The 226853-nt window shown below is 67.0% G+C and carries 230 protein-coding genes, 2 tRNA genes, 4 pseudogenes and 1 riboswitch (2 of these 237 only partly in view); of the genes and pseudogenes, 129 read left to right on the top strand and 107 right to left on the bottom strand.

The features are described 5' to 3' along the window. On the bottom strand, positions 1–2614 hold the 5' portion of the coding sequence (locus W7S_RS03415; RefSeq protein ID WP_024636820.1) for an RND family transporter. It extends 473 nt beyond the left edge of the window; only the first 2614 of its 3087 coding nucleotides appear in the window; the start codon lies at positions 2612–2614; its stop codon lies beyond the left edge, outside the window. A gap of 796 nt (positions 2615–3410) precedes the next feature. On the opposite strand from W7S_RS03415, the gene W7S_RS03420 reads away from it, so the two are divergent. After that, positions 3411–4046 (top strand): TetR/AcrR family transcriptional regulator, encoded by a 636-nt coding sequence (locus W7S_RS03420; RefSeq protein WP_014710941.1) that lies wholly within the window; start codon positions 3411–3413, stop codon positions 4044–4046. A gap of 58 nt (positions 4047–4104) precedes the next feature. On the opposite strand, the gene W7S_RS03425 is transcribed toward W7S_RS03420, so the two are convergent. Next, positions 4105–5298, bottom strand: a complete 1194-nt coding sequence (locus W7S_RS03425) for a cytochrome P450 (protein WP_014710942.1) — start codon at positions 5296–5298, stop codon at positions 4105–4107. Positions 5299–5381: 83 nt separating this feature from the next. On the opposite strand from W7S_RS03425, the gene W7S_RS03430 reads away from it, so the two are divergent. Further along, the gene (locus W7S_RS03430) at positions 5382–5963 is read left to right on the top strand and encodes a TetR/AcrR family transcriptional regulator (protein ID WP_014710943.1); all 582 of its coding nucleotides are present in this window, start codon (positions 5382–5384) and stop codon (positions 5961–5963) included. 57 nt (positions 5964–6020) lie between these two features. Here W7S_RS03430 and W7S_RS26745 read toward each other — a convergent pair whose 3' ends face one another. Together W7S_RS26745 and W7S_RS25840 are read right to left on the bottom strand one after the other, a co-directional pair. Further along, a complete protein-coding gene (locus W7S_RS26745) occupies positions 6021–6332 on the bottom strand; it encodes a hypothetical protein (RefSeq protein ID WP_131806047.1) in 312 nt (103 codons plus the stop codon). Positions 6333–6391: 59 nt separating this feature from the next. Then, positions 6392–7765 (bottom strand): hypothetical protein, encoded by a 1374-nt coding sequence (locus W7S_RS25840; protein WP_224097131.1) that lies wholly within the window; start codon positions 7763–7765, stop codon positions 6392–6394. Between the two features lie 302 nt (positions 7766–8067). Here W7S_RS25840 and W7S_RS03435 point away from each other — a divergent pair. After that, positions 8068–8135: transfer RNA gene (locus tag W7S_RS03435), tRNA-Phe, on the top strand. 133 nt (positions 8136–8268) lie between these two features. Here W7S_RS03435 and W7S_RS03440 read toward each other — a convergent pair. Together W7S_RS03440 and W7S_RS03445 are read right to left on the bottom strand one after the other, a co-directional pair. Then, positions 8269–9108, bottom strand: a complete 840-nt coding sequence (locus tag W7S_RS03440; RefSeq protein WP_008253525.1) for a mycofactocin-coupled SDR family oxidoreductase — start codon at positions 9106–9108, stop codon at positions 8269–8271. A gap of 158 nt (positions 9109–9266) precedes the next feature. Next, complete coding sequence (locus W7S_RS03445) at positions 9267–9821, bottom strand: TetR/AcrR family transcriptional regulator (protein ID WP_085976474.1); 555 nt, start codon at positions 9819–9821, stop codon at positions 9267–9269. A 186-nt stretch (positions 9822–10007) separates the two neighbouring features. On the opposite strand from W7S_RS03445, the gene W7S_RS03450 reads away from it, so the two are divergent. Further along, a complete protein-coding gene (locus tag W7S_RS03450; protein WP_014710945.1) occupies positions 10008–10208 on the top strand; it encodes a ferredoxin in 201 nt (66 codons plus the stop codon). Between the two features lie 40 nt (positions 10209–10248). Next, positions 10249–11529, top strand: a complete 1281-nt coding sequence (locus tag W7S_RS03455; RefSeq protein ID WP_014710946.1) for a cytochrome P450 — start codon at positions 10249–10251, stop codon at positions 11527–11529. On the opposite strand, the gene W7S_RS03460 is transcribed toward W7S_RS03455, so the two are convergent. After that, positions 11513–12931, bottom strand: a complete 1419-nt coding sequence (locus W7S_RS03460) for a PLP-dependent aminotransferase family protein (RefSeq protein ID WP_050989364.1) — start codon at positions 12929–12931, stop codon at positions 11513–11515. The two genes, W7S_RS03455 and W7S_RS03460, sit on opposite strands and share 17 nt — an antisense overlap. A gap of 82 nt (positions 12932–13013) precedes the next feature. Here W7S_RS03460 and W7S_RS03465 point away from each other — a divergent pair, with 82 nt between their 5' ends. The 3 genes from W7S_RS03465 to W7S_RS03475 are packed head-to-tail and all read left to right on the top strand — an operon-like array spanning position 13014 to position 15534. After that, on the top strand, positions 13014–13901 hold the full coding sequence (locus tag W7S_RS03465) for an SAM-dependent methyltransferase (RefSeq protein ID WP_014710948.1): 888 nt from the start codon (positions 13014–13016) through the stop codon (positions 13899–13901). Between the two features lie 59 nt (positions 13902–13960). Next, positions 13961–14668: a M15 family metallopeptidase gene (locus tag W7S_RS03470; RefSeq protein ID WP_036454610.1), complete on the top strand. Its 708-nt coding sequence runs from the start codon at positions 13961–13963 to the stop codon at positions 14666–14668. Between the two features lie 59 nt (positions 14669–14727). Next, entirely contained in the window at positions 14728–15534 is an 807-nt protein-coding gene (locus W7S_RS03475; protein ID WP_014710950.1) for a methyltransferase domain-containing protein, read from the top strand. A 4-nt stretch (positions 15535–15538) separates the two neighbouring features. Here W7S_RS03475 and W7S_RS03480 read toward each other — a convergent pair whose 3' ends face one another. Then, a complete protein-coding gene (locus W7S_RS03480; RefSeq protein ID WP_014710951.1) occupies positions 15539–16363 on the bottom strand; it encodes an NAD(P)-dependent oxidoreductase in 825 nt (274 codons plus the stop codon). A 69-nt stretch (positions 16364–16432) separates the two neighbouring features. On the opposite strand from W7S_RS03480, the gene W7S_RS03485 reads away from it, so the two are divergent. From W7S_RS03485 to W7S_RS03510, 6 genes and pseudogenes are all read left to right on the top strand, one after another. Next, complete coding sequence (locus W7S_RS03485; protein ID WP_008253553.1) at positions 16433–18010, top strand: methylmalonyl-CoA mutase family protein; 1578 nt, start codon at positions 16433–16435, stop codon at positions 18008–18010. After that, a complete protein-coding gene (locus W7S_RS03490; protein ID WP_008253559.1) occupies positions 18011–18445 on the top strand; it encodes a cobalamin B12-binding domain-containing protein in 435 nt (144 codons plus the stop codon). It abuts the gene before it with no gap. Then, a complete protein-coding gene (locus tag W7S_RS03495) occupies positions 18430–19386 on the top strand; it encodes an LLM class F420-dependent oxidoreductase (protein WP_014710952.1) in 957 nt (318 codons plus the stop codon). The genes W7S_RS03490 and W7S_RS03495 overlap by 16 nt, the downstream gene beginning before the upstream one ends. After that, positions 19383–20426: a CaiB/BaiF CoA-transferase family protein gene (locus tag W7S_RS03500; protein ID WP_014710953.1), complete on the top strand. Its 1044-nt coding sequence runs from the start codon at positions 19383–19385 to the stop codon at positions 20424–20426. The genes W7S_RS03495 and W7S_RS03500 overlap by 4 nt, the downstream gene beginning before the upstream one ends. Before the next feature lie 140 nt (positions 20427–20566). Then, positions 20567–21042, top strand: a pseudogene (locus W7S_RS03505) (hypothetical protein). A 90-nt stretch (positions 21043–21132) separates the two neighbouring features. Continuing rightward, entirely contained in the window at positions 21133–21558 is a 426-nt protein-coding gene (locus W7S_RS03510; protein ID WP_014710955.1) for a nuclear transport factor 2 family protein, read from the top strand. 67 nt (positions 21559–21625) lie between these two features. Here the strand turns inward: W7S_RS03510 and W7S_RS03515 are convergent, their stop codons facing one another. The 3 genes from W7S_RS03515 to W7S_RS03525 are packed head-to-tail and all read right to left on the bottom strand — an operon-like array spanning position 21626 to position 23596. Next, positions 21626–22888 (bottom strand): amidohydrolase family protein, encoded by a 1263-nt coding sequence (locus W7S_RS03515; RefSeq protein ID WP_014710956.1) that lies wholly within the window; start codon positions 22886–22888, stop codon positions 21626–21628. Between the two features lie 36 nt (positions 22889–22924). Then, the gene (locus W7S_RS03520) at positions 22925–23239 is read right to left on the bottom strand and encodes a DUF4286 family protein (RefSeq protein WP_014710957.1); all 315 of its coding nucleotides are present in this window, start codon (positions 23237–23239) and stop codon (positions 22925–22927) included. An 18-nt stretch (positions 23240–23257) separates the two neighbouring features. Next, positions 23258–23596, bottom strand: a complete 339-nt coding sequence (locus W7S_RS03525) for a 2Fe-2S iron-sulfur cluster-binding protein (RefSeq protein WP_014379137.1) — start codon at positions 23594–23596, stop codon at positions 23258–23260. Positions 23597–23721: 125 nt separating this feature from the next. Here W7S_RS03525 and W7S_RS03530 point away from each other — a divergent pair, with 125 nt between their 5' ends. Genes W7S_RS03530 through W7S_RS03545 form a run of 5 tightly spaced genes read left to right on the top strand, consistent with a single transcriptional unit; the run spans position 23722 to position 28028 of the window. After that, positions 23722–25128, top strand: a complete 1407-nt coding sequence (locus W7S_RS03530; protein ID WP_014710958.1) for a class I adenylate-forming enzyme family protein — start codon at positions 23722–23724, stop codon at positions 25126–25128. Continuing rightward, entirely contained in the window at positions 25106–26011 is a 906-nt protein-coding gene (locus W7S_RS03535; protein ID WP_014710959.1) for an acyl-CoA dehydrogenase family protein, read from the top strand. The genes W7S_RS03530 and W7S_RS03535 overlap by 23 nt, the downstream gene beginning before the upstream one ends. After that, the gene (locus tag W7S_RS03540) at positions 25998–27080 is read left to right on the top strand and encodes an acyl-CoA dehydrogenase family protein (RefSeq protein ID WP_014710960.1); all 1083 of its coding nucleotides are present in this window, start codon (positions 25998–26000) and stop codon (positions 27078–27080) included. Before W7S_RS03535 ends, W7S_RS03540 begins: the two co-directional genes overlap by 14 nt. Before the next feature lie 2 nt (positions 27081–27082). Next, positions 27083–27256, top strand: a complete 174-nt coding sequence (locus tag W7S_RS27095) for a hypothetical protein (RefSeq protein WP_014710961.1) — start codon at positions 27083–27085, stop codon at positions 27254–27256. Between the two features lies 1 nt (position 27257). Then, complete coding sequence (locus W7S_RS03545; RefSeq protein ID WP_008253578.1) at positions 27258–28028, top strand: enoyl-CoA hydratase/isomerase family protein; 771 nt, start codon at positions 27258–27260, stop codon at positions 28026–28028. 21 nt (positions 28029–28049) lie between these two features. Here W7S_RS03545 and W7S_RS03550 read toward each other — a convergent pair whose 3' ends face one another. Then, the gene (locus W7S_RS03550; protein WP_036454612.1) at positions 28050–28916 is read right to left on the bottom strand and encodes a proline iminopeptidase-family hydrolase; all 867 of its coding nucleotides are present in this window, start codon (positions 28914–28916) and stop codon (positions 28050–28052) included. Between the two features lie 156 nt (positions 28917–29072). Between W7S_RS03550 and W7S_RS03555 the strand changes: the two genes are divergently transcribed. The 4 genes from W7S_RS03555 (at position 29073) to W7S_RS03570 (ending at position 32769) form a co-directional block, all read left to right on the top strand. Then, a complete protein-coding gene (locus W7S_RS03555) occupies positions 29073–29591 on the top strand; it encodes a phenolic acid decarboxylase (RefSeq protein WP_014710963.1) in 519 nt (172 codons plus the stop codon). A gap of 114 nt (positions 29592–29705) precedes the next feature. Then, the gene (locus W7S_RS03560) at positions 29706–30845 is read left to right on the top strand and encodes a thiolase family protein (protein WP_014710964.1); all 1140 of its coding nucleotides are present in this window, start codon (positions 29706–29708) and stop codon (positions 30843–30845) included. Between the two features lie 7 nt (positions 30846–30852). Further along, a complete protein-coding gene (gene meaB / locus W7S_RS03565; RefSeq protein WP_014710965.1) occupies positions 30853–31740 on the top strand; it encodes a methylmalonyl Co-A mutase-associated GTPase MeaB in 888 nt (295 codons plus the stop codon). 132 nt (positions 31741–31872) lie between these two features. Beyond that, positions 31873–32769 carry a thiamine pyrophosphate-dependent enzyme gene (locus W7S_RS03570; RefSeq protein WP_193375015.1) on the top strand — a complete coding sequence of 299 codons (897 nt, stop codon included), beginning with the start codon at positions 31873–31875 and terminating at the stop codon, positions 32767–32769. Here W7S_RS03570 and W7S_RS03575 read toward each other — a convergent pair. Further along, positions 32762–33415, bottom strand: a complete 654-nt coding sequence (locus W7S_RS03575; protein WP_009954400.1) for a response regulator transcription factor — start codon at positions 33413–33415, stop codon at positions 32762–32764. The two genes, W7S_RS03570 and W7S_RS03575, sit on opposite strands and share 8 nt — an antisense overlap. A gap of 113 nt (positions 33416–33528) precedes the next feature. On the opposite strand from W7S_RS03575, the gene W7S_RS03580 reads away from it, so the two are divergent. Beyond that, positions 33529–34749, top strand: coding sequence for an ATP-binding protein (locus W7S_RS03580; protein ID WP_041297737.1), 1221 nt, complete (start codon positions 33529–33531; stop codon positions 34747–34749). 133 nt (positions 34750–34882) lie between these two features. Here W7S_RS03580 and W7S_RS03585 read toward each other — a convergent pair whose 3' ends face one another. Then, the gene (locus W7S_RS03585; RefSeq protein ID WP_008253604.1) at positions 34883–35626 is read right to left on the bottom strand and encodes a class I SAM-dependent methyltransferase; all 744 of its coding nucleotides are present in this window, start codon (positions 35624–35626) and stop codon (positions 34883–34885) included. A gap of 136 nt (positions 35627–35762) precedes the next feature. Here W7S_RS03585 and W7S_RS25845 point away from each other — a divergent pair, with 136 nt between their 5' ends. Then, positions 35763–36518, top strand: coding sequence for a CTP synthase (locus W7S_RS25845; protein WP_014710968.1), 756 nt, complete (start codon positions 35763–35765; stop codon positions 36516–36518). Positions 36519–36590: 72 nt separating this feature from the next. Here W7S_RS25845 and W7S_RS03590 read toward each other — a convergent pair whose 3' ends face one another. Both W7S_RS03590 and W7S_RS03595 read right to left on the bottom strand, forming a co-directional pair. Continuing rightward, entirely contained in the window at positions 36591–38207 is a 1617-nt protein-coding gene (locus W7S_RS03590) for an FAD-dependent oxidoreductase (RefSeq protein ID WP_008253607.1), read from the bottom strand. Between the two features lie 26 nt (positions 38208–38233). Beyond that, positions 38234–38911, bottom strand: coding sequence for an IclR family transcriptional regulator (locus W7S_RS03595; protein WP_008253608.1), 678 nt, complete (start codon positions 38909–38911; stop codon positions 38234–38236). A 126-nt stretch (positions 38912–39037) separates the two neighbouring features. Here W7S_RS03595 and W7S_RS03600 point away from each other — a divergent pair, with 126 nt between their 5' ends. The 8 genes from W7S_RS03600 to W7S_RS03635 are packed head-to-tail and all read left to right on the top strand — an operon-like array spanning position 39038 to position 48195. Beyond that, entirely contained in the window at positions 39038–39901 is an 864-nt protein-coding gene (locus W7S_RS03600; protein WP_008253609.1) for an alpha/beta fold hydrolase, read from the top strand. Further along, entirely contained in the window at positions 39901–41625 is a 1725-nt protein-coding gene (locus tag W7S_RS03605; RefSeq protein ID WP_008253610.1) for a bifunctional 3-(3-hydroxy-phenyl)propionate/3-hydroxycinnamic acid hydroxylase, read from the top strand. The genes W7S_RS03600 and W7S_RS03605 overlap by 1 nt, the downstream gene beginning before the upstream one ends. Beyond that, positions 41573–42490, top strand: a complete 918-nt coding sequence (locus tag W7S_RS03610) for a 3-carboxyethylcatechol 2,3-dioxygenase (protein WP_008253611.1) — start codon at positions 41573–41575, stop codon at positions 42488–42490. Before W7S_RS03605 ends, W7S_RS03610 begins: the two co-directional genes overlap by 53 nt. Positions 42491–42498: 8 nt before the next feature. Next, a complete protein-coding gene (locus tag W7S_RS03615) occupies positions 42499–44226 on the top strand; it encodes an FAD-binding protein (protein WP_008253612.1) in 1728 nt (575 codons plus the stop codon). Between the two features lie 2 nt (positions 44227–44228). Next, entirely contained in the window at positions 44229–45533 is a 1305-nt protein-coding gene (locus W7S_RS03620) for an LLM class flavin-dependent oxidoreductase (protein ID WP_008253613.1), read from the top strand. Between the two features lie 33 nt (positions 45534–45566). Continuing rightward, on the top strand, positions 45567–46394 hold the full coding sequence (locus W7S_RS03625) for a coniferyl-alcohol dehydrogenase (protein WP_008253614.1): 828 nt from the start codon (positions 45567–45569) through the stop codon (positions 46392–46394). Beyond that, positions 46382–47374 (top strand): cyclase family protein, encoded by a 993-nt coding sequence (locus W7S_RS03630; RefSeq protein ID WP_008253615.1) that lies wholly within the window; start codon positions 46382–46384, stop codon positions 47372–47374. Before W7S_RS03625 ends, W7S_RS03630 begins: the two co-directional genes overlap by 13 nt. Beyond that, positions 47374–48195 (top strand): alpha/beta fold hydrolase, encoded by an 822-nt coding sequence (locus tag W7S_RS03635; protein WP_008253616.1) that lies wholly within the window; start codon positions 47374–47376, stop codon positions 48193–48195. Before W7S_RS03630 ends, W7S_RS03635 begins: the two co-directional genes overlap by 1 nt. 4 nt (positions 48196–48199) lie before the next feature. On the opposite strand, the gene W7S_RS03640 is transcribed toward W7S_RS03635, so the two are convergent. The 4 genes from W7S_RS03640 to W7S_RS03655 form a co-directional block, all read right to left on the bottom strand. Continuing rightward, on the bottom strand, positions 48200–49804 hold the full coding sequence (locus W7S_RS03640; RefSeq protein WP_008253617.1) for a multicopper oxidase family protein: 1605 nt from the start codon (positions 49802–49804) through the stop codon (positions 48200–48202). Positions 49805–49893: 89 nt separating this feature from the next. After that, positions 49894–50616, bottom strand: a complete 723-nt coding sequence (locus tag W7S_RS03645; RefSeq protein ID WP_008253618.1) for an SDR family NAD(P)-dependent oxidoreductase — start codon at positions 50614–50616, stop codon at positions 49894–49896. A gap of 20 nt (positions 50617–50636) precedes the next feature. Next, a complete protein-coding gene (locus W7S_RS03650; RefSeq protein WP_041297742.1) occupies positions 50637–51404 on the bottom strand; it encodes an SDR family oxidoreductase in 768 nt (255 codons plus the stop codon). A gap of 85 nt (positions 51405–51489) precedes the next feature. Beyond that, complete coding sequence (locus tag W7S_RS03655) at positions 51490–54291, bottom strand: LuxR family transcriptional regulator (protein ID WP_008253622.1); 2802 nt, start codon at positions 54289–54291, stop codon at positions 51490–51492. Between the two features lie 159 nt (positions 54292–54450). On the opposite strand from W7S_RS03655, the gene W7S_RS03660 reads away from it, so the two are divergent. Further along, positions 54451–55260, top strand: a complete 810-nt coding sequence (locus W7S_RS03660; protein WP_008253624.1) for an SDR family NAD(P)-dependent oxidoreductase — start codon at positions 54451–54453, stop codon at positions 55258–55260. Here the strand turns inward: W7S_RS03660 and W7S_RS03665 are convergent. The 4 genes from W7S_RS03665 to W7S_RS03680 are packed head-to-tail and all read right to left on the bottom strand — an operon-like array spanning position 55232 to position 59220. Next, positions 55232–56074, bottom strand: a complete 843-nt coding sequence (locus W7S_RS03665) for a glycosyltransferase family 2 protein (RefSeq protein ID WP_008253625.1) — start codon at positions 56072–56074, stop codon at positions 55232–55234. The genes W7S_RS03660 and W7S_RS03665 overlap by 29 nt on opposite strands. After that, the gene (locus tag W7S_RS03670) at positions 56074–56955 is read right to left on the bottom strand and encodes a glycosyltransferase (protein WP_008253627.1); all 882 of its coding nucleotides are present in this window, start codon (positions 56953–56955) and stop codon (positions 56074–56076) included. The genes W7S_RS03665 and W7S_RS03670 overlap by 1 nt, the downstream gene beginning before the upstream one ends. Further along, complete coding sequence (locus tag W7S_RS03675; protein WP_014710971.1) at positions 56936–58177, bottom strand: glycosyltransferase; 1242 nt, start codon at positions 58175–58177, stop codon at positions 56936–56938. Before W7S_RS03675 ends, W7S_RS03670 begins: the two co-directional genes overlap by 20 nt. Beyond that, positions 58174–59220, bottom strand: a complete 1047-nt coding sequence (locus W7S_RS03680) for a glycosyltransferase (RefSeq protein ID WP_008253631.1) — start codon at positions 59218–59220, stop codon at positions 58174–58176. The genes W7S_RS03675 and W7S_RS03680 overlap by 4 nt, the downstream gene beginning before the upstream one ends. Positions 59221–59497: 277 nt before the next feature. Between W7S_RS03680 and W7S_RS03685 the strand changes: the two genes are divergently transcribed. The 9 genes from W7S_RS03685 to W7S_RS03725 all read left to right on the top strand — a co-directional run bounded on the left by W7S_RS03685 (position 59498) and on the right by W7S_RS03725 (position 69446). After that, entirely contained in the window at positions 59498–60175 is a 678-nt protein-coding gene (locus tag W7S_RS03685; RefSeq protein ID WP_008253633.1) for a TetR family transcriptional regulator, read from the top strand. Positions 60176–60186: 11 nt separating this feature from the next. Beyond that, on the top strand, positions 60187–60381 hold the full coding sequence (locus tag W7S_RS03690; RefSeq protein ID WP_008253634.1) for a ferredoxin: 195 nt from the start codon (positions 60187–60189) through the stop codon (positions 60379–60381). Positions 60382–60383: 2 nt separating this feature from the next. Beyond that, positions 60384–61628: a cytochrome P450 gene (locus W7S_RS03695; RefSeq protein WP_008253636.1), complete on the top strand. Its 1245-nt coding sequence runs from the start codon at positions 60384–60386 to the stop codon at positions 61626–61628. A gap of 164 nt (positions 61629–61792) precedes the next feature. Beyond that, the gene (locus tag W7S_RS03700) at positions 61793–62854 is read left to right on the top strand and encodes an amidohydrolase family protein (RefSeq protein WP_170320577.1); all 1062 of its coding nucleotides are present in this window, start codon (positions 61793–61795) and stop codon (positions 62852–62854) included. Continuing rightward, entirely contained in the window at positions 62854–64098 is a 1245-nt protein-coding gene (locus W7S_RS03705) for a Xaa-Pro peptidase family protein (RefSeq protein ID WP_008253639.1), read from the top strand. The genes W7S_RS03700 and W7S_RS03705 overlap by 1 nt, the downstream gene beginning before the upstream one ends. Beyond that, on the top strand, positions 64088–65227 hold the full coding sequence (locus tag W7S_RS03710) for a Xaa-Pro peptidase family protein (RefSeq protein ID WP_008253641.1): 1140 nt from the start codon (positions 64088–64090) through the stop codon (positions 65225–65227). The genes W7S_RS03705 and W7S_RS03710 overlap by 11 nt, the downstream gene beginning before the upstream one ends. Positions 65228–65229: 2 nt before the next feature. Then, complete coding sequence (locus tag W7S_RS03715; RefSeq protein ID WP_008253643.1) at positions 65230–66210, top strand: enoyl-CoA hydratase/isomerase family protein; 981 nt, start codon at positions 65230–65232, stop codon at positions 66208–66210. Further along, positions 66207–68630: a CaiB/BaiF CoA-transferase family protein gene (locus tag W7S_RS03720; RefSeq protein ID WP_008253647.1), complete on the top strand. Its 2424-nt coding sequence runs from the start codon at positions 66207–66209 to the stop codon at positions 68628–68630. Before W7S_RS03715 ends, W7S_RS03720 begins: the two co-directional genes overlap by 4 nt. A 6-nt stretch (positions 68631–68636) precedes the next feature. Further along, entirely contained in the window at positions 68637–69446 is an 810-nt protein-coding gene (locus W7S_RS03725; protein WP_008253649.1) for an SDR family NAD(P)-dependent oxidoreductase, read from the top strand. Positions 69447–69498: 52 nt separating this feature from the next. Here the strand turns inward: W7S_RS03725 and W7S_RS03730 are convergent, their stop codons facing one another. The 3 genes from W7S_RS03730 to W7S_RS03740 all read right to left on the bottom strand — a co-directional run bounded on the left by W7S_RS03730 (position 69499) and on the right by W7S_RS03740 (position 72090). After that, on the bottom strand, positions 69499–70329 hold the full coding sequence (locus W7S_RS03730; RefSeq protein ID WP_085976475.1) for an SDR family NAD(P)-dependent oxidoreductase: 831 nt from the start codon (positions 70327–70329) through the stop codon (positions 69499–69501). A 23-nt stretch (positions 70330–70352) separates the two neighbouring features. Further along, complete coding sequence (locus W7S_RS03735) at positions 70353–71201, bottom strand: mycofactocin-coupled SDR family oxidoreductase (protein ID WP_008253651.1); 849 nt, start codon at positions 71199–71201, stop codon at positions 70353–70355. A gap of 238 nt (positions 71202–71439) precedes the next feature. Further along, positions 71440–72090 carry a TetR/AcrR family transcriptional regulator gene (locus tag W7S_RS03740; protein ID WP_008253652.1) on the bottom strand — a complete coding sequence of 217 codons (651 nt, stop codon included), beginning with the start codon at positions 72088–72090 and terminating at the stop codon, positions 71440–71442. Positions 72091–72333: 243 nt separating this feature from the next. On the opposite strand from W7S_RS03740, the gene W7S_RS03745 reads away from it, so the two are divergent. Continuing rightward, complete coding sequence (locus tag W7S_RS03745) at positions 72334–73509, top strand: acyl-CoA dehydrogenase family protein (RefSeq protein WP_008253653.1); 1176 nt, start codon at positions 72334–72336, stop codon at positions 73507–73509. 8 nt (positions 73510–73517) lie between these two features. Here W7S_RS03745 and W7S_RS03750 read toward each other — a convergent pair whose 3' ends face one another. The 8 genes from W7S_RS03750 to W7S_RS03785 form a co-directional block, all read right to left on the bottom strand. After that, a complete protein-coding gene (locus W7S_RS03750) occupies positions 73518–73787 on the bottom strand; it encodes a DUF4190 domain-containing protein (protein ID WP_008253654.1) in 270 nt (89 codons plus the stop codon). 87 nt (positions 73788–73874) lie between these two features. Beyond that, positions 73875–74708: an acyl-CoA dehydrogenase family protein gene (locus tag W7S_RS03755; protein ID WP_008253656.1), complete on the bottom strand. Its 834-nt coding sequence runs from the start codon at positions 74706–74708 to the stop codon at positions 73875–73877. After that, on the bottom strand, positions 74705–75802 hold the full coding sequence (locus W7S_RS03760; RefSeq protein WP_008253657.1) for an acyl-CoA dehydrogenase family protein: 1098 nt from the start codon (positions 75800–75802) through the stop codon (positions 74705–74707). Before W7S_RS03760 ends, W7S_RS03755 begins: the two co-directional genes overlap by 4 nt. A gap of 23 nt (positions 75803–75825) precedes the next feature. Further along, complete coding sequence (locus W7S_RS03765; RefSeq protein ID WP_008253658.1) at positions 75826–76296, bottom strand: nuclear transport factor 2 family protein; 471 nt, start codon at positions 76294–76296, stop codon at positions 75826–75828. Further along, the gene (locus W7S_RS03770; protein WP_008253659.1) at positions 76274–77527 is read right to left on the bottom strand and encodes an amidohydrolase family protein; all 1254 of its coding nucleotides are present in this window, start codon (positions 77525–77527) and stop codon (positions 76274–76276) included. The genes W7S_RS03765 and W7S_RS03770 overlap by 23 nt, the downstream gene beginning before the upstream one ends. Positions 77528–77529: 2 nt before the next feature. Then, entirely contained in the window at positions 77530–77853 is a 324-nt protein-coding gene (locus tag W7S_RS03775) for a hypothetical protein (protein ID WP_008253660.1), read from the bottom strand. Beyond that, a complete protein-coding gene (locus W7S_RS03780; RefSeq protein ID WP_008253661.1) occupies positions 77837–79114 on the bottom strand; it encodes an aromatic ring-hydroxylating dioxygenase subunit alpha in 1278 nt (425 codons plus the stop codon). Before W7S_RS03780 ends, W7S_RS03775 begins: the two co-directional genes overlap by 17 nt. Before the next feature lie 14 nt (positions 79115–79128). Continuing rightward, positions 79129–79662: a carboxymuconolactone decarboxylase family protein gene (locus W7S_RS03785; RefSeq protein ID WP_008253662.1), complete on the bottom strand. Its 534-nt coding sequence runs from the start codon at positions 79660–79662 to the stop codon at positions 79129–79131. Between the two features lie 396 nt (positions 79663–80058). On the opposite strand from W7S_RS03785, the gene W7S_RS03790 reads away from it, so the two are divergent. The 9 genes from W7S_RS03790 to W7S_RS03830 all read left to right on the top strand — a co-directional run bounded on the left by W7S_RS03790 (position 80059) and on the right by W7S_RS03830 (position 87852). Next, positions 80059–81357, top strand: a complete 1299-nt coding sequence (locus W7S_RS03790) for an amidohydrolase family protein (RefSeq protein ID WP_008253666.1) — start codon at positions 80059–80061, stop codon at positions 81355–81357. A gap of 96 nt (positions 81358–81453) precedes the next feature. After that, positions 81454–82620, top strand: a complete 1167-nt coding sequence (locus tag W7S_RS03795; protein WP_008253669.1) for an acyl-CoA dehydrogenase family protein — start codon at positions 81454–81456, stop codon at positions 82618–82620. A gap of 59 nt (positions 82621–82679) precedes the next feature. Further along, the gene (locus tag W7S_RS03800; protein WP_008253671.1) at positions 82680–83513 is read left to right on the top strand and encodes an enoyl-CoA hydratase/isomerase family protein; all 834 of its coding nucleotides are present in this window, start codon (positions 82680–82682) and stop codon (positions 83511–83513) included. Positions 83514–83517: 4 nt separating this feature from the next. After that, positions 83518–84672, top strand: a complete 1155-nt coding sequence (locus W7S_RS03805) for a thiolase family protein (RefSeq protein ID WP_008253676.1) — start codon at positions 83518–83520, stop codon at positions 84670–84672. A 123-nt stretch (positions 84673–84795) separates the two neighbouring features. Then, positions 84796–85410, top strand: a complete 615-nt coding sequence (locus W7S_RS03810) for a TetR/AcrR family transcriptional regulator (RefSeq protein ID WP_008253677.1) — start codon at positions 84796–84798, stop codon at positions 85408–85410. Further along, entirely contained in the window at positions 85407–85925 is a 519-nt protein-coding gene (locus tag W7S_RS03815; protein ID WP_008253678.1) for a hypothetical protein, read from the top strand. Before W7S_RS03810 ends, W7S_RS03815 begins: the two co-directional genes overlap by 4 nt. A gap of 152 nt (positions 85926–86077) precedes the next feature. After that, on the top strand, positions 86078–87352 hold the full coding sequence (locus W7S_RS03820) for a cytochrome P450 (protein WP_008253679.1): 1275 nt from the start codon (positions 86078–86080) through the stop codon (positions 87350–87352). Then, a complete protein-coding gene (locus W7S_RS03825) occupies positions 87349–87537 on the top strand; it encodes a ferredoxin (protein WP_008253680.1) in 189 nt (62 codons plus the stop codon). Before W7S_RS03820 ends, W7S_RS03825 begins: the two co-directional genes overlap by 4 nt. A gap of 30 nt (positions 87538–87567) precedes the next feature. Beyond that, on the top strand, positions 87568–87852 hold the full coding sequence (locus W7S_RS03830; RefSeq protein ID WP_008253681.1) for a DUF1330 domain-containing protein: 285 nt from the start codon (positions 87568–87570) through the stop codon (positions 87850–87852). A gap of 3 nt (positions 87853–87855) precedes the next feature. Here the strand turns inward: W7S_RS03830 and W7S_RS03835 are convergent, their stop codons facing one another. From W7S_RS03835 to W7S_RS27745, 7 genes and pseudogenes are all read right to left on the bottom strand, one after another. Then, positions 87856–88056 (bottom strand): ferredoxin, encoded by a 201-nt coding sequence (locus W7S_RS03835; RefSeq protein WP_007777398.1) that lies wholly within the window; start codon positions 88054–88056, stop codon positions 87856–87858. Positions 88057–88067: 11 nt separating this feature from the next. After that, positions 88068–89273: a cytochrome P450 gene (locus W7S_RS03840; protein ID WP_008253682.1), complete on the bottom strand. Its 1206-nt coding sequence runs from the start codon at positions 89271–89273 to the stop codon at positions 88068–88070. A gap of 112 nt (positions 89274–89385) precedes the next feature. Further along, a complete protein-coding gene (locus tag W7S_RS03845) occupies positions 89386–90183 on the bottom strand; it encodes an NAD(P)-dependent oxidoreductase (protein ID WP_081490064.1) in 798 nt (265 codons plus the stop codon). Then, complete coding sequence (locus W7S_RS03850) at positions 90180–90995, bottom strand: NAD(P)-dependent oxidoreductase (RefSeq protein ID WP_008253689.1); 816 nt, start codon at positions 90993–90995, stop codon at positions 90180–90182. The genes W7S_RS03845 and W7S_RS03850 overlap by 4 nt, the downstream gene beginning before the upstream one ends. Next, positions 90995–91909: an alpha/beta hydrolase gene (locus W7S_RS03855; protein ID WP_008253690.1), complete on the bottom strand. Its 915-nt coding sequence runs from the start codon at positions 91907–91909 to the stop codon at positions 90995–90997. Before W7S_RS03855 ends, W7S_RS03850 begins: the two co-directional genes overlap by 1 nt. Before the next feature lie 41 nt (positions 91910–91950). Continuing rightward, positions 91951–93606 carry an OB-fold domain-containing protein gene (locus W7S_RS03860; protein WP_014710975.1) on the bottom strand — a complete coding sequence of 552 codons (1656 nt, stop codon included), beginning with the start codon at positions 93604–93606 and terminating at the stop codon, positions 91951–91953. A 114-nt stretch (positions 93607–93720) separates the two neighbouring features. Further along, a pseudogene (locus W7S_RS27745) lies at positions 93721–94044 on the bottom strand (hypothetical protein). 106 nt (positions 94045–94150) lie between these two features. On the opposite strand from W7S_RS27745, the gene W7S_RS03870 reads away from it, so the two are divergent. From W7S_RS03870 to W7S_RS03880, 3 genes are read left to right on the top strand one after another with little or no spacing between them, the layout of a single operon-like run. Beyond that, positions 94151–95074: an NAD(P)-dependent oxidoreductase gene (locus W7S_RS03870; RefSeq protein WP_008253696.1), complete on the top strand. Its 924-nt coding sequence runs from the start codon at positions 94151–94153 to the stop codon at positions 95072–95074. A gap of 11 nt (positions 95075–95085) precedes the next feature. Continuing rightward, positions 95086–95829 carry a hypothetical protein gene (locus W7S_RS03875; protein WP_014710977.1) on the top strand — a complete coding sequence of 248 codons (744 nt, stop codon included), beginning with the start codon at positions 95086–95088 and terminating at the stop codon, positions 95827–95829. 21 nt (positions 95830–95850) lie between these two features. Further along, a complete protein-coding gene (locus W7S_RS03880; protein ID WP_014710978.1) occupies positions 95851–96807 on the top strand; it encodes an LLM class F420-dependent oxidoreductase in 957 nt (318 codons plus the stop codon). Here the strand turns inward: W7S_RS03880 and W7S_RS03885 are convergent, their stop codons facing one another. Genes W7S_RS03885 through W7S_RS03895 form a run of 3 tightly spaced genes read right to left on the bottom strand, consistent with a single transcriptional unit; the run spans position 96808 to position 99609 of the window. After that, positions 96808–97983 (bottom strand): acyl-CoA dehydrogenase family protein, encoded by a 1176-nt coding sequence (locus tag W7S_RS03885; protein ID WP_014710979.1) that lies wholly within the window; start codon positions 97981–97983, stop codon positions 96808–96810. It lies immediately after the preceding gene. 28 nt (positions 97984–98011) lie between these two features. Further along, the gene (locus W7S_RS03890) at positions 98012–98308 is read right to left on the bottom strand and encodes a ferredoxin (protein WP_008253702.1); all 297 of its coding nucleotides are present in this window, start codon (positions 98306–98308) and stop codon (positions 98012–98014) included. Beyond that, positions 98305–99609, bottom strand: a complete 1305-nt coding sequence (locus W7S_RS03895; protein ID WP_014710980.1) for an NADH-ubiquinone oxidoreductase-F iron-sulfur binding region domain-containing protein — start codon at positions 99607–99609, stop codon at positions 98305–98307. Before W7S_RS03895 ends, W7S_RS03890 begins: the two co-directional genes overlap by 4 nt. A gap of 36 nt (positions 99610–99645) precedes the next feature. Here W7S_RS03895 and W7S_RS03900 point away from each other — a divergent pair, with 36 nt between their 5' ends. Then, positions 99646–100119 carry a hypothetical protein gene (locus W7S_RS03900; protein WP_014710981.1) on the top strand — a complete coding sequence of 158 codons (474 nt, stop codon included), beginning with the start codon at positions 99646–99648 and terminating at the stop codon, positions 100117–100119. Between the two features lie 26 nt (positions 100120–100145). On the opposite strand, the gene W7S_RS03905 is transcribed toward W7S_RS03900, so the two are convergent. The 7 genes from W7S_RS03905 to W7S_RS03935 all read right to left on the bottom strand — a co-directional run bounded on the left by W7S_RS03905 (position 100146) and on the right by W7S_RS03935 (position 106700). Then, positions 100146–101012 carry an alpha/beta fold hydrolase gene (locus W7S_RS03905; protein WP_014710982.1) on the bottom strand — a complete coding sequence of 289 codons (867 nt, stop codon included), beginning with the start codon at positions 101010–101012 and terminating at the stop codon, positions 100146–100148. Positions 101013–101027: 15 nt separating this feature from the next. Further along, positions 101028–101441, bottom strand: a complete 414-nt coding sequence (locus tag W7S_RS03910; protein WP_041297751.1) for a Rieske 2Fe-2S domain-containing protein — start codon at positions 101439–101441, stop codon at positions 101028–101030. Between the two features lies 1 nt (position 101442). Next, the gene (locus W7S_RS03915) at positions 101443–102588 is read right to left on the bottom strand and encodes an amidohydrolase family protein (protein WP_014710984.1); all 1146 of its coding nucleotides are present in this window, start codon (positions 102586–102588) and stop codon (positions 101443–101445) included. 30 nt (positions 102589–102618) lie between these two features. Next, positions 102619–103710, bottom strand: coding sequence for an amidohydrolase family protein (locus tag W7S_RS03920; protein ID WP_041297753.1), 1092 nt, complete (start codon positions 103708–103710; stop codon positions 102619–102621). A 269-nt stretch (positions 103711–103979) separates the two neighbouring features. Next, positions 103980–104873 (bottom strand): NAD(P)-dependent oxidoreductase, encoded by an 894-nt coding sequence (locus tag W7S_RS03925; RefSeq protein WP_014710986.1) that lies wholly within the window; start codon positions 104871–104873, stop codon positions 103980–103982. Positions 104874–104882: 9 nt separating this feature from the next. Then, positions 104883–105263 carry a 4-carboxymuconolactone decarboxylase gene (gene pcaC, locus W7S_RS03930; RefSeq protein ID WP_014710987.1) on the bottom strand — a complete coding sequence of 127 codons (381 nt, stop codon included), beginning with the start codon at positions 105261–105263 and terminating at the stop codon, positions 104883–104885. A 12-nt stretch (positions 105264–105275) separates the two neighbouring features. Continuing rightward, a complete protein-coding gene (locus W7S_RS03935) occupies positions 105276–106700 on the bottom strand; it encodes an aldehyde dehydrogenase family protein (protein ID WP_014710988.1) in 1425 nt (474 codons plus the stop codon). Between the two features lie 47 nt (positions 106701–106747). Here W7S_RS03935 and W7S_RS03940 point away from each other — a divergent pair, with 47 nt between their 5' ends. The 9 genes from W7S_RS03940 to W7S_RS03985 all read left to right on the top strand — a co-directional run bounded on the left by W7S_RS03940 (position 106748) and on the right by W7S_RS03985 (position 115736). After that, positions 106748–107392: a TetR/AcrR family transcriptional regulator gene (locus tag W7S_RS03940; protein ID WP_014710989.1), complete on the top strand. Its 645-nt coding sequence runs from the start codon at positions 106748–106750 to the stop codon at positions 107390–107392. A 320-nt stretch (positions 107393–107712) separates the two neighbouring features. Next, positions 107713–108327: a TetR/AcrR family transcriptional regulator gene (locus W7S_RS03945; RefSeq protein WP_041297755.1), complete on the top strand. Its 615-nt coding sequence runs from the start codon at positions 107713–107715 to the stop codon at positions 108325–108327. Between the two features lie 337 nt (positions 108328–108664). Continuing rightward, the gene (locus W7S_RS03955) at positions 108665–109411 is read left to right on the top strand and encodes a hypothetical protein (protein ID WP_041298153.1); all 747 of its coding nucleotides are present in this window, start codon (positions 108665–108667) and stop codon (positions 109409–109411) included. A gap of 10 nt (positions 109412–109421) precedes the next feature. Then, on the top strand, positions 109422–109877 hold the full coding sequence (locus tag W7S_RS03960) for a hypothetical protein (protein WP_014710992.1): 456 nt from the start codon (positions 109422–109424) through the stop codon (positions 109875–109877). Positions 109878–110046: 169 nt separating this feature from the next. Beyond that, a complete protein-coding gene (locus W7S_RS03965; protein ID WP_232525872.1) occupies positions 110047–111312 on the top strand; it encodes a hypothetical protein in 1266 nt (421 codons plus the stop codon). After that, complete coding sequence (locus tag W7S_RS03970; protein WP_014710994.1) at positions 111309–112712, top strand: acyl-CoA reductase; 1404 nt, start codon at positions 111309–111311, stop codon at positions 112710–112712. The genes W7S_RS03965 and W7S_RS03970 overlap by 4 nt, the downstream gene beginning before the upstream one ends. 59 nt (positions 112713–112771) lie before the next feature. Next, positions 112772–113464, top strand: coding sequence for a nitroreductase family protein (locus W7S_RS03975; protein ID WP_014710995.1), 693 nt, complete (start codon positions 112772–112774; stop codon positions 113462–113464). A gap of 114 nt (positions 113465–113578) precedes the next feature. Continuing rightward, complete coding sequence (locus W7S_RS03980) at positions 113579–114577, top strand: acyl-CoA dehydrogenase family protein (RefSeq protein ID WP_014710996.1); 999 nt, start codon at positions 113579–113581, stop codon at positions 114575–114577. Then, on the top strand, positions 114561–115736 hold the full coding sequence (locus W7S_RS03985) for an acyl-CoA dehydrogenase family protein (protein WP_014710997.1): 1176 nt from the start codon (positions 114561–114563) through the stop codon (positions 115734–115736). The genes W7S_RS03980 and W7S_RS03985 overlap by 17 nt, the downstream gene beginning before the upstream one ends. 169 nt (positions 115737–115905) lie before the next feature. Here W7S_RS03985 and W7S_RS03990 read toward each other — a convergent pair whose 3' ends face one another. The 6 genes from W7S_RS03990 to W7S_RS04015 all read right to left on the bottom strand — a co-directional run bounded on the left by W7S_RS03990 (position 115906) and on the right by W7S_RS04015 (position 120297). Further along, complete coding sequence (locus tag W7S_RS03990) at positions 115906–116478, bottom strand: hypothetical protein (protein ID WP_014710998.1); 573 nt, start codon at positions 116476–116478, stop codon at positions 115906–115908. Further along, positions 116475–117353 (bottom strand): hypothetical protein, encoded by an 879-nt coding sequence (locus W7S_RS03995; RefSeq protein WP_009951806.1) that lies wholly within the window; start codon positions 117351–117353, stop codon positions 116475–116477. The genes W7S_RS03990 and W7S_RS03995 overlap by 4 nt, the downstream gene beginning before the upstream one ends. Positions 117354–117385: 32 nt before the next feature. Then, complete coding sequence (locus W7S_RS04000) at positions 117386–117829, bottom strand: hypothetical protein (RefSeq protein ID WP_172417488.1); 444 nt, start codon at positions 117827–117829, stop codon at positions 117386–117388. A 100-nt stretch (positions 117830–117929) separates the two neighbouring features. Further along, complete coding sequence (locus W7S_RS04005; RefSeq protein ID WP_009951809.1) at positions 117930–119294, bottom strand: cytochrome P450; 1365 nt, start codon at positions 119292–119294, stop codon at positions 117930–117932. A gap of 46 nt (positions 119295–119340) precedes the next feature. Continuing rightward, complete coding sequence (locus tag W7S_RS04010) at positions 119341–119538, bottom strand: ferredoxin (RefSeq protein ID WP_009951811.1); 198 nt, start codon at positions 119536–119538, stop codon at positions 119341–119343. 57 nt (positions 119539–119595) lie between these two features. Further along, a complete protein-coding gene (locus W7S_RS04015; RefSeq protein ID WP_014710999.1) occupies positions 119596–120297 on the bottom strand; it encodes an SDR family NAD(P)-dependent oxidoreductase in 702 nt (233 codons plus the stop codon). 252 nt (positions 120298–120549) lie between these two features. Between W7S_RS04015 and W7S_RS04020 the strand changes: the two genes are divergently transcribed. The 10 genes from W7S_RS04020 (at position 120550) to W7S_RS04065 (ending at position 133271) form a co-directional block, all read left to right on the top strand. Next, complete coding sequence (locus tag W7S_RS04020) at positions 120550–122127, top strand: aldehyde dehydrogenase family protein (protein ID WP_085976426.1); 1578 nt, start codon at positions 120550–120552, stop codon at positions 122125–122127. Then, complete coding sequence (locus tag W7S_RS04025) at positions 122124–123329, top strand: CaiB/BaiF CoA-transferase family protein (RefSeq protein WP_009951816.1); 1206 nt, start codon at positions 122124–122126, stop codon at positions 123327–123329. Before W7S_RS04020 ends, W7S_RS04025 begins: the two co-directional genes overlap by 4 nt. A 372-nt stretch (positions 123330–123701) precedes the next feature. After that, on the top strand, positions 123702–124508 hold the full coding sequence (locus W7S_RS04030; protein WP_014381835.1) for an ABC transporter permease: 807 nt from the start codon (positions 123702–123704) through the stop codon (positions 124506–124508). A 40-nt stretch (positions 124509–124548) separates the two neighbouring features. Continuing rightward, the gene (locus W7S_RS04035) at positions 124549–125394 is read left to right on the top strand and encodes an ABC transporter permease (protein ID WP_026071391.1); all 846 of its coding nucleotides are present in this window, start codon (positions 124549–124551) and stop codon (positions 125392–125394) included. Between the two features lie 129 nt (positions 125395–125523). After that, positions 125524–126687, top strand: coding sequence for an MCE family protein (locus W7S_RS04040; RefSeq protein ID WP_308012930.1), 1164 nt, complete (start codon positions 125524–125526; stop codon positions 126685–126687). Next, positions 126684–127706, top strand: a complete 1023-nt coding sequence (locus tag W7S_RS04045; protein WP_014379201.1) for an MCE family protein — start codon at positions 126684–126686, stop codon at positions 127704–127706. The genes W7S_RS04040 and W7S_RS04045 overlap by 4 nt, the downstream gene beginning before the upstream one ends. Beyond that, positions 127706–128824, top strand: a complete 1119-nt coding sequence (locus tag W7S_RS04050; RefSeq protein WP_014383867.1) for an MCE family protein — start codon at positions 127706–127708, stop codon at positions 128822–128824. Before W7S_RS04045 ends, W7S_RS04050 begins: the two co-directional genes overlap by 1 nt. Then, a complete protein-coding gene (locus tag W7S_RS04055; RefSeq protein WP_009951822.1) occupies positions 128821–130248 on the top strand; it encodes an MCE family protein in 1428 nt (475 codons plus the stop codon). Before W7S_RS04050 ends, W7S_RS04055 begins: the two co-directional genes overlap by 4 nt. Further along, entirely contained in the window at positions 130245–131531 is a 1287-nt protein-coding gene (locus W7S_RS04060) for an MCE family protein (protein ID WP_014711002.1), read from the top strand. The genes W7S_RS04055 and W7S_RS04060 overlap by 4 nt, the downstream gene beginning before the upstream one ends. After that, positions 131532–133271, top strand: a complete 1740-nt coding sequence (locus W7S_RS04065) for an MCE family protein (RefSeq protein WP_014711003.1) — start codon at positions 131532–131534, stop codon at positions 133269–133271. A gap of 45 nt (positions 133272–133316) precedes the next feature. On the opposite strand, the gene W7S_RS04070 is transcribed toward W7S_RS04065, so the two are convergent. The 3 genes from W7S_RS04070 to W7S_RS04080 all read right to left on the bottom strand — a co-directional run bounded on the left by W7S_RS04070 (position 133317) and on the right by W7S_RS04080 (position 135378). Then, complete coding sequence (locus W7S_RS04070) at positions 133317–133838, bottom strand: hypothetical protein (protein WP_014711004.1); 522 nt, start codon at positions 133836–133838, stop codon at positions 133317–133319. 131 nt (positions 133839–133969) lie between these two features. Continuing rightward, positions 133970–134587 (bottom strand): hypothetical protein, encoded by a 618-nt coding sequence (locus tag W7S_RS04075; RefSeq protein ID WP_014711005.1) that lies wholly within the window; start codon positions 134585–134587, stop codon positions 133970–133972. Further along, complete coding sequence (locus W7S_RS04080) at positions 134584–135378, bottom strand: hypothetical protein (protein WP_014711006.1); 795 nt, start codon at positions 135376–135378, stop codon at positions 134584–134586. The genes W7S_RS04075 and W7S_RS04080 overlap by 4 nt, the downstream gene beginning before the upstream one ends. Before the next feature lie 211 nt (positions 135379–135589). On the opposite strand from W7S_RS04080, the gene W7S_RS04085 reads away from it, so the two are divergent. Continuing rightward, positions 135590–135979, top strand: coding sequence for a hypothetical protein (locus W7S_RS04085; RefSeq protein WP_041297765.1), 390 nt, complete (start codon positions 135590–135592; stop codon positions 135977–135979). 5 nt (positions 135980–135984) lie between these two features. Here the strand turns inward: W7S_RS04085 and W7S_RS04090 are convergent, their stop codons facing one another. Next, positions 135985–136587, bottom strand: a complete 603-nt coding sequence (locus W7S_RS04090) for a TetR/AcrR family transcriptional regulator (protein ID WP_009951830.1) — start codon at positions 136585–136587, stop codon at positions 135985–135987. A 101-nt stretch (positions 136588–136688) separates the two neighbouring features. On the opposite strand from W7S_RS04090, the gene W7S_RS04095 reads away from it, so the two are divergent. From W7S_RS04095 to W7S_RS04110, 4 genes are read left to right on the top strand one after another with little or no spacing between them, the layout of a single operon-like run. Continuing rightward, the gene (locus tag W7S_RS04095) at positions 136689–137474 is read left to right on the top strand and encodes a hypothetical protein (RefSeq protein WP_014711008.1); all 786 of its coding nucleotides are present in this window, start codon (positions 136689–136691) and stop codon (positions 137472–137474) included. Beyond that, positions 137471–138286, top strand: coding sequence for a hypothetical protein (locus tag W7S_RS04100; RefSeq protein ID WP_014711009.1), 816 nt, complete (start codon positions 137471–137473; stop codon positions 138284–138286). The genes W7S_RS04095 and W7S_RS04100 overlap by 4 nt, the downstream gene beginning before the upstream one ends. After that, positions 138283–138873 (top strand): cytochrome c oxidase subunit 3, encoded by a 591-nt coding sequence (locus tag W7S_RS04105; protein WP_014711010.1) that lies wholly within the window; start codon positions 138283–138285, stop codon positions 138871–138873. The genes W7S_RS04100 and W7S_RS04105 overlap by 4 nt, the downstream gene beginning before the upstream one ends. After that, the gene (locus W7S_RS04110; protein ID WP_041298157.1) at positions 138873–139157 is read left to right on the top strand and encodes a cytochrome C oxidase subunit IV family protein; all 285 of its coding nucleotides are present in this window, start codon (positions 138873–138875) and stop codon (positions 139155–139157) included. Before W7S_RS04105 ends, W7S_RS04110 begins: the two co-directional genes overlap by 1 nt. 1 nt (position 139158) lies before the next feature. Here the strand turns inward: W7S_RS04110 and W7S_RS04115 are convergent, their stop codons facing one another. After that, the gene (locus W7S_RS04115) at positions 139159–140454 is read right to left on the bottom strand and encodes a cytochrome P450 (RefSeq protein ID WP_014711012.1); all 1296 of its coding nucleotides are present in this window, start codon (positions 140452–140454) and stop codon (positions 139159–139161) included. 194 nt (positions 140455–140648) lie between these two features. Between W7S_RS04115 and W7S_RS04120 the strand changes: the two genes are divergently transcribed. After that, on the top strand, positions 140649–141350 hold the full coding sequence (locus tag W7S_RS04120) for a TetR/AcrR family transcriptional regulator (RefSeq protein ID WP_014379211.1): 702 nt from the start codon (positions 140649–140651) through the stop codon (positions 141348–141350). On the opposite strand, the gene W7S_RS04125 is transcribed toward W7S_RS04120, so the two are convergent. Both W7S_RS04125 and W7S_RS04130 read right to left on the bottom strand, forming a co-directional pair. Next, positions 141266–141631, bottom strand: a complete 366-nt coding sequence (locus tag W7S_RS04125) for a hypothetical protein (RefSeq protein WP_009951839.1) — start codon at positions 141629–141631, stop codon at positions 141266–141268. The genes W7S_RS04120 and W7S_RS04125 overlap by 85 nt on opposite strands. Before the next feature lie 71 nt (positions 141632–141702). Next, positions 141703–142458 (bottom strand): enoyl-CoA hydratase/isomerase family protein, encoded by a 756-nt coding sequence (locus W7S_RS04130; protein ID WP_014711013.1) that lies wholly within the window; start codon positions 142456–142458, stop codon positions 141703–141705. Between the two features lie 107 nt (positions 142459–142565). Here W7S_RS04130 and W7S_RS04135 point away from each other — a divergent pair, with 107 nt between their 5' ends. The 5 genes from W7S_RS04135 to W7S_RS04155 all read left to right on the top strand — a co-directional run bounded on the left by W7S_RS04135 (position 142566) and on the right by W7S_RS04155 (position 146630). Next, a complete protein-coding gene (locus W7S_RS04135) occupies positions 142566–142985 on the top strand; it encodes a lipoprotein LpqH (protein WP_041297767.1) in 420 nt (139 codons plus the stop codon). Positions 142986–143076: 91 nt separating this feature from the next. Next, positions 143077–144267 carry an amidohydrolase family protein gene (locus W7S_RS04140; protein WP_009951843.1) on the top strand — a complete coding sequence of 397 codons (1191 nt, stop codon included), beginning with the start codon at positions 143077–143079 and terminating at the stop codon, positions 144265–144267. 93 nt (positions 144268–144360) lie between these two features. After that, a complete protein-coding gene (locus W7S_RS04145) occupies positions 144361–145812 on the top strand; it encodes a FadD3 family acyl-CoA ligase (RefSeq protein ID WP_081490065.1) in 1452 nt (483 codons plus the stop codon). After that, entirely contained in the window at positions 145809–146435 is a 627-nt protein-coding gene (locus tag W7S_RS04150) for a hypothetical protein (RefSeq protein ID WP_014379215.1), read from the top strand. Before W7S_RS04145 ends, W7S_RS04150 begins: the two co-directional genes overlap by 4 nt. 9 nt (positions 146436–146444) lie before the next feature. After that, the gene (locus W7S_RS04155) at positions 146445–146630 is read left to right on the top strand and encodes a bacterioferritin-associated ferredoxin (RefSeq protein ID WP_008253794.1); all 186 of its coding nucleotides are present in this window, start codon (positions 146445–146447) and stop codon (positions 146628–146630) included. A gap of 4 nt (positions 146631–146634) precedes the next feature. On the opposite strand, the gene W7S_RS04160 is transcribed toward W7S_RS04155, so the two are convergent. Continuing rightward, positions 146635–148350 (bottom strand): alpha-keto acid decarboxylase family protein, encoded by a 1716-nt coding sequence (locus tag W7S_RS04160; protein WP_014711016.1) that lies wholly within the window; start codon positions 148348–148350, stop codon positions 146635–146637. A gap of 35 nt (positions 148351–148385) precedes the next feature. Here W7S_RS04160 and W7S_RS04165 point away from each other — a divergent pair, with 35 nt between their 5' ends. The 4 genes from W7S_RS04165 to W7S_RS04180 are packed head-to-tail and all read left to right on the top strand — an operon-like array spanning position 148386 to position 150942. Next, positions 148386–148829, top strand: coding sequence for an SRPBCC family protein (locus W7S_RS04165; RefSeq protein WP_009951796.1), 444 nt, complete (start codon positions 148386–148388; stop codon positions 148827–148829). A gap of 5 nt (positions 148830–148834) precedes the next feature. Then, on the top strand, positions 148835–149914 hold the full coding sequence (locus tag W7S_RS04170; RefSeq protein WP_014711017.1) for a CaiB/BaiF CoA-transferase family protein: 1080 nt from the start codon (positions 148835–148837) through the stop codon (positions 149912–149914). Positions 149915–149972: 58 nt separating this feature from the next. After that, positions 149973–150428: an SRPBCC family protein gene (locus W7S_RS04175; RefSeq protein ID WP_041297770.1), complete on the top strand. Its 456-nt coding sequence runs from the start codon at positions 149973–149975 to the stop codon at positions 150426–150428. 58 nt (positions 150429–150486) lie between these two features. After that, the gene (locus W7S_RS04180) at positions 150487–150942 is read left to right on the top strand and encodes an SRPBCC family protein (RefSeq protein ID WP_026071396.1); all 456 of its coding nucleotides are present in this window, start codon (positions 150487–150489) and stop codon (positions 150940–150942) included. On the opposite strand, the gene W7S_RS04185 is transcribed toward W7S_RS04180, so the two are convergent. After that, positions 150935–152116, bottom strand: coding sequence for a pyridoxal phosphate-dependent aminotransferase (locus tag W7S_RS04185; protein ID WP_014711019.1), 1182 nt, complete (start codon positions 152114–152116; stop codon positions 150935–150937). The two genes, W7S_RS04180 and W7S_RS04185, sit on opposite strands and share 8 nt — an antisense overlap. Positions 152117–152316: 200 nt before the next feature. Here W7S_RS04185 and W7S_RS04190 point away from each other — a divergent pair, with 200 nt between their 5' ends. Beyond that, complete coding sequence (locus tag W7S_RS04190; protein WP_014711020.1) at positions 152317–153528, top strand: acetyl-CoA C-acetyltransferase; 1212 nt, start codon at positions 152317–152319, stop codon at positions 153526–153528. Positions 153529–153532: 4 nt separating this feature from the next. Then, positions 153533–155677: a 3-hydroxyacyl-CoA dehydrogenase NAD-binding domain-containing protein gene (locus tag W7S_RS04195; RefSeq protein ID WP_014711021.1), complete on the top strand. Its 2145-nt coding sequence runs from the start codon at positions 153533–153535 to the stop codon at positions 155675–155677. Positions 155678–155748: 71 nt separating this feature from the next. On the opposite strand, the gene W7S_RS04200 is transcribed toward W7S_RS04195, so the two are convergent. The 3 genes from W7S_RS04200 to W7S_RS04210 all read right to left on the bottom strand — a co-directional run bounded on the left by W7S_RS04200 (position 155749) and on the right by W7S_RS04210 (position 158519). Continuing rightward, a complete protein-coding gene (locus W7S_RS04200) occupies positions 155749–156354 on the bottom strand; it encodes a class I SAM-dependent methyltransferase (RefSeq protein ID WP_014383878.1) in 606 nt (201 codons plus the stop codon). 32 nt (positions 156355–156386) lie between these two features. Beyond that, positions 156387–157247: an LLM class F420-dependent oxidoreductase gene (locus W7S_RS04205; RefSeq protein ID WP_009951786.1), complete on the bottom strand. Its 861-nt coding sequence runs from the start codon at positions 157245–157247 to the stop codon at positions 156387–156389. A gap of 63 nt (positions 157248–157310) precedes the next feature. Further along, positions 157311–158519 (bottom strand): FAD-dependent monooxygenase, encoded by a 1209-nt coding sequence (locus tag W7S_RS04210; protein WP_014711022.1) that lies wholly within the window; start codon positions 158517–158519, stop codon positions 157311–157313. A gap of 81 nt (positions 158520–158600) precedes the next feature. Here W7S_RS04210 and W7S_RS04215 point away from each other — a divergent pair, with 81 nt between their 5' ends. Both W7S_RS04215 and W7S_RS04220 read left to right on the top strand, forming a co-directional pair. Continuing rightward, positions 158601–159137 carry a TetR/AcrR family transcriptional regulator gene (locus W7S_RS04215; protein ID WP_009951783.1) on the top strand — a complete coding sequence of 179 codons (537 nt, stop codon included), beginning with the start codon at positions 158601–158603 and terminating at the stop codon, positions 159135–159137. A 27-nt stretch (positions 159138–159164) separates the two neighbouring features. Next, positions 159165–160154: an LLM class F420-dependent oxidoreductase gene (locus tag W7S_RS04220; RefSeq protein WP_014711023.1), complete on the top strand. Its 990-nt coding sequence runs from the start codon at positions 159165–159167 to the stop codon at positions 160152–160154. Here the strand turns inward: W7S_RS04220 and W7S_RS04225 are convergent. Further along, positions 160151–160645 carry a DUF1772 domain-containing protein gene (locus W7S_RS04225; RefSeq protein WP_014383881.1) on the bottom strand — a complete coding sequence of 165 codons (495 nt, stop codon included), beginning with the start codon at positions 160643–160645 and terminating at the stop codon, positions 160151–160153. The two genes, W7S_RS04220 and W7S_RS04225, sit on opposite strands and share 4 nt — an antisense overlap. An 82-nt stretch (positions 160646–160727) precedes the next feature. Here W7S_RS04225 and W7S_RS04230 point away from each other — a divergent pair, with 82 nt between their 5' ends. Further along, complete coding sequence (locus W7S_RS04230; RefSeq protein ID WP_014383882.1) at positions 160728–161660, top strand: AraC family transcriptional regulator; 933 nt, start codon at positions 160728–160730, stop codon at positions 161658–161660. Between the two features lie 14 nt (positions 161661–161674). Here the strand turns inward: W7S_RS04230 and W7S_RS04235 are convergent, their stop codons facing one another. Further along, the gene (locus W7S_RS04235; protein ID WP_008253825.1) at positions 161675–161968 is read right to left on the bottom strand and encodes a putative quinol monooxygenase; all 294 of its coding nucleotides are present in this window, start codon (positions 161966–161968) and stop codon (positions 161675–161677) included. A 144-nt stretch (positions 161969–162112) separates the two neighbouring features. On the opposite strand from W7S_RS04235, the gene W7S_RS04240 reads away from it, so the two are divergent. Both W7S_RS04240 and W7S_RS04245 read left to right on the top strand, forming a co-directional pair. After that, a complete protein-coding gene (locus tag W7S_RS04240) occupies positions 162113–162529 on the top strand; it encodes a Zn-ribbon domain-containing OB-fold protein (protein WP_009951778.1) in 417 nt (138 codons plus the stop codon). 15 nt (positions 162530–162544) lie between these two features. Beyond that, positions 162545–163690 carry a thiolase family protein gene (locus W7S_RS04245; RefSeq protein ID WP_014383883.1) on the top strand — a complete coding sequence of 382 codons (1146 nt, stop codon included), beginning with the start codon at positions 162545–162547 and terminating at the stop codon, positions 163688–163690. A gap of 60 nt (positions 163691–163750) precedes the next feature. Here W7S_RS04245 and W7S_RS04250 read toward each other — a convergent pair whose 3' ends face one another. Together W7S_RS04250 and W7S_RS04255 are read right to left on the bottom strand one after the other, a co-directional pair. Continuing rightward, on the bottom strand, positions 163751–165400 hold the full coding sequence (locus W7S_RS04250) for a DNA repair helicase XPB (protein ID WP_014379227.1): 1650 nt from the start codon (positions 165398–165400) through the stop codon (positions 163751–163753). 54 nt (positions 165401–165454) lie between these two features. Beyond that, complete coding sequence (locus W7S_RS04255; RefSeq protein ID WP_014383884.1) at positions 165455–167713, bottom strand: helicase-associated domain-containing protein; 2259 nt, start codon at positions 167711–167713, stop codon at positions 165455–165457. A gap of 109 nt (positions 167714–167822) precedes the next feature. On the opposite strand from W7S_RS04255, the gene W7S_RS04260 reads away from it, so the two are divergent. The 4 genes from W7S_RS04260 to W7S_RS04275 are packed head-to-tail and all read left to right on the top strand — an operon-like array spanning position 167823 to position 169463. Beyond that, complete coding sequence (locus tag W7S_RS04260) at positions 167823–168023, top strand: hypothetical protein (protein ID WP_008253834.1); 201 nt, start codon at positions 167823–167825, stop codon at positions 168021–168023. A gap of 8 nt (positions 168024–168031) precedes the next feature. Continuing rightward, positions 168032–168562 carry a cyclic pyranopterin monophosphate synthase MoaC gene (gene moaC, locus W7S_RS04265; protein WP_026071397.1) on the top strand — a complete coding sequence of 177 codons (531 nt, stop codon included), beginning with the start codon at positions 168032–168034 and terminating at the stop codon, positions 168560–168562. After that, the gene (locus tag W7S_RS04270) at positions 168559–169041 is read left to right on the top strand and encodes a molybdenum cofactor biosynthesis protein B (protein WP_009951770.1); all 483 of its coding nucleotides are present in this window, start codon (positions 168559–168561) and stop codon (positions 169039–169041) included. The genes moaC and W7S_RS04270 overlap by 4 nt, the downstream gene beginning before the upstream one ends. Further along, positions 169038–169463 (top strand): molybdenum cofactor biosynthesis protein MoaE, encoded by a 426-nt coding sequence (locus W7S_RS04275; RefSeq protein WP_008253842.1) that lies wholly within the window; start codon positions 169038–169040, stop codon positions 169461–169463. The genes W7S_RS04270 and W7S_RS04275 overlap by 4 nt, the downstream gene beginning before the upstream one ends. Before the next feature lie 100 nt (positions 169464–169563). Here the strand turns inward: W7S_RS04275 and W7S_RS04280 are convergent, their stop codons facing one another. From W7S_RS04280 to W7S_RS04295, 4 genes are all read right to left on the bottom strand, one after another. After that, positions 169564–170376 (bottom strand): transglycosylase family protein, encoded by an 813-nt coding sequence (locus tag W7S_RS04280; protein ID WP_008253844.1) that lies wholly within the window; start codon positions 170374–170376, stop codon positions 169564–169566. Between the two features lie 13 nt (positions 170377–170389). Continuing rightward, positions 170390–170598: riboswitch (cyclic di-AMP (ydaO/yuaA leader) on the bottom strand. A 207-nt stretch (positions 170599–170805) separates the two neighbouring features. Continuing rightward, positions 170806–171084, bottom strand: a complete 279-nt coding sequence (locus W7S_RS04285; RefSeq protein WP_009957587.1) for a MoaD/ThiS family protein — start codon at positions 171082–171084, stop codon at positions 170806–170808. Between the two features lie 4 nt (positions 171085–171088). Continuing rightward, complete coding sequence (moaA, locus tag W7S_RS04290) at positions 171089–172183, bottom strand: GTP 3',8-cyclase MoaA (protein WP_009957586.1); 1095 nt, start codon at positions 172181–172183, stop codon at positions 171089–171091. Further along, the gene (locus tag W7S_RS04295; protein WP_009957585.1) at positions 172180–172587 is read right to left on the bottom strand and encodes a YccF domain-containing protein; all 408 of its coding nucleotides are present in this window, start codon (positions 172585–172587) and stop codon (positions 172180–172182) included. Before W7S_RS04295 ends, moaA begins: the two co-directional genes overlap by 4 nt. A 165-nt stretch (positions 172588–172752) precedes the next feature. On the opposite strand from W7S_RS04295, the gene W7S_RS04300 reads away from it, so the two are divergent. From W7S_RS04300 to W7S_RS04310, 3 genes are all read left to right on the top strand, one after another. Beyond that, positions 172753–173160 carry a cold-shock protein gene (locus tag W7S_RS04300; RefSeq protein ID WP_008253852.1) on the top strand — a complete coding sequence of 136 codons (408 nt, stop codon included), beginning with the start codon at positions 172753–172755 and terminating at the stop codon, positions 173158–173160. A 97-nt stretch (positions 173161–173257) separates the two neighbouring features. Continuing rightward, positions 173258–175210, top strand: coding sequence for an acyl-CoA dehydrogenase family protein (locus tag W7S_RS04305; RefSeq protein ID WP_014711026.1), 1953 nt, complete (start codon positions 173258–173260; stop codon positions 175208–175210). A 15-nt stretch (positions 175211–175225) separates the two neighbouring features. Then, positions 175226–176230, top strand: coding sequence for a glutathione S-transferase family protein (locus tag W7S_RS04310; RefSeq protein ID WP_041298161.1), 1005 nt, complete (start codon positions 175226–175228; stop codon positions 176228–176230). A 79-nt stretch (positions 176231–176309) separates the two neighbouring features. Here W7S_RS04310 and W7S_RS04315 read toward each other — a convergent pair whose 3' ends face one another. The 3 genes from W7S_RS04315 to W7S_RS04325 all read right to left on the bottom strand — a co-directional run bounded on the left by W7S_RS04315 (position 176310) and on the right by W7S_RS04325 (position 179656). Beyond that, entirely contained in the window at positions 176310–177245 is a 936-nt protein-coding gene (locus tag W7S_RS04315; RefSeq protein ID WP_014379234.1) for a hypothetical protein, read from the bottom strand. A 264-nt stretch (positions 177246–177509) separates the two neighbouring features. After that, entirely contained in the window at positions 177510–177986 is a 477-nt protein-coding gene (locus W7S_RS04320) for a DUF2771 domain-containing protein (RefSeq protein WP_369751744.1), read from the bottom strand. Positions 177987–178006: 20 nt separating this feature from the next. Next, positions 178007–179656 carry an MFS transporter gene (locus W7S_RS04325; protein WP_036428514.1) on the bottom strand — a complete coding sequence of 550 codons (1650 nt, stop codon included), beginning with the start codon at positions 179654–179656 and terminating at the stop codon, positions 178007–178009. A 130-nt stretch (positions 179657–179786) separates the two neighbouring features. Here W7S_RS04325 and W7S_RS04330 point away from each other — a divergent pair. After that, positions 179787–180569, top strand: a pseudogene (locus tag W7S_RS04330) (DUF3027 domain-containing protein); the annotation flags it as partial. A 185-nt stretch (positions 180570–180754) separates the two neighbouring features. Here the strand turns inward: W7S_RS04330 and W7S_RS04335 are convergent. Together W7S_RS04335 and W7S_RS04340 are read right to left on the bottom strand one after the other, a co-directional pair. Continuing rightward, entirely contained in the window at positions 180755–181210 is a 456-nt protein-coding gene (locus tag W7S_RS04335; protein ID WP_008253866.1) for an SRPBCC family protein, read from the bottom strand. Positions 181211–181233: 23 nt separating this feature from the next. Next, positions 181234–181509 (bottom strand): DUF2530 domain-containing protein, encoded by a 276-nt coding sequence (locus tag W7S_RS04340; RefSeq protein WP_008253869.1) that lies wholly within the window; start codon positions 181507–181509, stop codon positions 181234–181236. A 150-nt stretch (positions 181510–181659) separates the two neighbouring features. Here W7S_RS04340 and W7S_RS04345 point away from each other — a divergent pair, with 150 nt between their 5' ends. The 3 genes from W7S_RS04345 to W7S_RS04355 are packed head-to-tail and all read left to right on the top strand — an operon-like array spanning position 181660 to position 183222. Then, on the top strand, positions 181660–182091 hold the full coding sequence (locus W7S_RS04345; protein WP_008253872.1) for a MarR family transcriptional regulator: 432 nt from the start codon (positions 181660–181662) through the stop codon (positions 182089–182091). Then, entirely contained in the window at positions 182088–182933 is an 846-nt protein-coding gene (locus W7S_RS04350) for an RNA methyltransferase (RefSeq protein WP_008253875.1), read from the top strand. The genes W7S_RS04345 and W7S_RS04350 overlap by 4 nt, the downstream gene beginning before the upstream one ends. Before the next feature lie 10 nt (positions 182934–182943). Then, positions 182944–183222 carry a DUF2537 domain-containing protein gene (locus tag W7S_RS04355; RefSeq protein WP_008253878.1) on the top strand — a complete coding sequence of 93 codons (279 nt, stop codon included), beginning with the start codon at positions 182944–182946 and terminating at the stop codon, positions 183220–183222. 51 nt (positions 183223–183273) lie between these two features. Here the strand turns inward: W7S_RS04355 and sepH are convergent, their stop codons facing one another. Together sepH and serC are read right to left on the bottom strand one after the other, a co-directional pair. Then, a complete protein-coding gene (gene sepH / locus W7S_RS04360; RefSeq protein WP_008253881.1) occupies positions 183274–184044 on the bottom strand; it encodes a septation protein SepH in 771 nt (256 codons plus the stop codon). A gap of 135 nt (positions 184045–184179) precedes the next feature. Next, on the bottom strand, positions 184180–185310 hold the full coding sequence (serC, locus tag W7S_RS04365; RefSeq protein ID WP_008253883.1) for a phosphoserine transaminase: 1131 nt from the start codon (positions 185308–185310) through the stop codon (positions 184180–184182). A gap of 247 nt (positions 185311–185557) precedes the next feature. Here serC and W7S_RS04370 point away from each other — a divergent pair, with 247 nt between their 5' ends. After that, a complete protein-coding gene (locus tag W7S_RS04370) occupies positions 185558–186583 on the top strand; it encodes a diiron oxygenase (RefSeq protein WP_014711028.1) in 1026 nt (341 codons plus the stop codon). A 21-nt stretch (positions 186584–186604) separates the two neighbouring features. Then, positions 186605–188293 carry an FAD-dependent oxidoreductase gene (locus tag W7S_RS04375; protein WP_008253887.1) on the top strand — a complete coding sequence of 563 codons (1689 nt, stop codon included), beginning with the start codon at positions 186605–186607 and terminating at the stop codon, positions 188291–188293. On the opposite strand, the gene W7S_RS04380 is transcribed toward W7S_RS04375, so the two are convergent. Both W7S_RS04380 and W7S_RS04385 read right to left on the bottom strand, forming a co-directional pair. Continuing rightward, on the bottom strand, positions 188290–188748 hold the full coding sequence (locus tag W7S_RS04380; protein WP_008253889.1) for a VOC family protein: 459 nt from the start codon (positions 188746–188748) through the stop codon (positions 188290–188292). The two genes, W7S_RS04375 and W7S_RS04380, sit on opposite strands and share 4 nt — an antisense overlap. 133 nt (positions 188749–188881) lie before the next feature. After that, positions 188882–190003, bottom strand: coding sequence for a citrate synthase 2 (locus tag W7S_RS04385; RefSeq protein ID WP_008253892.1), 1122 nt, complete (start codon positions 190001–190003; stop codon positions 188882–188884). Positions 190004–190120: 117 nt separating this feature from the next. Between W7S_RS04385 and pdxH the strand changes: the two genes are divergently transcribed. The 3 genes from pdxH (at position 190121) to W7S_RS04400 (ending at position 193246) form a co-directional block, all read left to right on the top strand. Further along, positions 190121–190750: a pyridoxamine 5'-phosphate oxidase gene (gene pdxH / locus W7S_RS04390; RefSeq protein WP_008253893.1), complete on the top strand. Its 630-nt coding sequence runs from the start codon at positions 190121–190123 to the stop codon at positions 190748–190750. A gap of 31 nt (positions 190751–190781) precedes the next feature. After that, on the top strand, positions 190782–191681 hold the full coding sequence (locus tag W7S_RS04395) for an amidohydrolase family protein (RefSeq protein WP_008253894.1): 900 nt from the start codon (positions 190782–190784) through the stop codon (positions 191679–191681). Between the two features lie 269 nt (positions 191682–191950). Further along, entirely contained in the window at positions 191951–193246 is a 1296-nt protein-coding gene (locus W7S_RS04400) for a citrate synthase (RefSeq protein ID WP_008253896.1), read from the top strand. 43 nt (positions 193247–193289) lie between these two features. On the opposite strand, the gene W7S_RS04405 is transcribed toward W7S_RS04400, so the two are convergent. From W7S_RS04405 to W7S_RS04430, 6 genes are all read right to left on the bottom strand, one after another. Beyond that, positions 193290–194861: an NAD(P)/FAD-dependent oxidoreductase gene (locus W7S_RS04405; protein WP_008253897.1), complete on the bottom strand. Its 1572-nt coding sequence runs from the start codon at positions 194859–194861 to the stop codon at positions 193290–193292. Positions 194862–194887: 26 nt separating this feature from the next. Further along, the gene (locus W7S_RS04410) at positions 194888–195151 is read right to left on the bottom strand and encodes a DUF2630 family protein (RefSeq protein WP_008253898.1); all 264 of its coding nucleotides are present in this window, start codon (positions 195149–195151) and stop codon (positions 194888–194890) included. Between the two features lie 53 nt (positions 195152–195204). Further along, complete coding sequence (locus tag W7S_RS04415; protein ID WP_008253899.1) at positions 195205–196542, bottom strand: sensor histidine kinase KdpD; 1338 nt, start codon at positions 196540–196542, stop codon at positions 195205–195207. 15 nt (positions 196543–196557) lie between these two features. Beyond that, a complete protein-coding gene (prrA, locus tag W7S_RS04420; RefSeq protein ID WP_008253900.1) occupies positions 196558–197268 on the bottom strand; it encodes a two-component system response regulator PrrA in 711 nt (236 codons plus the stop codon). Between the two features lie 131 nt (positions 197269–197399). Continuing rightward, on the bottom strand, positions 197400–198248 hold the full coding sequence (locus tag W7S_RS04425; protein ID WP_008253901.1) for an endonuclease domain-containing protein: 849 nt from the start codon (positions 198246–198248) through the stop codon (positions 197400–197402). Between the two features lie 110 nt (positions 198249–198358). Beyond that, positions 198359–199840 carry a carboxyl transferase domain-containing protein gene (locus W7S_RS04430; protein WP_014381857.1) on the bottom strand — a complete coding sequence of 494 codons (1482 nt, stop codon included), beginning with the start codon at positions 199838–199840 and terminating at the stop codon, positions 198359–198361. A 27-nt stretch (positions 199841–199867) separates the two neighbouring features. Between W7S_RS04430 and W7S_RS04435 the strand changes: the two genes are divergently transcribed. From W7S_RS04435 to W7S_RS04470, 8 genes are all read left to right on the top strand, one after another. Then, on the top strand, positions 199868–200599 hold the full coding sequence (locus tag W7S_RS04435; RefSeq protein WP_014381858.1) for an enoyl-CoA hydratase: 732 nt from the start codon (positions 199868–199870) through the stop codon (positions 200597–200599). Positions 200600–200605: 6 nt separating this feature from the next. Further along, complete coding sequence (locus W7S_RS04440; RefSeq protein WP_009957318.1) at positions 200606–201715, top strand: MBL fold metallo-hydrolase; 1110 nt, start codon at positions 200606–200608, stop codon at positions 201713–201715. 38 nt (positions 201716–201753) lie between these two features. Further along, complete coding sequence (locus W7S_RS04445; RefSeq protein WP_014381859.1) at positions 201754–203331, top strand: serine hydrolase; 1578 nt, start codon at positions 201754–201756, stop codon at positions 203329–203331. Beyond that, positions 203328–205715: a cation-translocating P-type ATPase gene (locus W7S_RS04450; RefSeq protein ID WP_014711030.1), complete on the top strand. Its 2388-nt coding sequence runs from the start codon at positions 203328–203330 to the stop codon at positions 205713–205715. Before W7S_RS04445 ends, W7S_RS04450 begins: the two co-directional genes overlap by 4 nt. 65 nt (positions 205716–205780) lie before the next feature. After that, positions 205781–205969 (top strand): antitoxin, encoded by a 189-nt coding sequence (locus W7S_RS04455; RefSeq protein WP_008253910.1) that lies wholly within the window; start codon positions 205781–205783, stop codon positions 205967–205969. Positions 205970–205972: 3 nt separating this feature from the next. Then, complete coding sequence (locus tag W7S_RS04460) at positions 205973–206434, top strand: SRPBCC family protein (protein ID WP_008253911.1); 462 nt, start codon at positions 205973–205975, stop codon at positions 206432–206434. Positions 206435–206518: 84 nt separating this feature from the next. After that, on the top strand, positions 206519–207289 hold the full coding sequence (locus W7S_RS04465; RefSeq protein WP_008253913.1) for a VOC family protein: 771 nt from the start codon (positions 206519–206521) through the stop codon (positions 207287–207289). A gap of 73 nt (positions 207290–207362) precedes the next feature. Continuing rightward, positions 207363–207797, top strand: a complete 435-nt coding sequence (locus tag W7S_RS04470; protein ID WP_008253914.1) for a hypothetical protein — start codon at positions 207363–207365, stop codon at positions 207795–207797. A 4-nt stretch (positions 207798–207801) separates the two neighbouring features. On the opposite strand, the gene W7S_RS04475 is transcribed toward W7S_RS04470, so the two are convergent. Genes W7S_RS04475 through W7S_RS04485 form a run of 3 tightly spaced genes read right to left on the bottom strand, consistent with a single transcriptional unit; the run spans position 207802 to position 211032 of the window. Continuing rightward, the gene (locus W7S_RS04475; RefSeq protein WP_008253915.1) at positions 207802–208290 is read right to left on the bottom strand and encodes a VOC family protein; all 489 of its coding nucleotides are present in this window, start codon (positions 208288–208290) and stop codon (positions 207802–207804) included. Then, a complete protein-coding gene (locus tag W7S_RS04480) occupies positions 208290–209810 on the bottom strand; it encodes a carotenoid oxygenase family protein (RefSeq protein WP_008253916.1) in 1521 nt (506 codons plus the stop codon). The genes W7S_RS04475 and W7S_RS04480 overlap by 1 nt, the downstream gene beginning before the upstream one ends. A 1-nt stretch (position 209811) precedes the next feature. After that, on the bottom strand, positions 209812–211032 hold the full coding sequence (locus W7S_RS04485) for an acetyl-CoA acetyltransferase (RefSeq protein ID WP_036428523.1): 1221 nt from the start codon (positions 211030–211032) through the stop codon (positions 209812–209814). An 858-nt stretch (positions 211033–211890) separates the two neighbouring features. Here W7S_RS04485 and W7S_RS04490 point away from each other — a divergent pair. Together W7S_RS04490 and W7S_RS04495 are read left to right on the top strand one after the other, a co-directional pair. Then, a complete protein-coding gene (locus W7S_RS04490; RefSeq protein WP_036428525.1) occupies positions 211891–213426 on the top strand; it encodes a DUF4185 domain-containing protein in 1536 nt (511 codons plus the stop codon). Between the two features lie 48 nt (positions 213427–213474). Next, the gene (locus W7S_RS04495) at positions 213475–213855 is read left to right on the top strand and encodes a hypothetical protein (RefSeq protein WP_036429140.1); all 381 of its coding nucleotides are present in this window, start codon (positions 213475–213477) and stop codon (positions 213853–213855) included. Between the two features lie 45 nt (positions 213856–213900). On the opposite strand, the gene W7S_RS27750 is transcribed toward W7S_RS04495, so the two are convergent. Then, positions 213901–214116 (bottom strand): hypothetical protein, encoded by a 216-nt coding sequence (locus W7S_RS27750; RefSeq protein WP_080587915.1) that lies wholly within the window; start codon positions 214114–214116, stop codon positions 213901–213903. 287 nt (positions 214117–214403) lie between these two features. On the opposite strand from W7S_RS27750, the gene W7S_RS26750 reads away from it, so the two are divergent. From W7S_RS26750 to W7S_RS04505, 3 genes are all read left to right on the top strand, one after another. After that, positions 214404–214655 carry a hypothetical protein gene (locus W7S_RS26750; RefSeq protein ID WP_136244168.1) on the top strand — a complete coding sequence of 84 codons (252 nt, stop codon included), beginning with the start codon at positions 214404–214406 and terminating at the stop codon, positions 214653–214655. Positions 214656–215005: 350 nt separating this feature from the next. Then, positions 215006–216235, top strand: coding sequence for a PPE family protein (locus tag W7S_RS04500; RefSeq protein ID WP_008253923.1), 1230 nt, complete (start codon positions 215006–215008; stop codon positions 216233–216235). A gap of 35 nt (positions 216236–216270) precedes the next feature. After that, positions 216271–217647 carry a PPE family protein gene (locus W7S_RS04505; RefSeq protein ID WP_036428531.1) on the top strand — a complete coding sequence of 459 codons (1377 nt, stop codon included), beginning with the start codon at positions 216271–216273 and terminating at the stop codon, positions 217645–217647. Positions 217648–217729: 82 nt separating this feature from the next. Here the strand turns inward: W7S_RS04505 and W7S_RS27755 are convergent. The 10 genes and pseudogenes from W7S_RS27755 to W7S_RS04550 form a co-directional block, all read right to left on the bottom strand. After that, positions 217730–217912 (bottom strand): annotated as a pseudogene (locus W7S_RS27755) (hypothetical protein); the annotation flags it as partial. Beyond that, positions 217909–218340, bottom strand: a complete 432-nt coding sequence (locus W7S_RS04510; protein ID WP_008253927.1) for a hypothetical protein — start codon at positions 218338–218340, stop codon at positions 217909–217911. The pseudogene W7S_RS27755 and the gene W7S_RS04510, both read right to left, overlap by 4 nt. Then, positions 218337–219404, bottom strand: a complete 1068-nt coding sequence (locus W7S_RS04515) for a hypothetical protein (RefSeq protein WP_036428533.1) — start codon at positions 219402–219404, stop codon at positions 218337–218339. The genes W7S_RS04510 and W7S_RS04515 overlap by 4 nt, the downstream gene beginning before the upstream one ends. Continuing rightward, positions 219405–219698, bottom strand: a complete 294-nt coding sequence (locus tag W7S_RS04520; RefSeq protein ID WP_008253933.1) for a hypothetical protein — start codon at positions 219696–219698, stop codon at positions 219405–219407. It lies immediately after the preceding gene. A gap of 241 nt (positions 219699–219939) precedes the next feature. Further along, positions 219940–220012: transfer RNA gene (locus tag W7S_RS04525), tRNA-Arg, on the bottom strand. 48 nt (positions 220013–220060) lie between these two features. Further along, positions 220061–220885, bottom strand: coding sequence for an LLM class F420-dependent oxidoreductase (locus W7S_RS04530; RefSeq protein WP_009953038.1), 825 nt, complete (start codon positions 220883–220885; stop codon positions 220061–220063). 8 nt (positions 220886–220893) lie between these two features. Continuing rightward, positions 220894–221973: a poly-gamma-glutamate hydrolase family protein gene (locus W7S_RS04535; RefSeq protein WP_008253936.1), complete on the bottom strand. Its 1080-nt coding sequence runs from the start codon at positions 221971–221973 to the stop codon at positions 220894–220896. Continuing rightward, on the bottom strand, positions 221974–223200 hold the full coding sequence (locus W7S_RS04540; RefSeq protein ID WP_008253939.1) for an Nramp family divalent metal transporter: 1227 nt from the start codon (positions 223198–223200) through the stop codon (positions 221974–221976). It abuts the gene before it with no gap. A 95-nt stretch (positions 223201–223295) separates the two neighbouring features. Next, positions 223296–224372: a diacylglycerol kinase gene (locus W7S_RS04545; RefSeq protein WP_014383902.1), complete on the bottom strand. Its 1077-nt coding sequence runs from the start codon at positions 224370–224372 to the stop codon at positions 223296–223298. Between the two features lie 24 nt (positions 224373–224396). Continuing rightward, complete coding sequence (locus tag W7S_RS04550) at positions 224397–225188, bottom strand: SDR family oxidoreductase (RefSeq protein WP_008253943.1); 792 nt, start codon at positions 225186–225188, stop codon at positions 224397–224399. Positions 225189–225425: 237 nt separating this feature from the next. On the opposite strand from W7S_RS04550, the gene pstS (W7S_RS04555) reads away from it, so the two are divergent. Continuing rightward, positions 225426–226532 (top strand): phosphate ABC transporter substrate-binding protein PstS, encoded by a 1107-nt coding sequence (gene pstS / locus W7S_RS04555; protein ID WP_085976428.1) that lies wholly within the window; start codon positions 225426–225428, stop codon positions 226530–226532. Positions 226533–226785: 253 nt separating this feature from the next. Next, positions 226786–226853 carry the 5' end (the start) of a phosphate ABC transporter substrate-binding protein PstS gene (pstS, locus tag W7S_RS04560; protein ID WP_008253946.1) on the top strand. The gene runs 1045 nt beyond the window's last position, so 68 of the gene's 1113 nt are visible here — the first part of the coding sequence; it begins with the start codon at positions 226786–226788; its stop codon lies off the right edge, out of view.

Raw genomic sequence — 226853 nt, forward strand, 5'->3', positions numbered from 1 at the left:
GCAAGGCACGCAGGAGAAGGACAAGGATCACTCCGACGATGACGAGCGTGGCGATCGCCAGCAGATGAAAGTCGGCCGACAGCAGGCGCTGAATATCGGAGTTGACGGCGGGGAAACCGGCCATCGATATCGTGGCGTTGGCCAGGGAGGTGTTCGGGCGTGCGGCCCCGGCAACTTCGGTGATTTTCTGAGCGAGATCCATCGCTTGGCTGCTGTAGGGGTTGTAGCTCGATTCGATCGCGAAGCGGGCGGTCTTGCCATCGGCCGACATAAAATGTTTTGCCACATCGGCGAACTGGCGATTCTCGAAGGTGTTGGCGGGCAGGTAAAAGCCGCTGGCGTTGTCCGAACCGGCGCTGGACCGCGCGGAATTTTGTAATTGGGTGGCGACCTGACTCATGCCGGACAACATTTCGATGTTGCTGTCGGCAAGGGTGTGCACGCCGGTGGCCAGGGCTTGTGCACCCGACGCGAGCTGGCTGATGCCGTTTTGGAGGCGGCGGATATTGCCGGCCATGTCGGCGGGATCGCCGAGTGCTCCGAAAGCCTTGTTCAGCGAGGTGACCGTGCTCTGCAGATCTGCTACGGTGCCCGCCGCATTGTCGCTGCCCGGCTGGTACATGTCGCCCAGGTTGGCGAGCTGGCTGAAAAAGCCGCCATCGCGCAAGGTCACCAGAATCTGCACCTGATCGCGGATCTGGGCACACTCGGGTGTGGTGGCACACCACGGGGAGGTGTTGAGCGCACCAACCAGCGGATCGATCGTGGCGATCGCGTTTTGGGCTTGTTGAGCTTCTTGACGCAGTCCCGGCCCGGTTCGGATCGCTTGATCGATGGTTGGTGTGGTAGCCGAAAGTTGCTGCAGCAGAGGGCGAAAGTGTTGAAATTGCGATCCGCTGGACTGGGCTTGGGTAAGGACCGCGGTCAGCGGTGTCAATGCCGTGCGCAGGGTGGTGTCAAGTTGCGCCAGGCCGCCGGCGAGTTGGTCGGCGCCACTGGTGAGTTTGGCCAGGTCGTCCTTATGGGCGTCTCCCTTGGCGACCGCGCCGGCCATCTTGTTGCCGATCTGGCCGTTTTGCCACGAGAGCTGTGCCTGATCGAGGCGTGCACCGGTGGGCCGAGTGACACCGGAAACCTTGGTGACGCCCGGCAATTGCGACACTCGAGACGCCATTTCATCTAGGTCGGCTAGGCCTTTACTGGTGCGCATATCTGTGGGTGATTCGACGACCATGAACTGTGTGATGACGATATCTTTGCGGAAATGCCTATCCAGCAAGCGATAGCCCTCATTGCTGGTGGTCGTCGCCGGCTGTCCTTGCCGATCGTCGTAGCTGATGTGCATAGTCAGCGCGACAGCCGCGAGGCCTAATACAAGTGCCAGGCTGGCGGCCAGCAGTGGGGCGGGTCGGCGGACCACGGCCACGGCGATCCAGTTCCAGTATCGGCGCGTGCGGTCAGCTTTGGGTTCGCCAATGCCATGTTTCGCGGCAAGCGCCAATACCGGAGGAAACAACGTTACTGTAGCTGCGACTCCGACAAAGACAGCGATCGCGCACGCCGGGCCTAATGCGCTAAATACGCTCAGCTTCGCAAAGACCAAGGATAGAAACGCAAACGCCACAGTCGCGGCGGAAGCCATGATCACCCGCCCGATGGTGGCGGTTGCGTTAATCACAGCCAGGTCAGCCGAAATCATCTGGCGGCGCTGCTCGTGATACCGGCTGATCAGAAACACGGAATAATCGGTGCCGGCACCCAACAAGATGGCAGTCATGAACGCAATCGTGAATTGCGACACCGGCATTCCTGATTCGCCCAGCGCCGAGAGCACCCCGCGCCCGACCGCCAGGCTCACACCGATCACGAGCAATGGCAGCAACGCGGTAACTAGTGACCGATAGATGACCAGCAAAATCACCGCGATCAGACCGGCTGTCACGATGGAGATGCCAATCAAATCCTGCTCAGCCGAATCGATTAGATCGCTGAATGTCGCGGGAGGTCCGGTTACACGAACGATCGTGGACGTACCGCTAAACGACTCGGCGACAATAGCGCGCACCGCCCGAACGGATTCCGCCGCTCTAGGATCGCCGAGCGTGCCAGCTACCCCGACCGGCACATACCACGCCTTGCCATCCTGGCTCATCGCCTGACCCGCAGTAACGGGGTCGGCTAACAGATCCTGAACCAGTCGCACGTGCTGGGAGTCGGCACGCAACCGCGAAACCATCGTTTTGTAGCGCTGACGCACCGGCGCAGTCAGGCCCGTCGGGTCCTCGAATGCAACAAAGACGGTGGTCTTGGACCCCTGCTCGCCGAATGCCGTGCCCATCCGGTCAACCGTCTGCAGCGATGGAGCATCAGGGGGGACCAGATTCACCGACTGCTGTTTCACAACGGTTTCCAGCTGGGGGAACAGCATCGCCAGGACGCCGGCGGTCACCACCCACGCCCCGATGACCAGCACCTTATGTCGGATGCTGAACCCCGCCAGGCGAGCTAGTCGATCACTGTATGCGCCCTCGCCCGCCGCGACCTTGCGAAGTTGCTCCCGAACTGGGCGACTCAGCGTCGCCACCCCCGAGGAAACCCACCCGTTGTCCGCCATCCCCCACCTCCGTTATCCCAAAAGAAACTAACGGTGTCGGAACAGTACCGCTAGTACCCTTTCGCTTCGTCGCCGAAACCGCGACAGGCGTGCACCCGTCGACCGCTACCGCACTACTCACCTGGATTGGCCCGAGAGCACCCCGCAGGCGACGGACCAGCATTTCGCGCCTGGCGCGACGTGCCCCTCGGCGCGCAGGTTGATTGACCGTGACGACGCACCGTCGCCGAAATTCTGAAAGGTTCATGAACGCCGCAGACGAAAAGCCAGCCGGGAAGTTAGCCTGGTGGGATCGTCGTGCACGTGGTTGTACATTTCCCGGTTCATCAAATTGTCGTCCAGGTATGAGCAGTAGCGAGGCGGGTAATGCCGAGGACGAACGCGGTCTTGGTCCGGCGGCGTTCGGTGGATGTCACTGGTAATGGTGCGGCCGCTGAGCCTGAAACCGCGAGCCGCACTCATCCACACTTGGGTCCTGGTTAGCGCAAGCAGCGCATTCATCGCAGAACGCCATCCTCGGCGTGTGCGAGTCCCTGCCGCACAAGTTGGGAGGGTTCGTGGGATGGCCTCATGAACCGACATGCCAGCCGTGCATTGGTGGCCTTTTGGACCACGGGTTGTTCGAGCCGTTGCCTGATCACGAATCCCCCTACTACGCACAAACCCCTACGAATAACTGTACTATTGGTAGCGCTATGCTACCAACAGTAGCGTTAGTTGGGTAGTGGCTGGATCAATCGCCAATGCAGATGCGATTCGGTGCGGGCCAGGTATGCGTAGGGTTTACGGTGACCATATGGAGCGCGACGGTTTTGACATGCCGGTCGACGACGATGTCGATCCGCGCCTGGTGCGCTCCCGGACCCGGCTATTAGATGCAGCCACCAAACTCCTCAGCGCCGGCGGGATTGAAGCCGTCACCATAGACGCGGTCACCAAGGCCTCTAAAGTTGCGCGCACGACCCTCTATCGCCACTTCAGCAGCTCCACTCAACTACTGGCCGCCACATTTGAACGGCTGCTGCCGCAGGTTCACCTTCCGCCGGCGACGGGATCGTTGCGCGACCAACTCATCGAACTGTTGAGCCGACAGGCCACGCTGTTCCAGGAGGCGCCGCTGCACGTCACCACACTGGCTTGGGTCGCGCTTGGCCCAACATCAAACAGCACTCAGGAGACCTACGATCGGCACGCGCTGCGGACCCGGATCATCGAGCAGTATCGCCAGCCGTTCGATCTACTTTTGCAAAGCCCCGAAGCCTGCGCCGACCTCGATGAATTCGACCCCGAGCTGATCCTGTGCCAACTCGTGGGGCCGGTCGCCTTCGCGCGCCTCACCGGGCTGCGTGCCATCGATCGTCAAGACTGTGAGCGCATCGTCGATGACTTCCTCGCCGCGCACCGCCGCAAGGTCGACGAGCCCGCATCGTAGTGATCCCGCTCCGCGGGAATGGCGCCGCCCCAGCCGCTCTGCCTGACGCGCAGTTCGGCTAATTTGCCGACCACGAGATAGGCAAAGACATATAGCCCCGGATGAGGCCCGACCGCAGGCGCTGCGCGTTCTCTAGGTCGACTTCCCAGTTGGGCACTCGGGCCAGCAGGGCGCGCAACGCTATCCGGGCCTCCATCCGCGCTAATGACGCACCGAGACAGAAGTGGATACCTCGGCCGAACGCCACTTGATGTTCGGGTTTGCGCCCGATATCGAACACGTCGGGATCAGCAAACACTCGTTCGTCACGGTTAGCCGAGCCGAACAACAGCAGCACTGAATCACCGACGGACATCGTGACGCCATGCAGCGTGACGTCGCGGGTCAGAGTTCGTGAAAGTCCTTGCACCGGTGAGTCATACCGGAGGAGCTCCTCAACTGCGGGACCAAGCAAGTTGTCATCGGCGACTAGTCGTCGGCGAATGTCGGGATCGCTCGCAAGCACTACTGCGGCGTTGCTGAGCAGGTTCGAGGTGGTCTCATGGCCTGCGATGAGCAGCAACAGGCAAAAGCCAAGGAGGTCCTCGTCAGTAAGACGCTTTCCGTCGATCTCGGCGGACACCAAGGCCGACATCAAGTCGCCGCGCGGTTCGCGTCGACGCTCGGCGAGGAAGTCGGTGAAGTAGGCATAGACGGCCGCAGCCGCGGCCAGCCCCTCGCCCATCTCACCGCGCGCCGGATTGGACTGGACCATCGTGGTTGACCACTGCCGAAACTGTGCGCGGTCCTCGCGAGGAATGCCGAGCAAATCAGCGATCACCATGGCCGGCAGGACGGCGGCAAAGTCGGCGGCAAAGTCAACCGACCCTGCGCCCCGGTCAAGGCAATCTGATAAATCCTCCGCCAGGTCCTCAATCCCACTACTTAACGCCGCGATGCGCCGCGGGGTGAACGCCTTGCTTACCAACGCGCGCAGCTGATCGTGTCGCGGGGGATCCATCAAAATCATCATGGGCAAGAACGATGCGTGGAAATCTGAGCCCGGTGGAGTTGGAAATATGCCGTCCACGGATGAGTAGGTGTGATGGTCAAGCAGCGCGCTGACGACATCTTCGTGGCGACTGAAAACCCACGTGTTGGAATCGGCTGCGCGATACAGCGGGGCTTTGTCGCGCAGCTGCCGGTAGATGGGGTAGAGATCGTCCTGAATCGTCGCATCGAACGGGTCGTAGCGAAGTTGCACCGTCGTCATCTGAGCTCCTACCGCTGTGAATCTAATTATACGGCTGTCTAATCCAGTAGTTTAGACTGTAAGTCCAACCGAGAGGAGCGTCAATGCGCGAGGTTCCGCGAAAAATTGCCGACCGCCTGCCGCCGGCGGCGGCACTTTTCGCAGACCGCGGGCTCAACGACACCAAGATCGAAGACGTCGCCGCCACCACCGGCATCGCCAAGGCCACCCTTTACTACTACTTCGCCGGCAAAGAGGAAATACTCGCCTTCCTCCTCGAAGACGTCCTACAGCAAGTCGCGCACGAGGTCGCCGCAGTCGTGGAGGCAGAAGGCTCCGCCGCTCAGCGCCTGCACGCAGTCATCAGTGCCCAGCTGCGCGTGATGGCACAGAGACCCGCCGTCTGCCGCGCTCTCATCGGGGAACTGGGCCGCGCCGCCCGCATGCCCGTCATCGCCGACATGATCAGCGCCGCATACTTCGCACCCGTCGAGACGTTACTTCGCGCTGGCGCCGGCGACGGCTCACTCGTGACCCTCGACAACCCAGCAGTTGCCGCGATCGCGCTATTCGGTGCCGTCACGACCAGCGCACTGACCTACCTAGTGCTTGACGATGCGCTCGACGAAGATCGAATTGCCAGAACAATTCACGACCTCGTTTTTGTCGGTTTACGACCGCGCTAGCCGTCCCCCGCACCGCGTGGACGGTAGTGCGCAGCTGAGCATGGCCCGCGACTCGGACTATCCGGAGCATCCAGGCGACGCGGGGTCGTCGGAGTGAGCTACAGACAGCGCGTGACGCAGCGGATGAAGTACGGCTGGCCCACCCGTATGCACCGCCAGCCGCAGCTGCTCAATGACTGTGTGCACCTGACGTCGCTCTTCAGTGTCGGAAAGTCCGAATTCATAAAGCTCCCAACGATATTTATGATCCTCCAGCCGCAGGAGTAGCTCGTTGATCACGTTGTCCAGGTCCATCTGCTCAGCGGCCAATTCCTGATGATTCCTCGGCCGCTCACCATCCGGCAGGCGCGGCGACAGTTCGATGGTCACGTGCTAAGCGTATGTAGCCGGTTGCTGCAATGCGACGGTCAGAGGTGAATTGCGTTAGATCACTTACGGCCCGCGAGTTGTTCGTCGCGCACCGCCTTCGCCCGATCCGCCGATAACGCTGCCGCGAGCTGGGATGCGAACGCTGGTCCGTCGTTCACAAGGGCGTAGCCACCCGCGAAGCCGCCTTGGCGGCAGAGAAGTCGCCTCCGACAGACGTTGCGGTGGCGTACTTTGCCAGTCTTGGAGTTTGTTCGTTGAACTGCGACGCGGGTCATTCGCGGAACGAGTGCGGTGGGGAAGCAGTGGGTGCAATCGCTATGAATGGCCTGTGAGCGAGACCACCGACGGATGATCCTTCGGGCCGTCAGGTATGCGTCCTGGGCGATCTCAACGACTGCGGTTGCTCGTTCCAACCCGTGGACCCCCCAAAAGCGACCCGGTCCGCGGCCCGGCCGCCGCCAGGCCTCCGGAACGATGTGCTGGTATTCCTTGTCGCCCAATCTATTCGGTGATGAGTGCTTCGTGAAGTAGATCGCCAAGCGTTTGGGGTCGCAAGCACGCAATCCGTTGAGGCTGTCGATAGCCGTACCGGCGCGCAAGTGGCGTGTGCGTTGTTCAGGGTCGGGATGGGCGACGACTTCCGCCCATTCCTGCGACAACCATTCGCTGAACCTACGGCCTGATCGACCGACGGTATACGGGGGAGCCATCCATAGGTGAATGTGTGGTGCGCCGCGGCGTTGAAATTCCATCTTCCAGATGTAGCGCGCTGGTTCACCCCATTCGCGCTGAAATCGTTTGCGCCACAGCATCATATGTCGCTTTACGCTGGCTCCATCGGGTGCGACCGATTCCCAGTCGCCGGGGTAGGTCAGCGTGACCATCGCGGGTACCCGTCCGCTTTCCACCATCGGCGTGTAGTCCAGCTCGGCGAAGGTGCGGCACATCGCCGCACGCGACTTGCGGGACCATTCGGTGATCGCACGGCCCGACGGGTCAGGCACATCACGACCGGCCTTTATGCGGTCTACCTCGCCCGCTACGTCCTGCATGTGCTGGCCCACGGTCCGCTCAGATGCCTTCTCCGCGCGAACGGGATTGGTCCAGCCGAGACGGACGACGCCCGGGCCGATCGTGATCCGGAATCGCCCGCACTCAGGTTCGACATCCAGCCGGTCCCGTCCATGCGCCCATGGTTCGGCCGGTTCGAACAGCGCCGCTGCCGAGGCCACCATGTTGGGCCTCGGGAACCGCAGCCCCAAGGCATCCGAGGCCGACAGTTCCGCATCAACAATGCCGTCGACGGTGTCGCGGACACTTTTGGCGCATATAACAAGCCCGTTGGTCCCAGCCGGAACACGGTCTACGCCGCTCCCGCCGTCCGACCGACCGCTACCGCTCTCGCGCCCTGCGGCCTTGCCGGCCTCGGGCACTCGCGGTCTACCGGCGTCCGCCGCTCCGTCCGTGTTCCGGCTGGCCGTTCGGGTTGTGTCCGGCCGAAGGGTGAGTCGCTCCGCAATCGAGCTCGTTGAATGCGCGCTCGACCTCGTGATGCCGGGCATCGGGTACCTGCTCCCCGGGAGCCCCCAGCGCGCATCACTGAGTGACGGGCGATGAAGGGTCCCTTGTCGGGAGTGCTGTCACCGTGTCCGGTCTGTGTCCGATCGCCGGACGAGCAGCCTGCGTCAGACGCGCTCAGCGCGGCGTATTTGACGTATGGGAGTCATTAAACCGCAGGCCAGCGGCCGTTCCATCCACCTGAAAAGCGGAAGGTCGGCGGTTCGATCCCGCCCCTGGCCACCACGATGGTGATCACCATCAATCATTTGACCCGTCGGCTGCATGGACGGTCGCCAATCGCCAGCAGGCCCCGTGGGCGCTGCTGGCGGGCGGTCGACGACTACGGCGGGCTCGGCCGCCATTGATGAGGGAAGCCCTACTTGAGCATGCTCCCGGCATCGACGGTGACCGGAAGACCTGTGATGTAACGCGATTCGTCGGAAGCCAGGAACAGCACCGCGTTGCTGATGTCCACCGGCTCGACCCAGCCGACCGGCAGCACGTGCATGAACTGCGCGGCCACCTTGAGGTCATCCGGGCCGGGATTCTTCAGGTCGGGCCGGAACAGCTTCATCGTCCCCTCGTTCATGAACATGGGCGTGTTCACGTTGGTGGGGTGCACCGAGTTCACCCGGATGAAGTGCTCGCCGAGTTCGACGGCGAAGGTGCGCATCAGGCCGACCACGCCGTGCTTGGCGGCGATGTAGTGACCGGTGTGCGGGTAGGCCTTGAGGCCCCCGACCGAACTGGTCAGAATGATCGAGCCGCCCTGGCCCTGGGAAATCAGGTGCGGCACACCGGCTTTGACGGTTTTCCAGACGCCGGAAAGGTTGACGTCGATCATGTCGCGCCAGTCGTCTTCGCTGGTCTTGTCCAAAGTCTGGCCGCCGTTGCCGATTCCGGCGTTGGCGCAGATGATGTCCAACCGGCCCAGCTGCTCGACGCCGCTGTCCACCGCCGCTTTCAGCGCGTCGTAATCGCGGACGTCGACCTCGGCGGTCACGATGCGGCGGTTCAGGCCCTTGATGAGGTCGGCCGTCTCGGCCAGGTCATCGGGCGTCGACGGCGGGATCTCGCTGCTGCTACTGATCGGCGTGCAGATGTCGACCGCGATGATGTCGGCACCTTCCTGCGCCAGGCGCACCGCGTGGCTGCGGCCCTGGCCGCGAGCCGCCCCGGTGATGAACGCGACCTTGCCCTCAACTCTTCCACCCATGACTGCACCTCACCTAGACGTGGCCGACAATTCTTTGTCGATCGATCAGGAAGGTTGGCACCATTCGTGCGCAGTGTCAACAGACGTGTGCCCGACCGCCCGCTCGGTGGCCGGGATGCGGAAACGGTCCTGTGCCGCTGCGGTGGCGCCGGCCGGTGCTAGCGGCCAAGCGTGGACGCGGCCGCAGGTGCCGCCAGCAGGCTCATCTGGCGTTCGGCGAACGCGCGCAGCTCGTCGTGTCCCTGGGTGACGCCGACGGCGCTCTCGTTGCACAGGCTGCGGGCCACCTGCGCGATCAGCATCGAGATCGCGACCGGGGGATATTCCTCGAGATCGACTCCGTTGGCGCGTAGCACCATGGTGACGGCCGCCGTCTCGATGTCACGAACGCGCTCGGCGTAGGCCTTGAGTTCGGCGCCAATTGCCTTGCGGTGGTTGGCCAATGCCATGAACTCGGCGTTCAGTGCGGTCACCGCCGTGTCGCTGTTCATCGCCCACAGCGCCCGCAGGGGGTCGTCCTCGGCCAGCAGGGCGCGCATGCGCGTCAGCGCGGTCTCGGCACCGGCGCGCAGCACCTCGACGAACAGATCGTCCATCGTGGGGAAGTAGTAATAGACCAGCGCCTGCTTGACGCCGGCCTCGGCGGCGACCCGCCGGGAGGTGGCCGCGGCATAGCCTTCCTCGCGCATGATGCGGGCGGTGGCCTCGATCAGCTTGCTGCGCGCGCCGGCGTCGGGGGTCCGCTTGGGTTGGCGCGCCGCCGCGCGGTTGGGTGCGCCGGCTTTGCTTGACCGGCCCGCGCGATCCGTGGTAGGCATACCGCATCCTAACAATTTGGTCGATCGATCAGTTTGTGGAGCGGCAAACGGGGGATTGGAGGGCCGGTGACGACAGCGCGCATGCGTGTGCGGGTGGATCCGCGCCTGTGTGAGGCGCATGCCCTCTGCGTGGAGATCGCCCCCGAGGTTTTCGAGCTGGGTGACGACGTCGCGACCTGCGACGAGCAACCGGCTGAAGCGTTGCGCCACAGCGTGGAAGCGGCCGTGGCCGCCTGTCCGCGCCAGGCCATCAGCGCCGTCGCCGGCGACGCATCAGCGTGACGCACTGCGCTTTTCGGTGCCAGGAAAAGGAATTGGACTCATGACCGATCTCGCCAACGTCGACTACTTCACCGACGCCGACGTCGCGCAAGACCCCTACGACTACTGGGACTACCTGCGCAACCAGGGACCGGTGTTCCGCGAACCGCACTACGGGGTCGTGGCCGTCACCGGCTACCAGGAGGTTCAGGCGGCATTCAAAGACGTGGACTCGTTTTCCGCGGTCAACGCGATCGGTGGTCCGTTCCCGCCGTTGCCGTTCACCCCGGAAGGCGACGACATCAGTGAGCAGATCGAGGCGCATCGCCACGAGTTCCCGATCTTCGAGCACATGGTCGTCATGGACCCGCCCGAGCACGAAAAGGCGCGCTCCCTACTCGGCCGGCTGCTGACCCCGCGCCGACTGCAGGAAAACAAGGACTACATCTGGCAATTGGCCGACCGGCAATTCGACGAGTTCATCGCCAACGGCCACTGCGAGTTCCTCAGCGAGTACGCGAAGCCGTTCGCCACCCTGGCGATCGCCGATCTGCTCGGGGTTCCCGACGAGGACCGCCCAGAGATCCGCCGCAATCTCGGGGCCGGCAATGCGCCGGGCGCCCGAGTGGGCGCGCTGGATCACGAACCGGTGGGCAGCAACCCATTGCAGTACCTCGACGACCTGTTCAGCGCCTACATCACCGACCGGCGACGGCAACCGCGCGAAGACGTGCTGACCGGCCTGGCCACCGCCACGTACCCCGACGGCTCGGTCCCGCCGCTGTTGGAGGTCGTCCGGCCGGCGACGTTCCTGTTCGCGGCCGGGCAGGAGACCGTGACCAAACTGCTCAGCTCGGCGGTGCAGGTCCTCGGCGACGACCCCGAGCTGCAAGAGCGGCTGCGTTCAGATCGAAGCTTGATCGGCACGTTCATCGAGGAGGCACTGCGCATGCAGAGCCCCACCAAGGTGGACTTCCGGCTGGCACGGAAGACCACCACCCTGGGCGGGGTGCACATCCCGGCCGGCACCGTCCTCATGCTCTGTCTGGGTGCGGCCAACCGCGATCCGCGAAAGTTCGACAATCCCAACGAGTTCCGGCCCGATCGGAAGAACGTGCGCGAGCACATCGCCTTCGGTCGCGGCATTCACACGTGCGCGGGCGCGCCGCTGGCGCGGGTGGAGGGACAGATCACCATCAACCGCCTCCTGGACCGCACCCGCGAATTCAGGATCAGCGAGGCCAAGCACGGATCGCCCCGTGGCCGTCAGTACCACTACGAGCCGACGTTCCTGCTGCGCGGCCTGACGGAGTTGCACATCGACTTCACCCCGGCCGACTGACGCCCGAGACGGCGGACATCAACTCTCCCAAACGGGCCAGGGCGGTGGTGTATTCGTGTTCGGGCGGTGTCCCGTACCCGATGATGATTCCGTCTGTGCGGCGGCCCGTGCCGTGCCAGAACGGGGCCAGCCCGGTGAGGGCGATGTCGCGTCCGCGCGCCGCGCTCAACACCTCGGCCTCCGAAATGCCCTCGGGCAGCGCGACAACGGCGTGCAGGCCGGCTGAGATGCCCAACACCGGCATCCCGGGGGCGCAGCGGCCGAGGGTAACGACGAGAGCGTCGCGGCGGTTGCGGTAACGCCGCCGCATCCGCCGGATGTGCCGATCGAGCGCTCCGGATTCGATCAGCTCCGCGAACGTCAGCTGCGCGAGCACGTCGGTTCCGCGATCGGCGCGGCGCTTGGCTTCGACCACCCCGTCGACCAACGCGGCGGGTAACGCGAGCCAGCCGAGGCGGAGGCCGGGCGCCAGGCTCTTGCTGGCGCTACCCACGTAGACGACGTGTTCGGGTGCCAGGCCCTGCAGCGCGCCCACGGGGTGCCGGTCGTAGCGAAATTCCCCGTCGTAATCGTCCTCGATCAGATACGTGCCCCGGGTCGCGGCGATGTGCGCGAACTCGGTACGCCGGTCGGCGTCGAGCGTCGCCCCGAGGGGAGCCTGGTGTGCCGGGGTGAGCACCGCCGCGGCGACGGCCGTATTGAATCCCTCGGGCCGCGCACCCCCGTGGTCGACGTCGAGGGGCTCGACGGTTAGCCCGCTCGCCGCCGCCGTCGCGCGATGGTCGGGCAGGCAGGGATTCTCGAGCGCGATCGACCGGGCTCCGCCGGCGGCCAGCGCCTCACACACCAGACGCAGCCCCTGGGTGAACCCGCTGCAGACGACGATGTGCTCGCCGGTGGTGAGCACCCCGCGCACTCGACCCAGGTAGTTGGCCAGCGCGGCGCGCAAGCGCGGTGACCCGCGCGGGTCCGCCGGCCCCAGTTCGGCGTGGGGGGTGGCCTCGAGGACTCGGCGCAACGCGCGTAACCATTCGGCGCGCGGGAACATGCTGAGGTCCGGGCGGCCGAGGCGAAAATCGGCCGCATAGCGCTGGGTAACCCGCATCGATTCGATCGGTGCCTGAACGTGCGGTCCGCCCGCCACCTGGGTGGCCGCGCCTGGACGGGTCCGGAGGTATCCCTCGGCCGCCAGTTGCGTGTAGACCTCGACGACGGTGCCGCGGGCAAGCCCGAGCTGTGTGGCGAGGGCACGCGAGGATGGCAACGCCTCGCCCGCGGCGAGGCGTCCACCCCGGATGGCTTGTCGCAGAGCGGCTTCGAGCGCCGCACGCCGGCCCCGACCCGGGGGAAGGTCGAGATGCAGGTCCCCTCCGGTATCGCGACTGGTCCACGAATTCGGCATCGAATTGGACCTTACCGATGGGCCGGTGTGGTGGATAGCGTCAACAGCGGATGGTTCGTGCAAAGGGGAGACGATGGTTGATGTGGGCGCCCGACGCCTTGATCGCGCGGCGAGTTGGACCGCCGAAGTCAATGCGTTTCAACGCGCTGCGGAAACGCTGCGGCCACCGGGGCGGCGGCTCGTGGAGGACGCGTACTCCCGGCGTTTCGTCGGTAATCCGGTGCTGCGCGCCATGCTCGCCCACTGGCGCGCGGCCGACGCCGCGCTCCGGATATTTGACCACCTGTGGGGAGGCCTGCACGCCCACATCGCGCTTCGGGTGCGCTACGTCGACGACGCATGTGAGGCCGCGATCGCCGCGGGGATCGGCCAACTCGTGCTGCTGGGCGCGGGCTTCGACACCACCAGCATTCGCCGCGCGGGGACCCCGGTGACGATCTTCGAGGTCGACGCGCCCACCACTCAAGCGCACAAGCGCCCGGTCGTCGAGCGGCTGTTGGCGCCGCGGCACAGCTGCCGAATCCATTGGGTCGCCTGCGATTTGGAACGGAACGCGCTGCGCGAAGCGCTACTGGCCGCCGGCTTCGACCCCAAGCAGCCCGCCCTCGTGGTGTGGCTCGGCGTCACTCCCTACCTGACCCGCGGCGCCATCGACGCGACCATCGCCGACCTCGCCGGCCTGTGCACCCCGGGGAGTCGCCTCGTCCTGGACCACATCGCCGCGGGCGTCGTCACCGCCGGCACCCCGTGGAAGAGCGCGGGCCGGATCACCCGGATGGTGGCCCGGCGCGGCGAACCGTATCGCAGCGACTTCACCGAGGCCGACCTGACCGCCACATTGGCAGCGCACGGATTCGAGCTGCGCGACCACGCGACCGTGCCCGCGCTGTTGCGCCGCTACGACCCGTCGCGCGCAAGCCGGCTCGCGGACGACGACTGGCTCGCCGTCGCGACGGCAGAACGCGAATGAGGCGCGCCCCGACGGCCAGATAACCCGACGCGGACCGATCCAGCCGGGACAATGGCCCAATGCGTCGCGCAGGAGTGCTCAGGCTGGCCGCTTTCGCACTCATCCTGGGGTGCGGCCCGGCCTGGGATACCCCTCGCGCCTCGGCGGGCCCCGACGTGCCGCCGGTCAGCGACGCCGCGCGGGCGGCCGGCTTCGTCGACGTCCGCACCGTCGTTCCCGACGCCGTGCTCGATCTGCGCTACGCGACGACCAACAACTTCACCCACACGCAGCTGTATCCGTCCGACGCCAGATGCCTTGTGCACCAATCGATGGCGCCCGGACTCGCCGCCGCCGCCGGCGCGCTGCGACCGCAGGGCCACCTCCTGGTCTTCTGGGACTGCTATCGGCCGCACGACGTCCAGGTCAAGATGTTCAGCCTGGTCCCCAACCCGGCCTGGGTGGCACGACCTGGCCAATATGCGCGCAGCCATGAGTCGGGACGCTCGGTCGACGTGACGTTCACGACGCCGCAACAGCCATGCACGTCGGGACTACACGCGGGTGGGCTGTGCCTGGCCGACATGGGCACCGACTTCGACGACTTCACCTCTCGGGCAACGGCGTTCAACACCCAGGGCATCAGCGCCGACGCGAGGGCGAATCGAGCCGCGCTGCGCAACGCCATGAACTATGGCGGCCTGAAGGTGTATTCGGGCGAATGGTGGCATTTCGACGGTCCGGGCGCGGGTGTCGACCTCCCGATTCTCAACGTCCCCGTCGACTAGATGTCTCATATACCGAGACACGTGTATCATCATGTGGCTTGCCGCCGTACGCTGGCGAGGTGAACGAGCGGGCCAGTTACACACACGGACACCACGAGTCGGTGCTGCGCAGCCACCGCCGCCGCACCGCCGAAGACTCGGCGGCCTACCTGCTGCCCCACCTGAAACCGGGCCTGTCGGTGCTGGATATCGGCTGCGGTCCCGGCACCATCACCGCTGACCTCGCCGCGCGCGTCGCACCCGGACCCGTCACCGCCGTCGACCAAGTCGCCGACGTCCTGGGCGTGGCCCGCACCGAAGCCCGGCAACGCAACCTGTCCAACGTCTCGTTCGGCACCGCCGACGTGCACGACCTCGACTTTGCCGACGGCACGTTCGATGTCGTCCACGCCCATCAGGTGCTACAGCACGTGGCCGACCCGGTGCGCGCCCTGCGTGAGATGCGGCGAGTGTGCGCGCCGGGCGGCATCGTGGCGGTCCGCGACGCCGACTATGCGGGGTTCATCTGGTACCCGCAGCTACCCGCCCTCGAGTTGTGGCGCGAGCTCTACCAACGCGTCGCCCGCGCCAACCGCGGCGAGCCCGACGCGGGCCGGCGGCTGCTGTCCTGGGCACAGCAGGCGGGATTCGACGACATCACACCCACCGGCAGCCTGTGGTGCTACGCCACACCCGAGACGCGCGAATGGTGGGGCGGCATGTGGGCCGACCGGATCCTTCATTCGACCGTGGCCAGCGACCTGGTGAGCCTCGAGCTGGCCACCCCGGCGCAGCTCGAGGAGATCTCCGCCGCCTGGCGAGAATGGGCCGTCGCCGAAGACGGCTGGATCGCCATCCCGCACGGCGAAATCCTCTGCCGTGCTTAGGTATTCAGTCCAGGAATAGGTCCGGGATCGGCTGCTCGCCGCCGCCGTATCGGGACAGATCCGCAACCCCGGCCGATCGCAGCACCTCGGCGTCGACGTGGCATTCGCCCGTGGCTTGCCGGGCGGGTCGAGAGACGATCTCGACGGCGGCGTCGCCCATGATCTCCGGGCTGCGCGACGACGCGGCCAGCCGGTCGCCATCGGCCATGTTGGTGACCGCCGCGGTGGCGATGTAGGTCTCCGGCCACAGGCAGTTCACGCCGATCCCGTCGTCCGCGAACTCGGCCGCCCAGCCCAGCGACAGCAGCGTCATCCCGTACTTGGACAGTGTGTAGGCCGGGTGGGCGCCCAGCCAGCGGGGGTTCATGTTGATCGGTGGCGAGATGGTCAGCACGTGCGGGTTGGCCGATTTCTTTAGATGGGGCACGCACGCCTTGGTCAGCAGGAAGGTGCCGCGCAGGTTGATCTCCTGCATCAGGTCGTATTTCTTGGCCGACAGCACGGCCGTCGGGTCGGTGGCGATGGCGCTGGCGTTGTTGACGCAGATGTCGATGCCGCCGAACCGCTGCACGGCCGCGTCGACCACGCGCTGCACGTCCTCTTCGCGGCGCACGTCGCCCACGACGGCCAGCGCCTTCCCGCCGGCGGCCTCGACGTCGGCCGCCGCGGTGTGCACCGTCCCGGGCAGGCGCGGATGGGGTGTGTCGGTCTTGGCCAGCAGCACCACGTTGGCACCCCGCCTGGCGGCGGCGATCCCAATCGCGAGTCCGATCCCGCGGCTCCCGCCGGAGATCACCACCGTGCGATCGGTGAGCACGTTGTCAGCCATTCGTCTCCTTTGACCAGGTCAAGCGTATGGTATTGGCATTCTCTTTTTTTGCAAGTACGTTATTCACCGATGGATAATACGGCCCACACTCCCTCCGGCATCCCGCTGCAGCCCGTATATGGGCCGGCGGATAGGGGCGCGGAGCCTCCCCAGCCCGGGGAGTTCCCCTTCACTCGCGGCAACTTCGCGTCGGGCTACCGCGGCAAGCTGTGGACCTTCCGCCAATATTCGGGGTTCGGCACCGCCGAGGAGTCCAATCGCCGGTACCGCTACCTGCTGGATCAGGGCGGGACCGGGTTGTCGGTGGCGCTCGACCTGCCGACGCAGTGCGGATACGACTCCGACGACCCCGAGTTCGGTGAGGAGGTCGGCCGGGTCGGCGTCGCGGTGGATACCCTGGCCGACTTCGAGATCCTGTTCGACGGCATCCCGCTGGACAAGCTCAGCACCAGCATGACCATCAACGGCACGGCGGCGATCCTGCTGGCCTTCTACGTCGCCGCGGCCGAGAAAAAGGGCATCCCGCGGGCCAAGCTCACCGGGACCATCCAGAACGACATCCTCAAGGAGTACGCCTCGCGCGGGACCTGGATCTGGCCGCCGGAGCCGTCTTTGCGGTTGATCGCGGACACCATCGAGTTCTGCGCCGCCGAGGTGCCCAGGTTCAACGCGATCTCGGTCGCCGGTGCGCATTTCCGCGACGCCGGGGCCAACGCCGTGCAGGAGATGGCGTTCACCCTGGCCGACGGCGTCACCTACTGCGACACGGTGGTGGAACGCGGCCGCATGACGATCGACCAGTTCGCGCCGCAGATCTCGTTCTTCTTCTACACCCACGGGGATTTCTTCGAGGAGATCGCCAAATACCGTGCGGGGCGGCGGCGTTGGGCGACGATCGTGCGGGAGCGCTACGGGGCGACGAAGGACAAGGCGGCGATGTTCCGCTTCGGCTGCGTCTGCGGCGGGGCGTCGCTGTATGCCCCGCAGGCCCACAACAACATCGTCCGGGTGGCCTACGAGGCCATGGCCGCCGTATTGGGCGGCGTCCAGTCGATGTTCACGGCCGCCTGGGACGAACCATTCGCGCTGCCCACCGAGGAGACCACCACGCTGGCGTTGCGCACCCAGCAGATCCTCGCGCACGAAACCGGCGTGGCCAGTGTGGCCGACCCGCTGGGCGGCTCGTACTTCGTGGAGGCGCTGACCGACGCGACCGAGGAGCGCATCATCGAGATCATGTCCGACCTCGAGCGGCACGGAGGAATGGTCCATGCCATCGAGGACGGTTACCTACAGGGCCTGATCGCCGACGAGGCATTCAAGATCCACCAGGACATCGAATCCGGCGACCGCCCGGTCGTCGGCGTCAACCGCTTCGTGACCGAGGAACCGGAACACGATGTCGTCACCTATGAGCTCGACGCCGAAGGGCGTGATCTTCAGCTCAAGCGGCTCTCCAAGGTAAAATCCGAAAGGGATTCGGCCGCAGTGAAATCCAGCCTCGCCGCCCTGTCGCGTTCCGCCGAAGGAGACGACAACCTGATGCACAAGTTGATCGACTGTGCCAACGCCTACTGCACCGTTGGGGAGATGGTCTCCGCGCTCAAAGCAGTGTGGGGCGAGTTCCAGCAGCCGGTGGTGTTCTAAGTGGCCGTTCGCGTTCTCGTTGCCAAACCCGGCCTGGACGGACACGACCGCGGCGCCAAGATCGTCGCCCGCACCCTGCGCGACGCCGGATTCGAGGTCATCTACACCGGCATCCGCCAGCGTATCGAGGACATCGCCTCGATCGCGGTGCAGGAAGACGTCGCCGTGGTCGGCCTGAGCATCCTGTCCGGTGCGCACCTGGCGCTCACCGCGCGCACCGTCGAGGCGCTGCGCGCCGCCGACGCCGCCGACATCTCGGTCGTCGTCGGCGGGACCATCCCGCACGCCGACGTCCCCAAACTGCTCTCCGCCGGGGCCGCGGCCGTATTCCCCACCGGGACACCGCTGGACAACCTGGTGCGCGACATCCGCGCGCTGACCGGGACCCCCGAGCCCGCTTCGGAAGAAAAAGAGGAACAGTGCGCGTCGGAGTAATGATCGGTGCCGAGCGTGGCGACATGGCCCGCAAGGTGCACAAGCTGGCCTCCGATATCGAATGGGCCGAATCCGCGGGTCTGGACACCGCGTGGATGCCGCAGGTGCCCAACGACTTCGACTGCCTGACCATGGTGTCGCTGATGGCCGCGCACAGCTCGCGCATCGAACTGGGCACCGCGGTGGTGCCGCTGCAGGCCCAGCATCCGATCGCGCTTGCCCGCCAAGCGCTTTCGACGCACGCGGTGGCAGGCGGGCGGCTGGCTCTCGGTGTCGGGCCGTCGCACCACTGGATCATCCGCGACATGCTCGGCCTGCCCTACGAGAAGCCGGCCGCCTATACCCGCGATTACCTGCAGGTGCTCAACGCCGCTGTCGCCGGCCCGGGCCCGGTGGATATCGAGAACGATTCGTTCACCGTGCACAACCCGCTGGCGATCGGGGCCGATACCCCGATGCCGGTGCTGGTCGCCGCGCTCGGCCCGGTGATGCTGCAGCTCGCCGGTGAACTCGCCGACGGCACCGTGTTGTGGATGGCCGACGAGCGCGCGATCGGTGACCACATCGCGCCGAAGATCACCAAGGCCGCCGCCGATGCCGGGCGACCCGCGCCGCGGATCGTCGCGGGCATACCGGTATGCCTGTGTGGGCCTTCGCAAGTCGAGGAGGCCAAGGAGCGCGCCAACCGGATCTTGGGGGAGGCCGAGGTGTCACCCAACTACCAGCGCCTGCTCGACCGGGGCGATGCCCGCGACGTCGGCGACCTGTGCGCGGCCGGCGACTCCGAACAGATTCTCGCCCGGATGCGCCGATTCGCCGACGCGGGCGTAACCGATCTCTCGGTGCGGCTGCTGCCCATCGGCGACAACCGGGACGAGCTGGTCGCGTCCAAGCGTCGCACCCGCGAAATGATCGCCTCGCTCGCCGCGGAATTGCGTTGACTCCCAGCAACACCGGGCCACTGGCGGGGATCCGTATCCTCGAGGTCGGCACCATGCTGGCCGGCCCGTATGCCACCATGCTGCTCGCCGACCTCGGCGCCGAGGTCACCAAGATCGAGCCCGCCGGCGGCGAGATCTCCCGCAGCGTCGGCGCCACGTACTTCGCCAGCCTCAATCGGAACAAGTCCAGCATCTGCCTGGATTTGAATTCGGATGCGGGACAACAGCGCCTGGGCGACCTGGTCGGCGAGTCCCACGCGCTGCTGGTGAACCTGAAACCCTCCGCCATCCGCCGGCTGGGCCTCACCTACGAGCAGCTGCGACGGCACAACGAGCGGATCGTCTGCGTGGCGATCACCGGCTTCGGCCTGTACGGCGGCGACGACCCCGCGTTCGACTACGTGGTGCAGGCTGGCGTCGGCACCGCGGCGCTGACCGGTGACCCCGACGGTCCGCCGACGCTGCCCGGCTACTCGTCGGCCGACAACTCCACCGGAATGTCGGCGGCACTGGGACTGCTGGCCAAGATCATCTCCGGCACCGGCGGGCAGGTGGACGTGTCGCTGCGCGACGTCATGCTGTCGCAGCTCAACTACCACGCCTCCGCCTACCTCAACAGTGGGGTGGAGCCGCAGCGGCGCCCCCACGGGGCGCACTCGTATTACGTTCCGGCTCAGCTGTTTCCGACCGCGGATGGCTATCTGGCGCTGTTCATCACCCATGACGGGTTCTGGAAGTCGTTCGCCGCGGAGGCAGGCATCGGTGGTTTCGAGACGATGGCCGAGCGGGTCGCCCGCCGCGACGAAGTACTCGCCGTCGTCACGGCGATGCTGGCGACCGACAGCGCGGCCGGGTGGGAACGCCGGCTGCGCCCGCTCGGGGTTCCGGCCGCGGCCGTCAGGACCCTGCCCGAGGCCCTCGAGGCCACCCCGGAAGTGGTTGTGACAGCGGGTGATTTCCGTCTGGTGGGCAGCCCGATTCACGTTTCCGGCTACGAACCCGAGTACCGTCCACCGCCGGAACTGCCGAGCGTCGAGTAGTTGCGCCGAAATCGCCGATTTCGCGCAACAAGTCGACGTTGGACGCAAAGGCGCTGGCTACGTCTCGCTGGTGAAAGGGGAATTCTCATGGGGCGCATCGGGATCCTGCGACGTTACCTGCGAAAGGCCGGGGTGCGGGCGTGAATGCCTTGCCAACGGTCGAGGATGTCATCGACTCGTACACTGGCCGATCGCACGTGGTGCTGCAATACGGCGCCACCACGAAGCGCCTCGTCGACCAAGCGAAGAAACCGGGCTTCTCGGCGGACAGTTGGAGACCGCTGGCCGAGCTGGTCGCCGTGGGCGAATTCGAGCGAATCGGTGCGTTCAAAGAGGTGATGAAGTGGCCGGACTATGTCGAATTCCTCACCAATTGGGCGACATCGTCGGAGTGGGAGTGTTCTTTCAAGCACATCACCGAGGCCGGCGGCCGCGTGTTTCTCGAACTCGAGGAACGGAGCGAGGTGGGCGAATTCCGTAGCGTGGTCAATTCGCTGACCGTCTATGAGTTCACCGATGATGACCGCATCCGCCACATAGACTTTATCTCCAGATGACGCCGCCGCCGGCCGAGATGCTCAAAAGTTTTGAGGGAGTGGAACTGCCGCAAGGCTAGTCCGTCCGCCGAACGTCGAGTTATGGCGCCAGAATCGCCGATTTCGCGCAATAAGTCGACGTTCGACGCCAAGGGATATGAGGTGCAACGATGGATCTGCAGCGGGTCGCCGACGAACTCGAAATCGCCGCGCTACTCAACAGATACGCCCGCGCCGTCGATGCCAAGGATTGGCAGCTGTACCGCTCGGTCTTCACCGACGACGCGCATATCGACTACTCGTCGGCGGGCGCGGCGGCGGGCCCTCGTGACGAGGTGGCCGCATGGCTGGAGCAGGGCTTCGGCGCGATCCCGATGTCGATGCACTACATCACCAACGTGGAAATCCTGGCGCTGCACGGCGATTCCGCGACGGTGCGCGCCATGTTCTACAACCCCATGCAGTTGCCGGGCATGGCGGAGTTGAGTTACTGCGGCGGCTACTACCACCACGAGCTGACGCGCACGGCCGACGGTTGGCGCAGCCGCAGCCTGCGCGAGGAGAACGTGTGGTTCGTCAACCCGCCAACGGGCTGACGATGCCCCGAGCGTCGAGTTGTGGCGCAAAAATCGGTGATTTCGCCCAACAAGTCGACGTTCGGCGTCAGGACGTGGCCAGCTGCTTTTCCTGATAGCGCCGCGCCCACTCGGCACGCGACCGGATCGACACATCCACGTCGGTTGCCTTGGCGCGCAGGGCCTTGACGGTCGCCTGCTCGCGGGGCGTGCGGGCGAACGGGTCCCAGCCGAAGAACCGGCAGGCGTTGGCCCAGGTGATCTTGTTGACGTCGGAGTCGTCGGCGCCGGCGGCGTTCAGTTCGGCCAGCACCTGCTCGGGCGCGTCGGGCCAGAAGCAGTCCGAGTGCGGGTAGTCGCACTCCCAGGCGATGATGTCGATGCCGATCTCATGGCGCAGCTTCAGCGACGTCTTGTCGGTGACGTAGCAGGCCAGCGAATGCTCGCGGAAGACGTCGCTGGGCAGCTTGTCGCCGAAGTCGCGGCGCAGCCACTTCTGGTTGGTGTAGTGGCGGTCGCTGCGGTCGAGGTAGAAGGGGATCCAGCCGATACCGCCTTCGGAGAAGGCGAATCTCAGGTCGGGGTAGTTGCGCATCGCCGGGCCCCACAGCAGGTCCTGGGCGCACATCGCCGAGACCTGGGTGGCCAGAATGATCATGTTGTCGATCGGGGCGTCGGGCGCCATGCTGATCGCCCCGAAGCCGGTGCCGATGTGCAGACACATCACCACGTTCTCCTCGGACAGCGTGCGAAACACCGGCCCCCAGTAGTCCTCGTCGTGGTAGCTCGGAAGTCCTTCCAGATGCGGCAATTCCGGCATGGTGACCGCGCGGCAGCCCTTCGCGGCGACCCTACGGATCTCGGCGCACATGCCCTCTGGAGTCCAGGTCGGCAGGATCGCGATGGGGATGAACCGGTCCGGGTAGGAGCCGGCCCATTCGTCGATGTGCCAGTCGTTGTAGGCCGACACCATCACTAAGGTGACGTCCTCGCGCGTCATGTTGAGGTGCCGGGCCGAAAAGCCGGTGAACGTCGGGAAGCACATCGACGCGAGGATGCCGTTGCGGTTCATATCACGGACGCGCTCGTGGACGTCGTAGACGCCCGGACGCATCTCGGCGAAGCCGGCGGGGTCGCGGCCCCACTCCTCGGCAGGCCACGACACCACGGCGTTGAGTCCGCTCACGCCCTGTGGGCGGCCCTGGTACATCCACTGGTCGACGCCCTTGTCGTCGGTCACGACGATCGGTGCCTCGTCCCGGTACTTGGCGGGCACGTGGCGCAGGAACATGTCCGGCGGTTCGACCACGTGGTCGTCAATGCTCACCAGGATCAGGTCATCGGCCTTCATCAATGGGCTCCTCTTGTGTGCGCGACGCGAGCTCGGTCAGCCGCTGCACTCGGTGGTGGTTTCGAGCAGTCGTGGAATCGGCGGCGGGTCCAGCTGCAGGGCATCGGACATGTGCAGCTGCGGCCCGTTGGCGATCATGTTGTCCAGAATCGCCTGCAGATCGTCGCCTTCGATCTCGTAGATCGCGACGTAGGGGCCGTCGCCGTCGACCGGTCGCAGTCGACGTGCCGAGACGAATCCGTCCAGCGCCACCAGCTCACCCAGGTGCACCTCGTCGTACCAGGTGTTGTACTCGTCTTCCCGTTCGGGCGAGCTGGGCCGACTTTCCACGAGGATGATGCCCTTGGCCATCGCAATTTCTCCTGGCTGCTACTCGTAGCGCACCGTGATCGAGTCCGTATCCGGAACGCCCTGGCACGTCAGAATGTAGCCCTCTTCGACCTCGTCGGGTTCGAGAGCGTCGTTGACCCGCATGGTGGCGTGCCCCTCTTCGAGCTTGGCCATGCACGTCCCGCAGTTGCCGGCCTCGCAACTGAACGGCGGCTCGAGCCCGGCGCGCCGCGCGGTCTCCAGGAGCGTCTCGCCCGGCACCCTGGGCACCGAGACCTTTTTGCGGTCGAGATGAATCGTCACGGTTCCGGCGCCGGAGCCGTTTGTGGCCGGATCTGTCACCCGTGGGGTCTCCTCGATGATCCGGGTGACCGTCACGTAGACCGCCCCCTTCCGTACTTGCATTCTTCAGTATAGAGAATACTATTCTCACGAAGCGATAGCATCTTCTCAAGACTTGTATGGATGTCGGGTCAGCCCGGTCTGTCAGGGAAGGACGGGACGTGACCGAGCCGGCGGCGCTCGTGTTCGAGGAACGGCGATTCAGCGCGCCCGAACTCCACGCGTTGGCCGACGGATGGGCCGCGGCCCTGGCCAAAGACGGCGTCACAGCAGGTCAGCGGGTCGCGGTCATGGCGTCCAACCGGCCGGAGTTCCTCGCTGTGGTGCTCGCGATCTGGCGGCTGGCCGCCAGTGCCGTCCTCATCAGCCCGGCCTGGAAACGCGACGAGGTCGACCACGCGCTCGCGCTGACGGGTCCCGCGCACGCCGTCGGCGACCACCCCGTGCTGGCCGGCCTTATGCCGATGCTGCACCTGGACGAGCCCGTCCCACCGGCCGACCCGGCCACCGGTCCTGCGCCGCCGGCTGAGGCCGACGCGGCGCTGGTGTTCAGCTCCGGCACCACCGGCCTGCCCAAGGCCGTCCGCCACACCCACGTCTCGCTCGACGAGGCCGTGCGGCACTGGCGCCACGCGCTGCAGTTGACGCACCGCGACCGGATCCAAGTTGCCACGCCACCGTCACACATCCTCGGGCTGCTGAACCTGCTGACCGCGTGGGAGACGGGCGCCTGCGTGCGGCTGCACCGCCGGTTCGACATCGACCGGGTGCTGCACCACATCGAAAGTGACCGCATCACAGTGGAAATGGCGGTCGCACCCATCGCGCTCGCCATCGCCTCGCACCTTGGCCTGGAATCCTATGACCTGTCGTCGCTGCGCTACATCATGTGGGGAGCCACACCGGTCAACGCCAACGTCGCGCAGACCGTGACCCGGCGCACCGGCGTGAGCTGGCTTCCGGCCTACGGGACCACGGAATTGCCTGTCATCGCCTGTAATCCGATCGAGGACGCGCGACTCGACACCGTCGGACGCGCGGTACCCGGTGTGGACCTGCGGGTCGTCTCGCTGGAGACGGGCGAGCCGGTCGGCCCCGGTGAGGTCGGTGAGATTCAGGCCCGGTCGGCGTCGCTCATGGCCGGCTACCTGCCGGCCGAAGCGACCGGCGAGGCGATCCGGGATGGCTGGTATCGGACCGGAGACGTCGGGTGGCTGGACACCGGCGGCTGGCTGCGGATCACCGACCGCCTCAAGGAGATGATCAAAGTCCGCGGCTTCCAGGTCGCCCCCGCCGAGATCGAGGCGGTGTTGCACGGTCATCCGGCGGTGAAAGACTGTGCGGTGTTCGGGATTCCCGACGGAACCAACGGCGAGGCGATCGTCGCCGCGGTCGCGACGTCCGCGCCCGTCGACGCGTCCCAGCTGACCGCCCTGGTGGACGAGAAGTTGGCGTCCTATAAACATCTGAGCCGAGTGGTGTTTGTGCCTGAAATTCCCCGCCTGCCCTCGGGCAAGGTGCTGCGCCGAGTGCTGAAGGAGCGCCATGGATGTACGTCTGACAACTGAGCAACAGCAATTGCGCGACGCCGCCGCCAAGCTGGCCGACGATCTGGGACCGGCAACGGTCCAGGATCTCGACGACCAGAACCGAATCACGCGCCTGGACAAGCAGATCGAGTCCACAGGCTGGCGCTCGTTGCGCTCCGATTGGGCCTCGGGCGTCGAAGTGGCCATCGTGGCAGAGGAATTGGGGCGTCGTCTGGTGGACACGCCGTTTCTCGGCCCGGTGCTCGCCGACGATCTCGCCCGTCACATCGGCGAAGAAGCCTCGGGGACAACGGTCGCGGTCGACGATCGGGTGATCGACGCGCGCGGCGCGCGGCGTGCGTTAGTGCTCTCGGGCGGCGCGGTCTCGGCCGTCGATGTGCAGGCGTTGACCGATGGCGTCGACCTCACGCGGGCCGAGGCGAAGATCGTGGGTTCGCCGGTGGCGCTGGGCGAGGTGTCCCCTGAGGTTGCCGAGCAGTGGCGGGCACTGGCTCTGGTCGCGACGACGGCCGACCTGGTCGGTATCGCCCGCGGCGCGCACGCCGTCGCCTGCGACTACGCCAAGATCCGCGAACAATACGGCAAGCAGATCGGGTCGTACCAAGCCATCGCGCATCTGCTGGCCGAAAGCCTTGCGCTGATTGAAGGTTCGGTCAGCGTGTTGCGCCACGCCGCGTGGGCCGTCGACGAGTTGGCACCCGCCGAAGCCATTCGGGCCGCCCAGATCGCCAAGGTCTATTGCGCGCGCGCCACCCGAACCGTCTGCGAGACGGCCATTCAGGTGCACGGCGGCATCGGCAACACCTGGGAATGCGTGGCGCACGTCTACCTGCGCCGCGCCCTGACCTCGACCGAGCTGTGGCCGGTCGCGTTGAAGGAGATCGATCTTGGACTTTCGTGACTCACCCGACGAGGCCGCCTTCCGGGAGCGGCTGCGCACCTGGCTTTCCGCGCACGCCAAGGAGTTCTCCGGCACCGGGGACGAGTATTGGGCGCGCATGGCCGACTGGCATCGCGCCCTGTACGACAACGGCTTTTTCGGCCTGTCCTGGCCCCGCGAGTGGGGCGGGCAGGACCTGGCGCCGGTCTATGACGTCATCGTCGACGAGGAGCTGGTCCGTGCGGGCGCACCGCCGCGACCCAGCGTCGGCTATCTGGTGTACGGCATCGGCGAGCACGCCAACGACCAGGTGCGCAAGCGCTTCCTGCCCGGCATCATCAACGGCAGCGAGCGGTGGTGCCAGGGCTTCAGCGAGCCGGGCGCCGGTTCGGATCTGGCCTCGCTGACCACCACCGCCCGCCTCGAGGGCGACAAGTACGTGGTGAACGGGCACAAGATCTGGACCAGCTATTCCGACGTGGCCGACTGGTGCCTGCTGCTCGCGCGCACCGATCCCGCGGCCAAGCGTCACCGCGGCCTGTCGGCGTTCGTCCTGGAGATGAAACAGGCTGGCGTGCAACAGCGCCCGCTGCAGATGATCAACGGCGTGACCAACGAATTCGGTCAGGTGTTCTTCGACGATGCCACGGTCCCGGCGGACCGGATGGTCGGTGCTCCCGGGGACGGCTGGGCGGTGGCCATGACCGTCGTCGGGCACGAACGCGAGCCCTCCACACTGGGCTACGCCGCCCGCTACGGCAAGCTCGTCCGGGAGTTGTTGTCGCGGAACGACGGTGACGTGCCCGAGGAGCTGGCGTGGGCCGCGGTCCAGTCGGACATGCTGACCCATCACGTGCGGCGGCGGTTGTCCGAACAGCTCGACGGGGTTTCGCACGGCTCGGAAGGCTCGCTGGACAAGCTGCTGATGACCTGGGTGGAACAATCCGTCGGGCACGCCGCCCTGGCCGTCGCGGGCACGCGTGATCCCGATCTGCTCAGCGCCTACCTGTACAGCCGGGCGCAGAGCGTCATGGGCGGGACATCACAAATACAGAAGAACATCATCGCCTCACGAATCTTGGGATTGTAGGAGTGATCGCGAACGCGGGCGAAGCCCGGGTGAAGCGGGTCACGACCGTTGAAGTAGGAGTGATCGCGAACGCGGGCGAAGCCCGGGTGAAGCGGGTCACGACCGTTGAAGTAGGAGTGATCGCGAACGCGGGCGAAGCCCGGGTGAAGCGGGTCACGATCATCGAAGGAGTCTGACGTGTACGACATGCCTACCGAAATCGATGTCCAGGCCGACGGCGCGCTGCGCATCATCACCCTCAACCGGCCGGAGTCGCTCAACTCGGTCAACGACAACCTGCACGTCGGGCTCGCGCGGCTGTGGCAGCGGTTGACCGACGACCCCACCGCCCGCGCCGCGGTCATCACCGGCGCCGGCAGGGCATTCTCGGCCGGCGGCGATTTCACGTACCTGGAAGAGCTGGCGAACGACGCCGAGCTGCGCGCGAAAACCATCCGGGACGGGCGCGAGATCGTGCTGGGCATGGCACGGTGTCGAATTCCCGTGGTGGCGGCCGTCAATGGCCCCGCCGTCGGGCTGGGCTGCAGCCTGGTCGCGCTCAGCGACATCGTGTACATCGCCGAGGATGCCTATCTGGCCGACCCGCACGTGCAGGTGGGGCTGGTGGCCGCCGACGGCGGCCCGCTGACCTGGCCGCTGCACATCAGCCTGCTGCTGGCCAAGGAGTTCGCGCTGACCGGAACACGCATCAAGGCGCCGCGCGCCGTCGAACTCGGACTGGCCAACCACGTGGTGGCCGACCCGGTCTCGGAGGCGATCGCCTGTGCGAAAAAGATTCTGGAACTGCCCCAGCAGGCGGTGGAGAGCACCAAGCGGGTGCTCAACATCCACCTGGAGCGCGCCGTGCTGGCCAGCCTGGACTACGCGCTATCGGCCGAGAGCCAGTCCTTTGTCACCGAGGACTTCCGGGCCAACGTCGCGAAATTCAACGCGGCCAAGAAAAACTGAGGCTATCGGCCCGCGGTGGCCTCAGGCGTCGTGGCGGCGCAGGAAGTCACGCATCACCGCGTCGAACTTGTCCGGCTCTTCGATGAACGGCATGTGGGCGCTCGACTCGAACAGCTCGAACCGGGATCCCGCTATGCGCTGGTGCATCGCAAACATGTGTTCCGGCGCGCATTCGTCGTAGCGGCCCGCGAGCAGCATTGTGGGCGAGGAGATTTCGGGCAGGCGCTCGAACACGTCCCAATCCCGGATCGTCCCGACGATGTGAAAATCGCTGGGGCCGAACATCGTCTCGAAGATTTCCGCACCCATGCCTCTGAACGCGTCCTCGAGCTCACGTGGCCAGGGTCGCACCCGGCAAAGGTAGGTTTCGTTCCAGGTGCGTATCGCGGCCTGGTATTCGGGCGCATAGGTGGTGCCGGCGGCTTCATGCCGGTCGATGGCCGCCTGGGTGGCCGGATCCAGCTCGGACTTCAAGCGCGCCACCATCTTCGCGAACTCCGGAATGGACGCGATGCTGTTCGAGATGGTGAGGCTGGCGACGCCCGAGGGGGTCGCGTCGAGCATGTACTGCTGGGCCAGCATCCCACCCCAGGAATTGCCGAAAAGATGGAAACGGTGCAACCCCAGAGCCCGCACTACGGCGTCCACCTCGGCCACCGAGCGATCCATTGTCCAAAGCTTGTGGTTTGGCAGGCATTTGGATTTCCCGCAACCCAGCTGATCCCAGAAGATGACTTCGCGCTGCGTGGCCAAGCGTCCCAGCGACCGCAGGTAGCCGTGCGGTAGGCCGGGGCCGCCGTGTATGACGAGCAGCGGCAGACCCGCGCCGCCGCCGGTCCGTTCGAACCACACTTCGCCGCCCGGGACCGCGATCCTTCCCTCAACCATTTATCCACCATCGCAGACCTGCGCGCTTTCCGCAGGACCGCCGCTCACGCAGGCGGGCGCATCGGTGTAAACCTGCTGTATGAGCGGCGCGGCGTCCCTGGCAGGATCGTCACCGTGGCAGCCAGCACGGCCGAGACCCACACAGGAGGAACGGCAATGACCAGCGTCGCAAACCCGATTCCACCGCAAGACTTTTCGGGAATCGTCGGGCACCGCTTTATCTACACCTACGCCAACGGATGGCAGTACGAGATGTACGTCAAGAACGCCACCACAATCGACTACCGCATCCACTCCGGGCATGTCGGTGGCCGCTGGGTCAAGGGCCAGGAGGTCAACCTCGTCCAGCTCGACGACGACAGTTTCAAGATCTCCTGGACCGAACCCACCGGAACCTGTGTGGCGGTCAACGTTCTGCCGTCCAAGCGGCGCATCCACGGCGTCATCTTCTTCCCCCAGTGGATCCGCGTGCACGGCGAGCGCACTGTCTGTTACCAGAACGAACACCTGGATGAGATGCGGGCCTACCGAGATCAAGGCCCGACCTACCCCATCTACGAAGTCCCCGAATTCGCCTACATCACCCTGTTCGAATACGTCGGTCCCGACGACGAGACCGTCATCGACACCGGCCCCGACCGCCTCCCGCCGGGATGGTCCGACCGCACCAACTGATCGGTCTTCGGCCGCTTGTTGCAACGCGTACTCTCGTGTTGAGAGAATGGTATTCTCGTGAATGTGCGGGTGGCTTTCACCGCCCGCACCCACCGGCCGAACTGGAGAAGACCCGTGCCTGAAGCCGTCATCGTGTCCGCCCTGCGCACCCCCATCGGCACCGCACGCAAGGGGACCCTGCGCGACACCAGCGCGTTCGATCTGGCGCACTACGTCGTCACCGAAGCGGCAACGGATCTCGACCCGGCGCAGGTCGACGACGTGATCCTGGGCGAAGGCCTCTACGGAGGCGGCGTGCTGGCGCGCCACGCGGCCATCACCGCGGGCCTGACCCAGGTGCCCGGCTTGGCCAACAATCGCCACTGCGCGGCGGGCCAGGCGGCCGTGCAGAGCGCGGCGGCGAGCGTGCGCGCGGGAATGGACGAGCTCGTGATCGCCGGCGGCGTGAATTCGGCGTCGACGTCGCCGCGGTCGCGGTTGCAGGTGGACGGCGACTGGGTCGACTGGTTTCCCCCCACCCACCCGGACCGCCCCGACGCGCCCAACATGGACATGTCGATCACCGTCGGCTGGAACGCCGCGGTCAAGGCCGGCGTGACCCGCGAGGAGATGGACGCCTGGGCGCTGCGCTCGCACCGCAACGCCATCGCCGCCATCGACGAAGGCCGTTTCAAAGAGGAGATCGTCCCCATCGACACCCCACACGGGTTGTTCTCGGTCGACGAACACCCACGACGCGACACCAGCATGGAGAAGTTGGCCGCGCTCAAGCCGCTGCACCCGGAAATCGAGGGCTTTTCCATCACCGCCGGCAACGCCTGCGGTGCCAACGACGGGGCCGCCGCGTTGACGATCGCCAGCGACCGGTTCGGGCTGCCGGCGCTGGCCACCATCCGGTCCTGGGCGTCGGTCGGCGTCGACCCGGCGGTCACCGGTTTGGCGCCGGTCGAGGCGATCCCGAAAGCTCTTGGCCGCGCTGGCCTTTCGGTCGCCGACGTGGACCTGTTTGAAATCAACGAGGCCTTCGCGGCGATGTGCGTGGCCACCATCAAGCTCCTCGAACTTGACCCCGAAAAGGTCAACGTCAGCGGCAGCGGCTGCTCGCTGGGGCATCCCGTCGCGGCGACCGGAGCCCGGATGCTCGTCACCCTGGTGCACGAATTGCGCCGCCGCGGCGGCGGGATCGGTGTCGCGGCGATGTGCGCGGGCGGCGGAATGGGCTCGGCGACGGTGATCGAGGTCGCGGCTCCATAATGCGTACATGATCATCGCTGAGCTGATCGACCGCGCGCGCAACGGATCTCCCCGCGCGGCGGGACGGCTGCTCAGCCTCGTCGAGGGGGAGCAGCGCGACGAGGTCCTGGCGGCGATCGGGCCCGCGCCCGAGCGCATGGGGCCCGTCATCGGCATCACCGGGCCGCCGGGCGCGGGCAAGTCGACGACGGTCGCCGCCCTGGTCGGCGCCTACCGCGCACGGGGTTGCCGGGTGGCGGTGCTGGCCGTGGACCCGTCGTCCCCGTTCAGCGGAGGAGCGCTCCTGGGGGATCGCATTCGAATGGCCGCGCATATCAACGACTCCGACGTCCTCATCCGCTCGGTGGCGACCCGGGGCCATCTCGGCGGGCTGGCGGCCGCGGTTCCGGCGGCCATCCGCCTGGTGGGGGCTATCGGCTACGACGTCGTCCTGCTCGAGACCGTCGGGGTGGGGCAGTCCGAGATCGAGATCGCCGCCGTCGCCGACCCGACCGTCGTCATTCTCAATCCCGGTGCGGGCGACGCCGTCCAGGCCGCCAAGGCCGGGGTGCTGGAGGTCGCCGACATCGTGGCGGTCAACAAGGCGGACCGGGACGGCGCCAAGCAGACGGTCCGAGACCTTCGGGCCGAGACCAGCGCCCCGATCGTTTCGCTGATCGCCGCCCAGGGTGAGGGCATCGACGAGCTCATGGGCGTCATCGAGGACCACCGCCGCACCGACAGCCGCGCCCGCCGGCTGGCCCGCGCCCGCGCACAGATCCTGTCGCTGGCCCAAACCCGGCTGCGGACCCAACCCGACCTCGACCGGCTCGCCGAGGCCGTCGTCGACGGCGACCAGGACCCCTACACGGCGGCCGACCGACTGCTCGCGCCCCGCACACCTCAGGCGGACTGACCACCCGTTTGTCCCCCGATCGGGGGAACGGGCATTCATCACCTTTGCGGACCGATCGGCGGAGGTATGCCGCGCACGACCGTCCTAGGTTGAGCGTCGAGCAGATCGCTTGAGACGGAGGAGGTCCGGCACATGACTTACACACCTGCGCTGCCGACAGTGTCTGGGCGCGACGACCGGCTGGAGCCGTATCGCCGGATGTGGGTCTTGCGGCTGCTCGACATGGCGCTGGAAGAGGCACGCGGCGACGGCCTGGTCGACGAGGCAGTGCGGATGGAATTCGGGCAAGAGGCGGTGGCCGTCGGCACGGTTGCGGCGCTTCGCCCCGGTGACATCGTCAATGCCACCGCGCCGCATATCCGGCACGCCCAGCACGTCGGCCTGGCCCTGCCACTGGGTCCGGTCATCGCCGAGACGATCGGCAAAGCCCGCGGCGCGTCGCGCAAACCCGGCGTTGCCGATTGGAAGCAAGCGCTGGCCAACGAAAGCGTTCTGGGGCAGTCGACCCTGTTCGCCCTCGGCGACGCCAATGCGCAGCGGATGACGGGCGAAGGCAAGGTCACGCTGTGTGTCGTCGGCGGTCGTGACGCGCAGTCCGTCGAATTCACCACGGCCGCAAAGATCACCGTGACCTGGCGGCTGCCGGTGGTGTTCGTCGTGGAGAACATCCGTGGCGGGCCCGACGCGCGCCGGCGCGCCTATGAGACCGACGCGATGCCCATGCTGTCGGTCGACGGCAGGGACGTCGCCGCCGTGAGCGCCTCGGTCGCCGAAGCGGTGCAACGGGCGAGCGCCGGCGGCGGGCCCACCCTCGTCGAGGCGATCACCTACCGGACCAACCACCCCGTGGCGATGGATCCGCTGGTGTTTGCGCGACGGCAGCTGATCGCCGAGGGCGTCGACGCCGACCGGCTCTACGAGGTGGAACGCGGCGCCCGCCACCTGGTGGCCGAGGCGATCGCGTCCGCAAAAGCGTTGGTGCGGGCCGAGGCTGAGCGGGCGCCAAACCCCTGGTCGGCGGCTAGTTGAGCAGACCTTGTCGCATTGCCTCGGCGACCGCGGCCGCGCGATCGCTGACGCCGAGCTTCTCGTAGAGGCGCTGCACATGCGTTTTGACCGTCGACGGGGCCACGTAGAGCTCGCCCGCGATCGTAGGGATGCTTTGACCGCGCGCGATTCGGTTGAGCACCTCGCGCTCTCGCGCACTCAGCACGGGTGCCGACGGTTCCGCGCGCTGGCGGATTTCCGCGGCGAGGCCGCCGACGAGGGCGGGGGCCACGACGTCGCGGCCCTGCGCGCAGTCGAGGACGGCTTTGACGATCTCGCCGCGCGTCGAGTCCTTCAGCACGAACCCGGCGGCCCCCTGCTGCAGCGCCTGGTACACGATCGCCGACTCGTCGTGCGCCGAGATCAGCAACACTCGGGTGGCCAAACCCTGGGTTCGCACTGCCGCCGCCACTTGCGCGCCGTCCATGCCCGGCATCCGGTAGTCGAGCAGCGCGACGTCGGGTTCGTGCACCTTGATCAATTCCAGTGCCGCAGAGCCGTCTTCCGCCTCGGCGACGACGTTGACCGAGCCGCTCGACGACAGCGCGCGCACCACGCCTTCACGAAAGAGCGGATGGTCATCGGCGACGACCACCCGCACCGTTTCGGGGGCAGTCGCGCCAACCATGGCCGACAGTGTAGCGGTTTGCCAAGCAACGGCGTTCGCCTTTTCTGTGTCGGCCGATGAGTCATTTTTCAGTTTGCCCCGAGGTGGCGTGCCTTGATGAGTACGGTGATCGGGTGGCAGGGGCCGGTGACGCGGAACTGGAACGGGTGCGCACGATTCATCAATTGCGCTCGTATCGAATCGGCTCGGTGCTTCGGATCGGTGTCGTGGGACTGATGGTCGCGGCCATGATCATCGGCACCGACCGGCACGAGTGGCCGCAAGAAAGCGTGCTGATCGTCCTGTACGCGTGCGTCGCGGCCTGCGCCGCGGCGTTGGCCTTCGCGCCTTTCCGGCGATGGATCGGGATGGGCCGTTTGGTCGCGATCGGGCGACTGGAGCCGTTCGCGTTCACCGTCATCGACATCGTCGCGCTGACGGTCTTTCAGCTGCTGTCCACCGACGGGGTCTACCCGCTGCTGATCATGGCCATGTTGCCGGTCCTGTTGGGGCTCGATGTCTCTTCGCGTCGCGCGGCGGTGGTGCTCATCTTCTCCATGCTCGGGTTCGCGATCGCCGTGCTGCAGGATCCGGTGATGACCAGCGCGGTCCGATTGCCGGAGGCGGGGTTTCGGTTCCTGCTCTATGCGTTCCTGTGCTGCGCGGCCTTCCTGGTGGTGCGGATCGAGGAGCGGCATACGCGCTCGGTGGCCGGGCTGAGCGCCTTACGGGAGGAACTGCTTGCCCAGACGATGACCGCATCGGACGAGGCGGCGCGCCGGATCTCGGAGTTCATTCACGACGGACCGCTGCAAGACATCCTGGCGGTGCGCCAAGAGCTGGACGAACTGGATACCGCATTCCCGGGCGATGAGCGCATCGTGCGGGCATCGGCCGGACTGCGGCAGGCCTCGGAACGACTGCGGCAGGCCACGTTTGAGCTCCATCCGGCGGTTCTCGAGCAGGTCGGGCTCGGCGCTGCGGTCCAGCAGCTTGCGGAGTTCACCGCCGAGCGTTCGGGCATCGAGATCGCCACGGACATCGACTATTCGGCGCGCAATGCCATCGATCCCGTGGTGTTCGCGATGGTGCGTGAGTTGCTGTCCAACGTCGTGCGACATTCCGCGGCGCGCAACGCGTCGGTCAGGCTCGGGATCACCGATGGGACCTGCGTTTTGCATGTGGTCGACGACGGCGTCGGGTTCAGCCCCGAGACCGTCACGCATCGCCTGGGGGAGGGGCACATCGGCCTGGCGTCACACCGCGCCAGGGTGGAGGCCGCCGGGGGAGCAACGGTCTTTTTCGATGTCCCGGTGGGCACGCACGTCTGCGTCGAAGTGCCGCTGAAGGACTGACGGCGCTCGCGCCATCCGGTGGACCCGCTTCGTCGGTCACACCAGTCACGCGGGCACCAGTCTGGTTGGCATGAAATCTGTTTGGCTTGCGCTATCGCCGCCGCTAGCACCGCCGAGGCTCTCCTATTGATCCTTAGCCGCAATCGCTGATGAGCAGGCGGTAGCCGGCGTCGAGCTGTTGTTGTTCAAGGAGTTCCGCGTGTCGTCGTTGCCATCGTCTCGAGCGCAGGTCGGCCGCGAGCCGGCCCAGCCCGTCGGCCAAGGCGCCTTCATCGGCGTAGGCCAGCATCGAGATGCCGGCGCGGACGGTGGCGTCGAGGTAGGCCTCGGGCCGGCGCCAAAAGGCGGCGCCGAATCCGTCGGTGCAGTCATGCGGTATCGGTACGGTGTGCACCTGCGCGCTGCCCAGCAGCTCCACCAGTCGTTCAATCGGTACGTGCAGCGCCTTATTGATGCGAGCGGCGTCGGGCAGATACTCACGCAGCAACCAGAAGTCGTCGATCACTGCTTGATCCCAGGTGAATATCACGATTCGGTGGCGGCTGACCCGGCGCAGCTCGGCGATCCCGGCGGAGAGATCGCCCCAATGATGCACGGTCAACAACGCCATTGCGGCGTCAACGCACTTGTCCCGCAGGGGCAATGCCTCCGCCACGGCCTGGACACACTGAGCCGAGCCGGGAGGGCGCTGGGCGATCATCACCATGCTGGGCTCGATCGCGGCGACGGTCTGGCCCGGCTCGTATGAACCGGTTCCCGCCCCGACGTTGACGACGGTGCCCATCGTGGCGAGCGCGTCGCGCACCTGCGAAGCGATCCGCGGGTCGGGCCGGCGGGTGCTGCGATAGGTAGCACCGATCCGGTCGTAGGCCACCATCAGCTCAGAATGACGCAGGTCGGACCAATTGTGCCAGCATCACTGTGAGTTACGTTTCGAATCTCGTACCAAAAAGGATTGGTGTGTAGCGAGGCAAGCTGCCACGCTGGGAGGGCCTTCGAACGAAAGAGCCCCAATGACCGAGCCGTTAAGCATTACGGTGGTTGGCGACTTCGACAGTTCCTATGGTCCTCATATCGCGACCAACAGGGCGATAAGCCACTCAGCGACATTGCTGGGTCTGCACGCCTCGATTACATGGCTGGCAACCGAATCGCTGGAAGCCGACCTCCGGCCGATCGTTGCCGCCGATGCGCTGTGGTGTGCTCCCGGTAGTCCATACCGCAGTTTGCGCGGAGCCCTTGCTGCTTTACGTTTTGGGCGCGAAAACCATGTGCCAACGTTGGGTACCTGTGGCGGATACCAGCACATCGTTCTTGAATTTGCCCGCAATGTCCTCGGCTTCAAAGATGCGGAGCACGCCGAATACGATCCGTACGGATCGGTGTTGTTCATCTCTTCATTGACGTGTTCCCTGGCGGGCCGAACCATGCCGGTCAACCTCCAGCCTGGATCACTGGCTGCGCAGTGCTATGGGAAGCGACGGATTTATGAAAATTACTATTGCAACTTCGGATTGAATGAAACCTATCGACCAGCGCTGGAAGCAGCCGGATTGCGCGTCACCGGAGTCGACGACCACGAGGAAGCTCGCGTCCTGGAGTTAGCGGACCACCCGTACTACATCGCCACGTTGTTCGTTCCGCAGAGTCGCTCCACCGTCGAGGAACCTCATCCGCTCGTGACACAACTGTTGTCCGCGGCCGCCCGTAAACGCGCCGCGCAGCATGGTCAGCGACGAGCTGGGCTACGACGAGCGATCCCCCAGTAACGCCGAGCGTGGGGCTTGTGAACGAACCCGCGGCGGCTTTCGTACCTAGAGCCCACTTTCGGCGCCAAAACGCTATTTAAGGTCGACGGACTTTCCGGTCGCGGCCGCGTGACCCGCACGGTAGCCGAAAACCATTGCCGGACTCAGTGTTCCGCCCGCGCCCCCGTAGGCTCGCCCGGTCACTCCGCCCATCGCGTTGCCGGCGGCGAAAAGCCCCGGTATCGGCTCGCCACCGACGTGCAGGACGCGGGCGTCGTGATCGGTGCGCGGGCCACCCTTGGTGCCCATCGCACCGATGCTCACCGGCACCGCGTAGTACGGGGCGGTGTCGATCGGTCCCAGCGTCTTGCCGGCCTGCGTCGTCGCGCTGTCGTCACCCCAGTAGCCGTCGTAGGCGCTGGAACCACGCCCGAAGTCGGGGTCTTCCCCGTCGGCCACGTGACGGTTCCAGCTCTCGACGGTGCGAGCCAATCCACCGGGGTCGATGCCGGTCTTGGCGGCCAACTCGGCCAGGTCCGCCGACTCGCAGAACCAATCCGGGACGGGCTGTCCCGGCTCCACACCAAGAAATCCGTAGCGCTGCAGATGAACCGAGTCGAACACCATCCATCCGCGATCGTTGACGTACCCGCCGCGAGGATCCAGATAATGGAACGCGCCGGCCATCGAGTTGTAGTCGCACGCTTCGTTGACGAAGCGCTGCCCCGCGGAATTGACGATGATGCTGCGCGGTCGCGTTCTTTCCAGACGCACGCTGCGGCTGCGTGGCTTGCCTTCGATGGTGTCGCCCGGGATCTGGACGATCGGCACCCACCACGCCTCGCCCATGTTGGCCAGGTCGGCCCCGTGGGCCATGGCCATGCGCAGCCCGTCGCCGGTGTTGTTGGGTGGAGAGACCGCGCCGTGCATGGGGCCGCGCAGAAAGGCTTGTGTCAGAGCCGGATCCCACTCGAAGCCGCCGGTGCCCAGGATGACCCCGCGTCGCGCGCGAACTCTGATCGTCCGTTCCGGCAGGGCGACGCGCACCCCGGTCACCTCTGAACCGTCGGCAATGAGTTCCTCGGCCCGCGCATTGGTATGGGGGGTCACCCCGGCATCCAGCAGGCCCTTCAGCAGACCCGCGATCAGCGCCGTGCCGGCGACACACAGGTGGCCGGTCCGTTCGTCGATCGCCGCGTGCAGGCGTGCCCTGGTCTCGGCATCGAAACCCACGTTGGACCAGTCGGCCGGGAAAGACGTGATCCGCGTTGCCCATTCGCCCAGCTGCGCGAGATCGAACGGGGCCGCGCTCAGCGATCGGCCGCCCGTCGGTTGTCCGCCCGGCAACTCCGGCCGATAGTCGGGGAAGCCGGTCGCGATCTCGAACTGCAGGCCGCTGTGCGCCTCGATGAAGTCGAGCATCGCCGGACCCGTGCGCACGAACGTCTCGACCAGCTCGTCGTCCATCGAGCCGAGCGACTGGGCGCGCAGGTATTGCAACGCGTCGGCGGGCGTCAATTCGCCGTCGGGAGAACGGTTATGGGCGGGGATCCACACGATGCCGCCCGACACGGCGGTGGTCCCGCCGACCGTCGCGGCCTTTTCGTAAACCTCCACCGACGCGCCCGCCACGACCGCGGTCAGTGCGGCGGTGAGCCCCGCGCCGCCACTGCCGAGCACGACGACGTCGATCTCGTGGTCCCATGACATGGACTGCTATCCCTTCAGCTCAACGGCTAGCTCAGTAGCTCCGACAACTCCTTGGCGGCTTTGACGACCGCGTCTTTCCCGCGCATCACCACGTCTTCTCGGTGCGAGATGAGGTTGATGCACGTCGGTGGGGACGGCGCCGGGCGGCGCACCCCCACGGCCAGCCCGTAGGTATTCGGTTCGATCTCGCCGTAGGTCGTCACCCATCCGCGCTCGCGCGCCCGCGCCACCAGCTCCCGCTCGCCCGGGCGCGGTGGCATGCACGCGAGCAAGGCGATCCCGGCGGCGCCGCGGTCGAGCGGGTACCGACTGCCCTCGTGAAAGGAGAGCTGGTAGGCGACGTGGCTGGGCACGATGACCGCGATCGCCACCTGCTGGTCGCCCTCGGCGATGAGCAACGACACCGTCGTGCCGAGGTCGTCGGCCAGCGCGCGCAACGTCGGCAGACTCAGCTGGCGCACGTTGCGGTCGAACGACGCGCCCAGCACGGCGAGACCGGCCGCGGGGCGGTAACGCCCGTCCTCACCTTTGGCCACCAGCCGAAACTCCGCCAGCGTCGTCAGCAACCGGTAGGCGATCGTGCGGTGCACCCCGACCTGATCGGCGAGCTGCTGCACGGTGAGCCCGGCGGGGGAATCGGCCACCATCTGCAGGGCGGTGAGGCCCCTGGCCAGGGTTTGCGACCCGGTACCGGAACCAGTCACAGCCTTGACAGACCTTCCAGCGAGAGCGAAGCTCTATATATAACGCACATTAGTGTGCGATATTAGCACACGAAGTACGTCGAAAACGAGAACGAGATTTCCCCGATCTGGAGGTCGGACAGGACCGTGGCGGAGTTCGAGAGCATCTGGAGCGATCTCCAGGGCGTCGCGTTTGAGCAGGGCTACCTCGACGCCGGAGGAATACGGACCCGCTACCTGCGGGCCGGGGACCCCGGCAAGCCGGTGCTGATTCTGCTGCACGGATCCGGCGGTCACGCCGAGGCCTACGTGCGCAACCTGGCCGCCCATGCGGATCATTTCTGGACCTGGTCGATCGACATGCTGGGTCACGGCTACACCGACAAGCCGGGCCACCCACTGGAGGTCCACCACTACGTCGAGCACCTGATGGCCGTGCTGCGCACCATCGGTGTCGATCGGGCGTGCATCAGCGGCGAATCCCTGGGCGGCTGGGTGGCCGCGCGCGCCGCCGTCGACCACCCCGACGTGGTCGACCGCCTGGTGCTCAACACCGCTGGCGGCTCGCAGGCCGACCCCGCCGTGATGCAGCGGATCATCACCCTGTCCATGGCGGCCGCCGAGGACCCCACCTGGGAAACGGTGCAGGCGCGGATCAAATGGTTGATGGCCGACAAGTCCCAGGACTACGACGACCTGGTCGCCAGCCGCCAACGCGTCTATCGCCAACCGGGATTCGTCTCCGCCATGCGCGACATCATGGCGTTGCAGGATCCCGAGATTCGGGCACGCAACATCCTCGGTCCGGCCGAGTACGGCTCGATCATCGCCCCGACGCTGGTGCTGTGGACCAGCGACGACCCTACCGCCGACGTCAGCGAAGGCCGGCGCATCGCGTCGATGATCCCCGGCGCGCGCTTCGAGGTGATGCCCGGATGCGGTCACTGGCCGCAGTACGAGGACGCCAAGACCTTCAACCGCCTGCATCTCGATTTCCTGCTGGGTCGCTGATGGCGACTCCGGGGCAAGAGACACCTGACACCGAGACCGACGTCCTCGTCGTCGGGGCGGGCCCGGTCGGGCTGACTCTGGCCAACATCCTTGGCCTGCAAGGGATCCGCGCGGTGGTGGTCGAAGAGCGGGACACCCTCATCGACTACCCGCGCGGGGTCGGTCTCGACGACGAGGCGCTGCGCACCTTCCAGTCGATCGGCCTTGCCGACCGGGTGCTGCCGCACACGGTGCCCAACCAGATCCTGCGCTTCATGGACGCCAAGCGCCGCGTGCTTGCCGAAATGGCCCCGCCCGACGCGCGTTTCGGTTGGCCGAAGCGAAATGGGTTCGTGCAACCGCTCGTCGATGCCGAGCTGCTGGCCGGCCTGGACCGATTCGACCACGTCCAGGTCCGGTGGGGCAGCCCGATGGCGGGCTGCCGGGAAGACGCCGACGGGGTCACCGTCGAGCTCGGCGGCGGCGTCGAGAACAACGGCGACACAACGAGACTGCGGGCACGGTACGTCGTCGGGTGCGACGGCGGTCGCAGCATGACCCGCCGCGTGATGGGGGTGTCGTTCGACGGGACGACGTCCTCGACGCGGTGGCTGGTGGTCGACATCGCCAACGACCCGCTCGGGCACCCCAACAGCGAGGTCGGCGCCGACCCCGAGCGCCCGTACGCCTCGATCTCGATCGCCCACGGTATTCGCCGCTTCGAGTTCATGATTCACGCCGACGAGACCGACGAACAGGCGGAAGACCCGGCCTTCCTGCAACAGATGCTGGCCCGGATGGTGCCCCACCCCGACCGGGTCGACGTGATCCGGCGCCGCGTCTACACGCACCACTCGCGGATCGCCGGCGCTTTCCGCCGGGGCCGGCTGCTGCTGGCCGGCGACGCCGCGCACTTGATGCCGGTGTGGCAGGGGCAGGGCTACAACAGCGGGATTCGCGACGCCGCCAACCTGGGCTGGAAGCTCGCGGCGGTGGTGAGCGGCCGCGCTGACGACAAGCTGCTGGACACCTACGACGTGGAGCGCCGCAAGCATGCGCGCGCGATGATCGACCTGTCCACCATGGTGGGCCGCGTGATCTCGCCGACCAACCGACGGGTGGCCGGCGCGCGCGACCTGCTCGTGCGGTCGGCGTCAATCGTGCCGTCGCTCAAGCGATATGTGCTGGAAATGCGGTTCAAGCCCATGCCGCGCTACGAGCACGGCGCCGTCGTGCACGCCGAGTCTGGCCGCAGTGATTCGCCGGTCGGGACGCTGTTCATCCAGCCGCGAGTCGACACCCGAGACCGGCAGGACGTGCTGCTCGACGACGTGCTGGGCACCTGGTTCGCGGTGCTGTGCTGGAACAACAACCCCCGCACACTCCTCGGCGAAGCCGCCTTCGCAAGCTGGAAAGCGCTGGGCGCGCGCTTCTTTGCGCTGCGGCCGGTGACGCAGTTGCACTGGACCGGGCACGATGACCCCGACGTCGTGATCGTCGGCGATCGGCGTGGTGACCTCAAAGCGTGGTTCGACACCCATTCCGATTCGGTGTTGTTCCTGCGCCCCGACCGATGCATCGCGGGCGCCTGCATCGCTCAGCGCACTCCCGACCTGAGCGCCGCGCTCCTTGACGCGCTGACCCTGACGCCGCAAGGGGGTGATTTGCAAAGTGGCACTGGCTCTGTGCTGTATGTCGCACAGCCCGCTCCTGAGTCTTCCGGGGCCGTCGCGGGACCTGCTTGACGACATCGAGGGCGCGATCGCCGAGGCGCGAGGATTTGTCGAGGATTTCGATCCCGAACTCGTCGTCACCTTTTCGCCGGATCACTACAACGGGTTCTTCTACAAGGTGATGCCGCCGTTCTGTATTGGCATGAGCGCCACCGGAGTCGGGGACTACGGCACCCACGCCGGCCCACTGGACGTGCCGGAGGACCTCGCCGGCGACTGCGCACGGGCCATCCTCGACGCGGGTGTCGACATCGCGGTGTCGGCCAGCATGGACGTGGATCACGGCACGGTCCAGCCGCTCGAAAAGCTGTTCGGCGACGCCATCTCGCGTCCCGTGATCCCGATCTTCGTCAACGCGATCGGGGTGCCGCTGGGCCCGATGCACCGTTGCCGAGCGCTCGGCGCCGCCGTCGGTGGCTATCTCGCCACCCTGGACAAGCGCGTCCTGGTGCTGGGCTCGGGTGGGCTCTCCCACAGTCCGCCCGTGCCGACGCTGGCCACCGCGGGCCCACCCGTGCTGGAGCGCATCGTGCACGGGCGACCGATGACCTCCGAGCAGCGCCAGGCACGGCAGGCGGCCGTCGTCGATGCGGCCAAGAGCTTCGCCGCCGGCGACAGTGACCTGCAACCCCTCAACCCGGCGTGGGACCACCGATTCCTGGAGATCATCGACGGCGGATGGCTCAGCGAACTGGATCAGTGGTCGAACGCGTTCGTGGCCCATGAGGGCGGCAGCTCCGCGCAGGAAATCCGCACCTGGGTAGCGGCTTTCGCGGCGCTGGAGGCCGCGGGACCCTACGAAACCACGGGACGCTTTTACAAGCCCGCCCCCGAGCTGATCGCCGGTTTCGCCATCAGAACGGCACTTCCGAAATGACGGACGCAGTGGACGATTTCGATCACGTTGTCGACGTACTCATCGTCGGGTCGGGCGGGGGAGGCATGACGGCCGCCCTGACCGCCCAGGCCTCCGGGCTCGACGCCCTGGTGGTCGAAAAGTCCTCCCACTTCGGCGGTTCGACCGCGTTGTCGGGCGGCGGCATCTGGGTTCCGGGCGCGCCCGCCCAGCGCAGGGAGGGCTACGCGCCCGAGCCCGAGGGCGTGGTGGGATACCTCAAGCTGATCACCGACGGCCTGGTCAGCGAGGCGCGCATTCGCCAATACGTCGAGACGGCACCGCAGATGCTCCAATTCCTGGAGCAACTGTCCGGCTGGTTCGAATTCGTCTGGAAGCCCGGGTATGCCGACTACTACCCCGAGCTCCCGGGCGGCTCCGAACTCGGCAGCACCATCAACGTGCCGCCGATCGACCTGCGCACGCTGGGCGACGACGAGCAGCGGCTGCTTCAGCCGCTGGCGCTGGCGCCCAGAGGAATCTGGTTGGGCCCCAAGGAGTTGCGCACCTTCTACCGGATCCGTCAATCCTGGGCCGGCAAAGCCGTGTTGCTCAAGCTGATCGCGAGGATGGTGAGGGCCAGGGTGTTCGGCGAGCGGATGGCGGCGATCGGGCAGTCACTGGCGGCCCGGCTCCGGCTGGCGCTCAGGGAACGCGGCATCCCGCTGTGGCTGGACTCCCCGATGGTCGAGCTGCTCACCGACGCCGACGGAGCGGTGACCGGCGCGGTGGTGGAAACCGGAGGCAAGTCAAAGCGGATCGGCGCGCGGCTGGGTGTGATCCTGGCGTCGGGTGGGTTCGACCACGACCTCGGCTGGCGCAAGGAGCTGCTGCCCGAGGTGGACCATGACTGGAGCTTCGGCAACCCGGCGGCGATGGGCGACGGTATCCGCGCGGCGCAAAAGGTCGGCGCCGCCACGGACCTGCTCGACGAAGCCTGGTGGTTCCCTGCGATCCAATGGCCGGACGGCCGCATGCAATTCATGCTCAACGAACGGATGATGCCCGCGCAGTTCATCGTCAACGGCGCCGGCAAACGGTTCATCAACGAAGCGGCTCCGTACATGGATTTCGGCCACGCCATGATCGAGGGCCAGAGATCCGGCGTCACCCACATCCCGTGCTGGCTGATCACCGACCACCGATCGTTCAACCGCTACGTCGTCGGCGGACATCTGCCGATACCGAAGATCCCGTTCGCGCCCGTACCGACCGGGCGCAAGATTCCTCCGGCCTGGCTGGAATCGGGTGTGGTGAAGCAGGCCATGACGTGGGAAGAAATGGCGGCCAAGATCGGCGTGCCCGCGGGCCAGCTCGCCGAAACCGCCGGGCGCTTCAACGAACTCGCCCGAAACGGCCACGACGACGACTTCAACCGCGGCGACAGCGTGTACGACAACTACTACGGCGATCACACGTTGCCGAACCCGAACTTGCATCCGCTGGGCGATCCGCCGTACTACGCGTTCCGGATCGTCCTCGGTGACCTCGGGACTTCCGGCGGCCTGCGCACCGACGAGCACGCCCGCGTCCTGCGGACCGATGACACCGTGGTGCCCGGGCTCTACGCGGTGGGCAACGCCTCCGCGCCGGTGATGGGCCGCAGCTACGCCGGCGCCGGCGCGACCATCGGCCCCGCGATGACCTTCGGCTATGTCGCGGCGAAACACGTTGCGGCACAGGCAGCCAATCGAGCCGTTAATACTCATAGGAGGTAGCAATGAAAATCTCGCTGTTCTACGAATTCGCCCTGCCGCGGCCCTGGGCGCCCGACGACGAGCACATCATGATGCAGGACTGCCTCGACGAGGTCGAGGCCGCCGACAAGGCGGGCTTCTCCACCGTGTGGCTGACCGAGCACCACTTCCTCGAGGAGTACTGCCACTCGACGGCACCGGAGATCTTCCTGGCCGCGGCCAGCCAGCGCACCAAGAACATTCGCCTCGGCTTCGGCATCATGCACCTGCCGCCCGTGGTCAACCACCCCGCCCGGGTCGCCGAGCGCATCGCCACCCTCGACCTGCTCTCCAACGGCCGCGTCGAGTTCGGCACCGGGGAATCGTCGTCGGTCGGCGAACTCGGCGGATTCAACATTGACCCCGCCGATAAGCGCGCCCAGTGGGAGGAGGCCCTCGAGGTCTCGATCCGCTGCATGATCGAGGAGCCGTTCACCGGCTTCCACGGCGAGCACGTCCAGATGCCGGCGCGCAACGTCGTGCCCAAGCCGCTGCAAAAGCCGCATCCGCCGGTCTGGGTCGCCTGTACACGCCCGGCCAGCGTGCAGATGGCGGCCCAAAAGGCCATCGGCGCCTTGAGTTTCGCCTACACCGGGCCCGGCCCGCTGACCGAGCGGGTCAACGGCTACTACAAGGAATTCGAAGAGAACGGCGTCCCGGTGACCCCGCGGATCAACCCGAACATCCTCGCCATCGGCGGTGACCTGTCGATGATGGTGGCCAAGACCGACGAGCAGGCGTTGCAGCGGCTCGGGCAGGGCGGCGGGTTCTTCTCGTTCGGCATCATGCACTACTACATGACCGGGGTGCACACACCCGGGCGGACCGGAGTATGGCAGCGGTATCTCGAAGAGGTCGACAAGGATCCGACGCTGGCATACGGGCCGGGCCGCGGCGCGATCGGGTCTCCCGCCACGGTGCGCGAATTCCTGCGCGGCTACGAAGAAAGCGGCGTCGACGAGATCATCCTGCTGCTCAACCCGCGCAGCCACGAGGGCACCATGGAATCCATCGAGTTGATGGGCAAGGAGGTGCTCCCCGAATTCATCGAGCGCGATGCGAAGGCCGTGGCGGAAAAGGCGAAGCGGCTCGAGCCCGTCATCGAAAAGGTGGAGGCGCGTCGGCCGAAATCGACCGCACCGCAGTTCGATGAGGATTACTCGTTCGGTGGACTGCCCACCGGACGCGGCGGTAAGTTCACCGCCAGCGAGATCCCCGAAGCCATGGCGGAGATCAACGAAGGCCGCGTGCAGGCGGCGCAGCGGGCGAAGGACCAGCAGAAGAAGTAGAGCCTGAGTTCTACCAGGATGTCGGGGCGAGCCTTGGGAGCAATCGACGAGCTGTGGCGCTACGACGGCCGCCGGGCGGTGGTGGCCGGATGCGCCTCGGGCATCGGGGAATACGTGGTGCGTCAGCTCAGCGATCTGGGGGCCGACGTCGTCGGGCTGGATAAGCGCCGGCCCGACTTCGGGATCGGCGGTTTCCACGAGGTCGACCTGGCCGATCCGGCATCGATCGATCGCGCGGTGGCGTCCATCGACGGGCCGGTCGATGCGCTGTTCAACATCGCCGGCGTCTCTTCGGGTGTGGGCAACCCGCCGTTGATCGTCACGATCAACTTCTTGGGGTTACGCCATCTCACCGAGGCGCTCATCCCGAAGATGACCGCAGGGTCGTCCATCGTCAGCGTGTCCTCGCTCGCGGCGGCCGCCTACCGTGAGCACCTGCGCGAGGTGGCGCCATTGCTCGACACGGCGACCATGCAGGAGGGGATCGACTGGTGCGATCGACACCGCGAAGCGCTGGGCAACGGCTACCAACTGTCCAAGGAGGCCATCATCCTGTACACCATGCGCAGCGCAACGCCGCTGGGCGGCAGGGGGATCCGTATCAACTGCACCGGGCCGGGGGTCACCGAGACACCGATCCTGGACCAGCTTCGTACGGCATACGGCCAGGGCTTCCTCGACGACATCCCCAAGCCGCTGGGACGCGTGTCCGAACCGGCGGAGCAGGCGGCGGTGCTGCTCTTCCTGAATAGCCGTGCGGCCAGTTATATTTCGGGTCAGGTTGTATGGGTAGACGGCGGAAACCTGGGCGCCGCGATAGCTCGTGAACTCGAGGAAGGGCGTGCTTCGTGGCCAGTGTGACCGACTTTCGCCGGGCTGCGCGCGATGTCAGCAACTGGGGCCGCTGGGGTGACGACGACGAGCTCGGCACGCTGAACTTCATCACTTCCGAAAAGATCGCCCAGGCCGCAAGCCTGGTCCGGCGCGGCAGGGTCTTTCCACTCGGTGTGGACTTCGGTGCGTCAGGACCGCAGGGCGCCTTCGAATATCGGCACAACCCGGTCCATATCATGACCATCGATGGCGGAGACGCGAAGACGCTGGCCCGGTACGGGCCGGGGTGGGCGAGCAACCCGATAGCCCAACAGCTCAGCAGTTACCTGGGCGACGACAATCCGTTCCGCTTCAACGACGACCTGATCATCATGCCGCTACAGGCGGCAAGTCAGTGGGACGCGCTGTCGCACGTCTACTACGACGAGCAGCTCTACAACGGCTTCCGAGCGGATTCGGTGACCAGCATGGGAGCCGTGCATTGCGGAATAGACAAGGTCGACGGCAAGGGCATTACTTCGCGAGGCGTGCTGCTGGATCTGGTCCGCCACCGGAATGCGGAAGTCTTTCTCGAGCAGGGGAATCCGATCACACCCGAAGAATTAGACGATGCCGCGCGCGCGCAGGGCGTGCGGATCGAACGCGGTGACATCGTGCTGATCCGGACCGGCTGGTGGACGAGGTTCGCGCAGACCGGGGACAAGACCGAACCCTTCTCCGGACTGGACTGGAGTTGCGCCTCGTGGCTGCACGACCACGAGGTCGCCGCGGTCGCGGCCGACAACCTCCAGGTCGAGGACCTGGTCTCGGGAGTAGAGGGCGTGTTCCTGCCCCTGCATCTGCTCTGCCTGCGCGACATGGGAATGATGTTCGGCGAGTACTGGGATCTCACCGCGCTGGCCGAGGACTGCGCCGCCGATGGCGTCTACGAATTCCAGCTCGTCGCCCCGCCGCTGAGAGTCGTTGGGGCAGTAGGATCGCCGGTCAACCCGATCGCGATCAAATGATGGACGTTCAGCGCAAAACCTTGTCGGTGGACGGCCTTTCCACCGGTTACCTGGAAGCCGGCGAGGGCGAGCCGGTGGTGCTCCTGCACGGCGGTGAGTTCGGCGCGAGTGCTGAACTCGGTTGGGAACGCAACATTTCCGCGCTCGCCGCACGCTACCGGGTGCTGGCCCCGGACATGCTGGGGTACGGAAGTTCGGCCAAGGTGATCGACTTCGTCGACGGGCGCGGCATGCGGATCCGGCACGTCGCCCGGTTTTGCGAATCGCTCGGCGTCGGCTCGGCGCATTTCGTCGGCAATTCGATGGGCGCCATCAACCTGCTCACCGACAGCACGTCGGAGACGCCGCTGCTGCCGGTCCGGAGCCTGGTGATCATCTGCGGCGGCGGCGAAATCCAGCAGAACCAGCATTTCGAGGCGCTGCAGAACTATGACGCCACGTTGCCGGCCATGCGCCGCATCGTCGAAGCCCTGTTTTCCGACCCCGCCTATGCCGACGACGAGGACTACGTGCGGCGCCGTCACGAGTCGAGCACCGCGCCGGGGGCATGGGAGGCCATCGCCGCGGCCAGGTTCCGCCGCCCCGGCGCCACGCCGTCCTCCGCCCCGTCCAGCGTGCGGGCCTACGAACGCATCGGCGTGCCAACGCTTGTCGTCGAGGGCGGCGACGACAAGCTCCTGCCCAGCGGCTGGGCGGCCCAGATCGCCAAGCAGATCGACGGAGCCCGTTCGGTGGTGGTCGACGACGCCGGGCACTGCCCGCAGATCGAGCAATCGTCAGTAGTCAACCGGTTGCTGACCGAATTCTTGGGCAGCCTCTGAATCGTCAGAAGACGTAGTCCAGGCGCGTCTCCATCCCGGCGACCTGGTGATAGGTGTTGTGGCAGTGCATCAGCCACGTGCCGGGGTTATCGGCAACGAGAACGGCGGCGAGCTTCTGTTTGGGCAGCACGATGACGGTGTCCTTGCGGGCGCCCGGGCTGCCGTCGGGCTTGATCACCTGGAATGTGTGCCCGTGCAGGTGAATCGGGTGGTACATCGTCGTGGTGTTGTCGAAGGTGATGGTGGGCCGCTGGCCCTGTTGCACGCGCAGCGGGCTCGTCTTGCCGAAGGGCTGCCCGTTGATCGTCCAGTTGTACTGCATCATGTTGCCGCCCAGCACGACCGGGAGATTGAGGTTCGGGTCGGGGCGCCCAAGGTTGACCGGTGTTGTGGCGGTGAACATTTCGACGGTGCCCACGCGCTTGGTGAGTTCGCCGGGCTGCAGTTGCGGGTCGGGCGCGCTGCCCGCCCCCGTGGCCAGCAATGCCCGCGCCAGAGCGTTTTTGCCCTCCGCGACGGCGACCAGTGGGAAGACACCGTCCGCGGCGGTCACAAGGACGTCGTAGCGTTCGGCCATGCCGATGAGCAGGGCGTCGACCGCAGCGGGCACCACGGGGTAGCCGTCGGTGTGGGTCACCGTCATCGAATGGCCGGCCAGCGCGACCCGGAAGGTGGTGTCGGAGGCGGCGTTGATGAAGCGGATCCGTATCCGCTGGCCAGGCTTCGCGTTGAACGTCATGGGGGAGGCGGGAATTCGGCCGTTGATCAGGTAGTGGGGGTAGGTGATGTCTCCGGCGTCGCCACCGAGGAGGTCGCTGCTGCCGGCACTTCCCGCCGTGGGCCCGGGCCCGCCGGGCGCCGGGCTCGTCGAAGTCGTCGGGCTGGTCTCGGTCGTACTCGCTTCGCTCGCCGGCGTGGTGGTCGGGGTCGTCTCGGATGTGGCGGGCATGGGCGACTTGTTCGGGTTGCTCAGTTCGGCGTAGAGCTGCTGGGGGCTCTTGCCGACGCCGTCGGTCCAATCGTCGAGGACGACAATCCATTCGGCGTCGTAATTGCCCTCGGTCGGGTCGTCCACGATGACCGGCAGGTACAGCCCGGTGTCCTCGTCCAGGCCGGTGTGCGGATGTGCCCAGTAGGTGCCCGAGTTGGGCACGGAGAACCGGTAAGTGAAGTCGTGGCCGGCCGCGATGTTGGGCGTGGCGGGCTCGGCGCCGTCCATGTCGTTGCGCACGGCGATCCCGTGCCAATGCACCGACGTCGGATGATCGAGCCGGTTTTTCACCGTCACCACGACTTGGTCACCGATGCTGGCGCGGAGCACCGGGCCGGGGATGGAATCGCCGAAGGCTAGCGTGCGGACGACCGGTCCGCCCAGGTCGATCTGCACCTGCTGGGACGTCAGGGTGGCGGTGACGGTCCGGCCGCTGTGCGGCCGGGCGGCCTCGGCCGCATCGACGGCGGCGGCCATCCGGGCACTGCCCGACGGTTCGGGTTTGGTTTGGCTGCACGCCGTCAGCGCCAACCCGCCGGCGATGCCCGCGGCCATGAAACCGCGCCTGGTGAGCCGGGTTCGGTCGAAGGTTACGTCACTGGTGGGTTGCCCGGGCAATGAATGCTCCTCGTCGTTGCGCAACTACCCACCGTAGAGCGAACGCCGGCGAAAAGTCCGCAACAACTCGACGTTGACCGCCGCGGCGGTCAAACCGCGGCGCCGCCGCCGTCGACGTGCAGGGTCGAGCCGGTGATGAAGCTGGAGCGAGGGGAGCTCAGGAAGAGGACCGCTTCGGCGATCTCGGACGGGAAGGCGGTGCGCCCCAGTGGCAGTGCCCGCCCGAGCTCCTCGTTGACGTCACCCCATTCCGCCGCCACCCCGGGGGTGCGAGTGGGCCCCGGCGCCACGCTGTTCACCCGCACCCCGGCCCCTCCGAATTCGGCGGCCCAGGTGCGGGTGAGCGATTCCACCGCGGCCTTGGAGGCGCTGTAGCCGGACGCACCGGGAATCCCCTTGAAGGCGGCCATGGTCGTGATGTTGACGATGCTGCCGCGGCCGCGGTTGAGCATTCCCGGGACCAGGCCGGCAACCAGGAAGTACGCGCCGCGCACGTTCGTGTCGAACATCGTCTCGAACGCCGACATCCCCTGCTCCACCGTCAACGCCGACGGAAAGCTGCCGGCGTTGTTGACGATGATGTCGACCTCACCGCACTGCTGCACAAGCGAATTCACCGAATCGATATCGGCCATATCGGTCTGGATGAACCGTGCCTTCGGGCCGATGACCTCCACCGCGTGCGCACCCCTGGCCGGATCGCGGCCTGAGACGATGACGGTGGCGCCTTCGCTGGCGAACAGCCGAGCCGATTCCAGTCCAATGCCCGCCGTCCCGCCGGTGATCACCGCGGTGTGGTCCATCAGCTCCATCGGACCGCCTCCTCCAGCCGTTACTCGGCGTTGCTGGGCACCTGCGAGGCCAGCCAGTCGCCGAACCGGGTGGGGTAGATGGTCACCTCTTCGCCCTCGACGGGAACGATCATGCGCTCGTCGAGCACCGCGCCGTAATACTGCGCATCCGGATCGGTCACCACGCCGCGGGCATCGCCGGTCGCGGCGAACCGGGTCCGGATGAAGTCGTCCATGCCCTGCTTTTCGGGTCCGGCGATGTTGATCACCCCGTTGACCGGCTCACCGATCGCGGCGCGGGCGACGGCCGTGGCCACATCCGCGGCGGCGATCGGCTGGAACGCCCCATGCGGCGCCCGGACCGTGTCACCCTCGGTCATCGAATCCGCAATGCCCGCAACGAATTCGAAGAACTGAGTGGCCCGCACGATGGTGTAGGGGGCTCCGGATTCCACGATCACCTTTTCCTGAGCGATCTTGGCCCGCATGTAGCCGCTGGCGGCCGCGCGGTCGGCTCCCACGATCGAGAGCGCGACGTGGTGCTGCACGCCCGCGGCCCGCTCCGCCTCGAGAAGGTTGCGGGTGGAGGTGGTGAAGAAGTTCAGCACGTCGTCATCTGCCCACGACGGCGAGTTGGAGACGTCCACCACCGCCTGGACACCGGCGACCGCCTCGGCGACCCCCTCACCGGTAACCGTGTTGACGCCCGTGCTCGGTGACGCCGGGACGGCTTCGTGTCCCTGCTCGGTGAGCAGGGTGACAACCTGTGATCCGATCAACCCACTGCCACCGATTACCAAAACCTTCATGACCACGCCTTTCACGCTTCCCGACGAACTGGCCTCTTCAGCATGGCCCGCGCGCTGGTCCGGGGGAACCCTGGAAAGTCCGTAGTCATGCCGAACTCAGGGGGCCAAACTCCTTGGCCAAGCCGCGCAGTTGCCGGCGGGAGGTGATGCCGAGCTTGGCGAACACCTTGCGCAGGTGCCATTCGACGGTGTGGCTGCTGATGAACAATTGCGCGGCGATCTCGGGGTTGGTCAGGCCCTCACCGGCCAGCCGGGCGATCTGGGCCTCCTGCGCCGTCAGCTCGCCGCCGGATGCGTTTCCCGTTTTCCCGGACCGCTTGTTCACTTTCTCGCCGGTGGCCAGCAGCTCGCGGCGGGCTCGCGCGGCGAACGCGTCGGCACCCATCCGGGTGAACATCTCGTGGGCGGTACCCAACTGGGAGCGCGCGTCGATCCGGCGGTTGCAACGGCGCAGCCACTCCCCGTAGGACAGGTGCGCGCGGGCCAGCTGGACGGCGATGCGCGTCCGCGCGAGCTTGTCGATCGCCTCGAGGTGGCAGGCCTCCGCGTCGCGGTCGGCGGCCAGCAGCGCCTTGGACCGAAGGAAAACCCCGTCGGCCCAATCTGTTCGGGCGCTGAGCGCCCGGACTTCCAGTTGGCGCAGGGCGTCGCGGGCCGCGTCGGTTTGGCCGCTTCGCGCGGCGGCTTCGACGAGTTCGATCAGGCACCACCCGAACAGGCCCAGGTCCTCGTATTCGCATGCCGTGCGGGCCGCCGCGAAGGCATCGTCGTAGCGGCACAGGCCGTTGTAGAGGACGGCGCCGCAATACCCGGTCAATCCGACGACTCGCCCTTCGCCCCTTGCCATCCCGTCCGCGGCGGCCTGCTCGATCAGGGCGGTCGCGACGTCCTCGTTGCCGCGCCACGCGGCCAACAGCACCGAGTGGTATTTGACCGGGACATAACCGGTGGCGGCCGAGATCGCCTTGGCCTCCTCGATGAGTTGAGACGCCGTCGCGAATTCGCCCGCCTGCACGTGCACTCCGGCGCGGTAGACGAGGGCGTGCGGTAACACGGCGAGTGCGCCCGCACCGCGCGCGAGCCGAACGGCGTGGGTGGCCAGACGGTGCCATACCTCGTCGTCCCATAGCTCGTGGACGGCAGATTCCTGGACGACGGGAAAGGCTTGCCAGAACCAGTGCAGCACATCGTCGCCCCGCTCTGCTTCGTCCTGGATGCGGGCCAGCGCGTCGCGCAGCGCCGTCACGCTCGGGACTTGCCCGGCCGTGGCCCGCAACGCGATGCCGTCCAGCAGAAGGTCGACCGGACGCGCGGGTTGCGGCCCGGGCGGCGCGGCGCGGGCCGCTTCGGCGACCAGGTGAATGCCGCCGTGCGGGCAGAGACGGCCGCCGAACATCGCCGCCCCCAAGGCTTCTAGGTACGTTTCGCGGGAATGCGCGTCGTCAAGTCTCTCCAGCCCGCGGGCGGCATCGAGCAAACCGATGGCGGCGTCGGAGACCGTTGGCGCGTCGGCGGCACCGCTGCGGCTTCGGGCGAAGACGATCTGCGCGCGCAACCGGGCGGCACGGGCCTGCTGCAACTCGTCCAGCGACGCGCCCTCGGCGACCGTGATCAGCTCGTCCGCCGCGTCGAAGGCGGCCGCGTCGCGTTTGGCCTGAGCGGCCGCGAGCGCCCGCGTTCCCCGGCGGGACGGCTCGGCGCTCAATTGGGTCGCCCGTTCCAAGAAGGCGGCCGCGGCGGCGACGCCGCCCCGGGCCTGGGCGCGGTCGGCGGAGCGCTCCAGCGCGGCGGCAACGGATTCGTCCGGGCCGTGGGCCGCGATGGCCAGATGCCATGCGCGGCGGTCGGGGTCACTCCGCCTGTCGGTCGCCTCGGCCAGCGCGCGATGGATCCGTCGGCGCTCGATCAGGTCCGCCGTGCGGTATGCGGCCGAGCGCACCAGGGGATGGCGGAACCGCACCCGGGTCCCCACGTCGATCAACCCGGCCGCTTCCGCATCGGCCGCCGCGTCCGGCGGAAGGCCCAAATGCTCGGCGGCGCGCAGCAATAGCGCGGCGTCGCCCACCGGCTCCGCGGCGGCGGTCGTCAACAGGCGCTGGGTGTGGTCGGGAAGCGAGCGGATCCGCCGCAGGAATGTCTGCTCGATCTGTCCCGCCAGCGGTCGCACCTCCGGGCGCTGGAAGCCGCCCGCCAGCTCCGCGCCGGTCAGGCCCCGCGGCAGCTCCAGCAGAGCCAACGGATTGCCTCGCGTTTCCGCCACGATGCGATCGCGCACCTGGTCGTCCAGCCGGCCGAGGATGACCGAATCCAGCAACGCCCGGGCGTCGCCCGGTTCGAGCCCGCCGAGCGTCAATTCGGGCAGCCCGCTCAGCTCGTCGGTGTCCAACGCCACGGCACCGTCGCGCATCGCGAAGACCATCGCCGCCGGCTCGGCGATCAGGCGGCGGGCGACGAACGCCAACGTCTGGGCCGAGATACGGTCAATCCACTGCGCATCGTCGACCAGGACGATCAAGGGCTGCGACTCCGTCGCCGCGCCGATCAAACTGAGCACCGCCAACCCGACCAGGAAGCGCTCCGGTGCCCGTCCGGCGCTTCGCCCGAAGGCGATCTCCAGGGCGTCGCGTTGCGGAGCCGGTAAGCGGTCGGAGAAGTCGAGCAGCGGCACACAGAGTTGCTGCAGCGCGGCGAACGGGAGCTCCATCTCGGACTCCACGCCCGCCACCCGCGCCACGCGAAATCCTGAAGCGCGCTCGGAAACGAAGTCCAACAATGCGGTCTTGCCGATGCCCGCTTCCCCCCGCAATACCAGGACCCGGCTTTGGCCCGCGCGGGCGTCCGACACCAGGCGTTCGAGCGCCGCGCATTCCGCGCTCCGGCCGCGCAAAGGTTGCGCCTGCTGAACTTTCACCCACACCGCCGCGTCCGAAGGATTTGCTGTACGACCTTACCGATGGCGCGCGTCGCCGGGGCGACGAGCACCCGGCCCGCACAGTCTTAAATCAACTGCTTGACTTAACGCTGAGGGCCCCGATTAACTCGTCAGGTGGTTAACGAACTTGATGGCAAGGTCGCCATCGTCACCGGCGGCGCGTCCGGCATCGGCCGGGGCCTCGTGGAGCGGTTTGCGGCCGAGGGCGCACGCGTCGTCATCGCCGACGTCGAGGCCGACCGGGGCGAGGCGCTGGCGGCGTCGCTGGGCGACAATGCCCTCTTCCGGCCGACGGATGTCTCCGACCCCGAACAGGTCGGCGCGCTGGTCTCCGCTGCCGTCGCGAAGTTCGGTGGCCTGCACGTGATGGTCAACAACGCCGGAATCTCGAGCCCCCTGCGGAAGTTGCTCGACGACGACCTGACCGATTTCCATCGGGTGATGGGGGTCAACGTGCTGGGCGTCATGGCGGGCACCCGAGATGCCGCGCGGCACATGGCCGAACATGGCGGCGGATCCATCATCAACATCACCTCGATCGGCGGGATCCAGGCCGGCGGCGGCGTGATGATCTACCGCGCGTCCAAGGCGGCGGTCATCCAGTTCACCAAGTCCGCGGCAATCGAGTTGGCGTACCACGAGATTCGGGTCAACGCCATCGCGCCGGGCAGCATCCCCACGCCGATCTTGGGGAAGTCGGCGGCCGGCATGGACCCCGAACAGCTCGAGCAGTTCGAGGCGCGGATTCGCCAGGGGATGCGCGATGACCGCCCGCTGAAGCGCGACGGCACGCCCGATGACGTCGCCGAGGCCGCGCTGTATTTCGCGACCGACCGGTCGCGCTACGTCACCGGGACCGTGTTGCCCGTCGACGGCGGAACGGTGGCGGGCAAGGTCATTCGGCCCAAGAAGGGTGGGGGATAGGGCGGGGACGTCCGTCGGCGTCGCGACGGATCAGGCCTTGGTCCGCGAAGGAGGACAGCCAGCCCTCCATCGGCCACCAGCCCCAACGCCCATAGAAGATCTCGGCGTTGCGCAGTATGTCCTCGAGGTGGTCGACGGGGGGATCGGCGACCGCATGGTGCTGGTGGAATGCGTGGGCCCCGCCGACCCAGCGCATCGGAACTTGGCGTGCCGCCGCGCATTGCGCGAAGTCCGTGTCCTCTCCGCCGTAGCCGCGGTACCGCTCGCAGAATCCCCCGATCCGCTGCCACGTAGGGACTTTCACCGCGAAAGACAGCGACCAGAACAGCGCATAGTCCGTCGTGGAGAGGACGGCGCCGTCCCGCGGTGCGGGCCGAGCACGATGCGGGTCGGGATTCGACCGCACCTCGGAGATCACGTAGCCGCCCGGCCCGGGTGGTGGCAAATACGTGACCGGGCCATTCAGGATCGCGTCCGCGTGTTCGGATCTGCCTGCGACTCCGTGGTAGCGGTCGAGCAACTCCGCGCCGGGAATGCAATCGACGTCGAGAAAAACCAAGAGCTCGGCGGCATTTCGTATCGCCGCGGCCGCTCCCACGTTGCGTCCCATCGCCACCGGCAACGGGCGGGCGGCCTCGCACTCAACCACCAGCGCCGGCGCCTTCAGCTCGCTTACCAGGGCGGCGACGGTGGGGTCACCGAGCGCCACCACGATGTGCAGGTCCGCCCGCAGTGTGCTGCTGGCGAGGCCTTCGAGCTGCCGCCGCAGGTGGTCGCCCCTGCCGTGCACGACGGTGATGACGGCGGTGCGCACTACGTGCCTTGCCTACAACGGCGGGCCGTCGACTCGATGGCTTCGGCGGCACGGTCGGCCGCCCCATCCACTTCCCACCGTCGCCACCGTCGCGGATCGGTCGCCATGGTGGCGGTCAGCAGCGCCGGCCACGCCCGTGGGTCGGGCATGCCGTGCGTGACCACCGCAAGCTGGTGGCGCTTGAGCATCCGGGCCGTCGCGTGTTGCTCATCGAAGGGCCGCGACTGCGGGAGGACCAAAGCGGGACGTCTCGCCGCGGCGACATCAGCAATGCAGCTCTGACCCGCGTGGGTGACGACGACATCCGCCCCGCGGATCTCGGGCCACGGGTCATGTTTCCACGCACCGGCCTTGCCGCCGAGCGTCGTCCATGACCGGACCGAATCCGCTGCGGCACAGTCCTGCAGCGAGGTTCCGAATGCGCCGCCGGCCCCGCCCAATACGACGACGCGCGTCTCGTTCAACGGCCGTGCCGATGACTCGGGCTCGCCGCCGCGACGATCGCGGCCCTCGAAGCGGCTGATGCCACCGACGTAGCTGGTCTTGTCCTCCCACTGCCGCAGCCATGACGGCACACAGAACGCGCGCGGCCAGGCCGCCACGATGTGATCGGCGAGGCGATGCACCAGCACGTGCGGGGCGTCCACGCGGCTGCCGGGCAACGCCACGACGATCACCGGTACGCCGAGCAACCGGATGAACAGCGCCACTTCCACCGATACGTCGACAACGACGGCCTCGGGCCGCGCGTCGGACACCCACTCCGCGATCTGGTTCATCCGGGCGCTCAGCCCGGGGTCGTGGTGGGGCGCCCAATGCAGCGCGCCGTGTGCGGTGGCCTCGCGTGGCTGCGGTCCCTCGTCATCGCGCGGTAACCTCATGACCTCCGAAAACGGGTGGGGCTCCGGCACATCCAGCGATGTCATGGCTGTCACCGGGCGGCGCATCCGTGCGCAGACGCTCATGGCCCGCGCCAGATGCCCGAACCCGTGGTGGTGAATGTAGTACCCGATCATGTTGCCTGCCCGCGAAGTCGTCGATCATTTCTCGGTACACATTGGTGTAGGCGGTCACCATCGCTTCGGCCGAACACTGGCGAATGGCGTGCTCGCGCACCCGCTTTCGCGGTAGCGCGAGCACCGTGCCGATGGCGTCCGCCATGGCGGCGACGTCACCGGCGACGATGAGTCGCCCCGACGCCGCGCTGATGAGTTCGGGGATGCCACCGAGCGCGAACGCTACGACGGGGGTGCCGCACGACATCGCTTCGGCGACGACAAGGCCGTACGGCTCGTCCCAGGTCGGGGTGACAAGCGCCGCTGCGGCGTGGTTGACCACGTGGGCCAGTCGCCGCTGGTCCAGATGGCCCGCATACCGGACGTCTCCCCGAAGGTGGGGCTCAATGTGGCGGAGAAAGTACTGCTGGTCGGAGATCGGACCGGCGAGGACCAACGGTCTGCGCGCCCGTTGGGCCGCGGCGATCGCCAGATGGGGTGCCTTCTCCGGGGTGATCCGGCCAAACCACACCAAAGACGGCCCACCCGGGCCGAGGGGCCACTGGCCCGTATGAATGCCGTTGGGAATCACGGTGATATCTCCGGTGAGGCCTCGCCACGCCGCAGCGGTGTGTCGGGAGACCGCCGCAAAGCGGGTCCCCTGCCCGGTGGCGGCACCGATCGCCGACTCGAGCCAGGGCGTCGGCGGCGTGTGCACCGTGGTGAGCATCGGGGTGGACAACGCCGAGGCCATCGCCACCGGAAGGTAATGCAGGCTGTGGTTGTGGATGATGTCGAACTGTTGGCTCCCGGGCCCCGCCAACCACAACATCAACGATAGGTACGCGTGATGATCGGCCATGAAATCTGCCGGGGGCATCGACACGTCGCGGCGCGCCGCGTCCGACAGATGCAACGGGCGCACGTCGAGCGTCTGACAGTTCAAACCGGGATCCGAACCCGCCGCGGCGAACAGCGACACCCGATAGCCGCGGGATGCGAGCGCGCGGGTCAGGTGGCAGACGTGCGCTTCGAGGCCCCCGGCGAACGGTTGGCGAATCGGATGGCGGGTCGAGGCGATCAGCGCCACGCGCAGTGGCTCCGTCATCGCAGGACGCTCGCGTAGATGGCACGATGCGCCGCGGCGAGCTCTCGCCTTTCGGCGAGCCGCGCCACCCAGTCCGCCCGGGGGGCGGGGCAGCCGGCGGCCCAACGCGCGTGTGCCCGGTGGATCGCACCGCACAGCGACACGGGATCCAAGCCCTGGTCACCGAAACCGAAAACACCGCACGGGCGTTGCTGGTGATAGAAGCCGCAGCTGGGCGCCACCACGGCGGTTCCGAGATCGTAGCTCGCCTCGAGCCAGCCCGAATGGGTGCCGAACCGGTAGGGCAGTACGGACACCGTCAGCGAAGCGAGATAATCCCAGAATTCGTCGTCCGAGAAGTACGGGTGCACCCGGACCTGCACATGCTCGTGGGAGTCGTAGGCCAGCAGTGCCGCGCCGGTCGACGGTGCGAACCAGTGATTGTCGGGATCGAAGATCTCGTCGTGGACGTCGACCTGCAGGATCGCGTCGGGCAGGGACGACACGATCGCCGCGAGCGCGTCCACGACGGGCAACGGGTCCATGTTGGCGCGCAAACTCTTGGCGTGCAGGCCGACGACGAATCGCTCGCCGCGGGCGCGGGGCCTCTCGATCCACTCCTTTTCGAGCACGTGCGGGTGCGGCAACACGCGGGCCCGCCGCCCCCAGTTTCGCCAAATCAGCTGTGCGGCACCGGGCGTCAACGTTATCAGCTCGTCGGCGGCGGAAATCAGGACGTCCTGCTGGGCGGCGTGGGCCTCGGGTTCCGGGTGATGTGGATTGCGCAGATCGTGCACCGTGTACACCAGCGGCTTGTTGTGCTTTTTGAGTTCTTCGACGACTCCGGCCAAATCCTCCGGAGTGATGGCGTCGAACCCGAAGTGGATGTGGAACACGTCGAATCGTGAGTGGTTGTCGCTGACCCAGCCCGGCTCCAACATCAGCGGCGGCCACCAGCCTCCCGGCACGGTGCGGCCATCCGCCGGCGCCGGATCATCCAGGCGCACAACACAATCCGAGTACGGATTGCCGAGGTGGCGGACGTAGACGTGCGACGCCGGCACCGAAGCTACGCGCAACAAACTCAAGGCCCCTTCTCAAAATCTGTAGGGGCAGCCGCGCGCCCTGGCGGCACCGTCCCGTCTGTCGAGAAGCAGAACCGTCCCTGCTGACTGAAGGACGCTGCGAAGCTGCAATACCCGCAACACGCGGGGCCAAACTCGGACACGCGACCGTAAGCCCGCGCCCGGGCCGCTTGTGTCGGCGGCGTCCCGCTCCGAGGTCGGCTGCGGATTAAATCAAGCGCTTGACTTAACGGCCTGCGGCGGGTTGACTGGGCCGATGACCACCGTCGGCCGGACCGTGCGCACCGAGCGGGCCAGCTCCACTCAAGAGGCGATCTTGGTGGCCGCCGAGCGGCTCTACGCCGAGCACGGCATGTTCGCGGTGTCCAACCGACAAGTCAGCGAGGCTGCCGGCCAGGGCAACAACGCCGCGGTCGGCTACCACTTCGGCACCAAGGCCGACCTGGTGCGCGCGATCGAGCACAAGCACCGCGGACCCGTCGAACAGCTCCGCGAGCGGATGGTCGACGAGCTGTTGGCCTCCGGCGCCGCCGACGGCCGGGACGCCGAACTGCGCAACTGGGTGGCCTGCCTGGTGCGCCCGCTCACCGATCACCTCGAGGAGCTCGGAAATCCGACGTGGTACGCGCGGTTCGCGGCGCAGGCGATGACCGACCCCGCCTACTACAACATCATCGTCAAGGGCGCGCTCAGCTCGCCCTCGCTGGTTCAGGTCGTCGACGGCATCAACCGGTGTCTGCCCGAGCTGCCGGCCGAGGTGCACTTCGAACGCAACATCATGGCCCGAAACCTGTTGATGCACACCTGCGCCGACCGTGAACGCGCGCTTGTCGCGGGAACGTTGACGTCCCATCGTTCCTGGCGCGCTGCGGCGTCCGGGCTCATCGACGCGATCGTGGGCCTGTGGCTGGCGCCCGTGACGGCGTACGAGTGAGGTGGTTTGAAATGAAAGTGACTGTTGACCAAGATGTTTGCGCCTCGTCCGGGAACTGCGTCATGAATGCGCCCGAGGTGTTCGACCAGCGTGACGACGACGGCGTGGTCGTCCTACTCAATCCCAGTCCTGCGGCCGACCAGGCCGAAGGTGCGAGGCGGGCGGCGGCCGCCTGTCCCGCCCTGGCCATCCACATCGAGGAATAGAGATGTCAGACATTCTGACGAGTGCCACCACAGAGCAGACCGCCGACATTCCGGACTATCCGATGGCCAGGGAGCCGCGCTGCCCGTTCGCCCCGCCGCCGGACGTGATGGCGCTGGCCGAGTCCCGGCCGCTGTCTCGGGTGCGGATCTGGGATGGCAGTACGCCGTGGCTCATCACCGGCTACGAGCAAGTGCGCGAGCTGTTCTCGGATTCGCGGGTCAGCGTCGACGACCGGGTGCCCGGCTTCCCGCACTGGAACGAAGGCATGTTGTCGACCGTGCACAAGCGGCCCCGGTCGGTGTTCACCTCCGACGGCGAGGAGCACACCCGGTTCCGGCGGATGCTCTCCAAGCCCTTCACGTTCCGGCGGGTGGAGGGTCTGCGCCCGACGATCCAGCAGATCACCGACGACCACATCGACACGATGCTGGCCGGCCCGCAGCCCGCGGATGTCGTTGCCGCCATTGCGCTTCCGGTTCCGTCGCTGGTGATCAGCCAATTGCTGGGCGTGCCTTACGAGGACGCCGAGATGTTCCAGCACCACGCCAACGTCGGCCTCGCGCGCTTTGCCGCCGCCGAGGACACCATGAAGGGCGCGATGAGCCTGCACAAGTACCTGGCTCAGCTGGTGGAAGCCAAGATGGAAAACCCTGCGGAAGACGCGGTTTCCGACCTCGCCGAGCGGGTCAAGGCCGGCGAGCTCAGCGTCAAGGAAGCCGCGCAGCTGGGCACCGGATTGCTGATCGCCGGGCACGAGACGACCGCGAACATGATCGGGCTCGGAGTGCTTGCGCTGCTGGAGAATCCGGACCAGGCCGCCGTCATCCGCGATGCCGAGGATCCGAAGATTCTCGCCAACGCGGTGGAGGAATTGCTGCGCTACCTCAGCATCATCCAAAACGGACAGCGCCGCGTCGCCGTGGAAGACATTCATATCGGTGGCGAGACCATTCGTGCCAACGAGGGCATCATCATCGACCTGGCACCGGCCAACTGGGATGCGCAGGCCTTCGCCGAACCCGATCGCCTGTACCTGCACCGCTCGGGAGCCGATCGCAATGTGGCCTTCGGCTACGGCCGCCACCAGTGCGTGGGCCAGCAGTTGGCGCGGGCGGAACTGCAGATCGTGTTCCAGACCCTGCTGCGCCGCGTCCCGACCATGGCGCTGGCCGTGCCGATCGAAGAAGTCCCGTTCAAGCATGACCGCCTCGCCTACGGCGTCTACGAACTGCCGGTGACCTGGTAGCCAGCTCGCTGCCTTTGAAAGAACTGCCGACAACAGCGGATCCGAATGGAGGGTCAACGATGACGACTCAAGCAAGCACGCTCTACCCGCCCGGAGGCTATGGCGCTCCGAAGGACCGGCGCGGCCACGCCGCCGGCAGCGATGTGGGCCTGCCCGCCGGGACCGTGGTCTTCTCGGCCGACAACCACATCTCGCTCGCCGATGACATCTTCTACCAACGCTTCCCGGAAGACCTGAAGGACAAGGCGCCGCGGATCTGGTACGAGGAGGGCGCCTACCAGGTCGGCCGCAAGGGGCAGTCGTTCCTGCCGGGTGATTTCAGCGCGGTCCTGATGCAGTACGACGACCTGCCCGGCGCCGCCAGCACCAACATCGAGGCCCGGATTCAGGAATTGCACGACGACGGAGTCGAGAAGGAACTGGCTTTTCCCAACGCGGTGCTGGCGCTGTTCCACTACCCGGACAAGCAACTTCGCGAGCTTGCCTTCCGCATCTACAACGAATACATCGCTGAGTTGCAGGAGCGCTCCGGCGGCCACTTCTACGGGGCGGGCCTGATCAACTGGTGGGACCCTCGGGGGACCCGCAAGACCCTCGACGAGCTGAAGTCCCTGGGACTCAAGACGTTCCTATTGCCGCTCAACCCGGGCAAGGACGACGAGGGCAACATCATCGACTACGGCAGTACCGCGATGAAACCGGTCTGGGACGAGATCGAGGCCGCCGGCCTGCCGGTGACCCACCACATCGGCGAGACCCCGCCGAAGACCCCGTGTCAGTTCAACAGCGTGGTGGTCGGCATGATGATCAACGTCGACGGCTTCCGCGAGCAGTTCGCCAAGTATCTCTTCACCGGAATTCTCGACGATCATCCCGGGCTGCGGATCGGCTGGTTCGAGGGCGGAATCGCCTGGGTGCCATGGGCTTTGCAGGACGCCGAACACCTGGTCGCGTCCTATCAGCACATGTTCAACCGGCCGCTGCAGCACGATGTGCGCTACTACTGGGACACCCATATGAGCGCGTCGTTCATGGTCGATCCCCTGGGCCTGCAGCTGATCGACCAGATCGGGGTGGACAGGGTGATGTGGTCCAGCGACTACCCGCACAACGAAAGCACCTATGGCTACTCGGAGAAGTCGCTGAAGGCCGTTGTCGACGCCGTCGGTCCGGCGAACGCGAAGAAGATCGTCAGCGACAACATCACAACGTTCTTGGGCCTGTAGTGAAGACGATCGCAGACCTGGGCACCAGCAGCGGCAACGGACTGGTGATTCCGGAAACACCCGACCTGGCGCGCCTGCGCCGCGAGACGGGAGCGCGGCTGCGGTCGGCGATGACCGAACGCGGCGTCGACGCGATGATCCTGCTCGGCAACAACGCCGTCGTCTACGCCACCGGCGCAAGTTGGCCACTGGGCGACGCCGGACTGTCCTATGTCGAGCGCCCGGTGGCCGTGGTGCTCGCCGACGACGAATGGCCGCACCTGTTCCTCCCGTTCCGGGAGGGGGCCGCACAGGAGTCGGATCTGCCCGCCGACCACCTGCACGGGCCGGTCTATCTCGAATTCGACGAGGGCGTGACCCATTTCGCGCGGACACTCGCCGAGCTGATCCCGGCCAAATCGGTGGTCGCTGTCGACGAATGCACGGGGGCGATGTCGCGCGCCGCGAACGTCCTGTTCCCGAACGGGGCCCCGGTCGACGCCGCGGCCGTCGTCAGCGCGGCCAAGTCGGTCAAGACCCCGGACGAACTGTCGTGCATGCGCACCGCCATCCGGATCACCGACGAGGCCATGGTCGAGGTGCAGAAGCAGCTGGCGCCCGGGATACGCCAGATCGATTTGTCGGCAAGCTTTTTGCGACGCGCCTTCGAGCTGGGCGCCACGGCCAGCATGCTCGAACCGATCTGGCAGGTGATGCCGCCCAGCAAGGCCGAGGGCGTGTGGACCACGCACGGCGACCTGGCGTTGCCGCTGCTGAGCACCGAGCGCGAGCTGGCCGAGGGCGACGTGCTGTGGACCGACGTCAGCATCACCTACCAGGGCTACTGCTCGGACTTCGGACGTACCTGGATCGTCGGGCGGGACCCCTCCCCGCGCCAACAGGCGCAGTTCGACACCTGGTTCGAGATCATGACCGCCGTCCTGGGTGTCGCCAAGGCCGGCGCCACCGCGGCGGACCTCGGCCGGGCCGCGATCAAGGCCAACGGCGGCACCAAGCCCTGGCTGCCACACTTCTACCTGGGCCACGGCATCGGCGTCAATGCCGCCGAAATGCCGATGATCGGAACGGATCTCGGCCAGGAGTTCGACGAGAATTTCGTTCTTCAATCCGGGATGGTGCTGGTTTTGGAGCCCGTGGTGTGGGAGGACGGCACCGGCGGCTACCGCAGCGAAGAGGTCCTGGTGATCACCGAGGAAGGCTGGATCCGTTTGACCGACTACCCCTATGACCCCTATGGGAACTGAAGTCCTGCCCGACGACCGCGCGCTGCGCTCGGGGCGTCGCCAGCGGGCGCTCGACCAGATGGCCGCGCACGACCTCGATGTCCTGGTCCTCGGCCGGCAAGCCAATGTCCGTTACGTCACCGGCGCGCCGCAGCTTTGGGTCGCCGGCACCCGGCCGTTCGGTCCGACCTGTGTGGTGGTGCGGGAGACCGGTGCCGTGCACCTCCTCAGCACGTGGGACGAGGGCGTGCCCGACGACATCCCCCACGAGAACCTCTACGGCATCTCGTGGAACCCGGTGAACACCATGTCGGCGCTGCAGCGCATCGACGGGGCGGCCGATGCGAGGCGGGTCGGAACCGACGCGCTCTCACCGGTTTTCGCGCAGCTGCTGCCGACCGCATTCCCCAACGCCCAGCTGATCGATGGCGAGCTCGCTATGCGGGCGGCACGCCGCGTCAAGACGGCGGAAGAGATCGCCGCGGTGCGGGAGTCCGTCGCGGTGGCCGAATCGGCCCTGGCGGCCGCAGTCGCGGAATTGCGGCCCGGGGTGAGCGAACAAGCGCTGGCCGGCGTCGTGTTGGAGGCCTCGGCGGCCGGCGGCGTGAGCACGCCGTCGAATCAAGACGTCGCGTGGGCGACCTCGCGCACGCACCCGTGGCGGCGCGCCGACGGCGGTGACCGTGTTCAAGGCCGCATCGAGGACGGCGATCTGGTGGCGTTCTCCGCGGGAGTCCTGGCCGGCGGGTACGTCGGCGAGGTGGGACGCACCTGGCCGGCCGGCAAGAAGCAGGTTCCCGGCGGCGCCGCGGCCCTGTATCGGCGCTGGGACAGCCTGTGGGACAGGCTGATCGGGGCCTGTCGGCCCGGCGCCGGCGCGGCCGAGCTGATGGCCGCGTACCACGCCGCGGGGGAGCCGGACCCACCGATGCCGGTCGCCCGTGGCCTGGGCATGGGGTTCGACCCACCCGTCGTCTCCAAGCATCTGCCCGCCACCGCGGCCGGCGAACGTCTGGAACCGGGGATGGTGCTCGCCGTGACGGGTTATGTCTGGGAAGAAGGAGTCGGCGCGGTATTCGGGCGAGAAGCGGTCCTGATCACCGCCGACGGTCCGGAAGTGCTCACCGCCAGCCCGTTCTGGCAGCCCTAGCCATGACCGATCCCGCAGAGCCACCGGCCGACGAGATCATCCGGTACGACAAAGACGCCGAGACGCGGATCGCCACGATCACGTTCGACCGCCCGGATTACCTCAACGCGCCGACGATCGCCGCGCGCCTGCGCTACGCGGATCTGTTGCACCGCGCCAGCATTGACGACGACGTCAAGGTCCTGGTGGTCCGCGGAGCCGGCGACGACCTCGGCTCGGGTGCGGACCTGGTCGAGGTGATGCGGGTCCGTGCCGCGGCCGACCAAGGGCCGCGGCTCGCCGAATACCGGATCGGTGCCCAGGAGGTCAGGCACCCGCCGGAGGGCTCGTTTCGCAACGGCGCCACGCTCGGTCAGTGGTATGCCAATCCGAATTCCGGCATCCGCGGCCTGCAGGATTTCAAGAAGATCAGCATCCTCGAAGCCAAGGGCTACTGCTACGGCTGGCACTTCTACCAGGCCGCCGACGCGGACCTGGTGATCGCCAGCGACGACGCCCTGTTCGGACATCCGTCGTTCCGGTATTACGGCTGGGGCCCCCGCATGTGGTGGTGGGCGCAGACCATGGGCATCCGCAAATTCCAGGAAATGGTGTTCACCGGACGGGCTTTCACCGCCGCCGAGATGTACGACTGCAACTTCCTCAACAGCGTGGTGCCCAGGGACCAACTCGAGGCGGAGGTCGAGAAGTACGCCTTGGCCTGCGCCCGCAACCGCCCCGCCGACACCGTCTTCATGCAGAAGGTGTTCTTCGAGATCATGAAGCAGTTCCAGGGCGAGTATCTGGGCAGCATGCTCAGCGGTGTCTTCGAGTCGATGGGCGCCATGGTTCGCCCGGATGTCGGTGACGAGCTGACGCTCGCTGACGCCATGGAACAGGGGCTGGGTGATGCGGTCAAAGACAACGACGGCAAGTTTCCCGCCGAGTGGCGCCTGAGCAAGAAAGCCCGCAAAAAAGCCAAAGCGAAGAAAAAGAACTCGTGACGCCATCCCGGGTCGAACCGCCACTGACCGGCTATACGGTGATCGATCTGTCCACCGGCATAGCGGGCGCCTACTGCACCAAGTTGCTCTGCGACGGTGGCGCCGATGTCGTGAAAGTCGAGCCGCTGCAAGGAGATCCGCTGCGCAAATGGTCTGCCTCGGGCGCGCCCATCGCGCCCGGCGACGACGGCGCGTTGTTCGGCTTCCTGGCCGGTGCAAAACACAGCGTCATCGCCGACCCCTCCGACGAGGACGACGCCGAGCTGGTGAACCGGCTCCTGGCCTCCGCGGACGCGGTGGTCTGGTCCGCCGGTTCGGCCGTGGCCGAGCACCCGGCCTTTGCGCCGCGCGCCATCCACCGGCGGCACCCGCACCTGACCGTCACGGCGATCACGCCGTTCGGGCTGGAAGGCCCCTGGCGTGACCGCGCCGCAACGGAATTCACGCTGCAGGCGTGGTCGGGAGGAATCGTCGGGCTCGGCCGCGGCGAGCAGGAACGCCCGCCCGTCTTCGTCGGCGGTCAGGTCGGCGAGTACCTGGCCGGAGCCTACGCGAGCGCGGCCACCCTGGCGTCGCGATGGCGCCGCTTCGACGGTGGGCCAGGTGAACTGCTGGACCTGTCGATGCTCGAGACGCAGATCCTGTGCCTCACCTATTACCCGGTGTCGTACTTCGAGGTGCTCGGGCGGCCGTGGCGGGACATGCGACGGCCGACGATTCCGGGCGTGGCTCAGGCGAAAGACGGACTGGTGGACCTCGGCTGCGGGACCGCGCAGCAGTGGTTCGACTTGTGCGCGATGGTGGGCCACCCGGAGTGGATCGACGAGGAATCGCCGCTGTCGATCACGGAGCAGGCCAACATCCACGCCGAGGAGCTCTTCGACTGGCTGGCCCACACCACGGTCGCCGAAATCCGGGAACTCGCTTCGGCGTTCCGTATTCCCAACGCGCCGGTAGCCAACGGCGCCAACGTCACGTCGTTCGATCAGTTCGTGGAACGCGGTTCGTTCGTCCGCAATCCGCGCGACGGCTACCAGCAGCCGGGGCACCCCTACCGGATGCGGCCGGCGCAGTTGCGCGGACCGCGTCCGGCGCCGCGGTTGGGGGCGCACACCGAGCATTACCGGGCCGCGAACCTCCCCGCCCGCCCCGCGCCGACGGGCGGAGCAAAAGCGCTGCCACTCAGCGGTATCCGAGTGCTGGACATGACGACATTCTGGGCGGGACCCTGCGCCACGCACCTTATGGCGATGCTCGGCGCCGAGGTCATCCACGTCGAATCGACGCGACGGCCGGACGGCACGCGGCTGATCGCCGGCGTGCCGGCCACCGAGGAGCAATGGTGGGAGAAGTCGCCGATCTTCGAGGCGCTGAACACCAACAAGAAGGGTCTGACGCTGGACCTGCAGAGCCCGCGCGGCAGGGAGTTGCTGCGCCGGCTCATCGCCACCTGCGACGTCGTCGTGGAAAACTTCACCCCCCGGGTGCTGGACCAGATCGGGCTGGATTTCGCCACCGTTCAATCGATTCGGCCCGACGTGGTGATGGTGCGGATGCCCGGCTTCGGCCTCGAAGGGCCATGGCGTGACAATCCCGCCTTCGCCTACGTCATCGAAGCCGCCGCCGGAGTCAGTTGGCTCACCGGCTACCCCGACCGCACACCCTATGACCCGTATTCGATCGGCGACCCCAATGCCGGTGTGCACGCGGCCAACGCCCTGCTACTGGCGCTGGAGCATCGCCGCCGAACCGGTGAGGGCGTGTTCGTCGAAGCGGCAATGGTCGACGCGGCCCTGAGCATCTCGGCCGAGCAGGTCATCGAGTACTCGGCGTACGGGGCGCTGCTCGAGCGCGCCGGCAACCGTGGACCGGCGGCCGCACCGCAGAACCTCTACCTCAGCGCGGATATCGACGAATTCGGCCGGCTCGACAGCTGGGTCGCCATCGCCGTGGCCACCGACGATCAGTGGGTGAAGCTGTGTCGCGCAATCGGATCACCCTCCTGGGCAACCGATCCCGGGCTGACGACGCACGCCGGCCGCAGTGAGCACCACGATCTGATCGACGAACAACTCGCAGCCTGGTGCCAACGGCGCAGCCGCGACGAGATCGTCGCAACCCTCTGGGACGCCGGAGTGCCGGTGGCCAAGGTCATGCAACCGCATCGTCAAACCGAGCTGGAGCAGTTGGCGTTCCGCGGCTTCTTCGAAGAGGTCGACCACCCGGTCAACGGTGCGGCTAGGCTCAGCACCGTGCCGATGAGATGCTCAGCCGGGCCCGACAAGTTCCACACCGAGCACGCGCCGCTGCTCGGGCAGCACAACCGCGAGCTGCTGGCCGGGCTCGGGTTGTCCGACGCCGAGATCGCCGCCCTGGAATCCGACGGTGTCATCGGCCGCGCGCCGGCGATGCACGGCTGATCGACGATGGCGATCGACCCCTCGAACATCCTGCTGACCGGCCGCGTCGCGGTGGTGACCGGCGGGGGCGCGGGCATCGGCCGCGGCATCGCGGCCGGAATGACGGCCTTCGGCGCCCGGGTGGCGATCTGGGAGCGCGACGCCCAAACCTGCGCACAGGCAGCCGAATCCATCGGCGCCCTGGGGATCGTCACCGATGTCCGAGACGGCGGCCAGGTGGATGCCGCGCTGGAACGCACCATCGCGGAACTCGGCACGCCGACGATCCTGGTGAACAACGCCGGCGGCGTGTTCTCCTCGCCGTTGCTGGAAACGAGCGAAAACGGTTGGGACGCGCTCTATCGCGCCAACCTGCGCCACGTGCTGCTGTGCAGCCAGCGCGTCGCCCGGAAGATGGTGTCCGAGGGCCTGCCCGGCAGCATCGTCTCGCTGACCTCGATCGAGGGCGTGCGGGCGGCGCCGGGCTACGCCGCCTACGCGGCCGCCAAGGCCGGCGTCATCAACTACACCAAGACCGCGGCGCTGGAATTGGCGCCGCACGGGATCCGGGTCAACGCGATAGCCCCCGACATCACGCTCACCGAAGGCCTCGCGCAGCTCGGCGGCGAGGCCGCGACGAGCGCCATGCGCGACATGGTGCCGCTGGGCCGACCCGGCCATGTCGACGAAATCGCCAGCGCGGCAGTATTTCTGGCCTCCGACATGGCGGCCTATCTGACCGGCCAGACGCTGCACATCGACGGCGGCACCCAGGCCTCCAGCGGGTGGTATCACGACCCCCGGACCGGCGACTACCGGCTGGGCCCGCCGACCTAGCGCGACGACGATGCGGCCTGGAACAGGCCGCTGAGAAGTCGGGCCATTTGACCTAGTGCGTCCAGCCCTCGGCGGCCTGTTCGTCGAAGGTCCGGTCGATGCGCTCGAACCTGCGGCGGATGGACGCCCGGGCCGCCGCGTGCGGCAGGATGTACAGCCGGTTGGCCAGGATCGCATCGGCGGTCAGCCGCGCGACATCGTCGGCGCCGACGCTCTCGTCCTGGGTGGGCAACGTCCCGAACGCCGCCTCGGGACTGGCCGACAGCCCGTAGTCCGCGCCGCTGATTCGCTCGGAATTGGAGACCAGCTTGGTTTCCACGACCATCGGGCACAACACCGATACGCCAATGCCATTGCCCTTGACCTCACGCGCCAGTGTCTCGGCGAGGCCGACGACACCGTATTTGGCGACGCCGTACGTCCCGAGACCGGCGTTGGGCACCAACCCGGCGAAGGACGCGGTGAAGGCGATGTGCCCGCCGCTGCCCTGTTCGATCAACCTGGGCACGAAGGCCTCGACGGCATGGATCGATCCCCATAGGTCGATGTCGATCACCCAGCGCCAGTCGTCGTGGTTCATCTGGCCGATCGGCCCCGCGACGACGATGCCGGCATTGCTGAAAACGACGTCGACGCTGCCGAGCAACCGGAAGGCTTCGTCGGCGAGGTGAACCATCTCGTCGAGATTCCGGACGTCGCAGACCACTCCGTGTGCGTCGAAACCCTCGCCGCGCAGCCGATTCACCGCCTGTTCCAGCGCGGGTTGATCGACGTCGGAGAGCACCAGGCGGGCGCCGCGGCGGGCGAATTCGGTGGCCGTGGCCAAGCCGATGCCGCTGGCGCCGCCGGTGACCACGGCCCCTCGGCCGTCGAAGCCAGACAGAAAGCCGTCCATGGGACGGAACTCTATTTCAGGCAGCTACCCGCGTCGATCGGCAGGGTAGCACCGGTGATGTAGCGCGCCTCGTCCGAGGCGAAGAACAGCACCGCGTTGCTGATGTCGATCGGCTCGACCCACGGGATCGGCAGCGTGTGGAACAGCTGACAGATCGGCGCCATGTCGTCGGGGCCCGGGTTCTCCAGGTCCGGCCGGAACATCTTGAACGTGCCCTCGTTGTGCAGCATGGGCGTTTTGACGTGCGTGGGGTGCACGGAGTTGACGCGAATCATGTGCTGTCCCAACTCAACTCCGAAGGCGCGCATGAGCCCGACGACGCCGTGCTTGGCCGCGACGTAGTGGCCGGTGTGGGGATAGGCCTTGAGGCCGCCGACCGAGCTGGTCAGGATGATGGATCCGCCGCGACCGCCGGCCAGAAGATGGGGCACACCGGCTTTCACGGTTTTCCACACCCCGGCCAGGTTGATGTCGATCATCTCGGTCCAGTCTTCTTCGCTGGTCTTGTCCAAAGTCTCTCCGCCGTTGCCGATTCCGGCGTTGGCCACGATGATGTCGAGCCGGCCGAGTTGCTCGACGCCGCTGTCGACCGCCGCCTTGAGCGCGTCGTAGTCGCGCACGTCGACTTCGGCCGTGAAGATCCTGCGGTTGTGCCCCTTGACCAGGTCGGCGGTCTCGGCGAGGTCCTCGGGCGTCGACGCCGGGATCGCGGTGTCCAGCACGCCCTCGCGGATGGGCTTGCAGATGTCGACGGCGATGATGTCGGCGCCCTCCTCCGCCAATCGCACCGCATGGCTGCGGCCCTGACCGCGCGCCGCTCCGGTGACCAAGGCGACTTTGCCCTCAACACGTCCGGTCATGGCTACCTCAACTCCTGACTTGATCTGATCGGCTCGCCTGCGCGGAGAACAATCGCGTCCCCGGATCGTGGGTCTTGCCGCTTTTGAACTCTGTCATTCGGCCAACACGGGTGTCAATGGCGAATCCGTTTCGGCCATTTGTGGTTCTAGATATTAGAGAATCTCATTCTCACGGGCAAACGGCGTGCGCTATCTGCTCAGCTCCGGAGTGAGGAAGATTACGGCCCGTGGGGGCGTGCTACGCGACGAAACCGCGCGAGCAGAAGTCCCATACCTCTTCTGCGGTGATGGGGTGGGTCGTCGCGTCGTCGGGGCCGCCGCTGGACTGCGCGATGAACATCACCGTCTGCATGGTCATGGCGGCCACGCGCTTGGGATTGATGGTGTTACGCAACTTGCCGGCATCGTGAGCCGCGTCCATCAGTTCCGTCAGCAACGCCAGGAGCGGAGCATGCGCGACCTTGACCTCGGCCGGATGCGTCACCAGCAGCCGCGGAGCAAAGTCGGTGAACAGCGGGCGCTTGGCGGTCGGATCCGGGCGCGAGGCCTCGTACAGCAGTTGCACGGCGACCTGCAGCCGCTCCAGCGGATCCGTGTGGCTTTCCGTGGCGGCGCGGATCTGGTCGGCCGAGCGGCTCAGCGCGTCTTCGAACAGCGCCAGCAACAGCTCGTGCTTGCCGTCGAACTGCAGGTAGAAGCTGCGCAGCGACTGGCGGGAGCGGTCGACGACCTCCTGGACGGTAAAGTCGGTGCTGCCCTTTTCGATGATGATGGCCTGGGCGGCGTCGAGGAAGCGCTGAACACGTTGCGCCGCACGCAGTTTCGCCGTCTTGATGGACCGCTCGACAGCGCGTTGCTTCCAGGCCGGCTCTTCGCTGGGACTGGTCACGGCCGACTCAGGTGATTGCCGCGCTGGGAGAACATGGTTGGACTCTACCGGAGAACGCCGTGACATCGCTGCGCTCGACCCCCTCACGGATCACGTGTCGGAGATTGTAACTTTCTTACCACGAGAATACTATTCTCTTAGACGTGTGTATGGAAGCGTAATCGCAAGAGTGAACCGCGCCGCTGGCGGAAAGCGTGATCTACCGGCGGCGCGATTGCGCTCAGGACCATTTCGGGAAGTGCCGTGCAGCTGACGTTTGACGCCGACGTGGAGGCGTTCCGCGCCGAATTCATCGCGTTCCTCGATGAACATCTGCCTTCCGAGGCCGAGGCACTCGACCGGCCGCGGTCGAGTTCGGACATCCCTACGTGGGCCCGCCGTTGGCAACGCCTGCTGTTCGACAGCGGATGGCTACTGCCCGGCAACCCGCCCGAGTTCGGCGGGCGCAACGCGACGCTGCTGCAGCAATACGTGTACCAAGAAGAGTTGTCACGACGGCGGATCTATCAAAGCTTCAACCCGCAGGGCGTGGGCATCATCGCGGCGTCGTTGTTGACGTTCGGCACCCCCGAACAGAAGCAGCGCTGGGCGGTGCCGATCCTGCGGGCGGAGATCACCGCGTCACTGGGCATGAGCGAACCGGGCGCGGGATCCGACCTCGCGTCGCTGAAAACCCGTGCGGTGCTTGACGGCGACCACTTCGTCGTCAACGGGCAGAAGGTGTGGACATCGGGCGCCCATCACGCCGACGTGCTGTTGACGTTCGTGCGCACCGATCCGGGCGCCCCAAAGCACAAGGGCATCAGCGCGTTACTGATTCCGACCGACACCCCCGGTGTGGTCCGCCGTCCATTCGCGTCGATGGGCGACATCGAAGACGTCGACTTCAACGAGGTCTTCTTCACCGACGCGCGGGTGCCGGCCGAGAACCTGGTGGGGGAGCTCGACGCGGGCTGGCGCGTGGCGACCGGTTCGCTCGGTCACGAACGCGCGATGCTGTGGCTGGATTACGCAGACATGTTGCACGCGCTGACCGTCGAGTCCAGGCCCGCGGGGCCCGTCCAGCGGGATCGCTACGCGACGCTGGTGATGGATTTCTACGCGATGCGACTGCTCGGGTCGGCGACGCTGGCCAAAGCCGCGCGCGGCGAAGAGGACGTGCCGGCCCAGTCGGTGCTCAAACTGCTGGGATCGGAGGCAATGCAACGCGCCTGCGAAGACGCGCTGGGCGCCAAGGGCGGGGAGGGACTGGCGTTGCACGGGGTCACCGCCCCGTTCGCCCCACTCAACCTGGACAGCCACTACGGCGCCTGGTTCGACCGGTACGCGCGCACGTTCGCCGCGACCATCGCCGGCGGCACCTCGGAAATTCAGCGCAACATCATCGCCGAACGCGTGCTCGGGCTGCCGCGGAATTGATCCGCGCCTCAGTGCCTGGCGACGTCCAGCCTGGCGTAATAGCCGATGGCGACGAGACCGACCAGTATCGCGATCACGCCTAAAACCATTCCCGCCAACGCGGTTCGGGGATTGTTCGCCTCCCCGCGGGCGACGCGCCGCCGGGCGACGTCGCCCGTCACCACCGCCGCGATACCGAACGGCACCCCGAGCATCATCCAACACGTGATGAGCCCGACCAGGCCCAGCAGCAGCGAGGCGACGCCGGCCTCGTTGCGCGGTGCGTCGGGGTGACTCATTGCGTCCCATCCTTGTGGTGTCGGGACGAGTCTACGTGGACGCCGCCGAGAAGAGGCCCGCCGATCGTCATCGCGCGGGCCGATCCGTCACAGCTGGGCAAGCCGTGGGGCGTATCCCGTTGTCACCAAAGCTCTTCCGGCATCGCGAGTCAGTTCTCGCGCGCTTCCCAGCAGTCCGTCGAGAATGAGCGAGCGCTTGATGTGGTGGTGCAGCGGGTGTTCGGCGGTGAATCCGACACCGCCGAGCACCTGCTGGCAGTGCCGTGCTGCGGTCAGCGCCGCCTGGCCGGCCGCGGCTTTGGCCAGCAGTGCGGCTAGCCCCTCGTCGTCGCACCCGGTGGCGGCCTGCAGCGTCGCCTCGGCGCCCTCGATGGCCACCAGCGTCTCGGCCAGACGGTGTCGGATCGCCTGGAAGGAGCTGATGTGGCGACCGAACTGAACGCGGTCCAGGGCATGTTGACGGGCCAGCGAGAGCATGGCGCGGCTGGTGCCGACCAGCCACCAGCCAAGGGCGCGCCATCCCGCGTGCAGCGCGGCCGATGGCAATGGATCGCCTTGCGGCACAGGGTGTATGGGAAGCAGCTCGTCGATCGCCGCGTCGGACTCGTCGCGACGCTCCCACAGCACCCAGGACCCGCCGGCGAACGGCAGCGGAAGCGCGCCCCCGGGCGCATCACCGGCCGCGCACAGCAGCACATCGTTGAGCACGGGCGCGTGCGAGCCGGTCTCGCCGAGCATCTTGAAGACCAACGGTATTGCGGCGTCGGGCATTTCGTCGAGCATGTCGCGCCAGCCGAGGTCGGTCAGTGCGGCGTCGAGCTTGGCTCCGGAGGCGGCGCCCATCGTCGTCCGCAACGCGTCGGCCAGCAGACGCAGCGATTCGGGGTCTGACTCGGTGTTCGGCGAAGGCGTCACGGTCACTCCTTCCCGAGGTCGAGCAATCGGCGGGCGATGATATTGCGCTGGATCTCGGCGGTACCGCCATAGATCGTCGCCGCGCGCGAGTACAGGTACTCCGAACGCCACGGTGTGTCTTCGAGTTCGAGCTTCCCCGGCAACAGGTCATGGACGGTGTCGTAGAGGCGCTGCTCGGCGGCGGCCAACAACACCTTGTCGATGGAGGTGTCCGGGCCCAGGCGGGCCCCGTCGCGCATCCGGTGCTGGGTGGCGCGCGAACGGCAGCGCAGGGTGTGCAGCGCCAGATAGGCTGCGCCCAGCGCGGATTCGTCGGGCTCACCGATCTCGGACGCTTCGGCGATCAGGTCGTCGAACCGGGAGTAGAGGTAAGCGATTCGCTGCCAGAAGCAGGAGGAACGCTCATAGGGCAGCAGGTCCATGGCGAGCCGCCAGCCGTCCCCAGGCCGGCCGAGCATCCTGCTCGCCGGAATCACCACGTCGTCGTAGTACACCTCGCAGAATTCGTCGACGCCGTGCATGGTGCGCAGTGGCCGGATGGTGATGCCGGGGGTGTCGAGGTCGACGAAGAAGGCGGTGATGCCGTCGTGGCCCGGCGCGGTGCGGGTGAGCAGGACGCACCGCGTCGAGAACTGCGCGAAGCTGGTCCACACCTTTTGCCCGTTGACGACCCAGTTGTCGCCCTGCTGGGTCGCGCGAGTGGTCAGCGACGCGAGGTCACTGCCGGATCCCGGTTCGGAAAAGCCCTGGCACCATTGCTCTTCGCCGCTCAGCAGCCGCGGCACCATCTCCGCGGCGAGCTCCGGGGGCGCGTAGTCGATCATGGTGGGTGCCAGCACTTCGAGCATCGAGTACGGGCCGGGTTCGGCCAGCCGACGGCCCACCACTTCTTCGCCGACGACCGCGCGCAGCACCGCCGGACCGCCCAATCCGCCGACGTCCTCCGGCCAGCCGTAGCGCATCCAATCGGCGTCGTAGAGCGCGCGACTGACCCGGGCGAACTGCTGCATGTGGCCCCGCAGCGAGTGGTCGGGCCCGGGTGTCAGATCGTTGTCGTCGAGCCACGCGCGCAGGTCCGCCCGGAACTGCTCGACATTCACCGCACCGTCGATCGCTTGGCTCCTTAGGTCGTCGGCTGGGCCGCCGAGTCACCGGCGGGGCGCCCGATGGCGTGCGGGCGCCCGGAATCGTGCACACCGCTGCGGCGGATGAACGTCATCGCGCGGGTCTTGAGGCGCCACCCGTCGGCGGTCCGCACATAGGTGTCGCGATAGTAGCCGATCCGCATGTCGTGGCTGGAGTGGTCGATGAAGCACAGCGGCTGGGTCCCGCTGGCCGCGTCACCGTCGAGGTCGACCACCGCAGTCCCGGTGAGAAACAAGCCCTTTGGGGCCGCGGCCACCAGTTCCGGGAAGCGGCTCAGGCTGTAGGTTTCGCCGAACGCGCTGTAGGTTCCGTCCGGGGTGAAGACCGCGACCAGCCCGTCGATGTCCTGCTGGGTGATGGTCACCGCGTAGCGGCCGAGCAGTTGCTGGATCTCGACGAGGTCGTCGGTTCTGGTTGGCCCGCTTTCAGGCTGACCGGGGGTCGACATAGACCTTGCCACCTTTCATCACGAAGCTGACGTTGCGGGTAACGGTGATGTCTTCCAACGGGTTTCCCGGCACCGCGATGATATCGGCGAGCTGGCCCGTCGCGAGGCGCCCCCGGTCGGTCTTGTCGATGAGCTCGGCCGCGGTGGTGGTGGCCGCGCGCAGCACCGCCAAGGGCGGCAAGCCCCACTCCACCAGCGTGACGAGTTCGTCGGCGTTCTTGCCGTGGGGTATCGCCGGGGCGTCCGTGCCGACCGCGATCTTCACGCCGGCCTCGTAGGCGGCCTTGACCGACGTCTTCGCCTTCGGGAACATCTCGGCGGCCTTGTCCTGCAACTCCTTCGGGGCGCGGGACACGTCCATCGCCTCGGCGAGCCTGCGGGTGGTCACCAGGAACCGGTCGTTGTCGACCAGCATCTGGATGGCCTCGTCGTCCATGAGGAAGCCGTGCTCGATGCAGTCGATACCGCACGCGACCGCGTGCTTGACCGCTTCCGCCCCGTGCGTGTGCGCGGCGACGCGCAGCCCGCGCCGGTGCGCCTCGTCGACGATCGCGCGCAGTTCCTCGTCCGAATAGTGTTGTGCGCCGGCCTCGCCGGTCAATGACATCACGCCGCCCGAAACGCACACCTTGATCAATTCGGCGCCGTGCTTGATCTGGTACCGCACCGCCTTGCGGATCTCGTCGATGCCGTTGGCGATGCCCTCTTCGACCGTCAGCTCGAGTGCGCCCGGCATGAACGCGGCGAACATCGTCGGGTCCAGGTGCCCGCCGGTGGGCGTGATCGCGTGACCGGCCGGGACGATTCGGGGCCCCTCGATCCAGCCCGCGTCAATCGCCTTGCCCAGCGCGACATCCAGCAGGTATCCGCCGGTCTTGACGAACAGGCCGAGGTTGCGCACGGTGGTGAACCCGGCGCGCAGCGTGCGCCGGGCGTTGCCGACCGCGCGCAGCACCCGCGTCGGGGGGTCGTCCTGCACTTGGGACAGCCCGGGCGTCTCGCCGCGCCCGCCCATCAAGAGGTTGACCTCCATGTCCATCAACCCGGGCAGCAGTATCTGGTCGCCGAGATCGATGAGCTCGCCTTCCGGCTCGCCCCCCACACCGACGATCCGGTCACCCTCGATCCGCACGATGCCGGGCCGAAGGATCTCGCCGCTGTCAACGTCGAGGAGCCCGGCGGCCTTGAGGGTCAGCTGCGGTGAGCCGCTTGCGCGAAGAGCGTCGGACAACGTCAGATCACCGGCTCCCGAAGCACCTCAACCCACGCCGCGCCGCTGTCCGGGACGCGGGGCTGCTTCCACGCCTCGATCGGGAACGACACCATCACCAACGATTGCATCAGGTGCATCAGGGTCTTTGCGTCGTCCGGCAGGTCGTCCAGCGGATATTTGTCGCAGTACGCGATCACGTCGTTCAGCAACGGGAACGCAGCATCGTAGAACTCCTGCATCTCCGGCATCGTCGAGGCCAGCCGCTTGGCGTAGCGCTCGGGCTCGGTGGCCAGGTCCCAGTCCAAATATGGCTCGAGGGCGGCGAATTCAGACGGTAGCGCCATTGCGCTGGTACTCCTTGACGTAGTTGGCGGTCGTGTGGTGCAGATGGCGGATCAGGACTTCCTGGTCGCACAGCAGGAACTCCTTGACGGCCCGGGTGCCGATCATGGTCTGGGTCGCTTCCAGGGTGTTGGCGTCCTGCAGCGCATACTCCTTGAACGTCACCGCGGCCAACTCCTGGGCCAGACGCTCCCGCGCATTGCGCGGCGGGACGAAATACAGCGTGGACTCGAAGATGTGCTTGTCCACCGCGGTGGGCCAGTAGTGATAGGTCAGGTACCAGCCGGGCTCCCAGATCAGCAGCATGAAGTTCGGGTAGAAGAGCCACGAGTCGATGCCCCACTGCGGCACCCGCTTGACGTTGACACCCGGAGGCAGCTCGAGCTTTTCGATGATCTCGGGCTTGTCCCAGGGGCCGAACAATCCGCTGCGCAACACCTGGTCCATGGGCTTGACCATGGACATGTCCGGGGGCGGCGCCTGGCCACCCCAGGTCGACTGCAGGCTGTGCGGGCCGGCCACCTCGTAGTGCAGCGCCTCGTAGCCGAACTTTTGGATCTTGGCGGCTTCTTCCTTGGTGTACTGCCCCTGGTGCAGGATCGGCGCGTGGTAGAACTCGACGAACGCGTCGATGAAGAGCTTCCAGTTGCTGCCGACCTCGGCCCGGTAGGAGTAGGCCTCGGTCATCTCGCCGAAGGGGTAGCCCTCGATGCTCTTGGCCAGCGGCCCGAGGTAGTCGGTGAGCGGCGCCGCGTTGTCATCGAAGTTGATGAAGATGAAGCCTTCCCATACCTCGCAGCGGACGGGTGCCAGCCCGTAGTCGCCCTTGTCGACGTTGAAGAACTCTTCTTCCTGCTGGATGAAGGTCAGGTCACCGTCGAGGTTGTAGCGCCAGGCGTGGTATTTGCAGGTGAACTGCCGGCAGGTGCCGGAGGTCTCCTCGTTGGGAAAGTCGTTCCACACCAGCTTGTTTCCGCGGTGGCGGCAGACGTTGTGGTAGGCCTTGACCGACCCGTCCTTGGTCTTGACGATGATCACCGACGTCCCCTTGCCGGCCGCCGGCAGTTCCCTGGTGAAGTAGCTGCCGGTGCGGGGGAGCCGGTTGACCCTTCCGACGTTGAGCCACATCCGCCGGAAGACCGCATCGCGCTCGGCTTCGAAGAATGCGGGATCAATCGAGTCGGTGTAGTCGACCGGTTCGGTGCCCAGTTCGGGGTAGTTTTCTGTCCAGCTGCCGGCGGCTGGCTTGGGGAAGTGCGGCAACGTTCTTACTCCTCTTATTCGACGTTGTTAGCGGCTGTGGCGGCGTGTTCGGGCTGGACGCCGAACGTGTTGAAGGCCATGGCCAGCAGCGCATAGCAGCCGACCGTGAAGACGAAGTCCATGCGTTGCTGGTCGTTGAGGCGCTCGCCCAACGCCGCCCACGTGTGGTCGGACAATTCCGATTTCTCGTCGAGCTCGTCGACCCCGGTGATCACGGCTTGGTCGAAGGCGTCGAGTCCCTCCGCACGCTGCACCGCCGCGATCTGGTCCTCGGTGATGCCTTCTTCCTTGGCCATGCGGACGTGGTGGGACCACTCGTAGGCAGAGTGCCGGCGATGGGCCACCCGCAGGATGGCCAGTTCGCGGATGCGAGGCGGCAGCGTGGACGACGTCAGCAGGTGCACATTGAAGCGAAGAAACGCCTTGGCCAGCGCCGGGTGGTGCGCCAGCGTCGACAGCGCGTTGTTGGTGTCCGCTTCACGCATGGCCGAGAGTGCCTGCTGGGTAGCCTCGTCCCACTGATCGGCGGGGAGCGGCCGCAAGCGCATTAGCAGTGTCCTCTCGGTGAAAGAGAATCGTATTCTCATTTGCAACTAACAGACTGGCACGAAACGTGCGCCCGGTCAATGCCGGCGTGTCGCTCGAGTACAGGTGCGGTCATCGCCCGGTCTACGCGGTGGTCGGGGTGGCCGCCGTACCGAACAACGGGCGGCGCGGCCCGCCGCGATGTCAGGCCGGGTCCTACCTCATGGCATCGCCGGTCGGCGGCGGGGAATTCGCCCCTTCCTTCGGTCGCTGGTCAGGCGGGTGCGGGCCGGCTCAGCAACCGATGGATGTTGATTCTCGCCTGGCGAGAAGATAGTTTTCATTTTAGTGATCTTGGCACGGGACAGCGATTCGCCGAGTCCGTGATCGACTCGGTGGAACCGACGGAAGGGACGGCCATGAACAAAGAGGACATGATCCTGATCAGCGTCGACGACCACACGGTCGAGCCGCCCGACATGTTCAAGAATCATCTGTCAAAGAAGTACCAGGACGATGCGCCCCGGCTGGTGCACAACGCCGACGGCTCGGACATGTGGAAGTTCCGCGACACCGTCATCCCCAACGTGGCCCTCAACGCGGTGGCCGGCCGGCCTAAGGAGGAGTACGGCATCGAGCCGACCGGGCTCGACGAGATCCGGCCGGGTTGTTACAACGTGGACGAGCGCGTCAAAGACATGAACGCCGGCGGCATCCTGGCCTCGATCTGCTTCCCGTCGTTCCCCGGCTTTGCCGGGCGCCTGTTCGCCACCGACGACAACGACTTCTCGATCGCGCTGGTGCAGGCCTACAACGACTGGCACATCGACGAGTGGTGCGGCGCCTACCCGGCGCGGTTCATCCCGATGGCGATACCGGTCATCTGGGACGCCGAGGCGTGCGCCGCCGAGGTGCGCCGGGTGTCCAAGAAGGGTGTGCACGCGCTGACCTTCACCGAGAACCCCGCCGCGATGGGCTATCCCAGCTTCCATGACGAATACTGGAACCCCCTGTGGAAAGCCTTGGTGGACACGGACACCGTGATGAACGTGCACATCGGTTCCTCAGGGCGGCTGGCCATCACCGCGCCGGACGCGCCGATGGACGTGATGATCACGCTGCAGCCGATGAACATCGTGCAGGCCGCCGCCGACCTGCTGTGGTCCAGGCCGATCAAGGAATACCCGGACCTCAAGATCGCGCTGTCCGAGGGCGGAACGGGCTGGATTCCCTACTTCCTGGAGCGCGCGGACCGCACCTTCGAGATGCACTCCGCCTGGACGCACCAGGACTTCAAGGGCAAGCTGCCCAGCGAGGTGTTCCGCGACCACTTCCTGACCTGCTTCATCAGCGACAAGGTCGGCGTGGCGCTGCGCAACATGATCGGCATCGACAACATCTGCTGGGAGGCCGACTACCCGCACAGCGACTCGATGTGGCCGGGTGCGCCCGAAGAGCTGTGGGATGTCTTGTCCCTCAACAACGTTCCCGACGACGAGATCAACAAGATGACCTACGAGAACGCCATGCGCTGGTACTCGTTCGACCCGTTCACCCACATTTCGCGGGAGCAGGCGACCGTCGGTGCGTTGCGCAAAGCCGCCGAGGGGCACGACGTGTCAATCAAGGCCCAGGGCCACGATAAGGACAGCCGAGGCGGCTCGTCCTTCGCGGATTTCGCGGCCAACGCCAAAGCCCTTTCCGGCAACAAGGACTGACCTGGCGAGCGGACGCAGAATCGCACTGTTCGGGCGGAATTCGTGCGATTCTGCGTCTTCTCGCGCTGAGGACGAGGAGTGCCACCAGTGGGTGGAATGAACTTTGAATTGACCGAGGACCAGGAACTGATCCGTCGGTCGGTCGCGGAGTTGGCGCGCAAGTTCGACGACCAGTACTGGATGGAAAAGGACCAGGCGCACGAATTCCCGACCGAGTTCTACCGCGCCATCGCCGATGGCGGCTGGCTGGGAATGACCATCCCCACCGAATACGGCGGCCACGGCCTCGGGATCACCGAAGCGACCATCCTGCTCGAGGAAGTCGCCAAGTCCGGCGGCGCCATGAACGCCGCCAGCTCGATCCACCTGTCCATCTTCGGCATGCAGCCCGTGGTGGTGCACGGCTCCGATGACCTCAAGGCCCGGACGCTGCCCGCGGTCGCGACCGGAGAGGTACACGTGTGCTTCGGCGTGACCGAACCCGGTGCGGGGCTTGATACTTCCCGCATCACCACGTTCGCCAAGCGCGATGGCGATCGCTATATCGTCAACGGTCGCAAGGTGTGGATCTCCAAAGCGATGGAATCCGACAAGATCCTGTTGCTGACCCGGACCCAAAGCTATGACGAGGTCACCAAGAAGACCGACGGGATGACGCTGTTCCTCACCGACCTCGACCGGAGCCGGGTCGACATCCGTCCGATCCGCAAGATGGGCCGCAACGCCGTCAGCTCCAACGAGCTGTTCATCGACAACCTCGAGGTGCCGGTCGAGGACCGGGTGGGTGAGGAGGGCAAGGGATTTCAGTACATCCTCGATGGCTTGAACCCGGAGCGGATGCTGATCGCCGCCGAGGCCCTCGGTATCGGCCGGGTGGCGCTCGAGAAGGCGGTGAAATACGGCAACGAGCGCGAGGTCTTCGGCCGGCCGATCGGGATGAACCAGGGCCTGCAGTTCCCGCTCGCCGATTCCCTGGCCCGGCTCGATGCCGCCGAGCTGATGCTGCGCAAGGCCACCTGGCTGTACGACAACGGCAAACCCTGTGGGCGCGAGGCCAATACGGCCAAGTACCTGTGCGCCGATGCCGGCTTCACCGCCGCGGACCGCGCGCTGCAAACCCACGGCGGCATGGGTTACGCCGAGGAGTACCACATCACCCGCTACTTCCGTGAGGCCCGGCTGATGAAGATCGCGCCGGTCAGCCAGGAGATGATCCTGAATTTCCTGGGAGCCAACGTTTTGAAGCTGCCGAGGAGCTACTGATGCCGGTCGGCTGCCGCCGGTTGACGGCGGCGTGGTGATGTGACGCGCGTTCGACACCGATGACCACGAACGACGAACCGTTGTTGCTGTCGCAAGACCGCGACGGCGTGCGCACACTCACCCTCAACCGGCCACGGCGCAAGAACGCGATCAACCCGCAATTGTGGGTCGCCCTGCGCGACGCGCTCGACGCCGCCGGTCACGATCCTGGCGTGCGCACGCTCGTGCTCACCGGTTCCGGGGGCAGCTTCTGCTCGGGGGCCGACATCTCGGTGCCCGATGACATCCATCCGAAATACAAGTTGCAGCGCCTGACCGACGTGGCGCTGGCGTTGCACGAGCTATCGATTCCGACGATCGCCAAGGTGACCGGTGTGGCCGTCGGGGCCGGTTGGAATCTCGCGCTGGGCTGCGACCTGGTGGTCGCGACCCCGGAATCGACGTTCTGTCAGATCTTTTCGAAGCGTGGTCTGTCGATCGACCTCGGTGGCTCCTGGCTGCTGCCCAAAATCGTTGGCCTGCAACAGGCGAAGCGCCTCGCATTGCTCGCGGACACGATCGATGCCGAGGAGGCGTGCGCGCTGAACCTGGTGACCTGGGTGGTGTCGGCCGCGGAGATCGACGCCTTCGTCACGGATCTCGCCGATCGGCTGGCCGCCGGCCCCCCGATCGCGCTCGCCCACACCAAGGCGCTGCTGAACGAGGGCGCCGACCGCACCTTGCGCGACGCGCTGGCCAGCGAGGCCCGCGCGCAGGGAGTCAACTTCGCCACCGCGGACACCGCGGCGGCCTATGCCGCTTTCGCGCAGCGGCGGGAGCCGTCGTTTACTGGTCGATGGGCCCTAACAAAATCCGGGGTGGAACCGGATTCGGGCGAGAAACAATCGGAGTAGAGATATGCGTGAAACAGTCATCGTCGAGGCCGTGCGCACCCCGGTCGGGAAGCGTAACGGCGCACTTGCGGGCATGCACGCCGCCGACCTGTCCGCGATCGTCCTCAACGAACTCGCCGAACGCACCGGCATCGGGCCCGAGATCATCGACGACGTGGTGTGGGGCTGTGTCTCCCAGGTGGGCGACCAGTCCAGCAACATCGGCCGCTACGCGGTGCTGGCCGCCGGCTGGCCGGAAAGCATCCCCGGGACCACCGTCAACCGCGCCTGCGGCTCCAGCCAGCAGGCGCTGGACTTCGCCGTGCAGGCGGTGATGTCGGGCCAGCAGGATGTCGTGGTGGCCGGCGGTGTCGAGGTCATGAGCCGCGTCCCCCTCGGCTCGGCGCGCGCCTCGGGCATGCCTTATGGCCCGAAAGTGCTTGCCCGCTATGACGATTTCTCCTTCAACCAAGGCCTCTCGGCGGAGATGATCGCCAAAAAGTGGGGCTTCTCCCGCACCCGCCTCGACGAGTACAGCGCCGAGTCCCACGAGCGGGCGGCCGCGGCCCAGGACGGCGGCGCGTTCACCGACCAGATCGTGCCGGTGTTCGTCGACGGCGCCGAGAACAACGTCGTGGCCGCCGACGAGGGGGTGCGGCGCGGAAGCAGCGCGGAGAAGCTCGCCGCGCTCAAGCCGGCCTTCACCGAGGACGGCGTGATCCATGCCGGCAATTCCTCGCAGATCTCCGACGGTGCGGCCGCGTTGCTGGTGACCACCGCCGAGATGGCCGTCGAACTGGGTCTGACCCCGATTGTGCGGTACGTGGCGGGCGCGGTCACCGGGGCGGACCCGGTGCTCATGCTCACCGGCCCCATTCCCGCGACCGAGAAGGTGCTGAGCAAGGCCGGCGTCGCGCTGTCCGACGTCGGTGTGTTCGAGGTCAACGAGGCGTTCGCGCCGGTCCCGCTGGCGTGGCTGGCGGAAACCGGGGCGGACCCAGCCCGGATGAATCCGCTGGGCGGCGCGATCGCGCTGGGGCACCCGCTGGGCGCTTCGGGAGCCGTGCTGATGACCCGCATGACGCATCACATGCGCGACAACGGGATTCGGTACGGGCTGCAGACCATGTGCGAGGGCGGCGGGACCGCCAACGCGACGCTGGTCGAGCTCGTCCGCTAGCGGCGACCCGGCTCACGAAAAAGACACCCCGGTGACCCTTGTCACAGCGGCCCAACTAACCTACTGTGTGTTCACTAGGTTGGTTCAGCCGCCAATCGCACCCGTTTGCTCCAGGGAGTCCAGTTGGCCGTCGCACGGCGCTACGACACGCTTCTCGCCAAGGGGGAGGACCGCAAACAGCGGATCCTCGACGTCGCCCAACGCCTCCTGACCCGTAACGGCTGGCGCAGCACGACGCTCGCGCAGATCGCCGGCGAGGCCGGGGTGACCCCCGCGGGCCTGCTGCATCACTTCGAATCGAAGGAGCAGCTGCTGCACGCCGTGCTCGATGCGCGCGACCTCGACGACGACACCCACGCCGACCGAACCGGCGACCTGTTCGACCAGATCACCCAGGTCGCCGACCGGTTCCACCGCGCCCCCGAGCTGGTGGGCACCTTCACGGTGCTCCTGGTGGAGAACATCCTCCCCGAGGCGCCGCTGCACGACCGGATGCTGGCCCGGCACCGCGCCGCGACCGACATCGTCGCCGATCTCATCCGTCGCGGTCAGGCCGATGGCCGGTACCGCGACGACATCGACCCCGCCGTCAAGGCAGTGGAAATCCTCGCCTTCGTCCACGGAATGGAAACCACATGGTTGCTCGATCCTTCGATACCGCTCCCCGAGGTGTTCAAGCAGTACGCCGAGACACTGGCGCGGGACTTCGCGCCCACGAAGAAACCCGCGACGCCATGAGATACCGGCTCGACGTCGTCGCCGCCACCGTCATCGACGTGGTGCGCTTCGCCGGCGGCTGGATCTTCGACCGGTCGATGGCGGGATGGGACGTCACCGTGCTGGTCGCGGACCACCCCGACGTCCGGCCCTTGCAGATCGTCGGCGCCCGGGTGCTCGACCTCGAGGACGCCCTGACGTCGGTGCAGTCGCGTCCCCGACCGCAGGCCCTGGCCGCCGCGGCCGACCTGTTCGGCTGCGATCCGCGGGTGCGTCAGGGCGTGCTGCAGGCCCTCGATCACGGCGTCACCGAGGTCACGCTGTGGGGGGAGAACTGGCCGTCCGAACTCGACGAAAGCGTCGGACTGGTGCAACACCAGCTGAGCATGGCCGCCCAGACGTTCAAGGCGCAGGCCCTGGCGGCCGCGTCGAATGCCGCGGGTGCCCCGCAGCTTCCCGTGGGGCACGTCGAGACCTTTCGGAGCGGTCTTTTGGCGTGGCCGTCGGTCGCCGCCGATCTGGTGCCCGCCAGCTGATTCGGCGTGCCGGGGCCCGCACGACGGCTCGACGTGCCGCCCGTCTCGGCGCGCGGACGGGACCCCGCGTTGACGACCACCGCGCCCTATGGAAATGTAATGCTCATCTGCGAGAGGGACGTTCTCACTAGCCGAGATTCAAGGAGCAGGAGATGACGAAGGAATTCTCCGAGTTGGACTTCTTCCGCGGCAGCGAGCTCATCGCGGACCCGTACCCCTACTACGAGGCGCTGCGCCAGCGGTGCCCCGTCACGCGGGAAAGCCATCACGACGTCACGATGATCACCGGCTGGGACGAGGCGTGCGCGGTGCTCAACGACGCCGAGACGTGGTCGTCGTGCATCTCCGTGACCGGGCCGTTCCCCGGCTTTCCGGTGCCGCTCGAGGGCGACGACGTCACCGAGCTCATCGAGCGGCACCGCGACGAACTGCCCTTCAGCGACCAGCTGCCCACGCTCGACCCGCCGACCCACACCAACCACCGCTCCCTGCTGATGCGGCTGATCACCCCCAAGCGCCTCAAGGAGAACGAGGACGCGATGTGGGCGCTCGCCGACCAGGCGCTCGACGAGTTCCTGGCGCCCGGTCACGGCGAATGGATCAAGGGCTTCGCCGGCCCCTTCACGCTGCTGGTGATCGCCGACCTGCTGGGCGTGCCCATGGAAGACCGCGACAAATTCGTCAAGGGCATCCGAGAGCACTCGGGTGGCGGCGTCGGCGGCACCGGCAAGGAATCGCTGGCCCACAGCCCGCTCGAATTCCTCTACGGCCTGTTCTCCGACTACGTCCGCGACCGTCGCCGCGAGCCCCGCGACGACGTGCTGACCGGCCTGGCCACCGCGACCTACCCCGACGGCTCCATCCCGGAGGTCGAAGACGTCGCGCGCGTCGCCAGCAACGTCTTCTCGGCGGGCCAGGAGACCACCGTGCGGCTGCTCGGTGCGGCCCTGCAGACCCTGGGGGAACGCCCCGACATCCAGGCGCAGCTGCGCAAGGACCGCAGCCTGATCCCCAACTTCATCGAAGAGTCCCTGCGCCACGAGAGCCCGGTCAAGGGCGACTTCCGGATGAACCGGGTGCCCGCCACTGTCGGAGGCGTCGACCTGCCCGCGGGTAGCACCGTGATGATCGTGCAGGCGGCCGCCAACCGCGACCCGCGCCGCTTCGAGGATCCCGCCACCTTCGACCCGGCCCGCAAGAACGCCAGGCAGCACATCTCCTTCGGCCGCGGAATTCACAGCTGTCCCGGCGCGCCGCTGGCGCGCGCCGAAACGCGGGTGGCGCTCGAGCGGCTGCTCGACCGCACGACCGACATCAGGATCAACGAGGACAAGCACGGCCCGGCGAATAACCGTCGCTACCAATATGTTCCGACGTATATCCTGCGCGGTCTGACCGAACTGCACCTGGAGTTCACGCTCGCATGAAGGTCTGGGTGGACGATCAGCGGTGTCGCGGTCACGGGATGTGCCTGACGCTGTGTCCCGACGTGTTCAGCCTGACCGACGACGGCTACGCCGAAGCGATAGATTCCGACGTCCCAACGGAATTGGAGGCCGACGCCCGGGAAGCCATCCAGTGTTGTCCCGAGCAGGCGATCAGCGAGAAGTAACTAATCCACAGGCAGGCAAGGAGATTCGGCGTGGCAAAAGGTTATGTCATCCTGACCGAGGCGATCAAGGACCCGGAGGGCATGAAGGCGTACGCCCAGGCGGCCGGATCGGCGATGAGCGGCGCCACCATTCTCGCGGTGGACACCGCGCCGAAAGTCATCGAGGGCGACTGGCACGGCGACCAGACCGTCGTCCTGGAATTCGAATCGGTGGATGCCGCCCGGGCCTGGTACGAATCCGAGGGCTACCAAAAGGCGGCGAAGCTGCGCCGGCAGGCCGCCGACTGCAACGCGGTCATCCTCTCCGGATTCTGATCGCTACTCACCGACGATGGAGATTGCCTGCCGAGGGCATTGACGGACGGCCTCGCGCACGTCCGCCTCGTTCTCCGGGGTGACTTCCTCTTGGTGGACGGTCAGCATGTCGTCGTCGCCGAGCTCGAAGATGTCCGGGTTGATGCCCATGCAGACACCGTTGCTCTCGCAGAGTCCCCAGTCGACTTCGATCTTCTTCGTCATCGTGGCCCCCTTTAACGAAGCACCTTGACGGGCACGTTCTTCCAGCCCGCCACGTTTTGCATGGTCACCCGTTTGCACCCCGCCAAATTGACCTCGTAGCGCGGCATGAAGTCGAGCAGCCGCTCCAGCGCGATCCTGCTCTCCAGGCGGGCCAACGCGGCGCCCAGGCAGCTGTGGATCCCGTACCCGAGTCCGAGGTGCTGCGCCTCGGTGTGGTCGCGCTCGATGTCGAACGTGTCGGCGTTGGTGAAGGCATCCGGGTCGCGGTTGGCCGCGGCGCCGCACAGGAACACGGGTTTGCCCGCCGGAATGACGCCGCCGCTGACGTGGGCCTCTTTGAGGGTGTAGCGGACGTTGTATTGCACCGGCCCCTCGTAGCGCAGGAGTTCTTCGACCGCCCCGGGGATCTTGTCCCGGTCCTCCTGCAGCTTCTGCCACTGGTCGGGGTGATTGGCGAAGATCACCGCGGCGTTGCCCATCAGTTTGGTGACGGTCTCGGCGCCCGCTCCGCCCAGAAGGGTTGCGAATCCGCAGATCTCGATGTCGTCGAGCTTGCGCAGCTGGCCGTCTTCGCCGGGGATCTCCGCGGCGATCAGCCGGCTGATCATGTCGTCCTGCGGCTCCTGGCGCCGTTCCTGGACCAGACTGAAGTAGTACATTGCCGTGTCGATGTTGGCCTGCACCCCGGCCTCGCTGACCTCGATCTGGCCCGGCTCGTGGTGCAGGCTGGTGTCGATCCAGTGCCGGACCTGCTGGCGGTATTCCTCGGGCACACCGGCCATCCGGGTGATGACCTCCACCGGGAACGGACCGGAGAAGTCCTGCACGACGTCGAAGTTGTCGGGATCGACCGCGCCCAGGTACTTGTCGATCACCTCGATGATCGTCTCGCGCTGCGATTGGATCGCCCGGGGGGTGAACGCCTTGTTGAGCAGGCTGCGCATGTGGCGGTGCTCGGGTGGATCCATGAAGATGATCGACTTCTGCTCGGGGGCAATGCCCCGCCGCACCATCGCCAGGTCGCAGCCGCGCGCCGACGAGTACGTCTCGAAGTCTTTGAACGCGGCCGCCACGTCCTCATGGCGGGTCAGCGCGTAGAAGTCCTCTTTTTCGTCGTAATACAGGGGCGCGTCTTCGCGCATCCGCCGATAGATGTCGAACGGGTTGTTGAAGTAGTCCTCGGAGTATGGATCGAAGACGACTTTCGGTTTTGTCACTGAATCCTCCTCAGCGGCGAGGTCGGGCTGAAACCTTTACAGCGGAGTCCCCGACTGTAACGCTAACGGTAATACCTTCGTGACGAACCGGAAAGACCAAAACGCTGGCATCTCAAACCAACTTCGCGGTGTCGATCGCCGTGATGACGTGATCCAGCGCGCCCAGGTCGCTGCCCAGTTCCGCCGCGATATCGCGGACCACGGCCACGTCCTTGCCGACGAAGCCGCCGGTTACCTCGATGAACGACGCGACGGACCCGCCCGCCGCGACGAGGTCCAGCACGCGACTGGTCGCGCTGCCACGGCCCAGGGCGCTCAGCAACGTCGATTCGGGCACGCCGAGGCGTTCGCCCAGCCGGATGGCCTCCGCGAGCACCCCGATCTGTGCGGCGAAGAGGGCGTTGTTGACCAGTTTCACCTTCTGGCCGGCGCCGGCGGGCCCGACGTGCAGAACCGGATCGCCGTAGCAACCCAGCAGCGGTCGTACCCGGTCCACCGCTGGTTTGGCCCCGCCCACGAACAGCGTGAGCCGGCCGGCCGCGATGTCGTGCGGGCCACCGCTGACCGCGGCGTCGACGACGTCGAGATGATCGGCGCGCGCGGCGATGGCCTCGATGGTGTTGGGGCTGGCGGTGGTGTGCACCACCAGCGTCGATCCCGGCGGCATGGCCGGTAGCAATCCGCCGTCCAGGCACACCCGGCGCACCTGTTCGTCGGTGAACACGCAGAGCACCACCACGTCGGCGTGCGCGGCGTCGGCGGCGTCCGCGACGACGCGCGCGCCCAGTTGCTCGAGCTCGCGGCGCTTTTCGGCGGTGCGGCCCAGGGCGTGGACGTCGTGACCGGCCGCGACCAGACGACCGACCATGGGGCCACCCATCCGCCCCGCGCCGACGAATCCGACCCTCAACGGGGGTGCTCCATCAGCGTCAGCGCCGCATCGGCCGCCGCGAGCACGGCGCCGCCGTCGGCCCCGGCCTGGTCGGCAAGGTCGACGACCAGCCGGACGTCCTTCTGCAGCAGCCCCCCGGCGACACCGGCCAGCCGATCCAGCCCGCCGATGCCGCCAAGGGCATTGAGCGCAAAGCTGTTTCCACTGCTGCGGGAGACGACCTCGGTGAGACGCTCCGGGGTGACACCCAGCGCGTCCGCCAGCGACAGGGCGGTGGCCGCCGTGGCGAGGTTGGCGGTGAACAGCAAGTTGTTGAGCAGCTTGGTGGTCTGCCCCGAACCCAGCTCGCCGAGATGAACCACCGGATCGGCATAGGTTTCGAAGACCGGGCGGCAGCGCTCGACGGCCTCGGTGTCACCGCCGGCCATCACCAGCAGGCGGCCTTCCGCCGCCGCTCCGCCGCCCCCGCTCACCGGCGCGTCGACTATCGACACACCGACCGCCCCAGCCCGCTTCGCCAGCTCGCGACACGTCTTGGGGTGCACCGTGCTGTGCACCGCGATGATGCCGCCCGGCTTCATCGCCGAGAGCAATCCGCCTTCGCCGCCGGTGAGCTCGTCGATGTCGGCGTCGCCGACGACACAGAGGCAGACCAGGTCACTGGCCGCGGCGAGTTCGGCCGGCGTACCGGCGATCTGGGCCGGGGTGTCGGCGAACGCCTCGAGCGTCGCGGGCCGGCGCGCCCACAGCGTGGTGGCGTAGCCGCCCTCGGCGATGCGCCGCGCCATGGGCCCGCCCTGACTGCCCAACCCGATGAACCCGACGCGCATCAACCGGCCTCCAAATCGGGTTCGTCATCGGCCGAGCGTGACACCTCAGTCACGTTCGGGCCCGACGGTGACTGTGCTGTCACGTTCGGCGAGTCGGACGAATCCGACCGGGCCCTTATGCATTCGTCCGCGAACGCCAGAACCGTGGCGTGGTATGCGGGCGCCGTGTGCCCGAGGCTGATGTTGTGTCCCGCATCGGGTTGCCGATGAACGCTGAACCGCGGTGTTGCGGAGAACAGCTCCGCGATCTCGTCCATCGCCGAAACGTCGTTCTGCCAGACCTTTTCGTGCTCGGCGATGCTGAACCGCACCGGCACGCGTATGGCGGGGGCGAGCGCCGGGAAATCCTGGCGCGCCCAGTTCGATACCATCTGGTCCTCGTAGGACGGGGCGGTCGGGGAGACCGTCGCGCCGTTGAGAACCTCGGGCGGATAAAGGCTTTCGGGTTGCCACAACAGCTCACGCAGTCCCGCGGGACGACGTTCGCGCGTCGCCGTCTTCAGGATGTCGCGGGCCGCGGGGTGATAGTGTCGGCCGGTCCCGGCCAATTCGATGCCGAGCAGATCCGCGCCGCGCCCGTCGGCCGCCATCCGCATGACGAGTTCGCAGCCGCCCGAATGGCCCATCAGAAACAGCCCGGCGCCGCGCGGCTTCTGTCCGAGGATGCGATTTACCGCCCCGTATGCGAGGTCGACTCGTTGCTCGGGCCGCGCCATCGCCTCCGGATAGGGGGCCGAGCTGCCATAGCCGGGCCGGTCGAGCGCGACGACGGTGAATCCCGCTGCGGCGCCGCTGCGTAACAGTGAGGACAACGGGTGGCCGGGGCAATCGAAGTAGACGGCGGTGGTGCCGCCGCCGTGGATGGCCACGATCACGGCCTTCGGGTCGGCGGCCTCGGCGACGATGGCCGACATCGGCACCCCGTCGACGATGACGAGTCGAGGGCGGGGAGTGTTCACGTGCCGGACCGCAGCAAAATCACGCCGCTGGGAGTGAGGCCGCCGCTGCTGACGACGCCGACGCGGGCACCGGCGACCTGGCGATCGCCGGCCTCTCCGCGCAGCTGGGTGATCGCCTCGTGCATGAGTCCCATGCCGTGGGTGCGGCCGTGCGAAAGCTGGCCGCCGTGCGTGTTGAGCGGAAGCTGGCCGTCGCGCGCGATGTTCTTGCCGCCGTCCAGGAATTCCTTGGCTTCACCGATTCCGCAGAATCCGAGCCCCTCGATCCAGGACAGGCAGTTCATGGTGAATCCGTCATACAGCTCGGCGACGTCCACGTCGGCGGGTCGCAGCGAGGTCCGCGTCCACATGTGCGCCGCCTGACCCAGTACCTGCGGCTCGTGGGTGAGAGTGCTTTGGTCCCAGTCGATTCGCTCGATGATCTGGGTTCCCACCGCCTCCACCAGCACGGGCGGCTTGGCCAGGTCGCGGGCGGCGTCAGCGGCGGAGACGATGACGGCGATCGCGCCGTCGCAGGGCACGTCGCAGTCGTAGAGGCCGAAGGGCGTGGTGATCGGCCTCGCCTCGAGGTAGTCCTCCATCGTCATCGGAGAGCGGTAGATCGCGGTCGGGTTGAGTTCGGCGTTGGCGCGCTGGTTCAACGCGATCCAGCCCAGCGTCTCCTTGGTGGTGCCGTAACGGTGAAAGTGCCGCTGCGCGTTCATCGCCAGGGTGTGCGCCGCCGAGGTTGCGCCGAATGGCATCTGCCAGCCCGACATTCGGCCCATGGACGGGGCGATCTTGCCCTGCTTCATCAGCTCGCCGTGGGTGGCTTCCCACAGCGTCCGGAAACACAGCACGTGACGCGCCAACCCGCAGGCGACCGCGAGCATCGCGGCGATCACCGACCCGCCGGGTCCGAACGTTTCCATGGCGCCGTTGTGCCATGTCGGCCGAATGCCCAGCGCGGCTTCGAGAGCGGTGACGCCGCCCTCCCCAAAGCCGGCGACATTGATCCCGCCGGGGTAGGTGGACAGGCCGTCGATGTCGGCGTACGTCAGGCCCGCGTCGGCGATCGCCGCCTCGCACGCCTGCACGGTCAGCGCCAGCGGCAGCTGCATCAGCCGACGCCCGATCGGCGACATGCCGATCCCGGTCAGCGCGACCTTGTCTTCGAACTTCTCCGTGGTGAGCATGGGCCGGACGTGCTCACCGAAGCGCTCGGGTGCGATCTCGTCGGTGGGCGGGGCGGCGGGCTCGGCGTCGGGCACGGGCCGAAACAGCGGGAACCACACGTCCTCGACGTGTTCGAAGACAACCTCGACCTGCTGGCCGAGTTCGAGCTTGTCGGGATCGAACTCCACCATGTTGGTGGTCAGGCGAACCCGCGGGTCTTCAGCGATGGCGACCTGGGCGACCACGTATGGCGCCGGCAAGCCGGGCAGGCTGAATCGTTCGTTGATGGTGAATCCGGCGAGGCTCGCCCTGCCCGAGACCGCGCGGACCCCCACATCCAACGAGCGGCAGTATCGGCACACCGGCGCCGGTGGGTGGATCAGCGCTTCGCAGCTCTTGCATTCCTGCAGCCGGAGCTTTCCGTCTGCGCCCGAGGTCCAGAAGAACTCGTTCTCGGGCGTGACCAGGGGCAATGGGCGGCCGGGTGCTGCTGACACGTCACCTCCGGTGCGTCGCACGGCCAATTCGGTAGGGCCGTTATACGAATCGGAGAATCACGTTATCACTTGCGAGCAGGCACGATCTAGACCGCTCCTGCCGTGCGAGCGCCGTCAGTACGGCACCCAGGTGCCGGTGAAATAGGTACCCCATTGGTGGAAACCGGCATTCCACATCGGTTCGTTCGGTGACCACCATGGCCGCGGCGGAGGAGGCGGCGGCACGTCCTGCGCCGCAAACGACGGCGCGTATTCCGGCGGAGCGGTTTACCAGTCCGGCAGTGGCGGCGGCGGTTTGCACTCTTCGGTCGTCCGATTCCACGACATGTTGCGATCGCACTCCGCGGAGCCGATCGCCGGGGTGGCGAACATCCCGACCGCCATCGCCGCGACGGCGGCCGCGATGCCGGCGGTCAAACGACGAACAAACCACTGCATGGTGGGCCTCCTATTGGGGCCTTTCCGACGTTGGCGGGTTTCAGCTTATTGCGTCGGACGCTATGCTCCAAGCGCGATATCAAGTACTTAACATTGGGAGGCCTGGTTGCTCGAAGCGGAGAAGATCCTGATCACCGGGGCGACGGGCAAGATCGCGTTTCCCATCGCGCGCGCCCTGGCGGCAGCGGGAAACGAGGTGTGGGGCGCCGCGCGCCTGAAAGATGCGACGGCGCGGGAAAAACTCGTCGAGGCCGGCGTCAAACCCATCGCGCTGGACGTCGGCGCCGGCGAGTTCTCCAGTCTCCCCGAGGATTTCAGCTACGTCTTTCACGCGGCGGTCGACCCCGGCGCAGAAGACTGGGGCCGCTGCGTCGAAACCAATGCGCAGATGTCGGGCGAATTGCTCTACCACTGCCGCGCCGCCAAAGGCTTCGTGTTGTGCTCGACCGGGTCGATCTACGCGTACCAGGGACAGCGCCCCTTGACGGAGGCCGACCCGCCGGGGGTGCCGCTGCGCGCGAACTACAGCTTCTCCAAGGTTGCGGCGGAGGCGGTTTGCAGATGGATCGCCCGGCATTTTCGCATTCCGCTGACCATCATCCGGATCTGTTCGACGTACGGGCCGCAGGGCGGGGCGCCCGCCGACCGCCTCGATGCGATGCTGGCGGGCAAGCCCATTCGACTGCATCCCGACAAGCCGAACAACTACAACCCGATCTATGAGGACGACTACGTGGAACTCGGCATCCGCGCCATGGAAGTGGCCGCGACCCCGCCGGTCGTGGTGAACTGGGCCGGCAGCGAAACGGTCAGCGTCGAGGACTATTGCACGTTCATGGGTGAGCTGATCGGTGTCGAGCCCACCTTCGAATACACGCCCGACGCGCACACGCCGCTGTGGCCGGACGTCACCCACATGCACGAGGTGCTCGGCCGCACGAAGGTGCCGTGGCGCGAGGGCTTCCGCCGCATGATTGCGGCCCGTCATCCCGAAATAGCGCTGCCCCAGCACGATTCGACGCGACGGTGAGGACGAACGCGATGCATCTACCCGGCACACCCTCGGACGAGGTCACCGAAATCCTTGCCACGGGTAATGGCGGGATCAGCACCCTGTTCGTGTCCATGGCGACCCGGCACCCCGAGGGCAAGGACGCCGAATACCTGCGCTGGCACACCCTCGACCACCGCCCGGAACAACACCGGCTGGCCGCGGTGCGCGCCTCGTTGCGCCTGGTGTCCACGCCGGCCTGCCGCTCCGCACGCGCGCTCACCGAGGGGCCGTTGAGCGCGGTCGACCACGTGATGACCTACTTCTTCGCCGACGTCGCCGGCCTGCACGATTTCAACGAATTGTCCACCGCGCTCGGCAACGCCGGCCGCAAGCTTGCCTTGCTGCCACCGGTGGAGCGCGGCGTGTACGACGTCCAGCACAAGGCGGCGGCACCCGGGATCAAGGCCGGGTCGGACGTCCTGCCCTGGTTGCCCGCGCGGGGTGTGTACCTGTTGGTCGAACGCGGATCGGCATCGCCGGACCCGCTGCTCGACGTCGACGGCGTCACCGGTGTCTGGTCCGCGCTCTCGCGCCGGGTCGACGCCAAACTGGCCAGCGCTCAGGGCAATCAGTCGATCACGTACTGCTTCCTGGATGACGACCCGGTCGACACCGCGGAGCGGATGCGACCGGTGCTGACCGACCGCTGGGCCGATGACCGCGTCGAACCCTTGTTCGCCGCACCGTTTTTCGCGGTGGTGCCCTACGAATGGGATCGATATGTCCCCTAGACAGCGAGAGTCGAGGGTCGCGTGCGCATCGGCTTGATGGTCGGCTCCGACAAGGAGCGCGCGCGGGCGGACCGGCTGGCCGGGCTGATCGACGACGGGACGGGCGCCGAAAGCGCCGGCTTCGCCGCGTTCTGGATTCCCCAGGTTCCCGGCTACCTCGACGCGATGACCGCCGTGACGCTCATCGGGCAGGCGACCGATCGCATCGAGATCGGGACCGCGGTCGTGCCGATCCAGACGCGCCACCCGATGATCATGGCGCAGCAAGCCTTGACGACGCAGATCGCGTGCGGCGGGCGGTTCACGCTCGGCATCGGTCCGTCACATCATTGGATCGTCAACGGTCAACTGGGGCTGGCCTACGACCGCCCGGCGCGCCTGATGGTCGACTACCTCGACGTGCTGAACGCGTCGTTCGGGGGACCCGGCACCGTCGACGTCGACAACGAAAGCTATTGCGTCCATTCGCCGGTGGATGTCACGGACGCCTACGGCGTGCCCATCTTGTTGTCGGCGCTGGGACCGGCGATGCTGCGGCTCGCGGGTGAGCGGGCCGGCGGCACCATCTTGTGGATGGCCGACGAGCGCGCGATCGCGGACCACGTCGTCCCGCGCATCACCTCGGCGGCGACCGGGGCCGGGCGGCAGGCGCCACGAATCGTCGCCGGTGTTCCCGTCGCCCTGTGCTCGGCCAACGAGGTCGGCGATGCCCGCGCCTACGCCAGCGAGGTGCTCGGACACGCGGATTTCTCGCCGAACTACGTGCGGCTGCTGGAACACGGCGACGCCGAGGACGTCGGCGACACCATGGCGGCCGGCGATGAACAGGCCATCCTCGCCCGGTTGTCCCGCTACCGTGACGCGGGCGTGACCGACCTGGCGGCGCGAATTGTGCCGCTGGGCAAGGATGTTGGCGAGCGGGCCGACTCGCGGCGCCGGACCCAGGACTTCCTGTCGTCGCTGTGTCCGGAGTTGTGATCAGCGCGCCGGCAGGCCGAGGACCCGCTGGGCGATGATGTTGCGCTGAATCTCCGACGTGCCACCGGCGATGGTGCCCGCGTAGCTGCTGATGTAGCGGGCGAACCAGCCGGCGGTGAAAAGGTCGGGGGCGTAAGGGTTGTACGGGGCCGTCAGCCCCTTGGCGCGCAACCCGTCGGCGCCGGCCGCGTCCAGCGCGTGCCGCAGCGCGCTTTGCTCGGCCTCCGAACCGAAGACCTTCAGCACCGACAAGGCGGCGACGTCGACGTCGCCGTGGGCCGCGCGCCCCAGCGCCGCCGAACCGAGCAGCCGCAGCGCGTAGTAGTCCATCACAATGGTGGCGTAGTGGTCCGCGTTCAGCTCGTCGGCCGGCCGGTAGTCCTCGAGCAGTTGCTCGAGCCGGTTCGCGAACGCCATCCACATCAGGGTGCGTTCGTGGCCGAGCGACCCGTTGGCGACCCGCCATCCGCCGCCCCGCGGGCCGACCAGGTTGTCCGCGGGCACCCGGACGTCGTTGAAGAACACCTCGTTGAAGTCGAGCTCGTCGGGGTCATAGACCGAGGCGAAGGGGCGGCGCTGAACCCCGGGGGTTTCGGTCGGGATGAGCAGGGCACTGATCCCCTTGTGCCGCGGCGCATCTGGGTCGGTGCGAACGAAGGTCAGGATGACGTCGGCGTCATGGGCGCCCGACGTCCATACCTTCTGCCCGTTGACCACGAAGTGATCGCCCACCAACTCGGCCTTCGTCCGCAGCCCGGCCAGGTCGGAGCCGGCGCCGGGTTCACTCATTCCCAGTGAGGCGGTCTTGTCGGCCCGCAGAATCGGGACGGCCCAGCGCTGCTTTTGCTCCTCGGTCCCGAAGGACAGCAGCGACGCGGCGATGATGCCCACGCCTTGGGGGTTGAAGCAGTGATAGATCCGGCGCCGCGAGAGTTCTTCGCGGTGCACGAACTGCTGCAGGATGTCGGCGTTGCGGCCGCCGAATTCCGGTGGGTTTCCGGGCAGCAGCCACCCGTGGTCGAACTGGAGCCGCTGCCAGCGGCGCGACCACTCGGGCACATGCGAGGTCGACGAGGGGCGCTCCGCGGCCTGGGCCTCCGCCGGCAGATGTTCGTCGAGAAAGGCGACGAATTCCGCGCGGAAGGTTTCAACGTCGGCGTCAAAGGTGAGTTGCATGGTCGTTAAGATTCACGCCCGGAGAAGGTCAACGGGTGAATCCCCATTCGGCTTCGTTCTCTTCGGTTTTGAGATTCTCCGCCGGATCCTCGGCATCGGCGAGTGGCGGCTGGGGGGCGCGAGCGGTGCGCTGACCGATCTCGGTGATCGCGTGCACGGGGCAGTCCAGCAGCGCCCGCATGACCGCATCGCGGTCCGCTTCCGCGACCGTGCCATCGCCGATCAGGGATGCATACCCCCAGTCGTCCAGCGAGAAGTATCCCGGCGCGTGTTTGGCGCAGATGCCGAAGCCGTCGCAAATGGTGCGGTCCAGACGGATTTTCATGCGTGCCTCACAGCTTCCGCCTCGTAGGGGCGCTCGGCGTGGAACGCGCCGCGGGCGCAGTCCGGGCACGCGCCATCGACGTGCGCGCCGACTTCGTCCGGGAACTGATCGAGCAGGCTGGCGGCCACGTTGGTGGCGGCATCCAGGGTCGCGCAGGCCCCGCGCCCGCGCAGCACCACCGACCAGCGTCGCAGCCGCTCGACGTCCCCTGGGGTTGCGGCGCCGTCACGCAGGGCACCGGCCGCCGCGGCCATCGCCGCCGTGCCGTTGAAGCACGAGCCGCACTGTCCGGCGTTCTCGCGGTCGAAATAGGCCAGCACCGACGCCGCCACGGCGACGGGGCAGTCGTCCGTGATGACCGAGATCGCGCCGCAGCCCAGCCCGCTGCCGACCCGTCGCATCGTCTCGTGGTCCAGCGTCGTCTCCAGCACAGAGCGGTTGAGCAGGCCGGCGAAGTAGCCGCCCATCAATGCGCCGCGCACTTGGTCGGCCGGAACGCCGTGCAGGGCAAGCAATTCGGTGAACGGCAGGCCGTGGGGAAGCTCGTAGAGGACCGGCGGTCGCCCGGCCCCGGTGATGGTGGCCAGGAAGGTACCCGGCGACAGCGGCGTGCCCTGCGCGCGGAACGCCGCCGAGCCATGCCGCTGCAGGTAAGGCAGGTTCGCCAAGGTCTCGACGTTGCTCACCAAGGTCGGCCGGTCGTCGACGCCCGCCTCGAATGGGCGGGGCGGCTTGTCCGTTGGCTTGGCCGGGCCGCCATTGATCGCGCGGACGGCCGCGGTCTCCTCGCCGGCCACGTAGCCGGCCGGCACGGTCAGCATGGTGATCGGCACGCCGAGCGTGTCGGGGCCCAGTTCGCCCAGCGCGGTCTCGACGCTGTGCGCCGACTCCGCGTCCGACACATAGAGGTAGGCGCGGTCGGCGGCAACAATCGTTGCGGCCAACCGCAGCCCGTCCAATACCAGGTGCGGACGGTTGCGCAGCAGCCAGCGGTCCTTGATCGACGCCGGTTCTCCCTCTTCGCCGTTCGCGACCACGACGGGGCCACCGGTGTCCGCCATCAGGCGTCCGTTCTCGCGCACCGTCCGCAGTTTCACCGCAAGCGGGAACGCCGCGCCGCCCCGGCCGACCAGTCCGCTGGCCTCCACCTCGCTCAGCAACGCGTCGGTGTCGGTCATCGGGTGATAGCCGCCGGCCTGCCGGTAGGCGGCCAGGTCTTCCCGGCCGGCCTGCTCGGACAGCAGCCGCGGCGAGCACCCGGCGGGGACGGCGGTGGTGGTTGCGGACTGGGTGGTGTTCAAAGCTGGCCTGCCATCGTCTTAGTTAGGCTTGCACACATGCGAACTGCCGTGGTGCGTGTCAACGTCGACCCGGAAAGCGGGCTCACGCCCGCACAACTACGTGACGGCATGGCAGCTCTCCACGAGCTCGCGGCCGCGGCCGGCGACGACGTGGTCAAAAACGACCTCGCCACCATGCCGGTGCGCCGCCGCGAGGTCGAATTGCTCATCGCGGCCGAAGACAGCGGCGCCGCGCAGAACACCGCAATCGGACTGTGCGCCAAAGCTTTCGGCACCACCCCACGCCCGGGTGTGATCACCTTCGTCAGCCGGGGCACCAACGACGACGCACACGGGGTGCTGTCCGCCTTCGGGCTGACCGGTGACATCGAGCGAACCCCGGGCGACGACGGCTTCGACATCGTGCACGTGACGCTTCGGGAGAAAGACCTCGAACGGATTCCGGAAAGCCGTGTGCACACGGCGCTGGAGGCGTCGCTCAATTGCGAGGTCCACATTCGCACCCGGTAGGAACCACAAAAGACGACGTAGGGACATTACGAGCCCAGGAATTCCAGGATCGCGGGCGCCGCCTGCACCCACGTGTCGAACATGTTGAAATGCTGCACCCTGCCGGCGGCGCGGTCTTCGGACGCGCGCTCCCAGGCGTCCTCGGGCCAGGGCGGATCAATGAGCTTTGACCCCTTGATCAAGCAACTGACCTCCAGCGACGTCCGCTTGGGGTGATCCATGTCGTTCTCGCCGCCGCGAATGATCAAGGTGGGCACCTTGATCCGGTCGAACATCTCATCCTCGACGCCGGGAATCGTCTGCCCCGGCTTGGAAACGAACGCGTTGAGCCAGCGCAGCATCACCTTCAGGAATTCGTCTTTGTCGAAGTCGAGGAATCGCTGCTTGTTGTCCGGGTTCTCCTCGATGCGCTCCCGCCATTCGGCCACCTTCACCACGCCGTCCATGCCGGTGCCGCGCACCGCGAGGATGCTGGGAACGATGTAGAAGGAACCGAGCACGAAGGTGCCGTAGATGCCGCCGACGATGTTCCACACCACGAGCTTGGTGACCATCTCGGGGTAGAGCATCGTGGTGAGCATCGAATCCCTCGCCCCGCCAGAGCCTCCGGCGAGAATGCAGCGCTCGAAGCCCAGGCCGGTCACCAGCTTGTGCAGCGTCTCGGCGCGCATGTGGGATTCGCTTTGCCCGTAGAACTGCACATCCGAGGCGCCGCAGTTGGGCCGATCCCACAGCAGCACCCGATAGCCGCCCGCGACCAGGGCGTCGGCCAGCGGTCGCAGGCCGGGGATCTCCTTGCTGAACCGGCCGCCGGGCGTCAGGGCAATGAGATCTCCTGAGTCACCGAGGATTTCATAGACGACATTTCCCCCGTTGATCTCGATAGAAGGCACCCGATTCTCCTGTAGTTAGGCCTGTACCAAAACGTCGTTGCCGACGACGCGCACCGGGTAGGTGCGGATGCTCCATTCCGGCTTCACCGCGGTGGTGCCGGTCGCCAGCTCGAAACCCCACTGGTGCCACGGGCAGTAGATGTATTCCAGGTCGCGCACCATCACCGAGTCGCCGGGCGCGGTCTCGTCGACGACCGTGCGTCCCCGGGCGCGCCCCGAACACAGCGGACCGCCTTGATGGGGGCAGTAATTCGCGATGGCGTAGAAGGTGCCGTTGACGTTGTAGACGCCGACTCCGTGCCGCCCGATCGGTACCAGTTTGTGTGTGCCCGGCGGGATTTCGTCCACCGTGGCAACGACATGCTCGCGGCCCTGGGCGAGGCGGGGTTCGGGGCGCCTTGTGGTTGCCCCTTCCTCTTGAGTCGTCAATTCAGAGCACCCGGGTCTGACCCTCGAGAACCGGAACGGTCTCGGGCAGGTGATAGGTCGCGATGCCGTTTTTGTACATCACCGCGTCCCGCGCGTGCTTGGGTAGGTGCTTGACCAACCAGCGGGGGTCGTCGAACGTCCAGTGCGGGTAGTCCGAGGAGAAGAGCAGGATCTTCTCGCACTCCATCCATTCCAGCGCGCGGGTCAGCTCGGTCTTGTCTTCGGGGTAGTCCAGCGGCTGGGTGGTGAACTTGATGTGGTCCTTGACGTATTCCGACGGCTTGCGCCTGATGTCCAGCCACGACTTGCGGGCCTCGTAGATCGAATCCATGCGCCACATCAACGGCAGAATCCAGCTGAACGCGTGCTCGACAAACACGATCCGCAGCGTCGGGAAGCGGTCGAACGTTCCGTCGAAGATCAGGCTCATCACCTGGTTGGCGGCCAGCAGGGAGTAGGTGACCATGAAATCGTGGTTGTAGCTGGGGTACCCGACCGGCGGCATGGGCAGCTCGTCGAAGTGGCTGCGCGACAGGTGGCAACTCACGGTGATGTCGTGCTTGGTGGCGGCCGCCCAGATCGGGTCGTACTTGGGGTTGCCCCATGAGGGCCGTGGCTCGGCCTTGATCAGGATCTGCGCCATGTAGGGGTGTCCGGCCCAGCGCTCGATCTCGCGGACCGACTCTTCCGGCTCCTCGATGGCGAGGCAGATCGAACCGCGCCACCGTTCGTGCCAGTTGTTGTGGCTGTCCAGCCAGTGATTGGCCTGCCAGTCGTTGAGTGCGACCGACATCGCGTGCTGCGCTTCGGGAATGCGCGCCGGATACGCGGCCGGTTCCAGGATCGCGATGTCGGAGCCGGCCTCCATGATCAGCTGGCGGAACGCCAAGTCCGGGTCGCTGCAAGGGAACTCGCCGTTGGCGGGGAAGGAGTCCACCCGCATCGCGTAGGAGTGCGCGTAGTCCGGGGCGTCATAGTAGATCTGCTCACCCACGTTGCGGGTGAGGAAGTACTTGCTGCGCCAGGGCTCGGGGATGTACGGGAGGAGCTCTCCGCGCTTGGGTGCCGGGTGGACGTCCGAGTCGACGCACCGGACGGCGATGCGCTCGGCAGCGGGAAGCCGCTCCTGAGAGTGGGTCAACGTCATTCGAAACTCCTCAGTCTCAACGTCTTACTTCTACTGTGCGCCCACCCCGGCGGGAATGTCTATGCCGTAGAGCTGCGCCGCGTTACGCCAGCACAACTTCTCGCGCTGGTCGGGCGAGATCGCGCTGGGCAGCTTGGTGATATCGCCGCACTGCCAGTGCGGATAGCTGGAGCCGAACATCACCATGTCGTCCTTGCCGGTGAAGCCGAACCACTCGCCGGCGAACTCGACGTCGCCGGGGCCGTCGAGGCTGCCCTGGACGAAATACACGTGACCGGGCAGGTAGTCGCTGGGGATCCGCGGGGACCACGGCGTCTGCTCCAGGTGCGGCCGGCCGAACGTGTCCATCCGCCAGATGAAGGGCGTCACGAAGTCGGCGGCGCCATCGCCCCACACGAACTTGAGGCCGTCGAACCGCTCGAATACTCCCTCGGCGATCATGTTCATCAGGTGATACAGGTAGTTCAGCGCCATGAAGCTGACGTAGTGCTCGTAGGTCCGGGTGTTCCCGGATGGTGTCGGCGGAAACGCGACGCCCGACCCGACCTCGATGTGCGCGGCCACCGGCAGCCCGGCGTCGACCGCGGCTTCCCAAATCGGCCAGAACTGCGGTTTGCCGTACAGCTCGCGGGACTGCAACGGGACGCCGATCTGAACCACGCGGGGGTGGGAACGCCATCTCTCGATCTCCCGCAACGCGCCGGGGATGTCGTCGGGGTTCACCCGGATGGTGCCGCGGAACCGCTCGCCGAACTCGCTGGACTCCAGCCAGTTCGACACCATCATTTCGTTGTGCGCGGCGTGCAGCGCACTGCCCAAATGCCGGTCCGGCATGATGCCACGGCCCATCGGATGCAGGACCGCCACGTCGACCCCGCGCTTCGTAAAGAGTTCGGTGGCAACGAAATCCGGATCCGACCCCGGGTACTGCCGGTCCGGCCCCTCGGTGTTGGGCGCGTACTCCCCGCCGGGGGCGCCGTACCAGTCCATCTCGTAATCGGGGAAGCCGCGACTCTTGAACGGCTCCCGCAGGGTCTTCCGCAGCGCCTTGTTGGACGGGAAGAAGATGTGCACGCTCGCGTCGATTAGCGGTGTGCTTGTCCCGTCAGCGTGTGTGATCACGAGAGCCACCCTTCGGCTCCGGCGGCCAACAGCGAGCCGTGCGAGGTCATGTGAATAGCCAATCTAACATTTTGCTGAGCGCTCAATCAATAGGTTTTCGGTAAGCGTTCCGTTTAGTCGTTATAGCTGGTAGCGGGAATTTTGCGGGTTACTGAGCAAGTGTCGTTCTTCATTACGGATAATACCATTCTCCGGGTTGTCCAGGGATACGATCCGCGCGGCCTGCGCCGCGCGCACTCCTCACAAGCTCGCTGTGGCCGCCGCGCGAGCTAGGCCGGGGACGGGCCCACCGTGACGCCGGCGGCCCTCTCGAGCGGTTTGATCACCGTCGTGAAATCGGAATCGGGCCCCTCGTCGCGGGCGACGGCCTCCCACAGCCGGGCGGTCGCCTCCGCGACCTCGGCGGGCACGCCGAGCGCCTTGGCCTCGTCGAGGTAAAGACGCACATCCTTGACCATCAGGCCGGTGGCAAAGCCGTAGTCGAAGGTGCGCGGCAGGATCGCGCGGGGAAACTTGTCGCGGCTCGCGCTCGTCGCGCCCGACCCCGCGTTGAGCACCTCGATCATCACGCCCGGGTCGAGCCCGGCCTTGACCCCCATGACGACCACTTCGGCCGTCGCGGCCAAGACGTTGGCCGCCAGGATGTTGTTGGCCAGCTTCATCGTCTGCGCCGAACCGGGGGTGTCCCCGACATACACGGGCCGGCCGAGGGCGTCGAGCACCGTTCGGATGGCCTCGAATTCGCCGCGGGGCCCGGACACCATGAGCGCCAGCGTCCCCTTCTCCGCGCCGCCCACACCTCCGCTGACCGGGCTGTCGATCCGCGCGATGTTCCGTTCGGCGAGCAGGCCGTGGATCCGCATCGCCATTTGGCTACCGACCGTGGACAAGTCGACGTAGCGCTTGATCCGTTCGCCCTCGATCACGCCCGCCGGGCCGGTGGCCACCTCCAGCGACACCCCCGGTGTGGGCAGGCTGGCCAGCACCGTGTCGGCGCGATCGGCGACCTCGTGGGGTGACGATGCCGGGCGTGCCCCCAGCGCCACGACGCGCTCGAGCGCGGTGTTGCGCGTGTCGAAGGCGACGACGTCGTGCTTTTCCTGAATGAGGCGGCGGGCCATGGGAAAGCCCATATTTCCCAACCCGATGAAGCCGATCTCCATGATGCGCCCCTAGTCCCGGTCCAGCTCGGCGAACGCCTCGCGCGCGATGCGAAAGCTGTCGACCGCCGCCGGCACGCCGCCGTAGATGGCCACCTGCAGAAAGATCTCGCGAATCTCCTCGCGGGTGACACCGTTGGTCAGCGCCGCCCTGACGTGCATCCGCAATTCGTTGGGCCGATTGAGCACTGCGATCATCGCGAGGTTGAGCATGCTGCGGGTCTTGCGCGGCAGTTCGTCGCGACCCCACACGGCGCCCCAGCAGTACTCGGTGACGAGATCCTGCAGGGGCCCGGTGAAGTCGTCCGCTCCGGCCAGCGCGCGCTCGACGTAGTCCGCCCCCAGTACCTCGGAGCGGATTTGCAGCCCCCGCTCATAGGTTTCGCGATCCAATGCCGTCTCCCTTCAAAGCCGCACCACGACAGTCTTGGTGGCGCTGAATGTGTCGAGGGCTTCATAGCCCTTCTCGCGGCCGTAGCCCGATTTCTTGAAACCTCCGAACGGTAGTTCCACTCCGCCGCCGGCGCCATAGGTATTCACGTAAATCTGGCCCGCGTGGATCTGCGCCGCCAGCCGGTGCGCGCGGGACAGATCGGTCGTCCACACCGCGCCGAGCAGAGCGTATTGCGTGCCGTTGGCCAATGCGATCGCCTCGTCCTCGGTGCGGAACCGGTGGACGGTCAGCACCGGCCCGAAGATCTCCTCCTGCGCGATCGCTGACGAGGGGTCGGCGTCGTCGATGATCGTGGGACAGAAGTACGCACCGTCAGTCAGGCGCGGATCGTCAGGAGGTGCCCCGCCGCAAAGGATTTCGCCGTCGACATTATCGGCGAGCATGGATCGCACCCGCTGCTGCTGCTTTCGGGAGATCAGCGGTCCGAGGTCGTGGTCCTCGACTCCGGGCCCAATCGTGGTCGACGACAAACGCATGCGCACCATCTCGACCAGGGTGTCGTGGATCGTGTCGTGTACCAGCAGACGTGAGCCGGCCGAGCATGTTTGACCCGCGTTCTGCAGAATTGCCTTCGCGATCGACTCCGATGCGCGGGCCAGATCCGCATCGGGGAAGACGATCTGCGGGGATTTGCCGCCCAACTCCAGCGTCGTGGGTGTCACCCGATCCGCCGCGGCGTGGGCGACCACGGACCCGATTTCAGTCGACCCGACAAACCCCAGGTGATCGACGTCGGGGTGTGCCGTCAGGGCGGCGCCGGCTTCGGCGCCGATCCCGGTCACCACGTTGAACACCCCGGGCGGGAGCCCGGCCTGCACCGCGAGCACGGCGAGTTCCACTGCCGTTCTGGGTGTTTCGTCGGCGGGCTTGACCACCGCGCAGTTGCCCACCGCGATGGCGGGAGCCACGGCACGGGCGAGCAACTGCATCGGGTAGTTCCAGGCGATGATGTGACCGGTTACGCCGAATGGCTCGCGTCGGGTATACGCGTGTAAATCCGTTGCGAGCGGGATGGTTTGGCCGTAGTAGGAGTCGATGGCGTGGCCGTAGAAACGGAAGTAACGCCCGGCAACGCCTGCATCCCCGCGCGCCTGGCTCAGCGGCTTCCCGGTGTCCTCGCTTTCGATCCGGGCCAACTGTTCGTGATTCTGGTCGATGAGATCGGCGATCCGCGTCAACAGGATCGCGCGTTCCTCGGGTGACGTGTCTCGCCAATGGGCCGACGCCGCTCGGGCCGCGTTGACGGCGCGATCTGTTTCGTCAAGCCCGCCGCGCGCCACCGGACCGAGGGATCGTCCGGTGGCCGGATCGATGTTTTCGTACACGTCCGCCGATGCCACCGATTCACCGTTGATGAATGACTGCGTGATGGTCACGGTGCTCCTTGACGTCCTTCGTCGCGCCCACGGTTATCTATACGTTAATGTATATTTCCGTGGTCACCGCAGCCCGGCGAGGACGCCCGACGCAGGCCGAAGTCAAGAAGCTGCAACAAAGGCTGCGCAAGGCTGCGATCGCGACATTCATCAAGCACGGCTACGACGGTGCGAGCATGGATGCGATCGCCAAAGCGGCCGGCACCACCCGACGCACTCTCTACGCGCGCTATCCCAACAAGCGTTCGGTCTTCCTCGACGTCATTCCGTGGGCGCTCACCCGCAAAACCGAGCATGAAGGCACGCACGAAGTGGATGACAATGACCTGCGAGCCGCCCTTGTTGCGGTCGGTCGCGCCGGTCTGCAGCGCGCAATCGATCCGGACATGGTGCGCCTGAAGCAGATCGCCATGACCGAATCGGCACGGTTTCCCGAATTCGCCGTGAGCGCGCATTCCATGACCTGGTCCCCGCGCCACCGGCAGGTGATGGACCTGCTTGCTCGCCACCAGCGGGCCGGAGCCATCGAGGTCGATGATCTCGAGTTGTCCGCCGGCCACTTCATCGCGTTGGTCGAGCATCTACCCGCGCGGCTGGCGGATTCCGGGATCTACCGCGCTCCCGAGGAGGAGGAACGCCACTTGCAGCACGCCGTCGACTTTTTCCTGCGTGGCGTTGTGCGCCGCGACTGACGCAGTCACCCACCATGACGTGCCCCGGCTTGGTTTTGGTGCACGGTGGTGCGCACGCCGCCGATTGCTGGGCTCTCATGGTTGCCGAATTAGCCCGGCAGGAACCGGAATACGGTCCTCGCGGACGACCTGCCCGGCCGCGCCGGCAGGCCGGCGGACCTGACCGCCGTCACGATCGCCGACGGGGTGGAATCCGCGGTCGCCGATATCGAGTGCGCTGAACTCGGCGACGCTAGGCGTGCGCGCGACGGGGTCGCCACCATCATTTCGTTGAAAATTGTCATTGACATTTGTCAGTGATCAGCTCACGATAGCTTCCGATGACAACACACCCCAATGAGAAGCCACAGGGACGCCAAGCGCAGCGGCTCGAGACTCGCCAACGCGTCTACGAGGCGGCGGTGGCCGAGTTCAAACGATCGGGTGTCGCGGACGCCGACATCGCCGCGATCATCTCGACCGCGGGTGTCGCGCGCGGGACCTTCTATTTTCATTTCCCTACCAAGGAGCACGTTCTCGAGGAGATCGAGCGGGATCTGGTCACACGGCTCGCCCGCGAGTTGGCCCGCTTCGTCGCGGCGGAGCCCGACGTGTGGTCCACCCTCTCGGAGGTGGTAAGGCTGGTGCTGGCGGCGGAATCCAGATTCGGCCCGCGCCTCTTCAGAGATGTTTTGGCCCTGCATTTTTCACAAACCCGGCCCCCCGGCTTCGGCAGGCCCGCGGACCATCCACTGGTGGCACTCGTCGCCCAGCGGATCGCGCGGGCGCAACGGGACGGGGTCGCGCGTTCGGAAGCCGACCCCGAAAACAGCGCGCTCTTCTTTTTGTTGGGGTTCTACGCGCTGCTCGTCACCAATCACGACTCCAAACTCGTACGCGGTCGTGTGCTCGACGAGTTCCTCGAGAGCACACGGCATGGTCTTGGAGCCCGGTGAGTCGACCGGGAGCCCACTGAGCGATTGGAGGTTCGACCGTGTGGCAGGAATTGGTGCGTCTGGGTTTCGGATGGGGCGCAGCGGCTGTGCTAGTTGGCTTTTGGTACTACGTCCTGCGCGGCATCGGCACCTTCTGACCAGCGCGCATGGGCCCCTCGGTCGGGGCGCCCTCAAGAATTCATCGATCCCTCGAGAAGGGAGCAAATCGCACCGTGAATCCCGAACGGCGCCGAAAGCGGGCCCTGATGGTATTTCAGATCTTCATCTATGGCTACCTGCTGCTGATGTTCGGCATCCAATTGTCAATGTGGGCGACGCGAAACTGGTAGGAGTGGCCATGAATCCGCCTCTGATAAAGCGCTTTTCCGGATCTGGCAAGGCGCCGGTTCCCGCATTGGGGTCAGGTGGTGCCCCGTCGGTATCGCTTGATGACCACATCGAGCAGAGCCGGGCGGCACAACGCCGGGCCGACAAATGGTTGATTGCCGGAGCATTGCTGATGGGGGCCAACGTCCCCGGCATCTTTGGCCTGCCGCTATTCCTTTACGGGCTGGCGTTGCTTCGACGTTCGCTGAAATCCGGCCTGTCGGTGCGCCCCATCATGGTCACCTTGATCGGGTATCTGGTCATCCTGGACGCCGGGCTCAACCTGCAGGGTTGGATCCTGGACATGGTTGCCAACCATTCCCTCATCTACCGTGTCCTATATACGGCGTGGGGCAATGCTTTTGACGCCGGATACTTCTGGCACTACAACCAGCTGTGGATCGGCGGCGCGAGCGCGCCGGGCGAAAAGGGCTGGGAAGTCGCGCTCATCCTGACGGTGTTTCCAATGCGGATCGCCGCTGCCATCGCCTTCCTGCAGATGAAGCGTTGGGGCCACCAGTGGCTGCTCGTCACATGCTGGTTCGGCGTGGTGATCTGGATCGGTTACGTGATGAACATGACCGTCTACGCCGACGTCCGGTATTCGGGGGTGGTGTTCCCGGTGCTCGGGTGGTGGATCTACGACATCATGTACATCACTCCCTTCCTGGCGATCCCGTACCTGCACACCGTCAACCGCGAAATCTTCACGGATTAGGGAGCATTCGATGAGTGCATCGAGGGTCGACCACGATTCGCCGGACGAATCCGCGGTTGAGGAACTGCCGGGGGGCACCACGAAAGAGTATGCGCGGATGCATAAATGGCTGAAGCACGGCATCATGGTGTGCCTGGTCGGGCTGGTCCTCGAGGGGGCGTTCACGCTGCCGTTCTTGGCGATCTGGTACGGGTATCCGACCCTGAGCTTCCGTGACATCTGCAGCGAGCTCATGAAGGTGCGCTACAGCAACGAGTCGCTGGAATGTCGACACCCGTACCCGTTTCCGGGCCCGCCGATCAGCGGCGCGCCGGAGGGCGCGGGCATCAACACGGCCAAGGACCAGTGGGGGATTCAGCCCGTACCGCAATATCCGCGCTTGGGCTTCCGTGAGCTGGTCAGGATTCACGATCAACGGATTGCCCGGCAACAGGCCGAGCACGATCGGGCAGCCGCGCATCGGTGACCGGACGGCCTTGGCCTCGCCTGGCCGGAGCCGTTAATATACAGTATTGTTCAATTAACTGCCGCTGCGTCGACCAAAGGAGCACCCGATGCGATCAGCAGTACAGCGCCTGGTGAAGTTGGTTGGGGCCGACGACTGCTTTGACATCGACCCCATCGACCTGCTGCCCGTGCAGTTGGAGGCGGCCAACGAGCGTCTCGCGGCCCAGGCCCGGCGCATTCCGCTGTTGGCCAATCGTGCGGAGTCGGGCGGCATCGAAGACATCGCGCAGCCCGCCGACTTGGTGCCGCTGCTTTTCGCCCACACCACCTACAAGACCTACGCCGAAGGCTGGCTGAACGACGGCCGGTGGGACCGCATGGGCAGGTGGCTGGCCACCGTCTCCACCCGTGACGTGGAAGGCCTCGACACGGCGGGGGTGGAGACGCTCGATGACTGGCTTAAAGAGCTGGAGACCGTCGGCCATTACCTGTCGTGCTCGAGTGGCACCACCGGCAAGCCCGCCATGCTGTCATGCACCGAGGGTGATATCGCACTCTCGGCCCGGATCAACATCGAAGCGCTGCTGTGGGCCACCGGCCTCACCCGCGGTGAGGACCGCAAATTCCTCGGCCTGGGCCCGCAATTCGCCGCCCCACGCGAGGATGCGATACGTCAGGCGATGGTCGATTGCTTTTCCTCGCGATACCCGCCCTACCAATTCGGCGACGGAGAGCCGATCACCGTCGGGTCGATGGTCGACATGATCACGTTGCGCCGCAAGCTGGCCGACGGCACTGCGCGTCCTAACGAGATCGCGGAGTTCGAACGTATCGCCGCACAGCGCGGCGCGGACATGGAAGCCGCGGCCAAAAAAGCGGTCGACGCGGTGATCGAGGCCCGTGACGTACCGCTGCTGGCGACCGGCATGTTCGCCACGCTCTATCAGATCGCCGAAGGCATCCGGGCCAAGGGGCACGGCGGCGACGACTTCGACCCGAACAACGCGATGATGGTCGCCGGCGGGCTCAAAGGCGCTGCGCTACCGGAGAATTACCGCGAATTCGTGCTCGAAACCTTCAACGTCACTGAGGAGCGGCTGTACCACGCGTACAGCATGCGCGAGATCAATGCGACCTTCCCGCTTTGCCATCACGGTCGATACCATGTCTCGCCCTGGGTGATCATGCTGCCGCTGGATAGCACCGGCGAGCACTTGCTGGATGTCGACGCCGAGGAGATCGAGGCCCGGGCGGCCTTTTTCGACGCCTCCATTGAAGGGCGCTGGGGCGGGGTGATCAGCGGGGACCGGGTCAGTGTCAGTTTCGGCAAGTGTGGGTGCGGCCACCAGGGGCCGACGATCGGCCGTGAGATCACGCGTTATTCCGACCTGCCGGGTGGCGACAAGATAACCTGCGCGGGCAGCATCGACGCCTATGTGCGAGGTGTGTCATGACCGTCGCCGATGCCTTGAGGGCGCCCCATTTCGTTCAGGGGGTATTGATCGAAGGCGAGGCGACGCGCCACCGCTCACGTGATCTCGGCGCTGACTTCGTCACTCCCGCAATCGATCTCGACGCGCTGGTCATGCCGCGGTCGCAGCTCCCGCCCTTGCTGGACGTCAAGCTCGAGGAGATCATCGACTTCCTGACCGAAACGGGCGAACGTCTGCACCTTGATCGCAATCCGCATCTGCAGCGATGCCTGGACCTGATCGCGGCCACAAATCCCTTGCCGCGGCGCGTCGTCGAAAATCTGTATCGCCAGGCGCCGATGTATCTGACCAAGCCCCTCTTGGAGAGCATGGTCAATTCGAATTTCGCCAATCGCGAGGCACTGGACGGATGGGTCGAGCGCGTCGACGCATACGGCAACAAGGGGGCCGTGCGGGCGTTTCCGTCGCGGATGGTGCACATGCTGGCCGGCAATGCCCCGTCGGGGTGCGTCGCATCGATCGCCCAGGGCGCTCTGGTCAAGGCGGTCAATCTGTTCAAGCTGCCATCGAGTGACCCCTTCACCACGGTGGCGGTGCTGCGCACCATGGCCGAGATCGACCCGAAACACCCCGTGGTGCGGTCGATGTCGGCCATCTACTGGCAGGGCGGTGACACCACCATCGAACGCACCCTGTACCGGCCGCAGTACTTCGACAAGATCGTCGCCTGGGGCGGCGGCGAGGCGATCAACAACGTGATTGGGTACCTGGGTCCCGGGATTCAGTTGATCTCGTTTGATCCGAAGTCCTCGATTTCGATGATCGGGCGCGAGGTTTTCGAGTCCGAGGACCGCATCGTCGACGTCGCCGATCGGCTGGCCGCCGACGCGACGGTGTTCAACCAGGAGGCCTGCCTGGCGAGCCGCTTCGCGTTCGTGGAAGGTGAACGGGCCCAGGTCGAATCGCTGTGCGGCGCGCTGGCGCAACGGCTGGCCATGGACCGTGATTTCGCCTCCGCGGTGGGCCCGCCCCTGGCCTCGGAGGTGCGTGACGAGATCCAGGTGATGGCGGCGATGGGCGATCTCAAGTTTTGGGGTGACTTCGACGGGCGCGGGTTGGTGATCCTGACGGATCGGCCCGTCGAATTTCAGCCGACGAACAAGACGTCGAACGTCGTCATGGTCCGCTCACTCGACGACGCCGTTCGCTACGTCAATGTCGCCACCCAAACCATTGGCGTGTACCCATACGAACGCAAGGCGCAGGTTCGGGATCGACTGGCGAGCGCCGGGGCTCAACGTTTGTGCCGCCTGGGCACCGCGAACGCGCACGTGCTCGGCAGTCCACATGACGCGATGTATCCACTGCAGCGATTCGTTCATTGGATGGGCGACGACGACATCGCCGGCGCGAAGGGGTGAGACCGACCGGCCGCGCCGCACGCTAGGTTGCGTCAGGGAGCCCGAGTTGAGGAGACGCGATGACCGGAGCAAGCGCCGACGTCTGGGAAGTCATGGCGACCGCCCGAACGATCCGGCGCTTCACCGACCAACCGGTGGACGACGCGACCCTGACGCGGTGCCTCGAGGCGGCGCGGTGGGCTCCCTCCGGTGCCAATGCCCAGGGCTGGCGTTTCGTGGTGCTGCGGTCGCCCGAGCAGCGCGCCGTGGTGGCCAAGGCCGCCGCCCACGCACTGCAGGTGATTGAGCCGGTCTACGGAATGAGCCGGCCCGCCGACGGCGACAACAGCCGTCGCGCCCGCACCTACCGTGCGACCTACGAATTGCACGATCGCGCCGGCGAATTCACGTCGGTGCTGTTCGCGCAGGCGCACTACCCGACGGCGTCGGAACTGCTGCTGGGCGGTTCGATCTTCCCCGCCATGCAGAACTTTCTGCTCGCCGCTCGTGCGCAGGGGCTCGGCGCCTGCATGACCAGCTGGGCCTCCTATGGCGGTGAACAACTGCTGCGCGATGCCGTCGGTATCCCCGAGGGCTGGATGGTCGCGGGGCACATCGTGGTCGGGTGGCCCAAGGGCAAACACGGGCCGCTGCGCCGCCGTCCGCTTGCCGAGTTCGTGAACCTCGACCGCTGGGATGGCGCCGCCGACGGGCTGCTCGACGCTGCTCGAGTTCCCGGCCAGCCGGGCGCTCGACGCCTCGGGCCCGGCTAACCGGGCACTCGGTGGGATGGCGTTCGGTGAACCCATGCCCGGATTCAGAGATTATTACTTCCGGAACCGAGAATGATATTCTCGCCGTGACAGTCACGACGAGAGGCGGCGCGGATGCTGTTGGAGTTCGATGCTGATCAGCGACTGTGGCAGGACACGGTGCGCGATGCCGTCACCAAGCAGTGCCCGCCCTCGCTGGTGCGCAGCGTGGCCGAAGAAGGCGTCGACCCGAGCCCGCTGTGGAAGTCCTACGTGGATCAAGGCTGGACTGAGCTGAACGATCCGGAGAGCACGGTCGAGCTCGCCATCGTTCTCGAAGAGTTGGGCCGCGCCACCGATCCCACACCGTTCCTGGCGACGATGAGCCAGTTCGCGCCGCTGGTGGCGGATCGCTTCGACCCGCACGAGTCGGGCACGGCCGTGTACGGCGGGGTGGTGGCATACCGCGACGCCGAAGGCTGGGTGTTGGACGGCACCGCGCGCCATGTGCTCGACGGCGATCGCGTCGACCGCCTGGCGGTGGTGACCGATGCGGGCGTGTTCATCGCGCCGTCCAGCCAGGTGTCGGCCCGCCGCACGGCGGTCTTCGACCCCGTCCTGCACGTGGCCGACCTGTCGTTCAGCGAGGTCCGGGTCCCCGACACCGCCCGTATCAGCGTCGACCACGAGCGCGCGCACCATATTGCGTTGACGGGCATGGCAATCACCATGGTCGGCGCCTGCCAACGCATCCTCGACCTGGTGCTCGAGCACGTGAGTAGCCGCCAGCAGTTCGGTGTGCCGATCGGCTCGTTCCAGGCCGTGCAGCACAAGGCCGCCGACATGCACGTCGCGGTGCAGCGGGCGAGGGCGTTGGCGTACTTCGCGGCATTGACGATCGCGGCCGACGATCCGCGCCGCCGGCTGGCGGCCGCGATGGCCAAGGCGTCGGCGGGGGAGTGCCAGTCGCTGGTCTTCCGTCACGGCCTGCAGCTGCACGGCGCCATGGGATTCACGTGGGAGAACGACCTGCAGTTCGCGCTCAAGCGCGCGAAGGCGGGCGAACTCATGCTGGGCGGCGCGGCGGAGCATCGGGCGCGGATCGCTGAGGAATATCGTGCAGCTGGCTTTTGATCCCGACGTCGAGGCGTTCCGGTCCGAGTTTTCGGCCTTCCTCGACGAAAACCTGCCTCCCGCAAGCGAAACGAGCGAGCGCCCGCGGTCGGTGTCGCACATGCCGCAGTGGGCGCGGCGTTGGCAACGGCTCCTCTTCGACAACGGCTGGTTGTTGCCGAGCCAGCCACCGGAATACGGTGGCCGCAACGCGACCGTGCTGCAGCAGTTCGTCTACCTGGAGGAACTGAGCCGCCGCCGCATCTATCACAGCTTCAACCCGCAGGGCGTCAATATCGTTGCGGCATCGTTGTTGTCGTTCGGCAGCGATGAGCAGAAACAACGCTGGGCCGTGCCCGTCCTGCGCGCCGAGATGACCGCGTCGCTGGGGATGAGCGAGCCCAGCGCGGGTTCTGACCTGGCGTCGCTACGCACCCGCGCGGTGCTTGACGGCGATCACTTCGTCGTCAACGGGCAGAAGGTGTGGACCTCCGGGGCCCACGACGCCGACTTCTTGTTGACCTTCGTGCGGACGGACCCAGATGCGCCGAAGCACAAGGGAATCAGCGCGCTGGTCATCCCCACCGACACCCCCGGCGTCGTCCGCCGGCCCTTTCCGTCGATCTGCTCGATCGACGATTTGGACTTCAACGAGGTGTTCTTCACCGACGTGCGGGTGCCGGCGGAAAACCTGGTCGGTGACCTCAACCAGGGATGGATGGTGGCCAACGGTTCGTTGGGCCACGAGCGCACCATGATGTGGCTGGGCTTTGCGGACCGTCTCGAGAACATGATCGATGACTTCCACCCCACCACCGATGTCGAGCGCGACCAGTACGCCACGACGATCATGGACCGGCAGGCGCTGCGCCTGCTGGGCTCGGCCGCCCTGGCCCGCACCGCCCGTGGCGAAGACGACGTGGCCGCGATCTCGGTGCTCAAGCTGCTCGGCTCCGAAGCGGAGTTGCGCGGGATGGAACTGGCGCTGACCTCCGCGGGCGCCGACGGGCTCGTCCAGCCCGGGCAGACCGGGCCGTATGCGCACATGAACCTCGATCACTACTTCGCCAGCTGGTTTGAGCGCTTCGCCCGCAGCTTCTCGGGGACCATCGCCGGCGGCACGTCGGAAATCCAGCGCAACATCATCGCCCAGCGGGTGCTCGGCCTCCCGCGCGGCTAGCGCCAGCTGGCCGGCCAGCCACGGCAACGCGGCCGCCGCGCAGTGTGAAGCCACGGCTTTGAGCGTGAAGCCACGGTGGCAGCCACCGGCGTGTCGTCGCCCTCAGCGCACAGTCAAAGCCGCGGATTCACACTCGATGACGATGCGACCCAGCGACACCTAATGTGTTTTAGACAGGGTCGAATTTGGTGATCAGCCACTTGCCGTTGACCCGGGTCAGGCTCACCAGCACGCTGCTGGAGGCCATCGCTGGGTCGGGGTTGTCCTTGCTCGTGGTGCTCTGATCGACCAGCACCAGCACGACTGCCGAATTCGGATGCAACTCCTGGACCGCGGCCCCCAACACCCGAGCGGTGGTCTTCAGTGACTTCTGTTTGGCCGCCGGAGCCACGATCTGCTCGGTGAACTGGTTGTAGTACGACAAGAAGTCGCCGGACAGGTGCGACTTGGCGGTGGCGAAATCTTTGTCGAGAGAGTCGGGCGAGTAGGAGAGCAGCGCGACCGTTCCGTCGGAGGCGGCATTGACGACCGCGGTCGCGACGCTGGCGTCTGTCTGTTTATCGGGCCGGTACTGCTTGAAGTACAGCCACGTCGCCCCACCACCGGAAAGCAGCAGCAGCGCAATCAGAATCGCGGGAACGATTTTCACCCTGCGCCGCGCCCGTGGGGGACTTGTTTCGCTGCCCTCGGTTCGGTCGGCAGACTCGTCGGCGGTGTCGATGCTGGGCTCGTCCTCACTCATGGGATGAACTCCACGTTGGACATCTTGTATTGTCCGCCGTCGTTTTTGACGGTCACCTTGAGCCGCCAATTGCGCGGTTCGTCTTTGGCGCCCGCGGCGTTGGTGATGCGCGACGTCGCGGCGACGAGAACCAACGCGAAATCGCCGTTTATGGATTGCACGGCCGCCGCGTTCACGGTTCCTTTGGTAACCACTTTGGACTGCTCGACGACGGTCGTGAAATCTTTTGCGCGGGCCTGGAAGTCGTCGTGGAACTGGCCGGTCGAGCTGTCGATCACCCGCTGGACGTCCTCCTTGGCCTTATTGCAGTCCATGGAAGTCAAGTTGACGACACCTTGTCTGGCTCCCGCGACGAAGTTCGCGATCCGCTGGCTGCGCTCGTTGACTTCATGGCGGTTCCACATCATGTATCCGCTGGCCGCGACGAAGGCGCAGATGAGCAGGATGACGGCCACTTTCCACGTCACGGACAGCGGCGGCATTCGCAAGCGCCGCCGGCTGCGGGCCGGCTCGGTTTCCGGTTCCGCGTCTTCGGGGGTTTCGTCGGAAACTTCTTCTTTTTCGGTCTCCGCCTCGTCGGCGTCGGTTGCCTCGTCGGTGTCGGCGACGTCGTCGTCGGCCTTCGGCCCGTCGGTGTCGGTTGCTTCCTCGGCGGCCTTCTCCTCGGCGGCCTTGTCCTCGGCGGCCTTTGCCTCGGCCTCTTTTCGGGCTTCGTCCAGCGCTTCGCGCCGGAGCCTGGCGGCGCGGGCGCGGGCGCGCGCCGCTGCGGCAAGCGCTTCGGCTTCGGCTGCTTCGGCCTCGGCTTCCTCGAGCAATGCCCTGGCATCGGCTTTCGACGTGGCCGAATCGCGCGGCGGTTCTTTGGCCTCAGCCATCGTGCTTACCGACTCCTGTACCTCTCACGCGGCTAGAATCGCACGAGCGTGAACGGCCAACTGTTGGTGCCCCCCGGTCCGCCACCGCAACCGGTGTCGAACGTCGAGTCGACCTGACCCGCCAGCGTCACCGCATCCCACGAGTAAACATCATGCGAGGGAAAGAACTGGACCACGCAGCGCACACCATCGGGCACGTCGACGGCCATGGTGTAGCGGCCGTTGGACAGGCGGGCCTCTCCCCGGTAGACCGTCGCCTGCCCGTTGGGCTGCGGAGTCGCGTAGATCTGCAGGCATCCCGGCTGATTAGGGAAGCACGGGTTGATCGACCAAACCCAGAAATGGCCGGGATCCCGGTCCGAGTTCACACTGTAGTTGGAATACAGCATGTCCGCGTGGGCGGTCGGCGCGATGGTCAGCGCGGCCATGGCAACCGCAAGGCTCACTGCGAATCGCTTCACCGTTGCGTCTCCCATCTCTGCACACGCGCTTGCGCCCAAATATAGGGGGCGGTCACGCTGAACAGGCCTACTCGGAAAAATTGCGGCCGTCAACGATTGGTCCGTCCAGGCCTACCTAGTCGATGACCGCGGCTTCCTTGCGTTCGGTGATCGGCCGGGCGAGCTCTTGTTCGTCGCAAATGCGTTGGAGCTTTTCGAGCGTCTCGTCCAGGCCGGCTCCGATCCTGCGGCCGGGCGTGAAGGTCGCCGGCAGCTTACGCATGCCCTGGATGACACCGATAGTCTCGTAATGGACGGTCCCCTCGGGATCGCACTTGTAGTCGGGCATCCGGTCGAGAACCGCGGTGAGCATGGATTTGAACACCGTGCGTGCCACATTCGACCCGATGCAACGGTGGACCCCGAGCCCAAAGCTGAAGTGCCGGTTACCCTTACGGTCGAGGATGATCTCGTCCGGGTCGTGGAACACCGCGGGGTCTCGGTTGGCCATCGCCCACGAAATCCACAGCCGCTCGCCCTCTTTGAACCGGGTGCCGTCGAGTTCGGTGTCTTCGGCGAAGGTCCTGCCGTCCCCGGGTGCCGGGGTGAAGTAGCGCAGGAACTCTTCGGTCGCCGGGTCGAGCAGGGTCTTGCGCTCGTCGCTGAGCAGCTGCCGTTGCTCCGGGTGCTCCGAAAGCCACTCCAGCGAGTGCGCGGTGAGTGCGGTCGTGGTGTCGAAGCCACCGCCGATGACCAACCCGAGGTTGCCGAGGATCTCGAGTTCCGGGGCGGGCTCGCCGTCGATGCGCATCTGGAGCAGACCGTTCACGATTCCTGGCCGGGGGTTGGCGCGGATCTCGATCATGTTGTTGACCATGTCGAGTCCCATCTCCCGGTGCATCGCGGTGACCCGCTCGATGTCGGGGGAGTGCTCGGGCGTGTAGACCGCGGCATGCACCGGCTCGCTGTACATGTTCCACTTCTTCAGCGGGATGCCGAGCATGGCCAGGGTGAAGACGGCGGGCACGATGTTGGCGAGGTCGTCGACGAAGTCGATGCTGCCGCCCTCGATCTTCTCGTCGAGGCAGGCGCGCGTCACGTCGTCGATGAACGGCTCCCAGCGCTTGATCGCGGCCGGGGACAGATAAGGGTTGAGCACGGTCCGGTAGGTGCGGTGCTCGGGGTCGTCCATCTCCAGGATGCCGCCGCGGACGGCGCTGACGCGGCTGGCCGTGGGGATCGAAATGCCTTTATAGCCACGGCGTTCGCCGTGGATGTCGTGGTCGTTGGAGACCGCCGGGCAGCGCGCCAGCTCGAAGACCTCGTGGCTGCCGGCCGCCACCCAGTGGCCGCCGTAGGTATCCGTCCAGGCCATGGGGCACTTGGCGTGCATCTCTTCGGTGATGGTCTTGAACTGCGACCGATACTCGGAAGAATGCCGATCGAAGTGGTATCGGTTCTTCTTCCGGTCACCGTCATTGACGACGTCGTCGACACTCAACGCTCTGTCTCCCTCAGTGTTTCGCTTCTACGACTTCGGTGCCGGCTCAGTCTTCGGTGATCATGATGGCCTGCTCCGGACACGACTGGGCCGCCTCACGAACCTGGTCCTCCCGATCGGCGGGCACCACTTCGTCGATCGCCGACGAGCTGCCGTCGATGTCGCTGAGCTGAAACGAATCCGGAGCGATCATCGCGCACAGGGTATGGCCCTGGCATCGCTGCGAATCCACCCAAACCTTCACGGCTGTCTCCTCTCACCTGATGCTGGTTGCCGGGCACCGTCGACGAATCGCCACCGCTCAGGTGTTGCGACCGCCGTTGACGCCCAAGATCTGACCGGTGATGTAGCCGGCTTCCTCGGACACCAGAAACGCGCACGCCGCGGCGATGTCCTCGGGTGTGCCGATCCGACGGACCGGGGTGCGGGCGATGGTCTCCTCGATGTCGCCGAGGAAGCCGTTCTTCTCGGCGGCGCGCAGCATCGGGGTGTCGATGAAGCCGGGCGGCACGGCGTTGACCGTGATGCCCTTGGGCCCGTACTCGAGTGCCAGCGATTTCGTGAGGCCGTTGACCGCCGACTTGGCCGCCACGTAGTGACTCATGTAGGGCGCGCCGGAATGCGTGCTCGACGAAGAGATATTGACGATGCGCCCCCAGCCGGCCTCGACCATGTCGGGCAGCACCGCCTGGACGGTGTGGAAGACGCCGTTGAGGTTGACGTCGATCACCCGCCGCCAGTCCTCGAAGGTGATGTTGTGGAACTTCTTGAAGCCGTCCAGCCCGGCGGCGTTCACCAGAACCGTCACCGGGCCGAGTTGGGCGCGGATCGCCGAGAGCGCGGCGTCCACTTGCGACCGGTCGGTCACGTCGGCGGTGAAGGTGAACTCGGCGTCCGACGGCCGCAGGTCGATGGTGGCGACGTTCAAGCCGTCGGCGCGTAGGCGCCGCACGACGGCAAGGCCGATGCCGGATCCGCCACCGGTGACCACCGCAGTCTTCATCTTGAGGCCTCTACTCCGACGGGGGCCATTTCAGCCACAAAGAATCTCCCTTACAATTATGAGAACCCTACTCTCCACGCGGAGTGGCGTGCAACACGCCCGCGAAACCGCGTTCGGCCTGCGTCGAGAGGGCCTCGGGGGCAACTTCTGGCCGTTTGCGCCGCTGGTCAGCACCTCGATCTCATTCCTGAGACTTTCTTGAATTATCGAAACTCGAATGTAAGATTCGCCGGGGAAGAGAATGAAATTATCGTGATCGTCACCACACCAGGGGGTACCGGCATGCCTGCCCAGGACACGGCAGAACCCGCCGTTGGGTCCACAGCGACCATCGCGGAGGCCGCGCCTGAGCCGGGCCCGGGGTCAGGCGCGGACCGCCGCCTGTTGATCGACGGCCGCCTCGTCGCCGCCGGCAAGACGTTCGCTTCGATCAATCCCGCGACGGGCGCCGTCATCGGGCACGCCCCCGACGCCGGCGCCGAGGAGGCCGAAGCGGCGATCGCGGCGGCGCGGCGCGCGTTCGACAGCACCGACTGGCCCACCGACGTCGAGTTGCGCATTCGCTGCCTCGACCAGCTGCACCGGGCGCTCGTCGAGCACGCCGACGAGTTGCGTGAGCTCACCATCGCCGAGGTCGGCGCCACCCGCGCGCTGACCCAGGGCGCGCAGCTCGACGAGCCGATCGGCATCGTGCGCTTCTACGCGGACCTGCTGCGCACCTATCAGTTCTCCGAGGACCTCGGGGAACGGGAATCGCGGGGCATGCTGCACCACCGCTGGGTGGAAAAGGAAGCCGCCGGGGTGGTCGGCGCCATCATCGCCTACAACTATCCGAACCAGCTCGCGCTCGCCAAGCTGGCACCGGCGCTGGCCGCGGGATGCACGGTCGTGCTCAAGGGCGCCCCGGACACGCCGCTGGTCACCTTGGCGCTCGGCGAGCTGATCGCCAACCACACCGACATTCCCGCCGGCGTGGTCAACGTGCTCAGTTCGTCGGATCCCGCGTCCGGGGTCGCGCTGACCACCAGCCCGGACGTCGACGTCATCACCTTCACCGGATCGACCGAGGTCGGGCGCAAGATCATGGCCGCCGCCAGCCAGACCGTCAAGCGCGTCTTTTTGGAGCTGGGCGGCAAGTCGGCGGCGATCATGCTCGACGACGCCGACTTCGCCAACGCGGCGCTGTTCGCAGCCTTCAGCATGGTGACCCACGCCGGCCAGGGGTGCGCGCTCACGTCGCGGCTTCTGGTGCCCCGATCGCACCACGACGAAATCGTCGAGCTCATCGCGCAGAACTTCGCCAAGGTGAGCCACGGCGACCCGGCCGACCCCAAGACCTACATGGGGCCGCTGATCAACGAACGGCAGCGGGACAAGGTCGACGGCATGGTCCAGCGCGCCGTGGCCGCCGGGGCAACCCTGGTCACGGGTGGCAAGCGGCTCGATCCCGGCTATTTCTATGCGCCGACGCTGCTCACCAACGTCGATCCCGACAGCGAGATCGCGCAGGACGAGGTCTTCGGGCCGGTGCTCGCGGTGATCGCGTTCGACGATGACGACGATGCGGTGCGCATCGCCAACAACTCGATCTACGGCCTGGCGGGCGCGGTGTTCAGCCGCGACCAGGACCGGGCGCTGGCCGTGGCGCGCCGGATCCGGGCCGGATCGTTTTCGATCAACGGCGGCAACTATTTCGGCGCCGACAGCCCGTTCGGGGGCTTCAAGCAGTCGGGCGTCGGCCGCGAGATGGGGGTGGCCGGGTTGGAGGAGTTCCTCGAGCGCAAGACGTTCGCCGTTCCCGCGGTGCCGACCAAGGGGGCGGGCGCGTGAGGCCGCTGGAGGGCATCCGGGTGCTGGAAGTCGCCATGTACGGGTTCGTCCCGTCGGCGGGCGCGGTGCTCGCCGAATGGGGCGCCGACGTGGTCAAGGTCGAGCACGCGGTGACCGGCGACCCGCAGCGCGGGCTGCGCCAGACCGGGATGTTGCGCGTCGAAGGCGATCCCAACCCCAACATCGAGCACGCCAACCGCGGCAAGCGCAGCATCGGGCTGGACATGTCGGTGCCCGAGGGCAAGGAAGTGCTCTACGAGCTGGCCCGTCGCTCCGACGTGTTCCTGACCAGCTTCCTTCCCGCTCATCGGAACAAGTTCGGCATCGACGTCGACGACATTCGTACGGTCAACCCGAACATCATCTACGCCCGCGGCAGCGCACTCGGCCCGCGCGGCGGCGAGGCGGAGAAGGGTGGCTACGACATGACCGCCTTCTGGTGCCGGGCGGGAACCGCGGCGACCATCACCCCCGCCGGGATGCCGGGGATGATCGCCCCGCCCGGACCCGCCTACGGCGACACCATCTCGGGAACCAACCTCGCCGGCGGCATCGCGGCCGCGCTGCTCAAACGTGAGCGCACCGGCGAACCGTCCGTCGTCGACGTGTCACTGCTGGGCAGTGGGCTGTGGTCGATGGGGCACACCGTCGCGCTGACCAAGCATCTGGGGCAGCGGCTCGAAGCGCCCCCGCCCGGCGTGCACGGCGCGCCCAACAATCCGTTGGTGGGGCTGTACACGACGTCCGACGGCCGCTACATCTCCTTTGTGATGATGCAGCCCACCAAGTTCTGGGCTGACGTGTGCCGCCACGTCGACCTGCCGGAGCTGGCCGACGATCCGCGCTTCGCCACGGTGGAGGAGATTGCCGCCAACACGGCGGAAGCGGTGGAGCTTTTGAGCAAGGCCATCGCAACCCGCACCCTGGCCGAGTGGAGCGAACGCTTCGCGACGCTGTCCGGGCCGTGGGCGCCGGTGCAGGACACCCTGCAAGCCGTCGACGACGCGCAGATCCGCTCGAACGAGTACATGGTGCGAGCGGGTGAGCTCGAATTGGTTGCCAACCCGGTACAGTTCGACGTCGCAGCGCCACAGACCGGACCGGCCCCCGGGTTCGCTGAGCAGACCGACGAAATTCTGATGGAACTCGGACTCGATTGGGACCGCATCATCGAGCTCAAGACGGCCGGCGCCGTCACCTAGGACTGGAGTTTGCCTGATGCCGAACATGTTTGTTGCGACCCACCCGTGCCGCGTCGCCGTTCCGGCGTTGCGGAGTCCGATAACGGTTATGCCTTTTTCGCTCCGCCGGGACGGCGCATGAGTCATAATCTCCGGACGCTTCAAGACGTGGGGCCACCCGTTTTGCAGCGCCGACTCCCGCAGCAGAACGGAGGACTGGCGTGACCGAGGTCGCGGCTGTCGTACCGGATGTCGACTCCGAAATGCGGCCGCCCGCTGCGCATTTCGCCATCGGCGGCACGGCTTCGCGGGCGCCGGTTCTGCCGAATCTACCGCAGGCCTTGCGCCGGAACAAGACTGGCAGTCTCGTAATGCCGAAAGGGTGTTGTTCCCATGGCGAATAAAGGGGCTGACCGCTGGTCACCCGGGATCATGTTGGGGCGCGGCTCCAAGCCGGCACAGGCGATCGGTGGGTTGTTCGCGATGTCGGCGGACGCGGTCAAGTTCTTGTTCCAGCGCCCGTTCCAGTGGCGTGAGTTTCTCGAGCAGTCGTGGTTCATCGCGCGGGTCGCGATTGCGCCGACATTGTTGGTGGCCATCCCGTTCACCGTTCTGGTCAGCTTCACCCTGAACATCTTGCTGCGAGAACTCGGTGCCGCGGACCTTTCCGGCGCGGGCGCGGCGTTCGGCGCCGTCACTCAGATCGGCCCCATGGTGACCGTGTTGATCGTGGCCGGCGCCGGCTCCACGGCGATGTGCGCGGACTTGGGGTCGCGAACCATCCGAGAAGAGATCGACGCGATGGAGGTGCTCGGCATCAATCCGGTGCAGCGCCTGGTGACTCCGCGCATGCTGGCCGCGGGGCTGGTGGCCCTGTTGCTGAACAGTCTGGTCGTCATCATCGGCATCGTCGGTGGCTACGCCTTCTCGGTGTTCATTCAAGACGTCAACCCAGGCGCGTTCGCTGCGGGCATCACCTTGCTCACCGGCGTGCCGGAAGTGATCATTTCTTGCGTCAAGGCAGCGCTTTTCGGCCTTATTGCCGGATTGGTCGCGTGCTATCGCGGGTTGACGATCACCGGCGGTGGCGCCAAGGCCGTCGGCAACGCCGTAAACGAAACCGTGGTGTATGCCTTCATGTCCCTGATGGTCGTCAACGTGGTTGTCACCGCCATCGGCATCCGATTTTCGGCCAAGTAGCGGCCAAGTAGTGACGAAGGAGGTGTAAGGACAGATCGTGATAGCCCTACGCGCTACCTACCCGCGTCTGACGCGGCAGCTTGAGAAGCCCGTCAGCACGTTGAGTCGGATCGGCGATCACACGCTGTTCTACGCCAGGGCGCTGGCCGGGGTGCCGTTCGCGACGGCCCACTACCGCCGCGAAATTATTCGCCTCATTGCCGAAATCAGCATGGGGGCGGGCACATTGGCGATGATCGGCGGCACGCTGGGAATCGTCGGCTTCATGACACTCGCCGCCGGTGGCGTGCTGGCCGTCCAGGGCTATAGCTCGCTGGGCAATATCGGCATCGAGGCGCTGACCGGATTCCTATCGGCCTTCATCAACGTGCGGATTGCCGCGCCGATCGTCGCGGGCATCGGCTTGGCGGCCACGTTCGGCGCCGGCGTGACCGCGCAGCTGGGCGCCATGCGGATCAACGAGGAAATCGACGCGCTGGAATCCATGGCTATCCGGCCGGTTTCGTATCTGGTCAGCACCCGGATCGTCGCCGGGATGCTCGCGGTGACCCCGCTCTATTCCATCGCCGTCATCTTGTCGTTCGTGGCCAGTCAGTTCATCACGGTGTTCATGTTCGGTCAGTCAAGCGGTTTGTATCAGCACTACTTCACCACGTTCCTCAACCCCATCGACTTGCTGTGGTCATTCCTGCAAGCCGTTTTGATGGCGCTGACCGTCTTGTTGATCCATACCTACTTCGGTTACTTTGCCTCCGGCGGCCCGGCCGGCGTCGGCGTCGCGACCGGCAACGCGGTGCGCACCTCGCTGGTCGTGGTGGTATCCGTGACGCTGCTGGTCTCGCTGTCGATCTACGGCTCCAACGGCAACTTCAACTTGTCCGGGTAGGGGAGGAGACCTGACGTGACGGACCGCCTCGGACCCGGCCCTATCGACCGTTCGGAAACAGCCAGCAGCGCAGCGCCTGTCGCGGCGTCACCCGGTGGCAACTTCGGCGCGCAATCGTATGCGCGCCCCCTGGCCGGTTTGGCGACCGTCGCCGTGGTTGCCGTGATCGTCGCCGTTGCCGTTGGCCTGTTTCGGGGCTCTTTCACCGAAACCGTGCCGGTGACCGTGATTTCGCAACGAGCCGGCCTGGTCATGAACCCGGACGCCAAGGTCAAGATGCGCGGCGTGCAGGTGGGCAAGGTCGCCTCGATCGACCCGCTTCCCAACGGCCAAGCAGCCATCCACTTGGCGATGGACCCGTCCCAGTTGCACTTCATCCCCGGCAACGTGCTCGTCGACATCGCGTCCTCGACGGTGTTCGGCGCCAAGTCCGTCCTGCTCGTAGAACCGGCCGAACCCTCGGCGCAGCGGCTACACAGCGGCCAGACGCTGCAGGGCCAGCACGTCATGGTCGAAATCAACACGGTGTTCCAGCAACTGGTGTCGGTCCTGAGCCACATCGATCCGCCCAAGCTCAACGAGTCGCTGGGTGCGCTGGCACAGGCGTTCAGTGGGCGGGGTCCACAGCTTGGCCAATCGCTGAGCGACCTGGATTCCTTTCTCGCCAGGCTGGAGCCGAGCCTGCCCGCTTTCCGGCATGACCTCGCGGTCTTACCGGTGGTGTCCAACGCCTACGCCGACGCGGCGCCCGACCTGATGAAGACCGCCTCGAACGCGACGCGGATCAGCAAGACGATCGTCGACGAGCAACGCAACCTGGATGCGCTGCTGATCAGCGCGATCGGCCTGGCCGACATCGGCAACGACGTCTTGTCGACGAACCGTCAACCGCTGACGGACGTGGTGCATCTGCTGGCGCCGACCACGGATCTGACCAATGAGTACGCCCCGGCGCTCAACTGTGCGTTCGCCGGGCTCGTACAGATAACGCACGGGGCGCCGTTGTCGGAACCGAGCATCAACATCTCGGCGAGCCTCACGTGGGGCGCAGAACGTTATCGGTATCCGACGAACCTGCCCAAGGTCGCGGCGACGGGCGGCCCGCAATGTGTGGGCCTGCCGAAGCTGCCGTTCAATACCGCCCCGCCGCAGTTGATTGCCGACATCGGCGCCAACCCGGTGAACTACGGAAACCCGCAGCTGTTGCTCAACTTCGACGGGCTGAAGCAGCTGTTGTACGGGCCGATCGCCGGCCCGCCGCGCAACCCCGCCCAGATCGGACAACAGGGATGAGAACGCGCGCAACGCTCATCAAGTTCGCGACCTTTGCGGTCGTGATGGCGGTGCTGACCGCCTTCCTGTTCTTCATCTTCGGCCAGTACCGGACGGGCGCGACGACCGGGTACTCGGCGGTGTTCAACGACGTGTCGCGGCTGAAACCGGGCGAGTCGGTGCGCGTCGCCGGGATTCGCGTCGGCACCGTCGACAGCGTTTCGTTGCGGCCCGACAAAAAAGTCGTGGTGAAGTTCGATGCCGACCGCAACGTCGTCCTCACCGAGGGCAGCAGGGCGGCGGTCCGCTACCTGAACCTGGTGGGCGACCGCTACCTCGAACTGCTCGATGGTCCGGGCTCTCCCAAACGGCTGCCCGCCGGCGGTCAGATTCCCGTCAGCCGCACCGCGCCCGCGCTTGACCTCGACCTCCTCCTCGGCGGACTGAAACCCGTTACGCAGGGGCTGAATCCGCACGATGTCAACGCGTTGACCGCAGGGCTGCTGCAGGTCTTCCAGGGTCAGGGTGGGACGATCGAGTCGCTATTCACCAAGACGACGTCGTTTTCGAACGCCTTGGCCGACAACGATCAAACCGTGCAGCAGCTGATCGACAACCTCAACACGGTGATCGGCACGATCGCCAAGGACGGCAAACAGTTCTCCGGCGCAATCGATCGCCTCGAGCAGCTTGTCAGCGGGCTGTCGAATGACCGCGACACGATCGGGTCCGCGATTGACGCCCTGGACAAGGGAACCGCCTCGCTGGCGGATCTGCTTGCCGAGGCTCGCCCGCCGCTGTCGGGGACCATCGCTCAGCTGAATCGACTGGCACCCATTCTCGACAACGACAAGGACCGCATCGACACCGCAATTCAGAAGGCGCCCAGGAACTACCGCAAGCTGGTTCGACTCGGCGTGAACGGCGCCACCATCCCGTACTACATCTGCCAGTTCGGGCTCCGTGGTACGGATCTCAACGGCAAGACCGTGCGCGCCAATATCTTCAGGTCAGATGCAGGAAGGTGCACGGAACCCTAATGCTCAAGTATCGCGGAGCCGGGCTGGTCAAAGCCGGACTCATCGGCACCGTCCTGGCGGTGATGGTCATCCTGGTGGGGCTGTCGCCCGACCGATTCGTCGCATGGGCGACGATGGTCAGGTACCAGGCGCTTTTCACCGAAGCCGGGGGCCTTGCGGCGGGCAACCCCGTCATCGTGTCGGGGATGAAGGTCGGCACGGTGTCGGATGTGAAGCTGCGCCATGGCGATGCGCTGGTGACGTTCGCGATGAAGGGCAACGTCCTGCTCGGCTCGGAGACCTCCGCGCACGTCCGCACGGGCACGCTGCTGGGCGAGCGGATGCTCGCTGTGGAGTCCGCCGGCAGCGGCACGATGCACCCGATGGCCCTCATCCCCGTCTCGCGCACGTCCTCGCCGTATTCGTTGACCGAAGCGGTCAGCGACCTGACCACCGACACCGCGGGAACCAATACCGCGGCGCTGAATCAGTCGCTGGACACGCTGGCGGCGACGCTGGATCAGATTGCGCCCCAAATGGGCCCGGCCTTCGACGCGCTCACTCGGTTATCGCGCACCCTCAACAGTCGCAACAAGAACCTGGGAGACCTTTTCAAGAGCGCCGGCGACGTCACCGGGGTTCTTTCCGAACGCAGCCAGCAGGTCAACAAGCTCATCCTCAATTCCGACTCCCTGCTCCAAGTCCTGGTGGCGCGGCGTCAAGAGATCGTCGACCTGCTGGCCAACACGTCGGCGGTGGCCAAGCAGCTGACGGCATTGGTGCACGACAACGAAAGCACGTTGGCGCCGACGCTGGAGAGACTGAATTCGGTGACCGCGATGCTGGAAAAGAACCGCGACAACATCGCCAAGTCGCTGGCGGGCCTCAAGAAATTTCAGATCACGGTCGGTGAGGCCATCGCCGGTATGTACGCCTACCAGGCGTTCGCCCCGAACTTCCTTATCCCGCAACTCTTCCAGGAGTTGTTCGACTACCTCTGGGGATTCCGCACCTTCGATACGTCGAAGGGTCCCGGCTTCCCATCGCCGGTGCCTCGGGCGCTGACCCCCTGGCCCTACAACTCCATTCCAATGTGCCCTGGCTGCACGTTGGGCGGACGGGTCGGAGGGTCACAGTGACCTCCTGGACCTCTCGGATCCCGCGCAAGCGGCTCGCGGCCGTGACGGCGGTTGCCTTGGTCGGGCTCCTGCTTGCCGGAGCCGCCGTGGTCGTCCGCAATACGTTCTTCGGGCAGAAGACGATCACGGCCTATTTCACCACCGCCACCGCAATCTATCCCCACGACGAGGTGCGGGTTTCGGGTGTCAAAGTCGGCACCATCAAATCCATTCAGCCGCAGGGCACCCAGGCCAAGATGATCCTCAAGGTCGACCATGACGTGCCGATTCCGGCGGACGCGAAGGCGGTGATCGTCGCCTCGAACCTGGTGTCCGCCCGCTACGTTCAGCTCGCCCCGGCCTATCGAGACAGCGGGCCGGTCATGCGGGACGGCGCGGTCATACCGGTCGAACGGACCGCCGTGCCGGTCGAGTGGGACGAGGTCAAAACCCAGTTGATGCGGCTGGCAACGGATTTGGGACCCAAAAGCGGGGTATCGGGCACATCCGTCGGCCGGTTCATCGACAGCGCCGCCAACGCCCTCGACGGCAACGGCGACAAGCTGCGGCAAACGCTCGGTCAGCTCTCGGGCGTCGGCCGGATCCTCGCCAACGGCAGCGGCAACATCGTCGACATCATCAAAAACCTGCAGACGTTCATCGGCGCGCTGCGCGACAGCAACGTGCAGATCGAGCAGTTCAACGGTCGCCTGGCCACGCTCACCAGCGTCGTCAACGACAGCAAATCCGACCTGGACGCGGCGCTGACCGATCTGTCGACGGCGGTCGGCGAGGTACAGCGCTTCATCGCCGGCACGCGCAACCAGACCAGCGAACAGATCGCCCGATTGGCCGACGTCACGCAGAACCTGGTCGATCACCACCTGGACCTGGAGAACATCCTGCACGCAGCGCCGAACGCGTTCGGCAACTTCTTCAACGACTACAACGCCGACACCGGAACCATCGTCGGAGGATTCGGGCTCATGAACATGTCGAATCCCACATGGGGCGGTCAGGTTCTGTTATCCGTACCCGGCTGCACACAAATCGGCGCCATCGGGAACATCACCTCGGTCGAAACGGGCAAGCTCTGCTCCCTGTTCATTGGTCCTGGATTGCGGCAGACCAGCTGGAATAACTCGCCCCTTCCGCTAAACCCGTTCATATCCAAGTCGATTGACCCGGCGAGGGTTCTCTACACCGAACCGCGCCTGGCACCCGGCGGGGAGGGCCCGAAGCCCACGGCACCCGAGATCCCGCCCGCGGTATCGGCCTACACCGGCCTGCCGGGTGACCCGGTGGGACCGCCGGGGGCGGTGCCACCGGCGCGGATACCGGGCGCGGCGATGCCGCTGCCGCCCCCACCGTCGACACCGGCGCCACCACCGCCGGCGCCGAGTGCCTCGGAGATGCTGTTGCCGACAGACGGGCCGCAACAATGATCGCCCGGGTGGCGGCACGGCGGGTGTTCACCGTCGGCTGTTGCGTGGTGTTGACGGCGACGGGATGCGCGTTCCACGGCCTGAATTCACTACCCCTGCCGGGCGCGGTCGGACGCGGGCCGGGGGCCAACATCTACCACGTCGAACTCCCCAATGTCGGTACGATGGAGTCGAATTCGCCGGTGATGATCAACGACGTCGTGGTCGGCAGTGTCGGCACGATGAGGGTGCATGGCTGGCACGCCGACGTCGAGATCTCCGTCAAGCGCGACGTGGTGGTCCCGGCCAATGTGGTGGCCACCGTCGGTCAGACCAGCCTGCTGGGCTCGATGCATGTGGAGCTCAATACCCCGCTGGGCCAGCAGGGCAGCGGACGGCTGCAACCGGGCGCCACCATCCCGCTGAGCCGGTCCTCGGCCTACCCGTCGACCGAGCAGACGCTGTCATCGCTGGGTGCGGTCGTCAACGGCGGTGGACTGGGTCAGATCGGGGAGGTCATCCACAATTTCTCGGCCGCCCTGTCCGGGCACGAGGGTGCGGTGCGTGACCTGATCACCCGCCTGGACACGTTCGTGGGAACTCTGGACGACCAGCAGGACAACATCATTGCCTCCATCCAGGCGCTGAATCGGCTGTCGGCCACCTTCGCCGACCAGCGCGACGTTGTCACCGACGCGCTGCGCAAGATACCGCCGGCGCTCGAGGTGTTGATCAAGGAGCGGCCGCGTCTGACGGCGGCGCTGGATCACCTCCGCGTGTTCAGCAACACCGCCAACCGGCTGGTCAACGACGCCCAGGCCGACCTGGTGAGGAACCTCAAAAACTTGGAGCCGACCATCAAAGCGCTCGCCGACGTCGGACCGGATTTCGGCGCGGCCATCGCGGCGTCGTTCGTGTTCCCGTTCACCCAGAACTTCGTCGACCGAGCCGTCCGAGGCGACTTCTTCAACCTGCATTTCGATTTCGACCTGACGATCCCAAGGCTCAAGAAGGGATTGTTCCTGGGAACCCACTGGGGGCAACTCGATATGCCGGTGCCGCCGGTGCCCGGCGATCCGTATCGCATGAATTACACGCTCGATCCCCTGCATAACCCGCTGAGGCCACCGTGGGTCGATCCCGACGCGTTGCCGTTGCCCCCGCCACCGCCGGGTGTGGTGCCGGGACCGGGGAACTATGGACCTCGTCCGGGGCCTGCTCCGGCTGAGGCGCCGATGCCTGACGCGAATCTTGGTCAAACGCCACCGCCGGCGGAGGCACCTTCGACGGAAGCGGGTGGATAGATGCTGACGCGCTTCGTTCGTATCCAGCTGGGGATTTTTTTGGTCGCCGGGATCATCGGCGTGGTCGCGATGGTGCTCTTCTACATTCAGGCGCCGACCCTGCTCGGCATCGGCCGGATGACGGTGACGCTGGAGTTGCCGGCCACCGGCGGGCTGTACCGGTTTTCCAACGTGACCTACCGCGGTGTTCAGCTCGGTAAGGTCACCGCGGTGGGTTTGACGCCGACGGGCGCGAAAGCGACGCTGTCGCTGAGCACTTCACCCAAAGTCCCCGCGGACCTCACCGCGGAGGTGCTCAGCGTCTCCGCGGTGGGCGAACAGTACGTGGACCTGCGGCCCAAAACCAATTCGCCGCCCTACCTGCACGACGGGTCGGTAATCTCCGTGCGCGACACCACGATTCCGCAGCCGGTCGCCCCGATGCTCGAGCAGGTCAATGCCATGGTTCAAAGCATCCCGAAGGCCAAACTCGGCCAACTGCTCGACGAATCCTTCGAGGGCTTCAACGGCACCGGTTACGACCTGGGCTCACTGATCGATTCGTCGAAGACGCTGTCGCGCGACGCCAACGGCGTCGTCGACCGCACCCGGGCCCTCACCGAAGACACCGGGCCGCTGCTGGATACCCAGGCGCACACCACCGACTCGATCAGAACGTGGGCGCGCAGCTTCGCCGGCATCTCGGATGTGTTGGTGAACAACGATTCCCACTTCCGAACCATCCTGCAGAAGGGTCCGGACACCGCGAACGAAGCCTCCCGGCTTCTCGAACAGATCAAGCCGACGCTGCCGGTGTTGCTCGCGAACCTGACCACCATCGGGCAGATCGGCATCACCTACCACCCCTCGATCGAGCAGCTGCTGGTGCTGCTGCCCTCCGGGGTCGCCATCGAGCAGGCCGCTACGGGTGAAAACCACCCCGACGGTAGGGCTTACGGCGACTTCGCGGCCACCGTCGACGATCCGCCGATCTGCACCGTCGGCTTCATGCCGCCCAACACCTGGCGATCCCCGGACGACCTATCCGACATCGACACACCAGACGGGTTGTATTGCAAACTCCCGCAGGATTCACCGATCGCGGTTCGCGGTGCCCGCAACTATCCCTGCATGGGTCACCCGGGCAAGCGCGCGCCCACCGTCGAAATCTGCAACAGCGACAAGCCGTACATGCCGCTCGCGATGCGCCAGCACACCACCGGGCCCTACCCATTGGATCCGAATCTGATTTCCCAGGGCGTCCCCCCCGATGACCGGATTACCGTCAACGACAGGATCTTCGGCCCGGTCGAGGGCACGCCGCTGCCCCCGGGGGCGGTGCCGCGCGGCGACGCGGCGGGGCCGCGGGGAGAAAATCCACCACCGGGCACGGCGGGGGCAGCTGTGCCCCCCATCCCGTCGTCGGGACCAACGCTGGCGCCGATGACGAGAATGTCGGCTGACATCCCGGCTTTTGCGCCGCTCGATGTCGCTGCCCCGGGCGAGCTTCCGACGCCACCGCCGCCACCACCGGTGCCCGCACTAGCGCCCGCACCGCTGGATCAGGTCGACGGTGGACAGCCCCAGGCCGCGCCAAGCTCGTTCGGCGCCAACACATCTAAGCCCGCGCCCTCGGTCGTGGTGGCGAAGTACGATCCGCACACCGGTCGTTATGTCGGCCCGGACGGAAAGTTGTACCAGCAGTCGGATCTCGTCGCTGCGAAGGCGCCCAAGACGTGGAAGGACATGCTCCCCACCTGAATCCACCCTGAGGCGAAGCGCGGGAACGACGTTATGGCCGCCCGGTCAGGACAGCTGGTCCAGGCGCAACGGCATCGCAACATCAAGCCACTGGTTCTGCCCGCAGGCACCGCTGGGGCCGACCGTCTTGTCCTTGCCCGCGAAGACTCGAGACCCGAGTTGCCATCCGCCATTGTCGTTTACGGGGTAGAAAAAGTAGGTCTGCACTCCGCTGAACGTGGTGCCGTCTTCACACCGTTCCCAGTTCGGCACTTCGCGTCTCACCTTCCACATCTCCCCATCGTTCATGTACAGGGGGGCGGTCCAGCCCTGGTCGCTCGTCACCTGGCCATGGCATTCCTGGGTTGAGTCGCACGTGGAAGTGATGGTCCACACCTGGTAGACCGTCGGCTCACCCTTGTACTGATCGTTGGTCTGGGCATAATCGCCAATGGACGTGGCCCGGAAAGTTCCGTTGATCGCCACGTCTTCTTTGGTTATTGCCCGGGCCGTGGGGGCAGTGCTCAAACCGCCGAATGCAGTGGCGGCCACCAGCGTTGCGGTGGTGAGTGTTTTGACTGAACGCATCAGGTGCTCCTCGAAGCGCGTAATCCGAGAGTGCCTATGGCACCTTTCCGCCGTCGGTTGCGGCGTCCTCGAGCGATGACGTTACACCGCTTCGGTCGGCCCGGTAACGGTTAGGACAAGATCGGCTGGGCTCACCCGGCGGGGTCGAATTTCGAGATCAGCCAGGAGCCGTCGACTTTTGTCATCGTGACCAGGATGCTGCTCTGCGTCTTCTCGGGATCTTTCTTTTTCACGCTTGCCGTGGTCTGGTCGACGAAAACCAGCACGGTGGCCGAATTGGGATGCAATTCCGAGACCGCGGCCCGAATCACCTTGGCGCTGGCCGTCAGTTGCCCCTTCTGCGCCGTCGGCGCCACCACCTCCTCGGCGAATTTGCTGTAGTAGGTGAGAAAGTCGCCGGTGAGATGGGACTTCGCGTTGTTGAAATCGCGGTTCAAATGCTCGTACGAATACGACAACGCCGCCGTGGCACCATCTGACGCCGCCTGGATTGCCCGGCGCGCCGCCGCGTCGCCGACCTGCTGATCGGGCCGATACAGGAAGAAGTACACGCCGGCAGCGACTCCCACCGCGGCAATGACCAACGTTGTCGCAACGATCGAACGCCACCGTGCCAAATACCGGTGCGCGCGACGCCGAATCGCTGCCAGCCGACCCGAGCGTGCCGGACCCGCGCCGGCGGGTGAAGTCTCCACGTCGTCAACCGGCTTGGCGGTGCCGTTCGGCGACGAGCCATGTTCCTCGGTCATCGCAAGAAATCAACCTTCGACATCTTGAGTTGGCCGTCGTCGCGGTCCATGTTGACGCTGAGCCGAAACAAGGCCGGTGGAGGTTTGGCGTTATCCGGTCCGGTGGGAATGGTTTTCGCCGCCACCAGCACCACGCCGGAATTGTCGCTCAGCGACTCGACGGCGACGGCTTCGATACTGACCTTGGTGCCGACCTTCGTTTCCTGGGCCTTATTGACGATCAGGGGCGACAGCACAGATAGCTGGTTCTTCTGGTCGCCCGTCGAGGCATCGATCGAGCGCTGAACATCCTCCCGGGCATGATCGGGGTCAATCGACATCAGTGCCGTGACCCCTTGCCGTGCGGCCGCACTGAACTCCCCGGCGAGGTGGCGGTTATGCACCGCGATGCGGTGCTGCCACAGCATGTAGCCGCTCGCGGCGAGCGACGTGAAGGCGAGCACGATGCCGACGCCGGCGGCTATCGTTTTCCGCCCGGGGCGCCGGAGCCACCGTGGACGTCGAAGCCGCCCCAACCGCAGCCGTTTCCGGGTCCACTTGGCGGGGCGCTGCTCGGCATCTTCGGTGTCGTCCACGCCCGCGGCTTCGGTTGCCCCGCGCAGCTTCAGCAGGCGTGCCAGGGCCGCCTCGGCGCGCGCTTCGGCCTTGGCAACTTCGTCTTCTATGTCCGATTCTGACGCGGCCGCTACGTCGTCGCTGTCGGCCCCTGCGCTCGACTGTGGTGCGTCGGGATCGATTGCGTCCCTCGGGTCATTACGATCGTCGACGTCAGGTCCCTCCGGGTCGTGCACGGAGAAGCAGCTTATCACTGGAACCTGGGCTCAACGCCGGCACCGGACGGCCGCCTTCGTGGCTTTCACGTGCGGAAATGCGCGCCGGCCGGGGGGCGGGGCGGCCATGCGTTCGGTCGGCCCGGCGCCACCACCGTTCGGTAAAGGAGATCTTCTCCAACCAGGAGAATTTTCTTTTCAGGTGTGGCAGAGTAATCGGGTGCGATCAATCGTGGCTCTGGTTGCCGCGTTGCTGGGCGCCGGTGTGGTGGCGGCGCCGCCAGCCTCGGCAGGACCGACCGTCTGCGACTACCCCGCCTGCACCCCGGGCATCATGCCCCATCAGGTTCTCGGCGCGCCGTGTGACAACACCACCTACTACGCCTTCGGTGTCGCCGACGGCTACGTCTCCTTCGCCTCGGAACCCGGACGGTTGATGTTTTGCGGGTCGCCGAGGCGATACCAGCCTCGATGGTTCCGCTCCCCGCCCATGGCTGGGGTCAAGGAAGAAAACGCCGACTGCACGAACTACCTGAACTATGTCGCGCAGGCGCCCGACGGCCTGTTCCTGATCTGTATCGTTCACGACGGCATATCGAGCTGGGTCCGCGCCGACACGTAGCCTCGTCAGTCGCGGGTCTGCCGGGGCAGACCGAGCAGTCGGCGGCTCAGATCGGTAACCCGGTCGAGCAGTGTGTCGTCGTCGATGTCGGCGACCAACGGATGCATGACCGCGGTGCTGAGCGCGCCGGAGAACATCGCCGCCTCGATCCGGCCGTCGAGGCCCGCATCGCTCAGTAGCACCCGGTACAGGCGGTCCATGAAAAGCTGAAACGGCTTGTGCTCGGCCAGCAGCCGGACGACGACGGGGTCGAATTGCAGCGTGCGCACCAATCGGCGGTCGCGAACGGCCATCTCAATCACGCCCACCAGCAAGGCATCTCGTGCTTGAGGCCCGTCGTCGTAGGCTTCGGCCGCCTCGAGCGCGGGCGCGAGGCGGCCGAGTTCGCGCTCGGTCACGGCGATGACGATCTGCTCTTTGGTGCGGAACTGATGGTAGACAGCAGCTTTCGTGATGCCGACGGCGTCGGCGATCATCTGCAGCGACGTGCCGCTGACCCCGTGGGTGGCGATCAGGTCCAAGGCGGCGTCGAGCACGCGCGTCCGGGCCGCGCTGTGCGCGATCAACCAGAATTGCTCACCGGCGACCGGCTGCCGTGCTGTTCCCACGCACCGAGACTAGACGACGCTATTGACCGAGGCTAGCCGATCGGCTAGCTTCGCTCACTAGCCGAGCTCGTGCGGTGATCTCGTGCGGGGAAGGAGTACCGATGTCCGATCTCGGACGAAACGATGCAGGCGCTGACCAATCTGCGCGCACCGCGCCCCGGCGGACCGACGGCGAGCTGATCCTGCTCTGGACGTTGCCGGTGGCGCTGATCCTCTGGATCGCCTCCTTCTTCCTGTTTCCCGGCTTCAACCCGCCGATGTCGCCCACCATGCCGGCGGACCAGGTTGCCGCGTTCTATCGCGATCCGGCCCACCTTCCCGAGATCCGCTACAGCATGATCCTGTTCAACTGGTTCGGCGTGTGCCTGGTCCCGATCCTGGCGCTGATCGTGCTGCAGATCCGCCGCATGGCACATCGGACGCCGATCTTCTCGTACGCGATGTTGGGTTGCGCGGCCGGCGGTCCGACACTGTTTCTCGTCGCCAACGTCTGCTGGTTACTGGCCGCTTTTCGGCCGGAACGCAGCCCGGCGCTGACCCAGCTGCTCAACGACCTGGGCTGGATGACCTTCACCATCCTCGTCCCGTTCCTGATCGGCCAAAGCGTAATCTTGGCGCTGGCAATCTATTTCGATGATCAGCCGCGTCCGGTATTCCGCCGCTGGGTGGCCCACTTCAATCTCGTGGTGGCGGCCGCGCTGGTTCCCGCCGCCTTCGTCGGCGTGTCGTTGACCGGCCCGCTGGCCTGGGACGGGCTCTTGTCCTTCTGGGTCAAAAACGTGGCGATCGCCGTCTGGATCGTCGTGACGGGCGTGGTGTTGGGGCAAGCCGTCTACCGGGAGCGCGCCGAGAACGCCGGGCGCGCAGAGGAACTGGTCGACGCATGAGCGCGGTGATCACACCGCCGTCCGTGCCGGCCACGCCGCCCGCCGGACCGCTGCACCGGCGATTCGCCTGGCATCTGCGGCACAACCCCAAACGCGAACTCTGGCTGGCGTGGTGGACGCTCGTGGTGTTCTACAACATCTTCTTTCCGATGTTCTTCATCGTGGCGCAAGTCCAGCCGCCGCCGCAGCCCACCTGGGATCTGGCGACGCAAGCCCATTGGTTCTCGGAGCGCCACCTCGGCATACCGTTTGGCTTCGGCGTCATCTTCGCCATCAGCGGAATGATCGCGATTAACAACGCCCTCATCGCGTACTCGATGCGGCGCATGTCCGTCAGTCCCGCGTTCGGCTACAGCTATCTGATCATCTACTCGCTCAGCGCGGTTCCCGGCATGCTGCTGCTCAACATCGCGCTGATCGTGGGGACGTTGCGACCCGAGCGAGACCCCGAAGCGCTCGGTTGGCTCTACGACTTCGCGTTCCTGTCTTTCGACGGGACCATGGGGGTGTTCCTGATCGGGTCGCTGATCTGGATGGTGGCGATCCTGCTCGACAGGAATCGCGTGTTCCCCAAGTGGTTCGGCTATCTCAACCTGTGTAACGCGCTGACCGAGGTTGTCGTGGCGCCTTGCTGGATCTTTCGGCGGGGCATCTTGGCCTGGAACGGCCAGATCGCCTGGTGGCTGGACATGGTGGTGTTCGGCATCTACCAGGTCACGTTCATCGTCATGCTGTTCCAGATGATCCGGCGCGAAGACTTCGGCACCGGACCGCTGCCCGACCACCCCCGCAAGGAGGTGGCCACACGATGACGGACCTCGCCGATTCGAACAAGCGCGCCGTGCCGGGCCAGCCGGACATGTGGGCCTTCGTGCTGTTCGAAACGCTGGTCTTCACAGCGTATTTCGGGTTCTACTTGTTCTACCGCGCCCACAATCCCGAGCTCTTCTTGCACTCGCAGGCGCAGCTGGATTTGCGGATCGGGGTCTTCAACACGCTCGTCTTGTTGCTGAGCTCCTGGTCGGTGGCGCGCTGCGTTCAGTCGGCCCGGGCCGGCGCCTACCGGGCGGCGCTCAAGGACGTGTACATCACGGCCGCCTTCGCCGCAATGTTCCTCTTTTTCAAGGTGTTGGAGTGGGCCCGGCTGGTCGGCATCGGGCACGGGTTCGACAGCGACGACTTCTTCACCTATTACTTCTTTCTCACCGGCATCCACTTCGTGCACCTGCTGATCGGCTTCGTCGCGCTCGGCGTCATCGTTTACCAAATCCGCAGAGCGGCGCGAAAAGCGCAGCGGCCCATCCAAGCCCAGCAACTCGTCGAAACCTGCGCGACCTATTGGCACACCGTTGATTTCCTATGGGTGCTCATCTTCGCGCTGCTGTACGTGGTGAGGTGATCGCAATCAAATTCAACAAGCGGCTGATGATCGTATGGCTCGTCCTCTCGGCGCTGACGCTGGCCTACCTATGGATAGATCACTCCGCCGGCGGATTGCTGAAGTCCAGCGCGGTGGTGACGTCGAGCGTCATCGTGATCGCACTCATCAAGGTGCGCATCATTTTTCGCGAGTTCATGGAGGTGCGAAACGCTCCGGTCCTGCTGTGCCGACTCACCGATGCGTGGGTGGCGCTGGTCGGCGCCGTCTTGCTCGGCTGCTACTTCGTCGGCATGCAGGTCTGACTCAGGCCACGGGTGCGACGGCGTCGGCGGTCGTGAACGTCAGGTGCAGCTCGCTCAAACCCCGCAGGATGTACGTCGGCTCGTAGGTGTAACGACGCTCGGTGGCCGGCCCGTGGTGGGCCTCGTTGATTTCGATGTGCGGCATGCGATCCAGGATCCGCTCGATCGACACGCGACCCTCGACGCGGGCCAGGGGGCCACCGGGGCAGGAGTGCACACCGCGCGCGAACGCCATGTGTTCGCGGACGTTCTTGCGGCGCAGGTCGAACTCGTGCGGGTTGTCGAATCGGCGCGGGTCGCGGTTGGCGGCGCCCGGCAGGATCATGACCACGGTGCCGGCGGGGATGTCGACTCCGCCGATGCTGGTCGCCTTGCGGGCCAGGCGTGAGTCGCTCTTCACCGGGCTGTCCATCCGCAGCGACTCCTCGATGAAGCCCGGGATCAGGCTGCGGTCGTCACGCAGCTGCTGCTGAATGTCCGGCCGGTCGCCGAGCACCTGCAGGGCGGCGCTGAGCAGCTTGGCCGTGGTCTCCTGGCCGGCGGCGAAGAGGAACGTCGCCGAGCGGACGACCTCGATCACCGGGGGCGTCGAGCCGTCCGGGTACTTCGCCTCGGCGAGGAAGGTCAGGACGTCGCCGCGCGGCTCGCGACGCCGATCCTCGATGTAGTGACAGAATTTGTCGTCGAGCCACTCCAGCGGGTTGATGCCGACCGACTCGTGGTCCAGCGCGCCCACCCGCGCGCCAGGACGATCGGCACCCAACACGGTGCGGAACTCCTTGTGGTCCTCCTCCGGCACACCGAGCAGGTCCGCGATCACCAAGGTGGCGAACGGCTTTGAGTATTCGGCGATGAACTCGCACTCACCGAGGCCGAGGAACTCGTCGAGCTGACGGTCGGCGAGGCGCCACATGAACTCCTCGTTCTGCTTGAGTCGGCTCGGCGTCAGCAGTTTGGCGAGCACCGACCGGGCCTTGGTGTGGTCCGGCGGATCCATGGTGACCATGTGCTCGAACATCGGGAACGAACTGCGGTGCGCGTCGATCTGTGCGCTGATGTCGTCGCCTTCGGGGGTGAACGGCAGCGGAGGGAACGGCCCGCCGAGCGCGACGATGTTGGAGAACGTCTCGGGATCCTTGTAGACCTCGCAGGCTTCGTCGTAACCGGTGATCGCAACGACGCCGTAGTGCGGCAGCCGCAGCACCGGGTTCTGGCTGCGCAGATAGTCGAAGTACGGGTGCGGATCTGGGACCAGAGACGGATCGGTGAAGAAGTCGATCGACTCGAAGGTGCTCATCGGATTGCGTCTCCCTGGGCTGGGTTTACCGGTGGTATCGGCGGCAAGCGGTACCGCCGCGGTGAATTCGAAATCGGAAATGTGCTGAGCACCTGCTTAGCATGGCGGTAATGTCAGGGTCAAGATCGAGGGTGTCGCGCCACGATACGATCCGTGTGGTCGGCACGGGATGGCACACAGTACGGAGCAGGGACATGACATCTGCCCGCAGGATCGGGGCGCCGGACGCGAAAAACCGCGGGTTGTTGCTCGACGCCGCCGAGCAATTGATGCTCGAAGAGGGCTATGCCGCGGTGACCTCCCGTCGCCTCGCGAACAAGGCGGGGCTGAAGCCTCAGCTCGTGCACTACTACTTCCGCACCATGGAGGAGTTGTTCCTCGAGGTCTTCCGCCGCCGCGCCGAGGAAGCGCTCGACGTGCATGCGCGACTGCTGCAATCGCCGCAGCCGCTGTGGGCGCTGTGGCGGTTCGGCACCGACCCCGCGTTTACCCGGATCTCCATGGAATTCATGGCGCTGGCAAACCACCGTAAGGAGATGCGTGCCGAAATCGCCTATTACGCCCAGCGCCTCCGCGAGGACCAGCGCCAGGCGGTGACGGCCGCGTTGGAGCGGTATGGGGAAGTCAGGGAAGACATGCCGCCGGTGGTATGGACGGTCCTGATGAGCAGCCTGTCGTGGTTCCTGGTGCTCGAGCAGGCGGTGGGCATTCATGGTGGCCACGCCGAAACCGTGGCGCTGGTCGAAAGTTATCTGCGTCGCCTGGAAGGCGAGCCGCGCCCCATGGAAGATATCCCGCAAACCTGGGTGGTTCACCAATGCCGCAGCGAGCAGAGCACACCCTTGGGACCGTCCTTGGATACGACGACGGCGCCATCGACCGCCAAGTCGCAGTGAAGGTTTGGCGTTCCGGGTTCGGTACCGGTGCTCGCCACGACCATCGCATACACGTCAGGTTTTGACAGGTCCAGCTCGTAACTCCACGGCTTGCCCGGTGCGAGGTCGACGTCGACGTGCGGCGTGAACGAGTAGGGGTTGTGGCTGTAGTCGGCGAAAATGGCCGGCTCATGGTCCAGGTAATAGATGCTGGTGTAGATCGGGTTCTGCGTGGAGACCGTGTACTTGACGTGGTGCATGACGAGGTCGTCGGCATGTGCCCGGCCGCTTCCCGCCAGCACACCCGCTGCGACCAAGAGGGAAGCCGACGACAGGACCGACCCGACGCGCATCGCCGTCCTCATTTTGATGGTCATGACGCTCCTCCGGCTGCCGGGCGAGGTTTGCTGTTGCGGGTCATGACCCGTTCCGCGGCCTGCCAGTGCGGGTCGGCAACCCATAACCGTGCAAAGGATGCTATCGCCTCCTCGGGGGAAACTCCGCGGATCACCCGCTTTATCTCGGTCGCCGGGAGGCGGGCGAGCGACCGTGCCACAGAACGCCACCCTTGGTCGGGCGAGTCGAAGACGGCGCGAGGCAACACTTTGTCCACCAGGCCGAGTCGCTCGGCGTCCGCCGCGCTCAGCGCGGTTCCCGAGCCGGCCAACAAGAGCGCCTTGCTCTTTCCGACCAGCGCGGCCAACCGCTCGGCCCCGCCCCACGCGGGCATGATCTCGAGCTGCACCTGGTTGAAGGCGATCTTGATGTCGTCGGCGGCCACCCGGATGTCGGCGGCGACGGCGACCTCGGCACCCCCACCGAAGGCATGACCGTTGAGCGCGGCGACGACGGGAGCGGGGAAGTCCGCCAACTGATCGCAGATGGACCGCATGCGCCGGGCCATCGCCGCGGCGTCTTCTTCGGTCCGCAGCGCGCTCAGTTCCTTGAGGTCACCGCCGGAGACGAAAGCGTGCTCTCCGGCGCCCTTGATCACCAGCGCCTGGGCGCCCGCCGCCGCGTCGAGCGCCTTCTCCAGCTGGTCCATGGTGTCCAGGCCGATCGCGTTGCGCGCGTGCGGACGGTCGATGGTGACCACCGCCAGCCCGTCGTCGATCTCCAGGTCCACCATGCGTCATCGCTCCTCGACACCAACCCGATATTGGCATTCTCTTTTCGCGAGAATAACATCATCGCTGCAGGCAAAAGAATTTTCGCTGGGAGGATGGAGGTGACTCGGTGCGGAACCGAACAGTGGCCGCCGGAGCGGTCCTCATCGCTGCCTTGCTGGGGGCATGCACTTCGCATCCACCGACCCACATCTCCAGCACGGCATCGGTGACCGTGAACGGTCACGATCGAACCTTCCACATCGTCAAGTGTGGTCAGGTGCAGTGGACTCGGATGATCGACATCGGCAGCGAATTCTCCGGTGCCAAGGTCGTCGTCGACGAGAACGCGCAGCCGGCGACGACCCAGTCCGTGCGCATCCGGAACGTGGGTGGGTTCAGCGGGATGTACTCGCAGGGTGGCGACGGCAACGCCGACATGAGCATGACCGGCGACAAATTCACCGTCAGCGGCACCGCCAACGGCTACCAGACCGACAAACCCAATGAACCCGCCACCGCCACGTTCAAAATCATCGTGACGTGCTGACATCGCGCCGAACCGGGCTCGGCGGGGCGCACACGTTGCGGTTGGGCACCTGTAGAGAATAGTATTCTCACAAATCAAGAAGGAGGATTCCATGGGCCAGTTGTCCCACAAGGTGGACGTTCCGTTCCCGATCTTCGACGCGGATAACCACCTCTACGAGCCGCCGGAGGCGCTGACCAAGTTCCTGCCTAAGGAATACAAGGACTACGTCCAATACGTGCAGGTCAACGGTCGCACCAAGATCGCCATCCGCGGCCAGATCAGCAACTACATCCCCAACCCGACCTTCGAGGTCGTCGCCCGGCCGGGCGCCTGGGAGGAGTACTTCAAGTACGGCAACCCGGACGGCAAGAGCAAGCGCGAGCTGTTCGGCGAGCCGATGCGCGCCATCCCGGCGTTCTTCGAGCCCGGCCCGCGCCTGGAGACGATGAACGAGCTGGGCCTGGACAAGACGCTGATGTTCCCGACGTTGGCCAGCCTCCTGGAGGAGCGTCTGCGTGACGACCCGGTCGCCATCCACGTCCTGGTGCACGCGCTGAACCAGTGGCTGGACGAGGTCTGGGGCTTCAACTACCAGAACCGCATCTTCACCACGCCCGTCATCACGTTGCCGATCGTCGAGAAGGCGATCGAGGAGCTGGAGTGGGCGGTCAAGCGTGGCGCCCGCGCCATCCTCATCCGCCCGGCTCCGGTCCCCGGCTTCCGCGGTCCGCGGTCGTTCGCGGTGCCCGAGTTCGACCCGTTCTGGGAGCGGGTCGTCGAGCACGACGTGCTGGTCGGCATGCACTCGTCCGACAGCGGCTACTCCCGGTACACCTCCGAGTGGGACGGTGCCGACCAGGAGATGCTGCCGTTCCAGACCAACGCGATGGGCATCCTCAACGAGTGGCGGCCGATCCAGGACTCGGTGGGGTCGTGGGTGATTCACGGCGCGCTCTACCGGCATCCCAAGCTGAAGGTCGCGATCGTCGAGGCCGGCTCGAAGTGGATGACCCCGTTGCTGGACGGCCTGGCGGAGGTCTTCCGCAAGGCCCCGGAGGCGTTCCCGAGTGACCCGGTCGAGATGGTCAAGAGCCGGATTCACGTCAGCCCGTTCTTCGAGGACGGCATCGACGATCTGGTCAACCTGGTCGGTGTGGATCAGGTGCTCTACGGGTCGGACTGGCCGCACCCCGAGGGGCTGGCGGAGCCGACCTATTACATCGAGGCGCTGTCGCACCTGTCCACTGAGGACCAGGCAAAGATCATGGGCGGCAACCTCGGTCGACTCGTCACGGTGTGAGCCCCGGTCGGCGACGATGCAGAGCGCGCAGCGCGATGAGGAGGAGCTGACCAATCGAGCCCCGGTCGGCGACGATGCAGAGCGCGCGGCGCGATGAGGAGGAGCCGGCCAATCGAACCTGAGTGGCGGACCATCCCCGAGATGGTCTTGAGCGCGGCGGACCGCTTCGGCGACGCAGAAGCAGTCGTCGACGGTCCGCTGCGCCTCACCTTCACCGAAGTCGTCGAGCGGATACGCTGTGCCGCAGGCGCTTTCGCGGAAATCGGCATCGACAAGGGTGACCGGGTCGCGATCTGGGCGCCCAACTCGGCCGAGTGGATCATCGCGGCGTTCGGGTTGCTCACGGCCGGCGGCGTGCTCGTCCCGGTCAACACCCGGTTCAAGACCGAGGAAGCCGGCGACATCATCGTCCGCAGCAAGGTGAAGGCCGTCTTCGTCCAAAAGGGCTTTCTGGACCAGGATTACACCGCGCCGGCCGGGACACCGGTCATCGATCTGAAGTCCGACTTTTTGTCCAGCGGTTCGCCCTTCGAGCGGCCGGTCAGCGGCACCGACATCTCCGACATCATCTTCACCTCGGGCACGACCGGCCGCCCCAAGGGGGCGATGCTGAACCACGGCCAAACGCTGCGGATGTACGAGGAGTGGGCGACGCTTGCGGATCTGCGCGAGGGCGATCGCTACCTGCAGATCAACCCGTACTTCCACACGTTCGGCCTGAAGGCGGGGCTGGTGACGTCCTTCCTGCGCGGCGCGACGATGCTGCCGGTCGCGGTCTTCGACATCGACACCGTGGTGGAACTCATTGACCGCGAACGCATCACGATGCTTCCGGGGCCGCCGACCCTATACCACTCATTGCTGGGCGTCGGCGACAAGTCCAAGCTGTCGACGCTGCGGGCGGCGGTGACCGGCGCCGCCGACATCCCGGTCGAACTCGTCCGTCGCATCCACGGCGAACTGCCGTTCGAGACGTTGATGACCGGCTACGGACTCACCGAGGCCGGCAACGTGACGCTGTCGCGGCCCGGGGATTCCTTCGAGGATGTCGCCACCACCGCTGGCCTGCCCTGCGACGGAGTCGAGGTGCGCATCGCCGATGACGGCGAAGTGGTGGTCCGCGGCTACGGCGTCATGCAGGGCTACCTCGACGACCCGGCCGCCACGGCCCAGGCGATCGATGCCGAGGGGTGGCTGCACACCGGGGACCTGGGAAGTTTCGACGACGCCGGGCGGCTGCGCATCGTCGGCCGCAAGAAGGACATGTTCATCGTCGGCGGCTTCAACGCCTATCCCGCCGAGATCGAGGGTTTTCTGCTCAACCACCCCGCCGTCGCGCAGGCGGCCGTCATCGGTATCCCCGACGAACGGATGGGCCAGGTGGGCAAGGCGTTCGTGGTCCGCAAGGGTGAGGTCAGCGCCGACGAATTGATCGGCTGGTGCCGCGACCGCATGGCCGGGTTCAAGGTGCCGCGCGCGGTACAGTTCCTTGATTCACTCCCACTCAACGCGACGGGGAAAGTGATGAAGGACCAACTTCGATGAATAACGGCGATATTCATTCGATGGTGATCGCGTCGGACTACCGCGTCCCGGACCCGTCGCGAGTATGGCCGCTGCTGGAACGCAACAAGGCGGCCCTGGCCGACATCGGCGCGCACCACGTGCTCGTCTACACCTCGACTCACGACTACGGCCGGGTCCTGGTGATGATCGGGGTCCACAGCCGTGAGCCGATCGTCGAGCTGCTGCGCTCGCGGGTCTTCTTCGATTGGTTCGACGAAGCCGGTGTCGACGACATCCCCGCGGTGTTCGCCGGCGAGATCATCGACCGGTTCATCGCCCAGCCGCCGCAAACCCCGGCGGCGCCGGGCGTCGTGGTGGCCGCCATCGCGTCCGTCAACGACGTGACCCTGCTGACCTCCGAAGTCAGCACGGCGATCGACAGGTTCACCACGGCCGGCATCCGAAAGACCTGGGTGTTCCAGGCTTTCGACGACGACCACGAGGTGCTGATCCTGCAGGAGTTCCCCGACGAAGAACGCGCGCGGGAGTGGATCGACCACCCGGACGCCGCGGCGCAGTGGATGTCGGGAGCGGGCATCGGCGCCTACCCCCCGCTGTTCGTCGGCCGGTTCTCCGACATGATGCGCATCGAGGCGGACTGAGGTTCGCCGGTGTTCGTGTGCCTGTGTAACGGGGTCACCAGCCAGACCGTGACCGAGGCCGTCGAGTGCGGGGCGTCGACCACCAACGAAGTCGCCCAGGCGTGCGGAGCGGGCACCGACTGCGGTCGCTGCCGGCGGACGGTGCAAGCCATCCTGCGGTCATCGTCCCCGGAGCGGACGCCCAATCCGCGGTAGAACTTCAGCGGCGCGGACTGCCGTCCGGTGACGTCGGTTGGACGAGTTCGACCAGCAGGTGGGGAATCTCGAGCCGCGGCAGCACCACCTCGACGAAAACCATGCGGTCTTTGTGTTCGGCGGCGGCGGTCAGCGCGTCGTCGAGCTCCCCGTAGGTCTGGACCGAAAACGCCAGGTGGTCGGTGACGCCCAGCGCGTGCGGGACGTCCGTCCACTTCCAACTGACGATGTCGTTGTAGGGCGCCGTCTCGCCGTGGATGGCGCGCTCGACGGTGTAGCCGTCGTTGTTGACCACCACGATAACGGGGGAGAGCCCCTCGCGTGAGAAGGTGCCGAGCTCCTGGACGGTCAGTTGCGCGGCGCCGTCCCCGATCAGCAACACCGTGCGGCGGTCCGGATGCGCGACGGCGGCCCCCAGCGCGGCCGGCAACGTGTAACCGATTGAGCCCCAAAGAGGTTGGCCGATGAAGGTGACACCGTGCGGCAGCCGGTGATCGGCCATGCCGTAGAAGGAGGTGCCCTGGTCGGCGAGCACCACGTTGCCCGGTGTGAGGGCCCGGCAAAGCCGATCCCACAGCATTTTCTGGGTCAGGGGTTGATCGCGGGGCGGGGGCGGCGGGAGTGGCGCGGCCGGCGGCGACGCCACCGGTGGCGACGCGGTCCCGCGCCGGACCAGGATGGTGGCCAGCGCCTCGAGCGCGGCGCCCATCTCCAACGGCGCGAAGACTTCTCCGGCGACGCTGCTTTGGTATTGCCCGACGTCGATGGTCCGGGCCGGGTCGATCCGCTGGCTGAAGAAGCCGCTCACCATGTCGGTGAACACCACCCCGGCGGTGACCAACACGGGCGCCTCTTCGATCGCGGTGCGCACCGCCGGTGCGGTGGCCGATCCCGCGTAGATCCCCAGGAAATTCGGTGAGCTTTCGTCGAGCAGGCTCTTCCCCCACATCAGCGTGGCGTGCGGCACGACGTCCGCGGCCAACAACGCCTCGAGTTCTTTGATCGCCTGCAGGCGGTGCACAAGCAGGTCGGCGAGGACGGTCAACCGGTGGCCGCCGATGAGCTCGGTCGCGGCCTCGACGAACATCGCCAGCGCGCGCGGGCTGGTGCCGCCGCTGTAGCGGGGCAGCGGAGCTTCGGGCGGCTCGGTGGGGAAGCGGGCCACGTCGGTGGACAGCAGGATGTATCCGGGTCGCTTCTGCTCGCGCACCTCGCATAGCACCCGGTCGATCTCCCGGCGGGCCGTTGCGGGCATGAGATTGGCCTGGGCGCAGGTGATTTCGCGGCTGACCCGGAAGAAGTGTTCGAAGTCCCCGTCGCCGAGGGAGTGGTGCAGCGCCCGGCGGGTGCCCTGCGCGTCCTTGGACGGGCCGCCGACGATGTGCACGACGGGCACCTGCTCGGCGTAGCTGCCCGCGATCGCGTTGGCCGCGGACAGCTCACCGACGCCGAATGTCGTTACCAACGCCGACATTCCGCGCAGCCGTCCATACCCGTCGGCGGCGTAGCCGGCGTTCAGCTCGTTGGCGTTGCCGACCCAGCGCAGGCTGGGGTGGGCGATGATGTGGTCGAGGAACTCCAGGTTGTAATCACCGGGAACGCCGAAGATCTCGGAGACGCCGAGTTCGGCGAGACGGTCCAACAGGTAGTCACCGACGGTGTAAGCGGGATCGGTCGCGGCATCAGTCACAGGCACGACGGTACGCTCGGCCGAATCCATTACGGGCGGGACGCCGGGCCAGTATCGTGCGGGCCATGGCACTCAAAGAATCCCGCGACATCGTGATCGAAGCCAGTCCCGAGGAGATTCTGGACGTCATCGCCGATTTCGAATCGATGCCCGAATGGTCGGAACCGCACCAGAGCGCGGAGGTCCTCGAGACCGGCGACGACGGGCGGCCCCGCCAAGTCAGGATGAGGGTCAAGGTCGCCGGGATCACCGACGAACAGGTGGTCGCCTACACCTGGGCGGACAACGCCGTGAGTTGGACGCTGGTGAGCTCCTCGCAGCAGAAGGCGCAGGACGGGAAGTACACCCTGATACCGCAGGGCGACAAGACCCTGGTGAAGTTCGAGCTGCTGGCGGACCCGAACGTGCCGCTGCCCGGCTTCGTGCTGAAGCGTGCCGTGAAGGGGACGATCGACTCCGCCACCAAGGCCCTGCGCGAGCGGGTGCTCACGGTCAAGAAGGGCAAGTAGTCACGGTGGGCGGCGGCCCGCTGGCCGGGGTGCGGGTCATCGAACTCGGCGGCATCGGACCGGGGCCGCACGCGGGAATGCTGCTGGCGGACCTGGGCGCCGACGTGGTGCGGGTGCGGCGGCCGTCGGGCGGCCTCGAAATGCCGGCCGAGGGCCGGGACTTGTTGCATCGCGGCAAGCGGATCGTCGACCTCGACGTCAAGACGCAACCGCAGGCCCTGCTCGAGCTGGCCGCCAAGGCCGACGTGTTGCTGGACTGCTTTCGCCCCGGCACGTGCGAGCGGCTCGGAATCGGTCCCGACGACTGCGCGGCGGCCAATCCGCGCCTGGTCTTCGCGCGGATCACCGGCTGGGGGCAGGACGGGCCGCTGGCGCGCACGGCGGGTCACGACATCAACTACCTGTCGCAGACCGGCGCGCTCTCGGCGCTCGGCTACGCCGACCGTCCGCCGATTCCGCCGCTGAACCTGGTCGCCGACTTCGGTGGCGGCTCGATGCTGGTGGTGTTCGGCATCGCCGTCGCCCTCTACGAACGGGAACGGTCGGGCAAGGGTCAGGTCATCGACGCGGCGATGGTCGACGGGGTGAGTCTGTTGGCCCAGATGATGTGGACGATGAAGTCCACTGGCGCACTGCGCGACCGACGCGAATCCTTCCTGCTCGACGGCGGCGCCCCGTTCTACGGTTGCTACGAGACCGCCGACGGCGGATACGTGGCCGTCGGCGCCATCGAGCCGCAATTCTTCGCGGCGTTGCTCGCCGGGCTCGGCCTGTCACCCGAGGACGTGCCCGGCCAGCTCGACAAGGATTCCTACCCACGGATGCGCGAGATCTTCACGAAACGGTTCGCGAGCCGAACCCGCGACGAATGGGTGCGCACGTTCGCCGGCACCGATGCGTGCGTCACCCCGGTGCTGACATGGACCGAAGCCGCGACCGACGACCACCTGCGGACGCGGTCCACCGTCATCACCGCCCACGGCGTCGACCAGGCCGCACCCGCCCCGCGCTTTTCGCGAACACCCCCCGGGCCGGTCGAGCGACCCCCGGCGGCGACGACACCGCTTGACGAAATCAACTGGTAGGCCATCGATTACGACGAACCGATCCATGCCCGGGCCGGCGTTGCTAAATTTGATCCCAGTGGCCGTAAAAGCATCACGCGAATTTGTCGTCAACGCGCCGCCAGAAGTGGTCATGGAGGCGCTGACAGATGTCGGCGTCCTCTCGTCCTGGTCACCGCTGCACAAGAACATCGAAGTGATCGACCGGTATCCCGACGGCCGGCCCCACCACGTCAAGACCACCATCAAGATCCTGGGGCTCGTCGACAAGGAGATACTGGAATATCACTGGGGCCCGGACTGGGTCTGCTACGACGCCAAAGGAACCTCCCAGCAGCACGGTCAGCACGTCGAATACAACCTCAAACCCGAAGGCGTCGGCCAGACCCGAGTGCGCTTCGACATCACCGTCGAACCGGGCCGGCCCATGCCCGCGTTCATCGTCCGGCGGGCCAGCGAAAGCGCCCTCGACGGGGCGGAAAAGGGATTGCGCGAAATGGTGATGCGCGGCACCCGTCCCGCCGAGCCCGACTAGCCGGCGTCTGTGGTTTTCGGCCCTCGCCGGCCGCGGCGCTGTAGTTAACTTGTTAGCAGTGGCTGTACAAGCATCGTCGGAAATCGTGATCGATGCGCCTCCGGAGGTCATCATGGAGGCGCTCGCCGATATGGACGCGGTGCCCTCATGGTCGTCGGTGCACAAGCGGGTCGAGGTCATCGACAAGCACCCCGACGGGCGACCGCACCACGTGAAGGTCACGATCGCGGTGACCGGCATCCACGACACCGAACTGCTCGAATACCACTGGGGGCCCGACTGGATGGTGTGGGACGCCCACAAGACGGCCCAGCAACACGGCCAGCACGGGGAGTACAACCTGAGCCGGCTGGGCGACGACCGGACGAGGGTGCGCTTCACCATCACCGTCGAACCGTGGGCCCCGCTGCCGGAGTTCTGGGTCGCGCGGGCCCGCAAGAAGATCCTGCACTCCGCGCTGGAGGGCTTGCGCAAGCGGGTGATGGGGCCTCGGGGCTTCGGCCCGGCTAGGTAGCGTCGCGCAGTGCGGCCAGTCGCTTGATCGCCTCATCGAGCGTGTCGTCGCGTTTACAGAAGGTGAAGCGCACCAAGTGATTCCACACGTCGGCCGGCCCGCGTGCCGTGTCCGGGTCGCAGAAGGCCGACATCGGGATGGCTGCGACCCCCACCTTTTCGGGTAGCGCCGCGCAGAACGCGGCGCTGTCGTCGTAGCCCAGCGGGCGGGGATCGGCGCACAAGAAGTACGTGCCGGCGCTGTCGTGCACCTCGAACCCGACGTCGATCAGCCCGGCGGCCAGCCGATCGCGCCTGGCCTGCAACGTGGCGCGCAGGTCGTCCACCCAGGCGCCCTCCTGCTCGAGCGCCAAGGCCACGGCCGGCTGGAACGGCGCGCCGCCGACATAGCTCAGATACTGTTTGGCCGCGCGCATACCGGCGATGAGTTGCGCTGGGCCGCAAGCCCATCCGATCTTCCAGCCGGTGCAGTTGAACATCTTGGCCGCGCTGGAGATCGTGATGGTCCGCTCGGCCATGCCGTGCAAGCCGGCCAGCGGCACGTGCTGGCGCCCGTCAAACACGAGGTGTTCGTACACCTCATCGGTGATCACCAACAGGTCGGCCGCGACGGCGATCTCGGCGATGGTGGCCAGCTCGGCCGCGCTGAGCACCGTGCCGGTCGGATTGTGCGGCGAGTTGACGATCAGCGCGCGGGTCCGTGGCGTCACCGCCCGGCGCAGCGCGTCGGCGTCCAGGGCGAAGTCGCGACCGTGGGGGACCAGCGGCACGGCGACCCGCCGCGCGGAGGCCATCGCCACCACGGGCGAGTAGGAGTCGTAGAACGGCTCGATGAGCACGACCTCCGAGCCGGGCTCGACCAGGCCGATCACCGCCGAGGCGATGGCCTCGGTCGCCCCGACCGTCACCAGCACCTCGGTGTCGGGGTCGTACTCGATGCCGTACTGGCGGTGGCGCTGGGCGGCGATCGCGTGTCGCAGCGGCGCGATGCCGATCCCCGGCGGGTACTGGTTGACGCCGTCGGCGATGGCCTCCTGGGCGGCCTTCAGCATGGCCGGCGGCCCGTCCTCGTCGGGAAACCCCTGGCCGAGGTTCACCGCTCCGATCCGCGCGGCCAGCGCCGACATCTCGGCGAACACCGTGGTCGCGTACGGGCGCAGTCGCGAGACCGTCATGGTCGTCGAGCTTAACTTCCTGCGCCCAGCGTGACTGCACCGTCACGTTCGGCGCCGAACGTGACTGTCGCGTCACGCTCGAGGCTCTGACCAGCGCCAACCTGCTCAACCAACAGGTTGGCCGGGCCTGCTGTTAGGGTGGTGCGGGACCTAGTCTTGAAGACGGGATTCGAACCCTATTCGCGAACAAGGAAGTCGTCATGTCCGAAGAAGCTTTCATTTATGAGGCCATCCGCACACCGCGGGGCAAGCAGCGCAACGGCTCGCTCAACGAGGTGAAGCCGCTCAACCTGGTCGTGGGCCTGGTCGACGAGCTGCGCCGGCGCTACCCCGACCTGGACGAGAACCTGATCAGCGACATGATCCTCGGTGTCGTGTCCCCGGTCGGCGACCAGGGCGGCGACATCGCCCGCACCGCGGTGCTGGCCGCGGGCCTGCCCGAGACCACCGGGGGCGTGCAGCTCAACCGGTTCTGCGCCTCCGGTCTGGAGGCCGTCAACACCGCCGCCCAGAAGGTGCGTTCCGGCTGGGACGACCTGGTGCTGGCCGGCGGCGTCGAGTCGATGAGCCGCGTCCCGATGGGCTCCGACGGCGGCGCGTGGGCGACCGACCCCGAGACCAACTACCAGATCGGCTTCGTGCCGCAGGGCATCGGCGCCGACCTGATCGCCACCATCGAGGGCTTCTCCCGCGACGACGTCGACGCCTACGCGCTGCGCAGCCAGCAGAAGGCCGCCGCGGCGTGGTCGGGCGGCTACTTCGCCAAGTCGGTCGTGCCGGTGCGCGACCAGAACGGCCTGGTCGTCCTCGACCACGACGAGCACATGCGGCCCGACACCACGCTCGAGGGCCTGGGCAAGCTCAAGACCGCGTTCGACGGCATCGGCGAGATGGGCGGCTTCGACGACGTCGCGCTCACCAAGTACCACTGGGTCGAGAAGATCAACCACGTCCACACCGGTGGCAACAGCTCGGGCATCGTCGACGGCGCCGCGCTGGTGCTGGTCGGTTCGGAGGCCGCCGGCAAGTCGCAGGGCCTGACGCCGCGGGCCCGCATCGTGGCCACCGCCACCAGCGGCTCCGACCCGGTCATCATGCTGACCGGCCCCACGCCCGCCACGCGCAAGGTGCTCGACCGCGCGGGCCTGACGATCGACGACATCGACCTGTTCGAGCTCAACGAGGCGTTCGCGTCGGTGGTGCTGAAGTTCCAGAAGGACCTCAACATTCCCGACGAGAAGCTCAACGTCAACGGCGGCGCCATCGCGATGGGCCACCCGCTGGGCGCCACCGGCGCCATGATCACCGGCACCATGGTCGACGAGCTCGAGCGCCGCAACGCGCGTCGCGCCCTGATCACGCTGTGCATCGGCGGCGGCATGGGTGTCGCCACCATCATCGAGAGGGTTTAAGACCATGGCAGAGAACACCATTGCGTGGGATAAGGACGCCGACGGCATCGTCACCCTGACGCTTGACGACCCCACCGGGTCGGCCAACGTGATGAACGAGCACTACAGCGAGTCCATGCACAACGCCGTCGAACGCCTTGCCGCCGAGAAGGATTCGATCACCGGCGTGGTGATCACCAGCGCGAAGAAGACCTTCTTCGCCGGTGGTGACCTGAAGGGCATGATCAACCTCGGCCCCGAGAACGCCGGCGAGGCGTTCGACACCGTCGAGTCGGTCAAGCGCGACCTACGTGCGCTGGAGACCCTGGGCAAGCCGGTGGTGGCCGCCATCAACGGCGCCGCACTGGGCGGCGGCCTGGAGATCGCGCTGGCGTGCCACCATCGGATCGCCGCCGACGTCAAGGGCAGCGTCCTGGGTCTGCCCGAGGTGACGCTGGGCCTGCTGCCGGGCGGCGGCGGGGTGACCCGCACCGTGCGGATGTTCGGCATCCAGAAGGCATTCATGGAGGTGTTGAGCCAGGGCACCCGCTTCAAGCCGGCGAAAGCCAAGGAGATCGGCCTGGTCGACGAGCTCGTCGGCTCGGTCGACGAACTGGTGCCCGCCGCCAAGGCGTGGATCAAGGCCAACCCCGATTCGCACGAACAGCCTTGGGACAAAAAGGGTTACAAGATGCCCGGCGGCACCCCGTCCAGCCCCGCGCTGGCGGGCATCCTGCCGTCGTTCCCGGCGCTGCTGAAGAAGCAACTGAAGGGCGCCCCGATGCCGGCGCCGCGGGCCATCCTGGACGCGGCCGTCGAGGGCGCGCAGGTGGACTTCGACACGGCCAGCCGCATCGAAAGCCGTTACTTCACCCAGCTCGTCACCGGCCAGGTCGCCAAGAACATGATCCAGGCGTTCTTCTTCGACCTGCAGCACATCAACGGCGGCGGTTCGCGCCCCGACGGCATCGAGCCGGTCAAGATCAACAAGATCGGTGTGCTGGGCGCGGGCATGATGGGCGCCGGCATCGCCTACGTGTCGGCCAAGGCCGGCTTCGACGTGGTGCTCAAGGACGTCGACATCGAGGCCGCCCAGAAGGGCAAGGGTTACTCGGAAAAGCTTGAGGCCAAGGCACTTCAGCGTGGCAAGACCACCGAGGAGAAGAGCAAGGCGCTGCTGGACCGCATCACGCCGACTGCCGACCCCGCCGAGCTGGCGGGCGTCGACTTCGTGATCGAGGCGGTCTTCGAGAACCAGGAACTCAAGCACAAGGTGTTCCAGGAGATCGAGGACATCGTCGAACCCAACGCGCTGCTCGGGTCGAACACCTCCACCCTGCCGATCACCGGTCTGGCGACCGGCGTCAAGCGGCAGGAGGACTTCATCGGAATCCACTTCTTCTCGCCGGTCGACAAGATGCCGCTGGTGGAAATCATCAAGGGCGAGAAGACTTCCGACGAGGCCCTGGCCCGGGTGTTCGACTACACGCTGGCGATCGGCAAGACGCCGATCGTGGTCAACGACAGCCGCGGGTTTTTCACCAGCCGCGTGATCGGCACGTTCGTGAACGAGGCGCTGGCGATGCTCGGCGAGGGCGTGGCCCCGGCCAGCATCGAGCACGCCGGTTCGCAGGCCGGCTACCCGGCGCCGCCGCTGCAGCTGTCCGACGAGCTCAACCTGGAGCTGATGCACAAGATCGCCGCGGCCACCCGCAAGGGCGTCGAGGACGCGGGCGGCACCTACGAGCCGCACCCGGCCGAGGCCGTCGTCGACAAGATGATCGAAATCGGACGGCCCAGCCGCTTGAAGGGCGCCGGCTTCTACGAGTACGTGGACGGCAAGCGGACCCGCCTGTGGCCCGGCCTGCAGGAGACGTTCAAGTCGGGCAGCGCGGAGATTCCGTTGCAGGACATGATCGATCGCATGCTGTTCGCCGAGGCGCTCGAGACGCAGAAGTGTCTGGACGAGGGCGTGCTGACCTCGACCGCCGACGCCAACATCGGCTCGATCATGGGCATCGGCTTCCCGCCGTACACCGGTGGTAGCGCACAGTTCATCGTCGGTTACTCCGGTGCCGGCGGCACGGGCAAGGATGCGTTCGTGGCCCGCGCCAAGGAACTGGCGGCCAAGTACGGCGAGCGGTTCCTGCCGCCGAAGTCACTGAGTTAAGTCCTGCCACGAGCGGACGTAAAAACCCTCGCACGCACGGCGTGTCGGGGGTTTTTACGTCTGCTCGCCGGTCAGGTGCGCCGTTGGAACAGGTAGTACCGAGCCGGGGTCTTCTCGGCGCGGTCCAGTTCGCGTTCCGCGCCCGCGGACAGCAACGTCCAGTTGGGAGTGAAGCGCCGTTCCATCTCGGCGTGGTCGATGCCGCGCACCCCGACGCGGCCGCCGGGCACGAACGCGATGATGAGCAGCCGGGCATGCGGGGCCGCCACGGCGCTGACCTCGCGGACGTAGGCGTCGCGATCCGCGTCGCTCATGTTGTGCAGGCAGGCGTTGTCGACGATCAGCTCGAAGTTCGCGCCGATTCCGGCCCGGCTCAGCTGGGTGACGTCGGCCTGGACGAAGTCGACGGCCGCGCCGGCCTTGGTGGCCTTGGCCCGCGCCCGCTCCAGGGGTTTGGCCACGAAATCCACCGCGGTGACGCGCCAGCCGTGCTGAGCGAGGTAGATCGAGCAGTCACCGGTACCGCATCCGAGTTCGAGGGCGGACCCGGCGGCAAGCGGGGCCGTGTCGCCGGTTCCCTCGACCAGGTCCCGCACACTGCGGGCCAGCGGGTGACCGTCCCATGGGGTGAAACCGATGCGGTAGAAGATCCGAAACAGCATCTGTTTGGAAGCCATAGCTCACCCTATGCCGCGCGGCGGATCACCTGCTATCGGCAGGCGGCGGCGATTCGGCGCCATTCCTCGCGCGGGAAGGCTCTCGGATCGGCCCGCAACACCTGGACGCAGACGTGATCGGCGCCGGCGGAACGATGTTCGGCGACCCTGCCCATGATGGCGTCTTCGTCACCCCAGGCGATGATCGCGTTGAACAGTCGATCGCTCACCTGCGCCACATCGTCTTCGGAGAAGCCGCTGCGCAGCAGGTTGTTCGCGTAGTTGGGCAACGCCAAATAGGACCGCAGCCACTCGGTTCCGATCTGACGCGCCTCGTCGGCGCTGTCGGTCAGGATGACCGTCTGCTCCGGCAGGAGCAGGGGGCCCTGGCCCAAAGTCGAACGGGCAGAAGCGGTGTGGTCGGGGGTGACCAGGTAGGGGTGGGCGCCCGCGGCGCGGCTCGCGGACAGCTTCAGCATCTTCGGTCCGAGCGCGGCAAGAACCCGGCGCCCGGTGGGAACCGGCCGCGGCGCGGCGTCCAACCCGTCCAGGAACGACGCCGTGGCCGCGAGCGGTTTGCGGTAGCGTCCGGGCTGGCCGGCGTCGATCAGCGGTGCGTGGCTGACGCCGATTCCGAGCAGGAAGCGGTCGCCGTGCTCAGCGGTGAGCGTCGCATAGGATTCGGCGACGTCGCCGGGCCCATGCATCCATAGATTCAGGATGCCGGTGGCGATCACGGTCCGCTTGGTCGCGGCGAGCAGATGACCGACCGAGTCGAACACCGGCCCACCGACGTCGGGAATCCACAGCGCGGGGAAGCCGAGTTCATCGAGTTCGGCTGCGGCGTCGGCGGATTCGGCCGGGTCGCCGTAGCGCAGTTGACTGCTCCAGATCCCAACACCGGTCAGTTCCATCTGAGGCCTTCCCTTCGTGGCACGCGCGCGGCCGCTCGGGTCCGCGGCCTACTGGACATGCTGTCAGACGTCGCTTCCGGCGTAGTCGGGGACCGGCATCGAGTCGTGCATGCGGACGCCCTTGGTGTTCAGCTTGGCCAGCGACCGGGACAGCGACCCCGGCATCGCCGAGATCAGTTGGGCTCCACGGGTTAACGCCCAGACTCCGGCGCGGGAACCGGGGATGATGCCCTTGGCCGCGCCGCGGGCGAAGGACCGGCTGCGATGCACCGGTTCGCGCATCTGCAGTTCGTAGGCGGCGAAGGCGCGCAGGTGGTCGCCGTCGGCGCGGGCGAGTTCTCCGGCGAGCACGTAGGCGCCGAGGACGGCGAGGCTGGTGCTGCCGCCCACCGCCGGCCCGGGGCAGTATCCGGCATCGCCGACCAGGGTGACGCGGCGGCGCGACCACCTGTCCGTGCGGAGCTGGGTGATGGAGTCGAAGTAGAAGGTGGGCGTGCGCTCGATTTCGGCCAGCCAGCCGTCCACCTGGTCATGCATCCCGGTGAACGCGTCGCGCAGTAACTCCTTCTGCCGCAACACATCGCGGTGGTCGTAGTCGGGTTCTTCCCGGCGGCGAAACAGAAACACCACCCGCGCGTCGTCCAGGTGGTCCGCAGTGTAGATACCGGCGAAGCGGCCGACGCCGACGTGGCCGACCATCTCGCCGGCCCGCACCAGCGCCTTGGGCGCCGACAGCACCGACAGGTATCCCCCGAGGAAGCGCGTCAGGCCGGCTTCCTCGCCGAAGGTCAGGCGCCGAACGTTGGAGTGCAGGCCGTCGGCGCCGACGATGACGTCGAAGGTGCGTGCCTCGGAGCGCTCGAACGCCACGGTGCCGTCGTGCTCGATCTCGGTGATCGAGTCGCCGAACAGGTACTCGACGTCGTCGCGGGCGGCGTCGTAGTAGATCTCGCTGAGGTCGTCGCGCATGATCTCCACGTGCCGGTCGGAGCTGGCGGCGTAGATCTTGGTGAGGTCGATGTCGGTGGCCCGCGGCCGGCCTTCTCGGTACAGCGCCAGGCGGGTGGTTCCGGTGGCCAGGGCCTCGATGCGGGGCAGGACGCCCATCTTCGCCGAGATCTCCATCGCCGGACGGAACAAGTCGACGGCGTGGCCGCCGGTTTTGCGCAGCGTCGGGGCGCGCTCGACGACGGTGACGTCGAAGCCGTAGCGGGACAGCCAGTACGCCAGCACCGGGCCGGCGACGCTGGCGCCGGAAATGAGTATCCGCACGATCCACCTCCCGCACTTACTTAACGTTCGGTAAGCATAGCATCCCACTTACCGATCGGTAAGTCAGATAAACTCGGGCGGGTGAGCAGGCCCCGGTCAGACACGCGCGAGCGGATTCAGGAGGTCGCTCGCGAGCTGTTTTTGCAGCGCGGCGTGCAGCGCACCAGCCTGCAGGACATCGCCAACCAGCTGGGCATCACCAAACCCGCGCTGTACTACCACTTTCCGTCACGCGAGGACCTGGTGCGCAGCATCCTAGTGCCGCTGATCGACGAGGGCGAGCGGTTCGTCGCCGACCACGAGGGCCGCGGCGCCGTCGATGTTCGCGAGTTGTTGGAGGGCTATTTCGATTTCCACTACCGGCACCGCCGGGACCTGGTGCTGTTGCTGACCGAGTTGTCGACGCTGATCGACCTGGACCTCATCGACACCGTGCTGGCGTGGCGAGAGCGGTTGGCGCGGCTGGTGTTCGGTGAGACGCCGACGCTCGCACAGTCCACCCGCGCGGTCGTCGCGTTCGGCGGCTTGCAGGACTGCTGCGTGCAGTTCGTCGACGCGCCGCAGGAGGAACTGCGCGAGAAGTCGGTCGCGGCCGCGTTCGACGCGCTGAATGGCTGAATAGTGGCGGGGCTAAAGTCCGTTGGTATGCGCTTCGGTCTCTTCATTCCGCAAGGCTGGCGGATGGATCTGGTCGGCATCGAACCCGACAAACACTGGGCGGTGATGCGCGATCTGGCCGATCACGCGGACCGCGGCCGGTGGGACTCGTTGTGGGTCTACGACCACTTCCACACCGTCCCGGTGCCCACCGGGGAAGCCACCCACGAGGCGTGGTCGCTCATGTCCGCGTACGCGGCCACCACGTCGCGCATCAAGCTCGGCCAGATGTGCACGGCCATGAGCTACCGCAACCCGGTCTACCTCGCCAAGGTGGCCGCGACGGCCGACATCATCTCCGGTGGCCGGATTCAGATGGGGATCGGCGGCGGCTGGTACGAACATGAATGGCGCGCTTACGGTTACGGATTCCCGTCGGCGGGCGTCCGGTTGGGTCGCCTCGACGAAGGCGTCCAGATCATGCGCGACGCCTGGCGCGACGGCAAGGTCAGCTTCGACGGCAAGCACTACCAGGTGGACGGCGCGATCGTCGCCCCTAAGCCACTGCAGGACAACGGGATTCCGCTGTGGATCGCCGGCGGCGGCGAGAAGGTGACCTTGCGTATCGCCGCCCGGTACGCGCAGTACACCAACTTCACGCCCGAGCCGGCCGCGTTCGCCCACAAGTCGCAGGTGCTGGCCGGGCACTGCCGCGAAGTGGGCACCGACTTCGACGCCATCGTGCGTTCGGTCAACGTCAACGCCGTCGTCGGCCCGTCGGAGGCCGACGTCAAAGACCGGCTGCAACGGGTCCGCGGACGCATGGCCGATTACGTCGGGGAGGCCGCCGCGGACGCGATGATCGCCGGCACCAGCGGGCCGGACTCGGCCACCGGCACGCCGGAACAGGTCGTCGAGCGTCTGACGAAGCTCCGAGATCTCGAATGCGACTACGCCATCTGCTATTTCCCCGAGGCCGCCTACGACCGTTCCGGCATCGAGCTGTTCGAACGAGAGGTCATTCCCGCACTGAGCTAGCGGCAGCGCAGCCCGACCAGCATCAGTGCGGCGCCGAGGAACGCGGTGACGGTGCGGACATGGTTCCATGCCGTCCACGTGGAGAAGTACGTCTGCCATTCGCGCGCGGCGTCGGCGGCCGACAGCCCCACCGGGTCTACGCCGTCGAGACGGTTGTTCAGCGGCACGTTGAACACCACCGTGATGATCGCGGCGAGGATCGCGAAAACCGCTCCCGCCAACAGCCACCAGCTGCCGGGTTGGGGCAACTGCGTCACCGCAACGACGCCGACCGCCAAGGCGAGGATCGCCGCACCAAAATACGCGAGCAGAAACGCGGGACTGGAATTCGCTGCGACGTTGATACCGCGCATCGCGGCAATCGCCTCGCGCGAATCGATGCCATTCAGGCCGCGCATCACGAATGTGGAGAACACGTACATCATTCCGCCGGCGGCGGCGCCGACGATCGTGGCGATGGAGGTCAGGATGACAACCGGACTTGCGTTCATGGCCTGAAGTCAACCGCGGGCCGGCTGAGACCATCCATCGCTATCCGTCCCGATTACATATGCGCCCGTCTACGATCCGGTTGTGGACGCCGTGGTGGGATTGCTCGACGGCGTTCGGGCGCGCGGGGCATTTGTGTTGCGCATGATGATGGACCCGCCGTGGTCGCTGCGCATCCAGGACGACGCGCCGCTGGCGATCATCTGCCAGACGCATGGCAGCGCCGTCATCGTCGGCGACGACAGCGGCACCGATTGGCTACGTCCCGGGGACATTGCGCTCACCCGCGGCACCCAGCATTACGTCTTCGCGGACGACCCGGGGACCGCCCCGACGGCGGTGATCCATCCGGGTCAACGGTGCACCACGCAGACCGGGGACGACTTGCACTTCGAAATGTCGTTGGGCGTGCGGACGTGGGGTAACAGTCCCTCGGGTGCGACCCGCTCCATCGTCTGCGCGTACGAGGGACGCAGCGAGGTCAGCGCCCGGTTGCTCGACGCGCTGCCCGCCGTGCTGGTGTTGCGCGCGGACGAATGGGACAGTCCGCTGGTTCCGCTGTTGGCCAGCGAGGCCGGCCGTGGCGGCCCCGGCCAAGAGGCGTATCTGGATCGGCTGCTCGACTTGCTGCTCATCGGGGTGCTGCGCATCTGGTTCGACAACGACGTCAACGCGCCCGCCTGGTGGCACGCCGAACGCGACGCGGTGGTGGGGCCGGCCTTGAAGCTGATCTACAGCAACCCCGCGCACCCCTGGACCGTCGCGAATCTCGCTGCGGCAGTTGGCGCGTCACGCGCAGCGTTCGCCCGCCGGTTCACCGAGCAGGTGGGCGAGCCGCCGATCGCTTTCCTGACCGGTTGGCGGCTTGCGTTGGCCGCCGATCTGCTGCGGTCCAGCCAGGCGACCATCGCCGCCGTCGCCCGAGAGGTCGGCTACGCCACCCCGTTCGCGTTGAGTACCGCCTTCAAACGCGCCTACGGGGTGAGCCCGAATACCCACCGCGCCGGCGCGGGCTGATCGGCCGGCGCGAGCTACACGTCGCTGGTGAGATACCTGGTCTTGGCCGGGGGCGCGGCCAGCAGCGGGGGAAGCTGCGTCAGCTTGCCCTCGCCCGCGCGGAACGCGCGGTAAGCCTCGTCGTGCTCGACCGTCTCCCAAATTTCGTAAATCAGCCAGTGCGCTTCATCGTCTTCGTCGACGAGCACGTCGGTGCGGACATTCCCGTCGAACGCGCGGGTGTCCTGCAGCGCCCGGCCCATCAGCTCGCGCCCCGCGGCGACCTCGTCGGGCTTGAACCTGAGCTCGAGTATCACGGTGACCGTCATGGCGCCAACATATCTTCCCCGCGCCCGACGCCAGTCCTCGCCCATTGCGCGGAGGCGAGAATGCGGTTTCCACTTTTCGGAAAGCTGTTATACGGTTCAGTGAGTTCTGTTGGCGGATTGTCGACGTTCCTGGAGGACCCCCCGATGCAGAAGGCACTTGCCCCGGAGATCTCTACCTGGCCCGATGAGAGCCCGCAGCTCATCGGCAGCCGATGCGGCAGCTGCGAGGCGACCACCTTCCCGGTGCAGCAGTGGTGCCCGCGCTGCAGCGGTGGCGAGATGTCCGACGTGCTGTTGCCCCGGCGCGGAACGCTGGTGGCGTGGACGACCCAGGGCTTTCCCCCTGGAGCCCCTTACATCGGCCCGGCCGGTAAGGACTTCGTGCCCTTCGGAGTGGGACTGGTCCAGCTCGGTGATGTGATCCGGGTCGAAGGCCGCCTGACCGAGAACGACCCGGCCAAGTTGAAGTTCGGCCAGGAAGTCGAACTCACCATGGTGCCGTTCGCCACCGACGACGAGGGCGCCGAAATCATCACCTTCGCGTTCCAGCCCGTCGCCTGAGTCAGGAGGATCGAGATGACCAACGACGTCGCCATCATCGGCGTGGGCCTGCACCCGTTCGGCAGGTTCGACAAGACGGCGATGCAGATGGGCGCCGAGGCCGTCCAGCTCGCGCTCAAAGACGCCGGAGTGGACTGGAAAGACATCCAATTCGGATTCGGCGGCAGCTACGAGGTCTCCAACCCCGACGCCGTGACCCGCCTGGTCGGCCTGACCGGCATCACGTTCACCAACGTGTTCAACGCCTGCGCCACCGCGGCCAGCGCCATCCAGCAGACCGCCGACACCATCCGGTTGGGCAAGTACGACATCGGTATTGCCATCGGCCTCGACAAGCATCCGCGCGGTGCCTTCACCGACGACCCCGCCAAGCTGGCGCTGCCGCAGTGGTACGCCAACAACGGGCAGTTCGTCACCACCAAGTTCTTCGGCATGAAGGCCAACAAGTACATCCACGACCACAACATCTCCCAGGAGACGCTGGCGCGGGTGGCCAACAAGAACTTCCGCAACGGTGCGCTGAACCCGAATGCCTTCCGGCGCAAGGAGATCTCCGTCGAGGAGATCCTCGCCTCGCCCGCGCTGAACTACCCGTTGACGCAGTACATGTTCTGCGCGCCCGACGAGGGGGCGGCCGCGGTCATCATGTGTCGCGCCGACATGGCCGAGAAATTCACCGACAAGCCGGTCTATGTGCGCGCCTGCGAGATTCGCACCCGGCGCTTCGGCGCCTACGAGGTGCACGCCACGTCGGCGCCGCTGGACGAGGACGCGTCACCGACCGTGTACGCGGCCAAGGCCGCCTACGAGGCGGCCGGCATCGGACCCGAAGACGTCGACGTCGCGCAGTTGCAGGACACCGACGCCGGCGCCGAGGTGATCCACATGGCCGAGACCGGATTGTGCGCGGACGGCGAACAGGAGAAGCTGCTGGCCGACGGCGCCACCGAGATCCACGGCTCGATTCCCGTCAACACCGACGGCGGGCTGATCGCCAACGGCGAGCCGATCGGTGCGTCGGGGCTGCGGCAGATGCACGAACTGGTGCGCCAGTTGCGCGGCGAGGCGGGGGAGCGTCAGGTCCCCGGCGATCCGCGCGTCGGCCTGGCCCAGGTGTACGGCGCGCCCGGCACCGCCTCGGCGACCATCCTGTCTCGGTAGCGCCGCCAGACACAAAAGCCCCCGAAACAACGGAGTTTCGGGGGCTTTTGCGTTCGCTCGCTAGATGGCCGGACCCAGGAGGTCGTCGGCGTCGCGGATGATGTAGCCGTAACCCTGCTCGGCCAGGAAACGCTGCCGGTGGGCGGCGTATTCGGCGTCCAGGCTGTCGCGCGCCACCACGGAATAGAAGATGGCGCCGCCGCCGTCGGCCTTGGGCCGCAGCAACCGGCCCAGCCGCTGCGCCTCTTCCTGGCGCGAGCCGAAGGTTCCCGAAACCTGCACGGCCACCGCGGCTTCCGGCAAGTCGATGGAGAAGTTGGCGACCTTGGAAACCACCAGCGTGTTCACCTCGCCGCGGCGGAAGCCGTCGAACAGCTCCTCGCGTTCCTTGGTCCGCGTGGAGCCCTGGATCACCGGGGCGCCCAGCTCGGCGCCCAGCTCGTCGAGCTGATCGAGGTACGCGCCGATCACCAGGGTCTGCTCACCCGGATGCTTCGCCAGAATCGATTTGACCACAGCGATTTTGGTGTGCACCGTCGAGCACAGCTTGTAGCGCTCTTCGGGCTCGGCGGTGGCGTACATCATCCGCTCGTTGTCGGTCATGGTGACCCGCACCTCGACGCACTCCGCCGGTGCGATCCACCCCTGCGCCTCGATGTCCTTCCACGGCGCGTCATAGCGTTTCGGGCCGATCAGGGAGAACACGTCGCCCTCGCGGCCGTCCTCGCGGACCAGCGTGGCGGTCAGCCCCAGGCGCCGCTTGGATTGCAGATCGGCGGTCATCCGAAACACCGGCGCCGGCAACAAGTGGACCTCGTCGTAGATGATCAGCCCCCAGTCGCGGCTGTCGAAGAGCTCGAGGTGGCGGTACTCGCCCTTGGTGCGGCGAGTGATCATCTGGTACGTCGAGATGGTCACCGGCCGAATCTCCTTGCGCTCACCGGAGTATTCGCCGATCTCGTCCTCGGTGAGCGAGGTGCGGGCGATCAGCTCACGCTTCCACTGCCGCGCCGCGACGATGTTGGTGACCAAAATCAGCGTTGTCGCACCGGCTTTCGCCATCGCGGCGGCGCCCACCAAGGTCTTGCCGGCGCCACAGGGAAGCACCACCACGCCGGAGCCACCCGACCAGAACGAGTCGGTGGCCATCTGCTGGTAGTCGCGCAGGTGCCAGCCGTCCTGGGCCAGGCTGATCGGATGCGCCTCGCCGTCGACGTAGCCAGCGAGATCCTCTGCGGGCCAACCGATCTTGAGTAGCATTTGCTTGACCCGGCCGCGCTCGCTCGGGTGGACGATGACCGTGTCGTCGTCGATCCGGGCGCCGAGCATCGGGGCGATCTTCTTGTTGCGCAACACTTCCTCGAGCACCGCGCGGTCCAGGCTCACCAGCGTCAGGCCGTGCGCCGGGTTTTTCACCAGCTGTAAGCGGCCGTAGCGGGCCATGGTGTCGACGATGTCGACCAGCAGCGGCTGCGGCACCGCGTAGCGGGAGAAGGAGACCAGCGCGTCGACGACCTGTTCGGCGTCGTGCCCGGCGGCGCGGGCGTTCCACAGTGCCAGCGGTGTGATGCGGTAGGTGTGCACGTGCTCGGGTGCGCGTTCCAGCTCGGCGAACGGCGCGATCGCGGCCCGCGCCGCGCCGGCCTGTTCGTGCTCCACCTCGAGCAGCACCGTCTTGTCTGACTGCACGATCAACGGTCCGTCAGACATAGATGGCGCCACTCCTCATCGCTTCGCCCTGCATAAGCTCCGGCATGCCGTCCATTATCGGCCCGAGCCCGACACCACCGACGTGATGCGGTGGATGGCGAAGTCGCGCAGCCTGCCCGATGCCGAATCAAAGGCCACCAGCTGACCGCCCCGGACGGTGATCGGCGACACGACGCGCTGGGTGGCCACGCCGGCCGCGTCTAGATAACCGATCACCAGGGTGTCTTGTTCCCGGGCGGCGCGCTGCAACAGCGTCATGGTGGCCGCCGGATCGACGCGAACGTTGCCGAACGGTGCGGCGGTGACCTTGCGCAGCACCGCGACCACCGCGTGGAGACTGTCGCTGTTGGGACGGCGCAGCGGGCGATAGGGACGGCGTTGTTGCGGTGTGGCCACCCGGGCGCCCCGGGGCCGGACGTCGACGATGGCGCCGGTCGAGTCCTCGGCCGCCGGAGCGAAGCCCGCGGCTCGCAGCGCGGCGAGCACCTCGCCGATCGGCGCCGGCGACACCGCCACCGTGGGGGCCAGGGCGCGCAACTGCACCTCTTCGGTCGCGGGAGCGGCCACGGCCTGGGCCAGCAGCGCCGGATCCTCGCACCGCACGAACGCCGCGGCCATGCCGATCCGCAGCTGCCCGTGCCTGCGCGCGACGTCGTCGATGAGATAGGTAAGCCCTTGGGGCACTGGCGTTTTGGAGTGCTTGGCGAACAGGGCATGCATCCAGTCGCTGGTCTTGCCGACGTCGAGCGCATGCCGGATCGACTGCTCGCTGACGCGGTACACCATCGCCGTGCCCGCCGATTCGACGGTGGCCACGGTGGCGAGTTGCTCGGCCAGGTCGCGCTGCAGCGGACCCGGCACGACAACCGTCAGGTCCGCCTGCACCAGGAAGTGATCGACCGGTTCGGGCAGCGCCCTGGTCATGGCGTCGATCGCGGCCTGCGGATCGTTGTCCTCGTCCAGCAGCGCCCGGCCGGGCGTGCTGATCGCCCCGCGCCCCACCAGCCCCATGGCGTGGCCTTCGGCGAGCAGATCCCCGACGGGCCCCGGCTGTAACCGCTTGGCCCACCGCGGACGCCGCCAGATCAGCGCGGCCGATGCTTCCGCCGCGTCGACGCCGGCCCCGGGCGGGAGCCCGGACAGCATGCCGAGCAACAGGCGGCGATCCAGCGGCGCGGCGGTGGAATACAGGGCATCGGTAAGGGCCCCATAGGGTTTGGCGTCGGGACCGCGCGTGCCGATCAGCGCCGGCCGGCTGGGCAGGTCGAGCCAGCTGCTGGCCAACAGGCGCCAACGCTCGGCGGCGGACAGCGCGGCGAACCGATCGGTGGCGACCGTCGGCGCCCAGTACGGTGCCTCGCCGGCCGCCGGTTCGGGGTCGGGCATGCCGCTGGCGATCAACCCGGCCGCGGCGGCGACTTCGAGGATCAAACCCAGCCGTGACTCGTCGATCCCGGTCACCTTGCTCAGCCGCTTGACGTCCCGGATTCCCAGGCCCCCGCTGCGCAACTCGGAAACCGGTGCGGCGGAAAGCGTTTCGAGCAGAACGTCGAGCTCCCGCAGCAGGTCGATGGCGGCTCCGGCGGCCGTCGCGTCGACGTCGTCGGCGGTGGTGGTCGACACCACCGGGTTCGGCGCGGTCAGTTGCATCGGGCCGGGCCGCTCGCCGCGCAGCACCTGTCCCACGTGGCGGGGCAGGATCACGGTCTCGGCGTCGATGCGCCGCAACAGGCCCATGGCCAGCAGCTGGGGCACCGGGCGGTCCGCCGCCGCGCCCGGCGCCGCGTCGCGGGTGCGGCCCATCGGGGAGCCTTCGAGAAGTTTCTCCAGCACCTCGAGCTGCGCCCGGTCGAGGTCGTCGATCAGGGCCGCGATCTGCTCGGCGTCGCGCGAGGTGTCCTCGAGCATGACCTGCCCCGGATGCCACGGCATTCCCGTCCCGGCGTCGGGGGCGACCCGCAGCGCGGTCTCGCCCCAGACCAGGACGCGTTGCCGGAGGTCGTCGACCGCGTCGAGGACGTCGCCTTCGGGGGCGCGATCACCGATCAGCGCCAGCAGCTTCGCGGTCGGCACCGGTTCCGCGTCGGCCCGCAGCACCAGCAGCGCGTCGAGCACCGCCAGCCGCAGGAAGTCGAGGTCGTCGGTGGCGGCCTTGATCGACTGGCGGGCCTGGGCTCGGGCCGCCAGTGCGGCGATGCTGCCGGGCGGGGGCTGGGCGAGGTCCCGCCGCAATTCCAGCAGTCGGATCAGGCGCTCATCGGACAACTCGGCCAGCCACGACCCCAGCGGGATATCCGGGGTGTTGTCGGTCATCGCTGACCAGCGTAAAGCAGGTCGTGGATGCCGAGCAGATCGCGAAGGGGCGGCGCGAACCTACGGTCTTGCGCCACGCGCTCCTGGGTCACCTGTCAGAATGGACCTCGTGGCTGACACTGCTGAGGGCAAAGCTCGCAAAACCAAGTACGTCGACAACGGCTGGCCGACGACGGACCCCGACGACCACGCGGTCAGTGAACTCGTCACCGACCGGACGGGTGCGCTGTCGCCCTTCGGCGAGCTGACGTTCCCGCTGCCCTCCACCGAGCTGCCCTACCTGCACCCGGTCACCGTCGTCAATCGGTAGGTCTTTCCATGGCTAGGGCCTCTGAGGCCTCGAAAGCCTCGGCGACCTGGGCGTCGGGAGAATCCCGCTCGGGTGCGCTGTCACACGTGGACGACCAGGGGGCGGCCCACATGGTCGACGTCAGCGAGAAGGTAGCCACCAAGCGGACCGCCGTCGCCGCGGGCGCCCTGCGCACGTCGGCACACGTGGTGGAGCTGATCTCGACCGGGGGCCTGCCCAAGGGCGACGCGCTTGCCACCGCCCGGGTAGCGGGTATCCAAGCGGCGAAGCGCACCAGCGAGCTCATCCCGCTCTGCCATCAGCTGGCGCTGACCGGGGTCGACATCGACTTCGACGTGGCGGAGTCGGACATCGAGATCACCGCGACGGTGCGCAGCACCGACCGCACGGGGGTGGAGATGGAAGCGCTGAGCGCCGTCAGCGTCGCGGCCCTGACGCTCTACGACATGATCAAAGCGGTCGACCCGGCCGCGCGGATCGATGACATTCGAGTCCTGCGCAAGGAAGGCGGCAAAACCGGAATGTGGACGCGGTCATGAGCACCCGATCGGCCCGCGTCATCATCGCCTCGACCCGGGCGTCGGCCGGACAGTACGAAGACCGATGCGGGCCGATCATCACCGAATGGCTGACCCAGCGGGGCTTTTCGGCCGGGGAGCCGGAGGTGGTCGCCGACGGGTCGCCGGTCGGTGATGCGCTGCGCAACGCGATCGATGACGACGTCGACGTCATCCTCACCTCCGGCGGCACCGGCATCTCACCCAGTGACAGCACCCCGGACCAGACCGTGGCCGTCATCGATTACCTCATCCCCGGCTTGGCAGAGGCGATCCGCCAGTCGGGCCTGCCCAAGGTGCCGACGTCGGTGTTGTCCCGCAGCGTGTGCGGGGTGGCCGGACGGACCCTGATCGTCAACCTGCCGGGTTCACCCGGTGGGGTGCGCGACGGGCTCGGGGTGCTCGCCGACGTGCTCGACCACGCGCTCGATCAACTCGCCGGTAAAGACCATCAGCGATGACGCTGGTCGTGCGCGCAGCCATGACCGAGCAGCCGATTCTTCTGGCTGAGCACGAAGAGCTGGTGGGCCATCAGTCGGCGGGGGCCATCGTCGGGTTCGTCGGCATGATCCGCGACCACGACGTGGGGCGCCGGGTGGTGCGGCTGGAGTACTCGGCGCACCCCTCGGCCGCCCAGGTCATGGCCGACGTGGTGGCCGATGTGGCGGCGCAGTCCAGCGGTGTCCGCGCCGTCGCCGCCAGCCACCGCGTCGGTGTGCTGCACATCGGAGAGGCGGCATTGGTCGCGGCCGTCGCCGCCGACCATCGCCAGGCGGCGTTCACCACCTGTGCGCGACTCGTCGACACCATCAAGGCGCGGCTACCGGTGTGGAAGCACCAGTTCTTCGCCGACGGCACCGAGGAGTGGGTGGGCTCGGCCTGATGCCGTGGCCAGCTGAGTCCGGGAGTTGGTGCGCCGTGCCCAACACGCCCCGAACAGGAGGGTTTTCGGGGCGTGCGGGGAATCTGGTGGCGCTAGAGCCTCAGGCGTTGGGCGACGGCTGCGCCAGGGCGTCCAGCGCGTCGTTCCCCTGAACATCCTGTGCCCGAATCGCTTCCCACAGCTGCTGGGTGTAGCTGGCGTCGGAGGCGACCTCCGGCATGCCGACCGGGACGAAACCGTGGAAGTCCGCGTCCGCTACGGGTACGGGCGGCATCGCGTCGGCGGGCGGGGCGGGGGGCAGATCGGCCGGGGGAGCGGCGTCCGCGGGGGGAGCGGCGTCCGCGGGGGGAGCGGGCGGCAGCTCCTCAGGGGGCGCCGGCAGGTCTGCGGGCGGAGCCTCCGGCGGTGCCGGACGGTCGAAGGAGGCCAGCTGTACTGGAGCGGGCGGCGGGGCGTCCTGCGGTGGAGCGTCGGGCGCCGGGGCGCCGTTGACGCCGGGCGCATCCAGCGGGGCGTCCAGGCCGGCCGGGGCGGGCACTTCGCGCGGGCTGGGACCCGACAGCGGGCCGCCGCAGACGGGCCACGCGCCGCGACCCTGGGTCGCCAGCACCCGCTCGGCGACGGCGATCTGCTGTTCCTTGGTCGCAAGCTCGGCCGACGGGGCGTATTGGCCGCCACCGTGCGAGGACCACGTGCTGGCGCTGAATTGCACCCCGCCGTGGTAGCCGTTGCCGGTATTGATGGCCCAGTTGCCGCCGGACTCGCAACGGGCTACCTGGTCCCATTCGCCGTCGGTGGCCGCGGCCGCCTGGCCGGCTAGGGCGATACTGCCGCCACCGAGCACTGCGCCGGTAAAGGCGATCTTGGCGACGTTGACACTGGATGCGGTGGGCTTACGGTGACGTCCGCTCATGCGCGCCGATGTATTCCTCTCTCGTCACGCGCCTGCGAGGTCAGCTGTCGGGTTCGGGTTGGAGAGGCCACCCGGCCGGCGCGGCCGTCGAGGACGACGCCGGCTTCACCCCTAGGGGCCGCGAACGGCCCCAGTCCGATCACGGTGGACCGGTGGGTCCCCCGTCTCCATCCATGAGTTGGTGGCCCCCGCCTATTGGATGGAGCTCGGCGCGATAGGGAGGGGAGGTCCGCCAATCGGGATGGCTGGCGAGCCTTCGGAGACCGTAACGGTTTCTGTTGGTCTCGTCACGTGTCGCGAAACCTGGCGTTTCGCTCTCGGTCATCTGCGAAAACCGCAGCAACACACGGTGTTTGCGCAGGTCATTACACTCGAGATTGGAGCGTGACCGCGCCGTTATCGTTCCGTTATGTGAGATGTTTCACAGTTTCAGCCGCCGGAAAATGGCGGCAAGACATCGATCGTGTCACCGGATCGCAACGCGGTGGTCTCGTCGCGCACGGCGACCCCGTCGCAAAGGTACGAGCATCGGCTCAAGACGGTGGCAAGGCGTGATCCGCGCGCGGCCAGCCGCTCGACCAGCTCGCCGACCGTGGTGCCGGGGCGCACCACCAGCGTCTCGGCTTCGACGCCCGCGGCCGCCTGGGCGGCCGCGAAGTAGCGCACCGTCACTCCGATGCCGGTCTCCTGGGCGGGGGACTGCCCCATGGGGCTAGCCACCGATCGCGCTCATCGGGCGGTCGGGCTGGATGAAGTTCGGGTCGTTGATGCCGTGGCCGGCGGGCTTGCCCCACATCGCGGTGCGCCACGCCGCCTCGATCGCCTCGTCGGGTGCGCCGTTGCGCAGCAGCGCCCGAAGGTCCGTCTCTTCCTTGGCGAACAGGCAGCTGCGGATCTGGCCGTCGGCCGTCAACCGGGTGCGGTCACATGTCGAGCAAAACGCGTGCGAGACCGACGCGATGACACCCACCTTGCCGGCCGGCGTGCCGGGGCCCTCGTCGACCAGCCACAGCTCGGCGGGAGCGGATCCTCGCGGCGCCGGGTCCGGTCGCAGCCGGAAATGCGGGCGCAGCGCGGCCAGCACGTCCTCGGCGCTCAACGCCGCGTCGCGCCGCCATTGGTGCCCGGCGTCGAGCGGCATCTGCTCGATGACACGCAACTGGTAGCCGTGCTCGAGGCAGAACCGCAACAGGTCCACCACGTCCTCGCGTCCCGTCGCGGGGTCGAGCACGGCGTTCACCTTCACCGGCGCCAGGCCGGCCTCGTGGGCGGCGGCCAGCCCGGCCAGCACGTCGTCGAGCCGATCACGGCGGGTGATGGCCGCGAAATGCTGCCGATCCACGCTGTCCAGCGAGACGTTGACGCGGTCCAGGCCCGCCCGGGCGAGCCCGGCGGCCCGCCGTGCCAGCCCGACGCCGTTGGTCGTCAGGGAGATCTCGGGGCGGGGCCGTAGCCCGGCCGCCGCGGCGATCACCTCTTCGAGGTGGCGCGCCAGCAACGGCTCACCGCCGGTGAACCGGACGTTGGTGACCCCCAGCCGGGTGACCGCGATGTCCATCAGCCTGGCCAGCTCGCCGGCAGTCAGCAGCTGCTCGCCCGGCAACCAGTCCAGGCCCTCGGCGGGCATGCAGTAGGTGCAGCGCAGGTTGCAGCGATCGGTGAGCGAGATCCGCAGATCCGTGGCGACCCGCCCGTAGGTGTCCACCAGTGGGCCCGCGGACGGCGCCGTCCCAGCAACGGCACGCCCGCCGGCCGGGCCGTCAGGGCGGCTCCGCACCGTCGGGAAACCCAACGCCGTCAGGGTCATGCGGCCACCGGCGGCGCGTAATGAACCGGCGAGTCGACGGGAACGATCTCCTTGCCCAGCGGCATCAGCGACACCGGAATCAGTTTGAGATTGGCCAGCGCCAGCGGAATGCCGACGATCGTCAGCGCCATCGTCACCGCACTGACCAGATGACCGATCGCGAGCCAGAGCCCGAACAGCACCACCCAGATGATGTTTCCGATCAAGGCGCCCGACCCCGAGGTCGGCTTGTCGACGATCGTGCGGCCGAACGGCCACAGCGCGTACGAGGCGATGCGCAGCGACGCGAAGCCGAACGGGATGGTGATGATCAGCAGAAAGCTGACGAGCGCCGCGACGAGGTATCCGGCGGCCATCCATAGGCCGCCGAACAGAAGCCAGATGATGTTCAGGATCAGGCGCATATCACCTCCGCGGGTAATACCAAGCGTACCGAGTGGCCAATAACGGGGGTGCTCGTTAGGGCCGCATCCGAGTAGGATCAGACTCTTAATACGGCGTCCTGCGCAGGCGGGACGCTTATTGTGTTGCCTATTTCTATTGATCCGTAAGACAAGCAGGTGAGACCAGTGCCGACCGGCAAGGTTAAGTGGTACGACGCTGACAAGGGCTTCGGCTTCCTGTCGCAAGAGGACGGCGAAGACGTCTACGTCCGCTCGTCGGCGCTGCCCGCTGGGGTCGAGGGGCTCAAGGCGGGCCAGCGGGTGGAATTCGGTATCGCTTCGGGACGGCGCGGACCGCAGGCGTTGAGCCTCAAGCTGATTGAGCCGCCGCCCAGCCTGACCAAGGCGCGGCGCGACGCGCCCGCCGAACACAAGCACAACCCCGACGAACTGCACGGCATGGTCGAGGACATGATCACGCTGCTGGAGAGCACCGTGCAGCCCGAGCTGCGCAAGGGTCGCTACCCGGACCGCAAGACCGCGCGCCGGGTGTCCGAGGTCGTCAAGGCCGTGGCGCGGGAGCTCGACGCCTAACGCGCGAAACGCAGCCAATTCGCAGGCGACGGCTCGGTGGCGAGCCGCAGATGGGGTACTCCACACCCCATGATGGTCGTCTAGCAAGGAGGCTGCGATGGCACAGCAAGCGCAGGTCACCGAGGAACAGGCGAGAGCGCTCGCCGAGGAGTCTCGCGAAACAGGTTGGGATAAACCGTCCTTCGCGAAAGAACTATTTCTCGGTCGTTTTCCGCTGGAGCTGATACACCCGTTCCCCACCCCCGCGGAAGCCGACGAGACCCGCACCCGCGCGTTTCTCGACAGCGTGCGCGAATTCCTGGAGACCGTCGATGGCAGCGTCATCGAACGCGACGCCCAAATTCCCGACGAGTACGTGAAGGGTTTGGCCGACCTGGGCTGCTTCGGGATGAAGATTCCCACCGAATACGGCGGCCTGGGGATGTCGCAGGTCGCCTACAACCGGGCGCTGATGATGGTGACGAGCGTTCATCCCAGTCTGGGCGCACTGCTGTCGGCCCATCAATCCATCGGGGTGCCCGAGCCGCTCAAACTCGCCGGGACCCCGGAGCAGAAAGAGAAGTTTTTGCCGCGCTGCGCCGCCGGCGCCATATCGGCGTTTTTGCTGACCGAACCCGACGTCGGCTCCGATCCCGCCCGATTGGCGTCGACGGCGACCCCCATCGACGACGGGCAGGCCTACGAGCTCGACGGCGTGAAGCTGTGGACTACCAACGGCGTGGTCGCCGAACTGCTGGTGATCATGGCGCGGGTGCCGAAGAGCGAAGGGCGCCGCGGCGGCATCAGCGCCTTCGTCGTCGAGGCCGATTCGCCCGGAATCACCGTGGAGCGGCGCAACAAATTCATGGGCCTGCGCGGCATCGAAAACGGCGTGACCCGGATGCACCGCGTTCGGGTCCCGCGCGAAAACCTGATCGGCTCCGAGGGAGACGGTTTGAAGATCGCGTTGACCACGCTCAACGCCGGACGGTTGTCGATCCCCGCGAGCGCGACGGGCTCGTCGAAGTGGGCGTTGAAGATCGCGCGCGAATGGTCCGGCGAGCGTGTGCAGTGGGGCAAGCCGCTGGCCGAGCACGAAGCGGTGGCCCGCAAGCTCTCGTTCATCGCCGCGACCGTCTATGCGCTCGACGCCGTGCTCGAGCTGTCCGCGCAGATGGCCGACGAAGGGCGCAACGACATCCGGATCGAGGCGGCGCTGGCCAAGCTGTGGTCCAGCGAGATGGCCTGCGTGATCGCCGACGAGGTCATGCAGATCCGGGGCGGGCGGGGCTACGAGACCGCGGAGTCTCTGGCCGCACGCGGCGAACGCGCCGTGCCCGTCGAGCAGGCGCTGCGGGACCTGCGGATCAACCGCATCTTCGAGGGTTCCAGCGAGATCATGAGGTTGCTCATCGCGCGCGAGGCGGTCGACGCGCACCTTGCCGCGGCCGGCGACCTCGCCAAGCCCGACACGGGGTTGCGGCAGAAGGCCGCCGCGGCGGTCGGTGCGAGCGGATTCTATGCAAAGTGGTTGCCGCAGTTGGTGTTCGGTGAAGGACAGCGGCCGCGGGCCTACCACGAGTTCGGTCCGCTGGCGGCGCACCTGCGGTTCATCGAACGCTCCAGCCGCAAGCTCGCACGAAACACCTTCTATGGCATGGCGCGCTGGCAGGCCAAGCTGGAGCAGCGGCAGGGGTTCCTCGGGCGCGTCGTCGACATCGGTGCCGAGCTGTTCGCGATGTCCGCGGCGTGCGTGCACGCGGAGTCGCAACGCGCCGCCGATCCGGTGGTGGGGCAACAGGCCTACGAGCTGGCCGAGGCGTTCTGCGCCCAGGCGACCCTGCGGGTGGAGGCGCTGTTTCGCGGGTTGTGGGACAACACCGACGCAAGCGATGTGCAGCTGACGCGCAACCTGCTGCAGGGCCGGTACGGCTGGCTCGAGGCCGGGATCATCGATCAGTCCGAGGGCACCGGGCCGTGGATCGCCCACTGGGAAGAGGGTGAGTCGACCGAGGCCAATCTGGCCCGGCGGTTCTCATCCGGCGACCGTTCGGCAACGAGCCCGCGTTGAGCCACGATGGAACACATGGCTTCCTACATCGCCCAAGAAGGCGAGTTCAATCGCGACACCGACTACATCACCACCCGCATCACCGCCGATGGCCGTGACGGCTACCCGGTCGAGCCCGACCGGTACCGGCTCGTCGTGGCGCGCGCGTGCCCGTGGGCCAACCGCGCCATCATCGTCCGCCGGTTGTTGGGCCTCGAAGGCGTTCTCTCCATTGGCTTTTGCGGCCCCACCCACGACGAGCGCAGTTGGACGTTCGATCTCGATCCCGGTGGTGTGGACCCGGTCTTGAAGATCCCGCGGCTGCAGGACGCCTACTTCAAGCGGTTCCCCGATTACCCCAAGGGCATCACGGTTCCCGCGATCGTCGATGTGCCGAGTGGGGCGGTGGTCACCAACGACTTCGCGCAGATGACGTTGGACCTGTCGACGGAGTGGTCGGCCTTTCATCGCGACGGCGCGCCCGAGCTCTACCCGGAGCGGCTGCGCGCGGAGATCGACGAGGTCAACAAGCGGGTCTACACCGAAATCAACAACGGCGTATACCGGTGCGGCTTCGCCGGCTCGCAGGAGGCCTACGAGTCCGCCTACGACCGGCTGTTCGCCGCGCTGGATTGGGTGAGCGATCGGCTGGGTCGCCAGCGCTATCTGGTGGGCGACACCATCACCGAGGCCGACGTGCGGTTGTTCACCACGTTGGCCCGCTTCGACCCGGTGTATCACGGGCATTTCAAGTGCAATCGCAGCAAATTGAGCGAGATGCCGGTGCTGTGGGCTTACGCGCGCGACCTGTTCCAGACGCCGGGTTTCGGGGACACCGTCGACTTCGTCCAGATCAAGCAGCACTACTACATCGTCCACGCCGACATCAACCCGACCCGCATCGTGCCCAAGGGTCCCGACCTGTCCGGGTGGCTATCGCCGCACGGGCGAGAGAGCTTGGGCGGCAAGCCCTTCGGGGAGGGGACGCCCCCGGGTCCGCCCGTCGAAGGCGAACGGGTACCGCCCGGCCACGGTGCGTGACCCACCCCCTACCGCCGAACGTGACCCACCCTCTACCGCCGAGCGTGGCCCACCCCCTACCGCCGAGCGTGGCCCACCCCTACCGCCGAACGTGGAGTTGTGGCGGGAAATCACGGCGTTTTGGCCCAACAAGTCCACGCTCGGCGGCTGAGACCGGGCAACCCGCCGCGACCAAAGCGCCGCGGGCGCGCTCCACGACGACGTACGGCCGGTACCGCAGCATCTCGGCGCTCACCCGGATGATTGACCAGCCCTGGGCTTCGAGTTCTGCCAGGCGATCGATGTCTCGGGCCCGCTGCGCCGGGTCGGTCCAGTGATGCGCGCCGTCGAATTCCACACCGGCCTTCCATTCCTCCCAGCCCATATCGATGCGCGCCAGCACCGCGCCCCATTCGTTGAGCACTTCGATCTGGGTTTGTGGCCGCGGCAATCCGCTGCCGGCGAGTAGTAACCGGGTCCTCGTCTCGTACGGCGATTCAGCGCCCCCGTCGACCATGGTCAGAGCAGTTCGCAACTGCACCAGGCCGCGGGCGCCACGATGGCGGTCGGCCAGCAGTTCGACGTCGGCTGGCTTCAAGTCTGTTGCATGCATGAGGGCATCGAGCCGAATCACCGCTGTGGTCAAGCCCTTTCGCCTACCAAGGTCGAACGCCGTGCGCGCCGGCGTGGTCAGGCGCATCCCGTCGCGCGTGCATATTTCGTCGTCGTCCAAGGTGTCGCTGTGCACGATGATGCCCCGTGCTTTGTCGCGGCCGGCACGGTTGAGCTCGGCCGGCAGCCAGTCGTCGATCCACTTGGTGCGGTGTAGCGCCGCCGCGGATAGCCCCGCCAGCGTTGCGGTCCTTCCAGACCACAGCCAGGCGGCGACCGCTCGGGTCACCGGCGTCAACATTTGTCCACGGCGGATGTAGACGTTGCGATGAACCATCTCGAATTCGGTTCGCAATCGGTGCCGAGTAATAACTCCAGCGGCCAGTGCGTCGGTGCCTCGAAATGGCCAGTCCGGGATTTCCATGGGGACACGGTGCCGGTCGGCACCGACACGTCTGGTCGAACGTGGGGTTGTGGCGGGAATTTGCGGCGTGTCGTCGCAACAAGTCGACGCTGGGCGCGGAGGGTGGCGAGCGTTGGGCGCGAAGGGTGGCGACGCTGGGCGCGGAGGGTGTCAAACGTGGGCGCGAAGGGTGTCGAACGTTGGGCGCGGAGGGTGTCGAACGTGGGGTTGTGGCGGGAATTCGCGGCGCGTCGTCGCAACAAGTCGACGTTCGACGGAAAAGACCTAAAAGACGAGCCGCACAGACCATTCCGCGTGCGGGACATCGCGGAGCTCGCCGGCCGGGTCCAGCGCCAAAGTCAGTAACTGCACGACGATCCCGGCGAGCCGACCGCGATGCGGGTCCACCGGCGGAATGGTCACGGCGAGTCGGGTGCCCGGCCGAAAGATGGTGCTGGTGCTGTTCGTTGGATCCTCATACACCTGCACCAGGCGCCACGGCGCCCGATAGATGGCATCGGGCACCGAGAGCTGAATCGGATACCGCTCGCTGACCTGTAGCTCGCCCTGGGCCTGCGGCGTCGCACAGTCTTCGAGGTTGAGCACGTTGCAATAGAGGTAGGGCCCCACCCGGGTCAGGTGTCCATGTGAGTACGCACTGATCTCCGGGCGTTGCGGACCGGAGCGGCCCACCAGCAGCCAGGTGCCGACCCCGACGCCCACACAAAGCAGGGCCATCAGGCAGGCCAGCAACACGGACATGCCGCGGTTGATTCGGGGTTTCACTCGGCGACCACCGCCGGGCTGCCGACACGGCGACGCGCGCCCTCCTGCTCGACCATGATGGGCCTATTACCTCCCAGGCCGGGAATCAGCGAGTTGCCGCGGAAGCTGACGAGCGTCTGCGCCAGGCCCAGGATGAGCAGCGCAGTGACCGCGGTGAAACCGACCCACAGTTCGGTGTACACCAACACACCCACGGCGCCGCCGAGGACCCAGGCCAACTGCAGCGTCGACTCCGAGCGCCCGAACCCCGATGCCCGGGATTCCTCGGGCAGATCGTTCTGCAACGAGGCGTCCAGGGACGCCTTTGCGATCGCGCTGGCCCCCGACGTCACCAGCGTGGCGATCGCGGCCAGCACCAGGTTGCCGCCCACCGAGGCCGCCAATGCGACCGCGCTCACCGCCAGCGTGCAGCGCACCACCAGCACGGCGGGCCGGCCCAGTTTCAGGCGCGCGCTGGTGAAGTTGCCGACGAAGTTGCCGATGCCGGCCGCTGCGCCGATCACCCCGAGTATGGCGACCTGCGCCCACCCGCTGGCGTCATGCGCCTTGGCGACGAATGCCGGATACAAGAACAGAAACCCCACCATGACCTTGATGGTGCAGTTACCCCACAGCGAAGTAATGATGTTGCGGCCCAACGGTTGCCGAAGTGCCCCGCTGACCTCCCTGTGCCAGCTTCGGCGCAGGGGTTCGCTGTCGTGGCGGTAGCTCAAGGTGGCGGGCACCTCCCCGGCGGTCACCTCGACCCAGCGCGGAATCCGCATGGACAGCGACGCCCCGGCGACGGTGACGGCCACGACGACGAACAATGCGCCGGGCAGCTTGAACAGGTGGGTACAGACGAATTCGACGCCCCCGGCGATGGCGCCCCCGGCGATGGTGCCGCCCAGTAGACCGAACATGGTCAGCCGCGAGTTGACCCGCACCAGGTCGATGGTCGGCGGCATCACCCTGGGCGTCACCGCGCTGCGCAGCACGCTGAACGACTTCGAGAACACCATCATGGCCAGCGCGCACGGGTACAGCACCATCGACGGGTAGCTCCCGCTGGCGCCGTCGTAGTTCAGGATCAGCACCAGCGCCAACGCCGTGCGCAGGGCGAACGACGCGGCGAGCGCGACGCGGCGGCCGTGCTGCAGCCGGTCCAGCGCCGGACCGATGAGGGGCGCGATCACCGCGAACGGCGCGATGGTGATCAGCAGATACAGCGCGACGCGGCCCTTGCTCTCCCCGGTCGCCGCGGCGAAGAACAACGTGTTGGCCAGCGCGACGGCCATCGCGGCGTCGACCGCGAAGTTGGCCACCGTGGGCCACGTCAGCGCCGTCAGGCCGGACTTGTCGGCGCCGTCGGCCGTCGCCGCGCGCTGCACCATCCAATACATCCGCGAACCCATCTCGCGGCTGCGCAGCGCCGCGGCGCGGGTGACGGTGATCCGCTCGCCCGAAGACGGCCCGCGAGGGGGCGCGCTGCTGCCACGGTCCGGCTCCGTCTGCTGGCCCAGCGGGGGCAGATAGCGGTTGGCGCTCGGCATCGGCGGCGGGCGGCGCGTTCGGCGCTGCGCACCGTCGCCGGCGGGGTAGTTGGCCGCGCCCGGATGTTGTGCGGCCACGCCATTAGGGGCCCGGCGGCCTGGCTTGGAGGCCACCCGGCCCGGATCGTGTTGCCGCCGCCCAGACACTCCCCGATTCTCCCCTATGCCGGCGACATGCGTCTGCAGGTAACGGGGCGTGGCTCGTCAACCTAGTATTGGAACCGCAATGCAGACAGAAGACAACGTGACCAGACCCACCGAAGGATCCTCCGTGGCGACCGTGGACGAGTGGCCCGAAGGGCTGGCGGCGGTGCTCACGGGCGCGGCCGACCAGGCCAGGGCGGCTGTTGCGGAGTTCAGCGGACCGGAGATGGTCGGCGACTACCTGGGCGTCGGCTACGAAGACCCCAACACCGCCACCCACCGGTTCCTGGCGCACCTACCCGGCTACCAGGGGTGGCAGTGGGCCGTGGTCGTGGCCGCCTATCCCGGCGCCGATCACGCCACCGTCAGCGAGGTGGTGCTGGTCCCGGGGCCGACGGCTTTGCTGGCGCCGGAATGGGTGCCGTGGGAACACCGGGTGCGCCCCGGGGACCTCAGTCCCGGGGATTTGTTGGCGCCCGCCGCCGACGATCCCCGCCTGGTTCCCGGCTACACCGCCAGCGGCGACCCGCAGGTCGACGAGACCGCCGCCGAGATCGGGCTGGGCCGTCGCTGGGTGATGAGCGGCGAGGGCCGCGCGGCAGCGGCCGAACGCTGGCACACCGGCGATTACGGCCCCGACTCGCCGATGGCACGATCCACCAAGCGCGTTTGCCGCGACTGCGGCTTCTTCCTGCCGCTATCGGGATCCCTCGGCGCGATGTTCGGCGTGTGCGGCAACGAGCTGTCGGCCGACGGGCACATCGTCGACAAGCAGTATGGCTGCGGTGCGCACTCGGACACCCCGGCGCCCGCGGGCACCGGGTCCCCCGCGTACGAGCCCTACGACGATGGCCTGCTGGACGTCACCCAGGCGCCGGTCGAGCCGACCGCGCCGTTCGAGCCGACGGAAGAGACGACCGAGACCACGGAGGAGGCGGCCGAGCCGACGCAGGAGACGTCGGAAGCCCAGCCGGAGTCGGTGATCCGAGCGCCGGAGGCGCAGTCCGAGACCGAGACTGCCGAATCCGAGCAGCAGTCCGCACCCGAGCCCCAGAGCGAGTCGCTGGACTAGCCCTTTTCTGCGGCGGCCTTGATGCGCGCCAGCGAGGCGTTCATGCCGTCGAGCAATTCGTGTTCGAAGTTGTCGGTGCCGCCGAAGAGCGCTTTGACCGACAGGTTCGAAAACGCGGTGACACCGTTTTCGGCGTGGCGGCTCTCGATCACCCGGGTGCCCTCGCCGGCCGGTTCGAGCTCATAGCTCCAGATTGTGTTGTTGGTGTCGACGCGGAACGCGAGTTTGCGGTCCGGGACGATCTCGACCACCGTGCAGGTGGTCGGCCAGAACATCCGGTTGCGGCGGTTGAGGTTCAGGGTGCGCGTGCCCTGACGCAGCGGGCCGAACGGCTTCATCCAGCGGCACTGCGGACTCCACTCCGGCATTCGCCGAAGGTCGGAAATCAATTCCCACACTTTGGCAACCGGTGCGTTGATGTCGACGTGCGCTTGCAATAGCGGGGCTACCATCGCTCCTCCAATGGGTCAGCGAATCATTTTTCGTCGAGGTAGTTTTCGAGTCCGGCCTGGGCGCCGCGGGCGCCGCGGCGTGCCGCCGCGAGTTGGAGCAGGAAAATGGTCGTACCGAGCAGCCCCACGCCCAGACCGGCCAGCGTCACCGGGCGCCAGCTCGTCAGGGCGGGCACCAGGAACGCCGCGGCCGCCGCGGCGACCCAACCCAGCGCCCCGAGCGCGATGAACGCCCACGCGTGCACCAGTACCGCCGGCAGCGGCGGCGGTGCGCGGTGGTGATCAGGTTCGGCGGACATCGCGAATAACATAGCCCGCCGCCGGTCCCCGCCGGGCGCTCACCTACTTGCCGAAACTAAGCGCTTCGATGAAATTCCGCGGCATTTGGCGGAACGAATCAAGAGCCGGTTGGTGTCCCGGTTTCTCAGGCTTGCGTGTAACCTCGCGCCATGCCTGACAGCGATGCGCGGCTCGCCAGCGACCTGTCACTGGCTGTCATGCGGCTGGCCCGCCAGCTGCGGTTCCGCAACCCGTCGTCGCCGGTGTCACTGTCGCAGCTGTCGGCGCTGGCGATGCTGGCCAACGAAGGTCCGATGACGCCGGGCGCCCTGGCGATTCGCGAACGGGTTCGGCCGCCGTCGATGACGCGGGTGATCGCGTCGCTGGCCGAGATGGGTTTGGTGGACCGCGTGCCGCATCCCGTCGACGGCCGGCAGGTGCTCGTCTCGGTGTCCGAATCCGGGGCCGAGTTGGTCAAGGCCAATCGTCGCGCCCGTCAGGAATGGCTGGCCAAGCGGCTGTCGACGCTGGACACCGAGCAGCGCGACATCCTGCGCAGCGCCGCCGATTTGATGTTGGCGCTGGTCGACGAAAGCCCGTGAGCGCCGATGCCGGCAACGTCCAGGACGTCGAGGATCCCGATGACCCGAGGCTCGACGACTTCCGGGACCTGAACAGTGTCGATCGCCGTCCCGACCTGCCGTCGGGCAAGGGGCTGGTGATCGCCGAAGGCGTGCTGGTGGTTCAGCGCATGCTCGCGTCCCGGTTCCACCCGCATGCCCTGCTCGGCACCGACCGCCGGCTCACCGAGCTCAAAGACGACCTCGCCGGCAGCGCCGTCCCCTTCTACCGGACGTCCGCCGACGTCATGGCGCGCGTGGTCGGCTTCCACCTCAATCGCGGCGTGCTGGCGGCCGCCCGGCGGGTGGGGGAGCCCAGCGTGGCCGAGGTGATCGCCGGCGCCCGCACCGTCGCCGTGCTCGAAGGGGTCAACGATCACGAGAACCTGGGCTCGATTTTCCGCAACGCGGCCGGGCTCGGCGTCGACGCCGTGGTATTCGGCAGTGGGTGCGCCGACCCGTTGTACCGCCGCGCCGTCCGGGTGTCGATGGGACACGCGCTGCTGGTGCCGTATGCGCGCGCAACCTGTTGGCCGGCCGAGCTGATGACGTTGAAGGAGAACGGGTTTCGGCTGCTGGCTATGACCCCGCACGAGTCGGCGTGCCCGCTGGCCGAGGCGATCACGGCCGCGCGGGGCGAACGCGTCGCGGTGCTGGTGGGCGCCGAGGGACCCGGGCTGACGCCGGCCACCTTGCGGTGCAGCGATGTGCGGGTGCGCGTTCCGATGTCGCGCGGAACCGACTCGCTCAACGTCGCGACCGCGGCTGCACTGGCGTTCTACGAGCGCTCGGTGACGAGAGGCGGCGATGAACGGTCAGGCTAGGCTTCGGCTGATGAAGGACGAGTCCGTGCCCTGGGCAACGGGTTTGACGGTGGCCGCGTTCGTCGCGGCGGTCACCGCCGCGGCGATCGTCGTGCTCACTCTGGGCTTGGTTCGCGTGCACCTGCTGCTGGCCGTCGGGCTCAACATCGTGGCCGCGGGGGGACTGGCGCCGACCCTGTGGGGGTGGCGGCGCACCCCGGTCCTGCGCTGGTTCGTGCTCGGCGCCGGAGTCGGCGTGACGGGAGCGTGGGTCGCGCTTCTCGCCCTGGCGGCCGCGGGCCGCGCCTAGTGGTGATCGCGAGCGCGGCGCAGCCGGGCGAAGCGGGCCGCGCCTAGCGGGCTAGCGCTGCCCTCCCGAGCGCACGCCGAGCAGCACGTCCTCCCACGCCGGGATGACCGGCTTGCCCCGGCGCGTGTGCACGGGTTTTTCTTCCGGCTCCGGGGCCGGCTCCTGCGCGACGGGCATCTTCGCGGGCTCTTCGAAGTCGACGTGGGCCACCCGCGCCACCGGCCGCAGCGGACGCTCGAAGGTCGGGTCGATCAACGCGCTGGCCGCGTCGTCGATGGCGGTGACGGTCCCGCCGTGGGCGCCGGGCGTGAAGCAGAAATGCGCGAGGTTGTCCGAACGGCCGACCTTCCACGCGAGCTGGACCGTCCACCGGTTGTCTTCGTTGCGCCAGGCGTCCCAGCTGAGTTTGTCGTGATCGAGGCCCCGCGTCACCAAGGCGGTGCTGACGGTCTCCAGCAGGGTCAGCACGGCGGGACCGTCGGCCAGCATGGGATGGGCGGCGGTTGCCAGCTCCGCGGCCCGGAACCGTTCCAACAGCACCGGGTGGGCAAAGCGGCGGATCCGCGACACGTCCGACCCCGACGCCGCGGCGACCTGCTCGACGGACGCGCCGGCGCGGATCTTGGCCTGAATTTCTTTGGGGCTGAGCATGTTGGTGACTTCGATCTCGAGCTGCGGCTGCTCGGGGTGCTGGGCCGCATCGCGCAGAACGGCCCGCAGGCGGTCGTCGGCCGCCAGCTTGAACTGCTCCGCGGGATCATCGCTCTCGCAGATGACATATTTGCTGTCGGCATCGAGCCCAACCACTTTGAGTTCCCGCATGGCTATCTCCTCGCAGGCTCCGTGCAGATCAGCGACGGACCCGTCACGGCGCACTTTAGTCCAGCAACCGCCCATCATCTGTGCTGACACGCTGGGCGGCGGCGCGCCGATTACCGGCTGTTCAAGGGCGCGCGACTAGAGCCGCTCAACGACCCAGTCGACGCACTCGGTGAGGGCGCTGACGTCGTCGGGATCCACGGCCGGGAACATCCCGACCCGCAGCTGGTTGCGGCCGAGCTTGCGGTAGGGCTCGGTGTCGACGATGCCGTTTGCCCGCAGGACCTTCGCCACGGCCGCGGCGTCGACGTCGTCGGCGAAGTCGATGGTGCCCACCACCTGCGAGCGCAGCTTCGGGTCGCTGACGAACGGGGTGGTGTAGGGCCGCTCCTGTGCCCACGAGTACAGCCGTCCCGAGGAGTCCGCCGTGCGCTTGACGGCCCAGTCCAGCCCGCCGTTGCCCAGCATCCAGTCGACCTGCTCGGCCATCAGCGCCAGGGTGCCGACCGCGGGGGTGTTGTAGGTCTGGTCCTTCAGGCTGTTCTCCACCGCGATGGGCAGCGACAGGAAGTCGGGCACCCAGCGGCCCGAAGCGGCGACGGACTCGACGCGGGCCAGCGCGGCGGGGCTCATGACGGCCAGCCACAGCCCGCCGTCGCTGGCGAAGTTCTTCTGCGGCGAAAAGTAGTAGGCGTCGGTCTCGGCGATGTCGACGGGCAGGCCGCCGGCCCCGGACGTCGCGTCGATGACGACCAGCGCGTCACCGGAGTCGGTGGGTCGGCGCACGGGCACCGCGACCCCGGTCGAGGTCTCGTTGTGGGCCCACGCGATCACGTCCACCGACGGATCGCTCTGGGGTTCGGGGGCGCTGCCCGAATCCGACTTGATGACGACGGGGTCGCCGACGAAGGGGTTCTTGGCCACCGCGGAGGCGAACTTCGAGCTGAATTCCCCATAGGACAAGTGCAGCGAGCGCTTGTCGATCAGGCCGAACGCCGCGGCGTCCCAGAACGCCGTCGCCCCCCCGTTGCCCAGAATGACCTCGTAGCCGTCCGGCACCGAGAACAGCTGAGCGAGCCCCCACCGCAGTCGGCCCACCAGATTCTTGACCGGCGCCTGCCGGTGCGAGGTCCCGAACAGCGGCGCCGCCGTCGTGGTCAGCGCCTGCAGTTGCTCGGGCCGGACCTTGGACGGGCCGCACCCGAAGCGGCCGTCGCGGGGCTTGATGGCGTCGGGAATTTGAAGGGAATCTGCGAGCTGGTCAGCCATGCTCATCAGGGTAGTGAGCCACCCTGGCGGGCCGTTGCGGCGGGCCGACCGTCGGACCGGGCCGTCAACGCAAAACGCCTGCTCGGGGGGCCTCCGACGTTTCCTCCGTTGTGATCCAGGGCATACGAATTCGATGACCACTGGTCAGGTCACAGTGCCTCGGACGGGTCTAGGAAATATCCGGTACCTCCGGTACTGTCTGGACATAGCACGTCCAAATGTAAACCTCATTGAGGAGGCCTAGGTTATGGCTAGGACGCGATTGGTCCGGCGTTGGCGCCGCAACATGGAAGTGCGCGACGACGTTGACTACGTCAACATGCTTGCCACACTGTCCGAGGGGTCGGTGCGGCGCAACTTCAACCCGTACACCGACATCGATTGGGACTCACCGGAATTCGCTGTCACCGAGAACGACCCTCGGTGGATCCTGCCGGAGACCGACCCGCTGGGCCGTCATCCCTGGTACTTGGCGCAGTCCGACGAGCGCAAGATCAAGATCGGGATGTGGCGACAGGCCAACGTGGCCAAGGTGGGACTGCACTTCGAATCCATCCTGATCCGCGGCCTGATGAACTACACGTTCTGGGTGCCCAACGGCTCGCCCGAATACCGGTACTGCCTGCACGAGTCGGTCGAAGAATGCAACCACACCATGATGTTCCAGGAGATGGTGAACCGGATAGGCGCCGACGTCCCGGGCATGCCGCGGATGCTCAAGTGGCTGTCGCCGTTGGTTCCGCTGGTGGCGGGGCCGCTGCCGGTGGCGTTCTTCATCGGCGTGCTCGCCGGCGAGGAGCCCATCGACCACACACAGAAAAATGTGCTGCGCGAAGGCAAGTCCCTGCACCCGATCATGGAACGGGTGATGGCGATCCACGTCGCCGAGGAAGCGCGCCACATCTCGTTCGCCCACGAGTTCCTGCGCAAGCGGGTGCCGGAATTGACCAAGAGGCAGCGGTTCTGGACCGCGTTGTACCTGCCGCTGACCATGAAGGTGCTCTGCCGCGCGATTGTGGTGCCGCCCAAGGCTTTCTGGCAGGAGTTCGACATCCCGCGCGAGGTCAAGAAGGAACTGTTCTTCCGGTCGCCGGAATCGCGTAAGTGGCTCAGCGACATGTTCGGTGACGTGCGAATGCTGGCCTATGACACCGGCCTGATGGAGACGCGCTCGGCGCGGCTGATGTGGCGGTTGTGCAAGATCAACGGCAAGCCGTCGCGCTACCGCAGCGAGCCGCAGCGCCAGCACCTGGCCTCGGTCCCGGCCGCGTAACGAGTCCGGTCTGTAGGTTTCATGCCGCACGTTATTACCCAGTCGTGCTGCAACGACGGGTCCTGTGTTTTCGCGTGTCCGGTGAATTGCATTCACCCCACGCCGGACGAGCCCGGCTTCGCCACCTCGGAGATGCTCTACATCGATCCGGCGGCCTGCGTGGACTGCGGCGCCTGCGTGAGCGCGTGCCCGGTCGGGGCCATCGCGCCCGACACCCGGTTGGACACCAAGCAGCTGCCCTTCGTCGAAATCAACGCGTCGTTCTACCCGAAACGGCCCGAGGGTGAGAAGCTTCCGCCGACGTCGAAGCTGGCGCCGGTCATCCCGGCCGCCGAAGTGCGGGCCCGCCGCCGGCCGCTGACCGTGGCCATCGTCGGATCGGGTCCGGCGGCGATGTATGCCGCCGACGAGCTACTCACCCAGCACGGCGTGCGCGTCAACGTCTTTGAGAAGTTGCCCACCCCGTACGGGTTGGTGCGGGCCGGGGTGGCGCCCGATCACCAGAACACCAAGCGGGTCACCCGCCTCTTCGAGCGGGTCGCCGGCCACGAGCGCTTCCGCTTCTATCTCAACGTCGAGATCGGCGAACACCTCAGCCATGACGACCTGCTGGCTCACCACCACGCCGTGCTGTACGCCGTGGGTGCGCCCGACGACCGTCGCCTGGACATCGAGGGCATGGGTTTGGCCGGCACCGGGACCGCGACCGAATTGGTGGCCTGGATCAACGGTCATCCCGACTTCGCCGACCTGCCAGTCGATCTCGGCCACGAGCGGGTGGTAATCATCGGCAACGGGAACGTCGCCCTCGACGTCGCCCGGGTGCTCACCGCGGACCCCGACGACCTGGCCCGCACCGACATCGCCGACCACGCCTTGGCGGCGCTGCGCGGCTCGGCGGTGCGTGAGGTGGTGATCGCCGCCCGGCGCGGCCCGGCCCAGTCGGCGTTCACGTTGCCCGAGCTGATCGGGCTCACGGGCAGCTCCGAGGTCGTCCTCAGCGCGGCCGACCACGAACTGGTCGCGGCCGACCTGGCGACGGCGTCGGATCCCTTGACGAAAAACAAGCTGGAAATCCTGAGCACGCTCGGCGACGATTCGGCGCCGGCGGCACGCCCGCGGATCAGGCTGGCATACCGGCTCACCCCGACCCGTGTGCTGGGGGAGCAGCGTGTCTCCGGTCTGGAGTTCTCGGTCACCGGCACCGATGAGGCGCGCCGCCTGAACACGGGCCTGGTGCTGACGTCGATCGGCTACCGCGGCAAGCAGATTCGTGGGCTTCCCTATGACGAATCGTCGGCCGTGGTGCCCAACGACGGCGGGCGCGTCGTCGATCCCGCCTCGCGCGCACCCGTGCCCGGCGCGTACGTCGCGGGCTGGATCAAGCGGGGACCGAGCGGGTTCATCGGGACCAACAAGTCGTGCTCGTTTGAGACCGTGCAGGCCCTGGTGGCCGATTTCAACGCCGGCAAGCTGACCGAACCGGCGGCCAAGCCCGAGGCGCTGGCCGCCCTGGTGCGCTCCCGTCGGCCCGAGGCCGTCGACGCCGCGGGATGGCGTGCCATCGACGCCGCCGAAATCGCGCGCGGCAGCGGTGACGGCCGGCCCCGCAACAAGTTCACCGACGTCGCCGCGATGCTCGCGGCCGCCGCGACCGCCGAGCCGGCGCCGCCACCGCGACGCCGGCTCTTGGACCGGCTGCTCGGCTAGCCGGCGCCCTGCCCGGACATCGCCGCGGTGATCTCTTCCATGCTGACCTCGCGGACCGGCTGCCCCAGCGACCAGTGGTGGCCGAATGGGTCGGCGACCACGCCGTAGCGGTCGCCCCAGAACTGGTCCTCCAACGGGGCCACCACGGTGGCACCGGCGTCCAGCGCCCGCTGGAAGCTGGCGTCGACGTCGGCGACGGTGAGGTGGATCGTCACCGGGGTGCCGCCCAGCGAGGTCGGTGTCATCGACTTGCCGCCACACACCTCCGGGAAGTCGTCGTTGAGCATCACCGTGAAGCCGTTGATGCGCAGCGCGGCGTGCACCAGTTTGCCGTCCGAACGCGGCACGCGCCCGATCTCCTCAGCCCCAAAAGCGTTGACGTAGAAGTCGATTGCCGCGGCGGCATCGTCGACCACGAGGTGGGGCGACAGTGCGGGTTCGATGTTGATCGCCATCCTGGTTCTCCTTGCTGTCGGTTCCGTCGCCTGCCCACCGCGGACAGGCTCACGACGTATGACTGCGTCGGCGACGCAAAGTCATCGCGCGACAGCAACCATTAGATCGCCGGGCACCGACAACCAGGAGGCCTCAGGCGTTGGTGAGGCTGCGGTCCCAACCCTCGACGGATTCCGGGCTGCGCGGGGCGGGGCCCACATAGATGGCCGACGGCCGGACCAGCTTGCCCAGCCGCTTCTGCTCGAGAATGTGGGCGCACCACCCGGCGGTGCGTCCGCAGGTGAACATCGCCGGCATCATGTTGGCCGGCACCCGGGCGAAGTCCAGGATGACCGCGGCCCAGAACTCGACGTTGGTCTCGATGGCCCGGTCCGGACGCCGCTCCCGCAGCTCGGCCAGCGCGGCCTGCTCCAGCGCCACGGCAACCTCGTGGCGCGGTGCGCCCAGCCGCTCGGCGGTGGCGCGCAGCACCCGCGCCCGCGGGTCCTCGGCGCGGTACACCCGGTGCCCGAATCCCATCAGCTTGTCGCCGCTGTCCAAGATCTTCTTCACCAGGCCGCGCGCGTCGCCGGTGCGCTCGACCTCTTCGATCATCGGCAGCACCCGCGCCGGCGCGCCCCCGTGCAGGGGACCGCTCATCGCGCCGATCGCCCCGGACAGCGCCGCCGCCACGTCGGCGCCGGTGGAGGCGATCACGCGCGCGGTGAACGTCGAGGCGTTCATCCCGTGCTCGGCGGCCGAAACCCAGTAGGCGTCAATCGCTTCGACGTGGCGCGGGTCCGGCTCGCCCTGCCAGCGCGTCATGAAACGGGCAGTGACCGTTTCGCATTCGTCGATCACCCGCTGCGGCACCGCGGGCTGATAGATGCCGCGCGCGGACTGGGCAACGTAGGACAGCGCCATGACGGACGCCCGGGCCAGCTGGTTGCGGGCGGTGGCGTCATCGGTGTCCAGCAGCGGCTTGTACCCCCAGATCGGGGCGAGCATCGCCAGGCCGGCCTGCACGTCGACGCGCACGTCGCCGGTGTGGATGGGCAGCGGGAACGGCTCGGCGGGCGGCAGCCCGTGGCCGAACTTGCCGTCGACCAGCAACGCCCAAACGTCGCCGAAGGTGACCTGCTGACCCACCAGGTCTTCGATATCGACACCGCGGTAGCGCAGCGCGCCGCCGTCTTTATCCGGCTCGGCGATTTCGGTGGTGAAGGCGACCACGCCTTCGAGGCCGGGGACAAAGTCTTCGGGGACCACAGTCATGCCGAAAATTCTCGCACCCCCCGCTCGGGCCGACGCTACCGGCCGGTAGCAAGCGCCGGTAGCGTTGACGCGATGGCACGACGGGACCCCGAGCCAGGAAAAGAACACCTGCAAAGAATGCGTGTGGAATACGGATCGGCGGAGAAGGACGGCAGTCCCGATCTCGACGCGGACTGGCTCGGCGATGGTTGGGTTTCGTTGTTGCGCAAATGGATCGACGACGCCGAGCGATCGGGTGTCGCCGAGCCCAACGCGATGGTGCTGGCCACCGTCACCGCCGACGGGCGGCCGGCGAGCCGATCGGTGCTGTGCAAGGGCGTCGACGAGACCGGGATCACCTTTTTCACCAACTATGACTCGGCCAAGGGCGACGATCTGGCCGCGACGCCGTACGCCGCGGTCACGTTTCCCTGGTACCAGCTCGGCCGCCAGGTCCACGTCCGCGGCCCGGTGAGCAAGGTCACTGCGGAGGCGACCCAGGAGTACTGGTCGAAACGGCCGCGCGGATCACAGCTGGGCGCCTGGGCCTCGCACCAGTCGCAACCGATCGCCTCGCGGGCGGCCCTGCTGGGCCAGCTGGAGGAGGTGACCGCGCGCTTCGCGGACCGCGAGCAGGTTCCGGTGCCGCCGGGCTGGGGCGGCTATCTCATCGCGCCCGAGGTGGTCGAGTTCTGGCAGGGACGGGAAAACCGGTTGCATAACCGTATCCGGGTCAGCGGCGATCGCATCGAGCGCCTCCAGCCGTAGCGCGCCCGCGCGGGGGCTAACTTGGCTGGCGATGGACGAAACGGATTCGGTACGTCGGATCTGGACGGCGCTCGGGCTGCCCGGCATCGTCGACGTGCACACGCACTTCATGCCCAAATCCGTGATGGACAAGGTGTGGCGGTACTTCGATGACGCCGGCCCGCTGGTGGGACGGCATTGGCCGATCGCCTACCGCAGCGACGAACAACAGCGACTGCGAACCCTCCGTGGCTTTGGGGTCCGGGCGTTCACGGCGCTGATCTATCCGCACAAGCCGCACATGGCGGCCTGGTTGAACCAGTGGGGCCGATCGTTCGCGGCGACGACGCCCGATTGCCTGCACACCGCGACGCTGTACCCCGAACCCGGCGTCGAGGACTACGTCGGTCAGGCCATCGCGTCCGGCGCCCGCGTATTCAAGGCCCACATTCAGGTCGGCCGCTACAGCCCCACCGACCCGCTGCTCGATGGCGCCTGGGGCGTCATCGAAGACGCCGCGATCCCCGTCATCATCCACTGCGGCTCGGGTCCCGTCCCCGGCGAACACACCGGCGTCGGGCCCGTCGCGGCACTGCTCGCCCGCCATCCGCACCTGCGGTTGATCATCGCCCACCTGGGCATGCCCGAGTACACGGACTTCCTCGACCTGGCAGAGCGCTACGACGACGTGCGGCTCGACACCACGATGGCGTTCACCCCGTTCGTCGAGGAGGCCATGCCCTTCCCGCCCGCCGAGTACGGACGCCTCCGTGATCTCGCCGACCGCATACTTTTCGGGAGCGACTTTCCCAACATCCCGTACGGCTACGTCGACGCGGTCGAGGTCCTCACCCGGCTGCCCGGTATCGACGATGTGTGGCTGCGAAAGGTGTTACACGACAACGCCGCTCACGTCTTCGGGTTGGCCGGACCGATGTCCACGGCGGGGTGATGGGCGCCGCTTTCCGGGACAACGGCGGTGCGCCGTACCTGTTGTGGTCCGCGCCACGGCGGATCCGCGCGCCACGCGTCGCCGACCGCCGGGCGCGCAGTGGCGAAAGTCACGAACCGGCGGGATCGTCACCGCGCTACCTGATGAAAGCTTAAGGAAGGTTCCCAGACCCGACCCCGGACGGGCGCCTCGTCGCGATAACGACTACCTTCAGCTGTAAGCACCAAGTCAGGGGCAGCCATATCAGCCGGAAGCACGAAGGGGTTCTCGTGGCCGACACCGACGACACCGCCACTCTGAAGTACCCGGGCGGTGAGACCGACCTGGAGATCGTCAGCGCCACCGAAGGCGCCGACGGCATCGCGCTGGGCTCGCTGTTGTCCAAGACCGGCTACACCACGTTCGACAACGGCTTCGTCAACACCGCGTCGTGCAAGAGCTCCATCACCTACATCGACGGCGACGCCGGAATCCTGCGTTACCGCGGCTACCCGATCGAGCAACTGGCCGAGAAGTCGACCTTCATCGAGGTGAGCTACCTCCTGATCTACGGTGAGCTGCCCAGCAAGGAGCAGCTGGCCGAGTTCACCAAGCGGATTCAGCTGCACACCATGCTGCACGAGGACCTGAAGCGGTTCTTCGACGGATTTCCGCGCAACGCCCACCCGATGCCGGTGCTGTCCAGCGCGGTCAACGCGCTCTCGGCGTACTACCCGGATTCCCTCGACCCGACCGACAACGAGCAGGTCGAGTTGTCCACCATCCGGCTGTTGGCCAAGCTGCCGACCATCGCCGCCTACGCATACAAGAAGTCGGTCGGTCAGCCGTTCCTCTACCCGGACAACTCGCTGACCCTGGTGGAGAACTTCCTGCGCATGACGTTCGGCCTACCGGCCGAGCCGTACCAGGCGGACCCCGAGATCATCCGGGCGCTGGACATGCTGCTCATCCTGCACGCCGACCACGAACAGAACTGCTCGACGTCGACGGTGCGGCTGGTCGGGTCGTCGCAGGCGAACCTGTTCACCTCCGTTTCCGGTGGGATCAACGCGCTGTGGGGCCCGCTGCACGGCGGCGCCAACCAGGCGGTCCTCGAGATGCTCGAGCAGATTCGCGAAAGCGACGACAACGTCAGTGAATTCGTCCGCAAGGTGAAGAACCGCGAGGCCGGCGTCAAGCTGATGGGCTTCGGCCACCGCGTCTACAAGAACTACGACCCGCGGGCCCGCATCGTCAAGGAGCAGGCGGACAAGATCCTGGCCAAGCTCGGCGGCGACGACGACCTGCTCAGCATCGCCAAGGAGCTCGAAGAGGCGGCGCTGACCGACGACTACTTCGTCGAACGCAAGCTGTACCCCAACGTCGACTTCTACACCGGCCTGATCTACCGCGCCCTCGGGTTCCCGACCCGGATGTTCACCGTGCTGTTCGCGCTGGGCCGGATGCCCGGCTGGATCGCGCACTGGCGTGAGATGCACGACGAGGGCGACAGCAAGATCGGCCGTCCGCGCCAGATCTACACCGGCTACACCGAGCGCGACTACGCGACGATCGACGCGCGCTAGTTTCCTGCCGAGCAGACGCAGAATCGCCTGCGGGCGGCGGGATTTACGCGATTCTCTGCCTGGTCGCGAGGGAGGCGAGCACTGCCATCGCCGCGTTGTGCCCGCCGATGCCCGACACCGCCCCACCGCGGCGAGCGCCCGAGCCGCACAACATGATTCGTTCGTGAGCGGTGGCCACGCCCCACTGCCTCGCCGGGGTGTCCAGCGGATCGTCGTCATCGGCGAACGGCCACGACAGCCCGCCGTGGAAAATGTTGCCGCCGCTCATGCCGAGGGTGCGCTCGAGATCTGATGTGGTCGTCGTCTCGATGCACGGGCGCCCCTGCGCATCGTGCAGCAGCAGTTCTTGAATCGGTTCGGCCAGAACAGCATTCAGCGATCCCAGCACCTTGTCGGTGAGCCGATCGCGCAGCGCGTCCGGGTCGGCGTCGCCGAACAGCGCGTGCGGGGTGTGCAGGCCGAACACCGTCATCGTCTGGGCGCCCGAGCGGCGCTGGTCATCGGACAGGATGCTGGGATCGGTCAGGGAGTGGCAATACGCTTCGCACGGCAGGGGATTCGGCGGTTGCCCCGCGGCCGCCTGGGTATAGGCCGTATCCAGTTGCGTCCAGGTCTCGTTGACGTGGAACGTGCCGGCGAAGGCCTGGTCGGGTGTGACGCCCCGGTCGCGTAGGCGGGGCAGGCGCCGCAGCACCATGTTCACCTTGACCTGCGCGCCGCCGTCCGCCGGTGGCGGTTCGTCGCCGAGCAGCCCGGCCAGCACGGTGGGCGTGACGCCGGCGAGGACGAACCGGGCCCGGACCCGGCGCTCATGGCCGCCGCTGCGATAGCGCACTTCGCCGCTCGGGTCGAGCGCGTAAACCTCTGCGCCGCTGATAATTTCGGCACCGTGGCCGACGGCGGCCGCGGCCAGGGCGGTGGTCAGCGCGCCCATCCCGCCGATCGGGACGTCCCAGTCCCCGGTGCCGCCGCCGAGCACGTGGTACAGGAAGCAGACGTTCTGCGTCAACGACTCATCGTCGAGGCGCGCGAAGGTGCCGATGAGGGCGTCCGTGGCCATCACCCCGCGAACCAGGTCGTTGCCCACCGCGTCGGTGATGGCCTCGCCGACCGGTTCCTCGATCAGGGCTTCCCAGGCGGCCGCCGCGCGGCGGTCGTTGCTTTCCAGTACGTGGCGGCGGGCCTGCTCGCGGCTGCGCAGCGGTTCGAGCAGCGTCGGCCACAGCCGCTCGGTCACCAGCCGGCAGCGCTGGTAGAAGTCCGCGAAGCCCTGGGCGTCGTCGGCCGCGCCGATGGCGGCGAAGGTGTTACCGGGCGCCCCGATCAGCAGCCCGCTGCGGCCGCCGGTGGCGGGGTCGGGCGTGTACGACGAATAGGGACGCCGGGCCAGCCGAATCCCGGCGCCCAGGTCCTCGACGATGCGGCTCGGTAGCAGGCTGACCAGATAGGAGTAGCGCGACAGCCGGACGCCGACCCCGTCGAAGGGTTGCGCCGAGATCGCGGCCCCGCCGGTCTGTTCCAGCCGTTCCAGCAGGCGCACCCGCAGGCCGGCCCGCGCGAGGTAGGCCGCCGCGACGAGGCCGTTGTGCCCGCCCCCGACGACGGCGACGTCCACCGCGTCGTCGGCGTCCGCGTGGCCGCTCAGCTCAGGTAGCCCTCGACCTCGTCGGGCGGCCGCACCTCCGCCTCGCGCGGGTCGCCGCCGCTCTCGCGGAGCGCCCGGCGCTGCCGCAGCAGATCCCAGCACTGGTCGAGTTCGATCTCCATGCGCCGAAGGCGGTCATGTTCCTCCGACGTGTCGATGTCACCGCGCTGCAGTTGGGCCCGCAGCGCTTTTTCTTCGGCGACCAGTTCGCGGATGTGTGCCAGGGTGTCGTTGTCGGTGGGTTTGCTGCCGTTGGCCATCGCTCCAGTCTGCCCGACTCGGGAGGGGGCGGATAGCCGCCGACGGCCCGCGGCTAACTGGGTCCGGGTAGTCGCAGCACCAGCCGCGCACCGCCCAGCGGGCTGCTTTCCAGCTCGGCAGTCCCGCCGTGCAGCTCGGCCTGCTGGGCTACCAAGGCCAATCCCAGGCCCGACCCGGAATGCGAGGCCGTCGATCCGCGGGAGAACCGCGCGAACACCACCTGGCGCTCGTCCTCCGGGACGCCGCGCCCGTTGTCGTCGATGGCGATCTCCACGCCGGCGCGGGAGCTGACCGCCGACAGCTCGACGCGGGTGGCGCCGCCATGCTTGACGGCATTGGCGATCGCGTTGTCGACCGCGAGGCGCAAGCCGGCCGGCAGCCCGACGATGATGCAGGTGGGCGAGGGCACCAGTGAGACGTCGACCCCGGGGTAGACGCGGGTGGCGTCGTGGGCGGCGCGGTCGAGCAGCTCGGTGATGTCGACCGGCACGTGATCGTCGGACGTCGACAGCTCGCCCTGGGCCAGGCGCTCGAGGGCGGTCAGCGTGGCCTCGATGCGCGACTGCGTGCGGATGACGTCGCCCAGCACCTCTTTGCGTTGTTCGTCCGGCATGTCCAGGGTGGAGAGCACTTCGAGGTTGGTGCGCATCGCGGTCAGGGGGGTGCGCAGCTCGTGCGAGGACACGGCGGCGAAGTCGCGCGCAGACGCGAGCGCATCCTTGGTCCGGTCCTGCTCGGTCCAGATGCGCTGCAGCATGCCCCGCATGGCCTCGGCGATCTCGACCGCCTCGGTGGCACCGCGCACCGCCACTTGCGGCCGTTCGTCGGCGTCGATCGAACGGGCTTGCTGGGCCAGGCGTTTGAACGGCCGCACCGCGAAAGCCGCCAGGAGCCAAGCGAACACCGCCGCCGCGCCGATCGACAGCGCACAGATCAGGATCACCCGGCGATGCAGGTTGTTGGTCTGGGCGATCGTGTCGTAGTACGTCGCGCCCACTGCCACCGTCGCCGGCTGCGGCGTGGCGACCTCCAAGGTTCGGACGCGATAGCGCACCCCGTTGATGTAGGTGTCTGCATACCCCACCTCCAGCGGCGGCAGTGTGACGTCCGAGTTGGACTTGACCTGGCCGTCGCGCCGGACGGTGATCACGGTGTCCTGGTCGTGGGGTGCGCGCGGGATGTCGTCGAGGCCCCGGGGCAGGAAGGGGATGGCGAAACCGGCCGCCTCGTCCAGGCGGCGGTCCAGCCGCTCCTTCCAGGCGCTGGTGATGCCGAACCACACGACCGCCCCCGCGATCACCACCACGATCGCGGTGCCGATCGCCGTCGCGACCGCGACCCGGGCCCGTAGCGACGGCGTACGGGTCAGGATCCGGGACAGGAAGTTCATGGCCGCTCGACCGGGTTACTGCATGCGCAGCACGAATCCCACTCCGCGCACGGTGTGCAGCAGCCGGGGCCCGCCGTGGGCCTCGAGCTTGCGGCGCAGGTATCCGATGAAGACGTCGACGACGTTGGTGTCGGCGGCAAAGTCATAGCCCCATACCAGCTCGAGTAGCTGCGCACGGGACAGGACCGCGGTCTTGTGTTCGGCCAGCACCGCCAGCAGGTCGAATTCCCGCTTGGTCAGGTCGACGTCGACGCCGTTGACGCGAGCCCGCCGGCCGGGGATGTCGACTTCCAGCGGTCCCACCGTGATGGTCTCCGACGAGGAGGTGGCGGTGGCGCCGCGGCGGCGCAGCAGCGCTTTGACCCGCGCGACCAGCTCGGCCAGCACGAACGGTTTGACCAGGTAATCGTCGGCGCCGGCCTCCAGGCCCGCCACCCGGTCGTCGACCGAGCTGCGGGCGGAGAGCACGCAGACCGGGACGTCGTTGTCCATGGCGCGCAGCGCGGTGACGACGCTGACCCCGTCCAGCACCGGCATGTTGATGTCGAGCACGATCGCGTCCGGCCGCGTTTCGGTGGCGCTGCGCAACGCCTCGGCGCCGTCGACCGCGGTCGACACCTCGAACCCGGACAGGCGCAGGCCACGTTCCAGCGACGCGAGCACATCGGAGTCGTCGTCGACGACCAAGACCCGAGGTGAGCTAGCTCCTGTGTCCATGCCGCCCATCTTGCCTGATTGCCGCCTATGGATGCGGGAGGCACCACCGTCGCGGGGCTAGGCGCGCTTCGCCTCGGCCGGTCCGCGTCACGGCCAGACATAAACCAGGCACGCGCGCGTCGGCGATTCTGGTGTCTGAGTTACGTGTCGCGGTATCCGCGGCGGTGCAGCGCCTCGCGAATTTTTCCGATAACGGCTTCTGGTCGGTCCTCGACAATGACCCTGATAACGATCCACCCGCAATCCTGCAACGCGCTGAGTCGCCGGAGATCCCGCACATATTGGCGCCGCATGGTGCGGTGTTGGTCCCCGTCGTATTCGACCGCTACCTTGAACCGCTCCCAGCCCATGTCGAGCAGTGCCACGGTCCGGTAATGCATGACCACCGGTATCTGAGTCTCGGGAGTGGGCAGCCCCGCGTTGACGATCAGCAAGCGCAGCCAGGTTTCCTTGGGCGATGCCGCGCCTGGATCGACCAAGGGAAGTGCCTCCCGTAGCCGCCGAAGGCCGCGAGCACGCGGGTGTCCCTTGGTCACCAGCAAAACATCCTCGACGGAAAAGGGCGTGGCGCGCATCAGCGCGTCGAGGCGGGCCACCGCTTCTCCGGTGGGGAGACGACAGCTCAAGTCAAATGCCGTCCGCGCAACCGTGGTCACCGGAAGCCCTGCGACACACGTGATTTCATTGTCTCGCAACCGCTGATTGCGGGTCACTATGCCCATAGGGGCGTGTTGATTACTCCAGATCAATTCGACCGGTTCGTCCTCGTCGATCCAATTCGCGCCGTGCAGCGCCGCCGCGGCCAGCCCAGCGAGCACACCGCGTCGCCGCGTCCATAGCCACGCCGCTTCCGACCGCATTCGGAGCGAGGGCGCCACGTGACGCGCCAGGTAGATGTCGGGATAGATCGCGCGAAACTCGGTCCTCAGCTGATACCGGGTCAGTTTGCGCTGTCGCAGGGCCTCGCTGCCGACGATGGGTCCGTCCATGCGCGTAAGACGCGACGTGTCGCTGTTGGGTTGGCCAGACATAAACCACGCACGCGCGCGTCGGCGATTCTTGTGTCTGAGTTACGTGTCGCGGCGAAGGCGCCAGCGTTTCAGGGCAGACCGATGTTGCGGTAGCGCTGCAGCCGGGCGGCCAGCCGCTCGGAGGCGGGTATCCCGCGCAACGCCTGCACCTCGGCGGCGATGGCGCGTGAGAGTCGCCGCGAGAACTCGACGGGCTCGTCGGCGGCATCGGGATGTTCCGCGACGACGACGTCGACGATCCCGGACGCCAACAGGTCGGTCGACCGGATGCCTTGTGCGGCGGCAAGTTCGGCGGCGTGATCGGTGTCGCGGAAGACGATCGCGCTCGCGCCTTCCGGCGGTAGCGGCGCCAGCCAGCCGTGCAGCGCGGCCAACACCCGATCGGCCGGCACCATCGCCAGCGCCGGCCCGCCGCTGCCCTGGCCCAGCAGCACGGAGACCGTCGGGGTGTCCAGGGTCACCAGCTCGGCCAGGCACTGGGCGATCTGCCCGGCGAGCCCGCCCTGTTCGGCGTCGGCCGACAGCGCCGGTCCCGCCGTGTCGATCACCAGCACCAGCGGCAGGCGCAACTCGGCGGCCAGCGCCATGCCGCGCCGGACCTCGCGCAACGACGCGGGGCCCACGGTGCTCGCCCGGCCGCCCGCTATCCGCCGCTGGCCGAGCACCACCACCGGCTGACCGGCGAATCGGGCCAGCGCCAGCAGCGTCGTCGCCGCCTCTCCCCGGCCGGTCCCCGACAACAGCACCTGGTCGGTTGCGCCGTGCCGCAACAGAAGTCCGACGCCCGGCCGGTCCGGACGCCGCGATGCCACCACCGAATCCCACGCCGCGACGTCGGGTGTCGGTTCGGGTGGTGGCGGCGTGGGCAGCGGCCCGGGCGGGTCGGCGATGACGGTCATCGCTCGGTCCAGCGTCGGGCGCAGCTCGTCGAGCGGGATGACGTCGTCGATCACGCCGTGCCGCTGCAGGTTCTCCGCGGTCTGCACGCCCTCGGGGAACGGTTCGCCGTAGAGCAGCTGGTACACGCGAGGTCCGAGGAAGCCGATCAACGCGCCCGGTTCGGCGAGCGTGACGTGGCCCAGCGAGCCCCACGACGCGAAGACCCCACCGGTGGTCGGATTGCGCAGATAGACCAGGTAGGGCAGGTGAGCCCGGGTGTGCAGCCGGACGGCCGCGGCGATCTTCACCATCTGCAGGAACGCGACCGTGCCCTCTTGCATGCGGGTGCCGCCGGAGCTCGGCGAGGCCAGTAGCGGCAGCCCCTCGGCGGTCGCCCGCTGCACCGCCGCGGTGATCCGTTCGGCGGCGGCCACCCCGATCGAGCCACCCAGAAAGCCGAATTCGCAGACCACCACCGCGACCCGGCGCCCGAAGATGCGCCCTTCGCCGGTCAGCACGGATTCGTCCAGGCCCGTCGCGGCGCGGGCATTGGCCAGCTCTCGCGCATAGGCGGCGCTGGCCGGCACGGCGAGCGGCTCGCTGTCCCAGCGGATGAAGGAATTCTCGTCCAGGACCGCGTCGCGTAGTTGACCAGCCGTGATACGACTCACGTGACGAGGCTATATAGGGTGGCTGCCATGATCGGTGTCAGCCAGGCCGAAGCGGTTTTGACCATCGAGTTGCAGCGCCCCGAGCGCCGCAACGCCTTGAACTCCCAGCTCGTCGAGGAGCTGCGCGAGGCCGTGCTGAAGGCGGGCGACGGCTCCACCCGGGCGATCGTGCTGACCGGGCAGGGCACGGTGTTTTGCGCCGGCGCGGACCTGAGCGGTGACGCATTCGCCGCCGACTATCCCGACCGCCTCATCGAGCTGCACAGGGTCTTGGACGCCACCCTCATCCCGGTGATCGGCGCCATCAACGGCCCCGCCATCGGCGCGGGCCTGCAGCTGGCCATGCAATGCGATCTCCGGGTCGTCGCGCCGGACGCCTTCTTCCAATTCCCCACATCGAAATACGGTCTGGCCCTTGACAACTGGAGCATCCGGCGCCTGGCTTCACTGGTCGGTCACGGCCGGGCCCGCGCGATGCTGCTGGCCGCCGAAAAGCTGACGGCCGACGTGGCCCTGCAGACCGGGATGGCCAACCGCATCGGGACGCTGTCCGACGCCCAGGCCTGGGCCGCCGAGATCGCCGGCCTGGCCCCGTTGGCGATCCAGCACGCCAAGCGGGTGCTCAACGACGACGGCGCCATCGAGGAGGCCGACCCGGTGCACAAGGAGCTTTTCGACAAGGCGTGGGGCAGCCAGGACGTCATCGAGGCCCAGGTCGCGCGTATCGAGAAGCGGCCACCGAAGTTCCAGGGGGCCTGACGAGCCATGCGGGGGACGCTACGGCTGATCGCCGGCACGGCGTCGCTGGCGGGCGGGGGTTGGCTGCTGCGCGCGCTGCACGGCGCGCCGGACGCCCTCGGCGCCCACCCCGCATCGATCGCCGCGGCGACCGCGGGGTCCCCGAACTGTCGCGACGGCGTCTTCGTCAACCTCGAGCCCGCCTCGGAAACCAAGATGGACCGCGAGCAACTGCGGCTCATCGCGTGGGAGCTGGTGGGCAACCGGGGTGGAAGCCGGCCGCGCGGGCCGATCCCGCTGACGGCCCCCGGGGTCTTCCGCGCGGATCCGAGCGGGCTGGCCGTCAGCTGGTTCGGCCACTCCACGGCGCTGGTGGAAATCGACGGCTACCGGGTGCTCACCGATCCGGTGTGGAGCGACCGGTGTTCGCCGTCGGACGTCGTCGGGCCGCAGCGGCTGCACCCGCCGCCGATTCAACTCGAGGGGTTGCCCGCCGTCGACGCGGTGGTGATCAGCCACGATCACTACGACCACCTCGACATCGACACGATTCGGGCGTTGGCCCGCACGCAGCGGTCCCCGTTCTTCGTTCCGCTCGGTGTCGGCGCCCACCTTCGCAGGTGGGGGATACCCGAGCACCGCATCGTCGAGCTCGATTGGCACCAGAGCGCGACGGTCGACGAGCTCACCGTGGTGTGCGTGCCGGCGCGGCATTTTTCGGGGCGCTTCCTGGATCGCAACACGACGCTGTGGGCGTCGTGGGTCTTTCGCGGGCCGACCCATCGCGCGTACTTCGGCGGCGACACCGGGTACACGAAGAGCTTCGCCCAGATCGGCGCCGACCACGGACCGTTCGACCTGACCCTGCTGCCCATCGGGGCCTACAACACGGCGTGGCCCGACGTGCACATGAACCCCGAGGAGGCGCTGCGGGCGCACCTGGACGTCACCGACGGGGGGCTGTTGGTGCCGATCCACTGGGGCACCTTCCGGTTGGCCCCGCACCCGTGGGCCGAGCCGGTCGAGCGGCTGCTCGCCGCCGCGGAGCCCGAGCAGGTGAACGTGGCGGTTCCGGTGCCGGGCCAGCGCATTGATCTCGCGGCCCCGGTGAAATCGAACCCGTGGTGGCAGCTCTGATTCCGGAGTCCGGCAACCCCACCGCGTTAGAGTGCGCCATGACCAAACGCGCGGTCGCTGCCATCTCGGTGCTGCTCGGATTGACGGGATGCGGCTCCGCGCAGCCGACCGCCGGGGCCCCGTCCACACTGTCTGACGTCGCGCCCAACCAAGTGGCCGGCGTGGCGATTCCTGCCGGCCGCATCGACGATGCCGTCGCCAAGATCGACGGCCTGGTCGGCGACCTGATGAAGAACACCGGCGTGCCGGGAATGGCGGTCGCCGTCGTCCACGGCGGGAAAGTGTTGTACGCCAAGGGTTTCGGTGTCAAGGATGTGAGCAAGGGCGAGGGGCAAGGAAACAAGGTGGACGCCGACACCGTCTTCCAGCTGGCTTCGGTGTCCAAATCGGTTGGCGCGACGGTGATCGCGCACGAGGTCAGCGATCACGTCGTCACCTGGGACACCCCAGTGGCCGCCAAGTTGCCCTGGTTCACGCTCGGCGATCCCTATGTCAGTAGCCATGTGACCGTCGCCGACGTGTATTCGCATCGCTCCGGGCTGCCCGATCACGCGGGCGACAAACTCGAAGACCTGGGCTACGACCGTCGTCAGACCCTCGAGCGACTCAGGTATCTGCCGCTGGCACCCTTCCGGATCAGCTACGCCTACACCAACTATGGGATCACCGCCGGCGCGGAGGCCGTGGCGGCCGCGGCCGGCAAGTCATGGGAGGACCTGTCCGACGAGGCGCTCTACCGCCCGCTAAAAATGACGTCGACGAGCTCACGCTTCGCCGACTTCCTCGCCCGGCCCAATCACGCGGTCAACCACGTCAAGGTCGCCGGCAAGTGGGAGGCCCGCTTCCAGCGTGATCCCGATCCCCAGTCACCCGCGGGCGGCCTCAGCTCATCGGTCAACGACATGGCCCGTTGGCTGATGATGTTGCTGGGCAACGGGACTCACGACGGGCGGCGGATCGCCGCGCCGGAAGACCTGTTGCCGGCCATCAGTCCGCAGACGGTGTCGACACCCGCGACGACGCCCAAGGCGCGCACCGGGTTCTACGGATACGGTTTCAACGCGTCGGTCGATTCCTCGGGCCGCACCGAATACAGCCATTCCGGCGCTTTCGCTTTGGGGGCGGCGACGAACTTCGTGGTGATGCCCTCGGAAGACGTGGGCATCATCGCGCTGACCAACGGCGCGCCCTACGGCATCCCGGAAACCCTGACCGCCGAATTCATGGACCTCGTCCAATACGGCCAGATCCGCGAGGACTGGGGTCCCTTGTACCAGAAGGCGATCGGCTGGCTGAACAATCCGGTGGGCTCGCTGGTCGGCAAGCAGCCCCCGCCCAAACCCGCCCCGGCCAAGCCGCTTCGCGACTATGCAGGCGTGTACGCCAGCGACTACTGGGGCCCGGCCGTCGTGACCGAACGCGACGGCGCCCTGCACTTGGCGATGGGCCCGAAAAACCACACGGTCGCCCTCACCCATTGGGACGGCGACACCTTCACCTTCCCGCTGACCGACGAAAACGCCCCACCCGGAACGATTTCCAAAGCGGTCTTCTCCAACGACACCCTGAATCTGGAGTACTACGACACCGAGAAGCTGGGGACCTTCGCCCGATGAGCTCCTCACTGATCACCGGCCTGACCGACGCCGAGGTGGCGCAGCGGGTCGCCGACGGCCAGAGCAACGCCGTGCGGAAACGGGCGACGCGCAGCATCACCGATATCGTGCGGGCCAACGTGTTCACCCGGATCAACGCGATCCTGGGAGTGTTACTGCTGATCGTGCTGGCGACCGGCTCGCTGATCAACGGGATGTTCGGACTGTTGATCATCGCCAACAGCGTCGTCGGCATGGTCCAGGAAATCCGGGCCAAGCAGACGCTGGACAAGCTCGCGATCGTGGGTCAGGCGAAACCCGTGGTGCGCAGGCAATCCGGGACGCGTGCGGTCCCGCCCGAGGAGGTGGTGCTCGACGACATCATCGAGCTCGGGCCCGGCGATCAGGTCGTCGTCGACGGAGAGATCATCGAAGAGGCGAACCTGGAGGTCGACGAGTCACTGCTGACCGGTGAGGCCGACCCGATCGCCAAGGCCGTCGGCGACGCGGTGATGTCGGGCAGTTTCGTCGTTGCGGGCGCCGGCGCCTACCGGGCCACCAAGGTCGGCCCGGACGCCTACGCGGCCAAACTCGCCGAGGAAGCCAGCAAGTTCACGTTGGTGAAATCCGAACTGCGCAACGGCATCAACCGCATCCTGCAGTTCATCACCTACCTTCTGGTGCCGGCCGGCCTGCTGACGATCTACACCCAGCTGTTCACCACGCACGCGGGCTGGCAGGAGTCCGTGCTGCGGACGGTGGGCGCCCTGGTGCCGATGGTGCCCGAAGGGCTGGTGCTGCTGACGTCGGTCGCGTTCGCGGTCGGGGTGGTCCGGCTGGGCCAGCGCCGCTGCCTGGTGCAGGAGCTGCCCGCCATCGAGGGGCTCGCGCGGGTCGACGTGGTCTGCGCCGACAAGACGGGCACCCTGACCGAAAGCGGCATGCGGGTCGCCCGGGTGGACGAGCTCGACGAGGACGCGCACCGCGATCGGATCGGCGACGTGCTGGCGGCGTTGGCCGCCGCCGACCCGCGACCCAACGCGAGCGTGCGCGCGATCGCCGAGACCTATCACGAGTCGCCGGGCTGGACCGCCACGGCGACAGCACCTTTCAAGTCCGCCACCAAGTGGAGCGGGGTGTCCTTCGAAGGGCACGGCGACTGGGTGATGGGGGCGCCCGACGTGTTGCTCGAGCCGGCGTCGGCGGCGGCCGAACAGGCCGAGCGGATCGGGTCGCAGGGCTTGCGGGTCCTGCTGGTGGGCGCCGCCGACGTGGCCGTCGACCACCCCAGCGCACCGGGGGACGTCACCCCGGTCGCGCTGGTGGTGCTCGAACAGAAGGTCCGACCTGACGCCCACGAGACGCTGGAATACTTTGCCGATCAGGGTGTTTCGGTCAAGGTGTTGTCCGGGGACAACGCCGTTTCTGTCGGCGCCGTCGCCGACAAGCTCGGGTTGCGCGGCGAGACGATGGATGCGCGCCAACTCCCCTCGGACCCCGCGCAATTGGCCGACGCGCTGGACACCCACACCACCTTCGGCCGGGTGCGTCCCGATCAGAAGCGCGCCGTCGTACACGCCCTGCAATCGCGCGGGCACACGGTCGCGATGACCGGCGACGGCGTCAACGACGTCCTGGCCCTCAAGGACGCCGATATCGGCGTCGCGATGGGGGCCGGCAGCCCGGCTTCCCGTGCCGTCGCACAGATCGTCCTGCTGGACAACAGGTTTGCCACGCTACCGTACGTGGTCGGCGAGGGCCGACGCGTGATCGGCAACATCGAGCGGGTCGCCAACCTGTTCCTGACCAAGACGGTGTACTCGGTGCTGCTGGCGTTGTTGGTGGGCATCGAATGCCTGTTTTCCAAAGCGTTGAAAGCCGATCCGTTGCTGTATCCGTTCCAGCCGATCCACGTCACCATCGCGGCGTGGTTCACCATCGGAATACCGTCGTTCATCCTGTCCCTGGCGCCCAACATCGAGCGCGCCGAGCCCGGTTTCGTGCGCCGGGTGCTGAGCTCGGCGCTGCCGTCCGGGCTGATCGTCGGCACCGCGACCTTCGCGTCGTACCTGGCCGCCTACCCTGGCCGGCACGCCGGCTTCCAGCAACAGGATCAGGCGTCGACCGCGGCCCTGATCACCTTGCTCATGACGGCCCTGTGGGTGCTCGCGGTGGTCGCACGGCCCTACCAGTGGTGGCGGGTGGCGCTCGTAATCGTCTCGGGCCTGGCGTATGTGGTGATCTTCAGCCTCCCCCTGGCCCGCAAGCAGTTCCTGCTGGATCCGTCCAATGTCACGGTGACCGCGACCGCGCTGGGGATCGGTCTGCTGGGCGTAGCCGCGGTCGAGGCCATGTGGTGGATCCGCGCCAGGATGCTGGGCGTGCAGCCGCGGCTGTGGCGCTGAGCACAGCGAACTCGGCGCCGGCCGGTTTCACCGGGCAAGTACGATGCCGGAAAAAGGGAGGGCACATGGGATTCCTGGACAAGGCCAAGGATCTGTTGTGGCAGAACGCCGACAAGGTCGAGACGGCCATCGACAAGGCAGGCGAGTTCGTCGACGAAAAGACGCAGGGCAAATACTCCGACACCATTCACCAGGTGCAGGAGCAGGCGAAGAAGGCGGCCGGCGCCGCGGACACGGGCGACCAGCAGAACTGAGCCATGGCCAAGCTTTCCGGATCCATCGATGTCCCGCTGCCGCCCGAGGTGGCCTGGCAGCACGCCTCCGACCTGTCCCGGTACAAGGATTGGCTGACCATCCACCGGGTGTGGCGCAGCGCATTGCCCGACGAGATCGAGAAGGGCTCGGTCGTCGAGTCGATTGTCGAGGTCAAGGGCATGCCCAACCGGATCAAATGGACGGTCGTGCGCTACAAGCCACCCGAGGGCATGACGCTCAACGGCGACGGAGTCGGCGGGGTCAAGGTCAAGCTGATGGCCAAGATCCAGCCCAAAGGGGACGGCTCCCTCGTCAGTTTCGACGTGCACCTCGGTGGCCCCGCACTGTTCGGCCCCATCGGCATGATCGTCGCCGCCGCACTGCGCGGCGATATCGACCAGTCGCTGGAGAACTTCGTGACGGTGTTCACCCGGCCCGATCCGAGCAGCAACGGGCATCGCTGATCGCCCGCCGATGAGTTTTCGCCTCGGGCGCGGTCGATAGTGTGAACCCCCTTTCTTCCGGGGACACATCATCAGGAGGTCACCATGCCTATTCGTGACAGCGCCCCGCTGGGCGCCCCATGCTGGATCGATCTGACCACGTCCGACGTCGCCCGCGCCCAGGATTTCTACGGCACGGTCTTCGGCTGGACGTTCGAATCCGCCGGGCCCGAGTACGGCGGATATGTCAACGCAGCCAAGGGCGGCCACCCCGTCGCCGGGATCATGGCCAACCGGGCCGGGGCCGAGGCGCCGGACCGCTGGGTTACCTATTTCCACACCGCCGACATCCAGACCACGCTGGCCGCGGTGACCGGGGCGGGCGGTTCGGTCTGCATGGCGATGGAGGTGCCCGCCAAGGGCCATATGGGCCTGGCGACCGACCCCGCCGGCGCGACGTTCGGTTTGTGGCAGCCGCTGCAGCACCGCGGTTTCGAGATCATCGGAGCGGCCGGCGCCCCCGTCTGGCATCAGCTGACCACCCGCGACTACGGTGCGGCCCTCGACTTCTACCGCGACGTCCTCGGCTGGCGTACCGAATCCGAGTCCGATACCGACGAATTCCGCTACACCACAGCGTGGTTCGGCGACGAGCAATTGCTCGGCGTGATGGACGGCGCCTCGCTGCTACCCGAGGCCGTCCCGTCGAACTGGGTGACCTTCTTCGGCGCCGAGGACGTCGACAAGACCCTGCGAGTGATCGTCGACAACGGCGGCGCTGTGGTGCGCGACGCCGAGGACACCCCGTATGGACGGCTGGCCGCCGCGACCGATCCGACGGGCGCCCCGTTCAACCTGTCATCGCTGCAGGCCTAGCCGACGAGCGCCGCCACGCTAGGACGACGCTCGGTGCCGCGGACCGGCGGCGGAGTCGGTTAACCTCGCTACCATGACTCGCCGACTGCGCCCCGGTTGGCTGGTGGCGTTTTTCGCCGTGGTGGTTTCGGCCAGCGCGTGGCTGCCGTGGCTGAGGACGGCGGTCAACGGCGGGGGCTGGGCCAACGCCATCGGAGGCGCCCACGGCAACTTGGAACTGCCCCCGGGGTTCGGCGCCGGCCAGCTCATCGTGCTGCTGGCCTCGACCCTGCTGGTGGCCGGCGCAATGATGGGCCGAGGATTGTCGGTGAAGCTCGCTTCGGTTGCGGCGCTGCTGATTTCGCTGTTGATCGTGGCGCTGACGGTGTGGTACTACAAGCTCAACGTCAACCCGCCGGTGTCGGCCGAATACGGCCTCTACGTCGGTGCGGGCGGCGCGGTGTGCGCCGCAGCGTGCTCGATCGTGGCGGTGATCTCGGCGTTGGCCTCGGGACGGCCGCGGCGCTGAGCCCTCACGCCGACGGGAACTCGTGCTTCCCCGAAGCGGCGCTGGTGTCGGGCTCGTTGACGCCGAACACGAAGGGCGCGAATACGATCTCGCGCCCGTCGGGATCCCGATAGGTGATCGCGCCCGTGGCCGCCCAGTACGGGTGCTGGTCGACGGGTTCGACGCCCGCGTCGTGCAGGCGCGCGAGTGCGGCTCGTTGTGCTTGGGGGTTCGGAAAATAAAGACAGAGCTGTTCATGGGGGTCCACCGCGACGTCGTCGGCGGCCTGCACGATCTCCATGGTGAGGTTCCAGCTGGGGAGCCCGAAGATCGCGCCGTTGCTGCCGTAGCTGTCCTCGAACGTCTCGTAGAGCGGCAGGCCGACGAGGTCGCGGTAGAACCGCACCGTTTCCGCGAAGTGCGAGGAGCGGCGCGCGAAGCGGATGCCGCCGATGGGGGCCAACTGCGGCGGCCAGTGCGTCGTGCGGTGGTGCTTGTGCTGGTCGGTGCTCATCACAGTCCGATCGCGTCCGCGGCGGACTCGGCGGTGTCCCAGCGGCGCAGCTCGGAGCCGGGCGCCCAGGTCGAGTGGGTGCCGCTGGAAATCCGTTCCGGCAGTGGGAGTTTGCACACCGGCCCGTCGCCGGGGCGGGTGGCGTCGAACACGAGGCAATACGAGGCGTCGGTATTCATATCGGTGGTGAGCGTGATCAGGTAGCCGTCGTCTTCGCCGGTGCCGCCGACGCGCGGTGCCATCGCGGTCTCGCTGCCGTAGACGCCGTCCCCGAACGAGAACCGCTCCTCGGTTCCGGTGCGCAGGTCGTGTTTGACCAGGCCGTCGAACAGGAACCAACCCGGCTTGCCCGTGGCCGCATAGACGTAGCGGTAGTCGGCGGCCGCGTAGCCGGGGTTGATGGTGCCGAACTCGGTGACGGATTCGAAGAGCCGCTCTTCGCGCACCTCGCCGGTGACCAGGTTGAAACGCCACCGGTGCAGGCGTGCCTGCAGGCGATCCAGGGCTAAGAAGCGGAACAGTTTGTCCCACTTGGTTCCACCGGTATCGAGCGGGGACGGGTCGCCTTCGAAGAAGCCGTCGAGCACGATCTCGTCGCCATCCTCGTAGGCGTTGGTGAAGTGCAGCACGAACGTGGGGTCGGCCTCGAACCAGCGAATGTCCTCGGTCCCGCCGCGGCGCGGGATCACCGCGAACCGCGACGGGATGTCGGGGTGGAAGCGCGGCAGGTGCACGTCGTGCTCGAGCAGCTGAGGATCCCAGAACAACGGGAAATCGTTGAGAATGGCGTAGTTTTCGGTGAACGCCATGTCGTGGGGGAGGCGCGGACCGGGCAGCGGGATGTCGACGTAGTGAGTCAGTTCGTTGCGCTCGTCGACGACACCGTAATGCATGTACGGGTCTTGCTTGCTGTAGTTGAAGAACAGCAGTTCACCGGTTGCGTTGTCTACCTTGGGGTGTGCGGACACGCCCCACGCGGTCGGGAAGCGCCCGTTCCAGGACTCCTTGCCGAGCGTGTCACCCGAATACGGGTCGATTCGGTACAGGTCGCCGCACTGGTAGAAACTGCTCAGCGCGACGCCGCGATGCACGATGACGTCGGTGCTCGACGCGTCCTTCATCCGCGTTCGCGCGCCCCAGCCTTGCTGCGCCAGTTGCACGGGCTCGGCCAGCCCCGGCCACAGCGGCCCGCCGGCCTCGTTCTCGGCCAGGAATCCGTCGGTGCGGATAAAACGGTTGCGGTAGAAGGCCTTTCCGTCGCGGAAGCCGACCACGTGCAGCATGCCGTCGCCGTCGAAGGGGTGATAGGTCTTGAACGCGGGGTGCAGCGGGTTCTCGGTGTTGCGCAGATAGACGCCGTCCAGGTCGCCCGGGATCTCACCCTCGACCGCGGCCAGGTCGTCGGCGTCCCACTCGGTGGTCTGGGGACGCCACGGGCCCGTCCGGTAGGGGTGGTCGTCGTCCTCGGGAAGGGTGGACAGGAACTTGCCGACGATCGCTATATCTTTTGGCAAGTCCATCTCAACCGCCTTTGCTGACAACGAAACTCACGGTGGTGGCGGTGCTGCCGCCGAAATTGAGGGTCCCGAAGGTTTGCGCACCGTCGACCTGATAGTCGCCGGCGGCGCCGCTGACCTGCTTGGCCGCGTCGAGCAGCATCCGCACCCCGGAGGCGCCCACCGGATGCCCGCCACCGATCAACCCGCCGCTGGGATTGATCGGCAGCCTCCCCCCGATCTCGATCTCGCCGTTTTCGATCGCCTTCCATGACTCGCCCGGGCCGGTCAACCCGATGTGGTCGATGGCCAAGTACTCGCTGGGAGTGAAGCAGTCGTGCACCTCGAACCCGTCGATGTCGTCGAGGCCGCGCCCCGCCCGGCGCAGCGCGTCGAGCACCGCCGCCCGCACATGCGGCAACACGTAGAGATCGTCGCCGGCACGGTCCAGTTTCTGCTGCAGCCCCAGCCCGACGGTGCGATGACCCCAGCCCTCGATCCGGCCGATCGGGCGCGCGTCGGGGTGGTTGCGCAGGTAGGCGTCGTTGACGAGCACCAATCCCGCGCCGCCGTCGGTCATTTGGCTGCAGTCGAAGCGTCGCAGCCGGCCCTCGGTGATCGGGTTGGCGTCGTCGTCGTCGGTGATGGGATCGGGGACGGTCCACCCGCGGGTCTGGGCGTTGGGGTTGCGGCGGGCGTTGGCGAAGTTGAGCTGGGCGATGGCCCGCAGGTGCGCGTCGTCCAGTCCGTACCGGCGGTCGTACTCGTCGGCCACCCGGGCGAACATGGACGGCCACAGGTAGCGCGCGTCGGCCCCCTCGTGACCGGTCCATGCCGCGGCCCCCAGATGCTGCGCGGCGGTGTCGCCCGGGACCGTTTTCTCGAGCTCGATGCCCACCACCAGCGCGGTGTCGTAGGCGCCCGACCGTAGATCGGCCATCGCCGCCAGCGCCGCCACGCTGCCGGAGGCGCAGGCGGCTTCGTGGCGCGACGCCGGGGTGTCCCAGAGGCCGTCGCAGACCGTGGCGGGCATCGCCCCGAGGTGGCCCTGCCGGGCGAACATCTCGCCGAAGGCGTTGCCGACGTGCACCACTTCGATGCCGGCCGCGTCCAGCTTGGCCGTTGCCAGCGTCGCGTCGACGACCTCGGCGGTCAGCGCGGCGAAGTCGTGGCCTTCCCTGGTGAGGTTGCGAGCAAAATCGCTTTGGTAACCGCCGAGAATCCACACACCGGAGGAGCGATCCATACGCCGACGGTACTCCCGGGCGGGGCGGTTGTTGAGGCCTATCGGCGGGCCGGCGCGGGTCCCTGGCTGGTCCAAAGAGGGCGGCCCCGTCGGCTCTCGGGCTGAACCGACGGGACCTAGGCGGGCGCGAAGGCCGGCCGACGCACTCGCCTACTGTTGGATCATTGCCCCCCAGCGGTGCCGACAAACATGCGGCCTCAATCTATTTGACGTCTCGTTGATGCCGGGCCGCCGACGGCGCCGGGTCCGGTTAACGTCGATTCACCTTTTCCGGGTGCGCGCGGGGCACTCGGGCAGGCGGTCGGCCGGAAGTCTGAGCTGCGGCGATGTGGTGGGGTTGCGCCGTCGTGCGGCCAGTCCCACCGCGAAGCGGCCACCCCGCATCGTGGCGTCGCACGAGGCTGCGGTGTAAGCCGATATGCGCACCCGTCGGCCGTTCGTTTTGCGGCCGTCCCAGCAAAGTAGCCGCGACGTCAACCCCCGGCCGGCGACGACCCCGCGGGGGCCGGCGGCCACTTGTGCGGACGCGACCGGCTCTTGGCGACCGGGTGAAAGGCCCGGGGCGGGCTCACCCCCCGGGGCGGGTCGGTCTGCGGTCCATCGTGACATCTTCCGGGTCGACACCCGACCCAGCCAGTGGCAGCGTTGGCAAAATCAGAAACGTCGATTAACAGCTTGCATGTTGCTTCCAGCTAATGCCACGCGAGGGAAGTCGGGGCGGCGACTGCCGCGTTGCGACACGGTCACGGATGCATACCTATCGGCTCATCGTTGGTCACATATGCCCCGCAGATCACTATCGTCACATGAGCCAACTACGGACGTCAGCGCGGTGTCCTACCCCTCGAAAGGTGTTACATGTCGGCGATTCTTCGAAGTGTGTCGCTATCGATGGCGTCGGCGGCCGCTGTCGGATTCGTCCTCGTGGTGGGGCCCGCGCCTACCGCCCACGCCACGCCGTGTGGTGCCCCCGAGGCAAACGTCGACCCTCCCGCCGCGCAGCCGGCGATGCCCGCGCCTCAGCCGGTCGTGCAGCCGCCGACTGGGCGCAGGCCCAGTCACACGAATGACCAGGCGCCGCTGCCGAGGCTGGGTCCGCTGATCTCGTCGTTGCTCAAGCCGGCGACGCCGGGGCAGCGCTACTCCGCGCCGGTCCATCCGCGAGCCGAGGGGCCGACGCCGGGACCCGGACCCTCCGCGCCGCTGCAACAGCAAGCCGAGGTCCTGCCGCCGGCTCCCAACCCGCCCGCGCCCGCGGTCCCGCAAATGCCGAACGCCAATCCGCTACGGCCGAACGCCGCCCCGGTGCCGCAGCCGCAACCCGAGCCGGGCCCGCCGCCTCCGTCGATCGCGGGCGCCCCGACGTCCCTCGTCGACTGGGTCACCGGGCCGGACGGCCCCAACAAAACGCTGCAACGTTTCGGCATCTCCGGCACCGACCTCGGGATTGCCTGGGACAACGGCGATCCCGTCAACCGCCAGGTGCTGATGGCCTTCGGTGACACCTTCGGCTACTGCAAGGTGCACGGCCAGCAGTGGCGCTACAACACCCTGTTCCGCAGCAACGATCGCGATCTGTCCAAGGGAATCCACATCGCCGACGGCGTGCCGAACGACAAGTATTCCGGCTCGCCGGTGTGGGCGCCCGGGCTCTCCAAACAGGTCGTCAACACCATCCACAAGGCCGCGCACGAGACGGGAATCATTCCGACCGGGGCGATGTCGATGGGCAGAACCCAGTACATGAGCTACATGTCCATCCGCCAGTGGGGCCGTGACGGCGAATGGACAACGAACTATTCGGCGATCGCGCGGTCCAACGACAACGGCCAGAACTGGGGGATCTTCCCCACCACGATCCGCACGGCGTCCGCGGATGCCATTCCGGGAGCCGGGTTTACGCCTGGAAACGAGAACTTCCAGATGGGCGCCTTCTTGAAGGGCAAGGACGGCTACATCTACCAGTTCGGGACGCCGTCGGGTCGCGGCGGCGCGGCCTTCCTGTCGCGGGTTCCACCGAACCAGTTGCCCGACCTGACCAAGTACCAGTACTGGAACGGCGACGAGGGCGGTCGTTGGGTCCCGAACAATCCGGGTGCGGCGACGCCGATCTTCCCGGCGCCGGTGGGCGAAATGTCGGCCCAGTACAACAGTTACCTCAAGCAGTACCTGGTGCTCTACACCGACGGCGGCAGCAACGACGTCATCGCACGGACCGCGCCGGCGCCGCAGGGGCCGTGGAGTCCCCCGCAACCGCTGGTGTCCTCGTTCCAGATGCCCGGCGGCATCTATGCGCCGATGATCCATCCCTGGTCGTCGGGACGGGACCTGTACTTCAACCTGTCGCTGTGGTCGGCGTACGACGTGATGCTGATGCACACCGTGTTGCCGTAGGAAACGTCGCCGTCGAAGATACGATGGTCTAGTGAGAGGAGGGCGATGATGATCGCCTTGGAGTATCACGACAACTGTTGCGGTCTTGCTGATCCGCTCACTCCTCTCGCCGCGGCCGCGTTACCCGACGACGTGCCTGCCTCATCGGCGGGCGAACTGCGGGACAACGGTGACGGCGCGGACGATCACACGGTGTTCGACGGCCACCGCCCGGACTACTGGACCGTGGGCAGGCCGGGGCTCCGAGACATCGAGGTGTGCATCGAAAGCGCCCGCGCGGACGGCGCCATCAGTCTGGGCCTGGTGGTCAACGGTTTGGATTGCAGCGGGCTCCCGATTGACCAGGCGCTTTCGCTCGCAGACGCCCGGGGGGATGCGGGCGTCTGCGGCGTTAGCTGCCGGGGAGGCGGACACCTCAAGGCCAGTTAGTCAGCGGCTGAGGGGATTTCGCGGGGCGAGGTCACGCGGTATCGGCTACGGAGGCAGCGGAATCCACCGCTTGCCATCCGTTGTCCATCCGCACGGCAGGTAGTTCCAGTGCGCCGGCGGATTGGGGTCGAAACTCAGGCACTTCGGTGCGTAGAACGAAGGGGCCGGAGGAGGCGGTGGCGGCTGGTCCTCAGCGTGGGCGATCGCCCCGCTGAGCATTAAAGCCCCAACGGCCATCTGTGTGGCGACTAGCTTCCGCATCGCAGGCCCGGCAAGTGCTATGCCCCAACGAAGCGACGGTCGCTACGTGTCTTCCCTTACGCGCACGGTATCGATGGTAGTCCGCATTCCGGCGGTTTGTGGGACTTGATTGCATTTGCTCTGGGCATTTCGGGGTGCCGCTCCGGTGGGGGATCGTGAGCGGGTTTGCGGAGGTGCGGACGGGCGCCGACCTGCTGGTATGGCGTGAACTCAAACTGGACACGGCCTGACCGGGATAAGTACGATCGTGGTCTGTCATTTATCTGATACGCAGCAGGAGCACCGCGATGAGATCTGTCGATGAGGGTTCGCCGTCATCGACGGCGGTGAGCGCTTGTCCGATCGCCCCGCGCAGTTTTACCCCCTTGGCTGGCCGCCCGCTCGGGCGGGTGCGGCTGTGCCTCGCCTCGATCGCCCGTGAGCAAACACGCCAAGACAGCTGGCGCGCAATTGAAATCATCGCCAATACGCACAACCGCCGCGTCGAGTCCTATCTGCAGCGTCGGCGGCACCGCCCGTGGCGCAACCGGGGTTCCTAGCCTTCGGCTTTGACCGTCATGTCGACGACGGTCGGCGTCGCTTCGTCACGCCGATGATGCGCACACCGGTGTCCAGCTAGCAAGTTCACACCGCGGCAACGTATCTGGTCGCGGCATCGGTACTAGGCATGTCAGCTCTGCCGTGGGATGCATGTTCCCGTCGTTGAATCACCCTGCGCTACAACGATAACGGCACATCGCCGGGGCCGCAGCGGATAACCGCTCTCACGATCCGGCCGAGTCGTGCGTCGATAGGGCGCGGTTACAGAAGTTCATCAAATCATTCAGGCGATGCAGCGGTCGACTCACGTCGCCCTCGGGTGTCGCGCACCGAGTTATGAGGTATAGCAATGGATTTCGGAGTGATGCCGCCGGAGGTCAACTCCGGTCGAATGTACTCTGGCCCCGGGGCGGGGCCGATGCTGGCCGCCGCCGCGGCCTGGGACGGAATCGCAGCCCAGTTGCACGCCGCCGCAGCGTCTTACGAGTCGGTGATCTCGAACCTGACCGCCGGGTGGCGCGGTCCTTCGTCGAGCATGATGGCCGCCGCGGCGGCACCGTATGCGGCATGGATGAGTGCGACCGCCGCCCAGGCCGAGCAGACCGCCAACCAGGCGAGGGCGGCGGTGGTCGGGTACGAGGCGGCGTTCCTCGCGACGGTGCCGCCACCGGTCATCGCGGCCAATCGGGCGCAGTTGATGGCGCTGATCGCGACCAATTTTCTGGGTCAGAACACCCCGGCGATCATGGCCACCGAGGCCCAGTACGCCGAGATGTGGGCCCAGGATGCCGCGGCGATGTACGGCTACGCCGGTGCCTCGGCGGCCGCCGCGCAGGTGACGCCATTCGCCCCGCCGCCGCGTAGCACCAATCCGGCCGGGGCCGCGGGACAGGCCGCCGCCGTCGCGCAGGCCACCGGCGGCTCGGTCGCGATGAACACGGAATCGACTCTCCCGCAGCTGATGTCGGCCGCGCCCCAATCGTTGCAGACCCTGACAACGCCTGCCGCCGCCGATCCACCATCGCTGCTGTCGGCATTCGACTCGGCGCTTACGGGCCCGTTGGGTCCGGTGTCATTGTTCGGCATCGGGGGCAGCCCGTATCTGCTGGGCGTCGAAAACTACCTGGTGCCCCAAAACGTGGCGAATGTGAACAGTGCCCGGCAAAGGCTGGACCGGGACCGGTCGGCGCTGGGGCGGTTGGGCGGCGAGGTCAATTCGGGGACGCAAATGGTGAGCTCGCCGAGAGGAGCCGCTGGAACCGGAATGTCGCCGGGCATCGGTCGTGCCGGCGTCGTCGGGCGCTTGTCGGTGCCGCCGGGATGGGCGGCGGCCGCCCCGGAGATCCGGCCGGTCGCCACGGTGATTCCACAAACCGCCTTTGCCGGCGCTCCTTCGGCCCTCGCGGCCGAGGGAGAGGGATCGCTGTTCTCCAGCATGGCCGCGTCGGGTCTGGCCGGGCGCGCCATGGCCGCCACCGGCGGTGGCTCCGCGCGGGCAACGGGCATCGGCGGCGGTTTCGGGCGCGTCGCGACCACGGCCACGATCATCGTCATCAACGCGGACGACCCGCAGGAATAGCACGCACTACTTATCGCGAAGAGCAAGGAGTGACAATGGATTTCGGAGCATTTCCGCCGGAGATCAACTCTGGTCGAATGTACGCCGGTGAAGGCGCAGGCTCAATGTTGGCCGCGGCGTCGGCATGGGATGGGTTGGCCGCCCAACTGCACTCTGCGGCGACGTCGTATGAGTCGGTGATCTCGAACTTGACCAGCGGTTGGCAGGGGCCGTCCTCGCTGACCATGGCCGGTGCGGCCGCGCCGTATGCGGCGTGGATGAGCACGACCGCCGCTCAAGCCGAACAGGCCGCCTCGCGAGCCAGAGCGGCCGCGGCGGCGTACGAGGCCGCATTCACCGCGACGGTGCCCCCGGTGGCGATCGCGGAGAACCGCGGCCGGCTGGCGTCGCTGGTGGCGACGAACCTTCTCGGGCAGAACACCGCCGCGATCGCGGCCACCGAGGCGGAGTACGCACAGATGTGGGCGCAAGACGCCGCCGCGATGTACGGCTACGCCGGATCTTCGGCGATCGCTGCGCAATTGAAGCCCTTCAACGCGCCACCGCAAACCACCAACCCAGCGGGAGGAGCCGGCCAATCAGGCGCGGTCGCCCAAGCCGCCGGTACGGCGCCTGCCAACGCGCAGTCGGCCTTGGCGCAGCTGATGTCGTCGACCCCGCGAACGCTGCAAAGCTTCGCATCGCCTTCCGCACTGCCGGCGGCCGATCCGTCGTCATTGGCGACATGGTTGAACAACCTGAATTCCACGCCGTTGGCGAAGATCGCCGCGAACATCGAGTTCGTCACCAAAGGCATCCGCCCGGTCAACGACACGTTGCTGAGCCTCAGTTTGGGCCTGGTGGCAACGGCACGGACGTGGGGTGACACCGCCGTCGAACTCGAAGGGCCGCTGTTCGCTTCGCTGGGTTCGAGCACCCCGGCCGTAGGAGCCGTTGGCGCGTCTGCGGTGACCGCAGGTCTCGGCAATGCGGGTCTGGCGGGGGCGTTGTCGGTACCGCCGAGCTGGGCCGTCGCCAGTCCCGCGGTCAAGCTGGCCGCCACCGTGTTGGAGTACACCAGCGCGGGTGCCGCGCCGACGGTCGAGGCCGGCGCCGGTGCCCTCGGTCAGATGGGCCTGGCGGGCCTGGCCGGTGGAGCGCTGGGTGGCGCTGTGCCCCGCGCGGTCGCCGCAAGCCCCACCCGGGGGCTGGGCCGCCGCTCGTCGGACAACGACGACAAGACCCCGGACAAACTGAAGACGGTCCTGGCGGAACTGCAGGAGGCGCCGGAGTCGGTTCAGCACTGGCACACCGACAAGGCGCACCTGGAAAGCCTTTTGGATCAGCTGTCGAAGAAGCCGGGTGTCCACGCGGTGCACTTGTCCTCGGCCGACAAGTCCAAGGTCACACCGCCGCGGGCAACGTGGGGCTAGGGAGAAGGAGCTTATGAACGGGGTGGTCGAGAGATGAACGCCAAGTCCGTCGACCGACATTGCGCCGTAGCGTTATTGCATGGTTCATGCGGCGCTTGCGGGACCAGGTCCGGTAGGCGTTGTAGCCCATTACCGCGGCGAGACCTCCTGTACTGATCAGACCCAGCGTTGTGCCGTGGGTGGAGGCGCTCAGCACGAAAAGGGTTAGGAAAAGAACGGTCAGACCTGTGTAGAACGTCGGGCCGTAAACGGGGTTAATTCTCACGCGCGGGATGACCCGCTGCGGTCGTCTGCTCGGTGTTCGAGCCAGTTCACCATGAGCACGAGGACCGCCCAGCACGCCGCATAGCCAAGTGTGTAAATCGGCACAAGCACCCACCAGGGATGACCGCCCAGGAGCAGCCACGCGACACCTTTGAGCGCATCATCTACGAAGCCCGACACGACGATTGCGACGAGCAAGGCAGTGTAGACGTGCTGGCGCTGCTGTGGCACCTTGCCGGCTGCGCGTCTGGACAAGTACCAAAGCACCAAGCCGGCCACGACGACGGCCGACACGATGAAGCCAACTGTCATCCATGCTGGTACAGACTTGCTACTGGCGGGGCTGGCCCTATCGAACAGGACATCGATGGTAACCGCCCACACGAGGTACAGCGGCAGGTAAAGCAGGATCCGCTTTGCGTTGATCATGGCTTCAGCCAACCAGGTACGGCTTCGCTGCACTCCAGCGCGCCTTTGGCGGTCGCCTCTACAGGGGCTTCCAGCAAGCCCTGCGCGAAGCCGCCGACGAAGCCGAGCACCGCGCCAGGCAGTGCACCAGCGCCGGCGAGTTCGGGAGTGAGACCCGCCCCGAACGCTGCTCCGATACCGGCCTTGATGGCGCCGCTCTTGAACCCGTCTTTGATCATGTCCTTACCGACGTTGGCTTTCACCTGCCCTCCTACGCATTGGCCGAAGCTTGGTCCCGCCACACTAGGTGCGGGTGCGGGTACGGATGGTGTGGCGGGCGCCGGTGTCTTCGGTGCGGCAGCGGCCACTTGTGGCGGCACGGGGAATGGCCCGATCTGCGGCTGTCCTTGAGATGGGGTGGGTTGCGGCACCGGAGACGGTTCCGGGCTGCCGTCCTGCTTGAAGTCCACAAGATGAACCCCGCCGTGCTGGCCATTGGCAACGGCTAGGGCACCGCGTCCGTTCTGGCCGTCGCCATTAGTGGGCGACTGCTGCCCGCCGTTGTAGCTCGAGGATTGAGCGAAGCCAACGTCCCCAACAGTTCCGGCAGCAGCAGTGAGTTGGCCCGCGACCTTAACCTCCGCGCCCTCGAGTTGTTCGGCCCGCGAACGGATGTCAACGGCGAATGCTTGGGCTTTAGCATGGCGCGTGGCCCGTTCTGCTGGGGGAGTGCTGCGAGTGTCGGTGACCGACAAGTCTTCTCCGACAGTGAACCCCGCATTCTGCGCATCTTCGACGCCATACAGGACTCGTCGCTGGGCGGCGCTAATGTCACTGGCGCCATTGCGGGCTATTCCAGCCGCTTGCCGTAGTTGGTCAGCTTTGTCGCTGACGACGGATAGATCGGATCCGGTGCGTTCCCGCAGCGCGTCGCCGCCAGCGCCGTGCCAGGTGATGGAATGTGCCTGGTTGCGCATCGTCAGAAATGCGTCTTCCCAGCGGTCGGCGGTTTGTGTCCAGTAGGCGGCCGCGTCGATGAGGTGCTCGGTGCTCCACGCCTGGATTTGTGACAGGGTTGCTGGCATCTAGACCACCGTCACCCCCGTGATGGCATCCATGTCGCCCGCCGACGTGGCCTCTTGGCTGATGTATTTACCGGTGGCGGTGGTCATCCCGCCCACTGTCGCCTGCGTCCGCACTGAAAAGGCCGCTGCGGCAACACCGATCGCCGCGTTGAGACTATTCACGGCCGCCGTGGTGGCCTGGAATGGTTGCCCTGGCGCCGGTGGCGCGCCAACGAGTTGCGAGCTGACCGCTTCCCATTTGCCGGCTGTGGCTTCTAGCTCGGCGGGGACGACCTGCAATGCATCTTGCCCCATAACCGCAACAGTTTATTTGGATGAACTGCGAATAGCGATTCACCCGACTTTTTGTCATATCCGCAGCGGGGGCAGAATTGCCCACCGTCTACTGAAACAACACGGCCTGATACCGCTGCTCAGCCACACTCAACTCAGTGTCAAGGATCAGCCGAAGTAGCTGTCAAGCATCAGCCGAAACACCGTCAAGCATCACCCGAAGGCGAAACGACATGCATCAACCGACGTCATACAACAAAAGTGCCCCCGGCAGGATTCGAACCTGCGACACCGGCTTTAGGAGAGCCGTGCTCTATCCCCTGAGCTACGAGGGCGGACGGCCTGAGCTTACCGGGCTGGATCAAAAGCCGAGGGCCACGGCGTCAGCGCAGTTCGGCGATCACCTTCGAGAAGTTCTCGATGTTGTTGTCCTGCACGGTGAAGGATGAGACACCGTACTTGTCGCGGTACGCGATCAACGTCTCGGCGATTTCGCGGGGGGAACCGCTGAGCACCGAGGGCTGGGACAGGATCTCCTCATCGGACAGGTCCGGCGCGTAGCTGCGGGTCAGCTTCAGGTCCGGCTCGGTCTCGCCGACCCGCGGCATCGCCGTGATCGCCAGATTCAGCTCCAGGGCGTCGAAGCGATCCCCCGCGGCGTTGCGGACGAAATCGACACGTTCGGCGAACGGGTCCTCGACCGCGCGCACCTTGGAGCCGGTCAGGCCGATGATGTCGGCGTTGCGGGCGGCGATGGTCAGCACCCGGTCGCCGTTGCCGGCGATGATGAGCGGCGTCGACGGGTGGTGTTCCTTCAGGTACTTCGTCATGTGTTCGAGGTAGTCGACGCGGGCACCGGCGCTGGGATAGGGGATCTCGGCGGCTTCGAACTCTTCGCGGACGTAGCCGGTGCCCAGCCCGATTTCGAGGCGGCCGTCGCTGAGCAGATCGAGGGCCTGCATGTCCCGGCTGAGCAGGGCCGGCTTGTAGAAGGCGGAGTTGAGCACATACATGCTCAGCTTCAGCGTGGTGGTGACCATCGCGACCGCGGTCAGCGTCGGGAAGGGCGCCGCCGCGCCCAAATGGTCCGGCACACAAAGAATGTCGAAACCGGCGTCTTCAGCCCGCTTGGCCTTGTCGAGCAGCGCCTCGCGGGACTTAAAGAACCGCATGCTCATTCCGAAGCGAAAATCCTTGGCCACCAACAACCTCCGTTTTAGCGATCCGACGACATAGACCAACGACGAGCGGCCTCGGCCAGCCCTTGGATCAGCACGCTGGTGACCGACGACAAACCGTCATCGCCGGGCAGCGGGCTGCGCGGGCTGATCCCGCGGACCCGCGCCGAGAGCTCCAGCTGGGTTCCGCCCTGACGCACCCGGTTCACCGGGTTCCGCGGGTGCAGCCCGCGCAATTCCGGTGGCACGTCGTCGAGGTCGGTGATGACCTGATAGCCGGTCAGCCGGATGTGGCGGGCCAAATGGGCAGCCAGCTCCCGGTTGCGACCACCGGCCAGCAGCTGTGTGCTGCGCCCGTCGCGGCCATAGCCGTGCAGCGACACCGCGACGTCGACATGGTCGAGGAAAGCGGCGAGCCGTGGCGACTCGGCCGGATCGAACAGGGCCGACGGCAGGTGATGCGGGTAGTGGTCGGGATGACGCACCACATAGACGGACGCACCGGCGGCCTCGGCGGCGCGCTCGGCGATCACGTCGGTCATCTCTTCCAGTCCGCCGCCGTGGATCGCCAAAAATCCGAAACGCGAACGCAATTGGCAGCTCTCGGCCACCCCGGGCTCGCTCAGCAACGCCGAAAACGACTGCGGCCCAGGCCCGCACGCCGCCGACGATTTCGGGCGCGGCCAGCCGGCCGGATCCCAGCGGCGCAAGAACTCGAGCCAGCGTGGGGGCAGCCCGTGCTGCGCGGCACCGTCGATGATGGTGGGCAGGTAGCCCGGGCGGGGAGGGCCCGGCGTCACCCGGTGGTCGATGTAGACCCAGGCCGGTGACGGCCCGTCGTCGGTGTGCACGGTCAGCCGGTCGCGCCGGTAGCGCACCGGCACACCCTCGGCGCTGTCCAAGGTCGCCAGGTCGCCGTCGGAGATCTGCCAGAGCACCCCATGCACCTGGTTTCCGGCCAACGGCTCGACGGTGGCCACGCCTCGCTGGTTGATCAGCCAGTCGTGGTCGGCGAGGACCGCGGGGCGCGGATCGGCGGCGTCGGGACAGCGGCGCGCCATCTGCCGTACGCATAGGTTCGAGCCGTATGCGAAGTACAGATGACGCAGGGCCGGCATTCAGCCGGTCACCGTCAGCCAGACGAGCACCATGTTAAGCAGACTAATCAATATGCCGACGCCCCAGCCAAGAATCGTCGTGATGCGGTGGTTGGCGTCGTCGCCCATCAGCTCGCGGTTGCTCGTCAGCTTGATCAGAGGCAGCACCGCAAACGGAATGCCGAACGACAGCACCACCTGGGACAGCACCAACGCGCGGGTGGGGTCGAACCCGACCGCCAGGATCACCAGGGCGGGGCACAGGGTGATCAGGCGGCGCGCCACCATCGGGATCGACCGGTGCAGCAGCCCCTGCATGATCATGGCGCCGGCGTAGGCGCCCACCGACGAGGACGCCAGCCCGGACGCGAGGAGACCGATCGCGAACAGCACCGCGATGGTCGCCCCCAGCGTGTTGTGGATGGCGGAATAGGCGCCCTCGATGGAGGCGCTCACGTTGCGGTCCTGCAGGTTGATCGCGGCGACCAGCAGCATGGCGGCGTTCACCGTGCCGGCCACCGCCATCGCCAGGACGACGTCCCAGCGGGTGATCCGCAGCAGCAGGCGGCGATGCGACCCATGGTCGGGATGCCCGTGCCGGTCTAGCACCAGACCCGAATGCATGTACACCGCATGCGGCATCACGGTGGCCCCCAGGATCGCGGCGGCCAGCAGCACACTCTCGGTGCCGCGGAACCTCGGCACCAGGCCGCCCAGCACGTCGTGGGGCGGCGCGGTCTTGACGAAGAAGCTCGCCGCGAACCCGATCGCGATGACCAGCAGCAAGCCGGTGATGACCCGCTCGAAGATGATCTGTCCGCGCCGATCCTGAATGCCCAGCAACAGCAAGGCCACCACGCCGGTGATGAGCCCGCCGACCATCAGCGGCAAGCCGAACAGGATGTGTAGGGCGATGGCCCCGCCGACGACTTCGGCGGCGTCGGTGGCGATCGCCACGAGTTCGGCCTGCGCCCAATACACCAGCCGCAGTGGGCTGCTCATCCGCTTGCCCAGAGCGGCCGGCAACGATCGCCCGGTGACCAGCCCGAGCTTGGCCGACAGGTACTGCACCAGGCCCGCGAGGACGTTGGCCGCGACGATCACCCACAACAGCAGGTAGCCGTACTGTGAGCCGGCGCTGACGTTGGCCGCGACGTTTCCGGGGTCGACGTAGGCGATCGCGGCGACGAACGCGGGCCCGAGCAGATACCAGTTGCCCTTGAGCGAGCCCTGGGTGCGCTGCGCCAACGTGACCTCGATTCACTTCACCGAATAAGAAAGTGAGGTTAGTCGAACATCCCGTCGGGCTGCCCAGCGGCCGCGGTGTTTCGTGCCGTCCAGGCTCAGGCCGGACGGTAGAGCCCCTTGCCGGTGATCAGCGGCAAGTCGAGCGTGGTGACGATTCCCGGATCGGCGGCCACCACCGCGGGAATCGCGTTGACGACTCGCATCGCGGTGGCCACCAGCCCGGCGTGGTTGTGATCGCCCTTGCGGCTGCTCAGGCAGATGTCCATGGCGTACGACGGCTCGCCGGTGACCTCGATGCGGTAGGAGCCACCCTCCTGTGCGGGTTGCGGCCAGTCCGGGCACAGGTCCTCGCGCAGCCGGGTGACGTGTTCGAGGACGACGACGGGATCGCCGTTGACCATGCCGAACACCTCGAAGCGCAGCGCCGCGGCGGTGCCCTTGGCGATATGGCCCGAGGCGATGTCGAAGTCCTCCGGGGCGGGTACGCGCACGTGCGACTGGGTGACCTCGTCGAGCGAAATGCCAAGGCCCGCCGCCATTTGCCGGATCACCGAGCCCCACGCCAGGCTGAGCACACCGGGCTGCAGCAACATGGGAATTTCGTCGAGTGGCTTGCCGAATCCCATGACGTCGAACATGACCGCCGCACTGTCATAGGTGGCGTAGTCGACGATCTCCATGCACCGGATCTGCTGGATGCTCTGGCAGGTGCCGGCCAGCGCCAGGGGCAGCAGGTCGTTGGCGAAGCCCGGGTCGATGCCGTTGACGTAGAGGCTTGAATTGCCTTCGCGCGCTGCGTCTTCCAGCGGCTTGATCAGCTCCTCGGGGATCACCTGCCACGGATACTGCAAGAAGACGGGGCCGCTGCCGACGATATTGATCCCGGCCGCCAGCACGCGCCGGTAATCCTCGAGCGCCTCGGGCAACCGGTTGTCGGCCAGCGCGTTGTACACCGCGCACTGCGGCCCGGTGGCGAGCACGGCGTCCAGGTCGGTGCTGGCGAGCACCCCCGTCGCCTCCGCAAGCCCGGCGAGCTCGGCGGCGTCCTTGCCCGCCTTGGCGTCGGACGACACCCACACGCCTTTCAGGTCGAACTCCGGATTGGTGATGAGCGCGCGCAGCGCGTGGATACCGACGTTGCCGGTGCCCAGTTGGACGACGGGGATGGGCATGACGTGCTCCTTAGCGGTCGTGGGTCACAGGTCCGGGACGGGGATGTCGAGATTGGGGAAGGTGAGGCCGCCGTCGACCTCGAGGGTCTTGCCGGTCAGGAAGTTGCCGGCGGGAGACGCCAAATAGACTGCCGCAGCGGCAATGTCGACCGGATCGCCCAGCCGGCGCATCGGGGTGGCCTTCTCCATCGGCGACCGCAGCTCGTCGTTGGAGGCAACCACGTCCAGCGCGGAGGTGAGGATCGATCCCGGCGCGATCGCGTTGACCCGAATCCGTGGGCACAGGTCCAGGGCGGTCAGCCGGGTGTAATGGGACAGCGCGGCCTTGGCGGTGCCGTAGGCCGCGAAGCCACGTCCGGCCAGCCGGCCCATGGTCGAGGTGATGTTGATGATGCTGCCGCCGCCGGAGTGCTCGAGCATCAACGGCACCGCAGCCAGTGTGAGCGCGTGGGCGGTGCCGACGTTGAAGGTGAAGGCGTCTTTGAGATCCTTCGTCGAGGTCGTCAACAACGTGTTGGGCATGGATCCCCCGACGTTGTTGACGACGATGTCTAGTTTCCCGAATGCCTCGACGGCCTGGCCGGCCAGCTCGGCGGTGGATTCCGGATGCGCCAGGTCGGCGGCCACGACGTGGGCGCGGCGCCCGGCGGCGCGGACCTGTTCGGCGACGGCCTCTAGTCGGGATTCAGTTCGCGAGGCGATGAGGACGTCGGCGCCTGCCTCGGCGAACGCCAGCGCGATGGCCGCCCCGAGGCCACGGCCTGCACCGGTGATGACGGCGACTTTGTCGTCGAGACGGAACCTGTCAAGGATCATGGCGGCCTCTCTTCGTTTCGGTGTCAGGCGACACGGTAGCAAGCCGCGGCGGCGCGGATAAGGCATTTCTAGAACAAGTTCTATTTTTCTATCCGGGGGGCTTCCGATGCGGCCGTCGGGGCGGCGGCCCGGTGTCGGTGACGTTGCGCGCGTTGCCAGACCATTTGCCCGTCGTTCACCTTGGTGCGGTTAGCTCGGTGACGCCGATCTTTGTGGTCCTTACTGTGAGGAAGAGACTTGGGACGCAACCGTTTTGGTGCTGTGCTGGGCGTCCTGACAGCCGCTGCGCTGGTGTTGTCGGGATGCGGATTCCACGACAGCACGGCCCGGGGAAGCGGGGCGGGCGTGTCGGGCGTGGTCAATTGCGGCGGCAAGCAGGCCCTGACGGCGGCGGGCTCGAGCGCCCAGGCCAACGCGATGACCCGATTCTCCGGCGCCTTCGAGCACGCTTGCCCCGGTCAGACGCTGAATTACACACCCAATGGCTCCGGCGCGGGAATCGGCCAATTCACCGGAAACCAAATCGATTTCGCGGGTTCGGATTCACCGTTGGCCCCGATCGAATACTTCGCGGCGCGGACCCGATGCGGTTCGCCGGCGTGGAATCTGCCCGTGGTCTTCGGCCCGATCGCGATCACCTACAACGTCAGGGGCGTCAGCTCGCTGATCCTCGACGGGCCCACCGCCGCCAAAATCTTCAAGGGCGCCATCACTGCCTGGGACGACCCGGCGATCGCAGCGCTGAACCCGGGTACCGCGCTGCCCGCCGAGCCCATCCGTGTCGTGTTCCGCGGCGACGAGTCCGGCACCACCGACAATTTCCAGAAATACCTGGACTCCGCGTCCGACGGCGTGTGGGACAAGGGCATCGGCAAGACGTTCCACGGTGGGGTCGGGCAGGGCGCCGACGGCAACGGCGGTACGTCGGCGGCCGTCCGGGCGACCGAAGGATCGGTCACCTACAACGAATGGTCGTTCGGTCTGGCGCAGAAGCTGACGATGGCCAGGATCGTCACCTCGGCCGGGCCCGAGGCGGTGGGCATCAGCGCCGGATCGGTCGGGAAAACGATCTCCGGTGCCACCCTCACCGGGCAGGGCAACGACTTGGTGGTGGACACCTTCTCGTTCTACAAGCCGACCCGGCCCGGTTCCTACCCGATCGTGTTGGCGACCTACGAGATTGTGTGTTCGAAGTATCCCGACCCGCAGGTCGGCGCGGCCGTAAAGGCGTTCCTGCAAAGCACCATCGGTGCCGGCCAGAATGGCTTGGTGGACAACGGGTATATCCCGGTGCCGGAGTCGTTCAAGTCCCGGCTGTCGGATGCGATCAACGCCATCGCGTGATGTCAGCAACCAGTCGGCGGCCCCTCGGAGGGCCGGGTGGGGCCTTTGCTGACGAACACCGGCCAGGCGACGTCGCGGTGTGCTGCGGCCGACGTCGCGACCCCCCGCCGACGCGTTCAGCGGTGATCGCCGAAAAGTTTGCTCAACGTTCAATTGTTACTGTTACGTTCGTGGCCGCGATACCGGCTGGTCGGCGCGCTACGGTTAACTGACCGGCCGCGACCATGTTTCATCCCTACCGTGAGGAAGCGAATTGAAACTCAACCGATTTGGCGCCGTGCTGAGTGCCTTGAGCGTTACTGCGCTGGCGTTGTCGGGGTG

Source organism: Mycobacterium sp. MOTT36Y (genome assembly GCF_000262165.1).
GTDB classification, from domain to species: domain Bacteria; phylum Actinomycetota; class Actinomycetes; order Mycobacteriales; family Mycobacteriaceae; genus Mycobacterium; species Mycobacterium intracellulare.

What these genes read in the sequence shown, in the direction of transcription:
- W7S_RS03420 (WP_014710941.1), top strand. Translation starts at nt 3,411, where the DNA reads ATGGAGCGCGACGGTTTTGACATGCCGGTCGACGACGATGTCGATCCG.
- W7S_RS03425 (WP_014710942.1), bottom strand. Translation starts at nt 5,298, where the DNA reads ATGACGACGGTGCAACTTCGCTACGACCCGTTCGATGCGACGATTCAG.
- W7S_RS03430 (WP_014710943.1), top strand. Translation starts at nt 5,382, where the DNA reads ATGCGCGAGGTTCCGCGAAAAATTGCCGACCGCCTGCCGCCGGCGGCG.
- W7S_RS03440 (WP_008253525.1), bottom strand. Translation starts at nt 9,108, where the DNA reads ATGGGTGGAAGAGTTGAGGGCAAGGTCGCGTTCATCACCGGGGCGGCT.
- W7S_RS03450 (WP_014710945.1), top strand. Translation starts at nt 10,008, where the DNA reads ATGCGTGTGCGGGTGGATCCGCGCCTGTGTGAGGCGCATGCCCTCTGC.
- W7S_RS03455 (WP_014710946.1), top strand. Translation starts at nt 10,249, where the DNA reads ATGACCGATCTCGCCAACGTCGACTACTTCACCGACGCCGACGTCGCG.
- W7S_RS03460 (WP_050989364.1), bottom strand. Translation starts at nt 12,931, where the DNA reads ATGCCGAATTCGTGGACCAGTCGCGATACCGGAGGGGACCTGCATCTC.
- W7S_RS03470 (WP_036454610.1), top strand. Translation starts at nt 13,961, where the DNA reads ATGCGTCGCGCAGGAGTGCTCAGGCTGGCCGCTTTCGCACTCATCCTG.
- W7S_RS03480 (WP_014710951.1), bottom strand. Translation starts at nt 16,363, where the DNA reads ATGGCTGACAACGTGCTCACCGATCGCACGGTGGTGATCTCCGGCGGG.
- W7S_RS03485 (WP_008253553.1), top strand. Translation starts at nt 16,433, where the DNA reads ATGGATAATACGGCCCACACTCCCTCCGGCATCCCGCTGCAGCCCGTA.
- W7S_RS03510 (WP_014710955.1), top strand. Translation starts at nt 21,133, where the DNA reads ATGGATCTGCAGCGGGTCGCCGACGAACTCGAAATCGCCGCGCTACTC.
- W7S_RS03515 (WP_014710956.1), bottom strand. Translation starts at nt 22,888, where the DNA reads ATGAAGGCCGATGACCTGATCCTGGTGAGCATTGACGACCACGTGGTC.
- W7S_RS03520 (WP_014710957.1), bottom strand. Translation starts at nt 23,239, where the DNA reads ATGGCCAAGGGCATCATCCTCGTGGAAAGTCGGCCCAGCTCGCCCGAA.
- W7S_RS03535 (WP_014710959.1), top strand. Translation starts at nt 25,106, where the DNA reads ATGGATGTACGTCTGACAACTGAGCAACAGCAATTGCGCGACGCCGCC.
- W7S_RS03550 (WP_036454612.1), bottom strand. Translation starts at nt 28,916, where the DNA reads ATGGTTGAGGGAAGGATCGCGGTCCCGGGCGGCGAAGTGTGGTTCGAA.
- W7S_RS03555 (WP_014710963.1), top strand. Translation starts at nt 29,073, where the DNA reads ATGACCAGCGTCGCAAACCCGATTCCACCGCAAGACTTTTCGGGAATC.
- meaB (WP_014710965.1), top strand. Translation starts at nt 30,853, where the DNA reads ATGATCATCGCTGAGCTGATCGACCGCGCGCGCAACGGATCTCCCCGC.
- W7S_RS03570 (WP_193375015.1), top strand. Translation starts at nt 31,873, where the DNA reads ATGACTTACACACCTGCGCTGCCGACAGTGTCTGGGCGCGACGACCGG.
- W7S_RS03575 (WP_009954400.1), bottom strand. Translation starts at nt 33,415, where the DNA reads ATGGTTGGCGCGACTGCCCCCGAAACGGTGCGGGTGGTCGTCGCCGAT.
- W7S_RS03585 (WP_008253604.1), bottom strand. Translation starts at nt 35,626, where the DNA reads ATGGTGGCCTACGACCGGATCGGTGCTACCTATCGCAGCACCCGCCGG.
- W7S_RS25845 (WP_014710968.1), top strand. Translation starts at nt 35,763, where the DNA reads ATGACCGAGCCGTTAAGCATTACGGTGGTTGGCGACTTCGACAGTTCC.
- W7S_RS03590 (WP_008253607.1), bottom strand. Translation starts at nt 38,207, where the DNA reads ATGTCATGGGACCACGAGATCGACGTCGTCGTGCTCGGCAGTGGCGGC.
- W7S_RS03605 (WP_008253610.1), top strand. Translation starts at nt 39,901, where the DNA reads ATGGCGACTCCGGGGCAAGAGACACCTGACACCGAGACCGACGTCCTC.
- W7S_RS03610 (WP_008253611.1), top strand. Translation starts at nt 41,573, where the DNA reads ATGTCGCACAGCCCGCTCCTGAGTCTTCCGGGGCCGTCGCGGGACCTG.
- W7S_RS03620 (WP_008253613.1), top strand. Translation starts at nt 44,229, where the DNA reads ATGAAAATCTCGCTGTTCTACGAATTCGCCCTGCCGCGGCCCTGGGCG.
- W7S_RS03635 (WP_008253616.1), top strand. Translation starts at nt 47,374, where the DNA reads ATGGACGTTCAGCGCAAAACCTTGTCGGTGGACGGCCTTTCCACCGGT.
- W7S_RS03645 (WP_008253618.1), bottom strand. Translation starts at nt 50,616, where the DNA reads ATGGAGCTGATGGACCACACCGCGGTGATCACCGGCGGGACGGCGGGC.
- W7S_RS03650 (WP_041297742.1), bottom strand. Translation starts at nt 51,404, where the DNA reads ATGAAGGTTTTGGTAATCGGTGGCAGTGGGTTGATCGGATCACAGGTT.
- W7S_RS03670 (WP_008253627.1), bottom strand. Translation starts at nt 56,955, where the DNA reads ATGAGGTTACCGCGCGATGACGAGGGACCGCAGCCACGCGAGGCCACC.
- W7S_RS03675 (WP_014710971.1), bottom strand. Translation starts at nt 58,177, where the DNA reads ATGACGGAGCCACTGCGCGTGGCGCTGATCGCCTCGACCCGCCATCCG.
- W7S_RS03685 (WP_008253633.1), top strand. Translation starts at nt 59,498, where the DNA reads ATGACCACCGTCGGCCGGACCGTGCGCACCGAGCGGGCCAGCTCCACT.
- W7S_RS03690 (WP_008253634.1), top strand. Translation starts at nt 60,187, where the DNA reads ATGAAAGTGACTGTTGACCAAGATGTTTGCGCCTCGTCCGGGAACTGC.
- W7S_RS03695 (WP_008253636.1), top strand. Translation starts at nt 60,384, where the DNA reads ATGTCAGACATTCTGACGAGTGCCACCACAGAGCAGACCGCCGACATT.
- W7S_RS03710 (WP_008253641.1), top strand. Translation starts at nt 64,088, where the DNA reads ATGGGAACTGAAGTCCTGCCCGACGACCGCGCGCTGCGCTCGGGGCGT.
- W7S_RS03715 (WP_008253643.1), top strand. Translation starts at nt 65,230, where the DNA reads ATGACCGATCCCGCAGAGCCACCGGCCGACGAGATCATCCGGTACGAC.
- W7S_RS03725 (WP_008253649.1), top strand. Translation starts at nt 68,637, where the DNA reads ATGGCGATCGACCCCTCGAACATCCTGCTGACCGGCCGCGTCGCGGTG.
- W7S_RS03735 (WP_008253651.1), bottom strand. Translation starts at nt 71,201, where the DNA reads ATGACCGGACGTGTTGAGGGCAAAGTCGCCTTGGTCACCGGAGCGGCG.
- W7S_RS03750 (WP_008253654.1), bottom strand. Translation starts at nt 73,787, where the DNA reads ATGAGTCACCCCGACGCACCGCGCAACGAGGCCGGCGTCGCCTCGCTG.
- W7S_RS03765 (WP_008253658.1), bottom strand. Translation starts at nt 76,296, where the DNA reads ATGTCGACCCCCGGTCAGCCTGAAAGCGGGCCAACCAGAACCGACGAC.
- W7S_RS03775 (WP_008253660.1), bottom strand. Translation starts at nt 77,853, where the DNA reads ATGGCGCTACCGTCTGAATTCGCCGCCCTCGAGCCATATTTGGACTGG.
- W7S_RS03785 (WP_008253662.1), bottom strand. Translation starts at nt 79,662, where the DNA reads ATGCGCTTGCGGCCGCTCCCCGCCGATCAGTGGGACGAGGCTACCCAG.
- W7S_RS03790 (WP_008253666.1), top strand. Translation starts at nt 80,059, where the DNA reads ATGAACAAAGAGGACATGATCCTGATCAGCGTCGACGACCACACGGTC.
- W7S_RS03795 (WP_008253669.1), top strand. Translation starts at nt 81,454, where the DNA reads ATGAACTTTGAATTGACCGAGGACCAGGAACTGATCCGTCGGTCGGTC.
- W7S_RS03800 (WP_008253671.1), top strand. Translation starts at nt 82,680, where the DNA reads ATGACCACGAACGACGAACCGTTGTTGCTGTCGCAAGACCGCGACGGC.
- W7S_RS03805 (WP_008253676.1), top strand. Translation starts at nt 83,518, where the DNA reads ATGCGTGAAACAGTCATCGTCGAGGCCGTGCGCACCCCGGTCGGGAAG.
- W7S_RS03815 (WP_008253678.1), top strand. Translation starts at nt 85,407, where the DNA reads ATGAGATACCGGCTCGACGTCGTCGCCGCCACCGTCATCGACGTGGTG.
- W7S_RS03820 (WP_008253679.1), top strand. Translation starts at nt 86,078, where the DNA reads ATGACGAAGGAATTCTCCGAGTTGGACTTCTTCCGCGGCAGCGAGCTC.
- W7S_RS03825 (WP_008253680.1), top strand. Translation starts at nt 87,349, where the DNA reads ATGAAGGTCTGGGTGGACGATCAGCGGTGTCGCGGTCACGGGATGTGC.
- W7S_RS03835 (WP_007777398.1), bottom strand. Translation starts at nt 88,056, where the DNA reads ATGACGAAGAAGATCGAAGTCGACTGGGGACTCTGCGAGAGCAACGGT.
- W7S_RS03850 (WP_008253689.1), bottom strand. Translation starts at nt 90,995, where the DNA reads ATGCGCGTCGGGTTCATCGGGTTGGGCAGTCAGGGCGGGCCCATGGCG.
- W7S_RS03855 (WP_008253690.1), bottom strand. Translation starts at nt 91,909, where the DNA reads ATGTCGGCCATCGTCGCCGAGGCCGCCGACCCGAAGGCCGTGATCGTG.
- W7S_RS03875 (WP_014710977.1), top strand. Translation starts at nt 95,086, where the DNA reads ATGCATCTACCCGGCACACCCTCGGACGAGGTCACCGAAATCCTTGCC.
- W7S_RS03885 (WP_014710979.1), bottom strand. Translation starts at nt 97,983, where the DNA reads ATGCAACTCACCTTTGACGCCGACGTTGAAACCTTCCGCGCGGAATTC.
- W7S_RS03890 (WP_008253702.1), bottom strand. Translation starts at nt 98,308, where the DNA reads ATGAAAATCCGTCTGGACCGCACCATTTGCGACGGCTTCGGCATCTGC.
- W7S_RS03900 (WP_014710981.1), top strand. Translation starts at nt 99,646, where the DNA reads ATGCGAACTGCCGTGGTGCGTGTCAACGTCGACCCGGAAAGCGGGCTC.
- W7S_RS03915 (WP_014710984.1), bottom strand. Translation starts at nt 102,588, where the DNA reads ATGACGTTGACCCACTCTCAGGAGCGGCTTCCCGCTGCCGAGCGCATC.
- W7S_RS03925 (WP_014710986.1), bottom strand. Translation starts at nt 104,873, where the DNA reads ATGGAGATCGGCTTCATCGGGTTGGGAAATATGGGCTTTCCCATGGCC.
- W7S_RS03940 (WP_014710989.1), top strand. Translation starts at nt 106,748, where the DNA reads ATGTATATTTCCGTGGTCACCGCAGCCCGGCGAGGACGCCCGACGCAG.
- W7S_RS03945 (WP_041297755.1), top strand. Translation starts at nt 107,713, where the DNA reads ATGACAACACACCCCAATGAGAAGCCACAGGGACGCCAAGCGCAGCGG.
- W7S_RS03955 (WP_041298153.1), top strand. Translation starts at nt 108,665, where the DNA reads ATGAATCCGCCTCTGATAAAGCGCTTTTCCGGATCTGGCAAGGCGCCG.
- W7S_RS03960 (WP_014710992.1), top strand. Translation starts at nt 109,422, where the DNA reads ATGAGTGCATCGAGGGTCGACCACGATTCGCCGGACGAATCCGCGGTT.
- W7S_RS03970 (WP_014710994.1), top strand. Translation starts at nt 111,309, where the DNA reads ATGACCGTCGCCGATGCCTTGAGGGCGCCCCATTTCGTTCAGGGGGTA.
- W7S_RS03975 (WP_014710995.1), top strand. Translation starts at nt 112,772, where the DNA reads ATGACCGGAGCAAGCGCCGACGTCTGGGAAGTCATGGCGACCGCCCGA.
- W7S_RS03980 (WP_014710996.1), top strand. Translation starts at nt 113,579, where the DNA reads ATGCTGTTGGAGTTCGATGCTGATCAGCGACTGTGGCAGGACACGGTG.
- W7S_RS03990 (WP_014710998.1), bottom strand. Translation starts at nt 116,478, where the DNA reads ATGAGTGAGGACGAGCCCAGCATCGACACCGCCGACGAGTCTGCCGAC.
- W7S_RS03995 (WP_009951806.1), bottom strand. Translation starts at nt 117,353, where the DNA reads ATGGCTGAGGCCAAAGAACCGCCGCGCGATTCGGCCACGTCGAAAGCC.
- W7S_RS04000 (WP_172417488.1), bottom strand. Translation starts at nt 117,829, where the DNA reads ATGGGAGACGCAACGGTGAAGCGATTCGCAGTGAGCCTTGCGGTTGCC.
- W7S_RS04015 (WP_014710999.1), bottom strand. Translation starts at nt 120,297, where the DNA reads ATGAAGACTGCGGTGGTCACCGGTGGCGGATCCGGCATCGGCCTTGCC.
- W7S_RS04030 (WP_014381835.1), top strand. Translation starts at nt 123,702, where the DNA reads ATGGCGAATAAAGGGGCTGACCGCTGGTCACCCGGGATCATGTTGGGG.
- W7S_RS04045 (WP_014379201.1), top strand. Translation starts at nt 126,684, where the DNA reads ATGAGAACGCGCGCAACGCTCATCAAGTTCGCGACCTTTGCGGTCGTG.
- W7S_RS04050 (WP_014383867.1), top strand. Translation starts at nt 127,706, where the DNA reads ATGCTCAAGTATCGCGGAGCCGGGCTGGTCAAAGCCGGACTCATCGGC.
- W7S_RS04060 (WP_014711002.1), top strand. Translation starts at nt 130,245, where the DNA reads ATGATCGCCCGGGTGGCGGCACGGCGGGTGTTCACCGTCGGCTGTTGC.
- W7S_RS04065 (WP_014711003.1), top strand. Translation starts at nt 131,532, where the DNA reads ATGCTGACGCGCTTCGTTCGTATCCAGCTGGGGATTTTTTTGGTCGCC.
- W7S_RS04070 (WP_014711004.1), bottom strand. Translation starts at nt 133,838, where the DNA reads ATGCGTTCAGTCAAAACACTCACCACCGCAACGCTGGTGGCCGCCACT.
- W7S_RS04075 (WP_014711005.1), bottom strand. Translation starts at nt 134,587, where the DNA reads ATGACCGAGGAACATGGCTCGTCGCCGAACGGCACCGCCAAGCCGGTT.
- W7S_RS04095 (WP_014711008.1), top strand. Translation starts at nt 136,689, where the DNA reads ATGTCCGATCTCGGACGAAACGATGCAGGCGCTGACCAATCTGCGCGC.
- W7S_RS04100 (WP_014711009.1), top strand. Translation starts at nt 137,471, where the DNA reads ATGAGCGCGGTGATCACACCGCCGTCCGTGCCGGCCACGCCGCCCGCC.
- W7S_RS04105 (WP_014711010.1), top strand. Translation starts at nt 138,283, where the DNA reads ATGACGGACCTCGCCGATTCGAACAAGCGCGCCGTGCCGGGCCAGCCG.
- W7S_RS04115 (WP_014711012.1), bottom strand. Translation starts at nt 140,454, where the DNA reads ATGAGCACCTTCGAGTCGATCGACTTCTTCACCGATCCGTCTCTGGTC.
- W7S_RS04120 (WP_014379211.1), top strand. Translation starts at nt 140,649, where the DNA reads ATGACATCTGCCCGCAGGATCGGGGCGCCGGACGCGAAAAACCGCGGG.
- W7S_RS04130 (WP_014711013.1), bottom strand. Translation starts at nt 142,458, where the DNA reads ATGGTGGACCTGGAGATCGACGACGGGCTGGCGGTGGTCACCATCGAC.
- W7S_RS04140 (WP_009951843.1), top strand. Translation starts at nt 143,077, where the DNA reads ATGGGCCAGTTGTCCCACAAGGTGGACGTTCCGTTCCCGATCTTCGAC.
- W7S_RS04145 (WP_081490065.1), top strand. Translation starts at nt 144,361, where the DNA reads ATGAGGAGGAGCCGGCCAATCGAACCTGAGTGGCGGACCATCCCCGAG.
- W7S_RS04150 (WP_014379215.1), top strand. Translation starts at nt 145,809, where the DNA reads ATGAATAACGGCGATATTCATTCGATGGTGATCGCGTCGGACTACCGC.
- W7S_RS04160 (WP_014711016.1), bottom strand. Translation starts at nt 148,350, where the DNA reads ATGGATTCGGCCGAGCGTACCGTCGTGCCTGTGACTGATGCCGCGACC.
- W7S_RS04165 (WP_009951796.1), top strand. Translation starts at nt 148,386, where the DNA reads ATGGCACTCAAAGAATCCCGCGACATCGTGATCGAAGCCAGTCCCGAG.
- W7S_RS04185 (WP_014711019.1), bottom strand. Translation starts at nt 152,116, where the DNA reads ATGACGGTCTCGCGACTGCGCCCGTACGCGACCACGGTGTTCGCCGAG.
- W7S_RS04190 (WP_014711020.1), top strand. Translation starts at nt 152,317, where the DNA reads ATGTCCGAAGAAGCTTTCATTTATGAGGCCATCCGCACACCGCGGGGC.
- W7S_RS04195 (WP_014711021.1), top strand. Translation starts at nt 153,533, where the DNA reads ATGGCAGAGAACACCATTGCGTGGGATAAGGACGCCGACGGCATCGTC.
- W7S_RS04200 (WP_014383878.1), bottom strand. Translation starts at nt 156,354, where the DNA reads ATGGCTTCCAAACAGATGCTGTTTCGGATCTTCTACCGCATCGGTTTC.
- W7S_RS04205 (WP_009951786.1), bottom strand. Translation starts at nt 157,247, where the DNA reads ATGGAACTGACCGGTGTTGGGATCTGGAGCAGTCAACTGCGCTACGGC.
- W7S_RS04220 (WP_014711023.1), top strand. Translation starts at nt 159,165, where the DNA reads ATGCGCTTCGGTCTCTTCATTCCGCAAGGCTGGCGGATGGATCTGGTC.
- W7S_RS04225 (WP_014383881.1), bottom strand. Translation starts at nt 160,645, where the DNA reads ATGAACGCAAGTCCGGTTGTCATCCTGACCTCCATCGCCACGATCGTC.
- W7S_RS04235 (WP_008253825.1), bottom strand. Translation starts at nt 161,968, where the DNA reads ATGACGGTCACCGTGATACTCGAGCTCAGGTTCAAGCCCGACGAGGTC.
- W7S_RS04240 (WP_009951778.1), top strand. Translation starts at nt 162,113, where the DNA reads ATGCAGAAGGCACTTGCCCCGGAGATCTCTACCTGGCCCGATGAGAGC.
- W7S_RS04245 (WP_014383883.1), top strand. Translation starts at nt 162,545, where the DNA reads ATGACCAACGACGTCGCCATCATCGGCGTGGGCCTGCACCCGTTCGGC.
- W7S_RS04250 (WP_014379227.1), bottom strand. Translation starts at nt 165,400, where the DNA reads ATGTCTGACGGACCGTTGATCGTGCAGTCAGACAAGACGGTGCTGCTC.
- W7S_RS04255 (WP_014383884.1), bottom strand. Translation starts at nt 167,713, where the DNA reads ATGACCGACAACACCCCGGATATCCCGCTGGGGTCGTGGCTGGCCGAG.
- moaC (WP_026071397.1), top strand. Translation starts at nt 168,032, where the DNA reads ATGGCTAGGGCCTCTGAGGCCTCGAAAGCCTCGGCGACCTGGGCGTCG.
- W7S_RS04270 (WP_009951770.1), top strand. Translation starts at nt 168,559, where the DNA reads ATGAGCACCCGATCGGCCCGCGTCATCATCGCCTCGACCCGGGCGTCG.
- W7S_RS04275 (WP_008253842.1), top strand. Translation starts at nt 169,038, where the DNA reads ATGACGCTGGTCGTGCGCGCAGCCATGACCGAGCAGCCGATTCTTCTG.
- W7S_RS04280 (WP_008253844.1), bottom strand. Translation starts at nt 170,376, where the DNA reads ATGAGCGGACGTCACCGTAAGCCCACCGCATCCAGTGTCAACGTCGCC.
- W7S_RS04285 (WP_009957587.1), bottom strand. Translation starts at nt 171,084, where the DNA reads ATGGGGCAGTCCCCCGCCCAGGAGACCGGCATCGGAGTGACGGTGCGC.
- moaA (WP_009957586.1), bottom strand. Translation starts at nt 172,183, where the DNA reads ATGACCCTGACGGCGTTGGGTTTCCCGACGGTGCGGAGCCGCCCTGAC.
- W7S_RS04295 (WP_009957585.1), bottom strand. Translation starts at nt 172,587, where the DNA reads ATGCGCCTGATCCTGAACATCATCTGGCTTCTGTTCGGCGGCCTATGG.
- W7S_RS04305 (WP_014711026.1), top strand. Translation starts at nt 173,258, where the DNA reads ATGGCACAGCAAGCGCAGGTCACCGAGGAACAGGCGAGAGCGCTCGCC.
- W7S_RS04310 (WP_041298161.1), top strand. Translation starts at nt 175,226, where the DNA reads ATGGCTTCCTACATCGCCCAAGAAGGCGAGTTCAATCGCGACACCGAC.
- W7S_RS04315 (WP_014379234.1), bottom strand. Translation starts at nt 177,245, where the DNA reads ATGGAAATCCCGGACTGGCCATTTCGAGGCACCGACGCACTGGCCGCT.
- W7S_RS04320 (WP_369751744.1), bottom strand. Translation starts at nt 177,986, where the DNA reads ATGTCCGTGTTGCTGGCCTGCCTGATGGCCCTGCTTTGTGTGGGCGTC.
- W7S_RS04335 (WP_008253866.1), bottom strand. Translation starts at nt 181,210, where the DNA reads ATGGTAGCCCCGCTATTGCAAGCGCACGTCGACATCAACGCACCGGTT.
- W7S_RS04340 (WP_008253869.1), bottom strand. Translation starts at nt 181,509, where the DNA reads ATGTCCGCCGAACCTGATCACCACCGCGCACCGCCGCCGCTGCCGGCG.
- W7S_RS04345 (WP_008253872.1), top strand. Translation starts at nt 181,660, where the DNA reads ATGCCTGACAGCGATGCGCGGCTCGCCAGCGACCTGTCACTGGCTGTC.
- W7S_RS04355 (WP_008253878.1), top strand. Translation starts at nt 182,944, where the DNA reads ATGAAGGACGAGTCCGTGCCCTGGGCAACGGGTTTGACGGTGGCCGCG.
- sepH (WP_008253881.1), bottom strand. Translation starts at nt 184,044, where the DNA reads ATGCGGGAACTCAAAGTGGTTGGGCTCGATGCCGACAGCAAATATGTC.
- serC (WP_008253883.1), bottom strand. Translation starts at nt 185,310, where the DNA reads ATGGCTGACCAGCTCGCAGATTCCCTTCAAATTCCCGACGCCATCAAG.
- W7S_RS04370 (WP_014711028.1), top strand. Translation starts at nt 185,558, where the DNA reads ATGGCTAGGACGCGATTGGTCCGGCGTTGGCGCCGCAACATGGAAGTG.
- W7S_RS04375 (WP_008253887.1), top strand. Translation starts at nt 186,605, where the DNA reads ATGCCGCACGTTATTACCCAGTCGTGCTGCAACGACGGGTCCTGTGTT.
- W7S_RS04380 (WP_008253889.1), bottom strand. Translation starts at nt 188,748, where the DNA reads ATGGCGATCAACATCGAACCCGCACTGTCGCCCCACCTCGTGGTCGAC.
- W7S_RS04385 (WP_008253892.1), bottom strand. Translation starts at nt 190,003, where the DNA reads ATGACTGTGGTCCCCGAAGACTTTGTCCCCGGCCTCGAAGGCGTGGTC.
- pdxH (WP_008253893.1), top strand. Translation starts at nt 190,121, where the DNA reads ATGCGTGTGGAATACGGATCGGCGGAGAAGGACGGCAGTCCCGATCTC.
- W7S_RS04395 (WP_008253894.1), top strand. Translation starts at nt 190,782, where the DNA reads ATGGACGAAACGGATTCGGTACGTCGGATCTGGACGGCGCTCGGGCTG.
- W7S_RS04410 (WP_008253898.1), bottom strand. Translation starts at nt 195,151, where the DNA reads ATGGCCAACGGCAGCAAACCCACCGACAACGACACCCTGGCACACATC.
- W7S_RS04415 (WP_008253899.1), bottom strand. Translation starts at nt 196,542, where the DNA reads ATGAACTTCCTGTCCCGGATCCTGACCCGTACGCCGTCGCTACGGGCC.
- prrA (WP_008253900.1), bottom strand. Translation starts at nt 197,268, where the DNA reads ATGGGCGGCATGGACACAGGAGCTAGCTCACCTCGGGTCTTGGTCGTC.
- W7S_RS04425 (WP_008253901.1), bottom strand. Translation starts at nt 198,248, where the DNA reads ATGGACGGACCCATCGTCGGCAGCGAGGCCCTGCGACAGCGCAAACTG.
- W7S_RS04435 (WP_014381858.1), top strand. Translation starts at nt 199,868, where the DNA reads ATGATCGGTGTCAGCCAGGCCGAAGCGGTTTTGACCATCGAGTTGCAG.
- W7S_RS04440 (WP_009957318.1), top strand. Translation starts at nt 200,606, where the DNA reads ATGCGGGGGACGCTACGGCTGATCGCCGGCACGGCGTCGCTGGCGGGC.
- W7S_RS04445 (WP_014381859.1), top strand. Translation starts at nt 201,754, where the DNA reads ATGACCAAACGCGCGGTCGCTGCCATCTCGGTGCTGCTCGGATTGACG.
- W7S_RS04450 (WP_014711030.1), top strand. Translation starts at nt 203,328, where the DNA reads ATGAGCTCCTCACTGATCACCGGCCTGACCGACGCCGAGGTGGCGCAG.
- W7S_RS04455 (WP_008253910.1), top strand. Translation starts at nt 205,781, where the DNA reads ATGGGATTCCTGGACAAGGCCAAGGATCTGTTGTGGCAGAACGCCGAC.
- W7S_RS04460 (WP_008253911.1), top strand. Translation starts at nt 205,973, where the DNA reads ATGGCCAAGCTTTCCGGATCCATCGATGTCCCGCTGCCGCCCGAGGTG.
- W7S_RS04465 (WP_008253913.1), top strand. Translation starts at nt 206,519, where the DNA reads ATGCCTATTCGTGACAGCGCCCCGCTGGGCGCCCCATGCTGGATCGAT.
- W7S_RS04470 (WP_008253914.1), top strand. Translation starts at nt 207,363, where the DNA reads ATGACTCGCCGACTGCGCCCCGGTTGGCTGGTGGCGTTTTTCGCCGTG.
- W7S_RS04475 (WP_008253915.1), bottom strand. Translation starts at nt 208,290, where the DNA reads ATGAGCACCGACCAGCACAAGCACCACCGCACGACGCACTGGCCGCCG.
- W7S_RS04480 (WP_008253916.1), bottom strand. Translation starts at nt 209,810, where the DNA reads ATGGACTTGCCAAAAGATATAGCGATCGTCGGCAAGTTCCTGTCCACC.
- W7S_RS04485 (WP_036428523.1), bottom strand. Translation starts at nt 211,032, where the DNA reads ATGGATCGCTCCTCCGGTGTGTGGATTCTCGGCGGTTACCAAAGCGAT.
- W7S_RS04490 (WP_036428525.1), top strand. Translation starts at nt 211,891, where the DNA reads ATGTCGGCGATTCTTCGAAGTGTGTCGCTATCGATGGCGTCGGCGGCC.
- W7S_RS04495 (WP_036429140.1), top strand. Translation starts at nt 213,475, where the DNA reads ATGATCGCCTTGGAGTATCACGACAACTGTTGCGGTCTTGCTGATCCG.
- W7S_RS27750 (WP_080587915.1), bottom strand. Translation starts at nt 214,116, where the DNA reads ATGCGGAAGCTAGTCGCCACACAGATGGCCGTTGGGGCTTTAATGCTC.
- W7S_RS26750 (WP_136244168.1), top strand. Translation starts at nt 214,404, where the DNA reads ATGAGATCTGTCGATGAGGGTTCGCCGTCATCGACGGCGGTGAGCGCT.
- W7S_RS04500 (WP_008253923.1), top strand. Translation starts at nt 215,006, where the DNA reads ATGGATTTCGGAGTGATGCCGCCGGAGGTCAACTCCGGTCGAATGTAC.
- W7S_RS04505 (WP_036428531.1), top strand. Translation starts at nt 216,271, where the DNA reads ATGGATTTCGGAGCATTTCCGCCGGAGATCAACTCTGGTCGAATGTAC.
- W7S_RS04510 (WP_008253927.1), bottom strand. Translation starts at nt 218,340, where the DNA reads ATGATCAACGCAAAGCGGATCCTGCTTTACCTGCCGCTGTACCTCGTG.
- W7S_RS04515 (WP_036428533.1), bottom strand. Translation starts at nt 219,404, where the DNA reads ATGCCAGCAACCCTGTCACAAATCCAGGCGTGGAGCACCGAGCACCTC.
- W7S_RS04520 (WP_008253933.1), bottom strand. Translation starts at nt 219,698, where the DNA reads ATGGGGCAAGATGCATTGCAGGTCGTCCCCGCCGAGCTAGAAGCCACA.
- W7S_RS04535 (WP_008253936.1), bottom strand. Translation starts at nt 221,973, where the DNA reads ATGCCGGCCCTGCGTCATCTGTACTTCGCATACGGCTCGAACCTATGC.
- W7S_RS04545 (WP_014383902.1), bottom strand. Translation starts at nt 224,372, where the DNA reads ATGCCCATCCCCGTCGTCCAACTGGGCACCGGCAACGTCGGTATCCAC.
- W7S_RS04550 (WP_008253943.1), bottom strand. Translation starts at nt 225,188, where the DNA reads ATGATCCTTGACAGGTTCCGTCTCGACGACAAAGTCGCCGTCATCACC.